The organism is Pannonibacter sp., assembly GCF_051860505.1.
Lineage (GTDB): Bacteria > Pseudomonadota > Alphaproteobacteria > Rhizobiales > Stappiaceae > Pannonibacter.
In genome coordinates this window covers 1-172,394 of the sequence record NZ_JBHYDX010000007.1, presented here as the reverse complement: position 1 = coordinate 172,394, position 172,394 = coordinate 1, and the positions used below count along the sequence as shown (strand labels likewise).

164 protein-coding genes, 1 tRNA gene and 1 pseudogene are annotated in these 172,394 nt (G+C 64.0%); 64 read left to right on the top strand and 102 right to left on the bottom strand.

What is annotated here, in order from left to right; translation table 11 throughout:
- Positions 1–213: 213 nt before the first annotated feature.
- The 3 genes from ACTIFE_RS07245 to ACTIFE_RS07235 are packed head-to-tail and all read right to left on the bottom strand — an operon-like array spanning position 214 to position 2,542.
- The gene (locus tag ACTIFE_RS07245) at positions 214–1,518 is read right to left on the bottom strand and encodes a DNA polymerase IV (RefSeq protein WP_439528487.1); all 1,305 of its coding nucleotides are present in this window, start codon (positions 1,516–1,518) and stop codon (positions 214–216) included.
- 57 nt (positions 1,519–1,575) lie between these two features.
- Entirely contained in the window at positions 1,576–2,250 is a 675-nt protein-coding gene (locus ACTIFE_RS07240) for a hypothetical protein (protein ID WP_439528486.1), read from the bottom strand.
- Positions 2,243–2,542: a DUF3572 domain-containing protein gene (locus tag ACTIFE_RS07235; protein WP_439528485.1), complete on the bottom strand. Its 300-nt coding sequence runs from the start codon at positions 2,540–2,542 to the stop codon at positions 2,243–2,245. Before ACTIFE_RS07235 ends, ACTIFE_RS07240 begins: the two co-directional genes overlap by 8 nt.
- 139 nt (positions 2,543–2,681) lie before the next feature.
- On the opposite strand from ACTIFE_RS07235, the gene ACTIFE_RS07230 reads away from it, so the two are divergent.
- On the top strand, positions 2,682–3,053 hold the full coding sequence (locus ACTIFE_RS07230) for a response regulator (RefSeq protein WP_439528484.1): 372 nt from the start codon (positions 2,682–2,684) through the stop codon (positions 3,051–3,053).
- Between the two features lie 885 nt (positions 3,054–3,938).
- Here ACTIFE_RS07230 and rpmG read toward each other — a convergent pair.
- The 11 genes from rpmG to ruvX all read right to left on the bottom strand — a co-directional run bounded on the left by rpmG (position 3,939) and on the right by ruvX (position 16,393).
- Positions 3,939–4,106, bottom strand: a complete 168-nt coding sequence (rpmG, locus tag ACTIFE_RS07225; RefSeq protein WP_106755253.1) for a 50S ribosomal protein L33 — start codon at positions 4,104–4,106, stop codon at positions 3,939–3,941.
- A gap of 163 nt (positions 4,107–4,269) precedes the next feature.
- Positions 4,270–5,013, bottom strand: a complete 744-nt coding sequence (locus ACTIFE_RS07220; protein ID WP_439528483.1) for an NUDIX hydrolase — start codon at positions 5,011–5,013, stop codon at positions 4,270–4,272.
- Positions 5,010–5,474, bottom strand: coding sequence for a DUF983 domain-containing protein (locus ACTIFE_RS07215; RefSeq protein WP_439528482.1), 465 nt, complete (start codon positions 5,472–5,474; stop codon positions 5,010–5,012). Before ACTIFE_RS07215 ends, ACTIFE_RS07220 begins: the two co-directional genes overlap by 4 nt.
- A 2-nt stretch (positions 5,475–5,476) precedes the next feature.
- Positions 5,477–7,783, bottom strand: coding sequence for a ribonuclease R (gene rnr / locus ACTIFE_RS07210; protein WP_439528481.1), 2,307 nt, complete (start codon positions 7,781–7,783; stop codon positions 5,477–5,479).
- Entirely contained in the window at positions 7,780–10,542 is a 2,763-nt protein-coding gene (topA, locus tag ACTIFE_RS07205) for a type I DNA topoisomerase (protein WP_439528480.1), read from the bottom strand. The genes rnr and topA overlap by 4 nt, the downstream gene beginning before the upstream one ends.
- Positions 10,543–10,775: 233 nt before the next feature.
- Positions 10,776–11,912 (bottom strand): DNA-processing protein DprA, encoded by a 1,137-nt coding sequence (dprA, locus tag ACTIFE_RS07200; RefSeq protein WP_439528479.1) that lies wholly within the window; start codon positions 11,910–11,912, stop codon positions 10,776–10,778.
- Positions 11,909–12,559: a glycerol-3-phosphate 1-O-acyltransferase PlsY gene (gene plsY / locus ACTIFE_RS07195; protein WP_439528478.1), complete on the bottom strand. Its 651-nt coding sequence runs from the start codon at positions 12,557–12,559 to the stop codon at positions 11,909–11,911. The genes dprA and plsY overlap by 4 nt, the downstream gene beginning before the upstream one ends.
- A 23-nt stretch (positions 12,560–12,582) precedes the next feature.
- Complete coding sequence (locus ACTIFE_RS07190) at positions 12,583–13,884, bottom strand: dihydroorotase (RefSeq protein ID WP_439528477.1); 1,302 nt, start codon at positions 13,882–13,884, stop codon at positions 12,583–12,585.
- 11 nt (positions 13,885–13,895) lie between these two features.
- Positions 13,896–14,852, bottom strand: a complete 957-nt coding sequence (locus ACTIFE_RS07185) for an aspartate carbamoyltransferase catalytic subunit (protein ID WP_439528476.1) — start codon at positions 14,850–14,852, stop codon at positions 13,896–13,898.
- A 71-nt stretch (positions 14,853–14,923) separates the two neighbouring features.
- Complete coding sequence (locus ACTIFE_RS07180) at positions 14,924–15,862, bottom strand: AEC family transporter (protein ID WP_439528475.1); 939 nt, start codon at positions 15,860–15,862, stop codon at positions 14,924–14,926.
- On the bottom strand, positions 15,863–16,393 hold the full coding sequence (gene ruvX, locus ACTIFE_RS07175) for a Holliday junction resolvase RuvX (protein WP_439528474.1): 531 nt from the start codon (positions 16,391–16,393) through the stop codon (positions 15,863–15,865).
- 132 nt (positions 16,394–16,525) lie between these two features.
- On the opposite strand from ruvX, the gene ACTIFE_RS07170 reads away from it, so the two are divergent.
- Positions 16,526–17,233: a metal-dependent hydrolase gene (locus ACTIFE_RS07170; protein WP_439528473.1), complete on the top strand. Its 708-nt coding sequence runs from the start codon at positions 16,526–16,528 to the stop codon at positions 17,231–17,233.
- 591 nt (positions 17,234–17,824) lie between these two features.
- Here ACTIFE_RS07170 and ACTIFE_RS07165 read toward each other — a convergent pair.
- Positions 17,825–18,724, bottom strand: a complete 900-nt coding sequence (locus tag ACTIFE_RS07165; RefSeq protein WP_439528495.1) for an ROK family protein — start codon at positions 18,722–18,724, stop codon at positions 17,825–17,827.
- 524 nt (positions 18,725–19,248) lie between these two features.
- Here ACTIFE_RS07165 and ACTIFE_RS07160 point away from each other — a divergent pair.
- The 4 genes from ACTIFE_RS07160 (at position 19,249) to ACTIFE_RS07145 (ending at position 23,720) form a co-directional block, all read left to right on the top strand.
- Positions 19,249–20,343 (top strand): ABC transporter ATP-binding protein, encoded by a 1,095-nt coding sequence (locus tag ACTIFE_RS07160; protein ID WP_439528472.1) that lies wholly within the window; start codon positions 19,249–19,251, stop codon positions 20,341–20,343.
- Positions 20,344–20,425: 82 nt separating this feature from the next.
- A complete protein-coding gene (locus ACTIFE_RS07155; RefSeq protein WP_439528471.1) occupies positions 20,426–21,526 on the top strand; it encodes an extracellular solute-binding protein in 1,101 nt (366 codons plus the stop codon).
- A gap of 60 nt (positions 21,527–21,586) precedes the next feature.
- A complete protein-coding gene (locus ACTIFE_RS07150; protein ID WP_439528470.1) occupies positions 21,587–22,855 on the top strand; it encodes an ABC transporter permease in 1,269 nt (422 codons plus the stop codon).
- A 10-nt stretch (positions 22,856–22,865) separates the two neighbouring features.
- Positions 22,866–23,720, top strand: coding sequence for an ABC transporter permease (locus tag ACTIFE_RS07145; protein WP_439528469.1), 855 nt, complete (start codon positions 22,866–22,868; stop codon positions 23,718–23,720).
- A 168-nt stretch (positions 23,721–23,888) separates the two neighbouring features.
- Here ACTIFE_RS07145 and ACTIFE_RS07140 read toward each other — a convergent pair whose 3' ends face one another.
- The gene (locus ACTIFE_RS07140; protein ID WP_439528468.1) at positions 23,889–24,380 is read right to left on the bottom strand and encodes a MarR family winged helix-turn-helix transcriptional regulator; all 492 of its coding nucleotides are present in this window, start codon (positions 24,378–24,380) and stop codon (positions 23,889–23,891) included.
- An 82-nt stretch (positions 24,381–24,462) separates the two neighbouring features.
- Here ACTIFE_RS07140 and ACTIFE_RS07135 point away from each other — a divergent pair, with 82 nt between their 5' ends.
- The 6 genes from ACTIFE_RS07135 (at position 24,463) to ACTIFE_RS07110 (ending at position 31,785) form a co-directional block, all read left to right on the top strand.
- Complete coding sequence (locus ACTIFE_RS07135) at positions 24,463–26,238, top strand: N-acetylglutaminylglutamine amidotransferase (RefSeq protein ID WP_439528467.1); 1,776 nt, start codon at positions 24,463–24,465, stop codon at positions 26,236–26,238.
- A gap of 2 nt (positions 26,239–26,240) precedes the next feature.
- On the top strand, positions 26,241–28,022 hold the full coding sequence (gene ngg, locus ACTIFE_RS07130) for an N-acetylglutaminylglutamine synthetase (protein ID WP_439528466.1): 1,782 nt from the start codon (positions 26,241–26,243) through the stop codon (positions 28,020–28,022).
- On the top strand, positions 28,019–29,179 hold the full coding sequence (locus ACTIFE_RS07125; RefSeq protein ID WP_439528465.1) for an osmoprotectant NAGGN system M42 family peptidase: 1,161 nt from the start codon (positions 28,019–28,021) through the stop codon (positions 29,177–29,179). Before ngg ends, ACTIFE_RS07125 begins: the two co-directional genes overlap by 4 nt.
- Before the next feature lie 406 nt (positions 29,180–29,585).
- Positions 29,586–30,917 (top strand): NAD(P)/FAD-dependent oxidoreductase, encoded by a 1,332-nt coding sequence (locus ACTIFE_RS07120; RefSeq protein ID WP_439528464.1) that lies wholly within the window; start codon positions 29,586–29,588, stop codon positions 30,915–30,917.
- Positions 30,918–30,929: 12 nt separating this feature from the next.
- Complete coding sequence (locus ACTIFE_RS07115; protein WP_439528463.1) at positions 30,930–31,289, top strand: DUF5368 domain-containing protein; 360 nt, start codon at positions 30,930–30,932, stop codon at positions 31,287–31,289.
- 97 nt (positions 31,290–31,386) lie between these two features.
- Positions 31,387–31,785: a c-type cytochrome gene (locus ACTIFE_RS07110; protein ID WP_439528462.1), complete on the top strand. Its 399-nt coding sequence runs from the start codon at positions 31,387–31,389 to the stop codon at positions 31,783–31,785.
- Between the two features lie 88 nt (positions 31,786–31,873).
- Here ACTIFE_RS07110 and ACTIFE_RS07105 read toward each other — a convergent pair whose 3' ends face one another.
- The 4 genes from ACTIFE_RS07105 to ACTIFE_RS07090 form a co-directional block, all read right to left on the bottom strand.
- Entirely contained in the window at positions 31,874–33,364 is a 1,491-nt protein-coding gene (locus ACTIFE_RS07105; protein ID WP_439528461.1) for a hypothetical protein, read from the bottom strand.
- Between the two features lie 91 nt (positions 33,365–33,455).
- Positions 33,456–33,782 carry a helix-turn-helix domain-containing protein gene (locus ACTIFE_RS07100; RefSeq protein ID WP_268136148.1) on the bottom strand — a complete coding sequence of 109 codons (327 nt, stop codon included), beginning with the start codon at positions 33,780–33,782 and terminating at the stop codon, positions 33,456–33,458.
- Positions 33,783–34,053: 271 nt separating this feature from the next.
- Positions 34,054–34,935 (bottom strand): FkbM family methyltransferase, encoded by an 882-nt coding sequence (locus ACTIFE_RS07095; RefSeq protein ID WP_439528460.1) that lies wholly within the window; start codon positions 34,933–34,935, stop codon positions 34,054–34,056.
- Positions 34,936–35,062: 127 nt separating this feature from the next.
- Positions 35,063–35,707, bottom strand: a complete 645-nt coding sequence (locus ACTIFE_RS07090; protein ID WP_439528459.1) for a TetR/AcrR family transcriptional regulator — start codon at positions 35,705–35,707, stop codon at positions 35,063–35,065.
- Between the two features lie 147 nt (positions 35,708–35,854).
- Between ACTIFE_RS07090 and gatC the strand changes: the two genes are divergently transcribed.
- The 6 genes from gatC (at position 35,855) to mdoH (ending at position 42,788) form a co-directional block, all read left to right on the top strand.
- On the top strand, positions 35,855–36,142 hold the full coding sequence (gene gatC, locus ACTIFE_RS07085) for an Asp-tRNA(Asn)/Glu-tRNA(Gln) amidotransferase subunit GatC (protein WP_439528458.1): 288 nt from the start codon (positions 35,855–35,857) through the stop codon (positions 36,140–36,142).
- 18 nt (positions 36,143–36,160) lie between these two features.
- Entirely contained in the window at positions 36,161–37,633 is a 1,473-nt protein-coding gene (gatA, locus tag ACTIFE_RS07080; RefSeq protein WP_439528457.1) for an Asp-tRNA(Asn)/Glu-tRNA(Gln) amidotransferase subunit GatA, read from the top strand.
- Positions 37,634–37,663: 30 nt separating this feature from the next.
- Complete coding sequence (locus tag ACTIFE_RS07075; protein WP_439528456.1) at positions 37,664–38,761, top strand: NAD(P)/FAD-dependent oxidoreductase; 1,098 nt, start codon at positions 37,664–37,666, stop codon at positions 38,759–38,761.
- 265 nt (positions 38,762–39,026) lie between these two features.
- The gene (locus ACTIFE_RS07070) at positions 39,027–40,631 is read left to right on the top strand and encodes a glucan biosynthesis protein (protein WP_439528455.1); all 1,605 of its coding nucleotides are present in this window, start codon (positions 39,027–39,029) and stop codon (positions 40,629–40,631) included.
- A gap of 32 nt (positions 40,632–40,663) precedes the next feature.
- Complete coding sequence (locus tag ACTIFE_RS07065; RefSeq protein ID WP_439528454.1) at positions 40,664–41,008, top strand: hypothetical protein; 345 nt, start codon at positions 40,664–40,666, stop codon at positions 41,006–41,008.
- A gap of 1 nt (position 41,009) precedes the next feature.
- Positions 41,010–42,788: a glucans biosynthesis glucosyltransferase MdoH gene (mdoH, locus tag ACTIFE_RS07060; protein ID WP_439528453.1), complete on the top strand. Its 1,779-nt coding sequence runs from the start codon at positions 41,010–41,012 to the stop codon at positions 42,786–42,788.
- Between the two features lie 182 nt (positions 42,789–42,970).
- Here mdoH and ACTIFE_RS07055 read toward each other — a convergent pair whose 3' ends face one another.
- Positions 42,971–43,228, bottom strand: a complete 258-nt coding sequence (locus tag ACTIFE_RS07055) for a YjhX family toxin (RefSeq protein WP_439528452.1) — start codon at positions 43,226–43,228, stop codon at positions 42,971–42,973.
- Between the two features lie 193 nt (positions 43,229–43,421).
- Positions 43,422–43,649, bottom strand: a complete 228-nt coding sequence (locus ACTIFE_RS07050) for a hypothetical protein (RefSeq protein ID WP_439528451.1) — start codon at positions 43,647–43,649, stop codon at positions 43,422–43,424.
- A 429-nt stretch (positions 43,650–44,078) separates the two neighbouring features.
- Here ACTIFE_RS07050 and ACTIFE_RS07045 point away from each other — a divergent pair, with 429 nt between their 5' ends.
- Complete coding sequence (locus tag ACTIFE_RS07045; RefSeq protein WP_106755279.1) at positions 44,079–44,381, top strand: phosphatidylglycerophosphatase; 303 nt, start codon at positions 44,079–44,081, stop codon at positions 44,379–44,381.
- A gap of 17 nt (positions 44,382–44,398) precedes the next feature.
- Here the strand turns inward: ACTIFE_RS07045 and ACTIFE_RS07040 are convergent, their stop codons facing one another.
- The gene (locus tag ACTIFE_RS07040; protein WP_439528450.1) at positions 44,399–44,650 is read right to left on the bottom strand and encodes a DUF6455 family protein; all 252 of its coding nucleotides are present in this window, start codon (positions 44,648–44,650) and stop codon (positions 44,399–44,401) included.
- A 154-nt stretch (positions 44,651–44,804) separates the two neighbouring features.
- Between ACTIFE_RS07040 and ACTIFE_RS07035 the strand changes: the two genes are divergently transcribed.
- The 3 genes from ACTIFE_RS07035 to gatB all read left to right on the top strand — a co-directional run bounded on the left by ACTIFE_RS07035 (position 44,805) and on the right by gatB (position 49,356).
- The gene (locus ACTIFE_RS07035) at positions 44,805–47,381 is read left to right on the top strand and encodes a flagellar hook-length control protein FliK (RefSeq protein WP_439528449.1); all 2,577 of its coding nucleotides are present in this window, start codon (positions 44,805–44,807) and stop codon (positions 47,379–47,381) included.
- Positions 47,378–47,680, top strand: coding sequence for an EscU/YscU/HrcU family type III secretion system export apparatus switch protein (locus tag ACTIFE_RS07030; RefSeq protein WP_439528448.1), 303 nt, complete (start codon positions 47,378–47,380; stop codon positions 47,678–47,680). Before ACTIFE_RS07035 ends, ACTIFE_RS07030 begins: the two co-directional genes overlap by 4 nt.
- Before the next feature lie 194 nt (positions 47,681–47,874).
- On the top strand, positions 47,875–49,356 hold the full coding sequence (gene gatB, locus ACTIFE_RS07025) for an Asp-tRNA(Asn)/Glu-tRNA(Gln) amidotransferase subunit GatB (protein WP_439528447.1): 1,482 nt from the start codon (positions 47,875–47,877) through the stop codon (positions 49,354–49,356).
- Between the two features lie 83 nt (positions 49,357–49,439).
- On the opposite strand, the gene map is transcribed toward gatB, so the two are convergent.
- Both map and ACTIFE_RS07015 read right to left on the bottom strand, forming a co-directional pair.
- The gene (gene map / locus ACTIFE_RS07020) at positions 49,440–50,207 is read right to left on the bottom strand and encodes a type I methionyl aminopeptidase (RefSeq protein WP_439528446.1); all 768 of its coding nucleotides are present in this window, start codon (positions 50,205–50,207) and stop codon (positions 49,440–49,442) included.
- 1 nt (position 50,208) lies between these two features.
- Entirely contained in the window at positions 50,209–50,415 is a 207-nt protein-coding gene (locus ACTIFE_RS07015; protein ID WP_439528445.1) for a ParD-like family protein, read from the bottom strand.
- 211 nt (positions 50,416–50,626) lie between these two features.
- Here ACTIFE_RS07015 and ACTIFE_RS07010 point away from each other — a divergent pair, with 211 nt between their 5' ends.
- On the top strand, positions 50,627–51,094 hold the full coding sequence (locus tag ACTIFE_RS07010; RefSeq protein WP_439528444.1) for a GNAT family N-acetyltransferase: 468 nt from the start codon (positions 50,627–50,629) through the stop codon (positions 51,092–51,094).
- A 117-nt stretch (positions 51,095–51,211) separates the two neighbouring features.
- Positions 51,212–51,925, top strand: coding sequence for a glutathione binding-like protein (locus tag ACTIFE_RS07005; protein WP_439528443.1), 714 nt, complete (start codon positions 51,212–51,214; stop codon positions 51,923–51,925).
- Between the two features lie 617 nt (positions 51,926–52,542).
- On the opposite strand, the gene ACTIFE_RS07000 is transcribed toward ACTIFE_RS07005, so the two are convergent.
- From ACTIFE_RS07000 to ACTIFE_RS06980, 5 genes are all read right to left on the bottom strand, one after another.
- A complete protein-coding gene (locus ACTIFE_RS07000) occupies positions 52,543–52,923 on the bottom strand; it encodes a DUF6481 family protein (protein WP_439528442.1) in 381 nt (126 codons plus the stop codon).
- 141 nt (positions 52,924–53,064) lie between these two features.
- On the bottom strand, positions 53,065–53,289 hold the full coding sequence (locus tag ACTIFE_RS06995; protein WP_439528494.1) for a hypothetical protein: 225 nt from the start codon (positions 53,287–53,289) through the stop codon (positions 53,065–53,067).
- A gap of 131 nt (positions 53,290–53,420) precedes the next feature.
- A complete protein-coding gene (locus ACTIFE_RS06990; RefSeq protein WP_439528441.1) occupies positions 53,421–53,630 on the bottom strand; it encodes a cold-shock protein in 210 nt (69 codons plus the stop codon).
- Between the two features lie 331 nt (positions 53,631–53,961).
- Positions 53,962–54,408 (bottom strand): DUF2147 domain-containing protein, encoded by a 447-nt coding sequence (locus ACTIFE_RS06985; protein ID WP_439528440.1) that lies wholly within the window; start codon positions 54,406–54,408, stop codon positions 53,962–53,964.
- Between the two features lie 181 nt (positions 54,409–54,589).
- Positions 54,590–55,378 carry a siderophore-interacting protein gene (locus tag ACTIFE_RS06980; protein WP_439528439.1) on the bottom strand — a complete coding sequence of 263 codons (789 nt, stop codon included), beginning with the start codon at positions 55,376–55,378 and terminating at the stop codon, positions 54,590–54,592.
- 222 nt (positions 55,379–55,600) lie between these two features.
- Here ACTIFE_RS06980 and ACTIFE_RS06975 point away from each other — a divergent pair, with 222 nt between their 5' ends.
- Entirely contained in the window at positions 55,601–56,020 is a 420-nt protein-coding gene (locus ACTIFE_RS06975; protein WP_439528438.1) for a GNAT family N-acetyltransferase, read from the top strand.
- A 248-nt stretch (positions 56,021–56,268) separates the two neighbouring features.
- Here ACTIFE_RS06975 and ACTIFE_RS06970 read toward each other — a convergent pair whose 3' ends face one another.
- From ACTIFE_RS06970 to ACTIFE_RS06935, 8 genes are all read right to left on the bottom strand, one after another.
- Positions 56,269–57,408, bottom strand: coding sequence for an anhydro-N-acetylmuramic acid kinase (locus ACTIFE_RS06970; RefSeq protein WP_439528437.1), 1,140 nt, complete (start codon positions 57,406–57,408; stop codon positions 56,269–56,271).
- A complete protein-coding gene (locus ACTIFE_RS06965; RefSeq protein ID WP_439528436.1) occupies positions 57,408–58,433 on the bottom strand; it encodes a serine hydrolase domain-containing protein in 1,026 nt (341 codons plus the stop codon). Before ACTIFE_RS06965 ends, ACTIFE_RS06970 begins: the two co-directional genes overlap by 1 nt.
- A 21-nt stretch (positions 58,434–58,454) precedes the next feature.
- A complete protein-coding gene (locus ACTIFE_RS06960) occupies positions 58,455–60,197 on the bottom strand; it encodes an ABC transporter ATP-binding protein (RefSeq protein ID WP_439528435.1) in 1,743 nt (580 codons plus the stop codon).
- Complete coding sequence (locus ACTIFE_RS06955; protein ID WP_439528434.1) at positions 60,194–61,033, bottom strand: ABC transporter permease; 840 nt, start codon at positions 61,031–61,033, stop codon at positions 60,194–60,196. The genes ACTIFE_RS06960 and ACTIFE_RS06955 overlap by 4 nt, the downstream gene beginning before the upstream one ends.
- Positions 61,033–61,992, bottom strand: a complete 960-nt coding sequence (locus tag ACTIFE_RS06950; RefSeq protein ID WP_439528433.1) for an ABC transporter permease — start codon at positions 61,990–61,992, stop codon at positions 61,033–61,035. The genes ACTIFE_RS06955 and ACTIFE_RS06950 overlap by 1 nt, the downstream gene beginning before the upstream one ends.
- A 34-nt stretch (positions 61,993–62,026) precedes the next feature.
- Complete coding sequence (locus ACTIFE_RS06945; RefSeq protein WP_439528493.1) at positions 62,027–63,499, bottom strand: ABC transporter substrate-binding protein; 1,473 nt, start codon at positions 63,497–63,499, stop codon at positions 62,027–62,029.
- A gap of 103 nt (positions 63,500–63,602) precedes the next feature.
- Positions 63,603–64,535, bottom strand: coding sequence for an N-acetylmuramic acid 6-phosphate etherase (gene murQ, locus ACTIFE_RS06940; RefSeq protein ID WP_439528432.1), 933 nt, complete (start codon positions 64,533–64,535; stop codon positions 63,603–63,605).
- A gap of 126 nt (positions 64,536–64,661) precedes the next feature.
- Positions 64,662–65,534 carry a BadF/BadG/BcrA/BcrD ATPase family protein gene (locus ACTIFE_RS06935; protein WP_439528431.1) on the bottom strand — a complete coding sequence of 291 codons (873 nt, stop codon included), beginning with the start codon at positions 65,532–65,534 and terminating at the stop codon, positions 64,662–64,664.
- A 196-nt stretch (positions 65,535–65,730) separates the two neighbouring features.
- Between ACTIFE_RS06935 and ACTIFE_RS06930 the strand changes: the two genes are divergently transcribed.
- Entirely contained in the window at positions 65,731–66,579 is an 849-nt protein-coding gene (locus tag ACTIFE_RS06930) for a MurR/RpiR family transcriptional regulator (RefSeq protein ID WP_439528430.1), read from the top strand.
- A 211-nt stretch (positions 66,580–66,790) separates the two neighbouring features.
- On the opposite strand, the gene ACTIFE_RS06925 is transcribed toward ACTIFE_RS06930, so the two are convergent.
- The 10 genes from ACTIFE_RS06925 to ACTIFE_RS06880 all read right to left on the bottom strand — a co-directional run bounded on the left by ACTIFE_RS06925 (position 66,791) and on the right by ACTIFE_RS06880 (position 77,102).
- Entirely contained in the window at positions 66,791–67,654 is an 864-nt protein-coding gene (locus ACTIFE_RS06925) for a carbohydrate ABC transporter permease (protein ID WP_439528429.1), read from the bottom strand.
- On the bottom strand, positions 67,651–68,571 hold the full coding sequence (locus tag ACTIFE_RS06920) for a carbohydrate ABC transporter permease (RefSeq protein WP_106753593.1): 921 nt from the start codon (positions 68,569–68,571) through the stop codon (positions 67,651–67,653). The genes ACTIFE_RS06925 and ACTIFE_RS06920 overlap by 4 nt, the downstream gene beginning before the upstream one ends.
- Before the next feature lie 71 nt (positions 68,572–68,642).
- Positions 68,643–69,881, bottom strand: a complete 1,239-nt coding sequence (locus ACTIFE_RS06915; protein ID WP_439528428.1) for an extracellular solute-binding protein — start codon at positions 69,879–69,881, stop codon at positions 68,643–68,645.
- A gap of 77 nt (positions 69,882–69,958) precedes the next feature.
- Positions 69,959–71,029 (bottom strand): ABC transporter ATP-binding protein, encoded by a 1,071-nt coding sequence (locus tag ACTIFE_RS06910; protein ID WP_439528427.1) that lies wholly within the window; start codon positions 71,027–71,029, stop codon positions 69,959–69,961.
- 42 nt (positions 71,030–71,071) lie between these two features.
- Positions 71,072–71,728, bottom strand: coding sequence for an HAD-IA family hydrolase (locus ACTIFE_RS06905; RefSeq protein WP_439528426.1), 657 nt, complete (start codon positions 71,726–71,728; stop codon positions 71,072–71,074).
- Between the two features lie 262 nt (positions 71,729–71,990).
- Entirely contained in the window at positions 71,991–72,950 is a 960-nt protein-coding gene (locus ACTIFE_RS06900; protein ID WP_439528425.1) for a glucokinase, read from the bottom strand.
- Positions 72,947–74,062, bottom strand: a complete 1,116-nt coding sequence (locus tag ACTIFE_RS06895) for an ABC transporter ATP-binding protein (protein WP_439528424.1) — start codon at positions 74,060–74,062, stop codon at positions 72,947–72,949. Before ACTIFE_RS06895 ends, ACTIFE_RS06900 begins: the two co-directional genes overlap by 4 nt.
- Before the next feature lie 39 nt (positions 74,063–74,101).
- Complete coding sequence (locus ACTIFE_RS06890; protein ID WP_439528423.1) at positions 74,102–74,941, bottom strand: carbohydrate ABC transporter permease; 840 nt, start codon at positions 74,939–74,941, stop codon at positions 74,102–74,104.
- Complete coding sequence (locus tag ACTIFE_RS06885) at positions 74,938–75,831, bottom strand: carbohydrate ABC transporter permease (RefSeq protein WP_439528422.1); 894 nt, start codon at positions 75,829–75,831, stop codon at positions 74,938–74,940. Before ACTIFE_RS06885 ends, ACTIFE_RS06890 begins: the two co-directional genes overlap by 4 nt.
- A 32-nt stretch (positions 75,832–75,863) precedes the next feature.
- Positions 75,864–77,102 carry an extracellular solute-binding protein gene (locus ACTIFE_RS06880; RefSeq protein WP_439528421.1) on the bottom strand — a complete coding sequence of 413 codons (1,239 nt, stop codon included), beginning with the start codon at positions 77,100–77,102 and terminating at the stop codon, positions 75,864–75,866.
- Between the two features lie 245 nt (positions 77,103–77,347).
- On the opposite strand from ACTIFE_RS06880, the gene ACTIFE_RS06875 reads away from it, so the two are divergent.
- Positions 77,348–78,568 (top strand): ROK family transcriptional regulator, encoded by a 1,221-nt coding sequence (locus tag ACTIFE_RS06875; protein WP_439528420.1) that lies wholly within the window; start codon positions 77,348–77,350, stop codon positions 78,566–78,568.
- Positions 78,569–78,587: 19 nt separating this feature from the next.
- On the opposite strand, the gene ACTIFE_RS06870 is transcribed toward ACTIFE_RS06875, so the two are convergent.
- From ACTIFE_RS06870 to ACTIFE_RS06860, 3 genes are all read right to left on the bottom strand, one after another.
- Positions 78,588–79,211 carry a LysE family translocator gene (locus tag ACTIFE_RS06870; protein WP_439528419.1) on the bottom strand — a complete coding sequence of 208 codons (624 nt, stop codon included), beginning with the start codon at positions 79,209–79,211 and terminating at the stop codon, positions 78,588–78,590.
- 115 nt (positions 79,212–79,326) lie between these two features.
- Complete coding sequence (locus ACTIFE_RS06865; RefSeq protein WP_439528418.1) at positions 79,327–80,109, bottom strand: SDR family oxidoreductase; 783 nt, start codon at positions 80,107–80,109, stop codon at positions 79,327–79,329.
- Positions 80,106–80,432: a nuclear transport factor 2 family protein gene (locus tag ACTIFE_RS06860; protein ID WP_439528417.1), complete on the bottom strand. Its 327-nt coding sequence runs from the start codon at positions 80,430–80,432 to the stop codon at positions 80,106–80,108. Before ACTIFE_RS06860 ends, ACTIFE_RS06865 begins: the two co-directional genes overlap by 4 nt.
- A 102-nt stretch (positions 80,433–80,534) precedes the next feature.
- Here ACTIFE_RS06860 and ACTIFE_RS06855 point away from each other — a divergent pair, with 102 nt between their 5' ends.
- Positions 80,535–80,885: a winged helix-turn-helix transcriptional regulator gene (locus ACTIFE_RS06855; protein WP_439528416.1), complete on the top strand. Its 351-nt coding sequence runs from the start codon at positions 80,535–80,537 to the stop codon at positions 80,883–80,885.
- Between the two features lie 331 nt (positions 80,886–81,216).
- On the opposite strand, the gene ACTIFE_RS06850 is transcribed toward ACTIFE_RS06855, so the two are convergent.
- The 7 genes from ACTIFE_RS06850 to ACTIFE_RS06820 all read right to left on the bottom strand — a co-directional run bounded on the left by ACTIFE_RS06850 (position 81,217) and on the right by ACTIFE_RS06820 (position 85,653).
- Positions 81,217–82,452: an RNA polymerase sigma factor gene (locus ACTIFE_RS06850; protein ID WP_439528415.1), complete on the bottom strand. Its 1,236-nt coding sequence runs from the start codon at positions 82,450–82,452 to the stop codon at positions 81,217–81,219.
- The gene (locus ACTIFE_RS06845; protein ID WP_439528414.1) at positions 82,449–82,808 is read right to left on the bottom strand and encodes a YciI family protein; all 360 of its coding nucleotides are present in this window, start codon (positions 82,806–82,808) and stop codon (positions 82,449–82,451) included. Before ACTIFE_RS06845 ends, ACTIFE_RS06850 begins: the two co-directional genes overlap by 4 nt.
- Before the next feature lie 46 nt (positions 82,809–82,854).
- Positions 82,855–83,298 carry a hypothetical protein gene (locus tag ACTIFE_RS06840; RefSeq protein ID WP_439528413.1) on the bottom strand — a complete coding sequence of 148 codons (444 nt, stop codon included), beginning with the start codon at positions 83,296–83,298 and terminating at the stop codon, positions 82,855–82,857.
- A 134-nt stretch (positions 83,299–83,432) separates the two neighbouring features.
- Positions 83,433–83,523, bottom strand: a tRNA-Ser gene (locus tag ACTIFE_RS06835).
- A gap of 201 nt (positions 83,524–83,724) precedes the next feature.
- Complete coding sequence (locus ACTIFE_RS06830) at positions 83,725–83,964, bottom strand: hypothetical protein (RefSeq protein WP_439528492.1); 240 nt, start codon at positions 83,962–83,964, stop codon at positions 83,725–83,727.
- Positions 83,965–84,321: 357 nt separating this feature from the next.
- Positions 84,322–84,819, bottom strand: a complete 498-nt coding sequence (locus ACTIFE_RS06825) for an ureidoglycolate lyase (protein WP_439528412.1) — start codon at positions 84,817–84,819, stop codon at positions 84,322–84,324.
- Positions 84,820–84,822: 3 nt separating this feature from the next.
- The gene (locus ACTIFE_RS06820) at positions 84,823–85,653 is read right to left on the bottom strand and encodes a bifunctional allantoicase/(S)-ureidoglycine aminohydrolase (RefSeq protein ID WP_439528411.1); all 831 of its coding nucleotides are present in this window, start codon (positions 85,651–85,653) and stop codon (positions 84,823–84,825) included.
- Between the two features lie 317 nt (positions 85,654–85,970).
- Between ACTIFE_RS06820 and ACTIFE_RS06815 the strand changes: the two genes are divergently transcribed.
- Positions 85,971–87,119 carry an AI-2E family transporter gene (locus ACTIFE_RS06815; protein WP_439528410.1) on the top strand — a complete coding sequence of 383 codons (1,149 nt, stop codon included), beginning with the start codon at positions 85,971–85,973 and terminating at the stop codon, positions 87,117–87,119.
- A gap of 91 nt (positions 87,120–87,210) precedes the next feature.
- Here the strand turns inward: ACTIFE_RS06815 and ACTIFE_RS06810 are convergent, their stop codons facing one another.
- A complete protein-coding gene (locus tag ACTIFE_RS06810) occupies positions 87,211–88,950 on the bottom strand; it encodes a thiamine pyrophosphate-requiring protein (RefSeq protein ID WP_439528409.1) in 1,740 nt (579 codons plus the stop codon).
- A 109-nt stretch (positions 88,951–89,059) separates the two neighbouring features.
- Here ACTIFE_RS06810 and ACTIFE_RS06805 point away from each other — a divergent pair, with 109 nt between their 5' ends.
- Complete coding sequence (locus tag ACTIFE_RS06805) at positions 89,060–89,833, top strand: IclR family transcriptional regulator (protein WP_439528408.1); 774 nt, start codon at positions 89,060–89,062, stop codon at positions 89,831–89,833.
- A gap of 19 nt (positions 89,834–89,852) precedes the next feature.
- On the opposite strand, the gene ACTIFE_RS06800 is transcribed toward ACTIFE_RS06805, so the two are convergent.
- The gene (locus ACTIFE_RS06800; RefSeq protein WP_439528407.1) at positions 89,853–90,215 is read right to left on the bottom strand and encodes an antibiotic biosynthesis monooxygenase family protein; all 363 of its coding nucleotides are present in this window, start codon (positions 90,213–90,215) and stop codon (positions 89,853–89,855) included.
- The gene (locus tag ACTIFE_RS06795; protein ID WP_439528406.1) at positions 90,212–90,535 is read right to left on the bottom strand and encodes an NIPSNAP family protein; all 324 of its coding nucleotides are present in this window, start codon (positions 90,533–90,535) and stop codon (positions 90,212–90,214) included. Before ACTIFE_RS06795 ends, ACTIFE_RS06800 begins: the two co-directional genes overlap by 4 nt.
- 87 nt (positions 90,536–90,622) lie before the next feature.
- On the opposite strand from ACTIFE_RS06795, the gene ACTIFE_RS06790 reads away from it, so the two are divergent.
- The 3 genes from ACTIFE_RS06790 (at position 90,623) to ACTIFE_RS06780 (ending at position 92,129) form a co-directional block, all read left to right on the top strand.
- Positions 90,623–91,348, top strand: a complete 726-nt coding sequence (locus tag ACTIFE_RS06790) for an ArsR/SmtB family transcription factor (RefSeq protein ID WP_439528405.1) — start codon at positions 90,623–90,625, stop codon at positions 91,346–91,348.
- Between the two features lie 180 nt (positions 91,349–91,528).
- Positions 91,529–91,786 carry a type II toxin-antitoxin system ParD family antitoxin gene (locus ACTIFE_RS06785; protein WP_439528491.1) on the top strand — a complete coding sequence of 86 codons (258 nt, stop codon included), beginning with the start codon at positions 91,529–91,531 and terminating at the stop codon, positions 91,784–91,786.
- Between the two features lie 58 nt (positions 91,787–91,844).
- The gene (locus tag ACTIFE_RS06780) at positions 91,845–92,129 is read left to right on the top strand and encodes a type II toxin-antitoxin system RelE/ParE family toxin (protein WP_439528404.1); all 285 of its coding nucleotides are present in this window, start codon (positions 91,845–91,847) and stop codon (positions 92,127–92,129) included.
- A gap of 49 nt (positions 92,130–92,178) precedes the next feature.
- Here the strand turns inward: ACTIFE_RS06780 and ACTIFE_RS06775 are convergent, their stop codons facing one another.
- From ACTIFE_RS06775 to ACTIFE_RS06760, 4 genes are read right to left on the bottom strand one after another with little or no spacing between them, the layout of a single operon-like run.
- Positions 92,179–92,907, bottom strand: a complete 729-nt coding sequence (locus ACTIFE_RS06775) for an ABC transporter ATP-binding protein (protein ID WP_439528403.1) — start codon at positions 92,905–92,907, stop codon at positions 92,179–92,181.
- A complete protein-coding gene (locus ACTIFE_RS06770) occupies positions 92,904–93,740 on the bottom strand; it encodes an ABC transporter ATP-binding protein (RefSeq protein WP_439528402.1) in 837 nt (278 codons plus the stop codon). Before ACTIFE_RS06770 ends, ACTIFE_RS06775 begins: the two co-directional genes overlap by 4 nt.
- A 10-nt stretch (positions 93,741–93,750) precedes the next feature.
- Entirely contained in the window at positions 93,751–94,653 is a 903-nt protein-coding gene (locus tag ACTIFE_RS06765; protein WP_268136455.1) for an ABC transporter permease, read from the bottom strand.
- Positions 94,650–95,663, bottom strand: coding sequence for an ABC transporter permease (locus ACTIFE_RS06760; protein ID WP_439528490.1), 1,014 nt, complete (start codon positions 95,661–95,663; stop codon positions 94,650–94,652). The genes ACTIFE_RS06765 and ACTIFE_RS06760 overlap by 4 nt, the downstream gene beginning before the upstream one ends.
- 127 nt (positions 95,664–95,790) lie before the next feature.
- Here ACTIFE_RS06760 and ACTIFE_RS06755 point away from each other — a divergent pair, with 127 nt between their 5' ends.
- From ACTIFE_RS06755 to ACTIFE_RS06740, 4 genes are all read left to right on the top strand, one after another.
- Positions 95,791–96,411, top strand: a complete 621-nt coding sequence (locus tag ACTIFE_RS06755; protein ID WP_439528401.1) for a helix-turn-helix domain-containing protein — start codon at positions 95,791–95,793, stop codon at positions 96,409–96,411.
- A 48-nt stretch (positions 96,412–96,459) separates the two neighbouring features.
- A complete protein-coding gene (locus tag ACTIFE_RS06750) occupies positions 96,460–98,055 on the top strand; it encodes an ABC transporter substrate-binding protein (protein WP_439528400.1) in 1,596 nt (531 codons plus the stop codon).
- 84 nt (positions 98,056–98,139) lie between these two features.
- A complete protein-coding gene (locus tag ACTIFE_RS06745) occupies positions 98,140–98,598 on the top strand; it encodes a GAF domain-containing protein (protein ID WP_439528399.1) in 459 nt (152 codons plus the stop codon).
- A complete protein-coding gene (locus ACTIFE_RS06740) occupies positions 98,599–99,705 on the top strand; it encodes a M24 family metallopeptidase (protein WP_439528398.1) in 1,107 nt (368 codons plus the stop codon).
- A gap of 55 nt (positions 99,706–99,760) precedes the next feature.
- On the opposite strand, the gene ACTIFE_RS06735 is transcribed toward ACTIFE_RS06740, so the two are convergent.
- From ACTIFE_RS06735 to ACTIFE_RS06705, 7 genes are all read right to left on the bottom strand, one after another.
- Positions 99,761–100,849: a YeiH family protein gene (locus ACTIFE_RS06735; protein ID WP_439528397.1), complete on the bottom strand. Its 1,089-nt coding sequence runs from the start codon at positions 100,847–100,849 to the stop codon at positions 99,761–99,763.
- A gap of 81 nt (positions 100,850–100,930) precedes the next feature.
- The gene (locus ACTIFE_RS06730; protein ID WP_439528396.1) at positions 100,931–101,986 is read right to left on the bottom strand and encodes a TRAP transporter substrate-binding protein; all 1,056 of its coding nucleotides are present in this window, start codon (positions 101,984–101,986) and stop codon (positions 100,931–100,933) included.
- Positions 101,987–102,014: 28 nt separating this feature from the next.
- A complete protein-coding gene (locus ACTIFE_RS06725; RefSeq protein WP_439528395.1) occupies positions 102,015–103,304 on the bottom strand; it encodes a TRAP transporter large permease in 1,290 nt (429 codons plus the stop codon).
- Entirely contained in the window at positions 103,304–103,894 is a 591-nt protein-coding gene (locus tag ACTIFE_RS06720; protein ID WP_439528394.1) for a TRAP transporter small permease, read from the bottom strand. The genes ACTIFE_RS06725 and ACTIFE_RS06720 overlap by 1 nt, the downstream gene beginning before the upstream one ends.
- Positions 103,895–103,948: 54 nt before the next feature.
- Entirely contained in the window at positions 103,949–104,476 is a 528-nt protein-coding gene (locus ACTIFE_RS06715; RefSeq protein ID WP_439528489.1) for a flavin reductase family protein, read from the bottom strand.
- On the bottom strand, positions 104,476–105,369 hold the full coding sequence (locus tag ACTIFE_RS06710; RefSeq protein WP_439528393.1) for an aldo/keto reductase: 894 nt from the start codon (positions 105,367–105,369) through the stop codon (positions 104,476–104,478). The genes ACTIFE_RS06715 and ACTIFE_RS06710 overlap by 1 nt, the downstream gene beginning before the upstream one ends.
- On the bottom strand, positions 105,369–106,526 hold the full coding sequence (locus ACTIFE_RS06705) for an LLM class flavin-dependent oxidoreductase (protein WP_439528392.1): 1,158 nt from the start codon (positions 106,524–106,526) through the stop codon (positions 105,369–105,371). Before ACTIFE_RS06705 ends, ACTIFE_RS06710 begins: the two co-directional genes overlap by 1 nt.
- A 134-nt stretch (positions 106,527–106,660) precedes the next feature.
- Between ACTIFE_RS06705 and ACTIFE_RS06700 the strand changes: the two genes are divergently transcribed.
- The gene (locus tag ACTIFE_RS06700; protein ID WP_439528391.1) at positions 106,661–107,365 is read left to right on the top strand and encodes a GntR family transcriptional regulator; all 705 of its coding nucleotides are present in this window, start codon (positions 106,661–106,663) and stop codon (positions 107,363–107,365) included.
- Positions 107,366–107,378: 13 nt separating this feature from the next.
- Positions 107,379–108,497 carry a Gfo/Idh/MocA family protein gene (locus tag ACTIFE_RS06695; RefSeq protein WP_439528390.1) on the top strand — a complete coding sequence of 373 codons (1,119 nt, stop codon included), beginning with the start codon at positions 107,379–107,381 and terminating at the stop codon, positions 108,495–108,497.
- A 44-nt stretch (positions 108,498–108,541) separates the two neighbouring features.
- Here the strand turns inward: ACTIFE_RS06695 and ACTIFE_RS06690 are convergent, their stop codons facing one another.
- The 3 genes and pseudogenes from ACTIFE_RS06690 to ACTIFE_RS06680 all read right to left on the bottom strand — a co-directional run bounded on the left by ACTIFE_RS06690 (position 108,542) and on the right by ACTIFE_RS06680 (position 111,430).
- Positions 108,542–109,849 carry a TRAP transporter large permease gene (locus tag ACTIFE_RS06690; protein ID WP_439528389.1) on the bottom strand — a complete coding sequence of 436 codons (1,308 nt, stop codon included), beginning with the start codon at positions 109,847–109,849 and terminating at the stop codon, positions 108,542–108,544.
- Positions 109,850–109,991: 142 nt separating this feature from the next.
- Positions 109,992–110,303 (bottom strand): annotated as a pseudogene (locus ACTIFE_RS06685) (TRAP transporter small permease subunit); the annotation flags it as partial.
- 125 nt (positions 110,304–110,428) lie between these two features.
- Positions 110,429–111,430 carry a TRAP transporter substrate-binding protein gene (locus ACTIFE_RS06680; RefSeq protein ID WP_439528388.1) on the bottom strand — a complete coding sequence of 334 codons (1,002 nt, stop codon included), beginning with the start codon at positions 111,428–111,430 and terminating at the stop codon, positions 110,429–110,431.
- A 150-nt stretch (positions 111,431–111,580) separates the two neighbouring features.
- Here ACTIFE_RS06680 and ACTIFE_RS06675 point away from each other — a divergent pair, with 150 nt between their 5' ends.
- The 3 genes from ACTIFE_RS06675 to ACTIFE_RS06665 all read left to right on the top strand — a co-directional run bounded on the left by ACTIFE_RS06675 (position 111,581) and on the right by ACTIFE_RS06665 (position 115,839).
- Complete coding sequence (locus ACTIFE_RS06675; RefSeq protein WP_106753460.1) at positions 111,581–112,030, top strand: MarR family winged helix-turn-helix transcriptional regulator; 450 nt, start codon at positions 111,581–111,583, stop codon at positions 112,028–112,030.
- A 71-nt stretch (positions 112,031–112,101) separates the two neighbouring features.
- Positions 112,102–115,314 (top strand): 4Fe-4S dicluster domain-containing protein, encoded by a 3,213-nt coding sequence (locus tag ACTIFE_RS06670; protein ID WP_439528387.1) that lies wholly within the window; start codon positions 112,102–112,104, stop codon positions 115,312–115,314.
- 90 nt (positions 115,315–115,404) lie between these two features.
- On the top strand, positions 115,405–115,839 hold the full coding sequence (locus tag ACTIFE_RS06665; RefSeq protein WP_439528386.1) for an RbsD/FucU family protein: 435 nt from the start codon (positions 115,405–115,407) through the stop codon (positions 115,837–115,839).
- Between the two features lie 40 nt (positions 115,840–115,879).
- Here the strand turns inward: ACTIFE_RS06665 and ACTIFE_RS06660 are convergent, their stop codons facing one another.
- Positions 115,880–116,644 carry an IclR family transcriptional regulator gene (locus ACTIFE_RS06660; RefSeq protein ID WP_439528385.1) on the bottom strand — a complete coding sequence of 255 codons (765 nt, stop codon included), beginning with the start codon at positions 116,642–116,644 and terminating at the stop codon, positions 115,880–115,882.
- Between the two features lie 233 nt (positions 116,645–116,877).
- Here ACTIFE_RS06660 and ACTIFE_RS06655 point away from each other — a divergent pair, with 233 nt between their 5' ends.
- The 8 genes from ACTIFE_RS06655 to ACTIFE_RS06620 are packed head-to-tail and all read left to right on the top strand — an operon-like array spanning position 116,878 to position 125,056.
- Positions 116,878–117,630, top strand: coding sequence for an SDR family oxidoreductase (locus tag ACTIFE_RS06655; RefSeq protein WP_439528384.1), 753 nt, complete (start codon positions 116,878–116,880; stop codon positions 117,628–117,630).
- A gap of 60 nt (positions 117,631–117,690) precedes the next feature.
- Entirely contained in the window at positions 117,691–118,554 is an 864-nt protein-coding gene (locus ACTIFE_RS06650) for an amidohydrolase family protein (protein ID WP_439528383.1), read from the top strand.
- Positions 118,547–120,079, top strand: coding sequence for a sugar ABC transporter ATP-binding protein (locus ACTIFE_RS06645; RefSeq protein ID WP_439528382.1), 1,533 nt, complete (start codon positions 118,547–118,549; stop codon positions 120,077–120,079). Before ACTIFE_RS06650 ends, ACTIFE_RS06645 begins: the two co-directional genes overlap by 8 nt.
- The gene (locus tag ACTIFE_RS06640; RefSeq protein WP_439528381.1) at positions 120,076–121,086 is read left to right on the top strand and encodes an ABC transporter permease; all 1,011 of its coding nucleotides are present in this window, start codon (positions 120,076–120,078) and stop codon (positions 121,084–121,086) included. Before ACTIFE_RS06645 ends, ACTIFE_RS06640 begins: the two co-directional genes overlap by 4 nt.
- Positions 121,087–121,143: 57 nt before the next feature.
- Positions 121,144–122,088 (top strand): ABC transporter substrate-binding protein, encoded by a 945-nt coding sequence (locus ACTIFE_RS06635; RefSeq protein WP_439528380.1) that lies wholly within the window; start codon positions 121,144–121,146, stop codon positions 122,086–122,088.
- Between the two features lie 60 nt (positions 122,089–122,148).
- A complete protein-coding gene (locus tag ACTIFE_RS06630; RefSeq protein WP_439528379.1) occupies positions 122,149–123,003 on the top strand; it encodes a fumarylacetoacetate hydrolase family protein in 855 nt (284 codons plus the stop codon).
- Positions 123,000–124,277 carry an L-fuconate dehydratase gene (locus ACTIFE_RS06625; protein WP_439528378.1) on the top strand — a complete coding sequence of 426 codons (1,278 nt, stop codon included), beginning with the start codon at positions 123,000–123,002 and terminating at the stop codon, positions 124,275–124,277. The genes ACTIFE_RS06630 and ACTIFE_RS06625 overlap by 4 nt, the downstream gene beginning before the upstream one ends.
- The gene (locus ACTIFE_RS06620) at positions 124,277–125,056 is read left to right on the top strand and encodes an SDR family oxidoreductase (RefSeq protein WP_439528377.1); all 780 of its coding nucleotides are present in this window, start codon (positions 124,277–124,279) and stop codon (positions 125,054–125,056) included. Before ACTIFE_RS06625 ends, ACTIFE_RS06620 begins: the two co-directional genes overlap by 1 nt.
- 67 nt (positions 125,057–125,123) lie before the next feature.
- Here the strand turns inward: ACTIFE_RS06620 and ACTIFE_RS06615 are convergent, their stop codons facing one another.
- The 8 genes from ACTIFE_RS06615 to ACTIFE_RS06580 all read right to left on the bottom strand — a co-directional run bounded on the left by ACTIFE_RS06615 (position 125,124) and on the right by ACTIFE_RS06580 (position 134,222).
- The gene (locus ACTIFE_RS06615) at positions 125,124–126,320 is read right to left on the bottom strand and encodes a hypothetical protein (RefSeq protein WP_439528376.1); all 1,197 of its coding nucleotides are present in this window, start codon (positions 126,318–126,320) and stop codon (positions 125,124–125,126) included.
- A gap of 5 nt (positions 126,321–126,325) precedes the next feature.
- Entirely contained in the window at positions 126,326–128,215 is a 1,890-nt protein-coding gene (locus ACTIFE_RS06610; RefSeq protein WP_439528375.1) for a beta-N-acetylhexosaminidase, read from the bottom strand.
- A 107-nt stretch (positions 128,216–128,322) separates the two neighbouring features.
- A complete protein-coding gene (locus ACTIFE_RS06605; RefSeq protein ID WP_268136509.1) occupies positions 128,323–128,778 on the bottom strand; it encodes a GNAT family N-acetyltransferase in 456 nt (151 codons plus the stop codon).
- Between the two features lie 12 nt (positions 128,779–128,790).
- A complete protein-coding gene (locus ACTIFE_RS06600) occupies positions 128,791–129,702 on the bottom strand; it encodes an ABC transporter ATP-binding protein (protein ID WP_439528374.1) in 912 nt (303 codons plus the stop codon).
- Positions 129,695–130,507 carry an ABC transporter ATP-binding protein gene (locus ACTIFE_RS06595; RefSeq protein ID WP_439528373.1) on the bottom strand — a complete coding sequence of 271 codons (813 nt, stop codon included), beginning with the start codon at positions 130,505–130,507 and terminating at the stop codon, positions 129,695–129,697. Before ACTIFE_RS06595 ends, ACTIFE_RS06600 begins: the two co-directional genes overlap by 8 nt.
- Positions 130,504–131,412 (bottom strand): ABC transporter permease, encoded by a 909-nt coding sequence (locus tag ACTIFE_RS06590; protein WP_439528372.1) that lies wholly within the window; start codon positions 131,410–131,412, stop codon positions 130,504–130,506. Before ACTIFE_RS06590 ends, ACTIFE_RS06595 begins: the two co-directional genes overlap by 4 nt.
- Positions 131,412–132,389, bottom strand: coding sequence for an ABC transporter permease (locus tag ACTIFE_RS06585; protein ID WP_439528371.1), 978 nt, complete (start codon positions 132,387–132,389; stop codon positions 131,412–131,414). The genes ACTIFE_RS06590 and ACTIFE_RS06585 overlap by 1 nt, the downstream gene beginning before the upstream one ends.
- A 168-nt stretch (positions 132,390–132,557) precedes the next feature.
- On the bottom strand, positions 132,558–134,222 hold the full coding sequence (locus tag ACTIFE_RS06580) for an ABC transporter substrate-binding protein (RefSeq protein ID WP_439528370.1): 1,665 nt from the start codon (positions 134,220–134,222) through the stop codon (positions 132,558–132,560).
- A 394-nt stretch (positions 134,223–134,616) separates the two neighbouring features.
- On the opposite strand from ACTIFE_RS06580, the gene ACTIFE_RS06575 reads away from it, so the two are divergent.
- Positions 134,617–137,895: a response regulator gene (locus ACTIFE_RS06575; protein WP_439528369.1), complete on the top strand. Its 3,279-nt coding sequence runs from the start codon at positions 134,617–134,619 to the stop codon at positions 137,893–137,895.
- Between the two features lie 3 nt (positions 137,896–137,898).
- Here ACTIFE_RS06575 and ACTIFE_RS06570 read toward each other — a convergent pair whose 3' ends face one another.
- The 9 genes from ACTIFE_RS06570 to ACTIFE_RS06530 all read right to left on the bottom strand — a co-directional run bounded on the left by ACTIFE_RS06570 (position 137,899) and on the right by ACTIFE_RS06530 (position 148,201).
- Positions 137,899–139,818 carry a beta-galactosidase gene (locus ACTIFE_RS06570; protein WP_439528368.1) on the bottom strand — a complete coding sequence of 640 codons (1,920 nt, stop codon included), beginning with the start codon at positions 139,816–139,818 and terminating at the stop codon, positions 137,899–137,901.
- Entirely contained in the window at positions 139,815–140,672 is an 858-nt protein-coding gene (locus ACTIFE_RS06565) for an SMP-30/gluconolactonase/LRE family protein (protein ID WP_439528367.1), read from the bottom strand. Before ACTIFE_RS06565 ends, ACTIFE_RS06570 begins: the two co-directional genes overlap by 4 nt.
- Positions 140,669–141,283 carry a 2-dehydro-3-deoxy-6-phosphogalactonate aldolase gene (locus ACTIFE_RS06560; protein ID WP_439528366.1) on the bottom strand — a complete coding sequence of 205 codons (615 nt, stop codon included), beginning with the start codon at positions 141,281–141,283 and terminating at the stop codon, positions 140,669–140,671. The genes ACTIFE_RS06565 and ACTIFE_RS06560 overlap by 4 nt, the downstream gene beginning before the upstream one ends.
- On the bottom strand, positions 141,283–142,233 hold the full coding sequence (locus ACTIFE_RS06555; RefSeq protein WP_439528365.1) for a 2-dehydro-3-deoxygalactonokinase: 951 nt from the start codon (positions 142,231–142,233) through the stop codon (positions 141,283–141,285). Before ACTIFE_RS06555 ends, ACTIFE_RS06560 begins: the two co-directional genes overlap by 1 nt.
- Positions 142,230–143,000: an SDR family NAD(P)-dependent oxidoreductase gene (locus ACTIFE_RS06550; RefSeq protein WP_439528364.1), complete on the bottom strand. Its 771-nt coding sequence runs from the start codon at positions 142,998–143,000 to the stop codon at positions 142,230–142,232. The genes ACTIFE_RS06555 and ACTIFE_RS06550 overlap by 4 nt, the downstream gene beginning before the upstream one ends.
- A gap of 40 nt (positions 143,001–143,040) precedes the next feature.
- Positions 143,041–145,116, bottom strand: coding sequence for an alpha-galactosidase (locus ACTIFE_RS06545; protein WP_439528363.1), 2,076 nt, complete (start codon positions 145,114–145,116; stop codon positions 143,041–143,043).
- Positions 145,113–145,958 carry a carbohydrate ABC transporter permease gene (locus tag ACTIFE_RS06540; protein WP_439528362.1) on the bottom strand — a complete coding sequence of 282 codons (846 nt, stop codon included), beginning with the start codon at positions 145,956–145,958 and terminating at the stop codon, positions 145,113–145,115. Before ACTIFE_RS06540 ends, ACTIFE_RS06545 begins: the two co-directional genes overlap by 4 nt.
- 2 nt (positions 145,959–145,960) lie before the next feature.
- Positions 145,961–146,848 (bottom strand): carbohydrate ABC transporter permease, encoded by an 888-nt coding sequence (locus ACTIFE_RS06535; protein WP_439528361.1) that lies wholly within the window; start codon positions 146,846–146,848, stop codon positions 145,961–145,963.
- Positions 146,849–146,959: 111 nt separating this feature from the next.
- The gene (locus ACTIFE_RS06530; RefSeq protein ID WP_439528360.1) at positions 146,960–148,201 is read right to left on the bottom strand and encodes an ABC transporter substrate-binding protein; all 1,242 of its coding nucleotides are present in this window, start codon (positions 148,199–148,201) and stop codon (positions 146,960–146,962) included.
- 151 nt (positions 148,202–148,352) lie between these two features.
- On the opposite strand from ACTIFE_RS06530, the gene ACTIFE_RS06525 reads away from it, so the two are divergent.
- On the top strand, positions 148,353–149,132 hold the full coding sequence (locus ACTIFE_RS06525) for an IclR family transcriptional regulator (protein ID WP_439528359.1): 780 nt from the start codon (positions 148,353–148,355) through the stop codon (positions 149,130–149,132).
- A gap of 23 nt (positions 149,133–149,155) precedes the next feature.
- The gene (locus ACTIFE_RS06520; RefSeq protein WP_439528358.1) at positions 149,156–150,217 is read left to right on the top strand and encodes an ABC transporter ATP-binding protein; all 1,062 of its coding nucleotides are present in this window, start codon (positions 149,156–149,158) and stop codon (positions 150,215–150,217) included.
- 276 nt (positions 150,218–150,493) lie between these two features.
- Here the strand turns inward: ACTIFE_RS06520 and ACTIFE_RS06515 are convergent, their stop codons facing one another.
- The 6 genes from ACTIFE_RS06515 to ACTIFE_RS06490 all read right to left on the bottom strand — a co-directional run bounded on the left by ACTIFE_RS06515 (position 150,494) and on the right by ACTIFE_RS06490 (position 156,682).
- The gene (locus ACTIFE_RS06515) at positions 150,494–151,492 is read right to left on the bottom strand and encodes an ABC transporter ATP-binding protein (RefSeq protein ID WP_439528357.1); all 999 of its coding nucleotides are present in this window, start codon (positions 151,490–151,492) and stop codon (positions 150,494–150,496) included.
- A 12-nt stretch (positions 151,493–151,504) separates the two neighbouring features.
- Positions 151,505–152,530 carry a Gfo/Idh/MocA family protein gene (locus ACTIFE_RS06510; protein WP_439528356.1) on the bottom strand — a complete coding sequence of 342 codons (1,026 nt, stop codon included), beginning with the start codon at positions 152,528–152,530 and terminating at the stop codon, positions 151,505–151,507.
- Complete coding sequence (locus ACTIFE_RS06505) at positions 152,527–153,366, bottom strand: carbohydrate ABC transporter permease (protein ID WP_106753428.1); 840 nt, start codon at positions 153,364–153,366, stop codon at positions 152,527–152,529. Before ACTIFE_RS06505 ends, ACTIFE_RS06510 begins: the two co-directional genes overlap by 4 nt.
- An 11-nt stretch (positions 153,367–153,377) precedes the next feature.
- Positions 153,378–154,313 carry a carbohydrate ABC transporter permease gene (locus ACTIFE_RS06500; RefSeq protein WP_439528355.1) on the bottom strand — a complete coding sequence of 312 codons (936 nt, stop codon included), beginning with the start codon at positions 154,311–154,313 and terminating at the stop codon, positions 153,378–153,380.
- 170 nt (positions 154,314–154,483) lie between these two features.
- Positions 154,484–155,737, bottom strand: a complete 1,254-nt coding sequence (locus tag ACTIFE_RS06495; protein WP_439528354.1) for an ABC transporter substrate-binding protein — start codon at positions 155,735–155,737, stop codon at positions 154,484–154,486.
- 45 nt (positions 155,738–155,782) lie between these two features.
- A complete protein-coding gene (locus ACTIFE_RS06490) occupies positions 155,783–156,682 on the bottom strand; it encodes an N-acetylmuramic acid 6-phosphate etherase (RefSeq protein ID WP_439528353.1) in 900 nt (299 codons plus the stop codon).
- Between the two features lie 352 nt (positions 156,683–157,034).
- Between ACTIFE_RS06490 and ACTIFE_RS06485 the strand changes: the two genes are divergently transcribed.
- Genes ACTIFE_RS06485 through nagA form a run of 4 tightly spaced genes read left to right on the top strand, consistent with a single transcriptional unit; the run spans position 157,035 to position 160,867 of the window.
- Positions 157,035–157,916, top strand: coding sequence for a BadF/BadG/BcrA/BcrD ATPase family protein (locus ACTIFE_RS06485; RefSeq protein ID WP_439528352.1), 882 nt, complete (start codon positions 157,035–157,037; stop codon positions 157,914–157,916).
- Positions 157,909–158,682, top strand: coding sequence for a GntR family transcriptional regulator (locus ACTIFE_RS06480; protein WP_439528351.1), 774 nt, complete (start codon positions 157,909–157,911; stop codon positions 158,680–158,682). Before ACTIFE_RS06485 ends, ACTIFE_RS06480 begins: the two co-directional genes overlap by 8 nt.
- Positions 158,682–159,713: an SIS domain-containing protein gene (locus ACTIFE_RS06475; protein ID WP_439528488.1), complete on the top strand. Its 1,032-nt coding sequence runs from the start codon at positions 158,682–158,684 to the stop codon at positions 159,711–159,713. Before ACTIFE_RS06480 ends, ACTIFE_RS06475 begins: the two co-directional genes overlap by 1 nt.
- Positions 159,713–160,867 (top strand): N-acetylglucosamine-6-phosphate deacetylase, encoded by a 1,155-nt coding sequence (gene nagA, locus ACTIFE_RS06470; RefSeq protein ID WP_439528350.1) that lies wholly within the window; start codon positions 159,713–159,715, stop codon positions 160,865–160,867. Before ACTIFE_RS06475 ends, nagA begins: the two co-directional genes overlap by 1 nt.
- A gap of 175 nt (positions 160,868–161,042) precedes the next feature.
- Here the strand turns inward: nagA and ACTIFE_RS06465 are convergent, their stop codons facing one another.
- Positions 161,043–161,618 carry a hypothetical protein gene (locus tag ACTIFE_RS06465; RefSeq protein WP_439528349.1) on the bottom strand — a complete coding sequence of 192 codons (576 nt, stop codon included), beginning with the start codon at positions 161,616–161,618 and terminating at the stop codon, positions 161,043–161,045.
- A 64-nt stretch (positions 161,619–161,682) separates the two neighbouring features.
- Between ACTIFE_RS06465 and ACTIFE_RS06460 the strand changes: the two genes are divergently transcribed.
- Positions 161,683–162,249 (top strand): hypothetical protein, encoded by a 567-nt coding sequence (locus ACTIFE_RS06460; RefSeq protein ID WP_439528348.1) that lies wholly within the window; start codon positions 161,683–161,685, stop codon positions 162,247–162,249.
- Between the two features lie 15 nt (positions 162,250–162,264).
- Positions 162,265–162,783: a hypothetical protein gene (locus ACTIFE_RS06455; RefSeq protein ID WP_439528347.1), complete on the top strand. Its 519-nt coding sequence runs from the start codon at positions 162,265–162,267 to the stop codon at positions 162,781–162,783.
- An 8-nt stretch (positions 162,784–162,791) separates the two neighbouring features.
- Here ACTIFE_RS06455 and ACTIFE_RS06450 read toward each other — a convergent pair whose 3' ends face one another.
- Together ACTIFE_RS06450 and ACTIFE_RS06445 are read right to left on the bottom strand one after the other, a co-directional pair.
- On the bottom strand, positions 162,792–163,496 hold the full coding sequence (locus ACTIFE_RS06450; RefSeq protein ID WP_439528346.1) for a GntR family transcriptional regulator: 705 nt from the start codon (positions 163,494–163,496) through the stop codon (positions 162,792–162,794).
- 51 nt (positions 163,497–163,547) lie between these two features.
- Entirely contained in the window at positions 163,548–164,972 is a 1,425-nt protein-coding gene (locus ACTIFE_RS06445; RefSeq protein WP_439528345.1) for a formimidoylglutamate deiminase, read from the bottom strand.
- 74 nt (positions 164,973–165,046) lie between these two features.
- On the opposite strand from ACTIFE_RS06445, the gene hutI reads away from it, so the two are divergent.
- The 5 genes from hutI (at position 165,047) to ACTIFE_RS06420 (ending at position 172,123) form a co-directional block, all read left to right on the top strand.
- On the top strand, positions 165,047–166,258 hold the full coding sequence (gene hutI, locus ACTIFE_RS06440) for an imidazolonepropionase (RefSeq protein ID WP_439528344.1): 1,212 nt from the start codon (positions 165,047–165,049) through the stop codon (positions 166,256–166,258).
- Positions 166,255–167,781: a histidine ammonia-lyase gene (gene hutH / locus ACTIFE_RS06435; RefSeq protein ID WP_439528343.1), complete on the top strand. Its 1,527-nt coding sequence runs from the start codon at positions 166,255–166,257 to the stop codon at positions 167,779–167,781. Before hutI ends, hutH begins: the two co-directional genes overlap by 4 nt.
- A 641-nt stretch (positions 167,782–168,422) precedes the next feature.
- On the top strand, positions 168,423–169,229 hold the full coding sequence (hutG, locus tag ACTIFE_RS06430) for an N-formylglutamate deformylase (protein ID WP_439528342.1): 807 nt from the start codon (positions 168,423–168,425) through the stop codon (positions 169,227–169,229).
- 55 nt (positions 169,230–169,284) lie between these two features.
- Positions 169,285–170,970: a urocanate hydratase gene (gene hutU, locus ACTIFE_RS06425; RefSeq protein ID WP_439528341.1), complete on the top strand. Its 1,686-nt coding sequence runs from the start codon at positions 169,285–169,287 to the stop codon at positions 170,968–170,970.
- Positions 170,971–171,022: 52 nt separating this feature from the next.
- Entirely contained in the window at positions 171,023–172,123 is a 1,101-nt protein-coding gene (locus ACTIFE_RS06420; protein ID WP_439528340.1) for a TRAP transporter substrate-binding protein, read from the top strand.
- Positions 172,124–172,394 lie beyond the last annotated feature (271 nt).

The window sequence follows — 172,394 nt, the reverse complement described above, 5'->3', positions numbered from 1 at the left end:
GACCGCCGCTAAACGCCTGAACACAAGTAGAATCAATGTCATGCACCTTGTCCAGAAACTTAAACCGGACAGCAGTGCCTTGTGCGGGGATCCAGCCGGCCTTGACGGACCCGAAGTACCTCGTTTGCCGGGGTCGCCGGCTTGTGTGGATCCCCGCACGAGGCGGGGATGACCATGGCGGGAAAACGCAGGGCCACCGGATGTGTCGGCGCCTCAGGTCCGCCCTTTCGTCTTCGCCGCATGCACCAGCCCGGTCTCGACGGCGGCCTTGCCGAATTTTTCGCGCACCTTGTCCATCGCCTCTTCCGCCCTGGCGCGGCGGCTGGCCTCCTCGTCGACAAGGTCCGCTGGATCGGCGGTTGCCCCGGCGCTCAAGTCACTGACACCGATGCCGATGAGGCGGAACGCTTCGCCCCGCGCCACATCGGCCAGCAGTTCATCGCCGAGGCGAAAGATCCGGTCGGCCAGGCAGGTCGGGTCGGCCAACTGGCGCGAGCGGGTGATCAGGCGAAAGCGGGATGTCTTCAGTTTGAGCGTCACGCTGCGCCCGGCAAGGTCCGAAGCCTTCAGCCGGCGCGCCACTGTCTCGGCAAGGTCGCGCAGCACCGGACGCAGTTCGGCAAGGCCGGACAGGTCGGAGTTGAACGTCGTCTCCGCACTGACGCTCTTCGCCGGCCGGCTCGGCGTGACAGGGCGGTCGTCCTCGCCCCGGCAGAGTTTGGCCAGCCGGATGCCCATGGTGCCGTAGCGCCGGATCAGGTCGGAGGGATCCATCTGTTGCAAGTGCCCGATTGTCGTCAGGCCGTCTGCGGCAAGCCGCGCCTGGAACACCTTGCCGACGCCCCAGATGACGCTGACGGATCGCTCTGCCAGAAAGCTTGCGGCCTCCGCTTTGCCGATCACCGCGAAACCGCGTGGCTTGTCGAGTTCCGAAGCGATCTTGGCGAGGAACTTGTTCGGCGCCAGGCCTACCGACACGGTGATACCGATGTCCCGCTCGATCTCGCGGGCAAACCGGGCCATCACTTCACCCGGACTGGCCTGATGCAGGCGCTCGGTGCCGGTCAGGTCCAGGAACGCCTCGTCAATTGACAGCGGCTCGACCAGCGGTGTCAGCGCCAGCATGCGTTCGCGGATCTGGCGGCCAACAGCGGAATATTTTGCAAGGTCCGGCTTGATCACCACCGCCTGCGGGCAGGCCTCCAGCGCCTTGAACATCGGCATGGCGGAGCGCACCCCGTGGATGCGGGCAATGTAGCAGCAGGTGGATACAACCCCGCGCGTGCCGCCGCCGACAATCACCGGATGGTCGGCCAGCGCCGGGTTGTCCCGCTTTTCCACCGAGGCAAAGAACGCATCGCAATCGACATGGGCGATTGGCAGCTTGTCGAACTCGGCATGGCCAACAAGACGCGGGCTGCCACATTGCGGGCAGCGTGTGCGATTAGCGGCAAAGCGCGCACCGCAGTCCCGGCACAGGCTGCGGATCGCAGGCGCCCGGTCTGCGGTGTTGCTCATGGGATCCTCCAGACCTCAGGGCCTGTTCTCCGGCCGCCCTGACGGCAGGGCGCCAGCTCAGCTCCGGTCGAGGATAGTCAGGATATGCCGGGTTGTCTCCTGCCAGTCTCCTGTCAAAAGCCGGACGGAGGGAAGTGGATCGATGGCGGCGCGAAAGCGGTCATCAGCGACAAACTGGATCAGATGCGTCTCCGGCAGGCACAGGTTGACCGATTTCAGGTTCTGGGGGCTGTCGTCGATGAAGACTACGGGCCGGCCGCGCCCGGCGGAGAGGGCCGCTGCGGCACCGCCCTTGGGCCCTGAGTTGGTGACCACCGGATAGGGCATGCCATGGTGGGCGAGCAGACGTTCGCGCGCGGGCTTGTTGGCGCTGCCCGGCAGGTTGGTGAGGAAGATCACCTCGCAGTCCGCCGAGAGACGCTCAAGCGCAGCCGCTGCCCCCTCGACGAGGCTCTGTTTGTCGCTGGTTTCGGTGAAGAACTCGAGCAGCATGCGGCGCACCTCGTCCTGGCCGATCGGCGTATCGCTGTCCTTGCGGGCGATGTTGCCGGTCAGTTGATAGGCATGGCGCAGGAAGCCCATGTCGCGCGCGGCCAGAAAGGCCTCCAGATGCGCGATCATGTGGAAGACCACCTCGTCGACATCGCAGATGACCAGCGGTCGGCCGCTGGTCGCAGGCAGGGCGGCGATCTGGTCGAGGACTTCGCGGGCAGGGGCGTGCAGCTCAGACATCGAAATGATCTTCCCCAACCAGCGCAAACCGGGCAGCGGCAATCATCGTCGGGCGCAAGCCGGAGTTCTCGCAATAGGCCAGCAATAGCGGCTCATCCCCCATCATGAATTCCAGGACGCCGGCGAGAAACCCCGGCTCGGTCGCAGCGCTTCGAATCGATTCAGGGCCAATCCCCGAGACAGCAAGGAAGCGACCGACCAGTTCGGGCTCGCGAACCAGGTGCAGCAACACATCAGTTGCGATTTCCTCTGCCTTTTCAAAGGTCATCGTCTTGGTCGGACGACTTGTCATTGCATTTTTGCCTTTCTGAAACGATTCCGCGCTACCATCTTCCTAACTCAAGCGAGGGGCTTGTGCATGCCTGTCCTCAGGGCATGCCAGTCTGCGGCTCCTCCAGACATCCGGCCGGATCCGGCAAAAGGCAGCATTCATGGCAAAGACCGTGCTGATCGTGGAAGACAACGAGCTCAACATGAAGCTCTTTCATGACCTTCTGGAGGCGCACGGGTATAGCACCTTGCAGACCCGGACGGGCATCGAAGCCTTGAACCTCGCCCGGACCCACCGTCCGGACCTGATTCTGATGGACATCCAGTTGCCCGAGGTCTCGGGTCTGGAAGTGACCAAGTGGATCAAGGAAGACGACGAACTCAGCACCATTCCGGTGATTGCCGTTACGGCTTTCGCCATGAAGGGCGATGAGGAGCGCATCCGCCAGGGGGGGTGCGAGGCCTATATCTCCAAGCCGATCTCCGTCGCCAAGTTCCTGGAAACCGTCCGCTCCTATCTCGGCGACGCCTGAACGGTCAGGCACAGCCTGTCCTCTTGTTGCCCCCTTGGTGTGTTGCAAGGCTTTCCAAGGCCAGCCCTGTTAAGGTTACAGATTTACTAAGTCCCGCGACAGTTGTCGTCGGGTGAGGGTCTTGTGTTGATTTCGGACCCGGCTCAGATAACGTGCGGGCGACATCGGATGCACACGGTGTGCCGCCGGAAAGACGGATCGTTTTTTCGGCCGGGCCGTGCATCGATAACCCTACGGAGTGCCTGGGTCCGCCGCATCTCCTGGGTCCGTGGGGAAAAGGCCGGTGGGATGCTGCCCGATGAGTGGCCTCCTCGTGCAGTCAGCGTCCTGCCGGCCGCCTTCCTTGTTTGCCTCATGTGTCGCCTGAGTCCCCCAAACAAAACCCTCCCCCTTCGTCGCTCCTGCGCAGGTAGGAGCCCAGTAACCACATGACTGCGTTGGTTTCTGCAGTGCCGGACGTCAACCGCCCTGATTACTAGGCTCCTGCCTTCGCAGGAGCGACGAGAGGAAGCGTCATGCCGGCCGCCTTTTTTCGCACATTCCATCGCAGCAGCTAACCGCGAGCGAGCGCCTACATTCTGCGGTCATCCCTGCACAAAAATCCTCAATCTTCGTCGCTCCTGCGCAGGCAGGAGCCCAGTAACAACGAGATTGCCTTGGCTTGTGCAGTGCTGGACGTGAAACGCCCCGTTTACTGGGCTCCTGCCTTCGCAGGAGCGACGAAAAGAAGCGTCTTTCTAAGCAATGGTGGTTCTCTGGTGGCACAGTCCTCTAAGTCGCAGCGGCCGGAATGTATGAATGTGCCCGCAACGACTCAATGAAAATCAAAAAAACAAAAAAGGCGCCCAGTGGGCGCCTTCGATGTCTGAAACCAGAGATCAAGACTTACTTGATCTTGGCTTCCTTGAAGTCGACGTGCTTCTTCGCGATCGGGTCGTACTTACGCTGAGACATCTTCTCAGTCATGGTACGGGAGTTCTTCTTTGTGACATAGAAGAAACCGGTGTCAGCGGTGGAAAGCAGCTTGATCTTGATGGTGGTCGCCTTGGCCATGGCCTTGGATCCTGTTCTTGTTTGTCCGGCAAACGCTCGATGCTGCCAGAATCTGGCGCCCGTTGAGTTCGCTTAGAGAGTACGAAATCAGGGCGCAAACTACTCATAAGCCGGCCAAAGTCAAGCTCTGGCGGGCAGTGGCGGCAAAATTCCCCGTGAGAGGTTAAAGCAGGTCCCGCTGGAAGCCCTGGCCGCGCTGGAAATAGAATGGCACCGGCGTCGCCGGTGACAGGTCCGGGTCTTCGGCAAGACGGCTTGCCAGATCGCCGAGGATCGTCTGGGTGATCACCGGCAGTTCGAGATCACGTGTCTCGGCCAGGGTCAGCCAGGCCACATCCTCCAGTTCGCCCGAAGGACCTGCGGCATCCGGCAGGCGATCTGCAATCGAATCCGAGAAAACCGCCAGAAACCGTGTGTCGAAGCGGCGAGGCCGCCCCGGTGGCGTGACGGCCCGGGCGATCATGCGGAACGGGGACAGGTCCAGCTCGATACCACGTTCGGCAAAGGCCATGAGATCGCCGGGTGCGCGCCAGCTGCGGCCGGTGCGGCGTCCGACGAAGATGCCGGCTTCCTCGTAGGTTTCGCGGACAGCTGCGACCGTGAAGGCTTTCAGGCGGCTGAGAGATAGCTTGCCCTTGGGCCTTGCCGCCAGCCTTGCAGCAACATCGGGGTGATAGTCAGCGATCACAGGCACGCGGGAATCGGTCGGATCAACGCGTCCGCCGGGAAACACGAACATGCCCGGCATGAAGACATGGGCCACGTGACGCCGGCCCATCAGCACGCGCACGTCCGGTCCGCTGCGATCCAGGATCAAAAGCGTTGCGGCATCGCGCGGCCGGATGGTCGGATGATGCCGGTTGGCCTTTGCCTCTTTCAGAAGGTCGGATACGCCTGGTGCTGTCATCGCGGGCTCGCCACGGGCTCCGCGACCGGCATGTCATCTTCCGAGTCCGGGTCGAAGCCATGCATGTACAGCGCCCACTGCAGTCCGACGAGCGCGCCCTTGACCGGCCGCAGGAAGCCGAGCGACAGAATCACCGTCAGGGTCAGCCACAGGCTCATATGGACCCAGACCTCGGGGCGATACATCAGTTCTACTGCCAGCATGGCCGGGATGATGATGTGGCCGACGATGGTGATGGTGAAATAGGGCGGGGCGTCATCGGCGCGGTGATGATGCAACTCGGTGCCGCAGGCACTGCAGGTGGGGCTCACCGTCAGAAAGCCGTTGAACAGTTTGCCCTTGCCGCAGGCCGGGCAGCGGCAGACCATGCCGCGCAGCATGGCTTCGCCGACGTTGCGGCGGGGCTTGTCGCGCGGCGTGTCGATGCTGGCTCCGGCGGCTTCGATATAGGTGACGCTCATGGTCAGGGTGTCCTTTTGCGCAGCGGCCGGGCCGCCTGGGCGCTCTTGCGGTTGCGGCCGATGGCGGCGCGGGGCGAACGCCCCGGCTTCTTGCCGTCCTTGTGGCCTTCGCTCAGGAGAGCGAAGCGCAAGGCGCCGGCAAAGGGCGCTGCTTCAACCAGTTCAACCTCAACCCTATCACCAAGCTGGTGTCGTTCGCCTGTCCTGTCTCCGATCAGGGCATGCGACCCTTCGTCGTACCGGTAATAGTCCAGTCCGATGGTCGAGGCGGGGATGAAGCCATCGGCACCGGTGTCATCCAGACGGATGAACATTCCTGACTTCACAACGCCCGAAATGCGTCCCTTGAAACGGGTGCCGACGCGCTCGCTCATCCACAGGGCAATCAGACGGTCGATGGTTTCGCGTTCGGCCAGCATGGCGCGGCGTTCGGCAGCAGACACTTCGGCGCCGATGGCTTCCAGCCGACCTTCGATTTCCTCCGGCAGTCCGTCGCTGCCCAGTCCCAGCGCCCGGATCAGACCGCGATGCACGATCAGGTCGGCATAGCGGCGGATGGGAGAGGTGAAATGGGCGTAACGGCGCAGGTTGAGGCCGAAATGGCCGATGTTGATCGGCGAATATTCGGCCTGCGCCTGCGAGCGCAGGATAACCTCATTGACCAGATGCGCCTGCGGCGTGTCCTTCACCTTCGCCAGGATGCCGTTGAAGGTCGACGGTCTGAGACCACCCGCCGAGGGCAGCTTCATGTTGAGCGTCGACAGGAACTCCTTCAGCGAGCGCAGCTTCTCCGGGCTCGACGCATCATGGATGCGGTAGAGCAGGGGGATCTTCTTCTTCTCCAGCGTCTCGGCGGCGGCGACGTTGGCCTGGATCATGCACTCCTCGATGAGCTTGTGCGCATCGAGGCGGTCGGGGACGTAGACGTAGTCGACCGTGCCATCCGGCTTCAGCTTGATCTTACGTTCCGGCAGATCGAGATCCAGCGGCTCGCGCGCGTCCCGCCCGAGGCACAGGCAGGCATAGGCCGCCCACAAGGGTTTCAGGATGGGTTCGAGCAGCGGCCCGGTCTTGTCGTCCGGCTGGCCGTCGATGGCGGCCTGGGCCTGTTGGTAGGACAGCTTGGCGGCAGAGCGCATCAGCACCCGATGGAAGGAATGGGCGATCTTGCGGCCGGTCTTGTCGAACACCATGCGCAGGCCAAGCGCCGGACGGTCGACATTCTCCTTCAGCGAGCACAGCTCGTTGGAGATGCGTTCCGGCAGCATCGGGATCACCCGGTCCGGGAAATAGACCGAGTTGCCGCGCAGATGTGCCTCGCGGTCGAGCGCGGTGCCCGGCCGAACGTAATGGGCAACATCGGCAATGCCGACGAACACCACATGCCCGCCCTCGTTGGCCGGGTCCTGGTCCGGTTCGGCATAGACCGCGTCGTCGTGATCCTTGGCGTCGGCCGGATCGATGGTGATCAGGGGGATCTTGCGCCAGTCTTCGCGCTGACCAAGGGTGACTGGCTCGGCCCGTTCGGCCTCCACCTCGACCACCGCCGGGAAGACATGCGGGATGTTGTGGCTATGCAGGGCGATTTCCGAAACGGCCATTTCGGAGTTCATCGAGCCGAAGCGGCGCAGGATCCTGGCGCGCGGCGAGCCATAACGGCCGGTGCGGGTAATCTCGACGCTGACGAGATCGCCTTCGGTGGCGTCCTTCAGATCCGACGGATCGATGTCGAGTTCGCGCTGCTTGCGGTCGATGGGCTCCAGATACGGCGGTTGATGGGCTGCGCGCTGGCGCAGGATGCCGAGGATCGCGCCTTGCTGCTTCTCCAGCACCTTCAGCACCCGGGCGGCATAGCGCGCCTCCGGACCCGGATCGAGATCGGCGAGGCGCACCAGCGCCCGGTCGCCGATGCCCGGCTGAGTGCCGCGTGGCGCGTCCTTGCGCGTGACCACCAGCACCTGCGGCGGCGGACCAGCTTCCTCGTCCCAGTTGACCGGTTCGCCCAGCAGTTCGCCGTCGCGGTCGCGGGCGTTCAGATAGACGACCAGGATCGGCGGCAGGTCACCCGGGCGGATCAGCTTCTTCGCGCGCCGCTCGACCAGGCCTTCCTCGGCCAGGCCCTTGAGGAGGCGTTTCAGCTCGATGCGGCCGGCGCCGACAATGCCAAAGTGGCGGGCAACCTCGCGCTTGCCGGCCTTGCCGGGGTTCTCAGCGACAAAGGCGAGGATATCCTCGCGCGAGGGAAAGGCGCCGGGGGTCTTCTGCGTCTTGGCCGCGACCTTGCGCGGCTTGGGGCGTTTTGTGCTCAAGTGTCCTTCTTGGTGCCAGCGGCACCTGCTTTGGCTTTCGGCGTGGTCGCCGTCTTCTTTGCGGTCGTCGTCTTCTTGGCGGTCGCCTTTTTCGGCGCGGCATCCGCCGCTTCGCCGTCTGCGGCGTCGGCCTTCGCCTTCGTCGCCTTCTTGGTGGCTGCCGCCTTCGGAGCTGCGGCCTTCTTGGCTGCGGCCTTCTTTGCCGGCGCCTTCTTTGCAGTCGCGCCGCCCTTGGCCTTGATCAGCTCCAGCGCCTGTTCCACGGTCACGGCCATCGGGTCGCTGCCCTTCGGCAGGGTGGCATTCACCTTGCCCCAGTTGACATAGGCGCCGTAACGGCCGTCGCGGATGGTGATCGGCCCGCCATCGGGATGATCGCCCAGTTCCTTCAGTGCAGCCGGCGCAGAGCGCCCGCGCGCGCCCTTGGAGCGTTTTTCCGCCAAAAGATCGACCGCGCGGTTGATCCCGACCGAGAACACCTCATCAGCCGAGGCAAGGTTGGCATAGGTTCCTTCATGGACAATGAAGGGACCGAAGCGGCCAATGCCGGCCGAAATCATCTTGCCGTCTTCCGGATGCAGGCCGATCTCGCGCGGCAGCTTCAACAGCTGCAAGGCCTTGTCCAGCGTCAGGTCCGCGGCTGACCAGCCCTTGGGCAGGGAGGAGCGTTTTGGCTTGGCCTCGCCCTTCACTTCCTCGCCCAGCTGCACATAGGGGCCAAACCGGCCGGAGCGCAGGGAAACGTCCAGTCCGCTGTCCGGATCGGTGCCGAGCACCTTCGGGCCATCGGATGCCGCTTCCCCGTCTTCGCCGTCCTGACCCCGGGCAAGCTGGCGGGTGTAGCTGCATTCGGGATAGTTCGAGCAGCCGATGAAGGCACCGAAGCGGCTGACCTTCAGGGACAGCTGGCCGGTCGAGCAGGTCGGGCAGGCGCGGGGATCCTTGCCGTCCTCGCGCACCGGGAAAATATGCGCGGCCAGCAGCTCGTTCAGGGCGTCGATGACCTGCGACACGCGCAGATCCTTGGTCTCGCCGACGGCGGCAGAGAAATCACGCCAGAACGCGGCCAGCACATCGCGCCAGGACAGTTCACCGGCCGAGATGCGGTCAAGCTGCTCTTCAAGGCTCGCGGTGAAGTCGAACTCCACATAGCGCGAGAAGAAGCTCTCCAGGAACGCCGTGACGATGCGGCCCTTGTCCTGCGGCACCAGCTGCTTCTTGTCGAGTTCCACATACTCGCGGTCGCGCAGGGTCTGCAGCGTCGAGGCGTAGGTCGACGGGCGGCCGATGCCCAGCTCTTCCATCTTCTTGACGAGGCTGGCTTCGGTGTAGCGCGGCGGCGGCATGGTGAAATGCTGCTCCGCCTCGACCGGGCTCGGCTTGCCTTCAACGGCACCAAGGCTCAGCGGCGCGCCGTCGTCGACGGCGGGCAGGCGGTTTGCCGCCTCGTCGTCGTCGTCGTCGCGGCCTTCCTGATAGAGGGCGAGGAAGCCGTCGAACCGGACAACCGAGCCGGTGGCGCGCAGCGCGGCGGACTTGCCCGCACCGGACGCCGCGATGTCGATGGTCGTGCGCTCCAGCACGGCCGATTCCATCTGGCTCGCCATGGTGCGCTTCCAGATCAGCTCATAGAGCCGGGCCTGGTCGGGATCGAGGAAGCGGGCCACATCGCGCGGGCGGCGGAACAGGTCGGTCGGGCGCACGGCTTCGTGCGCTTCCTGGGCGTTCTTGGCCTTGGAGGAATAGAAGCGCGGCTTTTCGGGCACATAGTTGTCGCCGAAGTCGCTGGCGATCACCTTGCGGGCGGCGGAAATCGCCTCGCCGGCGATCTGCACGCCGTCGGTTCGCATATAGGTGATGAGACCGGTGGTCTCGCCGCCAAGGGTGATGCCTTCATAGAGCTTCTGCGCCACCTGCATGGTGCGGGCAGCGGCAAAGCCGAGCTTGCGCGAGGCTTCCTGCTGCAGCGTCGAGGTGGTGAAGGGCGGCTGCGGGTTGCGCTTGGCCGGCTTGGAGACGACGCTCTCCACCCGGTAGCTGGCGCTTTCCAGCATGCGCTTGATGGTCAGCGCCTGATCTTCGGTCTTGATGTCGAGGCGGGTCAGTTTCTTGCCGTCAAAGCCGACAACCGAGGCCTGCAGCGCTTCGCCCTTCGGGGTCTTCAGGTTGGCGAGGATCGACCAGTACTCTTCCTTGACGAAGGTCTCGATCTCCATCTCGCGGTCGCAGATGAGGCGCAGCGCCACGGACTGCACGCGGCCGGCCGAGCGGGCACCGGGCAGTTTGCGCCACAGCACCGGCGACAGGGTGAAGCCGACGAGATAGTCGAGCGCACGGCGGGCGAGATAGGCATCGACCAGCGGCGTGTCGATCGGACGCGGGTTCTTCATCGCCTCCAGGATCGCCTGCTTGGTGATCGCGTTGAACACCACGCGCTCGACCGGGACGTCCTTCAGCACGCGCTTCTTCTGCAGCACTTCCAGAACGTGCCAGGAAATCGCCTCGCCTTCGCGATCCGGGTCAGTTGCGAGAATCAGTCTGTCCGCACCTTTTGCGGCGGCGGCGATCTCGTTCAGGCGCTTCTGCGACTTGGCGTCGACCTCCCAGGTCATCGCAAAATCTTCGTCGGGCAGCACCGAGCCATCCTTGGCCGGCAGGTCGCGCACGTGGCCATAGGAGGCAAGGACCTGATAGTCCGAGCCCAGATATTTGTTGATCGTCTTGGCCTTGGCCGGCGATTCCACGATGACGAGTTTCATTGCGACCCAAACGTTCGAGCATGACCGCGCCACGGCTGCGGGCCTTCAGGCATGTCGCAGCGGCACGAACAAATTTTGCGGCGACGATCCGGGATCGCAGGCCGCGTGTCAAATGGACTGTTGCGCCCGGGCGGTCAAGTCGCATGACCTCACCCCCTTTTGCAATCCTTTCGGGAGATCGCTGCGGACGCAAGCCCCGGAGGATCGGCAGTTCCTGCGGATCGGGCGCTTGTTCACACCAGAAGTGACACACGTTGCCCGGGTGAGCGCTCCAGACGTCCGGCGAGTTCCAGTTCCAGCAGCAGCACCGTCACCACCCGCGCCGGCAATCCCGTATCGCGGATCAACTCGTCAATTGCCACCGGCGTTGGCCCCAGCGCTTCCAGCAGCCGGGCCCGGTCGGTCGGCCGCGCGCTCTCCGTGAAGGGTCCGTCCCCATGTCCCGGCTCGTCCAGATCGAGATCGGGAACAAAGTCCGGCGCAATACGTCCCGACAGGCTCTCCAGCACATCTGCGGTCGAGGTGATCAGCGTCGCGCCCTGGCGGATCAGATGATTGCAGCCCTCGCAGCGCGGATCGAGTGGCGATCCGGGCACGGCGAGGATGTCGCGGTTCTGCTCCAGCGCGAAACGGGCGGTGTGCAGCGAGCCCGAGCTCTTGGCTGCCTCCACCACGATCACGGCAATCGACAGGCCGGAAATGACCCGGTTGCGCCGGGGAAAGTCACGCCCGCGCGGGCTCCAGCCGAAGGGCATCTCGCTGATCGCCGCCCCGCCAGCGGCGAGCAGGCGCTGCAGCAGGTCAGCGTTCTCCGGCGGATAGAGCACATTCACCCCGCCGGCGAACACGGCCACCGTCCCGCCCTGCAGCGAGGCCTCATGGGCGGCGGCATCGATGCCCCGGGCAAGGCCGGAGACAATGACATAGCCTTCGTTCGAGAGTTCCCGGGCGAGCTGCGCAGCAAACTTGCGCCCCGCCAGCGAAGCATTGCGCGCCCCGACGATGGCCAGCGCCTTGGGCTGGGCGAGGGTGGCACCGGAGCCGCGCAGGGACAGGAGGGGAGGCGGGCCGTCGATATGGCGCAGATGCGGCGGATAGTCGGCCTCGCCAAGCGCCACCAGCCTTGCGCCGGCGCGGGCATGGGCCTCAAGTTCCGCCTCGGCCTCTTCGCGGCTGCAGATGCGGATCGCGGCCTTGCCGCCCCGGCGGGAGAGGTCCGGCAGTCCTTCAAGGGCTTTTTCGGCCGAACCGAAATGGTTGATCAGGCTGCGGAACGTGGCCGGGCCGACGTTTTCACTGCGGATGAGACGGAGCCAGGCGAGACGCTGAATATCACTGAGGTGACGGGCGCGGCCGGGCTCTGGCGTCATGACGCGGGATCAGCTCCCCTTGCGGCCGGCTTGCTCTTGGAGCCGATCTTCGATTCCTGACCCTTGAGAAGGCGGGTGATGTTCTCATGGTGCTTGGCCCACAGCATCAAGGTCAGCACGCCGAAGAGTTCGGCCAGTTGCCACTGGTCCAGAAGCACCAGCAGCACAGGGCTGGCAAGGCTTGCCGTCAGGGCGGAGAGCGAGGAATAGCGGCTGAGATAGGCGACCGCGATCCAGATCAGGGCGAAGGCGATGCCCACCGGCCAGGACAGGCCGAGCAGGATGCCGAGATAGGTGGCCACGCCCTTGCCGCCCTTGAACTTCAGCCAGACCGGGAACAGATGGCCGAGAAACGCGCCAAACCCGGCGACCATCGCCATTTCCTGCCCGTAGAAATGCGAGACAAGCAGCACCGCGACCGTGCCCTTCAGTGCATCGCCCAAAAGCGTTGCCGCCGCCAGCGACTTCTTGCCGGTGCGCAGCACATTCGTCGTGCCGATGTTGCCCGAGCCGATCTTGCGGATATCGCCAAGGCCCGCCATGCGCGTGATGATCAGGCCAAAGGGGATCGACCCCAGCAGGTAACCGAAGGCAAGCACAGCGGCGTAGTAGGGCCAGGCATAGGCCCAGCTGATCGGATCCGGCACGGGTGAGGCTCTCCGTTAGGGGCTCAAGCGTAGTCGTAGACCTTGCGGCCTGCAACGATTGTGGTGAGGACGCGGCCGGAGAAACGGGCGTCCTCGAAGGGCGAGTTCTTCGAACGCGAGCGGATCGCCTTCTTTTCCAGCACCCACGGACGGTCGACGTCGAACACGATCACATCCGCCGGGGCTCCGGCCGTCAGCCGTCCGGCCTCAAGCCCGAGCCGGTTGGCCGGATTCAGCGTCATGGCCCGCAGCAGCGGCAGCAGCTCGATGTCGCCGGCATGATACAGGCGCAAGGCTGCGGCCAGCAGCGTTTCGAGGCCGATGGCCCCGTCCTCGGCGTCCGCCCAGGGGTGGCGCTTCGTCTCCACGTCCTGCGGATCGTGGTTGGAGCAGATGACGTCGATGGTGCCATCGGCGACGGCGGCGACCATTGCCATGCGGTCCTCTTCGCTGCGCAGTGGCGGCGACATCTTGAAGAAGGTGCGGTAGGGCCCGATGTCGTTCTCGTTCTGCGTCAGATGGTTGATCGACACACCGGCGGTGACGTCCAGCCCCCGGTCCTTGCCGATGCGCACGACGCCGGCCCCGTCCGATGTGGAGACGAGATTGGCGTGGTAGCGGCCCTTCGACATGGCGACAAGGCGCAGGTCGCGCTCCAGCATGATGATCTCGGCCTCGCGCGGCACACCCGACAGCCCCTTCCACGAGGCGTTGAGCCCGGCGTTCATGGTGCCGCCGGCCAGATCCGGGTCTTCCGTGTGATGCACGACGAGGGCCCCGAAATCCTTCGCATAGGTCAGGATGCGGCGCATGATCTGGGCATTGCGCACCGACTTGTGGCCATTGGTGAAGGCCACCGCGCCGGCTTCCTTGAGCAGGCCGATCTCGGTCATGTCCTGCCCGGCGAGCCCCTTGGTCAGGGCGGCCATCGGTTGGACATTGACGATGGCCGTGTCGCGGGCGCGGCGCAGGATGAAGTCCACCAGCGCCGGATCGTCGATCACCGGATCGGTCTCGGGCAGGGTGACGATGGTGGTGACGCCGCCGGCCGCCGCCGCCTGGCTGGCGCTGGCAAAGGTCTCGCGGTGTTCATGGCCGGGTTCGCCGACGGACACGCACATGTCGATAAGGCCGGGCGCCACGACCGCGCCGTCGCAGTCGCGCACCTCGGCGCCATAGGGCGTGCCCTGGTTCAGCGCTTCGGGACCGGCAGCGAGGATGGTGCCATCGGCGATGATGACCGCGCCCGGCGCATCGATGCCACGGGCCGGGTCGATCACCCGTGCGTTGGTCAGGACCAGGGGTTTCGGCGTGTCAGCGGCCACGGCTCTTCATCCTAATGGTTCGGCAGATGCGCGGCGAGGGCCTCGAGCACGGCCATGCGCACGGCCACGCCCATTTCCACCTGCTCGCGGATCAGGCTCTGCGGACCGTCGGCCACCGCCGGATCGATCTCGACGCCCCGGTTCATGGGACCTGGATGCATCACCAGCGCGTCGTCCTTGGCATAGGCCAGCTTCTCGGCATCAAGGCCATAGAAGCGGTAATATTCGCGCACAGACGGAATGAAGGCGCCGTTCATGCGCTCGCGCTGCAGCCGCAGCATCATCACGATGTCCGCGCCCTTGAGGCCTTCCTTCATGTCGCGGAACACTTCCACGCCCATCCGGTCGATGCCGCTCGGCAGCAGGGTGGAGGGGGCGACCACGCGCACCCTTGCCCCCAGCGCGTTGAGCAGGATGATGTTCGAGCGTGCCACGCGGGAATGCAGGATGTCGCCGCAGATGGCGATGGTGAGCCTTGCGATCTTGCCCTTGTGGCGGCGGATCGTCAGGGCATCGAGCAGGGCCTGTGTCGGGTGCTCGTGCTGGCCGTCGCCCGCATTGATCACCGAACAGTCGACCTTGCGGGCGAGCAGATGCACCGCGCCGGCCGCATGGTGACGCACGACGAGGATGTCGGGATGCATGGCATTCAGCGTCGCCGCCGTGTCGATCAGGGTCTCGCCCTTCTTCACGGAGGAGGCGGCGACCTGCATGTTCATCACGTCAGCGCCAAGACGCTTGCCTGCGATCTCGAAGGACGACTGGGTCCTTGTCGAGGCCTCGAAGAACAGGTTGATCTGTGTTCTGCCCCGCAGCACGGGACGGATCTTCTCGACCTGGCGGGAGACCTCGACGGCCTGGTCCGCACGGTCCAGGAGCCCCAGGATTTCGTGGGGTTGAAGGCCTTCGATGCCCAACAGATGTCGATGGGGAAAGAGGCCGGCTCGATGGGGATCATTTGCGCTCATCGAGGCAATGGCTATAGGCGGAGTCGAGGACTGCCGCAAGCTTGCAGGACCGCTTTTCTGGGGGCGATCCGTCAGACAAGAACAGCGAGGCAGAGGGGGATCGTCAGGATCGCCACGACGGTCTGCACCGTCAGGATTTCCGCCATCAACCGGTGGTCACCGCCCATTTGAGCTGCCAGCAGATAGGACGCGCTGGCCGAGGGCACAGCCGTCGCGATGACCCCGGCGAGCAGGGCATCGCCGGTCACTCCAATCAGATGGCACAGCCCGGCCACCAGCGCCGGCATGACGAGAAGCCGGGCAAAGGTGCCGATCAGCAGCGCGGCACCCGGCCGGCGCAGGGCCGACAGGTCGAGGCTGGCACCGACGCAGAGGATGCCGATGGGCAGCGAGGCGAGGCCGATCTGGTGCACGCTGTCCATCACCGGCGCGGGCAGGGGATTGCCCAGGAGATTGAGCGCAAGTCCGAGAAGCGTCGAGACAATGAACGGATTGCGCACAAGATCGAGCCCGATCCGCTTCAGCGTCGGGGCAGAGCCTCCGGCGTAGCGCGACAGGATCAGCACCGACAGAACGTTGAGCATCGGGATCATGGCGATCATCGCCACCGCCAGCAGCGCCAGTCCGGTCGCGCCGATCATCTCGCCGATCAGCGCCAGCGCGATGAAGGAATTCCAGCGCGCGACGCCCTGGTAGATCGAAGTGAAGGCCGGGCCCGACACCTTGAACCGCGCTGCCAGCAGCGGCTGCACGGCGAGGAGCGCCACTGTAACGATCAGGATCGCGCCGATCAGCGCGGCACCCAGCCCCAGCGCCGGGATCTCGCTGAAATCAGCCCGGGCCACGGTTTCCACGATGATCGCCGGGAACAGGATGAAATAGGCCAGCCGCTCGATCCCGCGCCATTGCTCGCCGGTGACGAGGTTTATGCGGGCAAGGCCCAGCCCCAGCGCCGTGATCAGGATCACCGGCAGGAGCGCGTCGAGGATCATCTGCATGGTGGTCTGCACTCAGTCCTCTGTGCCGTCATCATAGGTGGGAAAGCGGCGGGCGGGGCCGGCCCCCAGCTGCAGATAGCCGAGCCGGTCAAGAAACCCTTGCAGGATATAGGCTGCGGCCATCTTGTCGACGAGTTCGGCCCGCCGTGCCCGGCTGCGGTCAGCCTCGATCAGCGTCCGGGTCACCGCCGCCGTCGACAGGCGCTCGTCCCACAGGGTCATCGGCAGGTCGGTCTTCTCGGCCAGGTTCCGGGTGAAGGACCGTGTCGACTGTACGCGCGGGCCCTCGGTGCCATCCATGTTCAGCGGCAGGCCGATGACCATGCCGCCGATCTTGTGGGTCCGGCAGATATCCAGGAGCTTTGCCGCGTCGAGGGTGAACTTCTCCCGCCGGATCGTCTCCAGCGGCGTTGCAATGCCCCGGCCAAGGTCGGACAGCGCCAGGCCGATGGTCTTGGTGCCGAGGTCGAGCCCGATGAGCCGGCTGCCAGGGGCGACAGCGGCGACAAAGTCCTCAAGCGATAGGGTTGGATCAGATGCCATGACCCCCGTGTATCAGGGGCATGTGAGCTGCGCCAGACAGCTTGTTGCCAGATATCTTGTTGCCTGCGTCCGGCCTTCTATACTCCCCCCGGAAAACCGGGCCGGCCGGCCCGCGACAGGGAGCTTGATGCGATGAAACTGACCTGGTTTGGCCATTCCGCCTTCCGTATCGACCTGAAGGACGCCGTCGTCCTGATCGATCCGTTCTTCACCGGCAACCCCGGCTTCCCGGCGGACTCGAGCCTCGAGGCGGCAAGCGAAGGCGTCACGCATATTCTCCTGACCCACGGCCATGACGATCACATCGGTGACACCCTCGCGATCGCCACCGCGAGCGGGGCGCAGGTGACGGCAAACTATGAAATCTGCATGTGGCTGCAGGGCAGGGGCGTTGCCAACATCAACCCGATGAACGCGGGCGGCATGGTCGACACCGGTCCCTTCAAGGTGGCCCTGACCCCGGCGGTGCATTCCTCCGCCACCAGCCAGGCCGGGGAGGGGCTCACCTACATGGGCAATCCGCATGGCATCGTCCTGGCAGCTCCCGGGGAAAAGGTGCTGCTGCACATGGGCGACACCGACATCTTCGGCGACATGGCCCTGATCAACGAACTCTACCTGCCGAAGATCGGCCTCGTTCCCATCGGGGATCGCTTCACGATGGGGGCCCGCGCCGCAGCGCTCGCCTGCACCCGCTTCTTCGACTTCGACACCATCATTCCCTGCCACTATGGCTCGTTCCCGATCATCGACGCCACCGCCGATGCGTTCGTCTCGGCCATGGGCGCAAAGGCCGGAACGGTCCAGGTGCCGGTGGCGGGGACGGCTGTGGTGGTGTGACGGGGGACGGAAGCACTCTGTAGAACTGAAGCAAACCCTCCCGCGGAGGTCACCCCGGACGAGCAACGCGAGAGCCGGGGCCAACTCGCTTCCGGAGCCGTTCGTCTGGCAGTCGGGCGAGCAGCTGCGCCTAGATGCTCTGCGTCAATACTCCATCACCGCTCGGCGGATGAGTGGGCCCCGGGTCTGCGCTTCGCTGCGCCCGGGGTGACGCCGGTGAATTGCTTGCATGCCCAATGCCTAGGCCCCCTCGCAAGAAAATCCCCCCGCCGTCCCGGCCTTGTGCCGGGACCTGTCAGGGACGCGAAGCGGACGTTGAAAAGCTGTTCCATTCAAACAGGTCCCGGCACAAGGCCGGGACAGCGCGGAGGGCAGGTCAGGTTGAGGACCGGTTCTCCCGTCGGCGCTTTACATTTTGCCGCCGCCCCTTGCTCCAGGTCACCCGGGGTGAGCAACGCGATGCTCCGCGAGAACTCAGCATACAAACTTCAATGAAACAGTTGCCGGGTCTGCGCTTCGCTGCGCCCGGGGTGACCTCCGTGGGGAGGCATGCCACCTCTGCATCCCGCCCCTCTATCGCCTTGTTCTCCCTCACGCCCCGTTCCACAGCCACGCCGCCCCGCGCACGCCGGACGAATCGCCGTGCGCGGCTTTGGCGATCGGCACCGAATAGGTGTCGGAGAAGATGAAGGGCCGCATGGCGTCCGGCAGATCGCGGTAGAGCTCGTCCACATTGGACATGCCGCCGCCCAGCACGAACACGTCCGGGTCAAGAATGTTGGCAACCATCGCCATTGCCCGGGCAAGGCGGGCGACATAGCGCCGGTAGGCCGCCTCGGCCTCGCTGTCACCTGCCCGCATGGCGGCGATGATGCCGCGTCCTTCCAGGTCACGGCCACTGGCGCGGGCAAAGTCCCATTCCAGCCCCTTGCCGGAAATCCAGCGGTCGAGCGTGCCGCGGTGGCCGGTCCAGCAGTCGGGGCCGGGGAACTCTTCCGCGCTCATCCATGGCACCGGGATGTTGCCCCATTCGCCGCCGATGCCATTGGCGCCGCGATGCGCCTTGCCGTCGATGGCAATGCCCGAGCCGCTTCCCGTGCCGATGATGACCGCATGGACCACATGCGCACCGGCGCCGGCGCCATCGGTTGCCTCCGACACGGCCAGGCAATTGGCATCGTTCTCCACCCGCACCGGGCGGGCGAGGCGGGCCTCCAGATCCTTGTCGAGCGGCTTGCCGTTCAGCCAGGTGGAATTGGCGTTCTTGACGAGGCCGGTCCCCGGCGAGATCGAGCCGGGAATGCCGAAGCCGACCGTTCCCGTCTGTCCCGTTGCCGCCTCCGCCCGCGCAATCAGTCCGGCCACGGCTTCGATGCAGCCGTGATAGTCGCCGCGCGGTGTCGCCACCCGCTCGCGGTAAAGCTCGCGGCCGGCCTCGTCCAGCGCGATGATCTCCAGCTTGGTTCCGCCCCAGTCGACGCCCAGGCGCATGGCCATCTTCTTCTGTCCTCCACCTGCGCCCCGGCTTGGATCGGCGCCACACCGTATGTGCAGCAGGACCGGTCCGGCTCGCAAGACCGGAGTTGTATGTCGCTTTTCCGGTTGTCGGATGTCGTGCGGGGCCGACCGGGGCCGGCCGGGAAATGCCACACTTTCCGGCACAAGTGGGTGGCGAATTGTGCCGGTCTGATCCGTCGACGTCCTGTCTCGGTGGGTGCCGGTGCCGCGCCCCGTCATGCGAGTGTGCCGATGGCCTGACGAGGTGCCGTCGCGGAGGGCTTTGGAAATAATTTCCCAGTTCTCCCGTATCGCGCAAAAAAATTATGCGGCAGAGACTAAAAAACATCCAGACCATTCGCATTTTCTGCTTTTTCATTTCCGAAAATTTTGCTTTCCTTAGCGGGAGGATTTGATCCGCTGGCGAAAGTCGGGAGCGGGCAATCAGATTTGTGCGATCCGGTTACAGGCCCTTGAGGTCAAAACAACAGCCGGAAAAGCAGTATGACGGGGAACAGATGGCAAATAACCGGGGCGCGTCGGTCCGCTATGAGAATGTCCAGAAAAGCTATGATGGAGAAACGCTGGTCGTAAAGAAGCTCAATCTCGACATTCCCCCCGGTGAGTTCCTCACCATGCTGGGGCCGTCGGGGTCGGGCAAGACCACCTGTCTGATGATGCTGGCCGGATTTGAGCCGGCCACTCACGGCGAGATCTTCCTCAACAACCGGCCGATCAACAAGGTGCCGCCGCATAAGCGCGGCATCGGCATGGTGTTTCAGAACTACGCGCTGTTTCCGCATATGACGGTCGCCGAAAACCTCGCCTTTCCGCTGCAGGTGCGCGGCATGAGCAAGGCCGACCAGGCGGTGAAGGTGAAGCGGGCGCTGGAAATGGTCGAGCTGGGCAAGCTCGGCAATCGCCGCCCGGCGCAGTTGTCCGGCGGCCAGCAGCAGCGCGTGGCCGTTGCCCGTGCCCTGGTGTTCGATCCGGAACTGGTGCTGATGGACGAGCCGCTCGGCGCGCTCGACAAGCAGCTGCGCGAGCAGATGCAATATGAGATCAAGCACATCCACCAGAACCTTGGCGTCACCGTCGTCTATGTCACCCACGACCAGACCGAGGCCCTGACCATGTCGGACCGGGTCGCCGTGTTCAATGACGGCGTGATCCAGCAGCTGTCGACACCGGATCTCCTCTACGAGGAGCCACAGAACTCCTTTGTTGCCCAGTTCATCGGTGAGAACAACAAGCTGAATGGCAAGGTGGTCTCGGTCGACAATGACGCCTGCGAGGTGGTCGTGGCGGGGGGCGTCCGGCTGAAGGCGGACAAGGTCAATGTCTCGGGCGCTGGTGACGCAACCACGCTGTCGCTGCGCCCGGAACGCGTTGAACTCGCGCCGGAACGGCAGATGGACAACATGCTGGAGGGGCGGATCGAGGAACTGATCTATCTCGGCGACCACATCCGTGTGCGCATGACCGTTTGCGGCAACAGCGAGTTCATCGTCAAGGTGCGCAACCGCTCGGATCGCCGCCGTCTGGACGCCGGCGAGATTGTTCCCATCGGATGGGAAATGAAGGATTGCAAGGCACTGGATGCCGTTGCGTAATGGAATGCGTGACCGGGGGCGGCAAGATCCCCGGCGCGACGACATGACCGGTCCCGGTCTAACGCTCGAAAGGGGAGCAGATATGAAACTGGCAACCACACTCCTGGCCACGGCAGCGCTGTCGCTGACGTCGATCTCGGTGCAGGCCGCAGATCTTACCATCGTGTCTTGGGGCGGGGCTTACTCGGCCTCGCAGAACAACGCCTATCACAAGCCCTTCATGGCGATGAAGTCAGGCGTCAACATCATCAATGACGAGTCTTCCAACGAAGCCGTGGCCAAGCTGCGCGCCATGAACGAGGCCGGCAACGTCACCTGGGACATCGTCGACGTCGAAGGCCCGGACAGCCAGCGTCTGTGCGATGAAGGCCTGGCGATGGAAATCGACCCGGCCGAGTGGCTGGCCAAGGCACCCGATGGCACGGAAGCCTATGTCGACTTCGGCCCGTCGATGATCAACAAGTGCTTCATTCCGCAGATCGTCTTCTCCACCACCTTCGGCTATCGCACCGACGTCAAGGAGTGGAACGGCGCGGTCCCGACCAGCCTCTGCGACATCTTTGATACGGCCAAGTTCCCGGGCAAGCGCAGCCTGGAAAAGCGCCCGAAGAAGAACATCGAATGGGCGCTCCTGTGCGACGGTGTTGCCAAGGATGACCTTTACACAGTGATGTCCAAGCCGGAAGGCATCCAGCAGGCGCTCGCCAAGCTCGATACCATCAAGAAGGACGTGATCTGGTGGTCGGCCGGCGCTGAAACGCCGCAGCGTCTTGCCGACGGTGAAGCGGTTATCGGCTCGACCTATAACGGCCGCCTGTTCTCCGTCATCGAGGAGCAGAAGCAGCCGGTCGCCATGCTCTGGGACTGGCAGGTGTTCGACTTCGACGGCTGGATCATTCCGGCTGGCGTCAAGGAAGACAAGCTGCCTTTGATCAGGGAATACATCCAGTTCGCCACCGACACGCAGCGACTTGCTGACCAGGCCAAGTATATCTCCTATGGCCCGGCCCGCGCCTCGTCGCAGCCGCTCGTCGGCAAGCATGCCGAACTCGGCATCGAGATGGCACCGCACATGCCGACCAACCCGGCCAACCAGAAGAACTATCTGGTGAACAACATCGAGTGGTGGGCGGACAACCAGGACGAGGTCGAAGCGGCCTTCCAGGTCTGGCTCGCCAAGTAAGCCAGAATATGGGCCGGGCGGATCCCGCCCGGCCCCCGTTTCCTCGATGCCGGACAGTTCATGACCCAGCTAGATATGCCTGCGCAGGCCCCTGTGCTGACACAGGATGGCCGGCCGCTCAAGGCGAGCCTTTCCCGTGCGCTGAGGCGCGAGAAACTGCGCGCCTTCGTCCTGATCCTGCCGTTGCTGGCCTTCGTGCTGCTGACCTTCGCGGCACCGATCGTCGACATGCTGTTGCGCTCGGTCGACAACACCATCGTGCCCGAGACCCTGCCGCGCACAGTGGTTGCGCTCGAACTGTGGGACCCGGAGACCGACGAACTTCCGGGCGAGGCGGCCTATGCGGCGATTGTCGAGGATCTGCGCGAGGCGGTGGCTCAGAAGATGCACACCCGGCTCGGGTCGCGCCTCAACTACGAACAGTCCGGCTTCTCCAGCCTGATGCGCAAGTCCGGGCGCGTGGTCGAGAAGATCGAGGGCGATGACATCAAGGGCCAGCTCATTGCTGCGGACAGTGCCTGGGGCGACCCGCAGATCTGGCGCACCTTGAAGCTCTATTCCGGTACCACCACCAAGGGCTATTTCCTCTCCGCCCTTGATGCCCGCCAGACCATGGACGGCGTGGAGATGCTCCCCGAGGGCGAGCGCATCTATCTGATGCTGTTTGGCCGCACGCTGATGATGAGCCTCACGATCACGCTGCTCTGCGCGCTGATCGGCTATCCGGTGGCCTTCCTCCTGGCGCAGCTGCCGATGCGCACGTCCAACATGCTGATGATCCTGGTGCTGCTGCCGTTCTGGACCAGCCTTCTGGTGCGCACCTCCGCCTGGAAGGTGCTGTTGCAGCAGCAGGGCGTCATCAATGACATGCTGGTCTGGATCGGCCTGATCGGTGACGGCAACCGTCTCGTGATGATGAACAATGCCACCGGCACCATCATCGCCATGACGCATATCCTGCTGCCTTTCATGATCCTGCCGCTCTATTCCGTGATGAAGACCATCTCGCCGTCCTACATGCGCGCGGCGCGCTCACTCGGCGCCAATGACTGGACGGCCTTCTGGCGGATCTACTTCCCCCAGTCGGTGCCCGGCATCGGGGCAGGGGCCGTGCTCGTGTTCATCCTGGCCATCGGCTACTACATCACGCCGGAACTGGTTGGCGGCACGTCCGGCATCTTCATCTCCAACCGCATTGCCTATCACATCTCCAGTTCGCTCAACTGGGGTCTGGCGGCGGCGCTGGGCGCGCTGCTGCTGGTGGCGGTGCTCGTCCTCTTCTATGTCTACGACAAGGTCGTCGGCATCGATAACGTCAAGCTTGGATAGGAGTGCGCCGATGTCTTCCTTGCCCTCCTATGCCTCGCCGCTGCAACGCACCTGGCACTACACGTTCCGGCTCCTCTGCGGGCTCATCTTCTTCTTCCTGGTGTTCCCGATCCTGGTGATCATCCCGTTGTCCTTCAATGCGCAGGACTTCTTCACCTTCACGCCGGAAATGCTGGCGCTGGATCCGGCCGGCTATTCGACCAAGCATTACGGCGACTTCTTCACCAATCCGGACTGGCAGAAGGCGCTGCAGAACTCCTTCATGATCGCGCCGACGGCAACCCTGCTGGCCACGGTTCTCGGCACGCTTGCCGCCATCGGCCTGTCGCAGCCGCATGTGCCGTTCCGCTCGGTGATCATGGCCATCCTGATCTCGCCGATGATCGTGCCGCTGATCATCGCGGCGGCGGGCATGTATTTCTTCTATTCCCGCATCGGCTTGCAGGGCACCTATTGGGGTGTCGTCATGGCCCATGCAGTGCTTGGCACGCCTTTCGTCATCATCACTGTGACGGCAACGCTGGTCGGCTTTGACAACAGCCTGGTGCGGGCGGCGGCCAGCATGGGCGCCGGGCCGATCACCACCTTCTTCAAGGTGCAGATGCCGCTGATCCTGCCGGGCGTCGTCTCCGGCGCGCTGTTTGCCTTCATCACCTCCTTCGATGAGGTGGTTGTGGTCCTGTTCCTGGGCTCTGCCAGCCAGAAGACGCTGCCGTGGCAGATGTTCATTGGCCTGCGCGAGCAGATTTCGCCAACGATCCTGGCGGTTGCCTCGATCATGGTGGTGCTCTCGGTCGTGTTGCTGACCGTGCTGGAACTGCTGCGCCGGCGCTCGGAACGCCTGCGCGGCGTCACACCGGCCTGAGAGAGACCAGATACGGGCGAGACCTGTTGCCATTGCCGAAACTCGATTTGACCAGCCGGTTTCCAGAAATGGAAACCGGCTGATCCGTTTCCGCTCCGCGGCGCGAGGGCCGCAGCCCTGCAGTTGTGCCTGGGAGCCGGGTAGAGGCCTTTTTCCCTCAAATGCACTCTATGACTGCGGGGGATCCACCATGTTCCCCGTGGTCAGGATCGGCGCGGCGTCGATGCGGCTGGCGTTCATCAGGGCGGCGATTTCCTCTGCGGCTTCCGCCAGCCGGCGCTGGTCGGCGGGGTCCGCTCTGGCGAAGGCGGCTTCGAATTCCTCCGTCAACAGCGGCGGCGCCCGCTCAAGCAATGCTGCTCCCCCCTCTGAAAGCCGGGCGTGAACAATCCGTCTGTCGCTGTCGGAGCGGTATCTGACCACGAGCTGGCGTTCTTCCAGCCGGTCGAGAATCGTCACGACCGTCGCCGGGCTGAGGTCCGCCCGCTCGGACAACGCCTTTGTGGTGACTTCACCGAGATCGCGGATCGCCTGCAGCACGACCGTTTGCGGAATTGTCAGGCCCGATGTGCGCGAAACCTCGCGCGAGCGCAGATCGATTGCGCGAACGATCCGGCGTAAAGCCTTGAAAATACGTGTTGCTTCCGAGTTGGAGGACATTTCGAACCTTATAGTTTGAACTCTAATCATTAGAGCACTATGTTTCCTCTGTCGACAATGGCAAGAAGGAGATCGGCAGCGGATGTGTGGCCTTTGCGGAGAAGTGGTGTTTGGCGGCGATGCGGCCGACGTGACGCGGGTAGATCGCATGGCGAGAGCGATGGCGGCCCGGGGTCCAGACGGCATGGGTGTCACTGCCTACGGACGGATCGCGCTCGGCCACCGGCGGCTGAAGATCATCGACCTCAGTGAACGCGGCGCACAGCCGATGCAGGATACGGAACTTGGCCTGTCGCTGGTGTTCAACGGCTGCATCTACAATCACGCGGAACTCCGCCGCGACCTCATCGGACTTGGCCAGCGCTTTGCCTCCACCAGCGACACCGAGGTGATCCTGAAGGCCTGGGCGCAGTGGGGCCCGGAAGCCGTGCCGCGCTTCCACGGCATGTTCGCCTTTGCCGTCTATGAGCGCGACAGCGGCCGGTTGCATCTGGTGCGGGACCGCTTCGGCATCAAGCCGCTGTATCTTGCCCGGTCGGCGGACAAGCTCGCCTTTGCCTCGACCTTGCCGGCACTGCTGGCCGGCGGCGGCATCGACACGTCGATCGATCCGGTTGCCTTTCACCACTACATGACCTGGCACGCCGTGGTGCCGGCGCCGCGCACGATCCTCACCGGTGTCCGAAAGTTGCCCGCCGCCACGATCCGGACCTATGAGCGCGACGGCAGCCATGCCGATGTCACCTACTGGAGCCCGAGTTTCGAGCGGTCCGAGGCCGACCTTGGCTGTTCGGCTGCGGACTGGCGCGACCAGGTCCTTGAACAGCTTCGACTGGCGGTGCGGCGGCGCATGGTCGCTGACGTGCCGGTCGGCGTGCTTCTGTCTGGCGGTGTTGATTCCAGCGTCATCGTCGGTCTCTTGGCAGAGGAGGGACAGCAGAACCTGGCCACCTTCTCCATCGGCTTCGAGGCGGCAAACGGCGAGAAGGGCGATGAGTTCGTCTATTCCGACCTGATTGCCAGGCACTACGGCACTGATCATCATCGCATCTTCGTGCCTTCGACGGACATGCTGGCGGAGTTGCCGAACGCCATCCGGGCGATGTCCGAGCCCATGGTGTCCTATGACAATATCGGCTTTTACCTGCTGTCGCGCGAGGTTTCTCGCCATATCAGCGTGGTCCAGTCCGGGCAGGGCGCGGACGAGGTTTTCGGCGGCTATCACTGGTACCCGCCGCTGGCCGGCTCCAATGATCCGGCGTCCGATTATGCTGCTGCCTTCTTTGACCGCAGTGACAGCGAATTGCGGCAGCAGGTCAACCCGGACTATCTCCCGCAGGAGGACGAGAGCCTGGCGCTCGTCCGCAGCCATTTTGCGGCTGCCGGGGCATCTGATCCGGTCGACAAGGCGTTGCGGCTCGATACGAATGTGATGCTAGTCGATGACCCGGTGAAGCGGGTCGACAATCACACCATGGCCTTCGGGCTCGAGGCCCGCGTGCCCTTCCTCGACCACGAGCTGGTGGAACTGGCCGGCCGCATTCCGCCCGAACACAAGCTTGCCCATGGGGGCAAGGGCGTCTTGAAGGAAGCGGCCCGCAAGGTGATCCCGTCGGAGGTCATCGACCGGCCGAAGGGCTATTTTCCGGTGCCTGCGCTGAAATATCTCGAAGGCGACACGCTGGCGATGGTGCGGGACGCGTTGACCGGGCCGGCCGCCCGCGAGCGGTCCTTGTTTCGCCCCGCCTATCTCGAAACCCTCTTTGCCGATCCGAAGGCCCACCTGACCAAGCTGCGCGGCTCGTCCCTGTGGCAGGTGGCGCTTCTTGAACTCTGGCTGCAGGAGCAAGGGATCTGACCATGGCCGATCTCGATGTGCCGCGCCGCCGCCGCGCGTTTGACCACCGCCTGCGCCGCCTGCGCGGGGAAACGCTCAAGCCGGAAATCCGCATGGACAACGCTCCGGGCGATAGCAACGTCGCCATCGATTGCGGCTGGGGCCGTCTGCATCTGGGCTCGACCTATGACGACCCTCAGGCGCTGGTGAGTGCCCTCCTGGAGGAGGGTCCGGGCAAGCGCGATATCGCCGTCTATGTCCGTGATCCGCATGTCCTCCTCGCCGCCGCGCCCCAGGACCTGTTCCTGGATCCGTCCCACATGTTCCGGGTGGACCTCGCCACCTACCGGGCGGCGAAGGACCGGCGCGCGGGCTTTCATGTGCGGCGGATCTGCTCGCGCACGGACGCGGAAGCGATCAACCAGCTTTATGCCAAGCGCGGCATGGTTCCGGTGCCGCCGGAGTTCTTCTGGACCGGCCTTGATCCCCGGGCCATCTCGGTGCTTGTCGCCGAGGAGGACGAAACCGGCGAGATCGTCGGGACAGCGATGGGGGTTGATCACGACCGTATTTCGGGCGGGGCCGATCCGGGAGCGTCGCTGTGGTGCCTTGCCGTCTCGCCGCAGGCCCGGTTTCCCGGCGTCGGCGAGGCCCTTGTGCGCCGTCTTGCGGAACTCTTCATGGGGCGGGGCAGGGCGCATCTCGATCTGTCGGTGCTGCATGACAATGAGCTTGCCATCGGGCTCTACGAGAAGCTCGGCTTCGTCCGTGTTCCCTTCTTCACCGTCAAGAAGAAAAACACCATCAACGAGGCGCTCTATGCCGGCCCGGCCACCACCGAAGCCCTCAACCCTTACGCCGGGATCATCGTCAACGAAGCCCGGCGGCGCGGAATCCGGGCCGAAGTGATGGATGCTGAGGCCGGCTTCTTCCGCCTGTCCTACGGCGGGCGCTCGGTGAAATGCCGGGAATCCCTGTCCGAATTCACCAGCGGCGTCGCCCTGTCGATCTGCGACGACAAGTCAGTCACCCGGCGCGTGGTCGAGGCCGCAGGTGTCAGCGTCCCGGCGCAGTTGGTTGCAGGCAGCGACAAGGAGCTAGCGCGCTTTCTGGCCTTGCACAAGCAGGTGGTGGTCAAGCCGGCACGCGGGGAACAGGGGCGGGGGATCGCCATCGGCCTCACCGCGCTCGACGAGACCCGTGCCGCAATCGACATCGCCCGCAAGACCTGCAGCGAAGTGCTGGTCGAGGAATATGTCGAGGGCATGGACCTGCGGCTGGTGGTGATCGACTACAAGGTGGTGGCCGTTGCCGTGCGCCGCCCGCCGGAGGTTACTGGCGACGGGCGGACACCGGTTGCCGAGCTGATTGCAGCCCAGTCGCGGCGCAGGTCTGCGGCGACGGGGGGCGAGTCCACCATTCCCGTCGATGCGGAAACGGAGCGGTGTCTGGCCCTGGAGGGCGTCTGTCTCGACGATGTGCTGCCAGCCGGCCGGACCTTGCAGGTGCGCAAGACCGCCAATCTCCACACGGGCGGGACCATTCACGACGTTACCGGTGAGACCCATGGAGCCTTGATCGAGGCGGCTGTCCGCGCGGCCAAGGCGATCGAGATCCCGGTCACCGGCATCGACTTCATGGTGAAGTCCCCGCGCGATCCCTTCTATCGCTTCATCGAGGCGAATGAGCGCCCCGGCCTTGCCAATCATGAGCCGCAACCGACTGCCGAACGGTTCATCGACTTCCTGTTCCCGCTGTCGATGCCCCAGCCCGTGCGCGAAGTCTGGCGCGGGAGGGAGGCGTGAGCGTTGCTGTGATCGATGCGGTCTATCTGCGCGAGACCCTTTCCGAGCTGCTGGCGATCCCGAGCCCGACCGGCTTCACGGACGAAATTGCCCGCCGGCTCTGCCAGTTTCTGGATGATCTCGGTGTGCCTTATGAGATGACACGGCGCGGCGCCATTCGCGCCCGCCTGGCCGGTGCGGCGCCGCGGCCCGCCCGGGCAATCGTCGCCCATCTCGATACACTCGGGGCCCAGGTGAAGCGGCTGAAGGAAAACGGCAGGCTGGAGCTGGTACCCATCGGCCATTGGTCCGCCCGTTTCGCCGAAGGTGCAAGGGGGACCGTATTCGGGTCCTCCGGAGCTTTTCGCGCCAGCATCCTGCCGCTCAAGGCATCGGGGCACACGTTCAATGACGAGGTCGATACCGCACCGGTTGGCTGGCAGCACGTCGAGGCGCGGATCGATGCCCACGCCCGCACCCAGGCTGACCTCGATCGGCTCGGCATCGAAGTTGGCGATATCATTGCCATCGACCCACAGCCGGAATTCTTGCCCAATGGCTATATCGTCTCCCGGCATCTGGACGACAAGGCCGGTGTGGCCGTCATGCTCGCCGCGCTCAAGGCTCTGAGAGTCTCGTCGCAAGTGCCGGCCGTGGACCTGTATTTCCTCTTCACCATCGCAGAGGAGACCGGACACGGCGCCGGGTCGATCCTGACGCCGGACATTGCCGCGCTGGTGGCCATCGACAATGGCACTTCGGCACCGGGGCAGAATTCATCGGAGTTCGGCGTCACGCTCTGCATGGCGGATCAGACCGGGCCCTTTGACTATCATCTGACGCGCAAGCTCGCCCAGTTGTGCAAGTCCAACGGCATCCAGATGCAGAAGGACGTCTTTCGCTACTATCGCTCGGATGCTGCAGCGGCGGTCGAAGCGGGGGCGGATGTGCGCACGGCGCTGGCCACCTTCGGCGTTGATGCCAGCCATGGCTATGAACGGATCCACAGCGATGCCCTGCGTTCGCTTGCAGAACTGATCGTCTCCTATGGCTTCAGCCCGGTGGAGATCGCCCGGGATGCAGAACCCTTTGCCGATGTCGGTGGCTTCACCCATCAGCCTGTGGAAGCGGCCCCCGAGGCCCGGCAATCCGATCTGCATCCCGTGCCGATGCTCTGAGCAAAGGTATGTCGCCAGGGAACTCTGCACGCCGAGTGCCGCAGGTCTGGCAGATATTGAGGGATGAAATCCCGCCATCAGTCGAACCTGGGAAATTGCCACTAGGATTTCCCCGGACTGGTGATCCATGCCGATGGGCGTAGATTTGGAATAGTGTATGCGAATGCAGAAGCCGACCATTTGCGCGCCTGACCGGCAGATCTGCGGCCTTTTAGTTCTTTATTTTCGAATTAAATGAACTATAAGATCCGCAGGAAACAGGGACGTGGTCTTGCAGTCGGTTTGTGAGGCCTGGTTGCGGGAGAGAGCGCAGCCCCTGGATCAGATTGAGGAGGATCGACATGCAGGACTTCATGCGCCATCGGGGCTTGCCCGGTATCAGCCTTGGCAAATGGAGGGCGCACGCATGACCCGCCAGCCAGACGATATCGCCCTGGATCGTCGCAATTTCCTGAAAGTCTTCATGGCCGCCGGTGGAGCCGGTGCGCTGGGGGCCCTGGCAACCCAGGCCCGCGCGTCTGCCGTTCAGACCAAGGCCCGCATCGTTATTCTCGGGGCAGGGGCTGCCGGAACAGCGCTGGCCAACCGTCTCGTCGACCGGCTGAGCGGTGCCAGCATCACCATCGTCGATGGTCGCAAGCAGCATCTCTACCAGCCGGGCTTCACGCTCATTGCCGCCGGCCTGAAGCCGGCGTCCTATTCCGTCACCTCGACGACCGACTGGCTGCCCTCCGGCGTCACGCTGGTCGAGGAGGCGGCTGCCAACATCGATCCGGTCGCCCGCAAGGTGACCACGGCTTCCGGCAAGGATCTCGAGTATGATTTCCTCATCCTCGCCACGGGCCTGACACTCGACTATGGCCAGATCGAAGGCATGTCGATGGATCTCATCGGCAAGAACGGCATCGGCTCGGTCTATGCCGGACCCGACTATGCCGCCTTGACCTATGCCGAGATGAGCCGCTTTACCGAAAAGGGCGGCGTCGGCCTGTTCTCGCGTCCGGCCACGGAAATGAAATGCGCCGGCGCGCCGCTCAAATACGCGTTCCTGACCGACGACATTGCCCGCCGCAAGGGCACCCGGGGCAAGCTCGAGATGGTCTATGCGGCGCACAACAAGGCGCTGTTCTCCGTCCCCATCGTCAACGAGAAACTGCGCATGCTGTTCGAGGACCGGGGTATCGAGGTGCGCCGCGATCATGTCATGAGTGCCATCGATCCGGGCAAGAAGATCGCGACCTTCCAGACGCCGGACGGGCCGAAGGACATCGGCTACGACTTCACCAACATCATCCCGCCGATGCGGGCGCCCGATGTGGTGCTGAACAGCCCGCTGCCCTGGCAGGACGGGCCCTGGGTGAAGCAGGGCTGGGCGGAAGTCGACAAGCACACGCTTCGGCACGTCCGGTTCCCCGAAGTCTTTGCCGTCGGTGACATTGCCGGCGTGCCGAAGGGCAAGACGGCGGCCAGCGTCAAGTGGCAAGTGCCGGTGGTCGAGGATCATCTCGTTGCCGCGCTTTCCGGCAAGGAGGGGACCGCCAGCTTCGATGGCTACACCTCCTGCCCGATGATCACCCGGATCGGCCGGGCGATGCTGATCGAGTTCGACTACAAGGACAATCTCGTGCCGTCCTTCCCCGGTGTGATCGCGCCGCTGGAAGAACTCTGGGTGTCCTGGCTGATGAAGGAAGTGGCGTTGAAGGCCACCTATAACGCCATGCTGCGCGGCCGCGCCTGAGGGGGAGACACCATGAAAGAACTGACGCCCGGCATGATGATTGCCGTCTTCGAAGAAATGTTCGGCATGAGCCTGTTCTGGGCTCTGGTGGCAGGCGCTGTCCTGGTCACGCTGGCGTTCCTGTTTGTCGTCCTCAGGGACCGCAAGCTGGTTGCCTCGCGCCTTGTGCGGGCCGAACTCCTGGCCCCCATCGGCGCCATTGCCGCGATCCTGTTCGTGCAGTTCGTCACCAGTTCGGGCTTCTCCGACATCGGTGGACCTATTGATGTGATCGCGCTGATCCTGATCGGCGTGGCCGGGGCCGGCGGCTTGACTGTCCTTGCCTATGTGTTGCAAGGCCTTCTCGGCAATCGCGCCGGCAAGGCGTCCTGACGCCTGCGAAGCCTCACGCGATAGTCAGCTCGCCTTGACCCCGGTCAAAGCGAGCTGCGCTGTTTACGCTAGCTTGTGTTCCTGTGCGCGATTGTGAATGCAGCACAAGGAGATGCGGGTGATTTCGGAGATCTGGCTCAAGCTGCGGATAGCAGCCGTTCTCGCCAACCGGACGGGTCTTGCCCTGGCCACGGGGCTTTTTGTCTGGTCCGGCGTCCTGCCGGCGCTTGCCGATGAGGCCGCTGCCCGGCGCGGCGAAGCCGTGATCGAAACCTGGTGCCGCGACTGCCATCCGCGATCCGGCCAGGACGCCTCCGCCTTCGATGGGCCACCCTATGAAGCGATCGTCCAGTTGCCTGACCATGACGAGGCCTATTTCCGGCGCTTCCTCAACGAGGACCACTTTCCGATGCCGACCTTCCGCCTGTTCGACGAGGAAAAGGCCGATGTCGTTGCCTATCTGATGTTCCTGCAAGCCGGTCAGCCGCGCCCCTGACCCAAACAAAAAAGGCACCCGCGCGTGGCGGATGCCTTTCCTCGTCAGGCGCCGTTCGGCTGCCTTGTGTCATCGTTGGCTTTCCGCCTCAGGCGATGAAAACGCCTGCCGCATCGAAAGCCGCACGGGTTCCGATGAAGGAAATCGTGATGTCGTCACCGAACTGGGTGTTGACGAAGGCGATCTGGTCACCTTCATGCACAACCACATCCGTATCGACCACGAACAGGAAGTTCGGTCCGTAGCTGTAGACATTCACCTGTTCGAAGGCAGTCACGATACTGCGGACCAGCGAGCTAACATCGGCGCCGGGGAGGGAGTTCAGCAACTGGCTGCTGTTGTCCTTCAGGGCCAGGGCGGCCGAAGGTGCGGCACTGTCGAAGCTCGTCACCGCATTGGCGGTGTCGGAGGTTGCGACGATCGGCAGGACTTCAGTTGCGTCTGCGCCAATGGTTACGGCAACCATGGCCTTGCTGTCGAACGACAGTCCGGTCGGCACTGAGCTTTCGAACGCCTGAGCTGCGGCGACAAGGACGATAGCCGATGAGCCAACGCTGTCGCCTGTGTCCTTGTCTGCAGAAGAACTGCTGGTCGAACCGCTCGACTTGGCGATCTGGTCGGCTGTGGATGCCGGGCGTCCGGTCGCGCTGCCGCCTGACGTTGCTGCCGCATTGCTTGCGGCATTCTCTTCATGCGTGCCCTGAGTGGCGGCTACCGTCTGGCCGGTTGATGCATCCTGGATCTTGGCGGCCTGGATGTTTGTCTCATGCCGGGCGACCTGCAGGTCTGCCAGATGCCTCGGCGCGTCATCGCTGGAAACGTTTGCTTGCTGAGGCTCTTCACCCGCAACGATCCGGCTGTCGACGTCACGGATGATCTGTTCCGATGCATCGGCCAGGGTAACCTTGTCGGAGACAGGGTTGTGATCGAGCGCAAGCGCATCGCTATGCGCGTCGTCCGCCGAGATATCCTTGTTCAGGTCATCGCGGACGAGCCCAGCCGTGACGACGATCGCGCCGACCATGGCCGCCATCATCACCGGATTGTCGACGCTTTCCTGCAGACGGGCGAGAACGGCGCGGATCTTGGCAAGCTGGCTGTGGCTGATCTCGTCGAAGCCATTGCTGTCTTCGTCGATCTCATGCGCCTGCGCAGCCTTGCTCTTGACGACTAGGAATACGGCAACAAGCGAGAACAGCAACTGCGCGGCCGGATGGCTGACCACATTGCCCGGACGCTCGCGATTCTGCTGCAGCTTGCCGCTGATCGCCGCCTCGAACTGGTCCACCGCCTGACGGAAGTTCCGCGCCTTCACCTTCACGTTCAGCGGCTCGCTGACCATGATGTATTCGCCGGAGAGCCGGGCAAGGTGCAGGAACACGTCGTCGCCCGTCGGGTCGAAGAACACCGCCCAGGGCTCGTCACGATCCGTCACGCCCCGATCCAGATCCACGCCAAGCCCGTTCTGCTGCAAAAGGTGCAGCACCCGGTAGATTTCGGCGAGTTCCTGCTGGCGCCAGTCACCCGTGTTGGACGGGGCAGGCTGCGCGGAGCGGGGAGAGAAGAACAGAAGCGACATGCGTCGGCGATCCGTGAGCAAGTGCGGTCAAGCCAGACTATGGCTGATCCGGAAAGGAATGCGAAGCGCGGAGTGCAGTTACCCGGAATAATCAGGCGGACTGTTGCTCGATGTCTTCAAACAGCAGTTCGAACACAACCGGCTCATAGTAGCGCAGGATATGGTAAACGAATTCCTTGCGCTTCATGCCGAGGGCATCGGCCCACTTGGCAAAACGGCCAGCCGGGATGCGGCCACGGCCGTTCTCGATCTGCGATACGAAGGAATAGTAGTCCACGCCAACCAGTTCGGCGAGTTCGGTCTGCGACAGGCCACGCGCTTCCCGCATGGACTTCAGCCATTCGCCAGCCGCCTTGCGCAGCTGCACGGCATTATGCTCCTGGTCGACAAGCGCCTGGGAACCAACGGTCTTGACCATACTCTGGATCCGTTCCTGTTTGCTCCGGTCCCCGCCGTTCGCCTCCTGATGCCCTGGAGGAGAGCGATCATGGGGAACAGGCACGGTCCGAAACGGGTTACAAAGCGAGGGAAACACTCCCTCGCAGCTAAATAGTAATTACTCAACATACGGGCGAATCATCCCAAGCGCAATGGCAAGGGCTGCCGTTGTCGTCAAATTGCCGCAATCAGGGACATGCGGACCCGATCACCTTGCCGTGAGGTGAGGGCAGGGCGCTCGCCGGGTTTCGTCAGCCGGCCAGCCGGGTGTTGACGGCAAAGATCTCGCCATCGGCCACCGTCATGCCCTCGATGGTCGGGATCGACCGGTTGAACACGAATTGGCACGGGTTGGCGAAGCGGATGTCCCAGCCCCACTTGTGCAGCAGCTCCAGCAGCTGGCCGTCGATCAGGCGCGAATGGGTGCCGATGAACAGGTATTTCACCTTCTCGTTCATCAGGTCGCTCGCGCGGGACAGGATCTCGTATTCAGCGCCCTGCACGTCCACATGCATGTAGTCGATGGCGCGCTCGCCCTTCAGCAGGCTTTCCAGCGCATAGGCGCGGATTTCCGTCGTCTCATAGGCCATGCCGCGATAGTCGGTGCTGTGGCTCGTCTCGCTGACCCGGCCACCGAAATCGACGGCAACGATGTTCTTGGGGAAATTCAGCGTCGTGTCGCTGTGCCAGACCGCGCCCTCATAGGTCGCGAGGCTCACCCCGTCCTGACCGGCGAGGCCGTTGTGGGCCAGATGCGCCTGCATCAGCTTGTATTTCTCGCTGTCCGCCTCGACGGCGATCAGGCGGATGTCCTTGATGCCGAGACGCTTGCCGACGACACCGGCAGCGGACACCCAGGGGCCCCAGCCCGCGCCGAACTCGGCGACCGTCAGGCTCGGCTGCGCCTTGCAGGCATCGATGGCGGTCAGCAGCGCCTGGTATTCGGCAGCGCCAGCAAACACGCTGTCGCCCTGGAGCGGGATGTCGTCATAGACCTTGCCGGACAGGGCCGGGCCCTGCGGCAGGATGCTGGCGGCGGTCGACACACCGAGGAAGTTGACGAACCGGCCGTCTTCGGCGCGCAGCGCCTCTGCGGGAGCGCGATAGGTGCGGAAAAGCTGTTCAAGCGACATGCGGTGCGTCCGATCCGTCGTGGGGTAAGATCGTCCCTGCGGGACAGCGGCAACCTCTTAGACCGGAACGCCGGACGGTTCAACTCGCCGCCACGACTGCCTGCATGCCGCCGGCGCGTGGCACAGGCTAGAGCCCCGGCATTCCATCTTCCTCATCGCCAGCCGTGTCCGGGGTGACCGGTGCACGCGGCGCGATCAGGCCGAGGATCAGTTCGGCAACGCGGCGCAGTTGCTCCCTGTCCGGCGCCGGCTCCGGCGTCGCGACGGCAAGTCGCAGGAAGCCAAGCCCCAGCGCAATGCGGGCGTCCATTTCGGCCTCAAAGGGCGTGGCGATCAGGATTTGGCGCAGGGTCAGCCGCAGCCGTGCCTCGTGCTCAAGGGCAACAGTCCGCAAGGCTGCGTGATCGCCGCTGGCGGTCAGGGCGATGCTGTAGGCTTGTCCCAGCGATGTGCCGGCCAGCGGGGCAAGGCTGGTGCCAAGGCACCGGGTCAGGTCCTCGGCCGTGGCGCCATGGCCGCTGCCGCGCAGGATCTGCGGGCCGGGGAGGGCGCCAAGCGCCATCTCCAGCGCACCGGCCAGTACCTCGGACTTTGCGCCCCAGCGCCGGGCGAGGGCCTGCTGGCTGGTGCCGGCGGTCCGGGCAATCCGCGCCAGCGACGCCCGGTCCGGGCCATGGCTCGCCAGTTCCTCGATCGCGGCGGCGACGATGCGGGCGGTCAGGGCGCCTTGGCGGGGCCGTCCCCGGGCGGGCTTTCTTGTCAATACGGTCATGCCCGATACCGTAAATATAGCTCCGCCGCCATGCAACCCTGTCCTGCGGCTTGTGTTTTTCCGAGAAGGCCGCCAAGAACAGCATCAAGGCATTGTCGCGATGCCATGGATCCCGGCTGGAAACGGCGCAAATTTCAGGAACTTGTCATGTCCGTAGACATTCAGACAGTGAAGCGGGTGGCGCGTCTGGCGCGCATCAAGGTCGACGAGGCGAGTGCCGCCCGCATGACCGGCGAACTCAACGCCATCCTCGGCTTCGTCGAGCAGCTGGACGAGGTCAACATCGACGGCGTCGAGCCGCTGACCTCTGTCGTCGCCCAGACCATGAAGAAGCGCGCGGATGGCGTCACCGATGGCGGCTATCCGGAAAAGGTCGTCGCCAACGCGCCGGTCACCGAGGACAACTTCTTCGTTGTCCCGAAAGTTGTCGAATAAGCGGGCGAGGACCGAACCATGACCGATCTGACCAACCTGACCCTCGCCGAGGCCCGCGACGGACTCAAGGCCAAGTCCTTTTCCTCGGCCGAGCTGACCGAGGCTTTCCTCGGCGCCATCGAGGCCGCCAATCCGAAGATCAACGCCTATGTGGCGGTGACCGGCGAGCAGGCCCGCGACATGGCCAAGGCCTCCGACGCGCGCCTTGCCAAGGGCGAGGGCGGCGCACTTGAAGGTCTGCCGCTGGGCATCAAGGACCTGTTCGCGACCAAGGGCGTGCACACCCAGGCCTGCAGCCACATCCTCGACGGCTTCAAGCCCGAGTACGAATCGACCGTTACGTCCAACCTGTGGGCCGATGGCGCGGTCATGCTCGGCAAGCTGAACATGGACGAGTTCGCCATGGGCTCGTCGAACGAGACCTCCTACTATGGCAACGTGGTCAATCCCTGGCGCAAGACCGGGTCTGACCAGGCGCTGGTTCCCGGCGGTTCCTCTGGCGGCTCGGCTGCCGCTGTTGCCGCCAGCCTCTGCCTCGGCGCCACCGCCACTGACACCGGCGGCTCGATCCGCCAGCCGGCCGCACTCACCGGCACTGTCGGCATCAAGCCGACCTACGGCCGCTGCTCGCGCTGGGGCGTTGTCGCCTTCGCCTCGTCGCTCGACCAGGCCGGCCCCATCGCCAAGACCGTGCGTGACTGCGCCATCCTTCTGAAGTCCATGGCCTCCGTCGATCCGAAGGACACGACCTCGGTTGACCTGCCGGTTCCGGACTACGAAGCCGCGCTCGGCAAGTCCGTAAAGGGCCTGCGCATCGGCATTCCGGCCGAATACCGCGTCGACGGCATGCCGGCCGAGATCGAGGCGCTGTGGCAGCAGGGCATCGCCTGGCTGAAGGACGCCGGCGCCGAGATCGTCAACATCTCGCTGCCGCACACCAGATACGCGCTGCCGGCCTATTACATCGTTGCCCCGGCCGAGGCGTCCTCGAACCTTGCCCGCTATGACGGCGTCCGCTACGGCCTGCGCGTGCCGGGCAATGACATCGTCGACATGTATGAGAACACCCGCGCCGCCGGCTTCGGCTCGGAAGTCCAGCGCCGCATTCTCATCGGCACCTACGTGCTGTCGGCAGGATATTACGACGCCTATTACCTGAAGGCCCAGAAGGTCCGTACCCTGATCAAGCGCGACTTTGACCTTGCCTTCGAGGCAGGCGTCGATGCGATCCTGACGCCGGCAACCCCGGATGCGGCCTTTGCGCCGGGCGAGATCACCGATCCGGTCGCCATGTATCTCAACGACATCTTCACGGTGACGGTGAACATGGCCGGCCTGCCGGGCCTGTCGGTTCCCGCTGGCCTGTCGGCCTCCGGTCTTCCGCTTGGCCTGCAGCTGATCGGCCGTCCCTTTGACGAGGAGACGCTGTTCCAGGTCGCCGAGGTGATCGAGAAGGCGGCTGGCCGCTTCACCGCCAGCCGCTGGTGGTAACAGGACGGCTGGAAGGCGGGACCCCGGTCCATGATCGATATTGAGACTGTCGTCATCGGCGCCGGGGTGGTCGGGCTTGCGGTTGCCCGGGCGCTGGCGCTTGCCGGAGATGAGGTGATGGTGCTGGAGCGCCACGGCCTCATCGGCTCGGAGACAAGCGCCCGCAATTCCGAGGTCATCCACGCCGGGATCTATTACCCGAAGGACAGCCTGAAGGCGCGGCTCTGCGTTGCAGGCCGCGACCTGCTCTATGCCTATGCCGCCGAGCGCGGTGTTGGGCACCGCCGTATCGGCAAGCTGATCGTGGCGGCGGATGCTGCCCAGGCGGAGCGTCTGGAGGCGATTGCCATGGCTGCTGCGGCCAATGGCGTCACCGATCTGGAACGGCTTGATCGCAAGGCTGCGCTGGCGCTTGAACCGGCGCTCGACTGCGTCGCAGCGCTGCATTCCCCCTCGACCGGCATCATTGACAGTCATGGCCTGATGCTGGCGCTGCAGGGGGATTTGGAGGCGGCTGGCGGCCAGGTCGTGCTCAACACGGCTGTGGTCCGTGTCGAGCCGCTGAATGGGTCCTATGCGCTTGAGATCGGCGGGGAGGGCGGCTATCGGCTGATTTGTCGCCGTCTTGTGCTTGCGAGCGGACTTGGAACTGCGGCGCTTGTCTCTGGCCTGCCGGGATATCCTCTGCCCCGTTTCGGCCTTGCGAAAGGCAGCTACTTCCGCCTGTCCGGTCGGGCACCATTTTCCCATCTGATTTATCCGGTTCCCGAACCCGGCGGCCTCGGCATCCATCTGACGCTGGATCTGGGCGGACAGGCAAGGTTCGGCCCGGATGTGGAGTGGATCGAGACGGAGGACTATCGGGTTGACCCGGAGCGGAGTGCCCGCTTTGCCGCCTCGATCCGGCGCTACTGGCCGGCCCTGCCCGATGATGCGCTGATGCCCGATTACGCCGGAATCCGTCCCAAACTTGGGGGGCCACAAGATCCGCCAGCTGATTTCCGCATCGATGGTCCGACGCAGCATGGCCATGCCGGGCTGGCGGTGCTGATGGGCATTGAGTCGCCCGGATTGACATCGGCATTGGCGCTGGCAAATGAAGTTGTTGCCCGGATTAACGAAGTTTAACCAAAGCGCATCTTTTGCCCCGAATTCCTGCCTTAATTGCCACCTAAATAAACAGAAGCAGGTTGCGATGAGGCGGCTTGTTAACGGGTTGATGGTTTAAAAGTCATCATGCGACAAAAATAATGAGGCTCGACGTGCCGCGTTGCAGCATTTCGATGGACGAGAGGCCTAAGTCCCTCATATTATTGCCGCATAGCCGTGCAGTCGAAAGAACGCGCAAGGCCTCCCTACATCGCTGGTGTACCACCTCCTTCGGGCAGACAACGTGATCGACCGACGCAAGTTTCTTGTGACCAGTTCCCTGTGTCTGGGTGCCCTGTCAGGTGCCCTGCCGCTTCTTGCCGGTTCGGCCAAGGCGCAACAGCAACCGGCCCCGCCGGCAGCGCCTCCTGCAGCCCCTCCTGCAGCCCCGGCCTTTTCCTTCGACGACATGGTCGAGCGGATGCGCCAATCCGCGCAGCAGGGGTATCAGGAGACCGTTATCGGCCTTCCCGACAAGTTCGCCCAACTCGATTATGACCAGCATCGCGCGATCCGCTTCCGCTCGGACCGGGCGATCTGGCGCAACGACGATCTCGGCTACGAGGTGCAGGCCTTCCATCCCGGCGGGCTCTACACCAAGCCGGTGCAGATCTTCGAGATCGACGGCCCGGTGCTGCGGGAAATGCATTTCACGGGCGCGGACTTCGAGTATCGCGAACCGCTGGTCGCCGCCGATTACGAAGCCATCGACCTTCCGGGCGTTGCCGGGTTCCGGATGCACTATCCGCTGAACCGTCCCGACTACCGCGACGAACTGATCGCCTTTCTCGGCTCGAGCTATTTCCGGGCGCTCGGCAAGGGCTCAATCTATGGCCTGTCCGCCCGTGGTCTGGCCATCGATACCGCGGCCGGCCGGCCGGAAGAGTTCCCGCGTTTCACCCGCTTCTTTATCGAGCGGCCCCAGCCGGGCCAGAACATTATCCGCGTCTATGCCGAGATGGAGAGCGAGCGCGTCACTGGCGCCTATTCCTTCCGGATCACGCCGGGCATCAACACCGAGGTCGAGGTCGACGCACGGATTTTCCTGCGCGACAGCGTCGAGCGCCTTGGCATTGCACCGCTGACCTCGATGTATCTCTACGGCGAGAACGACAAGCTCGGCTTCGACGATTACCGCCCCGAGGTGCATGACAGCGACGGCCTTCTGATCCTGCAGCAGTCGGGCGAGCGCCAGTGGCGTCCCCTGGTCAACCCGCGCAACCTGGCCCTTTCGTTCTTCACGGCGGAAAACCCCAAGGGTTTCGGCATGTTGCAGCGGGACCGTGACTTCGCCAGCTACCAGGACATGGAGGCGCATTACGAGCGCCGTCCCTCGCTCTGGATCGAGCCGCTGGACGACTGGGGACGCGGCCACATCATGCTGGCGGAAATTCCCTCGCAAAAGGAAATCCACGACAACATCGTCGCCTTCTGGATCCCGGATACCCGCGCTGAGGCGGGCTCGGAATACCGGTTCCGCTATCGCATGTACTGGGGCCGCGAGCCTGAGCCGGGAACGGATCTGGCCCAGGTGCTGCATACGCGCGCCGGACACGGCGGCACAGCCGCCTCCGATTATGATGACGCCTTGCGCAAGTTCGTGGTCGAGTTCAAGGGCGGTCCGCTGACCGGTGTGGGCACGGATGCGGCGCTGGAGGCGCGCCTGTGGGTGCAGAACGCCAGCGTGCAGAACCCTGTTCTGCAACAAGTGGAAAGCGGGACCTGGCGGTATATCTTCGACCTGTTGCGCGAAGATGCCGGCCGCCCCTCCGAAATGACCTTGTCTCTGGCCCTCAACGGCAAGCCGGTGACCGAGACCTGGATGTATCAATGGAACCAAACGGTATGAGTGCAGTTGTTCTGAAAGACCAGGAGGCTCTGATGGACGATATGACCTGTGTGGCATCGCCTGCCGATCCGCTGACCCGGGGCATCGCGCTGGTGCGGGAGCGGTTCGGCCGGCCCGACCTCGATGATGCAACGCTTTTGGGCGCGCTGGCGGCGGCCATGGTTCACTTGGGCGTTGCCGGTTCGGTGGAGGAGTTGCTGGCCAGCGGCGAGCCGGATCTTGTCGCCGCCGTTGCGGCCTGTGCGCCGCTGCCGCAGCCGCGCGTCGGCCTTGCCATGCCCGAACACGACCTGCAGGGCCGGCTGGACCTGTCCGCGTCCGGCTTCCGCGCCTTCCTGCGCGGACTGGTCGGTCCGCGCTCGTCAGTCGGAGGTTGACATGATCGGCACGGGGGAGGGCCGCTTCGCAGTGGCCATCCGGCGGGTTGGAGCCATCGTGCTGGCGGCGACCATGACGGTTGCCGCCGCTTCCATGTTCGGCACCGTGGTCCAGTCCGATGGCTTTGACTGGGTCGACATCCTGCGCGTCGGCCTGATCGTGCTCACCGCCTTCTGGCTTGCCTGGGGCGCCTGTACCGCCATTCTCGGGGTGCTGTTCAACCCGCCCCCGGTTGCCACCCTCAATGGCCGCCCGACCCAGCGCACCGCCATCCTCGTTCCCGTTTACAACGAGGACACCGGCCCGGTCTTTGCCCGCATCGCGGCCATGTACCGCTCGATCGAACAGGCCGGCTACGGCGACCTCTTCGACTTCCACGTCCTGTCCGACAGCACCCGGTCAGCCAGTGTCGCGGCCGAGGAAGAAGCCTATCGCGCTGCCCTCATCCAGTTGAAGGCCGGTGGACGGCTCTACTACCGCAACCGCACCCAGAACATTGGCCGCAAGGCCGGCAATATCTCAGACTTTATCCGCACCTCCGGCGGGGCCTACGAGTTCATGCTGGTGCTCGACGCCGACAGCCTGATGCGCGGCGATACGATCATTGAAATGGTGCGCCGGATGGAGGCCGACCCGAAGCTCGGCCTGCTGCAGTCGCTGCCGCAGGTCATCGGGCTCAGCACCCTGTTCGGCCGTGTGCTGCAGTTCTCCGCCGCCTTTTATTCGCCCGTCTTTACGCGCGGTGTTGCCGCGCTGCAGGGCACGGAAGGCCCGTTCTGGGGCCACAACGCCCTCATCCGTGTGCGGGCCTTCGCCGAATCCTGCGGCATGGCGGCCCTGTCCGGCAAGCCGCCCTTTGGCGGACATATCCTCAGCCATGACACTGTGGAAGCTGCCTTGCTGGCGCGCGACGACTGGACCGTCCGGGTTGACCCTGACCTTGGCCATTCGTTCGAGGAAGCCCCGGCCAACGTGGTCGCCTATGCCAAGCGTGACCGGCGCTGGTGCCAGGGCAACCTGCAGCATGCCCGCCTGATTACCGCGCCGCGCTTCCGGATGTGGAGCCGCATTTCCATTGTCCAGGGCATCTTCGCCTATCTGTCTTCGCCGATCTGGCTGGCCTTCATTATTGCCTCGCTGGCCGCGCCGCATTTTGCACCGCCGCCGGTCTATTTTGATGCCCGCTCGCCGTTCCCGGTGTTCCCGCATCCGGAGACCACCACGGCATTGGCGCTGCTCTTCGGTGTGGTCGCGCTCCTGATCCTGCCCAAGGCGATCCTGCTGGTCCGCGCCCTGATCCGGGGCGAGGCGAAGTATTTCGGCGGACCGGTGATGGTGACGCTGAGCGCTGTCCTTGAACTGGTCATCACTTCGATGCTGGCGCCGATCCACATGATGTTCCAGAGCCGCTCGGTGATGCAGATCATGTTCGGCGGGGATTCCGGCTGGCCGGCAGCGGATCGGGCGGATGGGTCGCTGTCCTTCGGCTCCAGCTTCAAGGCAACCTGGTGGATGAGCGCGGGCGGCATGGCGGCCCTGGGCTTTGCCATCGAGTACACGCCGGACCTGCAATATTGGCTGATGCCGATTGCCGTGCCGCTGATCATCGCGCCGCTTTTGGTATTCTTCACCTCGTCCGTCGCCGTCGGCCGCGCCTTCCGCGCCATGGGTCTGTTCCTGACCCCTTACGAGATCCAGCCCGACGAGGTCATCCTCGACATGCGCCGCCAGCTCGGCGAGGTCGAGCGCGAACCTCAGGACGCGGTCAAGGCGGCCTGAGAACCGCTGCGGCCTTTTGGTTATCGGTCCGCCCGTAAGTCCGTCCCTCAGCGGTCATCCCCGCACAAGGCGGGGATGAAGGCCTGTGTATGCAGGGATCGGATCAGGGGCCAGATCGCCGTCAATGACGACAAGGCCAGTTCCCCCAAGGCCGGAGTGTCGCCCCGGCCTTGGTTGCTTGCCTAGCGGTTGTTCAGCTGGCTGCGGACCCGTGTCAGTCCGAGGCCGGTGATGCGGTAGGGGCCGCCGTTGCGCGAGGCGATCAGGCGGCGGCGTTTCAGTTTCTGGAACAGCGGCACCGGGCAGCCGTTCCAGCGCCATCCTTCGCGGGTGACGACATGGGAGGTGGAGACGCGCCCTGCCTCATCGCGGTCGATGAGGATATGGCCGCCCTGCGCCAGCAGGTGCAGCACCCGCTGTTCCGGTTTTGAAATGTCCATTGAATTTCGAGATCTCTATGCGTCGGTCAGTTGGACGCAAGGCGGCAATCGCAGACTTGCGTCGGCGTTGAAGGGGGCCCGATCCTGGAGACCGGGCCTCAACGGGCCTCGGACGTTCCGCGCATAAAAACTCCATATGCAAACGCCGTTTCTATGCCACAGGCCGTCCCGCCCTGCAACAGGGGGCGGGGGCTCAACTGCGCTCGGCCGGCCACTTGCCGCTCACCGGATCGCGCGTGACTTCCGTCAGCGAAATGTCCTCGCTGCCACAAGCGGCGCAGCGCAGGCCGGCGGAGAGCGCCGTCAGGGTCAGGGTTTCATCGAGCCTGGCCTCGCGCAGATAACGGAAGCGATGGCAGGCAGAACAGGTGACGCCAAGGCGGTGACCCGCATCCAGGAGATCGGCGAGGGTTCTGGTCACAGCCGGGTGTTACTCCACCCTGTTGCGTGATGCTGCCGGTCCGCTTTGCCCATTCGTCAATCTCCGCCAAGTTGCAACCGTCAGCAAGCGGCCAGGCGCTTGGCTGCCAAGACCTTGACACATCAAGGCCTTTGGCACAACCGACAGCCCTTGCGTAACCTTGGATCCCGCTCCCAGGATCACCATTCCACGCCTAGGGTCTGGGCGTTCGGGTGATATCCCCGGCAAGCCTGTGGAGGCGGTATCATGCCGCATTGAATGCTGGGGTGCAGCGCTTGCACGCGCGCAAACAGTCCGCCATGATTGTACGATATTCGTGCAACTGCATGCCAACCCTGTCCCCGCCTGCGGCTTTCGCCCGCGAACTCTTCCGGGCCTGCCAGATCCCGCAGCGTCCGGGCGGTGATGACTGATCGAACAAGGAACAAGATGTCCGGATCGCCTGACACCTGGGCAAGCCTCATCGGGCTGGCTGGCCTGCTCAACCCTGTCGCCTTGCTGATCGGCGGCGCACTCGGCTGGTATGCCGATGCCAGGGTCAAGATCGGCGTTGCGGCCTTTGGGGCTGCCTTTATCTCGCTGGTGTTTGACACTGCCCTGCGCCTGTCCGGCGCGCCGCAACTGGCCCCCGAGGTTGGTGCGCTGGCCGCGTTTCCGTTCCGCTTTATCGGGGCAGGGGTAGCCGCAGCCATCGTCTTCAGCCTGCGCCGGGCCATCAAGCCGCGCAGGTGAGGGCAGGGGCCGGGTTCTCAGCCGCGGGTCTTCCAGGTCCGGAACAGGTCCTGGTTCGGGCACAGGTCAGGTGCCGTGTCGGCCCCGTCCTGGTGCGCCTCAAGCCAGTGCCGGCAGTCCTGTGCCCGGTCACACCCGATGCACCGGGATGCTGCAAGGCGGATTTCTGAGGCACCCATGATGCCATGGGCGCCTTGGACTGCTCCGATTGTCCGCATCATGCGGCCCATCAGTTCAGCACGTTCATTCAGCCGGTCCATCCAGCTCATGCGCGCTTCTCCTTGAAAAGTGATGAGAGTGCGAAAGTACAAGATGGGTCACTCTGCCGGGTCTGCCGCATCGCTTCCTTGACGCTGATCAAGCGCAAGTGAACAATTGGCAAGCGTGGTCGTTTGACTGGATCACTTATGACAGGGGCGGAGCGTGGCAGCGGACGTGACATCGCCGGCATCTGGTACGACAGCCTCCCAGTCGGCGGCCTCAACCTCTATCGCCGCATCAGCGCTGGCGGCCCTGCCAAAGGGAAGCGTGGTCAGCGGACGTGTGCTGCAGGCCTTGCCGCCGGCTGGCCCGCAGGCCGGGTCTGGTGAAGCGCTGCGCCTGGCAATTCCAGGTGGCACGGTTGACGTTGCCAGTGACACGCGGCTTGCGCCGGGAACCCCTGTGCGGATCGAGATCGAAGAGGCCGCACCCGAGCTGAAGCTGAAGATCAGTGTTGATGCGTCGGCCCTTCCGCGCGGCACCCTCAATCCTGCCAATCCTGCCAATCCTGCCAATGCAGCCACTCTGGCCACCACAACAGGCCTTGCGAATGCCTCAGGTCTTGCTGCTGGCGGACAACCCTCCGGCCTGCCGGGCGATGCTCTGGCAGGCAGTGTCGCCGGACGTGCCGCCGGTTCGGGCCCGGCTGTGACGCCAGTGCAAGGGGCAGCTGTTCCACCTCAATCATCTGCCGTGCCGGCGGCGGTACCGCCGCAGGCCGCTGTGATTGCCCGTCAGAGCCTGTCGAGCGCCCTTGCCGCCCTGGCATCCGACACCGGACCTGGTGGTGCCGTGAAACCTGGGGCCGCCCCTCCTGCAACCGGGGCCGCATCTGCTGCCGCGCTTCCGCCATCGGCCCCAGCATCTGCTCCGCAAGTTCCGGTGCCCGGCTCGACGTCTCCGACAACCGCCCAGAGCCAATCGCCCGGCCAGATACCAGGTCAAGTGGCTGGCCCAGCGTCTGGCCTTGTGTCGGGCCTAGCTGCTGGCCAAGCCTCTGATCAACCCTCTGGCCTGCTCACGGCTCCTCCGACCAACCAGCCGACCAACCAGCCGGCCAACCCGCAGGCCGGCCCGGCCACGCCCTTGCCCGCGCCTGCCGCGCCCCTTGCGGCGCCTGGGACGGCGGCCATTCCAGGGGCCGCAACAGGTGGCGCGGTCACCGCCGCACCGCCTTCGTCCAGTCCCGCCGCCGCAGCATCCGCCGCCGTGACACCGGCCAATGGAAATCCCGCCGGGCAACTGCCGGGCAACACGGCAGTCCAGACAGGGGGGCCTTCCGCCGCTCAGGTCACGGCTCAGACCGCAGTTCCATCCCCTGCGACAGGGAGCGCTGCCCCCGCGTCCGGCGGTGCAGCGCTTGTTCCGCCGTCCCCCGTATCCGCCCAAGCATTGCCCCCGCAAGGCAACCCATCTGCCGCACCCCCGTCGGGCCTCGCCCCCAATGTGGCCCCCAATGTGGCCCACAGTGCGGCGCCCGTTGCTACATCCCTTGCAGCCTCCGGTGCTGCCTCCAGTGCCAACCCGGCGACGCCGACCGTTCCAGCGGGCGGGCTGACGTCTGTCACGCCCCCGGCATTGCCAGTTCCGGCAATCGGCGCAGGACCCGGAACTGGCGGCCAATCCGGTGGACAACCCGGCGGACAGCCCGTCGGATCGCCCCTGCAGCCATCATCCCCGACCGGTCCGGTGACAGCTAGGCCTGGCTCCGCCAACACCGCAGCGTTCGGTTTGCCCGGCACTCCGCCGGTCGCCGCGCGTCCGCCCACGGCTGCAACGCCCGGTGCGGGATCGGCACCGGGCGTCGCCCCCCTTGCGGCCATGCCGCCGCTTCCCGCCGGCGCGCGGCTGGAACAGGCCATGACGACGGTGCTTGGTCTGCTTGATGGACCGGATGCGCCCAGTCTTCCTGCGGAGGCCCGCCCACTCGCCGAGGCGCTCAGGTCCCTTCGCCTGCCGGTTGAGTTGGCGCGTGACCCGGCGGCCTTGCGGATTGCCGTCGAGGCTGTGGCCGGTTTTGTCGCCCCGCGCGGTGCCGCGCCGGCCAGCCTGCCCAGGGGCGGTGGGGATGGTCTGCGCAGTCTTTTCCTGTCGCTGGCCGGTCTTGCCGCCGATCTCCAGGAGGCGGTGACGTCTCCCGCAGGCCCGGGCTCCCGCCCGGCTGCCCGGACTGATCCGCAGCAGGCCGGCGCGCGTCTGACCCCCGGCGAGGCAACCCAGCTGGCGCGCAGCACCGGCGAACAGGCGCAAGCCCAGGGCACGCTGGCCCGGCTCGGCAAGGCGCTGGAGGATACGCTGCTGCAGGATCTCGTCCGCCAGCAGGGCAGTGGCCGGGCGAGCGGGGCAGGTGAAGCGTCAATCGCTGCCGGCGCTGGCGGCAAGAGCGCCGATCTCGCCCTGGATCTGCCGCTGCTCGTTGGCGGTGAAACCCGGTTGCTCAGCTTGCGCATTGGCCGGGAGGGCGGCGGCCAGGGCAGTGCCGGTTCGGGACCTGCCGAATGGCGCGTCCGTTTTGCCCTCGCTCTGCCGTCAACCGGTCCGGTCGAGGCTGCGGTCAGCCTGCGCGGGCGGTCCATCGCCGTCGTGCTGCGCGCCGAACAGGCCGAAACACTTGCGGCTTTCCAGTCGTTGCAGGACACGCTGGCCGCACTGTTTGCTGAACAGGGGCTGGAGCTTGCCGGATTGCAAATTCAGCGGACGGCGGCGCCCCGGGGTCAGCGCCGGGATACCCTGTCATGAGTGTGAAGTTGCCGCCTGCCACCGGAACCGTGCCGCCACCCCGTCTGGCCATCGCCCTGAAATATGACAAGCAGGGCGCCCCCACCGTCACGGCCAAGGGGCGCGGCGCCGTGGCCGAACGCATTGTTGCGGCAGCCCGGGAGGCCGGGGTGCCGATCGAGGCCGACAGCTATCTTGCCGAAGCCCTGTCCGGACTGGAACTGGACGAGGAAATCCCGGCCGAACTCTACCAGGCCGTGGCGGTCCTGATCGGTTTCATCCTGCGCAGTGGCCGCTCGCCCAACCCGCCGCCGGGCTGACATTCATCGGCCTGCTTGCGCTAATCCGTCGCCGCGCCGCTTCCCCCCTTGCGGGGGAGGCAATTCCCGTCTAGGCAAAACAGGATCGCGCCCGGCAGGCCTCCTCCCTGCCAGGCCTTCGCCGTGGCCCAAATCCGGCAGGCGAGGTCCGAGTGGCAAGTTCCGATTGGCATGTGAACAGGATTCGAGACGAGATGACGATTGTCGAGGCACGTACGCCCGATCCGAAAAAATTCATCAAGGGAGCGACCGGCGACTGGGAAGTCGTGATCGGCTTGGAAGTCCACGCCCAGGTCACCTCCGCCGCCAAGCTCTTCTCCGGTGCCTCGACCGAATTCGGCAATGACCCCAATTCGAACGTTAGTCTCGTGGATGCCGCCATGCCGGGCATGCTGCCGGTCATCAACGAGGAATGCGTCGCCCAGGCCATCCGCACCGGCCTCGGCCTGAAAGCCCAGATCAACCTCAAGTCCGTGTTCGACCGGAAGAACTATTTCTATCCGGACCTGCCGCAGGGCTACCAGATCTCCCAGTTCAAGCAGCCGATCGTCGGCGAGGGCAAGATCGTCCTCGACATGCCCGACGAGCAGGTGGAAGTCGGCGTCGAGCGTCTGCATCTGGAGCAGGATGCGGGCAAGTCGCTGCATGACCAGCATCCGACCATGTCCTTCGTCGACCTCAACCGCTCGGGCGTCGCGCTGATGGAGATCGTCTCCAAGCCGGACCTGCGCTCCTCGGACGAGGCCAAGGCTTACCTCACCAAGCTGCGCATCATCCTGCGCTATCTGGGCACCTGCGACGGCAACATGGACCAGGGCTCCATGCGTGCTGACGTCAACGTCTCCGTGCGCCGTCCGGGCGAAGGCTTCGGCACGCGCTGCGAGATCAAGAACGTCAACTCCATCCGCTTTGTCGGTCAGGCCATCGAGTATGAAGCCCGCCGCCAGATCGCGATCCTCGAGGATGGCGGGTCCATCGACCAGGAGACCCGTCTCTATGACGCGGTGAAGGGCGAGACCAGGTCCATGCGCTCAAAGGAAGAGGCGCATGATTACCGTTACTTCCCCGATCCGGACCTCTTGCCGCTCGAATTCACGCAAGATTACGTCGACGAACTGGCCGCGCATCTTCCCGAGTTGCCGGACGACAAGAAGGCCCGCTTCGTTGCCGACTACGGCCTGTCGCCCTATGACGCCGCCGTGCTGGTGGCCGAGAAGATCTCGGCCGATTTCTTCGAAAAGGTTGCCAGGGGGCGCGATGCCAAACTGGCGGCAAACTGGCTCATCAATGAACTGTTCGGCCGCCTGAATAAGGAAGGCCTGACGCTGGAGACCAGCCCGGTCTCCGCCGACCAACTCGGCGGCATCATCGACCTGATCAAGTCCGACACCATCTCCGGCAAGATCGCCAAGGATCTGTTCGAGATCGTCTGGACAGAAGGCGGCGATCCGGCGGCCCTCGTTGAAGCGCGCGGCATGAAGCAGGTCACCGACCTCGGCGCCATCGAAGCCGTCGTAGACGAGATCATCGCCGCCAACCCGGACAAGGTCGCCCAGGCAAAAGAGAAGCCGACACTGCTCGGCTGGTTCGTCGGCCAGGTGATGAAGGCGAGCCAGGGCAAGGCCAACCCCCAGGCGGTCAACGACCTGCTGAAAGCCAAGATCGGCATCGAGTGAGCCCAGAATTGCGGTGAACTGCAGAGTGAACGGGGGCCTGCGGCTCCCGTTTTCTTGTCTGGTGAGATCAGCTCCCTGGCAGCCTACCGAAGGTGGCTTTCATCCCGGCGCAGTGTCAGCACCTCTACGCCGTTTGCGGTGACCGCCACCGTGTGTTCGAACTGGGCCGAGAGCTTGCGGTCCCTGGTTACAACAGTCCAGCCGTCGTCTTCGGTTTCGACATTGCGCGTTCCCTGGTTGACCATCGGCTCGACCGTGAAGACCATGCCTTCCTGCAACAGGGGGCCTGTGCCGGGGCGTCCGAAGTTGAGCACCTGCGGCTCCTCATGCATCTCCCGGCCGATCCCGTGGCCACAATAGTCCCGCACGACCGAGCAGCCGTTGCTCTTGGCATGCTTTTCGATGGCATATCCGATGTCACCGACATGAGCACCGGGGCGGACCTGGCGAATGCCCCTCCACATCGTTTCCTGCGCAATGCGCACCAGTCGGCGCGCGGCGGGAGAGGCATTGCCGACAATGTAGGTCTTGCTCGAATCCGCGATGAAGCCGTTCGTTTCCAGCGTGATGTCGAAATTGATGATGTCGCCGTCGCCGATGATGACGTCGGGATCCGGAATGCCGTGGCAGACAACGTGGTTCAGCGAGCAGTTTAATGCATATTGAAAGCCATATTGCCCCTTGCTGGCAGGGCGCGCGCCAAGATCGACCGTGATGAAGGCGTCGACCAGATCATTGACGTCCAGGGTGGACATTCCTGCCAGTTGCCGGGTGTCAAGCATTTCGAACACGGATGCCAGCAGCCGGCCGGACACGCGCATGAGGGCAAGTTCCTCCGGTGTCTTCACCATGTCATGCGGCTTCTGTGTCAGCAGCACTCAGGTCGGCAGCGGCAAGTTGCATCTTGATTATCTCGTTGAACGACATCGCCGGGTTGGCCTCGGCAAGCATTCCGATCTTCATCCAGAATTCTGCCTGCGCGTTGATCGAGCGACACATCACGGCGCTGGTTCTGCGGATTTCCTCGTGCAGGTCCTCACCGATCTTGACGATTCCCATTGAATGCTCCTGAAGTGAATATACGAAGCATATATGATTCATATATTCATGGCAATGTGTGCTCAACGGAGGCAACCTGTTGCAGCCGGGGAGGGCAGTTGTGCCGCGCGTTTGCATCGGGTGACGACATTCACCGTCGCGCCACTGGAAAACCCGGCGGTGCTGTGCCAGAGAACTGCACAGCCTCTCATCCTGTTGGTCCGGTGCTGCCATGTTCAACGAAAGCTTCCCGATTGTTCCGGCCACGCATGATCACCTGCCGCAGATCCTGGCGCTGATGAATGCGGGGGCGGTCGGGGCCCGGGTCGGCGCGGAAAGCGACGATCCGGCCGACTATCGCACCGCCTTCGAGGCCATCCTCGCGGCACCCGAGACCGCGATCTACGTGGTGCTCGATGCGACCGACGGCAGCGTGGTCGCAACCTATCAACTGACTTTCAGCCTCGGTCTCGGGTTTCGCGGTCGTCCGCGTGCCGTGGTCGAGAGTGTCCACACCCGCGCCGACATGCGCAGCCAGGGCATTGGCGCGCGCATGATGCATCACGCCGAGGCGCTGGCCCGGGCGCATGGCTGCTGCATGGTCCAGCTCACGTCCAACCGATTGCGCAAGGACGCCCACCGGTTCTATGAAAGGCTGGGCTATGACCAGAGCCATCTCGGTTTCAAGAAGATGCTCTGATGCTGGCGGATCAGACGCTGCCCGCCTTGAAAGGCGATGTGGCGTGACCTAACTTATCGGTCTCTTACGATGAATGCGGGTGCCGTCTCGGGCCTGCCAACGGAAGGAAGCCTTTGCATGACCGTCACCCAGACCCAGCCGATCGAACTGCACTACTGGCCGACGCCGAACGGCTGGAAGATTTCCATCCTGCTGGAAGAGCTTGGCGTGCCCTATGACCTCAAGCTCGTCAACATCGGCAAGGGTGACCAGTTCAAGCCGGACTTCCTCGCCATTGCCCCGAACAACCGTATGCCGGCCATCGTCGATCCGGAGGGCCCGGACGGCGCGCCGATCTCGGTGTTCGAATCCGGGGCGATCCTGCAATATCTCGGCCGCAAGTTCGGCCAGTTCTATCCCGCAGACGAGCGTGGCCGGGTCGAGGTCGAGGAATGGCTGATGTGGCAGATGGGCGGCTTCGGCCCGATGCTCGGGCAGAACCATCATTTCCGGATCTATGCGCCGGAAAAGATCGAATATGCCATGACGCGCTACCTCAACGAGACGCATCGTCTTTATGGCGTCCTCAACAAGCGCCTGGAAGGCCGCGACTATGTCGCCGCCGGTCAGTACACCATTGCCGACATGGCCATCATCGGCTGGGCCCAGGGCTGGCAGAACCAGGGCATGGATCTTGAGGAATTCCCGAATGTGAAGGCGTGGAAGGCGCGTCTCGAGGCCCGCCCGGCCGTCCAGCGCGGTCTGGCCGCTGGCCGTGAGGAACGCGAGAAGCTGCAATTGGCTGACAATAAGGACGCACAGGGCGTCCTGTTCAACCAGCGGGCCCGCTGAGGTATCTGTCCGGGTGGTCAGGTCGGCCCGGTGCTTGAGCCGGGAGGTGATGGCAAATGCGGTCAGACAATTTGCACAGCGGCTCAGCCCCCCTCCCCTCGTGGGGAGGGGTGAGGGGTGGGGGGCAAGGCAGCCGTTTGATCGTAAAGCGTCTGAACGAAAGCGGGTCAGGAATGTAAGTAACCTGGATTTTGGTCCGCTCCCCCCACCCCCAACCCCTCCCCACGAGGGGGAGGGGAGCGGAGAGGCTCCGACACGGTTGAGCTGTATTGGCTCAGTCCTTTACATCGAACATGTGCCAGACTTCATATGCGAAGGCCCTCCCTGCGAAGGGGAGGGGAGCTTCGAGGCGTCGCCATGGATGCCCTGATAGGCACCGAGCCCCAGTTTACCCCGTGTCTGACTTCATCTGCGCCAGCTCGCTCAAAGAGGCGAGGGAGCGTTCAACTCGTCATGTAGATGAACGCGTCACAGGTGCGCAATCGGCACGCTGCAATACGCATTCACAACGTCAACGCTCTTGAGAGGGTTCAGCCGCTTTTCTGACCGTTCAGGGCACGAAGCTCGGCCGGTTCCAGCCAGAAAAGTTCCCGGATGAAGGGGACGCGCCAGGACTTTTACCGCTGGCGTGCCTTGCGGTTGGCGTAGCGGCGGTCGCGCTCGGCCTTGCGGGCGGCTTCATCTTCGACTACACGCGTGGCCCGGTCCATGTTGGCCTTCTCGCGCGCTTCACTCTCTTCCCTTGCAGCAGCATCGGCGGCAGCCTGCACAGCGGCAGCTTCTGCACGGACACGCTCCAGTTCGTCGGATTTCGCCTGTTCACGTTCTGCGCGGCGCTGGTCGCGGGCGGTGGCGATGGCCAGGCGCTCGGCCTGCTTGGCAAGGCGTGTCGGTTCGGCAGCTTCCCTGGCGGCGCGATGGGCCTCGACAAGCTTCAGTCTTGCGTCGGCGGCCGCGCTGCTGCGGTCAGAAAAGTCGCTGCTTTTGGTTTTCTTCAAAGGAACAATCCGGATCAAGTGGTTCACCCCGGAGCTTGACGCGCCTGACGCATCTGGCCCGGGTTCTGCGCCATGGGCGCCTGGGCGATATCAAGGCGGGATGCAGAAGGCATCCGGCCGCCGTGATCTAAGGTCGAAGGGTCAGGACTTCAGGGATTTCTTCGGCGCGGGTGCGAGAGCAGCCATCGCGCGGTCTTCCGTTTCCTTGGCCATGCGGGCCTTCTTGAGCTCCATCGTCTTCTCATTGCGAGCCTGGACGATAAGGTCGATTTCTTCGACGGCACGGCTTTTGGCGCGCGCGCCGGTCTGGGCTTTGGCGAAGGCGATCTCGGCCTGCTGGCGAAGCTTGCTTTGCTTTTCGGTCATGATGATCCCTTTCAAACGGCATGGTGCGGCGAAGGACAATAAAAAAGGCCAGGCGAATGGCCTGACCTTTAATGGTGTCATGCTTTCAACAGTGCCAGTACATCCGTGGTCAAAGGAAAGCAGATCCCTGATTAGGCAGCCTGGATATTGCAGGCCGACATCTTGCCCGACTTGTTGTCGCGCTCCATGTCGTAGCTAACCTTCTGGCCTTCGATGATTTCGCGCATTCCGGCGCGTTCGACAGCCGAGATATGCACGAATGCATCCGGACCGCCATCGTCAGGCTGAATGAAGCCGAAGCCTTTGGTGGAGTTGAACCATTTTACGGTGCCAGTGGTCATGATAAACCCTTTCATAGCAGTGTGGAGGCCATACCGCAGATGCGATACGGAGTGAGGTAGCGATTTTGAAAGGGAGGTACGTTTGGAACGCGGTGCCAATCGCGTAGAAACTAAAGCCCGGCAAACAAATATCGATGACGCAAAGATAGAGACAGATATCTCTTTTGTCAACCTGCCGTTTTCACTATCGCCATACTTTCTATGATTTCAAGAATAAATGGAGCAATATTTACGGTTAGAGCCAAATTTTTTCGAGATATTTTGCCGCTCGCATGCTTTCGTCGGTCAGGTCGGCACCCAGGTGCCGGCCTGACCTTTTGGTTGCCGGGTTTTATTTCACCCGGGTCCAGGTCTCGCCCTTGCAGAGCAGCCCGCCCATGACGCAGCCTTCAAGCTTCATCTTGTCGTTGCCGTCCATCTGGATGAAGCCCGTGTAGGTTTCGCCATCCTCGGCGTTGTAGACCTTGCCCTTCCACTGGCCGGCCTTGCCTGTCGGCTTCATGCCGAGCACCGTCTGGCTGCCCAGCAGGGGGCGTGCGCGCTTGGAGGCGTCCGGGTTCTTGTCGTCGTTGCGCGGGTCCTTCAGCCAGACCAGCGTGCCGCAGATGGCATCGCCGCAAGGCGCCATCTTGATGCGCGATGTTCCGCTCGGCCGCGCCCATTCCCCTTTGGCATCTGCCGCCATCACTGGCGAGGCCGGAAGGCTCACTGCAAGGCCGGCTGCAAACAGAAAGGCAAGGCCAAGGCTGCGCCTGGCCGCCTGATTGGATCGTGTCATGTCGTCTCCTCCCGAAAGGGTTCTTTCCCTTAACGCAAACGGAAGGCTACGCCGTTTGATTTCGGCTGAAAAGTCGTGACGCTAGGGAAGGTCGACAGTTTGCGCTTTCGGGCCTGACGTTGGAGATGCCACCCGTTGGCGCAGGCGGGGGCCAGACCCGTTGTGTCCCGTCCACCTCTCCTTACAAGTCCTTCGCCTGTCCGTCCGCTTCGCCGGCGGCCCAGTAGCCGGCGGCGCGGAGCCAGGCGGTGGGATGGGCGCGGCTGATCAGGAAATGGTCGCGCACCGCCCGGGCGACGCCGGCCTCGGCGGCAATCCAGACGAAGGTCGCCTCCGGCAGGTGCATCGCTTTCAGCCGCTCCAGGAACGGGGCCGGGTCGGTCGGATCGCCGCGGTGGATCCACAGGGCGGTGTGGTCTGCGGCCGTCTCCAGCGGCTGTTCGTCGGCAGCCGAGGGCACGGCGACGAGGCTGGTTACCTTGGTGCCGGCGGCCATTTCCTCGATGCGGCGGCCGATCGAGGGCAGGGCGGTCTCATCGCCGATCAGCAGCCAGTGGCGGATCGGCCCGGAAATGACCAGCGAGCCGCGCGGCCCGCCGATCCTTGCCTCATCGCCCACCTTCACCGACAGCGCCCATACGGTTGCCGGGCCTGCCTCATGCAGGGCGAAGTCCAGCACCAGCTCCTGCCGGGCCGTGTCGTAGCGGCGCGGGGTGTAGTCGCGCATGGCCTCGCCGCCGGTGCCGTCCGGCACGAAGATCTTGACGTGGTCGCCCGGCGACAGGGAGACGAAGTCCGCCATGTCCGGACCGGTCAGGGTCAGGCGCAGCATGTTCGGTGTCAGCCGCTCGACGGCCGAGACGGTCAGGACACGGCGGCGCAGCTCGTGGCGGTGGCGTTCGAGGACCGGCTCTCCGGATGGTGTAGGGGCCGGAGTTGTGACCGGAGTTGCAGTGGGCGTGTCGAGCATCGGGAGGGAGGTCCTTTGACGGGGCATGGGTCGGAAAATATTATGAGTTTTCTACTCAAGAAATTGTCTGCCGACAAGCCCGGCGACCGTCGCAACCTGTATCAAATCGAGTGTCACCCTTTGTCGGAAAAGGGCGACAGAATCGCCGCGTTTTGGCATGGTTTTGGCGCAAGTTGGCGCGTGCCGTTCCGGTGGCGCCTGACCCTCCCGGACTGCCCTGAAATGACCCTTTCCCTGACCGTCACCGACAGCGCCGATCCGGCGGATGTCGAGGCCATCGGCCGTGAACTCACCGCCTTCAACGACGCCGATGTCGGCCCGTCCGGCCGCCGTCCGGTCGTGGTGCTGGTGCGGGATGAGGCGGGAGCCCTGAAGGCCGGGGTGTCCGGTTACACCGCCTGGGGCTGGCTGTACGTGCAGTGGCTGTTCGTCGCGCCAGACCTGCGCGGCCAGCAGATGGCGGCGAAAATGCTCACCGCCGCCGAGGACGAGGCCCGCCGGCGCGGCTGCCATGGTGCCTTCATCGATACCTTCAACCCGGCCGCCGAGACAGCATACCGGCGGCAAGGCTATGAGATCTTTGGCGAATTGCCCGACTTCCCGCCCGGTCGCCGCCGTCTCTTCCTGCAGAAGACCCTGTGATCGGTGGCGGGAAACGGCACGACCTGTGTGGCAACAGTGCGTGGATTTGGCACGGCCTCTCAGCGCCCCTCCCCCTCGTGGGGAGGGGAGAGGGGTGGGGGGCTCCCAGCCCATATCGATGATCGTCAGGGTACCATCCGCAACCAGATGCAGCAGGAATTTTCTTTGTTTTCAGGTGGATACCCCCACCCCTGACCCCTCCCCACAAGTGGGAGGGGGACAACAACGCTTCAGGTCTTGACCAACCTTCACGCCGCCAGAGGCTTCGGCTCCGCGATGCGGCCGCCGGGCATGGGGGCGGGGACGCCGGTGGTGGTGGGGAAGCTGATCGGCAGGCCGCGCAGGGTGCGCAGGGCAAGGAAGGCGAAGCATTCCGCCTCGATGGCGTCGCCGCGCCAGCCGACGGTTTCGGCCGGGACTGCCGTGACGCCGGCGCGCTCGGCCAGGCGTTCCATGATCACCGGATTGCGCCGGCCGCCACCGCAGACGATGAGTTTTTCCGGGCGCACCGGCAGGAGATCCAGCGCCTTGCCGACCGCTGCCGCCGTGAAGGCGGCAAGCGTCGCCGCCCCATTCTCGATCGTCAGCCCGTCGGCCATCGCAGCGGTAAAGTCGAAGCGATCCAAGGACTTCGGGTAGGGCGCGGTCATGTAGGGATGGGTCAGGAGCTTTGCCAGCCGCGCCTCGTCGACCTTGCCTGAGCGGGCGATCAGCCCGTCCCGGTCCATCTCGCCCAGGCCATGCTGGCGGATGAAATCATTGAGCGGCGCATTGGCCGGACCGGTGTCGAAGGCCACCACCTGGCCCTTGCCGTCGCTCCAGGTGACATTGGCAACGCCGCCCAGATTGAGCACCGCCGTCGTCCCGTCCGACCCCAGATCCTTGAGCAACGCGGCATGGTAGCCGGCCGACAGCGGCGCGCCCTGGCCACCGGCAGCGACATCGGCGCTGCGGAAGTCATAGACCACCCGCGTGCCCAGGAGATCGGCCATCAGGTGACCGTCGCCAAGCTGGCGCGTCGCGCCGATCCGTCCGGCCTGCGGCGCGCGGTGCAGCACGGTCTGGCCGTGGAAGCCGACAGCAGAAATGTCCTGCATGCTCAAGCCGTTGGCTTCGACTAGCGCGCGTACGGCCGCCGACTGGGCCCGGGTCAGGACCTCCTCCGCCTCGCGGAAGATGGCCGGTTCCGGCCCCTCGAAATTCCACGCCCGCGCCTCGTCCAGCGTCCGTTCAAGCAGCCGGCGGGTGCTGTCCGGGTAAGGGCTCAGCGTGTAGGCGCCGAAGGCTTCGATGGTCTCGCCATTGGTCTTCAACAGTGCCACGTCAATGTTGCCATCCAGCACGGTGCCGGTCATCAGGCCCACGGCCCATTGCGGTTGGTCGAGCATCAGGACTGCTCCTCGTTGCAAAAGAAACGATCACCGACAGCGCGGCGCAAGGCCATGATTCCGCTGTCGAAATGACGTGAGGGGTGAACCCGGTTGGTGAGCAGGGTGACGGCCCGGCCGGTGAGAAAATCGATCCAAAGCCCGGTGCCGGTGAAGCCGGTGTGGCCGATGACGCTGGCGTTGGCCCTGTCGCCGCCGGACCAGCCCGGATAGGGCCGCTCCCAGCCGTGGGTGCGGGTGGGCGACAGGGGCTGACGCATCAGTCGGGTGACCGGATCGCCGGTCTTGTCGCCGGCAAGCCGGTCGTGGGCGAAGCCGAGCACCGCATCGACCGTGCCGAAAAGCCCTGCGTGGCCAGCCCCTTGCAGGGCGGAGCAGTTCTCGTCATGCACCTCGCCGACGAGGAAACGCTCACGCCAGTGGCAGTATTCGGTTGCCGCAGAGGCGGCCTCCGGCGCGGACCAGGCAAAGCCCGGACCGGGGTCGAGTTCGCGGATGCGCGCGCCCGCCAGCCGTTCCAGCACGATGCCGAGCAGGATGAAGTTGATGTCCGAATAGACCGGCGGTCCGGCGCGCCAGTCCCGCTGCAGCACGTAGGCGCGCAGGCGTGCCGGATCGGAGCCGTAGGTGTAGACCGGTTCGACGGCCGGAAACGGTGTCTGATGTCCAAGGCATTGGCGGAACGTCACTTTCCGCTGCCAAGCGGTCATGTCGTACTGACACAGGTCCGGCAGCAGCGTGGTCAGCGGCGCGTCCAGATCGATCTCGCCGGCCTCCGCCAGTTCCAGGATCCGCCGCGTCGTGAAGATCACCTTGGTCAGCGAGGCGAGATCAAACCAGGTCTCGGTGGTCATCGGCCGGGCTGACGGGATCACCTGCGCCTTGCCGATGGCGCGGGTCAGCCGGGTGCCATCCGCATCCACGACGCCCAGCACCGCGCCCGGAATGCGGCCACTCCGGACGGCCTCTTCAACGGGCTGGACGGCGCTTTCAAACAGGTCCGGGAGGTTGACCGTCTTAGTCATGGTGCAAGGACCTCCAGTGGCTCAGGCTTCGGTTCTGGACAGATGATCCGGGCCATGGCTGACCCAGGCGGCGGGCGACGGCTCGAAGCCGCGTGGCCGGACCAGCGAGGGCACCTGCCGCGTGTCGAGCGCATAGTCCAGCCGGCGCCGGTCGATGTACGGCACCGCGTCGATCAGGCGGCGGGTGTAGGAGTGGCGGGGTGTGCCCAGCACGTCCGCCGCCCGGCCGATTTCCACCACCTGTCCCGCATAGAGCACGGCCACCCGGTGCGCAATGCGTTCGACCACGGCCATGTCATGGGAAACGAAGAGATAGGAGAGGCCGAACTCGCGCTGCAGATCAACAAGCAATTCCAGAACCTTGGCCTGAACGGACACGTCCAGCGCCGAGACGGCTTCGTCAAGGACGACGACGGACGGGTTCAGCATCAGGGCTCGGGCAATGCACAGGCGCTGGCGTTGGCCGCCGGAGAATTCATGCGGATAGCGCTTGAGACTGTCCTGCGGCAGGCCGACCCGGTCGAGCAGCATGGCCATGCGCTGGCGCACGGCCGCATCGACCCGGTGACCGGCTGCGGTGACGGGTTCGGCCAGAATGCTCTCGATGCTGAGACGCGGATTGAGCGAAGCATAGGGGTTCTGGAACACCATCTGCACCACATGGCCAGCGGTGCCGTCCTTGCCGTGGACCGCCAGGGCGCCCCGGGTCGGCTGCACCAGACCGAGGATCGCGCGGGCGGTCGTGGACTTGCCGCAACCGCTTTCGCCGACCACCGCCAGTGTCTCGCCGGGCATCAGGTCGAAATCGACGCCGTCGACGGCATGGACCGCGCCGGGCGAGGGCTTCAGGAAGCCGCCGCGCATCGGGAAGCGCACCACGAGATCCTGCACATTCAGCGCGGGAACCGGTTTGGCCACCGTGGCGCTGCGCTCATGATCCGTGCGGACCGACCTGCCGGAGGTGAAATGCGGCACGGCGCTAAGCAGATGGCGGGTGTAGGGATGCTGCGGGTTGTCGAGAACCGCGTCGAGCGGCCCCTGTTCGACCGCCGTGCCGCCCTGCATGACGAGCACCTGATCGGCAATTCCGGCAACAAGACCAAGGTCATGGGTGATGAAGATCATGCCCATGCCGGTCTCGCGTTTCAGCTCTGCCAAGAGCGCCATGATCTGGGCCTGGACCGTGACATCCAGCGCCGTAGTCGGCTCGTCGGCGATGAGCAGGCGCGGATTGCAGGCGAGCGCCATCGCGATCATCACCCGCTGCAGCATGCCGCCGGAGAACTGGTGCGGGCAGTAGGAAAGCCGCCGCTCGGCATCTGAAATCCGCACCCGGTCAAGCGCGTCCTTCGCCGCCTTTCGAGCCTGCGCACCCGTGAGGCCCCGGTGCAGGCGGAAGGCCTCTTCCACCTGCGTGCCGATGGTCAGGACCGGGTTGAGCGAGGTCATCGGTTCCTGGAAGATCATGCTGATCTCGGCGCCGCGGATCCTCTCCAGTGTGGTCTCCGGAGCCGTCACCAGATCAAGCACTGACCCGTCCGCACGGGTGTAGAGGATCTCGCCGGAGGTGATGCGGCCGCCGCCGTAGTCGACGAGCCGGTTGACGGAGAGTGCAGTCACGGACTTGCCTGAGCCGCTTTCACCGACGATGGCCAGGGTCTGGCCGGCCGGGATGTCGAAGCTGACCCCGTGGACGATTTCCTTCTGGACCGGCGGCTTGCCAAAGGCGACGCGCAGGTTCGAGACGCGGAGCAGCGAGGTCATGCCATGGCCCTCCGGGTCTTGGGATCGAGAATGTCGCGCAGGGCGTCGCCGGTGAGATTGAAGCCGAGAATGCCGATCATGATGGTGAGGCCCGGGAAGATGAGTAGCCAGGGCGCCATTTCCATGAGGTTGCGGGCATCGGCCAGCATCAGCCCGAGCGAAGCGGCTGGCGGCTGGGTGCCAAGGCCGAGGAAGCTGAGGCCCGCCTCGGTCAGAAGCGACCAGGCCAGCGCCAACGTGACCTGCACGGTCAGGGGAGCGACCAGGTTCAGCATCAGGTGGCGGGTCAGGATGTAGCGGCGGCTGGAGCCGAAGGTGCGGGCGGCGTCGACGAACTCGCGCGTCTTGATGGACAGCGCCGGACCGCGCACCACGCGGGTGAAGATCGGCGTGTAGACGATGGCGATGGCGGTGACGCTGGTCCAGGTGCCGGGGCCGGCGACGGCGATGATGAGAAGCGCGAGCAGGATCGCCGGGAATGCGAGGAGCACATCCATCGAGCGCATCACCACCCCATCCCACAGGCGGCCAAACCAGGCGGCGGTGAGGCCGAGCACGGTGCCCAGCGTCGCGGCGATACCGACCGCGAGGAAGCCGACGATGAAGGACTGGCCGATGGCGAGCATCAGCCGGCTGGCGACATCGCGGCCGAACAGGTCCGTGCCCATGACATAGGTGAGGCTCGGCGGCTTGAGACGGTCGAGTCGCATCTGCTTCAGCGGATCATGCGGCGTCAGACCGAGTTGTCCCAGAATGGCGGCGACCAGAAACACAAGGATAATGCAGCCGCCGATGCGGCCACTGGGGTGGCGCAGCAGCGCCTTGACGAGTGACATCAATTGCCCCCGAGGCGGATGCGCGGGTCGAGCGCCACATAGGCGAGATCGACGAGCAGATTGACGATAAGGAAGTTGACCGCAATGAAGAGGATCGAACCTTGAACCAGCGCATAGTCGCGCTGCAGGATCGCCTCGAGCACCAGGCGGCCAAGGCCGGGCAGGGCGAAGATCTGTTCCACAAGCACCGCGCCGCCGAGCAGATAGCCGAACTCGACACCGCTCAGGGTTACGACCGGGATCAGGGCATTGGGCAGGGCATGGCGCCATATAACACGGCGCGCCGGGGCGCCCTTGGCCCTTGCAGTGCGAACATAATCATCCGACAGGACGTCCAGCATGGCCGAGCGCGAGATCCGGGTGACCGAGGCGGTAAAGGCAAAGCCCAAGGTGATGGCTGGCAGGATCATCTGGCCCATATTGGCGAGCGGATCCTGCCACAGCGGCACGAACTGGCCCATGGCCGGCAGAATGCCGAAGCCGACCGACAGGATGTAGATCAGAAGCAGACCGACGACGAAGCTGGGGGTCGACTGGCCGACCATGGCCAGCACGCGCACGCCGAGATCTGCTGCCTTGCCGTTGCGGGTGGCGGCAAAGACGCCAAGCGGCAGGCCCGTCGACAGGGCGATTGCCATCGCCATCAGGGCAAGCTGAAGGGTCAGTGGGAACCGGTCGAGAATGACCTGAAGCACCGGTTTGCCGTAGGTGGTGGAAATGCCCAGATCACCGGTCAGGGCGCCAGTGATCCACCGGCCATATTGGAACCACCAGCTCTGGTCGAGGCCAAAGTAACTGGCAAGCGCTGCCCGTTGTTCGGGCGTGAGCAGGCCGGCTTCCGTGCCGAGCATGGCCGTAATGGCATCGCCCGGCACGAGACGGATCGCGACGAAGACGAGGACGGAGACCCCGAACATCACCAGGGGGAAGGTCAGGAGCCTTCGGGTCAGGTAGTTCATGGACTGTCCGTCCTCGTCTTGATCGTCGTGCGGCTTACGGCTTCAGGGTGACCGTGGTCAAGCCGAAGAGCGAACCGGTGGGCGAGGACACGAAGCCGTCCACGGTCTTCTGTTGACCGGTGTAGGTGTAGCCGGTGTAGAGCCAGATCCAGGGCGCCATTTCGGTCAGGTGCTTCTCGAACTCGGCAAAGATCACCTTGCGCTTGGCAAGATCGGTCTCGACGCGGCCCTGCTGCATCAGGCTGTCGAGCGTGTCGTCGATGTAGTTGGCGACCTTCTGCAGGTTTCCGGCCTTGGTCCAGTAGCGGTTGTACATGGTGTAGGGGTCGGAACGGCCACCATTGAGGGCGACGGCCATGTCGAAATCACCCTTCAACCAGGTGTCGACATAGACATTCAGCTCCATCATCTTGATGTCGAGATTGATGCCGATCTCCTTGAGCTGCGCCTGCAGCACCTGCGCCTCGGAGGCGGCGGTGGGCGGCTCGCCGGTGGCAACGATCACGGTTGCCGAGAAGCCATCCGCCTTGCCGGCTTCCGCCATCAGGGCCTTGGCCTTGGCGAGGTCCTGGCTGTAGCAGAACAACGTCGCCGGATCGGACTGGTAGGCCGGCATGGTCAGGGGGCCGGTGATGCGGCCTTCGCCGAGCAGGGCCGTGTCAAGAATATCCTGGCGGTTGACGGCACAGGAGATCGCCTGGCGCACCTTCAGTTCATTCATCGGCGCGCGCGACGGGTTGAGCTGCAGCACGTGATAGGCAAGCACCGGCGTGCGGTTCAGCGTGAGGCTCGGCTCGTTTGGCACCAGCGTGGCGACGAGCGGGTCGTTGATCAGGGCAAAGTCGATCTGCTTGGCGCGCAGCGAGGCGAGGATGGCGGTCTCGTCCGGCAGCACCGAAATGTCGATGCCGTCATAGGCGACCGTGCCGCCGGCCCAGTCCTTGTTGGTGGTGAGGATTTCCTTGGCGTTGGGTTCCCACTTGTCGAGTTTGAACGGGCCCGAGCCAATGGCAGTGGTGCCGATGGAGCCGGCTGCGATTTCGCTCGCCGGAACGACGGCGGCGTTGATGCCGGCCATCGCGGCCAGCAGCGGAACGTCCGGCTGCGACAGGTTGAAGACGACGGTCGTGTCGTCCGGCGTGTCGATGCTGGCGATCGACAGGAAGTTGGCGCGGGCCGCAGCACCGGTTGCCTCGTCCAGCAGGCGCTCGAACGACGCCTTCACGTCGGCCGGGGTGACCTTGGCGCCGTTGTGGAACTTGGCATTAGCGTTCAGCTTGAAGGTCAGCTTGGTGCCGTTGTCAGCAAAGGCCCAGCTGTCGGCCAGCGCCGGCACGATTTCCAGCTTGTCGTCGAGACGAACCAGCGGCTCATAGATGAGCTCGAGCAGGCGGATCGAGGAAAAGGCCGTCTGCTTGTGCGGGTCAAGGCCCGTGGCATCCTGCGACCAGGCCATGCGCAAGGTGGCGGCACTGGCGGCGGTGGCAAAGGTTGTGGTGCCCAGCATCGCGGCCAGCGCGATGGTGGAAATGATCTTCCCTGCGGTCTTCAGCTTCACGATGGACCTCCCTGGTCTCGCGGTCGGTTGACTTCCATGCCGTTCGGTCGGCTTACCCCTCCGGGTTGACCCCGGTTTCGTTGATGGCGCGTCTGAGAAACCCGCCGGCGCGCGCCAGGGCCGCCCGGGCATCGTCGAGGCTCAATCCCGTCAGTGCAATCAGGATGGCCAGTTTCACGTCGTTTTCCGTTGCATCGAGATAGGCACGGGCCTCCTCGAGCGTGCAGCCGGTTGCCTCCATGACGATGCGCGAGGCGCGGGCATGGAGTTTCTGGTTGCTGACATTCAGATCCACCATCAGGTTCTGATAGCTCTTGCCGATGCGGATCATGCTGGCGGTGGTCAGCATGTTGAGCACCAGCTTCTGCGCGGTGCCGGACTTCATGCGGGTCGAACCGGTCAGGATTTCCGGGCCGACGACGGGCGAAATCGCGATGTCGGCCATGCCGGCGATGGTGGAATTGGGATTGCATGTGAGGGACACTGTGGTCGCGCCAAGCTCTCTGGCGTGGTCCAGCGCACCGATCACGAACGGGGTACGGCCGCTGACCGCGATGCCGACGATCACGTCCCTTGCCGAGGCTCCAACCGATTGCAGCATGGCGCGGCCGGCTGCCGGATCATCTTCAGCGCCCTCGACAGGATGCCTGAGGGCATGGTCGCCGCCGGCGATCAGGCCGACGACCATGCCTTCGGGCACCGAAAAGGTGGGCGGGCATTCCGAGGCATCAAGAACGCCAAGCCGGCCGCTGGTCCCGGCGCCGATGTAGATCAGGCGCCCGCCCGCCTGGAACGCCTCCACGATCCGGTCGACGGCGCGGGTGATGGCGGGCAGCTCGCGGGCAACAGCCTCCGGTACGACCCGGTCCTCGGCATTGATGGCCGCCAGAAGCTCGGCTGTGGGGAGCAGGTCGATCTGCATCGTGCGCGGATTGCGCGATTCCGACACCAGCTTCTCCAGTTCGGAAATGAGCACCTGTTCCATCCACGCCTCTCAGATCTTAAGGGGTGTTAAGAGCTTAGAATTAAATATTCCTGATGTCAAACTGGATTGGAATTTACTATTCCATTACAGGCGCAGTCCAGGGTGCTGTACGGGTCCTGCGGGGCCTCAAACCGAGGATCGAGCGAGGAAAATAGCGCCGGACATGGCATCGCCATCGGCTGGCTTCAGGCGGCGGCGGACATCCGGTGCGATCCAGGGATCCAGAGGGCCGGCCAGCCCGCCAAGCAGGGTCAACCGATCCGCACCCCGGGCGAAGAGGGTGCGGGCGAGACCGTCGATCGCGTCTGCTGCCTTACGAATGATGGCCCGCGCGGCCGCATCGCCCTGGCCGGCATGAGCCAGAACCTCGGGAGCGAGCGTGGCGTAGTCGGTGGCGGTTGCCTTGTCCATCCAGCCGATGATGTCCATCGGATCGCGGTTGAAGCGCTCAAGCAGCGCCGCGAGCAGCGGCGTTTCCTCGATGCGTCCGTCATGGGCGCGCAGCGCCTGCTGCAATGCCTTCAGGCCGATGTCCGCGCCGCTGCCCTCATCGGACACCGGAAAGCCGTAGCCGCCGACCCGCACATGAATGCCTGCGAGAAATCCGACGCCGATAGATCCGGTGCCGACGATGACGATGGCACCGTCCTGGCCGGAATGGGCACCAAGACAAGCAGCGGCGGCATCGCTGATGAAGCGCCGGCTGCGGAACGGGTTGGGCAGGGCATTGAGGGCCTCCAGGGCCCCACGCCGGCTGAGACCGGCGAGACCAATGCCAGCCTGGGTCCGTGCAAGGTCATCCGGGCCAAGGCCCGCCCCGGTGGCGGCGGTCGATGCGGCCTGACGGATCGAGTCCCAGGCCTCGGCAATGCCTATTCGGGTGGTGGCTGGTCCCGCTTTGCCTTCTCCCAGGATCCTGCCTGCGGCGTCAACAATGCGGGCGCGGCAACCGGTGCCGCCGCCATCCACGCCCAGGAAATATCGTGCCTCAGTGTTCATTGTGTCGCTCGTGTCAGGAAAACGCGGAATCTCGCATCGGGAAGCCGGACCATCATTCCATTTCTGTAAAAAATTTGGAATAATAAATTCCGATCTGGTATGCGGTTGGCGTTACGGCAGATGCAGCCGGGCCGGAGGGCCGTCTCCTCAAGTTGAATGTCTGCACCGTCGTCTTCCGCGGCAGAAAGGTTCACGTATGTCCGTCCTCAAGATCATCACCGCCAAGCTCGGGTCCATGACCTCCGCCGACCGGCAGATTGGTGAGTTCATTGTCGAGCGACCGGATGACATGCTGGTCATGTCTTCGGCTGCTCTGGCCGAGGCAACCGGGCGCAGCCAGTCAAGCGTGGTGAAGTTCAGCCAGAAGCTTGGCTATGCCGGCTATCAGGAACTGAAACTGGCGGTGAGCAAGGCCAAGGCGCAGGAATGGCAGGTGCCTCCCGGCATGATCCATTCAACCATCGAGGTCGGCGACGGCTATCTCACGATCCTGCAGAAGCTGATTGCCAGCAAGGTGATGTCGATGCAGCAGACCGTCGCCGTCAATGACGAGCTGACCATCGGCCGGGCGCTGGAAGCCCTTGACGGCGCACGCCGGATTTTCATGGCCGGTGTGGGCGCCTCGTCACTCGTCGCCCGGGATTTCTCCTACAAGCTGCTGAAGATCGGCCGCGTAGTGATCCACGACAGCGACAGCCATGTCCAGATCGCCAATGTGTCGACGCTGGATGCGCGCGACATTCTCTTCGCTGTGTCCTACTCCGGCACCAGCCATGAAACGCTGAAGATTGCCCGGCTCGGGCGCCAACGCAGCGCGACCGTGATCACGCTGACGGGGCTGACGCCCAATCCCCTGTCTGAACTGGCGGACATTCGCCTTCATACAGTGGCCGATGAGGAGCGGGTGCGCTCATCCGCGATCACCTCGCGCGACGCACAGCTGACCATGACGGATCTCCTGTTCATCCTCCTCGTCCAGCGGCAGCCCTCTGCGCAGGAGTTCATCCACGCCAGCGAGGATGCCGTGTCAGTGCTGAAGCTTTAGGGCAGGGCGAGCCGTTTCCGCCGCGCCCCCTTGATCCGCAGGGCCATCGCCTAAGAAGTCTTGTACAGGTTCGATGTGACGGACTGTGCCGAAACAGCTCAACTCTGTCGGAGCCTCTCCGCTCCCCTCCCTCTCGTAGGGAGGGGGGCTGAGAGGCCTCGAAAGCCGTCTGGCTGCATATGCGATAGCCTTGCCCTTGATAGGGTGTCTGTCACTTCACTGCGCCGGCTGTCATGCCGTTGATGAACTGGCGTGACAGGATGATGTAGATCAGGATGATCGGGGCAGCCGACAGGGTCAGGCCGGCAAAGAGCACGCCCCAGTCGGTGGTGTATTCGCCCATGAAGGTGGTCAGCCCCTGCGGCAGGGTCTTCAGGTGATCCGACTGGATGAAAATCAGCGGGAAGAAGAAGTCGTTCCAGATCGGAACCACGTTCTGGATCCCGGCGATGACCATCGCGGGCCGGACCAGGGGCAGCATGATCGACCACATGATGCGGGCTTCGCTCGCCCCGTCCATGCGGGCGGCATCTTCCAGCTCGTTCGGCAGGGTGCGGATGAAGCCGGTCATGATGAAGACCGTCGTCGGCAGGCCCATGGCGACATAGATGATGACAAGCGCGGCCTGCGTGTTGAGCACGCCGAGATCCCGCATCAGGACGAAGAGCGGAATGATCGCGAGCTTCAGCGGCAGTGTCAGCCCGGCGATGAAGAACATCAGCACGAAACCGGAGCCTGTGAACTGGTACCGGGCGATGGCATAGGCCGCCATCGTGCCGAGCGTCAGGATGAGCAGCAGGGATGTACCCGTGACAATCGCCGAATTGACCAGGTAGCGGAAGAAATTCGTCTCCGTCCAGATCTTCCCGATATTCGCCACATGGGTGAAGTCGGGCAGCGCGAAGGGCGTCTGGAAGATCTCTGTGTTGGTCTTGAAGGCGGAAAAGATCATCAGGACGATCGGCGCCAGCATGATGAAGGTGTTGGCAATCAGGATGATCTGGATCAGCCCGTCCCGTCCCAGGCGTCCGATCAGGCCCGAGCGATCACTGTAGCCCATGGCGGCTGTGCTCATAGCTGGATCTCCCGCTTGCGCAGATACATGGTGAGGAAACCGGCGACGACGGCGATGAAGAGGAAGATGAGCACGGCAAGCGCACTGCCGGTGCCGAAATCCTGCGCGCCGCCGGACTGGTTGCCGAAGGCGGTGCGGTAGAAATAGAGGCCGAGCACATCCGTTGCCCCATGCGGCGAGCCATCAAGCCCGGCCATCACATAGGGCAGCTCGAACCAGTTGAAGGCGCCGACGAAGAGAAGCGTGAACACCACCGTGGCGCTGGGCGCCACCAGCGGCCAGACGATCTTCGACACCTTCACCCATTCGCTCTGGGTCTCCATGCGCACGGCATCGAGGATCTCGCCGGGAATGCGCTGCATGCCGGCCAGGAACACAAGGGTGGGAAAGCCGACCATGTGCCAGGCATTGGCAATGATCAGCGCCATCAATGCGGTGGAATCATCGCCGAGCCAGGGCATGGCGAGGCCGCCAAGGCCGACGGCGCGCAGCGAGATGTTCACGACGCCGAAGATCGGATGCAGGAACAGCTTGAACAGGAAGCCGACGATGATCGTCGACAGCACCACCGGCAGGAACACGGCGATGCGGTGAAACCGGGCACCGGGCAGTTCGCGCCACAGGCAATAGGCCAGCACGAAGCCGATGCCGTTCTGCAGCACCATCAGCGCGAAGAACACGAAGACATTGTGCAGGAAGGCGTTGATGGTCCAGGTGGCATAGGGCTCCTGGAACAGCACCTTGTGAAAGTTGGCGAACCAGACGAACTCGCCCCGTGCCAGGCCCTTCCACTCAAAGAAGGCGTAGGCGAAGGCCGACAGGATCGGATAGACGACAAACAGGGCAACGAAGGCCAGAGGCGGCACGATCAGGGCGGCGATCCAGAGCCTGCGGCCGGTGAGCGGCGATCCGAACATCTTGAGGGTCTCGTGGGGAAGGGGTGCCGGAAGGCGGCCCCGGGCGACATGCCGCCCGGGGCCATGATGGATTACTTCTTGAACGGGGCGTACCAGTTGGCCAGACCCGTGGTCAGCGCGGTGCCAACCTCTGCCGGGGTGGCCTTGTCGGCCATCAGCTTCTGGACTTCACCCTGCAGCAGCACCGAGCCCGACGGCTCGCCGAAGCGGAAATGCACCAGCATGATGTAGGGAATGGCGTTCTTGTTCAGCTCTGCGACCTCGGCCAGCAGCGGATCCTCGAAGGTGACGCCCGGTACGGTCGAGATGTTGCGCAGGCCGTTGGCAAAGGCCTGGCCGAAGTCCTTCGAGGCGACATAGTTGAGGAACTTCAATGCCGCTTCCGGATGCTTGGTCTTGGCATTGGCCGCATAGCCGCCATCGATGAAGAGGCCGACGAGGGCTTCATCTTCCTCCGACTTGCCTGGCGCTGCAAAGACGCCGAGCTTCAGGTCCGGGTTCTGCTTGGCGAAGTTGGCAAGCTCAAAGGAGCCGCCGGCAAACATGCCCGCCATGCCGGAAGTGAACAGTTGCTGCGACGAGGCATAGTCGAGGCCGATGAAGCCGTCCGGGAAATAGGCTGAGATTTCCTTCAGCTTGGTCAGCGCCTCGACATAGCGCGGATCGGTGAAGTCTGCCTTGCCGGCCATCAGGTCTTCATAGAAGCTCTTGCCCATGAACGAGGACCCGAGCGCGGAGACGATCGTCTCGTTCTGCCAGGCGGTGGCAGTGCCATTGGCAAAAGGCATCAGGCCGGCGGCCTTCAGCTTTTCGGCGGCGGCCTTCAGCTCGTCGAAGGTCTTGGGCTCGGCAATGCCGTTCTTGTCGAACAGGTCCTTGTTGTAGATCACCAGCATGGTCTGGCTGGCAAAAGGCACGCCATAGAGCGTCTTGTCCGAGCGCATCGTCTGGGCGTTGAGGGCCGCCGGGGTGAAATCGGCAAGCGCCGGGATTTTGGTGCTGTCCAGCGGCATCAGGTGGCCGGCGCTGGCAACCGTTTCCAGCCCGCCATAGGCGCGGGACATGAACAGGTCCGGTCCGGTGCCGCCAGCCAGCGCCGTCGACAGGATGGTGTTGTAGTTCGCGGCCTCGAAGGCCTCGAACTTCACCGTGATGCCCGGGTTCTGCGCCTCGAAAGCGTCGATGAACTTCTCGTACTGGGCCCTGTCTTCCTGGCGCCAGCTCCAGAACGTCAGCTCCTGGGCCATGACGGGCAGGGCCATCAGCAGGGCGCCGAGCGCGGCTGTGGTGCGAATGAAGGTCTTTCTCATCTGTTCCTCTCTCTTCGGTCTGCGTGCAGCGTGTTGGTGGGGCTTGCCGGCGACAGGTCTGCCACCGGGGCCGGCAGTCAGGCGGGCAGGCGCTCGCCTGAGGTTCGGTGAAAGACATGCGCCTTGCCCGGCAGGAGATCGACGCGGACCTCGCAGTCCGGCTCCGGCCGGGTGTCGGGACTGCAGCGGATGCTGACGAGGGTGCCCTCGTTGAGGCGGGCGTAAACAAAGGCGTTGTCGCCGAGATACTCGGTATAGACGACCTTGGCGGCCAGGCCGGTTGCAGCGTCCGCAGGCCGCAGGACCAGTCCGTCCGGCCGCACGCCGAGGGTCAACTCGCGGGCGTCCCCGGTGCGGATGTCGCCGGCCTCGACGGATCCGGAGCCTTCAAGGCCGAGACGGGTCCCGTCGCGGGTGACGGGCAGCAGCGCCATGCGCGGAGAACCGATGAAGGTGGCAACGAAGGTGTTGGCTGGCGTTTCATAAAGCTCGCGCGGCGTGCCGAACTGCTCGATCCGCCCCTGGTTCATGACGACGATGCGGTCGGCCAGCGTCATCGCCTCGACCTGGTCGTGGGTGACGTAGATGGTGGTGCCGCCGATGTCGCGGTGCAGCTTGGCGATTTCCAGCCGCACGTCGGAGCGCAGTGCCGCATCGAGGTTGGACAGGGGCTCGTCCAGCAGCAGCAACTCGGGCTTGCGCACCAGGGCGCGGCCAATGGCGACGCGCTGGCGCTGGCCGCCGGAGAGTTCGCGCGGCTTGCGCTGCATCAAGGGTTCCAGCCGCAGCATGCGGGCCGCATCAGCAATGCGCGATTCGACCTCGGTCTTTGTCAGGCCCATCAGGCGCGCGCCGAAGGCCATGTTCTCGTAGACATCCATATGCGGATAGAGCGCATAGGACTGGAACACCATGGCGATGCCGCGCCGTGACGGGGCGACCTCGTTCATGCGCCGGCCGTTGAGGAAGAAATCGCCGTCGCTGATCGGATCAAGGCCTGCAATGAGACGCAGCAGGGTCGACTTGCCGCAGCCCGAAGGGCCGACGAAGACGATCAGCTCGCCGTGACTGATCTCAAGGTCGATGCCATGCAGAACCTCCAGTGCCTTGAACCGCTTCCTGATGCCCCTGAGGGAGAGTTGCGCCATCTCGTCTTGCTCCGGCCAAGCGGCCCTTCATGTGTCGTTTGATCAGTGACGGGTACCGGTTGCCGGCTCATCTTCCGGGGCCGTTTCGTCCGGGAGCCCCAGCAGGTCGGCGACGGCGGCAATCGTGTCACCGGGCGAGACATGCAGCAGCGTATCGGTCCAGCCCAGGTCCCGTGCCGCGTCAATGTTCTCGCCGGTGTCGTCGATGAAGATGATCCGGCGATCTTGCGCTGCTTCCGCTGCGACAAGGGTCCGGTAGATCGCCGGATCCGGCTTTTCCTGATGCAGCACGTGCGACAGGTAGTCGGCATGGAACAGGTCCGGTCCGAGCAGCGATTGAGACACCCGGCGCCAGTGGATCGCCTGCGTGTTCGACAGACAGACCACGCGGTAGCGCTGCTTGAGAATCCGGACAAAGCCGACCATGTCAGCGTTGATGCCGGCGATATAGGCGTCTTCGGCTGCCAGGATCGTATCGGTGGAAACGTCAAAATGAGCCGACAAAGCAGCCAGATAGGCCGGCTCGTCGACGAGGCCCAGCCTGAAATCGCGCATCAGGCCACGGGGCAGGGCGGTGAAATCGGGGTGTCCCGCATCGGCCTTGCGGCCGGCGACAAGCGCGGCATCGCGCGCAGCTGGATCGAGCTCGATCAGCACGCCGCCGACATCGAACACGAACAGGACGTCAGCCTGGTTCATCTCCCGCTTCCCCTCGCCCGGCTGAGCCAGGCATACGCCGTTCCGGTCGTTGCGTTCGGGCTGGTCTGATGGAGCGAGGTGCTGATCGCCGGCCCGGATTGGAATATTAAATTCCAACCTTTGGGCAATGTAAAGAATTATTAATTAATTTTGTGCGGTTTGCCTCGTGTTCGGAACCGATGTCATTCTTGGCGAGGTGGACATGACAACGCCCGCGTGCCGGGCATCGCGGGCGTCGTCCGTGCAGGGTATGTTTGGCCTTTCACATCCGCGCCGCACAGCCGGCGAGGGCGGCGAAGTCGTCGTCGAGCAGACAGACCGGGATGGCGGACACCAATCCGGTCTGCCGGCCCTTGGCGCGGAAGGCGGCGAGGAATTCCGGCTCCGACAGGAACGGCTGCAGGCTGCGGGCAACGCCGCCGGTGAGATAGACGCCGCCCAGGGCCATGAACACAAGGGCGATGTCGCCGGCGACCCGGCCGAGGATGTCCATCCAGGCCCTCGCGGTGGCAACTGAGATCGGATCGGTTCCGGCCCGCGCGGCCGCAGCGATCTCGGCCGGCGACAGCGGACCCGGCGACTGTCCCGCCTCAATGCAATGCCATTCATAGACTTCGCGCAGACCCGAGCCGGACAGCGCACGCTCCACCGATGCCCGGCCACGGCCACGGGCAAGGTAGTCGCGCAAGGACAGGTGCCGGGCCGTTTCGACCGGCAGGGTCATGTGTCCGCATTCCCCCGTTCCAACCGTGCCCCGGCCGCCATCACGGGGCGGATAGAGGGCAGCTGCATTGAAGCCCGTGCCTGCGCCGACAACCACGCGGGTGCCATTGGCCGGGGGGCTCTCGGCCGGGATCTGCACCGGCACGAGCCGGTCCTCGTTGAGGTTTTCCAGTGAATGGGCCAGCGCCTCGAAATCATTGAGGAATTCGACGCGGGCATCACCGAGGAGGCGCGACAGCGAGGACGCTTCAAAGACCCAGCTGTGATTGGTCATCTCGATGCGCGTGCCGGAAATCGGCGCGGCGATGGCAAGCACGGCCGCGCCGCAGCGGGGCGTTCCGGCCTCCGACAGATAGGCTCCGATCGCCGCTTCCGGCGTCTCATAATCGGCGTTGCTGTAGCGCACGATCGTGTCCTCGCGCACACGGCCATTTTCGACCAGCGCGAGACGGGTGTTGGTGCCGCCGATGTCGGCGGCCAGTCCGAGGGCGAGGCTCATAGGCGTTGTCCAGAGTGCGGGTCAAAGTAGGAGATCTTCGAGAGATTGAAGGAAAGGGGCACGATCTCGCCGGCGGTGACCGTGGCATCGCCCGACAGGCGCGCGATCGCTTCCGTTCCGCCCAGGGTAATCACGGCATAGGTATCGGCGCCGGCGGGCTCGACCACATCCAGAAGACAGTCGGCGCGCTGGATAAGGCGGCCGTCGACCTGTTCGGCATCGGTCATCGCCTCCGGTCGCAGGCCGACGATCAGGTCGGCAGGGCTTTCGGGCAAAAGCGCCGGTGCATTGCCGTAGTCGGTGAGCACCAGCGGCTGACCGCCGGACGTAGCAATCTCGATGCGGGTTGCGCCGTCCTGTCGGCTGACCCTGGCCGGCATCAAGTTCATGGCCGGTGCGCCCATGAAATCAGCGACAAAGGTGTTGACCGGCGTGTCGTAAATCTCCTTGGGCGTGCCGATCTGCTGAACCACGCCGTCCTTCATGACGACGATGCGGGTGGCGAGCGTCATCGCCTCGATCTGGTCATGGGTGACATAGATGATCGAGGCGCCGGTTGTCTGATGCATGCGCTTGATCTCGGTGCGCATGGTGACCCGCAGCTTGGCATCGAGATTGGACAGCGGCTCGTCGAACAGGAACAGCTTCGGCTCGCGCACAAGGGCGCGGCCCATGGCAACGCGCTGGCGCTGGCCGCCGGAGAGTTCGGCCGGCTTGCGTTCGAGGAGATGGCTGATCTTCAGAAGCTCGGCAACCTCGCGCACTTTGGCCTCGCGCGCTGCTTGCGGAAGTTTGCGCACTTCAAGGCCGAAGCCGATGTTGCGGCCGACCGTCATGTTCGGGAACAGGGCGTAGGACTGGAACACCATGGCGATGTCGCGGCTGGCCGGTTCCGCGTGGGTGCGGTCCTCGCCGGCGATGCGGATGGTCCCGGAGGTGACGTCCGACAGGCCGGCGATGCAGCCGAGCAGGGTGGACTTGCCGCAGCCCGACGGGCCGACGAGAACGAGGAAGTCGCCCGGCTGCATGGCGACATTGATGTCCTTGAGGACATGCACGTCGCCGTAGCGCTTCTCGAGCCGTTCGACGGACAGGATGGGATGTGACGTCATGGCCATGCGTGACCTTTCGATCTCTTTCTTCCGGTGCGCTCAGCCCTTGACGGAGCCGGCAACAAGTCCCGAGACGATGAATTTCTGGAAGCAGATGGCCAGAAGGGCGGGGGGCAGGGTGGCCATCACGCCCACGGACGCGATGACGCCATAATCGGTGACGCGGCCGGCCGCGAAATCGGCAATGGCCACCGGCAGGGTCTTGGCCGTCAGGTCGTTGGTGAAGATGAGGGCATAGAAGAACTCATCCCAGGCGACCAGGAACGACAGCATGGCTGTCGCCGCGATGGCGGGCAGGGCGAGAGGCAGTACGACCGTTCGAAGTGTGAACCCCGTCGATGCCCCCTCCATGAAGGCCGCTTGTTCCACTTCCACCGGCAGCATGTCGATGTTGGTCTTCATCAGCCAGATCGCGAAGGGCAGCAGCATGGCCGTGTAGACGATCACCAGCGTCACCTTGCTGTTCAGGAGCCCCAGTCCGGAGAAAGCGCTGTAAAGCGGCAGCACATAGGTGATCGGCGGCATCATGATCGTTGCCAGGAACGCAAAGAGCAGCACCATCGGCGCACGGCGGCGCGAGAAGGAATAGGCCGCCGGCACGGCGACCAAGAGGGCCAGGGCGGTGGCAGCCCCTGCCACCAGCAGTGAATTGCGCAGGGCACTTAGAAAGCGTTCGCCGGCGCCATTCTCAAGGTCGAACAGGGCCTGATACCGGCTGAAGTCGAATTCCGACGGGATCCAGCGCAGGGGCACTTCGGTCAGGTCGGCGGGGGCACTGACGCTCATCAAGGCGAGCCAGATCAGCGGGGCCGTGGTGAACAGGGCAACGAGAACAGCTGCTCCGTAGACCAGAACTGACTGAAAAGGGGTGCGTCTCATGTCCGGCTCCCTTGGTCCTGCCGGCGCGCGGCGGCGTAATAGGCGAGGATGAGCACCGCGCTGATGCCGGCAACCAGGACGGCATAGGACGCGCCGCTGCCGCTGCGCAGGTAGTTGAAATATTCCTGGTAGACGTAGAAGCTCGCCGTCTTGGTGCTGTCGGCCGGGCCGCCGCCGGTCATGACATAGACAATGTCGAAGACGCGGAAGGCCTCGATGGTGCGCAGGACGATGACCACGAGCAGCGGTCCGGCGATCCAGGGCAGGGTGATCGCGCGAAACCGCTTCCACGGTCCGGCCCCCTCGATGGCCGCAGCCTTCAGGAGATCGCCGGGCACGGTCTGCAGTGCGGCAAGCGCCACATAGACCACCAGCGGGAAGTTCTTCCAGACGTCGGCGAGGATCACCATGTTGAGCGCCAACTGGGTGCTGCCGATCCAGCTCTGGTAGCTCGAGATGACGCCGAGCTGGAACAGCAGCGAGTTCAGCGCGCCATAGTCCGGGTGATAGATCAGTCGCCAGGCAACCGCATTGACGATTGTCGGGACAGCCCAGGGCAGGATGATCAGGGCCCGCAGCAGCGTGCGGCCGCGGAATTCCTGGTTGAGGAGCAGCGCGATGCTGATCCCCAGAGCAACTTCCAGTCCGACCGAGACAACGGTGAAGTAGAGGGTGCGCCACAGCGCCTCCTGGAAGTCCGGGTCGGTCAGAGCATAGACGTAGTTTTCCAGTCCGATCAGCTTCACCGGCGTGACGATCGCCGTGATCTTTGCATCGGTGAAACTGAGCCAGAGCGTGTTGACCAGGGGTACAAGGGTAATCACCCCGAGCACCGCCATGGCCGGCACCAGCAACATCCATTTTTCGCGTATCTGGCGCCGGCCAAGCATGGGTCCTGCTTCCTTTTCGTCTGCTTGTGCGATCAGCGGATGCGCTTGACGCGGTCGGCAGCGGCGGTGAGGGCTTCGTCGACGCTGGCCTCACCCAGAAGCGCCTTGTGCAGGTTCTTCTGCAGGATGTCGGAGACTTCCGTGTAGGACGGCACCAGCGGGCGCGGATACATGACCGCGATCGACTGCTTGGCAGCGGTGATCAGGTCCTCCTGGCCCTCGGCGACCTTCGGATTGTCATAGGACGCCTTCCAGATCGGCAGGCTGAGCTTGGAATAGGTCTCCTGCACCGACTGGTCCGTCAGGTGAGCGATGTATTTCCAGGCTTCGTCCGCATGCGGGCTGTTGGAAGGAATGCCAAGGCCCATGGAGCCGTTGACGCCTGAGGCGACCGACTTGCCGTTGACACCCGGTGCCGACGTGACCTTGACCTTGCCGGCGACCTTGCTCTCGGCCGGATCATTGGCCATCGCGTTCATATAGGTCCAGTTCAGGGCAAAGGCCGCCTCGCCATTGGAGAACACGCGGCGGACGTCTTCTTCCAGATACTCGCGCGAGGCCGGGTTGGTGAGGCCATCGTCCAGTGTCTGCTTCATGTAGGCGAGGGCATCACGGGCACCGCCCGAAGCAAAGACTGGCTGACCTTCCTCGAAGAAGGCCCCGCCATTGGCGGCCGTCAGGGTGGTGAAGTCGCAGATCATGGCTTCGGCCTGCGACCAGCTCCAGACCAGCGGATACTGGACCAGCCCCTTGTCCTTGATTGTCTTGGCCTGGGTGGCAAGTTCGGCCCAGGTCTTCGGCGGATTGGCGATGCCGGCCTGCTTCAGCATGTCCTCGTTGTAGAAGAGATACTTGGTATCGAGGATCCAGGGCATGCCATAGCGCTTGCCGTCATATTCCACCGTGGTCCAGGCGCCGTCGAAGATCTTATCGGTGGCGTCGGCCGGGATCCGGTCGCTGACATCTGCCAGGAAGCCACGTGTGGCGAATTCGGCCGGCCAGATCACGTCGAACAGCACGACGTCATAGCCATCGGCACCCGCGCCGGACGCGGCCACGATCTTGTCATGCAGCGCCTCGTAAGGGACGAACTCGAGCGCGACCTTGACGCCCGGGTTGGCTTTCTCGAAATCCGCCGTCATCGCTTTGATGTCGGCTTCGCTGTAGGCGGCCTGGCTCATGAACAGCGCATTGAGCGTCGTTTCGGCAAAGGCCGCGGAATTCATCAAGAGCGCCGCCGCTGCGGTGCCAAGGATAAGCAGTCGTCTCATTCTGGTTTGCCCTCCGGTTATTTGCAAATGAGCAGCGGCATCCTAGCCGGCGTATTTTATTTGTCAATTTGCTGGAAAAAATAATTGGGATGTTTGGGCCGCGTGCAGCGCAACACCCGAAACAGTGGTTCGAGCCGCCCTGACGGGGACTTTCATGCAACCTGCATGCAATCCGGGCTGGCGCAGGCCTCATGTGGCGTCTAAACAAATGGCAGGAACACAGGACGAGGGCGGTGGATCCGGGCATGGCAACATCCTTTCGCACACGCGGAACCAATCTGACCCGTGCCAAGACGCACAATCATCGTGTCGTGCTCGAAATCATCCGGACGCGCGGCCCGATCGGACGGTCGGAGATCGCGGATATCACCTCGCTGTCACGCCAGACGGTGCAGAACATCGTCGCGGAACTTGAAGCCGAGGGCATCGTCGAACTGCACGCGGGCAAGGCATCAGGCCGGGGGCATCCGGGCATGAATGTGCAGATCCGGGCCGGCCATTCCTACAGTCTCGGCTTTCACGTCGACCGGCTCGCCGTCACCGCCATCGCCTGCGATCTCCTTGGAACTATTGTCTGGACAGGAACCGGGCACCTGGCGGCACCGTCAACGGCGTCAGCCAATGCACTGGTGCTGGACCTGGTGCAGGAGTTTCGGTCAACCCATCCAAGCGAAGCGGCGCGCGTGTTCGGCGTCGGCCTTGCAGCACCGGGCCCCTTTGCGGCGGACGCGGAAGAACTGCAGCATCTGTCGTCATCGTCCGATGCCACAACCTTCACAGAATTTGGCTTGCCGGAGAACCTGAAGTTCCTGTCTGACGCCCTGAAACTGCCGGTCGTGCTGCAAAATGACGCCTCGGCCGCTGCTTTGGGCGAGCATGTTTACGGGCTTGGCCGGGACTATGGCAATTTCGCCTTCATCCAGTTCGGGGTGGGGCTTGGCGCCGGCTTTGTCCTCAACGGGGCGATCTATCCGGGGCCGAGCAAGAAAGCAGGCGAAATCGGCCATATCCAGGTGCAGCCCGGGGGCCTTGCCTGTTCCTGCGGCAGTTCCGGTTGCCTGGAGCGCTATCTGTCGCTCAACGCCCTTTGTGAGCGGCTCGGGCTCGACCCGGCGCTCGGCCAGTCGCTGGTGCGGATCGAGCAGCTGTTTGCGGCAGGCGATCCGGCAGTTTTGGCTTGGATGGACGAGGTCGCGCCCTATCTGCGCCAGGCGATCAACATTGTCGAGATGATGCTGGACCCGGAAGCAATCATCCTTGGCGGCATCATCGCGCCGGAGTTTCTTGCGGCGTTGCTGCAGCGGGCCTTGCCGCTGCTGCCGCGCCTTGCCCCCAGCACCCCGGGGGCACGGCGGATCCATGTCGGCACGTCCGGCACCCGGGCGGTGGCGCTGGGCGCGTCGGCGGCCGCTGTCGAGGCGCTGTTCGCCCCCTCGGTTTCGCAACTGGTGCTGCAGGCCGAGTGAGCGTCCGCAGGTGCTGGTGTCAAACGGTCGTGCCGGCGAGTTTCACGCCGAGGCCGACAAAGGCTGCCGCAAAGCCGCGCCGCAGCCAGACGACAATGCGCGGCTGGCGGACAAGCCGGTCGCGCAGTGTCGCAGCAAAGATGCCATAGAGCGCGAAGACGGCGAAGGTCAGGGCCATGAAAATCCCGGACAGCACCAGCAACTGGCCGACGGCGTCCGGGCCTTCAGGATCCATGAACTGCGGCAGGAAGGCGACAAAGAACAGTGGCAACTTCGGATTGAGCAGGTTCAGGGCCACCGCATTGACGATGACACGCAAGGTCCCGGACGTCTTCTCCTGCGCCGGGTCACCCGCCTCGATCTTCAGCGGTCCGTCGTCCTTGAGGCTTGTCCAGGCCATCCACAGGAGATAGGCGATCCCGCCGATCTTCAGGATATCGAAGGCCAGGGGACTGGTGCTCAGAAGCGTCGCCAGCCCGGTGATTGCGGCCAGCATGTGCGGAATGATGCCCAGCGTGCAGCCAAAGGCTGCCGCTACCGCCCGGCGCCAGCCGCCGGACAATCCGGCGGCCAGGGTTACGACGACCCCGGTACCCGGGGAGGCGACGACGAGGAGCGTGGTCAGGAGAAATTCCGGGCTCATGGCAGCTGGCTTCCGAGTAGGACACTGGTTGTTCCTACAGTGTCCTACTCCTGCGAAGCCGTCACGCGGGAAATTGCGGGCCTTCGGCAGTGCATTCGGTTACCCGCGCGACATCCTAGCTCGTCGGGATTGTCCCTCCATCAATGACGAACTCAGTGCCGGTCACGGCCCCCGCGCGGGGGGAGACGACGAAGGCGACCAGATCAGCGACTTCTGTTGGCATCGCCGGGCGGCCGAGCGGGATGCCGCCCAATGCATTCATGATGATCGTCTTGCCGCCCGCATGGTCGCTGCCGGCCTGCTCGGCGACGCGCTCGATCAGGGCAGTTGCGGCCTCGGTCTCGACCCAGCCCGGCGAAACCCGCACCACGCGGATGCCCTTGGGGGCGACTTCTTTCGACAAGCTCTTGCTGTAGGTCGACAGGGCGGCCTTGGCGGCGGCGTAGGCCGTCGTGGATTCCGGCAGTGGCAAGCGGTTCTGGATCGAGGTGATATGCACGATCACACCAGAACCTTGATCGATCATTTGCGGCAGAAGCGCCCGGTCGAGGCGCACGGCCGACATCAGGTTCCAGTTCAGTTCCTTGAACCATTCCGCGTCGTCCAGCGCCGCAAAGCCGCCGCCGGGTGCGGTGGAGCCACCGACCACATGGACGATGATGTCTACCCCGCCCAGATGTTCAAGCACCGCTTCGGCAGCCGCCGTGCACCCTTCCGGATGCAGGAGATCGGCGGCGATGAAGTGCACGCCCTCCGGTGAATGCTCGGGCAAGGTGCGGGCGGTGGTCACCACGCGGGCGCCCGCTCCATGCAGCGCATCGACGATGGCCGCGCCAATCCCCTTTGTTCCGCCAGTGACGAACGCGCGTTTGCCTGCAAGGTTGAGATCGAAACTCATGCTGTGATCTCCAGTCTGGCGATCCGGCCCTCGTCCAGAACGAAGGCGTATTGCAGGTTGACCGGGCTTCCGGGAAAGTTGCCTTCGACACGTGCGAGGATGATCGTCTGGCCATCTTTCTCGCTGATCGCGAACGGTTCGGTCGTGTAGCTGAACTTTGCAGATGCCGCCGTTTTCCACCGGCCGATGGCGTCGTGCCCGGAGTGGGTCTGGCGTTCGTCCACAACAGTCGCTGTCTCGGTGAAACATTGGGCGACGGCGCTGCCGTCTTTCTGATCGGCGGCAAAATAGGCCGCAATGGGGGCCGGAAGGAGGATCGGCATGGGGTGTCTCCGATTTGATTTGTCCTCCGGCAAAGATCATCTTAACTTGCCGATATGACAAGAACGCACGAAAAAGTAAGGCACACACCAAAAGGTAAGCCCATGACGCACACCCGAGAAACAGCGGCTGAAGGTGTTGAAAATATTCTGAAACTTCTCGAAGGCCGGTGGAAACTGATCATCCTGTTTCACCTTTTCGGCGGCAACACCTTGCGCTTCTCCGACCTTGAGCGGGCGATCCCGAGCGTTTCGCAGAAGATGCTGATCCAGCAGCTTCGTCAGTTGGAGCGCGATGGCATTGTTCGCCGGATTGTGCACCACCAGGTGCCGCCGAAGGTCGAATACTGCCTGACAGACTGGGGGCAGGCGTTGTGCCCGGCGCTGGATGCGCTGCTCTCCTGGGCGGCTCTGCGCGAGGAAATGGCCACCTCGACGATCCCGCCGGAACCGTGATGCGGGCCTGAACAAGCAGAAGCAACGGGGCTTGGCGGTCAGGGTGTCAGCACCAGGTTTGCTGGGATCATATTCGCCGGCAATGAAGCAGGTGAATTTGCCACTATGATCTGTGTGCTGGTGCGTGGGGGGCACTTCAAACGTGCCCACAAACGGCTGGTCTGGTGCCAAAAAGATGCCAGCTATGACGTCAGCGGCCTGAAATGAAGCCAGCTGGACCCGACGAATGGCGGGAAAGACGCCATTTTTCAGACGCTTGCGGCATTACTCTAAGGTAGCGTCGAAGGGGGATGGAGGAGCGCGCGGGCCTGCGGTCGAACCTTCTCCTGCGTCAGTTCAAGGCAAGGTATTGATCTTCAAGGAAATCACGCATCGCCGTGTCCTCCGTAACGTCGATAGCGTGGCGCAGACACTCCCTTTGCAGCGCCGGGTTTCCGGCCAGTGCCGCAACACGGGCGCGGGCGACCCACCAGGGCTGGTGCCGGGCCACGCGGTCGGCCGGCAGTGCGTCCAGCACGGCCGCAGCCGCAGCAGGGTCGCCTCTTTCGGCCAGCACGACGGCGCGGCCAATCTGCGCGCCCAGACTACCTGTCTGTTCCACGAGCAAATCGTAGAGCGTCTGCAGCGCGGACATGTTTAACTGACCCGTGATCGGTCTCTGGACATGCACGGACTGGATCGCGGCTTCGCACTGGAAACGGCCGAATCGGCCGATGCGAGCGGCCTCCGTCAGCAGCGTTTCGGCCTCGATCACCATCGTGCGGTCCCAAAGTCGGGCATCTTGCCGGTCCAACGGCACGAAGCGACCCTGCGCATCACGCCTTGCGCCGCGCCGGGCCGCGCAATAGAGCATCAGCGCCAGCAAGCCCTTTGGCTCGGGTTCCTGTGGCAACAGCGCAACCAAGAGTCGGGCGAGCCAGATCACCTCGCCGGTGAGCGCTTCGGGGTCGTCAAGGGTATCAAGCCCGTCCCAGCCAGCGCCGAAGGCGGCATAGATCGCATCGAGCACGGCCTCCAGTCGGGGGGCGAGGTCCTCAGCCTCGGGCAGGGAGAAGGATAGGCCAGCATCGCGGATACGCGCCTTGGCCCGGACCAACCGCTGCGACAGCGTCGCCGGCGAGACCAAAAAGGCGCGCGCGATCCGTGCCGCCTCGATCCCCAGCACGGTCTGCAGGATCAGGGGCGTGCGGGCCACCGGGTCGATGGCGGGGTGGGCGCAGACGAACATCAGGCGTAGCCGCGCGTCCGAAAGCGGCGATGGCATGGGCTGGTCCTGCGCTTCGTCGAGGCGTCGCAGGATTTCAGGTTCGGCCCGTGCCCGGACGGCGGCGCCACGGGCGACGTTCCTTCGCAGATTGCGCGCCGCAGTCACTAGCCACCCTTCCGGGTTCGCAGGCACGCCCTGAACCGACCACGTCCGCAGTGCCGCAGCCAGCGCATCGGCCAGCGCATCCTCGGCGGCAGCGATGTCGCGATCCTGCGCGGCTAGGATTGCGACCAGCTTGCCATAGCTTTCGCGGGCGATCCATTCGGCCGCCCGCAAGGCCTCTTCACTTCGGGTCGTCACGCGGTCGGCATGGGCAGGATCGGGCGCACCTCGACCGACGCCGTCCGGGCCGAGGGGGCCCGCGCCGCCCAGTCGAGCGCCGCGTCAAGGTCGGGCACCTCGATCACAAAATAGCCGCCCAGTTGCTCTTTGGTGTCGGCAAAGGGGCCGTCCTCGACCACGCGCTTGCCGTCACGCAGACGCAAGGTGGTGGCGGCGTGGGGGCCCATGAGGCCGTCCCCCTTCACGATCACCCCGGCCTGCGCCATGGCGCCGATGAAGGCGTTCCAACCGCCCCAATAGGTCTGCGCCTGGTCAGGATGATTGCGTTGCGCAAAGTCCTCGGAGGTTTCATTCAGAATCAGCATGAATTGCATGTCGAAGTCTCCTCGCGGCTTGTTAGCATGGATTTCAGGTGAACGATCAGGCCTTTGCGGCCGGGTGACGGCTCAGCACCAGAAGCCCCGCCGCGATGGCCACGACCAGTGTCAGGATGACGACCTGCGGCGCGCCCATCGCAGCGAAGACGCCATGCACCGCATCGCCGATCCAGAGAGCGACATAGGCCAGCAGCGACACCAGAAGCACCTGTGCGGCCGCGGACCTGCGCAATAGTAGAAGGATGCTGCCCGCAAGCCCACCGAAAACTCCGACAGCGAAGGCTGCGGTCATCCAGGCCGGGTAGCCGGTCATCACAGCGGCTTGATCAGCCGTCAGTCCCGAGGCGATCAGGCTGGCCTCGGTCGCGTTGACAGAGCCAGCGAACTGAATGGCGCCGAAAATATTCCATGCGATGCCGCCCAAGGCAGCAACTGTGAACCGATACGGCGCGCGGGGGGGAGTCGATGTTGAAGAAAGAGCGGACATGTGTGCCTCCTGTGCTCATGAAGCGTCCGGGTTGGAGGCTTCTGAAGGGATGACACGCGAGGACCGTCGATTTCGACAAGCCGACAAGAAAACTTGCTAGCAACCCATGAAGTTGAATTTCAGGGGCGATTCTATGGAGGAGAGGATGGGATTCGAACCCACGAGACGCTTTTGACGTCTACTCCCTTAGCAGGGGAGCGCCTTCGACCACTCGGCCACCTCTCCAGTCGCGCCCCTGATACTTGAACTGACGCCGATTGCAAGCGCTTTGCGGGTCTTGCCTGTGGATCAGTGGTGTTTTGTGACGCGCTGACGAAAGAAAGTCGGGTGCTGGCTGCCGGCGGACGGGTGTGGAGCGTCAGCGCCGGCAGCAATTGAATGGAGTTGCGTGGATACCTGCGCCCCGGGCGCGGCTCTCCGGCGCAATCAATGCAGCTGCAGCCATTCGCGGGCGGTGCGCTGGGCTTCGGCGATGTCGGCGGCGGACATTTCGACCGAGATTTCCTTGCGGTAGCGGGCAGCTTCCTGGTTGCCCTTCATGGCAGCGAGGTTGAACCACTTGTGCGCGGCGACGAGATCGGCGCGGCCAGAGCGTCCGCAGGCGCTGTCCAGGCCCATCTGGAACAGGATATCGGCAGTGGCGGGGGCTTCCCCCATGATGGCCATGTCGGCCGAGTGCATTTCAAAACGAGCCATGTCAGCTCTCCCCGTTTGACTTGCAGGTCCCTACAACCTGCTTTCCCGAAACGCTTTTGCTTAAGTTGTGCCGCGCTTCTTGAGGAAATACTCGCCTCACGGGTTGAAAAGCTCGTTAAAAGTCTAACTTAATGTAATTCAAACAAGAGTTTAATGGTCAATGAAATTGACGGATCAGTAAGCAAGACAGCGCTGAAAACTCTGTCCGGTCAATGTGCCTTGGCTCGAATGCATTTGATTTCGGTCACCCTTTCCTAACCACGATCCGATGTCTCGCCAAATCGCATAGACCAGGGCTGGCGCTGTGCGGCGGCCCGGAGGGCATTTTCACGCTGGTTCCGGCCTCAGGACGACATAAGGCGTCTCGAACCAGTGTTCCTGCAGGTTCGGGCTTGAGCCGATCCGGTCGACCACCGCATAGAGGCCGGGAGCGTCAAGAGGCGTGAGGACGCCATGCCAGGTGCCGCGGTGCAGGTTGATCGCCTGGCCGGGCCTTGTGAGGAAGGCGAGCGGCGTGTTCGGTTCACCGTTGTTGTCGGGTGCGACAATCACAAGAAAGGACGTCAGGCTCATCGGGATGAAGGCCTGGCTGCCGTCCGGATGGCGTTCGACCATGTCGAGCTGGTAGGGCAGGGCCCGCGGCTCAGCCTTGAACAGGGAGATCCCGGCGCGGCCGTCCGCGCCGAAATCGAGCTGGGCGCGGTCGTGGTAGCGCCCGCACAGGCCCTGGTTGATAAGCCGGTCCGGATCGCCTGTCGTGTCCAGGACATCGCCATAAGGAGAGAACGCTTCAGCCGTGAGGGGCTGGGCCGTAACCTGCCGCATCAGTCAGCGTCCGAACACGCCGCCGAGGCGGGCATGGCGGTTGACGTCCTTGTAGAGCAAGTAGCGGAACCGTCCTGGTCCTCCGGCGTAACAGGCCTGCGGACAGAAGGCGCGCAGCCACATGAAGTCACCGGCCTCCACCTCCACCCAGTCCCGGTTCAGCCGATACACCGCCTTGCCTTCCAGCACATAGAGCCCGTGTTCCATGATGTGGGTTTCCTCGAAGGGAATAAGCCCGCCCGGCTGGAAGGTGACGATGTTGACATGCATGTCGTGCCGCAGGTCCGCCGGATCGACAAAGCGGGTTGTTGCCCAGGCGCCATTCGTGCCGGGCATCGGTGTGGGGGCGATATCCATTTCATTGGTGATGAAGGCGGTCGGGCGATCGATGCCGGCAGCCTCCTCATAGCGCTTGCGCACCCAGTGAAAGCGGGCCGGTTCCGTCCCCTCGTTGTAGAGTTTCCAGCCGCTGTCCGGGGGAAGATAGGCGTAACCGCCGGGCGCCAGTTCGTGCCGGGCCCCTTCGAGCACCAGTGTCAGGCTGCCATGGGTCAGAAAAATCACGCCTTCGGCCTTGGAGTCCGGCTCGGGCGCCTCGGCGCCGCCGCCGGGCTGCAGTTCCATGACATACTGGCTGAAGGTCTCGGAAAAGCCGGTCATGGGACGGGCAATGATCCAGCAGCGCAGACCGGCCCAGCCGGGCAAGTAGGAGGTGACGATGTCGGAGAACACCCCGCGCGGGATCACCGCATAGCTTTCGGTGAAGACGGCACGGCCGGTGTGCAGGGCGGTCTGGGGCGGCAGGCCGCCGGTAGGGGCGAAGTATTCGGTCATGGCGATCAGAAGGATTTCCGGATGAGGGGCCGACGCAGGGCCGGGCAGTCTGCGTGTCAGATTACCTGTTTTTGGGCCGCTGTCCGCATGGAAAGCAACCAGTCCACATGGCCGTATCTGCTGATCTCCGGAGCGGTCCTGCATAACTTCAGCCACATCTCGGTGGAAGGTCACAGATCATTCAGTTCCTTGGCATTTTTCTCGCTATTGCGTCATGATTCCGACACCACCGGGGGGCAATTTGCGCCGCAGTCTGCTAGGAAGAGCGCGGGACCGGCGAGGCGCTGGTTCCAAGAGGCCAGTATCAGGGTTCATCTATGGAACAGAAGGTCACGGAAAACGCCGCTGAAACCGAGGTGGCGGTGGTTCGACCGCGCCGTCCGCTGATTACGGACCATGCCGCTGCTCGCTGGCTGCTGCTGATCATCCTGGCCGCTTCCGCCTGGTTCTTCCATGGCTTCATCGTGCCCGTTCTGGCGGCGACGATCATCGCCTTTGCCAGTTGGCCGCTTCTGACGCGCATTGAGCGCATGCTGCCGGTTGGCCGCATCGGTGTTGCCTCGCTGATGGTCCTGCTGATCATCGGCTTCATCGTGCTGCCGATCATGTACGCGATGCTCTATGCCTTTGCCGAGCTGCAGATCTGGATCGACTGGGCCTTTGCCACCAATCAGAACGGGGCGCCCGTTCCAGCCTGGATTGCCGCGCTGCCGCGCGTCGGTGACTGGCTGACGGTGCAGTGGGACAAGCATATCGGCCATCCCGGTGCCATCAGCGAGCTGGTGCAGATCATTTCCGGCGCAAATTTCGGCTCCATCTATCGCGGCATCCTGACCGCCGGCACGCTGGTGTTCCATCTGGCGCTGACGCTGATCTTCATGCTGATCGCGCTTTTCATCTTCTACCGGGACGGCGAGAAGATCGCGGCCCAGATCGACCGCGTCGGCCAGCGCATCCTGCCGGAGCGCTGGGACCGACTGTCGCGCGTGGTGCCGACCACCATCAGTTCCACCGTCACCGGCATGACGCTGATTGCCATCGGTGAAGGCATTATCCTCGGGGTTGCCTATGCCATTGCGGGCGTGCCGTCGCCGGTGACGCTCGGGGTCATCACCGGGTTCATGGCGCTCATTCCGGGCGGTGCGCCGCTCTGCTTCACCCTGGTGTCGATCTATCTGGTCGCCAGCGGTTCGGCCTTTGCCGGGATTGCCCTGTTCCTGTGGGGCACGATCGAACTTTTCATTGTCGACAAGACGGTTCGTCCCGTGCTTGTCGGCGGCCCGGTCAAACTGCCGTTCCTGCCGACCTTTTTCGGCCTCATCGGCGGGGTCAAGACCATGGGCATCGTCGGTCTGTTCATCGGCCCCGTGCTGATGGCGCTGGTCGTCGCCATGTGGCGGGAATGGCAGCGCGAGATTGAAGCTGCCAAGATCCGTTCCCAGATCGAAACAAACCGAATTCCTTGAGGCTTGCGCCTTTTCTTTCAAGTCTTCTGTGAAGGGCGGCCCGGGAAAGCGCCGCGCCCTCGATCCCCGACATTGCCGGTCCTTGACCGCCTTACGGCCGGACGCGGACATCCAGCAAGGCCATCGTCCCGGTCGTCTCCATATGATGCAGCGCAGCGCGGATCGCCGGCTCCAGATCGGCGGCATGTTCGACCTTGCGGGCGAAAGCCCGGCTCGCTTCGGCGACCTTGACGAAATCCGGCACGGGTGACAGCTGCGTCAGCGGCATCCGGTTGGACCGCGCCGCATGACCGCCGGGATAAAGCCCCAGCACCGACTGGCGCACCGCGCCCCATTCCGCATTGTTGACGATCAGCACCAGCACTGGCAGTTCCAGCGCTTCGGCAATCTGATGACAGGCGACCGGGTTGGAGAACATGTAGGAGCCGTCGCCCATGGTGGCGACGACGGTCCTCTCGCGGTTGCCGAGTTTCATGCCGAGCGCTGCCGGAAAACTCCAGCCAAGCCCGCCGGAATGCGGCTCCTGGTACCACGCCTTGGGATGGTCCAGCGACATGGGCGCGAGCGGACAGCCCAGTTCCGACAGGACCGCAGCGTCTCGCCCAGCCAGCGCCCGTGACAGGGTCAGGCTGACAAACTCCTTGGTCATCGGGTCCTGCCCACCGGCCTCGGCACGGGCGATGACGGCGCGGCGCTGCTCGCCATTGCGGCGGCTCCACCTGTCGAACCGGGCCTCAGCCTCGGGCTTGTGGCCCTCAAGCCGGTCTGCCAGCCTGGCTTCCAGCGCCAGAAGACCCGGCTCCACATCACAGGCCAGCGCCAGATCGCAAGGGAAGTTGCGCACCGGGAAGCGGCTGTAGAGCGGATCCTGACCGAGCTGGATCACTTTGGCGCCCGGCTTCAGCTTGTGAATGTCCGGCGACCAGGGCGCCAGGCTGTCGAGGACAAGGATCACATCCGCCTCGGCCAGCAGCGGGGCAGGATCGGCACCGGCGGCCATCGGATGGTCCAGCGACAGGGCGAGGCGCACGGCCCAGTATTGGCAGACCGGAATGCCCCAGTCTGTCGCAAGCCGCGCAAGCGCCTGATAGCCCGCAACCCCACCGGTGCCGCGCTGTGCAAAGATCACCGGGTTCTTGGCATTGGCAATCAGCCCGGCGGCCGTGTCAAAGGCGTCGGCGTCGATGCCTTGCGCCGGCGCGCGCATCAGGGCCGGGGCTTCCAGGCCGGCACGGTCGCAGGGCTCGCACAGGATCTCGCGTGGCAGGCTGATGTAGACCGGGCCGCGCGGCGCCGTCTCGGCAATCGCCTTGGCCCGGTCGACGATCTCGCTCACCTGTTCGGGGAAACGCAGTTCGTAGTCCCATTTGCAGGCCTCGCGCACCAGGGCGGTCTGGTCGTGCATTTCCTGGCCCCAGCCAATCGGCACGGTACGGGCGCCGAAACGGCCCTTTTCGGTGGTCGGCGTGCGGCCGGAAAACAGCAGCACGGGAATGTGCTCGGCGGCGGCATTGATGGCGCCGATGGCGCAGTTGGCAAGGCCCACATTTGTGTGCGCCATCACCGCCTGGGTGCGGCCGGTCGCCAGATAATAGCCATGTGCCATGGCCATCGCCGCGGCCTCATGCGGGATCACGAGGCCCTGCGGCAGGTCGATTTCCTTGGCCTCGGCTTCCGCCAGGCCCTCGATAATCGGCGGAAAATCTGTGCCCGAATTGGCGAAGATATAGTCGACCCCCAGTGCCTTCAGCCGCACCAGCAAGGCCCCGCCCGCCGTCAGGCTTTCGCCGCTGTCCTCGGTCCTGTTCTGCGCGCTCTTGCTCGTCAGCATCTTGCCATCTCGTATTTATTGCTATAATTGAAATTTAGATATCTATTATTGAATGTTAAACCTATGCAGGTCAATCGGCTCGCGAATTTTGCAGGATTGGACAGCGGTCATGGCACCTCAGATCAACGGTTCGGTCGTGAAGGCCTTCGAGATCCTGCATCTGTTTTCGCCGGAGCGCCCGGTGATCACGGCGGCGGATCTGGCGCGGGATCTGGATCTGAACGGCGTCACCGCGCATAGGTTCCTGCGCACGCTGGAACAGGTCGGCGCGCTCGTTGCCGAAAGCCGGGGGCATTACCGATTGAGTTTCCTGTTTGCCGATCTGGGCGACCGGGTCCGCGACGCGCAGATGCTGGCGCGTCTGGCCCAGCCCCTGCTGAACGGTCTCACCGACCGCCTGGGGGAGGGCTCCATGGCAACCAGTTTCAACGGGGCGAAAGTCACCTGCATCGCCAAGGCGCAGCCGCGCCGGGCGCTGGCGGTCGATGTCCGGGTCGGGGTGGAGCTGGAGGCCTGGTGCACCGCCCATGGCAAGCTCTGGCTGGCCCATCTTGGCGAGACGGAGCTTGACCGCTATTTCGCCGGCCATGCCCGTCAGCGCTTTACCGCAGCGACGGTCACCGATGAACAGCGCCTGCGGCAGGATATCGCTGTCATCCGCAAGCAGGGTTTTGCGCTCAATCGCGGCGAGCGGGAGGAGGGGCTGTTTGCCCTCGCGGTCCCCGTCCGCAGCCGAACGGGGCGCATGGTCACGGGCCTGTCCATCTTTGGCCCCTCAGGGCGCCTCGGCGGCGCACAGGCCGAAATCCTTGCCGCGCTCCGGCAGGCCGCAGCAGAGCTTGAGGCCGCGCTCTACGGGCCGCCTGCGCCAATACAGGCGTAGCATTGGCGCAGGCGCTGCGTTAGCAGGACTTCGTCATCTCCTCATGCGCCTCTCGGCTGTCGGAAGGAGCCTGGTCACGGTCGAACATGCCATAGTCGCGCACCACCGTCGCAATCCGCAGGCGATAGTCGCGGAAGACGCCGGCCCGCCCTTTCGTCTGTGCACCCCGGTGGGCGGAGAGGCCCCGCCAGCGGGATACAGCCTCCTCGTCTGCAAAGAAGGACAGGGATAGGATCTTGTCCGGATTGGTCAGGCTCTGGAAGCGCTCGACGGACAGGAAACCCTCGACTTCTTCCACCATCGGGCGCATCCGGGCGGCAACATCCAGATAGTCCTGTAGTCGTCCCTCTGCCGGCTCGACCTCGAAGATCACAGCGATCATTCCTTGGCACCGTGCGGTGCGGATGCCAGCTTCAGCCAGGTCCGGTCTTCGCGCAGCAGGAACTTCTCGCGCATGGCAAATTCATAGTTCTCGCGCCCCAAGGGATCATTCGCTAGTCGCGCGCGATAGGCCTCATAGGCGGCCATGCTTTCGATATTGTAGATGCCATAGGCGAGCGTCGATGAGCCTTCGTGCGGCGCGTAGTAGCCAATCAGGTCCGCACCGCAGCGCGGGATCGCCTGGCCCCAGTTGCGGGCGTAGTCCTGGAACTGGGCCTTTTTTGTGGGGTCTATGTGATAGCGGATGATGCAGGTCAGCATGGCAAACTCCAGTTTTGATGGCCTTGTGGTAGCCTATTGCGTGCCTGCAATGCTTCGTTCAAGATCGAAGTGTGAAAGGAGGGCATCATGAAGGAAGGTCCCGACATTGCCAGGGTCGCCGCGCTGATCGGCGATCCGGCGAGAGCCAACATTCTGACGGCCCTGATGACCGGCAAGGCGTTGACGGCCTCGGAACTGGCCGAGGAAGCTGGCGTCACTCCGCAAACTGCCAGTGCGCATCTTGCAAAACTGCAAGACAGTGGCCTGCTTACGCAGCGCAGGCAGGGGAGACACCGGTACTTTGCGTTGGCAAGCGGCGACGTCGCCCAAGTGCTTGAAGGACTGATGGCCCTGGCCACTGTGTCGGGGCATTTGCGCAGCCGCCCCGGCCCGCGCGATCCTGCCCTGCGCCGGGCAAGGGTTTGCTACAACCATCTGGCCGGTGAAGCCGGAACACAGCTTTACGACGCCCTGATTGGCGCAGGTCATATTACTGTGGCCGGCGATGATCTGACGCTGACCGAACATGGCGCTGCGCGGATCCGTGGTTTCGGCATAGATATGGACGGCCTGACGCGTGCCCGCGCCCCGGTTTGCCGCGCGTGTCTGGACTGGAGCGAACGCCGCACGCACCTTGCCGGCAGCCTTGGGCGGGCGTTGCTTGCCCGGATCGAGGAACTCGGTTGGGCTCGCCGCGCGGAGGCCACCCGTGTGCTGGCGTTTTCCGCTGCCGGTGACCGCGCCTTTGCGGCATTTCTGACCGACATAGGCCGCCCGGAAAATTCCGCCGTGAGCAAGGCATCAGCCCCCTGAGCGACGGCATCAATTCGGATGTCCGTCCCGCACTGGTCCTCCCAGACCGCATATTTTGCACTCTGTGCAACTTACCGACTTTGCCAATGCAGACGTAGCATTGGCGGGACGCCACTTTGCGGCTCAATCGACAGGAGAAGGCCATTGGCATATATTGCCAATGATCCCAGAGAGGTGCTCATGGTGACGCGAAACCTCGTTCTCACAGATGGTCCATCCGAACTCGTCGACCGCCTGGTCGCGTCGGGTTGCTACCAGAACGCGTCTGAGGCGCTTAGGGCTGGGCTGCGGTTGCTGGAACGAGAAGAGGCTGAGCTTGGCGATTTGCGCCGCCGCCTGACGACAAGCCTTGAGCAGGCCCGGCGCGGTGATCTGGCCGAGGGCTCTGGCGAGGACGCAATCCGCCGCGCCTTTGCGGCCGCGCACGACGCAGCCTGATGCCTAGGTCATGGCGACTGACGCGTGCGGCCGAAGTGTCCCTGACGGACATCGCAAGATGGACAGTCGAGACTTTTGGACCACGGCAAGCCGCAGCCATGAGGAAGACCTGATCGCGGTGTGTCGCGAGATCGCTGCCGGGACTGCCGTCTCTCACGACTGTCGCCGGCTCATCGCCCCGGACTTGCCTGAGGCCCTTCGCTTTGCACGCGCAGGCCAGCATTTTGTTGTCTTCGTCGAGGACGCCGAGCAGGTGACCATCATCGATTTCCTGCACGGTCGCTCTGACCTGCCGCGACGCCTGGCCAACATTCGGTCGCTAAAGAACGACAAGGACTTTTGAAACTGCAGGATGGCTCCGGTGATGGCCGGGACGCCACCCTTGGCAGGACTTAGAAAACCTGACTGCGCTCCACCAGCTCGCGGCCGTAGTCACTCGTCAGCGCGCCGGCCTTCAACGCCGAGACGGGGGCGACTTCTTCCAGCTTGCCATGCCGCAGCACGCCCAGCCGGTCGCAGAGGAACGAGACCACCGGCAGATCATGGGTGACGAGCAGATAGGTGAGGCCGCGCTCCTCGCGGAGCGACTTCAGCAGGTTCAGGATCTCTGCTTGCACCGACACGTCGAGTGCCGAGGTCGGCTCGTCGAGCAGCAGCAGTTCCGGCTCCAGCATCAGCGCGCGGGCGATGGCGACGCGCTGGCGCTGGCCGCCGGAGAGCTGGTGCGGCAGGCGGAAGCGGAACTTGCGCGCCAGTCCCACCGCATCGAGCATCGACAGGACGCGTTCGTCCTTTGCGCCGATCCCATGGATGGCAAGCGGCTCGGTCAGGGCGTCATCGACGGTCTTGCGCGGATGCAGCGACCCATAGGGATCCTGGAACACCATCTGCACGTGGCGCATCATCGCCTTGGTGCGCTTGTGGCCGAGCGGCATGTTGCCAAGCGCGAGGGTGCCGGACCAGCTGTCCACCTGTCCGGCCAGAGCCTTCAGGATCGTGGATTTGCCCGAACCGGATTCGCCGACGAGCGCGAAGCTCTCACCCGTGGCCACGGAGAAGCTCACGTCCTTGACGACGGTGGTCGAGCCATAAAAGACACTCAGGCTGTCGACGTCGATCATGCCAGTTTCTCCAGCGCGGCGCGGTCAAGCACCGGCAGGCGCTCGCGGGTCTCGTTGAGGCGGGGCAGGGAGGCGACCAGCCCTTGCGTGTAGGGGTGCTTGGCCTCGTTCAACTTGCCGGCGGCGCATTCCTCGACGATCTCGCCGTTGAACATGACGAGGATCCGGTCGCACCAGTGCGAGACCATGTTGAGGTCGTGGCTGATCAGCATCAGCCCCATGCCACGGCGGCGGACGAGATCATCCATGATTTCCAGCACCTGGGCCCGGACGGAGACATCCAGCGCCGAGGTTGGCTCGTCGGCGATCATCAGGTCCGGCTCGAGAATCACCATCATGGCAATCATCACGCGCTGGCCCATGCCGCCCGACACTTCATGCGGATAGAGGTTGTAGACGCGCTCCGGATCATTGATGCGCACGGCTTCCAGCGCTTCAAGCACCTTGGCCTTGCGGGCCTTGGCGCTGATGCGGGTGTGGAAGGACAGTGCCTCGCCGATCTGCTCGCCGATGCGCATCACCGGGTTCAGCGAGAATTTCGGATCCTGCATCACCATCGACATGCGCGCACCGCGCAGGCGCCGGTACCCGGCCTCGTCGGTTCTGGTGAGGTCAAGGCCGTCGAACATCATCCGGTCGGCGGTGACCCGGCCGGGCTTGCCGATCAGGCCCATGAGGGCGCGGCCGGTCATGGACTTGCCGGAACCGGATTCGCCCACGATGCCGAGACGTTCGCGGCCGAGCGAGAAGCTGATGCCCTTGACCACCTCGACCTCACCCCGTTCGGTCGGGAAGCGGACCTTGAGGTTCTGCACCTCGAGAAGCGTGCTCATGACTGGTCCCTCACTTCGACCGCTGACGCGGATCAAGCACGTCGCGCAGGCCATCGCCGAAGAGGCAGAAGCCGAGGCTGACGATGACGATGGCAAAGCCCGGCATGGTGGCGACCCACCACTGGTCCAGGATGAAGGCGCGGCCGCGCGAGATCATTGCGCCCCATTCGGGCAGTGGCGGCTGGGCGCCGAGACCCAGGAAGCCGAGGCCGGCAGCCGTCAGGATGATGCCGGCCATGTCCAGCGTAACCCGGACGATGGTGGAGGACATGCACAGCGGCAGGATGTGGCGCAGGATGATGCGGCCGTGGCTGGCCCCTTGCATCCGCACGGCGGCGATGAACTCGGCCTTGCGCACGGTCAGTGTCTCGGCGCGGGCAAGGCGCGCATAGACCGGCCAGGCGGTGATGGCGATGGCGATGACGGCGTTTTCGATGCCGGGTCCGAGCGCAGCGACAAAGGCGAGCGCCAGGATCAGGCGGGGCATCGACAGGAAGATGTCGGTGATGCCCATCATGATCCGGTCGACCGCGCCACCGAAATAGCCAGAGATCGCGCCGATGACCAGCCCGAGCGGGGCGGAGATGACGGCCACCAGCAACACGATGAACAGCGTGATGCGTGCGCCATAGATGACGCGGCTAAAGATGTCGCGGCCAAGTTCGTCGGTGCCCATCCAGTGCTCGGCCGACGGCGGCAGCAGGCGCGCGGTCAACTGGCCCTCGATCGGATTGTAGGGCGCGATCCACGGGGCAAAGGCGGCCGTCAGCAGCAGGGCGATGATGATCACCAGCCCGACGACGGTGAGCGGATTGCGCAGCAGGGCGCGCAGGGTGCGGTAGCCCTGGCCCAGCTGGGCCTGCAGGCGGGTGGCTGGCGTTTCGTCCAGCAGCCAGTCGCGGGTCGAGCTCATGCGCGGGCCCTCGGATCCAGGAGAAGATACAGCGCATCAGACAGCTTGTTGATGCAGATGAAGACGGCGCCGATCACCAGCGTCGCGCCCAGCACCGCATTCATGTCTGCGTTGAGGAGCGCGTTGGTGAGGTAGTTGCCAATACCGGGCCAGGAGAACACGGTCTCGATCATCACCGAGCCTTCGAGAAGGCCGGCATAGGACAGGCCGATCACGGTGATGAGCTGCACCCGGATCGGCCGGAAGGCATGGCGCCAGATGACGACCCATTCCGGCGCGCCCTTGACCCGGGCGGTGGTGATGAACTCCTGCCCCAGCTGCTCCAGCATGAACGAGCGGGTCATGCGGGCGATATAGGCCAGCGCGAAGAAGCCGAGGATCGTCGACGGCAGGATGATGTGGGAGAAGGCACTCCTGAAGCTGTCCATGTCGCCGTCGATCAGGCTGTCGACCAGCAGCAGGCCTGTGTGCGGCGTCACCATCCCGTCAAGGAAGATGTCGATGCGGCCGGGGCCGCCGACCCATTTGAGCTGGGCGTAGAACAGCACCAGTCCGACAAGGCCGAGCCAGAACGCAGGGATCGCATAGCCGGCCAGACCAATGACGCGGATGATCTGGTCGATGATGCTGCCCTGGCGGGCGGCGGCCCATACCCCAAGCGGCACGCCGACGGCAACGCCGATGATGATGCCAAGCGTTGCCATTTCAAGGGTTGCCGGGAAGACGCGGGCCAGATCCTCAACCACCGGATTGGAGGTCATCACCGCCTTGCCGAGGTTGCCTTGAACCACATCGCCGACATAGTGGGCGAACTGGACGATCAGCGGATCATCGAGCCCCATCTGAAGCCGGGCGGCGTCATAGACTTCCTTCGGCGCACGGTCGCCGACCACGGCCAGGACCGGATCGATCGGCACCACGCGGCCGATGACGAAGGTGATCGCAAGGAGGCCCAGGAACGTGAGGGCAATCGTCACGAAGAACCACAGGATGGGCGTCAGGCGGGCCAGAAGGGCGGCCGCTGCGCCCCGGCTGCCGATCAGGGTGGCGTTGCTCACGTAGTTTTCCTTGCCAGTTAAACTTCTTTTGACTTACCAAAATTTTTTTACTAGCGTCAAAGAAATTTTGGAGGCGCCCATGACCAATGCCCTGAAGGATGCCGAGGACATCCAGACCGCACCGACGGTCGGAACCCCGACGCATTTTGGTGGTCGCATCCGGGATCTGCGCCGGAAGGGCGACCTGACCTTGCAGCATCTCGCGGATCAGGCGGGCATCTCGGTTGGTTTCCTCAGTCAGGTTGAACGCGGCAAGGCAACCCCCTCCCTTGGGACGCTGGCGGCCATCGCCGATGCGCTTGGCGTTGAGATCGACTGGTTCGTCGCCACGCCCAAGCCAGCTGATAGTGTCACAAGGGCAGGCGAAAGGGAGTTTTTCTCTCTCGTTGACGGCTCTTTGTCCTACGAAAGACTGAATACGGTGCTGCCGGGCGGCATGTTGTCCTCCGTCATCGTGCATATCCCCGTCGGCTATGCATCGGAACTGACGGCACACACCGGCGAAGAGCTGATCTTCGTTCTAGAAGGGACGCTGCGCCAGACCCTCGGCGAAGCCATGTTCACCCTCAACGCCGGTGACAGTTTTCACTTCATGGGCGACACGCCCCATTCCTTCGCCAACGTCGGTGACCGGCCGGTCCGTCTGTTATGGACGGGTAATGCGCCGCGCCTCATTGGCCGAACCCCCGACCAGCCGTAGCGGGGAAAACCTGCGGCCAAGAAACCTGCCTTCTATCAGGAGTGGACCATGAAATTGTTCAGAACCGCACTTGCTGCCGGTCTGTTGTCCCTGACGGCGCTCACAGCGCTTCCCGTGCAGGCTGCGACCCCGGCGACAGCGCTCGTCATCGCCCAGAACATCGATGACATCGTCACGATCGATCCGGCGACCGCTTACGAGTTCTCCTCGGGTGAATATGTCGTCAATGTCTACAACCAGCTCGTCCATTATGATGCAACGGACACGACCCAGCTGATGCCGGGTCTGGCCAGCGACTGGATGATCGACGCCGACAACAAGACCATCACCTTCACCCTGCGTGACGGTGTCAAGTTCCACTCCGGCAATCCGCTGCGCGGTGCCGACGTGGTCGGGTCCTGGAAGCGTGTTCTGGTGCTCAACAAGGCCCCGGCCTTCATCCTGGCCAATCTCGGCTGGACCCCGGACAACATCGAACAGATGGTGACCGTGGACGGCAACAAGATCACGGTGCGCTACGCCGGTGATTTCTCGCCGCTGTTCGTCCTCAACGTGCTTGCTGCCCGCGTCGCATCCATCGTCGACATGGAGACGGTGATGGCAAACGAGGAAAACGGGGACCTCGGCAACGCCTGGCTGAACAAGAACTCGGCCGGCACTGGCCCGTTCAAGCTGCGCGGCTACAAGCCGTCGGAACTTCTGTCTCTCGAAGCCAACCCGGACTACTGGGACGGCGCGCCGGCCATGAAGCAGGTCGTCATCCGCCATGTTGCCGAAGCTGCAACCCAGCGTCTTCTACTGGAATCGGGTGACGTCGATATGGCCAAGAACCTGACCCCGGACCAGGTCTCGGGCCTCGTCGAGAAGCAGGGCATCAAGGTCGAGACCTATCCGCAGGCTGCCGTGCACTGGTTCTCCTTCAACCAGAAGACCGAAGCCCTGACCAACAAGGCGCTTTGGGAAGCTGCCCGCTATCTCGTCGACTATGACGGAATGGCCAACACCTTCCTGAAGGGCCAGATGAAGGTGCATCAGGCGTTCTGGCCGGAAGGCTTCCCGGGCGCGCTGACAGAGAAGCCCTTCACCTATGATCTGGAAAAGGCAAAGAAGATCCTCGCCGATGGTGGTGTCACCCTGCCGCTGACGATCCAGCTCGACGTGATCAACTCCAGCCCGTTTACGGATATTGCCCAGGCCCTGCAGCAGTCCTTTGCTCCGGCCGGTATCAACTTCGAGATCATTCCGGGCACCGGTGCCCAGGTGATCACCAAGTACCGTGCCCGCACCCATCAGGGCATGTTGCTCTACTGGGGCCCGGACTTCATGGACCCGCATTCCAACGCCAAGGCCTTCGCCTTCAACGCTGACAACTCGGACGACAAGTATGCTTCCACGACCACGTGGCGCAACGCTTACATGCCGCCGAAGGAAATCAACGAGAAGACCATGGCCGCGCTGACCGAGAAGTCGCCGGAACAGCGTCTGCTCATGTATGTCGAACTGCAGCAGGCCATGCAGGCCGAAGCCCCGTTCGTCATCATGTTCCAGGCGGTCAAGCAGGTCGCCATGAACGAAAAGGTTGCCGGATATGTGAACGGCGCCACGTCTGACTTCGTCTACTACCGTCTCGTCACCAAAAACTAAGCACAGCCCCATGACGAGACCACCCGGAGGGTGGCCCTGCTGCCCTCCGGTCCCAATCTTCCCCATCCCGCCCGGATCAATCAGATGACCTCGTCCCCCGATACCGCTTTTGCGGCCTTGCATGAGGCTGCCCGCACCGCCGTGGGCGCTCGCCTGTTCACCGTCACCGTTCTGGACCGCAAGGCAGGCCTCAGCCGCCGGGCCTATACATCCCATCCGGTCGATTATCCGACCTCCGGCACGAAGCCGATGCGCTCGGATGGCTGGACAGAAGTCGTCATCGACGGAGCAAAGAGCTTCGTCGCCAATACGACGCCGGAATTCGCGATCTATTTCTTCGATCACGCCCTCATCAATCAGCTCGGCTGCCACTCGGCCATGAACATTCCCGTCTCCGACGGCGAGAAGGTCGTGGGCACCGTCAATATCCTGGACGTTGAGGGACATTTCACCCCCGAGCGGGTGGCCAAGCTGGAGGCCCTTGTCGCGGACCATCGCGCGACGCTCCTGGAGGCCATGGCCCGCGTGCCAATGGAGGCCTGAATGGCTGACGATGCCGCAAAGCCCTACGTAGCAGAGCGCCTGGCGCGCCTGCGCCAGAAGATGGAAGCCACCGGCACCGATCTGGTGGCCCTTGCCCCGGGCGCGCACCTGCGCTGGCTGCTGGGCTTTGCCCCGGCGGCCGACGAGCGGCCTTCGCTCTGCCTGATTGGCCCTGAAAACGCCTGCTTCCTGATGCCGGCGCTCAATGCCGACGACAGCCGCCAGCACACGGACCTGAAATTCTTCGAATGGAAGGATGATGTCGGTCCCGCCAAGGCTCTGGCGGAAGCGCTCGGCTATGCCGCTCCCAGGGCGCGCCGTTTCGGTCTCGATGAAACCATGCGCGCCGACCACGCGCTCATGCTGACCGACGCGCTGGCCGGGTGTGGCCGCAGCTTTGCCTCCGAAACGGTCGGCGGGCTGCGCATGATCAAGACGGCTGATGAAATCGCGTTGCTCAAGGACAATGCCCGGATCGCCGATATCGCGCAGGTCGCGGTGCGCGATGCCTTGGCCGAGGGTATCAGCGAGAGCGAACTTGCAGCCGTGGTGCAGGAGACTTTTGCCGCGCACGGGGCCCGGCCGACCTTCGCCATTCTGGCCATCGGCCCGAACAGTGCGTATCCGCACCATCACACGGGCTCTGCCACATTGAAGCGGGGTGATATCGTCCTGGTCGATATCGGTGGCATGAAGAATGGCTACAATTCGGACATCACCCGGATGGTCAGCTTCGGCGAGCCGCCGGCCGGCTATCGTGATGTACATCAGGTCGTGGACGCTGCCGTCCGCGCCGCCATGGCAGCGGCCCGGCCAGGAGTTTCGGCCCGCAGCGTCGACCTGGCCGCACGTCAGGTCATTACCGATGCCGGCTATGGCGACTTCTTTACTCACCGGACCGGCCACGGTTTGGGCACGGAAGTGCACGAGCAGCCCTATATCACCAGCGCCAACGAACTGGTGCTGGAAGAAGGCATGGTCTTCACCATTGAGCCCGGCATCTATCTGCCCGGCCGCTTCGGCATCCGCCTTGAGGAAGTCGCCGTGGTGACCGCGAACGGCTGCGAGATCCTGTCGGGTCTCAGCCGCGATCTCGCCGTGGTGTAAAGGCCGACAGCCTTGCTCGACAACAAAGCGGCCCGGTGCGAACCGGGCCGCGGTTTTACTGATCCAGCCGTGCCAATGGCAGCACTTCGACAGCGATCACTATCAGGACCGCGAGAAAGACTGTTTCAGCGATGAGCAGCGCGATGGCCTTGCGACCAACCTTCAGCACATTCGGCAGGGATGTCTTGACGCCCACGGCAGCAATGGCCGCCAGCAGGGCCCAGCGGGATGTCGCGTTGGCGGCCTCCGTCACAACGGGCGGGATGGTCACGGCTGAATTTATGGCCACCAGTGCGAGAAAGATGATGACGAAGCCCGGCAGCAACGGCGGGCGAACCGATCCCTCGATGGTGCCGCCGCGCCGATAGGCGAGGGCGATGACCAGGACCACGGGTGCCAGCAGGGTGACCCGGATCAGCTTGACCAGCACCGCCATGTCGCCGGTCTCCTGCGATACCGAGAAACCGGCACCGACCACCTGGGCGACGTCATGGATTGTCGCGCCGAGGAAGACGCCAGTGATCACCGGTCCCAGATCCAACGCCGAGGCGAGGATCGGATAGCCGATCATCGCAAGGGTCGACAGCATCGTCACGCCGAAGACGGCAAAGACCATGTCGCGCTCCGCGTCCTGCGGGTTGCGCCTTGGCAGCACGGCGGCGATGGCCATGGCCGCCGAGGCGCCGCAGATCGCCACAGCTCCGCCGGTGAGGGTGCCGAAGGACGCGGAATGGCCAGTCAGCCGCGCGGCAAGGATGCCGAAGCCGATGGTCAGGACCACGGCGGCGATCAGAACGCCGAGCATCGGCAGTCCGAGGTCGGCGAACATGGTGAGGCTGATCCGCAGGCCAAGCAGAGCAATACCGGCGCGCAGCAGCGCCTTTGCAGCGAACTCAAGGCCGGGACCCATGCGCGGATCTTCGGCGAGGAAATGCAGGGCGAGGCCGATCAGGATCGCCAGCAGCATCGCTGGGGCGCCGTAGTGCTCCGACAGGAAGGCGGAAGCGAGCGCGATCAGGATGGAGATCGACAGACCCGGAAAACGGATACGCCAGAAGGCAGCTGACGTGATTGGATCGTTCGGGGCAGAGGAGGCGGCAGGCGAGGTCGGTGCCGGGCCATTGGCCGGATCGGGCGCGGTCATCGCGGACTTTCGGGCAAGGACGCGCTTTTCGCGCAGAGAGAAGGAAGGGAGGTGGCGCAGGGCGCCACCTCCCGGGGCATTTTAGTTCAGATCGGCGGCGCGTTCAGCTGCAACCTTCGCTTCAGCTTCGGCGACGGCGGCCTGGAACATGTCAAAGACTTCGCCGCCATCCTTCACATTGGCCTTGAACCAATCGAAGACCGGAGCAACTGCGCCCTTGAAGGCGGCCTTTTCCTCGGTCGTCGGGACATAGACTTCACCGCCGGACTTGATGAAGTCCTGGTAGGCGGCGATTTCCTTGCGCTTCGGCGAGGCGAAAGTTGCCTGCTGCAGGGCAGCAAAGCCGTCGACAACAATCTGCTTCTGGGCCGGGGTGAGGCTCTGGAAGCGGTCGTTGGACATCCACCAGAAGGCGCCCATGTAGCTGTGCCCGTCGAGGGTCAGGTACTTGAGGCCAGCGTCCGGGAACTTCATCGACATGATGTCGGTGATGCCGTTGGCGGTGCCTTCAACCACGCCGGTCTGCAGAGAGGTGAAGAGTTCCGGCCACGGAATCGGCGTCGGAGCCGCGCCAACGGAGGTTGCCACCTGCTGCGGCAGGGCCGCCGGAACGGTGCGCATCTTCAGGCCCTTGAGGTCGTCCGGCGTCTTCACCGTCTTCTGGGTGTTGGCGTAGTTGCGCCAGCCGCCGGTGTTGCCGATGGTCATCAGGCGGATCTTGTTGTCGCTGTCGGCAAGGGCCTTGGCGCGCAACTCGCGGGTAAAGTTGCCGGACAGGACCTCTTCGGCGACCCGGTCGTCACTCATCAGATACGGCAGGTCCAGCACCTGAATGTAGGGGAACAGGCCGGCTGCACCGCCCGACGTCGAAATGTAGACGTCGATCGAGCCATCGGCCACACCCTGCAGACACTCCTCCCCAGTTGCGCAAAGCTGTGTACCGATGAACAGTTCCACCGCGATGGCCCCGTTCGAGGCATTCTCGATGTAGTTCTTGAACACGATGAGGCCGTCATAGTCTTCATCGTTCTCGTTCGAGTTGGCCGTGGCGCGCAGTGTGATGTCTGCGGCATGGGCCAGCCCGGCGACGCACAGCGTGCTGGCCAGAAGCACGGTCTTCAGCATGGTCTTCAACATTCCTTCAGTCCTCCCTTTACGTCTGAAGTCAGTCCACAAATCCGGCAAGGCGCGGGATCGTGAGGGTGAGGGCCGGGAAATAGGTGATCAGGAAGATCACGGCGATTTCCGCGGCCAAGAACGGCAATGTGGCGCGGGCAATGGTCTCGACGCGCAGCCCGGAGACGGACGAGGTGACGAACAACACCAGCCCCATGGGCGGAGTGAGCAGGCCTACGGTGAGGTTCACCGCCATGACGATGGCGAAATGCACCGGGTCAACGCCAAGTTCGAGGAAGATCGGGCCGAGGATCGGTCCGAGGATGATGATGGCCGGTCCTGCATCCAGGAACATGCCGACGATGAACAGCAGCACGTTGATCAGGAACAGAAGCACCAGCGGGTTGTCGCTGAGCCCGAGGATGATGTCGGCCAGCAGTTCCGGTGTGTGCGACAGGCTTGCCACGGTCTTGAAGGCCATTGCGGCGCCGACCAGCAGCAACACCACGGCAGATGTCATGCCGGCGCGGGTCAGCACGTCCGGGATCTCGTTCAGCTTCAGCGTGCGCAGCACGAACAGCCCGATGAAGAAGGCATAGCCGACGGCAATGGCGGAGGCTTCCGTTGGCGTGAAAATGCCGCCGAGGATGCCGCCCATGATGATGACGGGGGTGAGAAGCGGCCAGAAGGCCTTCAGGCTTGCGTGTCCGCGCTCGCCCCAGCTGGCGCGGCGCGTAGCCAGCGGCAGGTTTTCCTTGTCGGCGAGCAGCCAGACGATGCCCATCAGCGACAGGCCAATGAGGATGCCCGGGACAATGCCGGCCAGGAACAGGGCCGCGACGCTTTCGCCCATCACATAGGCATAGATGATCATGATGCCGGAGGGCGGGATGATCGGGCCGATGATGGCGGAGGCGGCCGTGACAGCGGCGGCAAAGCGGCGGGTGTAGCCCTGCTTCTCCATCGCCGGGATCATCATGGACCCAAGGGCCGAAACGTCAGCGACAGCCGATCCGGACAGGCCGGCAAACAGCATTGAGGACAGGATGTTGACATGGGCAAGACCGCCGCGCAGGTGGCCGATCAGGGCCTGGGCAAACTCGACCAGCCGAAGCGTGATGCCGGCCCGGTTCATCAGCTCGCCGGCGAGCATGAAGAAGGGGATCGCCATCAGCGGGAAGCTGTCCATGCCGTTGTAGACGTTACGGTACAGGAGAACAATGTCGCGCTCCTGGCCGTTGAGCCACAGCAGGATGCCCGGGGCCGCAATGAGGCCGAAGACGATCGGCAGGCCAAGCATCAAAAAGACGAGAAACAGGGGCAGGAACAGGGTCAGCATCATTCGGCTCCCAACGTGCTGGCCATGGCGACGGGCGCCAGGTCACGGCCGCGGCCGAAGAGCGACAGGATCGCACGTAGGACCAGTTCGATATTGACGATGAACATGGCGGTGACGCCGACGGCGAGGGACGCCATCATCCAGCCGCGCGGGATGCTCATCCATGTCGAGAGGTCCAGTGAGGTCGGCACGGAGACGGAGGGCAAGGCAAAGCGCCCGCCAAGCCCCATGACCTCGGCCCAGCCGATCCGCATGCCGACCCACAGCAGCACGCCGGAGAGGAACAGCAGCAGCAGGGACAGCAAGGCCGCCGCCATTCGGGGCAGAAGCAGCAGCACCATGTCGATGCCGACAAACCCGCCGCGCCGGTAGGCGGTGGGCGCCATCAGGCCGGTCATCCAGAGCATGAGGAAACGCGAGGCCTCCTCCGTCCAGGGCAGGGCGTTCTGCAGGCCATAGCGATAGACGACCTGCACGAGAATGATCACGACCATGGCCCCGACGCAAAGCGCGCCGAGCCAACGCCCGAAAGCGAGTGCGGCGGCGTTGGCCTGGCCAAGAAGCCTTGTGGCAGCCAGCAACAGTTCCATGTCTTCCTCCCCTCGCGGACCGGTCTCCCCCCGGGTCCGCGCCGTGCAGTCCTGTCAGGCCTTGCGCGCGAAATGCCCGTACATGCCGCGCGAGAAACAGAGCGGATCACCGTCGCGGTGGGCGACGCGCAGCACGCGGCCGATGATCAGCGAATGGTCGCCCGCGTCATGCAGGGCGAAGCGGCGGCATTCGAACCGGGCCAAAGTGCCCGGAATGACCGGAATGCCGTCCGGGTTCAGTTGCCAGTCCAGCCCGTCAAAGGCCGTGCCCCCGCGGGTGAAGCAGGCGCTGAGGCCGTCCTGTTCCGCGCTCAGGACATGAATGGCGTAGTGGTCGATGGCAGCGAAGGCATCGTGCTTCGAGGAGCTTTTGGCCGGAGACCACAGCACCAGCGGTGGATCGAGGGACACGGAGGTGAAGCTGTTCACCGTCATGCCCATCGGACCGTCCGCGCCCATGGCGGTGACCACGGTCACGCCGGTCGTGAAGCTCCCCAGCGCCATGCGGAAGGCGCGGGAATTGCCGGCATCCGGGCTGAAAACGGTCTCGCCATGGGCGTGTCTGTCATTTGCAGCCATCATCACGGCACCTCTTTCCTGATCGCCAAGGTGTAAAGTTCAAACCATGTCTGCCGGTCCATCACGACCTTCATCGCTTCATGGAAGCGGGCAATCCGGTCGAGGCGGTTGGTGCCCATGACCGGGATGATCCTGGCCGGATGCCGCAGCAGCCAGGTGACTGCGACGGCGGTCACGTCGACCTCATAGTCAGCTGCGATGCGCTTCAGTGCGGCCAGCAGCGGTGCATTGGCACCGGAGAACAGACTGCCGCCGCCCAGCGGCGACCAGGCCATCACCGGCAGCTTACGCTCCTGCAGATAGGCAAGATCACCATTGGTGAAGGGGGCGGGCTCCGTCAGGCTGATCTCGATCTGGTTGGTGACGAGACGCGTGTGCATGGCCGACTGCAGCAGCGAAAAATCCCAGGGCCGGAAGTTCGACACGCCGACACTGCGCACCTTGCCAGAGGCGACAAGCGCGTCGAGGGCCTTGCCCGTCTCTTCTGCGTCCATCAATGGATCCGGGCGATGGATCAGCAGCAGGTCAATCCGGTCTGTCGCCATTTCGCGCAGGGACGTTTCGACGGACGCCGTGATATGCGCGGCGCTTGTATCGTAGTGTTTGACGCGCGCGGCGGAATAGCGGCCGACCGGCGCGACGATGTCGCATTTGGTGACAAGCTCAATCCGGTCCCGCAAGGCCGGGGCGGCCTTCAGGGCCGCGCCCAGAATGCCCTCTGCGGTGTAGCCGCCATAGATGTCGGCCTGGTCCATGGTGGTGATGCCCTGGGCGAGGCAGGCCTCGATCTTGGCCTGAACATGGGCCGGGGAGGTGTCGGCGTCATCGCCGATCCGCCACATGCCATACACAATGCGGCTGAAGCTGAGATCGGGGCTAAGCGAAATGCGGTCCATCAACGGCGGTCTCCAGCGCCCAGCGGTGTCGCCGGGGTCTCGCTCGGCACGCGGCCATAGGCATGCGGCAGCGAGCAGGTTTTCAGGTGGGGCAGGACCTTGGTCCCGAAGTGGTCGGCTTCGTCGAGATGCGGGTAGCCGGAGAAGATGAAGGCACGGATGCCCATCTTCCGGTACTCCTCGATCTGGCTCAGGATCTGGTCGGTTGACCCGACGAGGGCCGCACCGCAACCGGATCGGGCCCGGCCGATGCCGGTCCACAGGTTTGGTTCGATGTAGCCGAACTGATCGGCCAGTTCGCGGGCGCGGGCCTGATGGGCGACGCCGAGCGAGATGGAATCGTGGGCGCGGTCGCGGATCAGCTTGCCGTATTCATCGTCCAGCCTTGAGACGAGATGCTCGGCATACTCGCGGGCTTCGGCTTCCGTATCGCGGACGATCATGTGCACGCGCAGACCGTAATCGAGCGTCCGGCCATGGGCGGCGGCGCGCTCGTGCACGGCCTTCATGCGGGCGGCGAGCTGGTCCCTGGTCTCCGGCCACATCAGATAGACGTCGCACTGGGATCCGCACAGCTCCAGAGCATCGGGGGAATAGCCGCCGAAGTAGAGCAAAGGGCCGCCGTTCTGCTGATAGGGGCGGGCGGGCTCCGTTGTTACGCCCTTGAACTGGTAGACCTCGCCGTCGTGGTCGATGGTGTCGCGCGTCCAGGCCTGCCGCAGGATTTCCACCACCTCGTGGCTGCGTTTGTAACGATAGGCGCTGTCAGCCACTTCCCCGGGGAAGTCGGAACTGATGACGTTGAGCGTCAGGCGCCCTTTCAGCATGTGGTCGAGGGTTGCCACTGTCCGGGCGAGCATGATCGGCTGCATCTCGCCGCATCGGATCGCCGCCAGGAAGTTGATGCGGTCGGTGATCGGGGCGCAGCCGGCGACGAAGCTCAGCGTGTCCTGGCCGACCTGGTAGGACGACGGGCAGAGAATGTTGCGGAAGCCATGTCCTTCTGCCTTCCGGACGATAGACGAGCAGTGCTCGAAGCTGGACCGCAGGCGGCCATCGGGAACCCCGAGATATTCATAGTCGTCGGAGCACAGCGCAGCGAACCAGGACACTTCACAGGCATCCAGATCGGCGGATGTGACAGGCACCACGGTCATCGAATTTCCCCCAGCGGCATCGAACTTTCTTCTTGCGTATCACCCGCCTTGATGTAAATCAATAGTGTATCAATTTTTTGCGGTCTGCGCGCTCCTGCCGCAGGCCAACCTAAAAGCGGCATAAATTCAAAGCGATGACCCAGCCCAAAGGCAGTCTGCCGATCTATCTCCAGATCACCGAGCTTTTGGTTCGCGACATTGCGGCGGGGCGCCTTATCGATGGCGAGCGGTTGCCGCCAGAGCGTGAAATGGCGCAGGAACTCGGCATAGCGGTCGGCACGCTGCGCAAGGCACTGTCTGAACTGCAGGCGAGGGGGTTGCTGGAGCGGATCCAGGGCTCGGGCAACTACATCCATGCCGTGAGCGATCCAAAGAGCCTCTATGCCATGTTCCGGCTGGAACTGCTTGGCGGCGGCGGTTTGCCGACGGCAGACGTTCTTTCGGTCACCCGGATGGCGAAGCCCGACGATCTTCCTGCTTTCGGGTCGTCCGCTGAGGGGCACCGCATCCGCCGCCTGCGGCGATTGTCGGGGAAGGTTGCGGCCGTCGAGGAGATCTGGCTCGACGGCTCTTATGTTGAGCGCATTGAGCCCGAGGACCTCTCGGAATCGCTCTACCTTTATTATCGCACCCGGCTTGGCCTGTGGATCACCCGGGCCGAGGATCAGGTGGGTCTCGACCATGTGCCGGATTTTGCGCCTGCGCTCTTTGGTCAGCCCATCGGGGCTCCGGTGCCGCACATTCTTCGTATCAGCCAGGCGCAGGACGGAACGCGGGCGGAAGTCTCCCGTACCTGGTTCGACCATACCGTGGCCCGTTACGTGGCCCGTCTCAAATAGGGGAACTCTTCAGGTGAAGCTGAATTACGGAATCATCGGCTGCGGCATGATGGGGCAGGAACACCTGCGCAACATCGCTCTCCTGCCGGACACCGGCGTTGCGGCCATCTATGAACCCGATGCCGGGATGCGCGCGCAGGCGGCCGAAGCGGTGCCTGGTGCGAAGATGGTCGATTCGATTGCGGATCTCCTCGATGTGGCCGAGGTGAACTGCCTGCTGATTGCCAGCCCCAACTACCTGCATCTGGCGCAGCTTGAAGCAATTGCCTCGATGCGGCCGCTACCGGTCCTGGTCGAGAAGCCGTTGTTTACGGCGCCGGAAGATGCTCCGCGCCTTGCCGCCCTGCGCGCGGCCTATCCCGCGCCGATCTGGGTTGCGATGGAGTACCGCTACATGCCGCCCGTGGCGCGCATGATCGAGGAAGCCGAGGCCGCGACCGGTGGCATCAAGATGCTGTCGATTCGTGAGCACCGCTTTCCCTTCCTTGAAAAGGTCGGCGACTGGAACCGTCTCAACCGCAACACCGGCGGCACGCTGGTGGAGAAGTGCTGCCACTTCTTCGACCTGATGCGGCACATCCTGAAGTCGGACCCGGTGCGGGTGATGGCTTCCGGCGGGCAGGCTGTGAACCATCTGGATGAGGTGTATGCCGGCGAACGCTCGGACATCTGGGACAACGCCTATGTGATCGTCGATTTTGCCTCCGGTGCCCGCGCGATGCTCGAACTCTGCATGTTTGCTGAAGGGGCGCGCTACCAGGAAGAGATCTCGGCCGTTGGTCCCATGGGCAAGATCGAGTGTCTGGTGCCCGGTCCCGGCCGGTTCTGGCCCGAACATCTTGGCGCGCCTCCAATTGCCCAGGTGATCGTGTCGCCGCGCAATCCAAAGGGTCCGCGCATGGTGGAGATCCCGGTGGATCCCGCGCTGCTGGAGGCCGGCGATCACAACGGGTCGACATTCTATCAGCACCAGCGGTTCCAGCGGGCTGTTCTGGAGGCGGGTCATGTGGAAGTCGCGCTCGCCGACGGCTGGTGGGCCGTGACTATCGGGCTGGCGGCGCAGGAGTCGGCGCGCACTGGGCAGGCCGTTGATATCGCTACTCTGGCCTATGCTCCGAAAGCTGTTCACTGAGACCACTGGCCCCGGGGCGTTTGATCCGTCCCGGGGCCTTGCCGCTATTTCGCATACATCGCATTGGGCAACATGAGGGCAATGTCCGGCCAGATCACCAGGATCACCATGGCCAGGATCATCGCCAGCCAGAACGGCAGGATGCCGGCAAAGACAGTTTCCAACTTTATATCCCGCGCAATCGTGGCGACGACAAAGCAATTGACCCCGACCGGCGGGCTGATCAGGCCCATTTCCAGCACAATCACCATGATGACGCCGAACCAGATCGGATCGAAGCCAAGCGCAGATATCAGCGGGAACACGATGGGCAGCGTGATCACCATCAAGGACAGCCCCTCGATGAACATGCCGAGGATGGCATAGGCGACCAGAATTATCGCCAGGGTGCCGATGGGACCCAGGCCGGCACCGGCAAAGGCGTCGGCGACCATGGCGGGAAGACCGGACAGCGCCACAAAGGGGGCAAATACGCTGGCCCCGATCAGGATCAGGAAGCTCATGCCGGTCGTCTGCAGGGTGTCCAGGAACACCGAGCGCAAGGTCTTGAGGCCGAACTTGCGGCGGATCGCCAGCATCAGGAGTGCGAAGGCGGCCCCCACACCCGAGGCTTCCACCGGGGTGAAAAGGCCGGAATAGATCCCGCCGATAGTCAAGCCGATGATGGTGAAAATCCCGGTTGCCCTGAGGGTGGCCTGTCCTTTCTCTACCAATGAAAAGGAAGGGCCGCGTGGGCCTTCGTCAGGTTTCAGCCGCACGACGATGGCCACCGCCACGAGGAACAGGCCCGTCAGCAGCAGGCCGGGCAGAACACCGGCCATGAACAGGCGTCCAATCGACTGCTCGGTAAGAATGGCATAGAGCACGAAGCCGGTGGACGGTGGGATCAGGATGCCGAGCGTGCCGCCTGCCGCAACCGTGCCTGCGGCCAGGCGCCCGCCATAGCCATACCGCCGCATATTGGGATAGGCGACCCGGCCCATGGTGACAGCCGAGGCGATCGAGGATCCGGACAGGGCGGCAAAGCCGGCACATCCAAGCACGGTGGCGCCGGCGAGACCTCCGCGCACATGTCCGATCCAGCGATAGGCAGCATCATAGAGATCGCGGCTGAGGCCGGAGGCCGAGGCGAGGTTTCCCATCAGCACGAACAGCGGCAGCACCGACAGGTCATAGTGGGAAGCGGTGGCAAAGGCCTGCCCGGACAAAGTGTAGGCCGCCGAGGTCCAGCCGGTGATGGCGATGGTTCCGACCAGTCCTGTCAGAAGCATGGCGAGGCCAACAGGAATGCCGAGCCCCATGAGGACGAAGAGACCGGCGAAGCCGGCAAGACCGATGACGGCCGCGCTCATGCCGTTTCCTTTCTGCGCAGGGCTTCTGCGGCAAACAGCAGCGCGCAGAAGAAGAAGGAGATGGCAAGGGCGAGGTAGAACGGGCCGTAGCCGATGCGCAGCAGCATCGTGCTCTCTCCGAATTGCGCGCCTCGCCGGCATTGACGTAGCAGCGCCAGGCCGCCAGCAGCAGGAGCCCGGCCGAGGTGGCGGCCATCAGGCGCGCAAGTGGCTTGCGCAGCCGGGCGGGAAGACGTTCGACGAGCATGTCGATGGCAATGGCGCGTCCGGCGGCAACGCATAAGGGTAGTGAGGCCGCGACAACGAGGCAGAGCAGGACCTGGATCAGGTCGCTGGCCCCAAATACGGGCCGGTTGGCAAGAGACCGCAAGAACGCATCGCTGACGGTCAGGGTCAGGAGTGCTGCGAGGCACAGGCTGCCGACAATTTCCAGGACCAGCAGGGGCAGGGCCATTGCCACGGGGGGCCGGGTCGTCGTGTGACCGGGTTCAGGCGCGGAAGGGGCGTCCGGCGGACCATTGGTTCCGCCGGTGCCCTCTTCCTGAGGAAGACGGGACATGGTTGATCGCCCTTTTCCGCTCAGTTTGCGGGTTTGAACCCGGCCACGAAGACAAGGGCATCAAACCCGCCCGCTGTGCCTTCGGCCTCCAGGAACCCCTCGACCGGAGCCTGCATGGCCGACTGGAAGGCAGTGACGGTTGCCGGATCCAGTTCGATCAATTCGACCTTGGCGTCCTTCAGCATCGCCACGCCCTTGTCTCCCGCCATGCGAAACGCTTCGGCGGCCTTCAGCGACAGTGGCAGACCGGTCTCGACTTCGATGATGCCCGTCTGCGCAGCGTCGAGACCGTCATAGGCGGCCTGGTTCATGATCAGGGTGAAGGTGGAGAGCGCGCCGGGGATGTTCATGGTCGCGTATTTCGTCACTTCCTGCAGATTGTAGGACGAGACGGCGGACGCATCGATCATCACGGCGTCGACCACGCCAGTGCTCATGGCATTGTAGGCTTCGGTTGCAGGCAGCGAGACCGGTATGCCGCCCCAGGCCTCGACGATCTTAGCCGAAACCGGATCCGGGACACGGACCTTGAGACCTTGCATGTCGGCGAGAGAGCGGACCGGCTTGCTGCGCGTAAACAGCAGGGATGGGTTATTGGTCCAGTAGGCCAGCAGCTTCACTTCCGTAAAGTCGGGCGCCAGGGCTGCCATATTGTCCCAGATCGTGCGGGTCGCCTGCTCGGGCGAGGTGAAGAGGCCGGGCACGTGCAGCAGCGCCGACCGTTTGAATTGGGTCGGGGTGTACTGCGGCAGGTTGAAGGCAATATCTGCGATACCAGTGACGGTTCGCCGGTATTGCTGGTTCGGCCCCGCCCCCAGTTCCCCGGCTGGATAGACCTTGATCGTCAGGGCCCCGCCGCTGGCAGCGCCGACCGTTTCGGCCAGCGGTGTCATCACGTGACGGTCCATCGGGTGTTGCGGCGACATGAAATGCGCCAGCTTGAGCTCCTTGGCCTCTACGGCGGGAGCGGCGGAAACGAGTGCAAGCCCTACGGCAAGCGTTGCGAGAATCGTCTTGACCATGCGTTCCTCTCCGGATCCGGATGCACCGCAATGGGGCCTCCGGCGCTGACGGCTGGCCTTGGTTGGCAAGCTCGTTAGTTATCACTGACAATTAGATGATTGACACTGATAACCAGTTAGTCAAGTCTGTTCGCACGAACGGGGTCCGGAATGAGCCAGTACAAACTGCATCAGCGCCTTGGATACCGGGTGTCGCGCCTGTCGCGGATCCTGCAGGGGCGGCTTGAGGAGATTCTCGCCGAGCATGGTCTGACGCGCCTGATGTGGTGCGTGATGATCGGTGTGGGGGAAGAGGATGTTCGCACGCCTTCGGATCTTGCCGACTATGTCGGCGTGACGCGGCCGACGATGTCGCGCCTGCTGCGGGTGCTGGAAAAGAAGGGGTACTTGCAACGCCAGCCCGGAAGCGGACCGGATGGGCGTGCCGTGGAGATCGAACTGACCGGGGAGGGGATGCGGATCGTCCGCACCACCCGTGGCCCGGTCAACGCCATGAACGAACATTTTACCGGCAAGCTGGCCCCTGAACAGTTTTCCGTGCTGATGGAGGCACTGGATCTGCTGGCGGCCGGTGAACGGGAAGACCTGTCAGACTTCTGACCGGACATGTGCCGGTCGTTGAACAGGCCGAAGCGGAGGCAACATCCGCCCGGCGGGAGAGGACGCGGTACATGCGACTGTTTTCAACCAAGGACCGGCCGGTCCACCTTGGACCATTTCCGCTTGAGCGACTGGGTCGCAGTGACAAGCGCCCGCCGCTGGATCTGCTGCCGGCGATGCGCCCGTTGTCGTTCGACAATGACGACCCGGTGAACCTTGCCCGCGCCATGGGGCGGTTCATGGGCATGTTCGACACGGTGCGGGATGGACCTATCACCTATGCTCCGGCTGAGGTCCCTGAAGACCCTGAGGAACGCAGCCGGCATCTCAAGGCAGCCGGGTACTTTTTTGATGCCGCAATGATGGGCATTGCCCGGCTTGAACTTGCGCACTTTCTGGATGCTCCGCTCAGAAATCCGATGATCGACCTGCTGCGCGCCGAACTGGAGGCCGGGCAGCCGACCAGCCACGCGGCGGGCATTGATGCGATCTATGCGGATGTGCTCGATTCCGCCCGCACGCCTCATGGACCGGTCACGCATCACACCCATGCCCTCGTCATTCTGGTGGACCATGCGAGGGAGCCCGGGGCAGATGAGCCGGGGTGTGACTGGTTGCAAGGGGTTCAGTCGCAGCGCGCCGCGGTTCTGGCGGCCAACACCGCCGTTGTCCTTGCCAGCTATCTGCGTTTGCTCGGGGCAGAAGCGCGTGCGCACTCGGCCACGACCTCTGAGGTCGATCTGGCCCGGGTTGCCGTTAGCGCAGGTCTTGCGAGGATAAGTGCGGGGGCAGACGGCCACCCTGTTGCAGAAGCACCCTTTGTCGGGATGGGCTATTCCCTGGCGGTTGTCACGACGACGTTGCCGCTCGAGGTTGACCGGATGCTTGGAGCGACGGCCGGCCCCAGCGGCTGGGCTTTACGGGGCAAGGGTCGGCCCGTGTCCCGACCGGTTGACGCGTTTCGCCGCCGGGAATATCGCCAGGGCGCGTTTCCGTTCGAGACGATCCGCCGGCGTGAGACGCCAACCACGTTCATTGATGAGCCGAGAGTGCCCCGGTTTCCCAAGCGGGCGGATTTCTTCGCCCGCGCCCTGTTCGGCGATATGGGCAAGAAGGTCCAGGAAGCGGCGAAGGGCGGGCATTACGTCGTCAAGAGCCCGATCGGAGCCTGTGCCCGCCGTGCGCTGGGCGCGCTGTTGCTGCTGCAGTTCGGTGACGCCAAGGCGCCGGTTCATCCCTCAACCCTCGACCCGGTGCGCAATGCCGACAATCTGAAAGCGGCAGGATATTTCCTTTCTTCTGATGCGGTGGGTCTGTGCCGGGTGCCGGACTGGGCCTGGTACTCGCACAATGCCGGTGGCCAGCCCATCACGCCCTACCATGGTCACGCGATCAACCTGCTCATCGACCAGGGTTTCGAGACCATGGAGGGGGCGAGCGGTGACGACTGGATTTCCGTTGCCCAGTCGATGCGCGCCTATCTGCGGTTCTCTTTGCTTGGCGGCGTGATCGCCGAGCATCTGCGCGGGCTTGGCTACAGCGCCCGCGTTCATTCAGTGATCGATGGCGAGGTGTTGCAGCCGCCGCTGTTGCTGCTGTCGGGTCTCGGCGAAGTCAGCCGCATCGGGGAAGTGATCCTCAATCCCTATCTCGGACCACGGCTGAAATCCGGCACCGTGACCACGTCCATGCCGATGGATCATGACAAGCCGATCGACTTCGGGCTGCAGCGGTTTTGCGAGGCCTGCAACAAATGCGCGCGCGAATGCCCGTCCGGGGCGATTACGGCCGGTCCGAAGCGCATGTATAACGGCTATGAGATCTGGAAATCGGACGCAGAGAAATGCACGCGCTATCGCCTGACCAATTCGGCGGGCGGCATGTGCGGACGCTGCATGAAAACCTGCCCGTGGAACCTCGAGGGCCTGTTTGCCGAAGCGGTCGTGCGCAAGATTGCCATTGCTGCGCCGGGAGCCGCGCGGATCCTCGCAAGCCTTGATGACAAGCTTGGGCGAGGCATGATCAATCCGGTCAAAACCTGGTGGTGGGATATCGAACTTGACCCGTCCGGTCAGCGCTATGTTGCCGCAGTTGCTACCAACCGGCGCGGGCTGAACACCGACATCGATCTGAAGCCCGAAGACCAGACCCTTGCGGTCTACCCGGCGGACATGATGCCGAAGCCTTATCCCGTCACCCAGCCGCTGGACCGCGAAGAGGGTATCCGCCGCTACCGTGCCTTGCTGTCTCCGGAGGTTTATCGCGACAGGCTTGAGCGCGGCGAGACAGAGGGACTTGCGCCGGGGCCGCAACCGCTGGACGGGCCTGCGCCTGTGATCCCGGTGATCATTTCCCGGCGCGATGATCTGGCGGAGGATGTGGTTCGCTTCGAACTGGTCGATCCGCAGGGCAAGCCGTTGCCGCCGTTCACGGCAGGGGCGCATGTCGATGTGGTGATTGCGCCCGAGTACCAGCGGCAATACTCCCTCGCCGGAGATCCCGCCGATACCAGCCGCTACGTTCTTGGCATCCAGCGCGAGGCCAAGGGGCGCGGCGGCTCGCTGCTCATGCATAGGGTGTTCCGCGAAGGGCGCCGGATTCTGATTTCGCCGCCGCGCAATCATTTCCCGCTCGACGAGACCGCCTCATTCTCCATGCTGATGGCAGGCGGGATCGGGATCACGCCGATGCTGACCATGGCGCATCGGCTGCATGCGCTCGGCCGCAGGTTCGAACTGCACTACAACGCTGCCTCCCGGCAGAGCTGCGGCTTTGCAGCAGAGATCGAGGCAACGCATTGGGCGGGGCAGGCACGGTTTCATTTCGCGCGCGAGGGGGGGCGGGCCGATCTTCGGCGTCTCATCCCCGTCTGGCAGCCAGGGTTCAGGCTCTACACCTGTGGCGGGGAGCGTTACATGGAGGCCGTGTTCGAGGCTGCAAGGGCGCAAGGCTGGCCGGATGAAGCCCTGTCACGGGAGTTCTTCAAGGTGCCGGAACCGCCGGCCTGGGAGAACCATCCCTTCGTTCTGGACCTTCTGAAGTCGGGGCGCAGCATTGACGTCAGCCCGGATCAGAGTGCAACCGAGGTTCTGGAAGCCGCCGGGATTCTGGTCAGTACCAAATGCTCGGACGGGATCTGCGGCGTGTGTGCTGTCGGGCACGACGGCGTCGGGCAGATCGAACACCGCGACTATGTCCTGTCTGAAGGCGAGCGCCAATCGAAGGTGATCCTGTGCTGCTCGCGCGCCGCGGCACCAGGAGGGAGAATGCGGGTCGATCTGTGATCGCCAGGTCCGGGTTTACTTCCCTGGCGCAACCGGTACTCTCGCCGGCACTGCGGAACAGCCCGAAAGGGCCGGGGAGGAGCTTTTTTGATGCTGAAGGGAATTGATCCGCTGATCGGCGCGGACCTCTTGAAGGTTCTGGCCGCGATGGGCCACGGCGACGAGATCGTGGTCGTCGATGCGAATTTCCCCGCCGATTCGGTGGCACGGCACAGCGTTTATGGCCGGCCGTTGCGGATGGACTGCTCGGCGGTGCGCGCTGTCGAGGCCATCCTGACCCTGCTGCCGGTCGATACCTTCGGTGTCGAGCCTGTGCTGACAATGCAGGTGGTTGATAATCCAGGTGCCGTGCCGCCTGTCGTGGCTGAGGCGCAGCCGCTGTTTGCAGCGGAGAAGGCCGACATGGGCACGCTGGAGCGCTACGCCTTTTATGAGCGGGCGAAAAAGGCCTATGCCATCGTCCTGACCAGCGAACTGCGGCCCTACGGCAATTTCGTCATCCGCAAGGGCGTCATATTCGGCTGATCGAGGTGGATGTTGGGCGACAGGCGGCGGTCACCGCCTGTCAGCTCAAAGACAACTCATGGGCAACGCCCTGCAACCTGGCCAGCGCGTCCTCGATGCTGTCGCAGGCCTCGCCGGCGGGCCGGCCGAGATAGGGGCAGGTGATCACGGCAATCGCATCCCCGTTGGGATCGAGCACCGGCACGGAAATATCCCGCACGCCCAGCAACTGGCCACTGTCACCGATGCGATATCCGAGGGCGCGCACCTCGTCCAGTTCGGCGGACATGCGGTCGAGCCTGGCAAGATCTGCCGCACTGCTCAGGGCGCCGAGCGTTTCGGCCCGTCGTTCCGGGCTCTGGAAGGCGAGCAAGGCATGGCCGGAGCCGGTCTCCAGAAGATCCAGCCTTGCGCCCACCCGCACCCGGAATTCCCAGCTGTCCATCGGGCTCGCCTGTGCCACGACCACGGCTGCGGCGCGCTCCGGCACCGCCATATGACAGGACTGCCGGCTGTCGCGGGCGAAAATGTCGAGCTTGGGCGTGGCCTGCGCCACCAGCCGGCGCAGGGGCGGATGCCGGTTGGCCAGCACGAACAGCTTCATCGACAGGAAGTAGCGATCACCGCCGGATGACCGCACGACATAATCCCGGGCGACCAGGCGTTCCAGCATGCGGTAGATTTCCGAGGGACTGCGCCCCATCGCCTTGACGATTTCGGCCCGTGTCAGGCCGCTGGGTTGTTCCGACAGCAGTTCCAGAATGTCGAGGCCCTTGTCGAGAGCCGGCGCGCGGTATCGGTCGCCAGTCACATCCACATCGCTCATCAACTCTCTCCCAAGGCACTTGCCCCCGAACACCGGCGATTTGCCTGAAATCTCAATGCCCTTTGCGCGAGACGGTCAAGCTTGTCAAATTCCGGCAACACAGACTTGCATATCAGTTCATTCGTGAATAGAGTGTTTGTATATAAACAAGACATCGGATGCAAACCGGCGTCGCGGGATGGAGACAGGCGGGGCCTCCGATCAGGAGCAGCGCCGGGACAGGGAGGTTCGAGATGCAGCAAAATGGCCAGCGTCTTTCCGGCAAGACGGTACTGATCACCGCCGCAGGGCAGGGTATGGGCCGCGCTGCGGCACTGGTTCTGGCTGCCGAAGGCGCCCGCGTCATTGCCACAGACCGGGATGCAAGTCTGCTGACCGGACTTGTTGGCATCGAGAGCCGGGCGCTGGACGTGACTGATCTGGCGGCTATCACGGCGCTCGCGGGGGAACTCGGACCAATCGACGGTCTCTTCAATTGTGCCGGTATGGTTCACCACGGCACCATCCTCGACCTGACCGAGGAGCAGTGGCAACAGGCGCTCGATGTCAATGTCACCTCGATGGTGCGCATGACCCGTGCGTTCCTGCCCGGCATGTTGAAGCGGGCCGAGATCACCGGCACCGCGTCGATCCTCAACATGTCGTCGATGGCCTCATCCATCAAAGGCTTTGTCAACCGCACGGCCTATGGTGCGACCAAGGCGGCCGTCATCGGTCTAACCAAGGCGGTGGCAGCGGATTTCGTGAAGCAGGGCATTCGCTGCAACGCGCTGTGCCCGGGCACTGTCGATACGCCGTCGCTGCGTGGGCGTATCGCCTCGGCCGCCGATCCGGTCCAGGCGGAGAAGGACTTCATCGCCCGCCAGCCCATGGGGCGCCTCGCCACAGTCGACGATATCACGCCGCTGATTGTCTATCTTCTCAGCGACGAAAGCCGGTTTGTCACTGGTCAGGCGGTTTCCGTCGATGGCGGCGTGACGATCTGAGGCATAGCGGCCGGACCGGCCAGTTGCACCAGATCCCACGACGCGGACGGGAGGCCGCTGATGGACAGACTAGATGCACATTGCCACTTCTGGCAGCCGGCGCGGGGCGATTACGGCTGGCTCGATACGGGCGGGCCGGAACTGGATCCGCTTCGGCGCGAGTTCCTGCCGAGCGAACTGGCCAGCTTGAATGGCGGGCGCCGGGTCATTGCAGTCCAGGCCGCGCCGAGCGAGGCTGAAACCCACTTCCTGCTTGGGCTGGCCCAGACCGTGCGGCAGATCGCCGGCGTTGTCGGCTGGGTTGACCTGACCCAGGCAGAAGCCGGTGAGAGGCTCGCCGCCCTGGCGCGAAATCCGCGCTTCAAGGGCGTGCGGCCGATGCTGCAGGATATCGCCGATGCTGACTGGATCGAAACGGCGCCGGCGCCGGAGGCCGTGGCTGCTCTGGTGCGCCATGGCCTGCGGTTTGATGCGCTGGTCAAGACGCAGCATCTTCCCGCCCTTCAGCGCTTTTGCGCCCGCTATCCGGAGCTTGCCGTCGTCATCGACCATGCGGCAAAGCCCGATCTCCTGACCGGCATTGCAGAGACCTGGCACCGGGACATGGCGCTGCTTGCTGCTGATGGGAATGTGCATTGCAAGCTGTCCGGCCTTGTCACCGAGATGTGTCCGAGCCGCCTTCTGAGCGTTGGCCTCGCCGTCGAAACCCTGAAGCCTGTGCTGGGCCGCCTGCTTGAGTGGTTCGGACCGCAGCGGCTGATGTGGGGGTCCGATTGGCCGGTGGTCACCCTGGCTGTCAGCCACCGGTTCTGGGAGGAGGTCACGGAGCGGCTCCTCGCCGATCTCTCCGCAGACGACAGGGCCGCGATTCTTGGCGGCACGGCTGCCCGCTTCTATGGATTGGGGGACGTGGCGCATGCGTGACCTGGTGCGTATGGAGCGGATCGAAAAGCGCTTTCCCGGCGTTCATGCGCTGAAGGGCGTCGGCTTCGATCTGCGGGCGGGCGAAGTGCATGCGCTCATGGGTGAGAATGGAGCGGGCAAGTCGACGCTGATGAAGATCCTGTCCGGGGTGTATCAGCCGGACAGTGGCCGCATCCTGGTCGAGGGACGCGAGGTTGTCTTGCCATCGCCCAAAGCGGCGCAGGACTTCGGCATCGGTATCATTCATCAGGAACTGGCCCTGATGAAGGACCTGACGGTGGCGCAGAACATCTTCATCGGCCGGGAACCGCGCCTGTCCTTCGGCCGGATCGACGAGGCACGGCAGAACCGCGAAGCAGCAGCGCTGTTTGCCGCGCTCAACATCGATATCGACCCGCGACGACCTGTCGACGGATTGTCGATCGCGCGGCAGCAGATGGTCGAGATTGCCAAGGCATTATCGGCCCGCTCGAAAGTGCTGATCATGGACGAACCGACGGCGGCACTGACAGACAGCGAGATTGCCGACCTGTTCGCCATGATCGGCAAACTGAAGTCCGAAGGCGTCGGCATCGTCTACATCAGCCACAAGATGGATGAGATCCGCCGCATCTCCGATCGTGTGACTGTGATGCGCGACGGGGAATATGTCGGAACCGTCGAGGCGGCAGAGACCCCCATCACCCGTATCATCGAGATGATGGTCGGGCGAAAGCTGGGCGACGGCGCCGTGGTCGTGCCAGATCTGCGCGATGCCGAAACGGCGCTTGAAGTGGTGGGGCTCACCCGGGGCCGGGAGATCCGCAATGTCAGCTTTTCGCTCAGGAAGGGCGAGGTTCTGGGCTTTGCCGGGTTGATGGGGGCAGGGCGCACGGAAGTTGCCCGGGCCATCTTTGGCGCCGATCCGCGCGCGGGCGGGGAGATTTGGGTCCATGGCCGAAAGGTGGACATCCGCTCGCCGGCCGATGCTGTCAAGGCAGGCATCGGCTACCTCTCGGAGGACCGCAAGCATTTCGGGCTCGCCCTCGGCATGGATGTCTCCGATAACATCGCGCTGGCCAGCCTATCCAGCTATTCCAATCGGATCGGCCAGCTTGACGAGGGCGCAATGCGGCGGACGGCCCGCGACTTCATCGCCCGCCTTGGTATCCGCACGCCGTCGGACCGGCAGGAGGTCAGGCTTCTGTCCGGTGGCAATCAGCAGAAGGTGGTCATCGCCAAGTGGCTGCTGCGAAACTGCGATGTTCTGATTTTCGACGAGCCGACACGCGGCATCGACATCGGCGCCAAGTCGGAGATCTACCGCCTGCTTGCCGAGCTTGCCGCCGAGGGCAAGGCGATCATCGTCATTTCGTCGGAACTGCCGGAGATCCTCAAGGTCTCACACCGGATTGCCGTCATGTGCGAGGGCCGGCTGACCGGCGTTCTGCCCGGCGGGGCCGGCACCACCCAGGAACAGATCATGCAACTTGCCACCGACCGCAGCGGTCTGGGGCAGGGCACGCGTCAGGAGGAAACCGCGTGAACACTTCGCCCCAGAACAGCAAGGCTTCGGCCGCCCCAGCTCCGGCCCGTCTCGCGGGCGGTGCGCAGCAGAAACTGCTCGCTTTCGCCAGCCTGATCGTGCTGCTTGTCGGCTTCTCGCTCGCCTCGCCGAACTTTTTCCAGGTCTCCAACATCATGGCGATCCTGCAGGCGACATCGGTCAACGGGGTGCTTGCGGTGGCTGCGACTGCGGTTATCCTGACCGGCGGCATCGACCTGTCCATCGGCACCTTGATGACATTCTGCGCTGTCATTGCCGGTGTGGCGCTGACCTGGGCCGGATTGCCGCTGCCGCTCGGCGTGCTTGCGGCCATCGGTGCGGGCGCTCTCGCTGGTCTGGCCTCTGGCACCTTCGTCGCCAGGATGAAGATCCCGCCGTTTATCGCCACGCTCGGCATGATGCTGGTGCTGAAAGGTCTTTCACTCATCATCACCGGTGCCCGGCCGATCTATTTCAACGACACGCCGGGCTACACGGACATATCGCAAGGCTCGCTCATCGGCATGGTTCTTCCCGGCCTGCCGGTGCCCAACGGCGTGCTGGTGCTGTTTCTCGTGGCTGGCGGCATGGCCTTCGTGCTCTCGCGCACGGTCCTTGGCCGCTACACCTATGCGTTGGGGTCGAACGAGGAGGCCGTGCGCCTGTCCGGTGTCAACACCAATGCCTGGAAGATGGCAGTCTATGCCCTGGCCGGGGCGATCTGCGGCATTGCCGGCATCCTGATCTCCTCGCGGCTCAATTCCGCCCAGCCGGCGCTCGGCCTTGGCTATGAACTTGATGCCATTGCTGCCGTGGTCATCGGCGGCACCTCGCTCTCCGGCGGGCGCGGCACCGTGCTCGGGACGCTCATCGGGGCGCTGATCATGTCGGTTCTGACCAATGGCCTGCGCATCCTGTCGGTTGCCCCCGAATGGCAGACGGTCGTGACCGGCGCGATCATCATCCTTGCCGTCTATGCCGACCAGCTTCGCCGCCAACGCGGCTGAGACCCAGAAAAGAAGGCCAAAGGCCCGGACCACCCATCATCTAAAGTGGAGGAAAGCATGATTACCCGTCGCATGATCCTCGGCACCTTGAGTGCCGCCGCGCTCCTGGCCAGCACCGGCTTTTCGCTGGCCCAGGACAAGATGTATATCCCGCTGATTTCCAAGGGCTTCCAACACCAGTTCTGGCAGGCTGTGAAGGCCGGGGCCGACAAGGCCGCCGCCGAGTTCGGCGTCGAGGTGACCTTCGAAGGCCCGGACAACGAGACCATGGTCGACCGCCAGATCGACATGCTGTCCGCCGCGCTCGCCAAGAAGCCGGCCGCCATCGGCTTTGCCGCCCTCGACAGCCAAGCCGCGACGCCGCTCCTGAAGCAGGCGGAAGCGGCCAAGATCCCGGTGATTGCTTTCGATTCTGGCGTCGACAGCGACATCCCGGCCGCGACCGCCGCGACTGACAACAAGGCTGCAGCAGCGCTTGCAGCAGAAAAGATGGCGGCGCTGATCAGCGATGAAGGCGAGGTCGCGCTTGTCGTCCATGACCAGACCAGCCGCACCGGCGTTGACCGCCGCGACGGCTTTGTCGAGTGGATCGCCGCCAACAAGCCGAAGATCCAGATCGTGGCCATCGAATACGGCGGCGGCGACCATCTGAAGTCGACCGAGATCACCAAGACCCTACTGCAGGCCCATCCGAACCTGAAGGGCATTTTTGGGTCGAACGAAGGCTCGGCCATAGGTGTTGCCAACGGCGCACGCGAGACTGGCAAGAAGGTCGTCATCATCGGCTATGACTCGGGCGCTGCCCAGAAACAGGCGATCCGCGACGGGTTGATGGCCGGTGCGATCACGCAGAACCCGGTCGGCATCGGCTATGAGACCGTCAAGGCCGCCGTCATGGCCGCCAAGGGCGAGCCGATCATTCCGACCATTGATACCGGCTTCTACTTCTACGACAAATCCAACATCGACAGCCCCGAGATCGCGGCTGTCCTCTACGACTGATCCCAAGTCCGGAGCCGGGCCTTGCGCCCGGCTCCGGTCCCTATCCCACGGAGACTTCCCATGAAATTGCTGCGTTTTGGCCCGGCGGGCCAGGAGCGTCCGGGCCTGCTTGATGCCGAAGGCCGTGTGCGTGACCTCTCAGCCCATGTCGATGACATCGCCGGCGCCGTGCTGCTGCCGGACGGGTTGGCAAAGCTTGCCGCGCTCGACCCGAACACCTTGCCGCTCGTGGCCGGAACGCCCCAGGTGGATCTGCGCCTTGGTGCTTGCGTCGGGCAGATCGGCAAGTTCATCTGCATCGGCCTCAACTACGCCGACCATGCCGCAGAAACTGGCGCGGCCATTCCCGCCGAGCCCATCGTCTTCAACAAGTGGACCTCGGCGGTCGTCGGCCCGGATGACGCTATCGAGATCCCGCGCGGATCGCAGAAGACGGACTGGGAGGTCGAGCTTGGCGTCGTCATCGGCAAGGGCGGCAAATATATCGAGGAGAAGGACGCCCTCGATCATGTCGCCGGCTATTGCGTCGTCAACGACGTGTCCGAACGTGAATACCAGATGGAGCGCGGTGGCACCTGGGACAAAGGCAAGGGCTGCGACACGTTTGGTCCGACCGGTCCCTGGCTTGTGACCCCGGATGAGATCGCTGATGTCGGCACCCTCGCCATGTGGCTGGAGGTCGATGGCAAGCGCTATCAGGACGGCTCGACTGCGACCATGATCTTCGGCGTCGCCCATATCGTCTCTTATCTCAGCCGCTTCATGTCGCTGCAGCCGGGCGATGTCATTTCTACCGGCACGCCTCCGGGTGTTGGACTTGGTCAGAAGCCTCCCGTTTATCTGAAGGGCGGCGAGACGGTCCGCCTGGGGATCGCAGGTCTTGGCACCCAAACCCAGAAGGTGGTCCGAGCATGACCAAGATCACCGGTCTGAGGACGGAAGACCTCCGTTTCCCGACCAGCCAGCATCTGGACGGGTCCGATGCCATGAACCCGGATCCGGACTATTCCGCCGCCTATGTGGTGCTGGAAACGGACGGCCCGCATGAAGGTCATGGCCTGACCTTCACCATCGGACGGGGCAACGAGATCTGTGTCGCTGCCATCGAGGCCCTGCGGCCGCTGGTCGTCGGTCTTGATATGGACTGGGTCGCGGCTGACATGGGCCGCTTCTGGCGGCACGTTACCTCCGACAGCCAGTTGCGCTGGATCGGTCCAGACAAGGGCGCCATTCACCTCGCCACCGGTGCTGTCGTCAACGCGGTCTGGGATCTTTATGCCAAGATCGAAGGCAAGCCGGTGTGGGCGCTCATCGCCGACATGAGCCCTGACGAACTGGTGCGCTGCATCGACTTCCGCTATCTGACCGACTGCATCACGCCCGACTGGGCGCTGGAGTTCCTGACCCGGCAGGCGGAAGGCAAGGCCGAGCGGCGGGCGATCCTGGAGCGTGAAGGCTATCCTTGCTACACGACCTCCGCCGGCTGGCTCGGCTACGATGACGAGAAGCTTGCCCGGCTCTGCCGCGAGGCCGTCGATGCCGGCTTCCGCTACATCAAGATGAAAGTCGGACGTGATCTTCAGGACGACATCCGCCGGCTGACCATTGCGCGTGAAACGGTCGGCCCGGACATCAACCTGATGATTGACGCCAACCAGGTTTGGGAAGTGAATCAGGCCATCGACTGGGTCGGTAAGCTCGCCTTTGCCAAGCCCTGGTTCATCGAGGAGCCGACCAGCCCGGACGACATCGAAGGCCATCGCAAGATCCGCGAAGGCGTTGCGCCCATTCAGGTTGCCACCGGCGAGATGTGCCAGAACCGCATCATCTTCAAGCAGCTGATCATGCGCGGGGCTATCGACGTGGTGCAGATCGACAGCTGCCGTCTCGGCGGCGTCAACGAGATCCTTGCCGTGATGCTGATGGCGGCCAAGCACGGGCTGAAGGTCTGTCCGCATGCCGGCGGCGTCGGCCTTTGCGAATATGTCCAGCACCTGTCGATGATCGACTATCTCTGCATTGCCGGCACCCGCGAGGGCCGTGTGATCGAGTATGTCGACCACCTGCATGAGCATTTCATCGATCCCTGCGTCATCCGCGATGCGGCCTACATGCCGCCGCAGCTGCCTGGCTTTTCAATTGAAATGAAACAATCCTCGATCGAGGCCTATCGCTTCGGAGGCAACTGATGGACCTTGGACTGACCGGCAAGATCGTGATCGTCACAGGCGGAGCGTCAGGCATTGGCGCAGCCGTCAGCGAGGTGCTGGCCGAGGAGGGCGCCGTTCCGGTCATCCTCGCCCGCAGGGATCCGGATCCGGCCTTTCTGGAAAAGCTGCAGGCGCTCGCGCCTGGTGCTTGTTTCATCAAGGCGGAACTGTCGTCGGACGGCGCCTGCCGTCAGGCGGTCGATGCGGTGCGCAGGCGGTATGGCCGGATCGATGGTCTCGTCAACAATGCTGGGGCCAATGACAGCGTCGGGCTGGATGCCGGTCCCGAGGCCTTCCGCGCCTCGCTCGACCGCAACCTGGTGCATTACTACACCCTGATGCATCTGGCGGTCGCGGACCTCAAGGCAACGCGAGGGGCGGTGGTGAATGTGTCCTCGAAGACGGCGGTGACGGGGCAAGGCAACACATCGGCCTATGTCGCGGCCAAGGCCGCGCAGTTGGGTCTGACGCGGGAATGGGCTGCGGCGCTTGCCGGCGACGGCGTGCGCGTCAACGCGGTGCTTCCAGCTGAAGTGATGACACCGCTCTACGCCAAATGGCTGCAGACCTTCGAAGATCCAGCCGCCGAGGAGGCGCGGATTGCCGCGCGCATCCCGCTGGGACACCGCATGACCACCGCGCGGGAAATCGCCGATACGGTTGTCTTTCTGTTGTCTGAGAGGGCCAGCCACATCACGGGCCAATGGCTCTATCCAGATGGCGGCTATACCCACCTGGACCGGGCGCTGGATCGCTGATCCCGGCCTTGTTCTGAAAAGGGCAGAACGGGCCAGCCCGGGCATTCGGGCTGGCCTCGCTGCCGCATCAGCTCATCCGGGCGGCCCGGAAGGCTGCGGTGGCCTCGCCCATCCAGCCAAGACGCGGACGGGTGACGAGGCCATAGTTGTAGAAGTTGAGCCCGTCGGCGCCGGCCGTCGCACCGGCGATGGCGGCATGGCACAGGGCTTCCGCTGTCGGCACCGCCGACTGGAACGCGGACAGGCCAAGGATCAGTTTGGTGTCCGCGCCAAGACGGTTGCGCATGGCGCTGACAGTTGCGCCGGTCTCCTGCGGCGTCTGGCCATAAAGGCACAGGATCATGCCATCGCAGGCCGAGGCAAGGCGGTCGAAATCGACGCCACCGCGCCAAGCCGCCGGACCGTCGACAAGAAGCACCTGGCTGTCCGGATGCGCAAGCTGCCGCATTTCGGTGATGAGGCTCATCACCGGATCCTGCCGCCAGACCAGATAGTCATGCAGCGCGGGAACGGAGGCGAAGGCATCTATGCCCTTGTCCGGGAACTCGGGAAAACGGCTGACCGGCGTATCCCGGTCGCAGGCCGCACAGATGATGTCGACAACGGCCTTGCGGGCCGCCTCGCCATCGACACCGGCTGCATGGGCCCGGCCAAGGCAGTAGCGGCAGAAGCAGACCGAGAGCAGGTAGGCTTCGTCCGCTGTCAGGCTGACACCGTCCTTCTCATGGTGGAAGCCATGCTCCACTTCGAGGAAGCCGGGCGTTTCCAACTCGATCCGTGCCGGGCGGAACCGGTGGGTGATCTCATGCACCATTGTGCGGGCATAGAACCGCGCCGCCGGGCTCGACGGACACAGTCCGAAAGCCAGCCGGTCACCGAAGGCCGTGGTAAGGGCGTGGCCGGGGTATTGGCTGGCAAGCCGTGTATTGTGCAGGCACACCGTCCAGGCTGACAGGCCGAGGCCGGCTGCATCCTGTGCAGCCGACAGGCGCGCGACGAGGTCGGTGTCACGGGTGATGGCTGCCTGCCGGGGAGCGATCTCCGCGTCATTCCAGAGCGCGGCATCGGGTGCGTAATAGACCGTGCCGTCCTCGGGGAAGAAGATCTTGCGCCGGTTTGACCGCGGCTGGATGAAGCGTCCGGCGTGATAGGAGGTGGCAAGGCTGACATGGTTGGCGCCGGCAAGCGACGCCAGTTCGTTCGTGACATGCTCGACCCCGAGGTCGAGCATGTCCCAGGCATAGGTCCAGACGGAAACGTCCATGCGTGTCAGTCCTTCGGCATCAGGGGTACGATGGCGCTGAACCGGGCGAAATCCTTCACCTTTTCCGGGCTCCATGCCGCTTCCGCGATGGCCGGAAGACGTGGGAAGACCTGATGGTTGAAGCGCTCGCGCGAGGTGATGTGCTCACTCCAGATGCAGGCCTGAATGCCCTTGAGCTTCACAGCCAGATGCGGGTCATCGCCCTGCGCTTCGTAGCCGTAGGAGGTTTCGACCGGCGTGATCCCGGCCCAGCTTGCTCCCGGCTCGTTCCAGTCACCCGACTGGACCATGTCGAGATAATAGGTCTGGCCAGGGGAGGACACGACGTCATAGCCGAGGGCTGCAAGTTCCGCGGTCTTCTCGCGCAGGGTCCATGCGAACAGAAGGCTGCGATCCGGAGAGACGCCGCCGCCATGGGCAACCTCTTCCCAGCCGCCGGTGATGCGGCCATGGGCGGAGAGGAAGGCATGCACGCGCTTCAGGTAGTGTGCCTGCAGGCCATCGGTGCCGTTGATGCGCTCGCGCACCATCAGCTCCTGTGCCTTCGGCGACTGCAGCCAGGCTTCCGGAGCCACTTCGTCGCCGCCCACGTGGATGACTTCGAACGGGAACACGGCCAGCAGTTCTTCCAGAACCGTCTGGGTGAAGGTCCAGGTGGCGTCGAGGGCGGGGTTGAGCGCGTTGTTGCCGTAACCCTGGATCGACCAGTAGCTTTCCGGCTCATCAGGATCGACCAGATCCGGCAGTGAGGCGATCGCGGCGGCGCAATGGCCCGGCAGATCAACTTCCGGCATCACTTCCACGCCGACCGAGCAGCCATGGGCGACCACGGCGCGGGCCTGATCCTGGGTGTAGAACGTGCCATGCTCGAAGGGACCATGGCCGAGCTGCGGCAGGACCGGACGGTTCAGGCCCGTGTGCGCGCCGATTTCGGTCAGCTGCGGCAGGCGCTTGATTTCCAGGCGCCAGCCCTCATCGTCGGTCAGGTGCCAGTGCAGGCGGTTGAGCTTGTGCCAGGCCAGGATGTCGACGAAGCGCAGGATGTCCGCGAGCGGATAGACCTGCCGCGACACGTCGAGATGCGACCCGCGCCAGCCGTGACGCGGCGCATCCTCGATCCGGCCGGTATGCGGGAAGGCAAAGCGGTCTGCGTCCTCACGCGCGGCCATCATGCCCTGTGCCAGTGTCACGAGACCGTGGCGCAGGCCAAGATCGGTGCCATAGGTCAGGATAATGTCCGAACCGTTGAAGTCGATCTGATAGGCTTCCTCGGCAAGCGCGGCGTTTGCGGCCAGGCGCAGCACGGCCGCACCTACAGGTGCCACGAACACGAAGGGATTGGCGCGCAGGGTGAAGAGACGGCGGGCGAGGGCGTTGACGCCGCCGACCACGCGCTTCTCTGTGACCGAACCGCCGTCAAGCTTCAGGTGAACCGGTGCCTTTGCCATCCAGGACGCAACGGCGACGCTGGCCGGCTGCGGCAGGACGCCAAGCGTGAAGTTGGAGCGTTCGGCGCGTGCTGCTTCAAAGCCGGCGATCTGCATGTCGCCGACCGAGACCTCCTCAGCGGTGCCGTCGCCGAAGATGACAAACGCGCTCTTCGGGCCGTCGTTGGAATGCAGCGCCTTGCGGCTGAGCGAGGTCTCGACGAAGCGCCAGCTTTCGCCGGGGGCCAGCGTCAGACCGGCGGGCGGGGCGTATTCATGGTAGTTGGCCTGGCGCCGGGTCATGGTGCCGTTCTGGCAGACCGACGGGCGAATGGTGCGGGTGATCGAGGTGTAGCCAACCGAGAAATCCGACAGGGGGCTGTCGGAGAGGTTGGTCAGGGTCACGGCCAGATCCCGGCCGTCGTTGGCGGTATCGGTCCAGATCACATCAAGATGGTACTTGGTCATGGCTGTCCTGCAAGGCTGCGCGTACGGGCTGGCCGTGCCATCCCACTGTCCGCGTTGGAAAAATGATCAGGGGCGTCATCGGTCCGGGGGCGGACCTCAGGGGTGCATCAGCGCAGCAGGCCGCGATAGATGCCGGGCGTGGAATTGGGGATCTCGATGGCGCCGCAGGTCTTGACGTAAAAGTCGACCGGCCCGGCTGCACCGATGATGGCATAGGCAAAGCCGTCCGACTTCAACGCATCAAGGGCGCGCAGCAGCAGGTGCCGGCCGATGCCGCGTCCCTGTTTTGCAGGATCGACCCCGGTGGGACCGAAAAAGCCGCGCGCGGTGACATCGTGGCAGGCAAAGCCGGCCAGTTCGCCATTTTCGATGGCTATGAGGATGCGCGCGGGCCTTGCGGCCAGGGCAACGGTGCATTCGCTGACCCAGCCGGGGCTGAAGTGCTTGCCGACAAAGGCCGTTACCACGTGGTGTTCCGGCGGCAGGGCGGGGCGCACGACCAGGCCCTCCGGCAAGGCCGGAGGCGTGGGCAGGGCGTAGAGTGGGACCAGCAGGTCGGACATCGCGCTCGGCTCTCAGTGCAGGGCAAAAAAGTGACCGGTGCCGGCGCTGGCCATCTCGACCACATCGCGGGCAGCGTCGGTCCGCACGATGGCCGAACGTTCCGCAAAGCCTGAGTTGTCGGCCCCCAGCCGCACGGCTGGATCGGGGACGGCGGCGCGCAGCAGCTGGGTATAGGCATGGCGCGGTGCACCGACCACCTCGGCGGTCGGGCCCTGCTCGACGATCTGGCCGCGGAACATCACGGCCGTTTCCTCCGCCAGATACTGTGCGGTCGCAATGTCATGAGTGATGTAGAGGAGAGCCAGACCGCGCTCGTCCTTCAGCCGCCGCATCAGGCCGAGCACTGACTTGCGGATCGAGACGTCGAGCATTGACGTCGGCTCGTCGGCAACGATCAGGCGGGCATTCACCGCAAGCGCCCGGGCGAAGTTGACGCGCTGACGCTGTCCGCCCGAGAGTTCGTGCGGGTACTTGTCCGGTGTCGACTTCGGGTCGAGTTCGACGTCACCAAGCAGGTCCAGCATCGCCTGCTCCGGATCGCGATCCGGCTGGTGCAGCCGCAGCGGACGGATCAGGTGGTGGCGGATGGTGTGGGCCGGATTGAGCGCGGAGAACGGGTCCTGGAACACCATCTGCACCGAGCGCTGATAGGCCTTCTCCAGTGCCCGGCTGTGGTTCTGCTCGATGTCCTGTCCCTCGAACAGGATGCGGCCATCGGTCGGGGCATAGTGGCGCACGATCAGGCGGCCAACCGTGCTCTTGCCAGAGCCGCTCTCGCCGACAAGTGCCAACGCCTTGCCGGGCTGGATGGTGAGGGACACGCGGCGCAAGGCATCGACCCGGCGGGCCGGGCCAAACACAGGCTTGGTGATGAAGGTCTTGGAGACCTTCTCCAGCGACAGGATGGGGGAGGTGTCAGCCATGGGCCAGCCCCTTCTCGGGTTGGGCGCTCAGGATCGGCATGGCCTCCCAAAGGGCGCGCGTGTAGTCGTGGCGCGGGTCATTGACCATCTGCGCCGTTTCACCGATCTCGACGATCTCGCCGCGCAGCATGACCGCGATCCGGTCGGCGATCTGTGCCATCATTGCCAGATCATGGGTGATGAACAGGACGGAGAAGCCCAGCTTTTCCTTCAGGGCCACCAGTTGCTGCAGGATTTCCCGCTGCACGATCACATCAAGCGCTGTGGTCGGCTCGTCCATGATGACGAGGCGCGGACGCAAGGTCAGGGCGAGTGCCAAGACAACACGCTGGCGCATGCCGCCTGACAGCTGGTGCGGGTAGCTGTCGAGCCGGTCAGCGGCGATGCCAACCATCGCCAGCATCTCCTCGGCGCGGGCACGGATGACGGCCTTGTCGGTGATGCCGTGGGCCTTCAGCATGTCGTTGAACTGCTGGAACACGGTCAGCACCGGGTTGAGCGAGTTCATCGCGCTCTGGAACACCATGGCGGCCTTCGACCAGCGGAAGGCGCGCAGACCCGCGTCGCTCAGGGCCAACACGTCCTCACCCTCGAAGCGGATGGTGCCTTCGGAGATGAAGGCCGGTGGCTTGTGCAGGCGCATCAGGGCAAAGGCGATTGTGCTCTTGCCGCAGCCGCTTTCACCGGCGAGCCCGAGGATTTCCCCCGGAGCGATCTGGAACGACACGCCCTTCACGGCGGTGAAGGCTCCGGTCTGGGTCAGGTAATCGACCTTGAGGTTCCGGACGTCGATCAGCGCGGTCATTGGACGGCCTCCTTCAGGCGGGCACGGTCCAACTCGCGCTGCAGTTTCAGCGCCTTGCCGATGGTGCCGAGCGTCCGCAGGCGCGGGTTGGAGATCTCGTCGACGCCGAAGTTCATCAACGACAGGCCGACACCGATGAAGACGATAGCAAGGCAGGGCGCTGCAACCTCCCACCAGGCACCGACCGTGATCGCCGACGAGGTCTGGGCGTTGTAGAGCATCGTGCCCCAGGACAGGTTCAGAGGGCTGCCAAGGCCAAGGAATTCAAGTGTCGCCTGGGTGATAATCGTAAAGATGATCGAGCCGATGAAGTTGAAGCAGATGATCGACAGGAGGTTCGGCAGCATCTCGACCAGGATCATGCGCCAGGCCGGCTCTCCCAGCATCCGTGAGGCTTCGATATAGTCCCGCGTCTTCAATGTCAGGCCCTGGGCCCGGGTCACGCGTGCGCCCCAGGCCCAAGAGGTGAGGCCGATGATCAGGGCGATCGACCACGGGCTGACCTGGCCGAGGAAGGCGGCCAGAACGAGCAGCAGTGGCAGCTGCGGCAGGACCAGCACCACATTGGTCATGAAGTTGAGGATCTCGTCGACGACCCCGCCGAAATAGGCGGCGGTGATGCCGATGATGGTCCCGTTGATCGTCACGATCAGGCCGGCGACAAGTCCGACCATCAAGGATGTGCGGGTGCCCCAGACAAGCTGAGCGAAGACATCGCGGCCCATGCGGGTGGTGCCGAGCCAGTGATCCCAGGAAGGCGGCTGATGCGGACGGGCGACACGGGCGAGTGGTTCATAGCCCGCGATCACCGGCGCCAGAAGGGCGATCATCACATAGAGCAGCACGATGGCGAGGCCGAAAGCCGCCTTGCGATTGCGCAGGAAGGAAGTGAGGAAACCGGTCATCAGGCTTTCCTTAGGCGCGGGTCAAGGAAGATGTAGGCGATGTCGACCGTGAAATTCGCGGTCAGCATGGCCAGCGTCATGATCAGGAGCTGGCCCTGGATCAGCGGGAAGTCGCGCGCCAGGATGCCCAGATAAAGCAGGTTGCCAACGCCGGGGTAATTGAACACCACCTCTGTCACCAGGGACCCGCCGAAGAGGGCACCGAAGGAGAGGGCGAGCGCAGTCACTGAGGGCAACAGCGCATTGCGGGCGGCATAGGCATAGCGGACCCTGGCATCCGACAGGCCTTTGGCCTCGGCCATGTGCACATGGTCTTCGCCGAGCTGGCCGATCATGTTGTTGCGCATGGTGACCAGATAACCGCCGGTGAAAACGAGGCTCAAGGTCAGGACCGGCAGGATGGCGTGGGTCGCGACAGAGGCGATGAAGTTGACCGTGAAACCGCGATCCAGCGAGGGATCATAGGCGTAGCCGGTCGGCAGGATCTGGTTGCCGATGGCAAAGACATAAAGAGTTGTCAGGGCAACCACCATCGCCGGGATCGACTGCATGGCAAGGGCAAGCGGCGACAGCACCATGTCGACGCCCTGGCCGCGGCGCCAGGCGGCAAGGATCCCCAGCAATGTCCCGATCGAGAACGAGATCGCCAGCGCTGAGCCGGTCAGCAGCAAGGTCCAGGGCAGGGCCATCAGCAGCACATCGGTCACCGGGAGCGGGTAGAACTTGATCGAGGTGCCGAAGTCCCAGGTGAAAATGCTGGCAAGATAATTGCCATACTGGATGTGCAGCGGCTCGTCGATGAAGCCGAATGTCGCCTTCAGCGCTTCACGGGCTTCGGGCGGGATCGTGCCATCGGCATGGGACAGCATGATGTCTGTCGGGTCACCCGGCATCATGCGCGGGATCATAAAGTTGAAGGTCGCGGCCACCACGAAGGCGACAAGATAGAACGCGAGCCGTTTCAGCAGAAAATTCATGTAGCTGGTCCAATACACCGTCGCGCCCCGGCGCCGGCCTGGGGCGAGGGAAGCCGGCCAGGGGTTTCCTGTGGGGAGTGCCGGTTGCCTGCCGTGCGATCAGGCAGTTGCCGTCGGTCACACGGAAAAAGGGGGCGGCCGAACAGGCCGCCCCGCAGTTGCATCAGGTCAGTTCACCGGACGCAGGGAGAGCAGGTGCAGCAGGCGCTCCGGCTGGTTGTCATGGACAACCGGGTTGGCAACCGGGTTTTCTGCGCTGAAGAAGCCGGTGAAGCGCTTGGTGTTGTACTGATACCAACGCGGGTTGTTGAACACCGGGATCACAGGCAGGTTTTCGCCGGCGATCATCTGGACCGTGTTGATCAGTTCCTTCTGCTTGGCCTGATCCGTGGTCTGGGTGAAGCCATCAAGGGCTGCCGACAGTTCGGAGTTCTTGAAACGGCCGGCGCCAAAGCGGGTGACGCCCTGGTTCCGCTCGTGCAGGATCGTGTCAAAATGCGTGTAGGGCGTCGGGCCGACGAAGGCCGAATTCAGGGCCATGTCGTAGGTGCCCTTGATCAGGGCCTCGTTCCAGACGGCCTGTTCCGGCGTGCCGACCGAAGCCTTGATGCCGACAGCATTGAGGCCTTCGACAGCGATCTGTGCTGCATTGACCCAGTCAGTCCAGCCGTTCGGAACGATGATGTCGAAGCTGATCGGCTTGCCGTTCGGAGCCTCGACGAAACCGTCACCATTGGTGTCCTTGTAGCCATGCTCGGCCAGCAGGGACTTGGCAGCTTCCGGGTCGTTCTGCATGTACTTGCCGAACTTCTCGTCTACGGCCGGGTTGTTCCAGGCGTGATAGGCGCGGCCAAGGCCGGACGGGTACTGGTTGATGGTCGGATAGCCATAACCGGCAATCTCGACCATGGCTTCGCGGTCCAGCGCCATCGAAAGGGCGCGGCGGAAATTCACGTCGGAGAAGGCGGCGCGATTGCCTTCATTCGGCGATTCCGGGTTCACGTTGAACATCACGAAGGAGCCGGCCGGCAGCCAGTACTTGTGGTTGGCCGGGTCCTTGGAAACGTAGGTGTTCTCGATGTCCGGCAGGAACGAACCCATCCAGTCGAGATCACCACGGGCAGCAGCGGCCAGCGCCTGGTCGTTGTTGGCGATCTGCGGGAAACGCATGCAGTCGACCTTCAGCGTCGCGGCATCCCAGTAGTTCGGGTTGCGGCACTGCAGGTATTCCTGCTCGGTGAAGCGGCGGAAATCGGTCAGCGGGCCGGTGCCGACCGGCTTCGGGTTGGTAAAGGACACCGGATCGGCGACCTTGGACCAGATGTGTTCGGCCACCACCGGAACGCGGACGATATCGTCCGCAGCGAGGCTGTTCACCTTCTTCAGGTTGAACTTGACGGTGAGCGGATCGATGACCTCGATGTTCTCGATGAGCTTGGCCATGGAGCGGGTGTCAAGGGCCGGGGTCTTCAGCACCATGTTGAAGGTGAAGGCGACATCGTCCGCATTGAAGGGCTCGCCATCCGACCAGGTCACGCCGTCGCGCAGCTTGAAGGTCACCGACTTCAGGTCGCTGCCATACTCGTAGCTGGTCGCCAGACGGAAGTTCGGCTCGCCGCTCTTCAGCGAGTTGAAGATCACCAGGGGCTCGTAGACGAAGTCCTGGATCGACGGCAGGCGAGTCGATTCGTTGAACGGGTTGTAGTTTTCCACCCAGGCGGTGCGCTGGACCGGAAGCGCGGTCAGCACGGCATCGGCAGCCAGGGCGGCGCCGGACGCGGAACCCAGAAGCGTGGCCGACATGAAGACGCCAGCCAGACGTGACTTGATCATTTGTATCCTCCCGAAGCAGGCGACTTCTCCGCGCCTGCAGTCTTGTGATGCCGCCTCGGATCGGAAGCAGGTGGCAGGACGAGTGTCCTTCACTTCCCCGACACCGCTCCTCGCTAGCGATGCAGCACCGGCATCTTGCGCTCCGCAACAGGGGCAAAAGCCACCCGAAAATTCGTAAAGTTCGTCAAAATCGGAGCGCCGGAAGAATGCTCCGGTCTGCGAAGTGGCAGTTATATTTATATTTATCAGATAGTTATGTGCCGCTTTGTGGCTTGATCGGGGGGCTTGTCGCGGTCTTGCCAGGATGAGGGACTGTTGCGGCGGCTGCACTGTCACACCAGCGATGATATAGGCTCTGATAGTGATCGATTGCCACGCGTGACCCGGACCTGACATGACCTTTCTGCCGCAGGGCTTCCAGACCCGTGTCATGATCACGCTGATCCTTGCGTCTGTCCTGCCGCTGGCGCTCGGGGGCTGGGTCTTCTTCAATCTCGTCAACCGCAACATCACCGAGGAAACCTATCGCCAGGTCGCCTTCGCGCGGGATGCAAAGGGCAGCGAGGTGCTGCAGTACCTCGCCTTCGCCCGGCGTGAGGCCGAAAGCATCGGCCAGTCAGCCAATGTTCGCTATGCGGTCGGCGACTTTTACGGCTTCTCCTTTGCCTTCGGCCAGATGGCAGCAACTGAGGCCCAGTCCGGCGCCAGGTTGCGCTTGCTGTTCGGCGTCGAACCGGGCGGGTCAACCATCATTCCGCCGCCTGCACCGGTGGGTGAAGACATCCTGCTGCGCGAAGCACTCGAATACGCCAATGCACACCGGCGGTTTCATCCGTCCTTCGCCGAATTCATCGGAGGGTCCGAGTATGACAATCTCTACCTTGTCAACACGCGCGGCAGGGTTGTCTATTCGGTCTCGAAGGACAGTTATCTCGGGCATGATCTCAATGGGTTGAGCGGGCCGCTCGCTGATCTCTATCGCCGCCTCAGGGTCAATCCGCAGTCTGAAGCGCTGCTGTTTTCCGACTTTGTCCGGGATCCGCTCACCGGGCAGTTCGTTGCCTATCTCGGCATGAATGTCAGGCTCTATGCCTCGTCGAATGCGACCGTGTTCTTCCGCCTTCCGGCCGACGGGCTTGGCCGCCTGATGCAGGCGAGCAATGTCATGACGCTGATTTCCTCAACGGGTGAGGTGATCGCCGCGACCCGGGGAACCGGCATCAGCACGGCAAGTGCTGTCGTGGTCCCGGCTCAGATGCGCGCGCCACAGGGGATCGAGACGCTGGAGAAGGGCCTGATCGGCGTCCCGACCCTGTCGGCCTGGAAGCGGCTGATGGATCCGGCCCCCGGTTGGCTGGTCGTGGCCGAATCTGAACAGGCGCGCGCCTTTGCCACCTCGCGGCGGTTGCGCGATGCACTGCTGATCATCGGCATTGCGGCCATCGCGGCGCTGGTTCCGGCCGCGCTCGCCCTGTCGCGCTCGATGACCAGCCCGATCCGCCGTCTGGCCCGTTCGGCAACGGCCGTGGCAAACGGCGCGCTTGAGGAACCTTTGCCCGAGTATGCGCGGCCGCTGGAATATGCCGACCTGTCCCGGGCGGTCAGCCAGATGCGCCGCTCCTTGCGCGATCAGCTCGAACTGATCAGCCAGAAGAACGCGGAGCTTGAGGAAGCGGACCGGATGAAGGATCGCTTCCTGGCCGCGACCTCGCATGAGTTGCGCACCCCGCTCAATGGTATCATCGGCATTTCCGAGACGCTCGGGGCCGGGGCCATGGGCGAATTCGCGCCAGCTCAAAAGAGCCAGTTGCACTTGATCGCGCTGAGTGCCCGCCGTCTGTCCCGGCTGGTCGACGACCTTCTCGATATCTACCGCATCCGGGAAGGGCGGATGCGACTTGACCTGCAACCGCTCGACGTGGCGCAAAGCTTACGCAACGTGCTGCAACTGGCCCGGCCAATGCTGGCCGGCGAACCGGTCACCTTGCGGGTCGATGTCGACGCGGATGTCCCGGCGGTCCATGCCGATCCGGTGCGGTTTGAGCAGATCCTGTTCAACCTCATCACCAATGCCGTGAAGTATGGCGGCGAAGGCCGGATCGAGATCACGGCACGGATGCGGGACGTGGGGACTGTGTCGCGGGTCGACATTGCCATCCGCGATTTTGGACCGGGTATTTCCCCTGACAGTCTTGAGCGCATTTTCCATCCGCTGGAGCAGATTACCGGGTCCGGTTCGCGCGCGGCCTTGCAGGAAGGCATGGGGCTGGGACTGACAATCGCCCGCAACCTCGCCGTCCTGATGGAGGGCACCATCGAGGTGACCAGCACGCTGGGACAGGGCTCGACTTTCACCGTCAGCCTTCCGGCTTCCGATCGTCCGGCCCTGTCGACTGTGCGGTCCGAACTGCATGAGGTGATGGCGAGTGCAGATGGGCTGCTGATCGGGGCGCAAGCCCTGGAAGACAGCAGCGCACCGTCGATCCTGCTCGTCGACGATGAGCCGATCAACCTGCAGGTCCTGCGCAATGTGCTGCTGCCGCGTGGCTACCGGGTGATTGACTGTGACAACGGGCCAGACGCGCTGCGGCTGGTCGAAGAGCATCAGCCGGACCTTGTTGTTCTGGACGTCATGATGGCCGGCATGAGCGGTCTGGACGTGGCCCGTCACCTGCGGCGTCGGCATTCGCTGCTGGATTTGCCGATCATTCTCCTGACAGCCCGCGGCCGCACCCGCGACATGATTGCCGGTTTCGAGGTCGGGGCGAACGACTATGTGGTGAAGCCCTTCGTCAAGGACGAACTGGTCAGCCGCATCGCCACCCTTTTGGAGGCCTCGCGCGCCAAGCGCCGCGCTGAGGAGAACAGCGAATTGAAGCAGGAGATTGAGCGGCGTATCCAGGTGGAGGACGCTCTGCGTCTGTCGCAGCGCCGGATGGGGCAACTGCTCGAGGCGCTGGAGGATGGGCTCATCTGCGCCAACCCGAAGGGCATCGTCACCTTTGCAAATCCGGCCGCCGAATTCTGGCTTGGCGAGAGCGCGATCAGCGGGCAGACCGCGCTCGGTGACCTGCTGCCGGGCAACGCCTTGTCTGAATTGTCCGGTCTGACCGGTGACGATGACACGCGGCGGATCGAGACCGAGATCAACGGGCGACGGGTGGTGCTGAATGCCTTTGCGCTGCTGCCGGATGCCGGTGGCGGCATTGCCCTCTTGGTCAGCGAATCCGGCCGCGAAGCCCCCGGTCTTGTCACATCGGTGCGCGATGCTGTCGACAGTTCGCTGCCAGCGCTGGCCAGTCCGGTCGCCGACGACATCGACATCGTCAATCCGGATCCCTACCGGGCCCAGATTGTAACCGTAATGGGCGAGGTTCTTGGCCTGTGGAAGCAACTGACCGGAAAGGGTAAGGTTGACTTTGCCGAGGTCAGCGGCATCTGGCGCGTCAGCCTCGACAAGTCGTCCCTGCAGACGCGCACGCTCGACAAGTATCTCATGCTCGAGACATTGCCGGTCAATCCGCGCTGGCGCGATGTGCTGCGCTCGGCTGATTTCCTGCTGGAACAGGCAGGACGAGAGGGCGCGCTGGACACGCCCGCGATCCGCGAGGCGCGGGAGCGTCTCGCCCGCGATCTCGCCGTGTTGCGCAGAATGGTGCCTGCAGGATCCTGAATTTCAGTCCGGCAGCGCCTGCCAGGCGACACCGCCCGCCAGCAGTTCCATGCCATTGAAAACAACAGGATCCGGATTGTAGTTGAAGTAGAACCTGTGCGTCTGCGTGTCGCGCTGGCGCAGACCCTCCGGCATCGTCGTCGTTATGATCCCGGCCCGTGCGGTTGTCTCGGTAAGGACCCGGTTTAGGGCCGCTTCATCCGGCCAGCCGGCGAGATAGGTGAAGTTGCCCGCCCGGACCACGGCTGGTTCGCCGTCGCTCGCCCGTATGACGACCTCCGCGTTGCCCTCCAGTTTCTCGCGCCAGCCAAGGAACGAACCGCCACCCTCAAGCGGCACTGGGGCAAAGGGCGGCAGGCTTTCGACCCGCGAGATCCGGCAATCGAGCCCGGGCAGGGCCGGAGGCAGCGGCACGGGGATCGCGAAGTCCGCCGTCTTGGAATTCGTCCTCGGTCCGGCCACCACCTCAGCGCCGCTGGCTAAAAGTGCGTCGGCGAGTTTCTCAGGCAGGGTGAAGAGACCGGGCACCAGGACAAGCCGGTATCCGGCAAAATCCACCGTGCTGGCCGGAACGATGTCGACCGACAACCCGAGTTGACGCAGACCGCGATACATCGCGAAAGCCAGCCGGAAATAGTCAAAGTCCTTGCCTTGCGGCTGGATCTGCCAGGCCCAGGCGCTCGGGTAATCGAACACCAGTGCCACGGGTGCCTTTTTGATGTCGGTCGTCGGCATGGCCTTCAGCTCCGCAGCCACCTCTTCGGCGGCATGGAACGCCGGGGCAGGGGCGCTGTCGGGGCGCAGCATCCCGGCATGCATCTGTTCCTGCGCAAACGGGGCCTGCCGCCAGCGGAAATAGCACACGGCCTCCGCACCATGGGCAAAGGCCTCCCAGGCCCAGAGCCGGGCCATGCCGGGCAGGGGATCGGGATTGTAAGGCGCCCAGTTCACAGGGCCCGGCTGCTGTTCCATCACCCACCAGCGGCCATGCCCGACGCTGCGGTAAAGATCGTGCTGGAACGCCTGAAAATCGGGATGCCCCTGGCGCAGGAAGCGCCGCTTGAACGTGTCGTCGACCTCCATCCGGTCGGACAGGAAGCCCAGCGGATAGCTGTCCCAGCTGGAGATATCGAGGTCGGCCCCGACGTCGAAATGATCGAAGTCGACGATCCGGCCCATGTAGTTATGGGCAATCGGTGCATCGGTGTGACGGCGCAGGATGTCGACCTGCAGCCGGTTGAACAGCACCACCTGATCGGACGAGAATCGGCGGAAGTCCATCACATGCGCCGGGTTCGGCTCAGTGACGGTCAGGTTCGGCAGGCCAACGTCCTCGAAACTGGCATAGTCCATCGACCAGAACACATTGCCCCAGGCCCGGTTCAGCGCCTGCGGCGACTGGTACTTGCGCGCCAGCCAGTTGCGGAATGCGGTGAGGGCTACCGCCGAATAAGAAACCGTCGTGTCATGGCAGCCATATTCATTGTCCGTCTGCCAGGCCGCGACATGGGCGTTGTTGCCATAGCGTTCGGCCAACAGGGTGACGATACGCGCGCATTCCGCCTTGTAGCCTTCATGCGAGAAGCAGTAATGCCGGCGCGATCCGAAGCCGCGTGGACGGCCCTCAGCATCGACGGCCAGCATGTCGGGATGCTTTGTGACCATCCAGCGCGGCGGCGTTGCGGTCGGCGTGCCGAGCACGACTTTCAGACCGGCCTGACCCAGGACGGCGATAGAGCGGTCGAGCCAGTCCCAGTCCAGCTGTCCGGGCTCCGGTTCGATCCGGCTCCAGGCGAACTCGCCGATGCGCACATAGGTGAGGCCAACGGCGGCCATGCGGGCTGCATCTTCGGTCCACTGGGTTTCGGGCCAGTGCTCGGGATAATAGCAAACGCCAAGGCGGCGCAGAAGGTTGTCGGTCACAGGATCACCTGATGCTCTTGCTGGCCGCGCGCGACATTGGCGGCGGTGAAGGTCATGCCGGAAAGCGGAGCCGCAACGCGGCCCGATGCTGTCAGGCCCTGCCGGGCCGACGTGCAGAACAGGGTTGTCAGGTCCGGTCCGCCAAAGGCCGGGCAGGTGGTGTGCGGCGCATCAACCGGAACGGTCCGCACCAGCGCTCCGTCGGGCGCATAGGCGGCAACCCGTGACGAGCCCCATTCGGCCAGCCACATGAGGCCATCGCGGTCGATCACTGCTCCGTCCGGCTCCCGCCCGGCGGGGGCCAGATCGAGAAACACAGTCGGTTCCGTATTGGGCCAGCCATCCGCGTCAAGGGTCACGCGCATGACCTTGGCGACGGCGGAATCGGTGAAGAAGGCGGTGTGGCCGTCCGGGGCAAAGCTGATCGCGTTGGAAATCGTGATCGGCGCAAACAGTTGCCGTAACTCGCCGCGATACCAGCGATAGATTGCGCCGGCATCCTGTTCGGCATTGCAGCCCATGGTGCCAATCCAGAAACCGCCCTGGGGGTCCGCACGGCCATCATTCGAGCGGGTCACCGGATTGTCGGCCTCCAGCGGGCAGACATGGGTGTTGGTACCGGAATTGGGGTCATGGATGAACAGCTCGCGCGCGCTGGCGATCATCAGCCGGTTTGCGTCGATCCATCCGGCCGCCGACACGAAAGTGTCGAAGCGCACGGCCTTTGTCTCGTCGTCCGCCTGTGTGTAGAGCGTGCGGCCGGTGATATCGAACCAGTAGAGCTGCTGGCGCAGCGGATGCCACAGCGGACCTTCTCCCAGTTCACAGACGGTTGCATCGAAAACGGATGTCATGCGGGCTCCTGGGTCTTCGCGGCATCGAAGGCGATCACCATGTCTCTGGCACGCTGTTCGATCTCGGCAATGGCGAGACCTGGAACATACAGCGATGTCCCGATCCCGAAACCGGTGATGCCGACTTTCATCCACTTGGCGAAATTGTCCGGACCAGCGCCGCCAACCGCATAGAGCTGCGTCTCCTTCGGCAGGACGGCCCGGATCGCCTTGACGCCTTCGGGGCCAAGCAGCCCGGCGGGGAAGAGTTTCAGCCCGTCCGCTCCGGCTTTCAGCGCGGCAAAGCATTCGCTCGGTGTCATCACGCCGGGAAACGAGAGCAGCCTTGCGGCCTTGGTGGCGCGGATCACGTCCGGATCGCAGTTGGGCGACACGACAAGCCGCCCGCCGACATCGGCAAGCCGCTGCACATCCTCCGCCTCCAGCACCGTGCCGGCCCCGATCAGGGCGCTGTCGCCGAAATGCTTGACCATGGCGGCGATGCTGTCGAAGGGCTGCGGCGAGTTCAGCGGCACTTCGATGCGGGTGAAGCCGGCGGCGATCAGCCGCTCGCACACAGGCAGGCTTTCTGCCGGCGTCAGGCCGCGCAGGATGGCAATCAGCGGACGCATCACTTAGGTCTCCGGATGTCTTCGAGAATCGACCGCCGGGCCAGCGACAGTCCGGCAAGTGTCAGGTTGGCTCCGTCGACGATGCGCGGTTCGTAGCCCGCAATGACCAGCGCCGCCGCATAAAGCGCGCTGAGGCCGGGGGCGCCCACGAGGGTGACCGGACCATCGAGCATGGAGCGGAGTGCTGCTAGTTCATTGCCAATGAGCAGACCCGACAGGCGTGCCCGCGCCGCCTCGGCGGGCATTGCGTGTAGCAGCCCTTCCGCCCGCAGGCGGAACAGCCCGGCGGCAAGGCCAGCCGGTGCCTGCAACGCTTCCTGGACTGCCGCTTCAAAACTCGGCTGGTGCCAGTCGGATGTCGCGCCAAGACCATGGCGGAGCACCGAGTGGCCGCTGATCAAGGCGTAGAGCTCGCCGGTCATGAAGGTCGAGAACGCCAGTACCTTGCCGGCGCGGACACTGGCCCATTTCGTATGGGTCCCCGGCAGGCAGACGAGGCCTGAAAGGTCAGGGTCGGCAACCAGAAGGCCGGCAATCTGCGTCTCCTCGCCGCGCATCACGTCCGCCGGCGCATCCTGGCGCAGGCCCGGAACCACCCAGACTGCGATCCTCGGATCATGGCTTTCGCCCCGTACCACATGGGCGGCACTCAGCGGCGTGCAGGGAACCGCTACATAGGGCGCCTCGATCCACCCTTGCCGGCTGCCGACCATGCCGCAGGCGATGACCGGCGTGACCTTGTCGGAGGAAAGCCAGCCGCCGACCAGCTTCAGCAGCGCCGGTTCGAACCCGTCACGGCTCAGGCTCGCCATGCCATCGTCCGATGCGGCTTCACTCAGGACCTGATCGCCATGCATTGACCAGGCACGCAGATGGGTTGTGCCCCAGTCGACGGCGATCCACTCCACATTGGCGCTTCCGGTTGGGGCCGGATCCTCTCGCTCTGTCATCCGGTCACCACCACACCGCCGTCGATGACCAGCGCCTGGCCGGTCATCATCTTCGATGCCTTCGATGCAAGGAACAGGCAGCCACCGGCGATGTCTTCCGGGTCAATGGTGTCCTTCAGACACTGGCGCTCGAGATGCGCGGCAAGACCTTCCGGCGTCACCCACATGTCCTTCTGCTTCTGGGTCAGCACCCAGCCGGGCGCGAGGGCGTTGACACGGATGCGGTCGGGGCCGAACTCGCGCGCCAGGCTGCGCGTCATGCCGTTGATGCCGGAGTTGGCCGTGGTGTAGATCGGGTAGCCGGCGTTGCCCATCATGTAGCTGATCGACGAGAAGTTGATGATCGATCCGCCGCCGGCTGCCTTCATGCCCGGAACCACGGCCTGAATGGCGAAGAAATAGGCCTTCAGGTTGATCGCCATCGACCAGTTCCAGTAGTTCTCGGTCACCTCCAGCGTGGCGTGACGCTGGTCATTGGCGGCGTTGTTGACGAGGATGGTCACCGGCCCATGCGCCTCGGAGGCCTTCGCGATCGCGCCCTGAAGCGCTGCGATATCGGTGATGTCGCAAGGCAGAAACAGCGGACGGTTTGATGTGTTCTGCTCCATCTCGTCACAGAATGCCGATGCATCAGACCGCTGCACGAAGGCAACCTTCGCGCCCTGGTTCAAAAATGCCTCGGTCAGCGACGCGCCAATTCCTGACCCGCCGCCGGTGATGAAGACCGAGGCACCAGACAGATCGGGGAAAACAGGAAGGGTCTGCATCAAATCTACTCCAGTTATCAATCTTGCCGGATAGCACGCGTTACAGGCGCTCGCCTTCCAGCATGTAGAGAGTTCCGGGCCAGGCAACCGGCAGGGTCACGCCCTGCTGCATCAAGGCCGCGCCGGACAACACCAGCGGCATCTCTTTGAGCGCGTTCGGCCCCCGCGATTGCGGCGGGATATCCTCCGGGTTGAGGAGGCTGATCCGGTAGCGGGCGGCGGGATCGAGCCCGGTCAGGGGCAGCGGGCGCGGCAGGGCCTGTCGAGACGTCCCGGTCTGTCCAGCGAACACCACGAAGCGGCTGCCATCCCGGGCCAGTTGCTGTTCCACTGTTACTGCCGGATCCGCGCTGTCGAGCCGCTGGATATCGGCGAAGGTCAGCCAGTCGCGGTTGGCCTTCCACCACGCGGTCACCGATCGCAGGCATTCGTCCTCGTCCTCGGTGAGTTCGGTGAGATCCATTTCGAACCCCATGTGCCGCTGCGCAGCCGTTCTGGCCCTGAGGCTCATGCTCAGCATGCGGCCAGACGTATGACATTGACGCGGGCCGACATGGCTGCCGGTCACGGCGAGCGGCAGGAACAGGGCCGCGTCATGCTGGATCCGGATCCGCTCCAGCGCGTCATTGCTGTCCGACAGCCAGACGCGCTGGGTCTGGGCAAGAATGCCGGCATCGATCCGGCCACCGCCCGAGGCACAGCTCTCGATTTCCACGCCCGGATGGGCGGCGCTAAGGCGCGCCAGCAGATCATAGATGCCCCGCGTCTGGGCCGCGTCGACCACCGGCAGCAGGCGGTTGTGGTCCCATTTCAGGTAGTCGATCCGGTGCTCGCTCAGAAGCGCGGACAGGCGCGCAAACAGGTGATCGCGCACGTCCGCCTGCGCCATGTCGAGGACAAGCTGGTTGCGCCCGCGCGTCTGATCGGCCGGGCCAAGGATCCAGTGCGGATGAGCGCGGTAGAGATCGCTGTCCTCGCTGATCATTTCCGGTTCGACCCAGAGGCCAAACCGCATGCCCTGTGCTTCGACAGCGCTGATCAGAGGTGCCAGTCCGTCCGGCCACTTGCGCCTGTCAACCAGCCAGTCGCCGAGGCTTGTGGTGTCGTCGTCGCGGCGTCCGAACCAGCCGTCATCAAGGACGAAGCGTTCTGCACCGAGCCTAGCGGCGCGTGCTGCCATGCCGGTGAGGGTTTCGAGCTTGTGATCGAAATAGACGGCTTCCCAGCAATTGTAGTGCACGGGACGTGGGCGGCTCGCCAGCGGAGTGGGCCAGCGGACAACCCGGTCGCGGACATCCCGCTGCATGGTCACGGCAATGCCGTTCAGACCGCAGGTCGAGACACTGACAATCAGCTCGGCGCTTTCAAAGCGCGTACCGGCCACGAGTTCCGATCCGCTGGCATGACCGAACTGGATCTGACGCCGGCCATCCTGCAGTTCCTCAATGATCTGGCGATGTCCGCCCGACCAGGCAAAGCTGAAGGCCCTCGCTTCGCCGGACGTGTTGCGGCAGCCCGTTTCGGCCACCAGGGCAAACGGGGGATGCTCCTGGCCGGAGCGTCCCGTCCGGCTTTCGCGCATCCGGATGCCTGGCCGGATCGCCATGCGCTGCGGCTGCATCTCGCCGATCCAGCGGCCGGAGAAATCGATGCTGTCCTGTGCGCCTGAAGGAAGCGGCAGCACTGGCGCCGCAAGCCAGGTCACGCGGACCGGCCGCTCCGAGGCCAGCGTGCTCTTCAGCACCAGGACACCTGTCGTCTCGCTTCTCACGTCAAGCGTCAGTATGAGGTCGTCATCGCGGCTGATGAGCTTTAAGCCATTGGGTGATGGCTCGGCATGGTCAAACCGAAAGCGTGGCGCGCGTGGGGTACCGTCGGCATCCGACACCACCAGTCCCGGTTGCCCTTGCCAGTCATCGGCGGGCATCGGGCACAGGGTCAGATCCGGCAGGCGGTCGAGCATGCCGCCGGTCAGATCCGGGCGGGCCGCCAGCGCGAACTGATCGAGATCCTCGTCTGCCGGCAGCGGCGGTCCCCAATAGAGCGCTGAAGGAATCCCGCCCGCGCTCGACAGGACAAGGGTCTGCTGTGGCGTGTCGATGCGCCAGTGGGTCATTTCACAGCCCCAAGTGTCAGCCCGGCAATGAAATGCTTCTGCATCAGGAAGAACATCAGCACGGGGGGCATGGCGGCAATGATCGAGCCGGCCGACACCAGATGCCAGGCCGCGACCCACTGGCCGTTGAGCGAGTAGAGGCCTGCCGTCACCGGCTGGGTTGCCGCACCGGTGGTCAGCACCGTTGCCCAGAAATAGTCGTTCCAGATGAAGGTGAAGATCAGGACCGACAAGGCGGCAATGGCCGGGCGCATCAGGGGGACGACCACGTACCAGAAGATCCGGATCTCGCTGACGCCTTCCACCCGGGCCGCCTCGATCAGCTCAAAGGGCAGGGCGCGGATGAAGTTGCGCATGAACAGGGTGCAGAACCCGGTCTGGAAGGCGATGTGGAACAGGGCAAGGCCCAGTGTGGTGTCATAGAGACCCATCTGCAGCGTAAGGTCTCGCACCGGGACCATCAGGATCTGGAACGGCACGAAGTTGCCGGCAACGAACAGGAAGAAGATCAGCACGTTGCCGCGGAACTTGTACACGGCCAGGGCAAAGCCCGTCATCAGCGACAGGGCAACCGCGCCAATGACGGTCGGGATCGTCACCTTGAAGCTGTTCAGGATGTAGCTGGCGATCGGCGAATTGCGGAACACGGCCGCATAATTGTCGAAGGCGATGGCAGAGGGCAGGCCGAAATAATTGCCTGCGGCCAGATCAGACGAGGGACGCAGCGAGGTCACGGCAACGCCGAGCAGGGGCAGCAGCCAGACGACCAGCGCGATCGGCAGGGCGACCTGGTAGAGGATCCGCGCCTGGCGGCTGGATTGCTGGATGGGACGGGGAAACATGGTCAGTGATCCTTCTCGTCACGCCACATCTTCCAGATGAAGCCGGTGATGAAGACCATCATGATGGCGAAGAGCACGACGGCGATGGCCGCGCCATAGCCCATGCGGAAGCCGTATTCGGACAGGGCCTGCTCATACATGTAGAAGGACAGGACGCGCGAGGAGCCATAGGGGCCGCCGTCGGTCATGATCGAGACGAGGTCGAACGACCGCAGCGCGCCGATGACGGTGACGACGACGGCGATAAAGGTCGCCGGGCGCAATTGCGGCAGGATGACATACCACAGCATCTTCCAGCCCCTGGCGCCGTCAAGCCGCGCCGCCTCGATCTGGTCGGGCGCGACATTGTTGAGGCCGGTCAGATACAGGATCATCACATAGGCAATCTGCGGCCACAGGCCGGCGGCGATGATGCCATAGGTGACATAGTCCTCATCGGCGAGAATGGCGACGCCCTGACCGGTGACGGCTTCGATGAGTGTGTAGAGCAGGCCGAAATTCGGCGCGTAGAACCACGAGAACATCAGGCCGACGACGACCTGGCTGATGACAAAGGGAAAGAAGAACAGCGATTTGTAGGCCCTGATGCCCCAGACAGTCTGGTTCAGGAAGATCGCGATCGCGAGGCCAAAGGGGATCGCCAGCATGTAGAGCACAAGCCAGAGCAGGTTGTTCTTCAACGAGATGTAGAACGCTTCGTCGTCCACCAGCTCGATATAGTTGCCAATCCCGACCCATGTCGCCTCGCCAAGGCCATCCCAGTCGTAGAAGGACAGGGCCATCGATTCAAAGATCGGGGCGATGACATAGAACAGAAAGAAGGCGGCTCCCGGGGCCAGGAACAGCCAGGGCGCCAGACGTCGCTGGTGGGTCTTGAAGAAGGCCTGCATGGGGTCCTCAGCCGGTCGCTGCGGCAGACCGTTTCCGATCTCGGACAACGGGCGCGCTGAACGGGACAGGTGACCCGGACGAAGCGGTGGGGCTTCGTCCGGGTCGGCCGGTTACTTGTAGATGCGCTGGCGCATCTTCTCGAGACGGTCCAGGATCGCATCGCGCCGGTCCGGCTTGATGGTGAACTCCTGGAAGCCTTCCATTCCGGCCTTGGCCATTTCAGCCGGAGCATCGCGGTCGAAGAACTGGGCAAGGCCAGCCGCGCTCGAAACCGTCTCGAAGCCAGCGGTCAGGAACGGATCATCGGCGTTGACAGCAGAGCCCTTGTTGACCGGAAGCTGGCCGAGGGTCTTGTTGAGCGCGGTCTGCACGTCGGCGCGGGCCACAAATGCCAGGAACTTCTTGGCATCAGTGACATTCTTGGCGCCGGCTGGAATGTGGATCGTGTCGGTCGGGGCTTCTTCGGCGCGCGGGACGCCGGCGGAGATCTCCGGGAAGACCATGAAGCCGAGGCTGTCATTGGTCATGCCGCCGTCTTTGAACACGGCAACGGCGAAGTTGCCCATGACATAGTTGGCGGCCTTGCCCTGGACCAGCAGCGCGGCTGCATCCTGCCAGTCAATCGCAGCATGGTTGGCGGTCATGTAGCCCGGGCCTACGAGCTTCTCCCATTCGGCGAACGTGGCCTTGACCCTGTCATCCGTCCACGGAACTTCACCGGCGGTGAGCTGCATGTGAAACTCATAGCCGTTGGTGCGCAGGTTCAGGTAGTCGAAGATCCCGGCGATCGGCCAAAGCGCCTTGGAGCCGGTGGTCACGCAGTCGATCCCGGCTGCCTTGAACTTGGCGCAATTGGCGATGAACTCGTCCCAGGTCTTGGGAACATCGACGCCAGCCTGCTTGTAGGCGTCCTTGTTGTAGTAAATGCCCCACTGGTAATACGTGTAGGGCACGCCCCACTGCTTGCCGTCGATGGTCATTGAGGCGAGTGACGAGGACAGCTTGTCGGCCAGGCCATTTTCCGCCCAGACATCGCTGACGTCGGTGAATTGTCCCGCCTTGACGAAGGGGGCCATGCGGTTGCCGGCGTACCAGTTGGCCAGATCCGGGGCATCGGCGGTCAGGAAGTTGCGGATCGCGGTCTTGTAGCCTTCATGGTCAAACATGTTGACCACGACGTCAATGTCCGGGTTCTCGGCCTCGAACAGGGTGATCAGCTCTTCCATGGCGGCCTTCGGCGCCGGGTCCGACGTGTCTGTGTTGAACACCAGTGTCCGCTTCTCGGCCATGGCCGATCCGGACATGAGGACGGCAACCGCCAGCGCGGCTCCGCCAAGCAACTTATGAACCATGTTCTCCTCCCAAGGATGTCGCGATATTCGCCGCAGCTTCTGCGCGGATCGGACTTGCAAGTTTGTTCCAATTAATGGAACTTAGTCTTGCATATTGAAAACTATGCTGCGAAGCTTTAGGACTGTCAAGGCGCGGGTGCGGAGAAACGGAATGAGCGAGGAAAAAGGCGACGGAACTGTCGGCAAGGCCCTGGATGTGCTGGACATGGTTGCCCGGCACGGCCGGCCTGTGCGGTTTACCGAGCTGCTCGGGCAGGGGGGCTATCCGAAGGCGACGCTTTATCGCTTTCTGCAGACCCTGACCAACCAGGGCATGCTGGCCTATGATCCGGAAGCACAGGTCTATTCGCTGGGCGTCCGGCTGGTGCGGCTGGCGCATGCGGCGTGGACGCAGAGTTCGCTCGCCCCCATCGCCCGGCCCTGGCTCGACCGCTTGTCGGCGGAATTGGGCGAGACGCTGCATTTGGCCCAGCTTGACCAGGGGCAGGTGCTCTATGTCGACAAGCGCAATGCGGCACGGCCGGTCGACATGTTCAGCCAGGCCGGCAAGGTTGGCCCGGCCTATTGCACCGGGGTCGGCAAGGCAATGCTGGCATTCCTGCCCGAAGACCGGCTGGAACAGGCCCTTGCGCGCCAGTCCTTCCACGCCTTCACGCCGGCGACCCTGGCCTCACGCGCAGCGCTGGTCAGTGAACTCAAGATGATCCGCAAGCGCGGCTATGCCTTCGATCTCGAAGAGCATGAGCCAGGGATCATTTGCGTTGCCGCACCGATCCTGTCTGCGTCCGGCCGGGCCATCGGGGCGATGTCCATCACATCAACAACACAGCGCAACTCATTGGAAGATCTGGAAGCCGTTGCCCCGCGATTGTGCGAGGTGGCCGCAGCCATCGCCGCCGACGCGCAAGCCTGGCGGTTTCCGGAGCAATAAGATCGAGAGACGGGAGGAACTCAATGTCTGGCGTGGTGCTTAGCAAGGTCGTCAAACGCTTCGGCGAAGTCGAGGTAATCCGTGGCGTCGATCTCACCGTTGAGGATGGTGAGTTCTGTGTCTTCGTCGGGCCGTCCGGCTGTGGCAAGTCCACGCTCCTGCGCATGGTGGCCGGCCTTGAGGCGACCACGTCCGGGTCCGTCCGGATCGGCAGCCGCGATGTCACCAATGCCGATCCGTCCGAACGCGGCGTTGCCATGGTGTTCCAGACCTATGCGCTCTATCCGCATATGACGGTGGCCGAAAACATGGGCTTCGGCCTGAAGATGACCGGTCATCCGAATAGCGAGATCGACACGAAGGTCGCCGAGGCGGCGCGGATCCTCAAGCTCGATCCGCTGCTCGCCCGCAAGCCGAAGGCGCTCTCCGGCGGCCAGCGCCAGCGCGTGGCCATCGGCCGGGCCATCGTGCGCGGGCCGGAGGTGTTCCTGTTTGACGAGCCGCTGTCGAACCTCGATGCGGAACTGCGCGTCGAGATGCGGGTCGAGATCGCCCGGCTGCACCGCGAGATCGGCGCCACCATGATCTATGTGACGCATGACCAGGTCGAGGCGATGACCCTGGCCGACAAGATCGTTGTGCTGAGGTCCGGACGGGTCGAGCAGGTCGGCCGGCCGCTCGATCTCTATCACAATCCGGACAACCGCTTTGTCGCCGGCTTTATCGGGTCGCCGGCGATGAACTTTGTCGCAGCACGGATGAACGCGGATGGAACGCTGTCGGCTCCGGGCATGTCCGAAACACCGGTGCAGGGGCCGAACGTGTCGGCGCATGCCGGAAACGTCATCCTTGGCGTTCGTCCGCAGCACCTGTTGCTGCAGGACGGAGCAAGCCACCGCGTCGACATGATCGAGGCGCTTGGCGGGGTGTCCTACATTCACCTCGTGGCTTCGACGGGCGAGAAGATCGTCGTCGAACAGCGTGACGATGCCATCGCCCGTATCGGTGACAACGTTGGCCTGCGCTTTGAGGACGACAAGGCGTTTCTCTTTGCCGCTGATGACACCGGTCTGCGCCTGCGCTAGGCCGCGTCAGACCCGGACAGCAGAACGGCGGGCAAGGCCCGCCGTTTGAACTTGATGACAAACCTTGACCTCACCGAAGTCATCCCGGCCAAGCGTAGCGCCGAGCCGGGACCGGAGAGTCGAGGCCTCGATATTTCAATGAATTAGCCCCGGAGACACCTTGGCTCTCCGGTCCCGGATCTCCGCTTCGCTGCGTCCGGGATGACGATAGAGGGTTTGTCAGCAGTCTGACGGCGGGCAAGGCCCGCCGTTATTCGCTCCGTGCCTGGTTCCAGCTCAGCGGATCCGCTTGCCGTCCTTGTCGAAGTGGTAGCAGCGGGCCGCCTCGGGGGTGACGAAGACATCCTCATCGACCGTGAACTTGTGCTCGCCGAAAAGGCGCACCGTGACGAGGCCGTGTTCGGCGCTGCGGACATAGACCAGTGTCTCGCCGCCCAGATGCTCGACATGGCTGATCGTGCCTGCGATCTTGCCTTCGCTGCGGCTGATCGCCAGGTGTTCCGGCCGGATGCCCAGCGTTTCGCCGCGGCCGTCGAGCAAGTTGCCCTTCAGGAAATTCATCTGCGGCGAGCCGATGAAGCCGGCGACAAAGACATTGTCCGGATCGTTGTAGAGTTCCATCGGCGCGCCGACCTGCTCGATGCGGCCCGCATTCAATACGACAATGCGGTCGGCGAGGGTCATGGCCTCGACCTGATCATGCGTCACGTAGATCATGGTCGCCTTGAGGTCGCGGTGCAGACGGGCGATCTCGATGCGGGTGTTGACGCGGAGCGCTGCGTCGAGGTTCGACAGCGGTTCGTCGAACAGGAACAGCTTCGGCGTACGCACTACGGCGCGGCCAATGGCGACGCGCTGGCGCTGGCCACCGGAGAGTTCGGCCGGGCGGCGCTCCAGCAGCGCCTCCAGCGACAGCATGTTCGAGGCACGCTGGACCGCAGCGTCGATCTCCGCCTTCGAGGCTCCGGCCTGCTTCAGCGCCAGCGCCATGTTGCCCTTCACCGTCAGGTGCGGGTAGAGCGCGTAGCTCTGGAACACCATGGCGATCTCGCGCTTTGACGGCGGCGCATTGGTGATGTCGGTGCCATCGATCGACAGCTGGCCGCTGGTCGCATCCTCCAGGCCGGCGATGATGCGAAGGAGGGTGGACTTGCCGCAGCCCGACGGGCCGACGAAGACGCAGAACTCACCATCGTGGACGGTCAGGTCGACGCCCTTGATGACGTCCACTTTGCCGAAGGACTTGGTGATCTTGGTAAGGGACAGCGCGCCCATGATGTCTCCTGCTTACAGTTTGACCGGCTGGCCGGAACGCACGCTCTCATCCGCCGCCAGACAGACGGCGAGGGAGCGAACGGCATCGGACATGTGCCGGGTGAGGTCGAGATTTTCTGTGATGGCGCGGGCCACATAGGCCTGCTCGCGGGCGCACAAGCCGTTGTGATCCGGCTCGTCCGTCATGTCGAGATCCTGGTGGCCGAGGCCGGCCTTGTGCAGGCGCAGTTTCGACGTCTGCGTATGGGTGTCGATGTCGTCCGAGCGCGCCGTATCCGGCATCCGGATCGATACGGCGCCATTCGGGCTGACCACATCCTTCACGAAGAAGGCCGTGTCCGACATCATCGGACCCCAGCCAGCCTCGTACCAGCCAAGGCTGCCATCGGCGAAAAGCACCTGGAAGTGGCCATAATTATACATGTCATCGGCGATTTCGTTGCTGAGCCTCAGGCCCATGCCGCGAACTTCCACCGGTGCGGCATCGGTGATCTGGCACATGACATCGACATAATGCACGCCGCAGTCGACGATCGGCGGCGTCGTCTGCATCAAGGTCTTGTGCACGTCCCAGGTCGGGCCCGAGGATTGCTGGTTGAGGTTGAGCCGGAAGACATAAGGTCCACCGAGGGCGCGCGCTTCGGCAATCAGCCGTTGCCAGCTCGGGTGATGGCGCAGGATATAGCCGACCACCAGCTTGCGCCCGGTTTCCACCGCCTTGGCGACGACCCGCTCGGCATCCTTCACATTGGTCGCAAGCGGCTTCTCGACGAAGACATGCGCGCCGGCATCCATCGCCGCACAGGCATAGTCGGCATGGGTGTCGGAATAGGTCGCGATGCAGACGAGATCCGGTTTCAGCTCGTTCAACGCGGCCATGTAGTCGGTGCGATGCGGATAGCTGGCAAGCGCCTCAGGCAGGTTGGACGGCCATGACCGGCTGACCAGACCAACGATTTCGAAGGCAGGATCGGCGTGATAGGCGAGCGCGTGGCTCAGCCCCATGTTGCCAAGTCCGACGACCAGGGTGCGGATCATTTCACGGCTCCTGCGGTGATGCCACGGATGAGCTGGCGCGAGAAGATCAGGTACAGCACCAGCACCGGCAGGATCGCCAGTGACAGGGCGGCAAGTACGGCGTTCCAGTTGGTGACGAACTGGCCGATGAACACCTGGCTGCCGAGCGTCACGGTCTTGGTGGCCTCCGAGGGCGCAAGGATCAGCGGGAACCAGAGGTCATTCCAGATCGGGATCATGGAAAACACGGCCACTGTCGCCATGGCGGGGCGCACCAGCGGCAGCACCAGCGTCAAGAAGATCTTGTACTCGCTGAGCCCGTCGATGCGGCCTGCGTTCTTGAGGTCATCGGAAATGCCGCGCATGAATTCCGACAGGATGAAGATGGCCAGGGGCAGGCCTTGCGCTGTGTAGACCAGGATCAGTGCCGTCAGCGTGTTGACCAGCCCGGAGGCGACCATCAGCTGCAGGATCGCAACGGTCCCAAGACGGATCGGGATCATGATGCCGATGGCAAGATAAAGGCCCATCAACGTGTTGCCGCGGAAGCGATACTCGGACAGGGCAAAGGCCGCCATGGCGCCAAACAGCAGCACGAAGAACAGCGAGGCGACCGTGACGACGAGGCTGTTCTGGAAGTAAAGGAAGAAATCCCCTTGTGCCAGAACGGTGGTGTAGCCGACCGGATCGAAGGTCGATGGCGTTGGTATTGCCAGCGGATCGCCGAAGATCGCCTTGCGGGATTTGAAGGAGTTGATGACGACGACGAACACCGGGAACAGGGCAATCAGGGTGTAGAGCCCCAGCACCGAATGGGCGGCAACCGTGCGTCCGAGCGAAGAACGAGCCTTAGACATGAAGGTCTCCCTCAGAACTGGTAGCGGCGCAGCCGCGTCTGGATGGTGAAGAGGTAGAAGCAGACGCCGACGAGAATGATGCCGAACATGGCCGCTGCGATGGTTGCACCCATGTGCGGATCACCCAGCTGGAGCTGGAAGCCGAAGAAGGTGCGATAGAGGAAGGTGCCGAGGATATCGGTTGCAAAATTCGGTCCGGCCAGCGCGCCCTGGGCGACGTAGATCAGGTCGAAGGCGTTGAAATTGCCCACAAAGGTCAGGATCGAGATGATGCCGATCGAGGGCAGGATCAAAGGCAGCTTGATCTTCCAGAATTGCCTGGCGCCGGTGACACCGTCCATTTCGGCAGCTTCCAGGATCTCGTCCGGGATTGTCAGCAGGGCGGCATAGATCAGCATCATCGGGATGCCGACGAATTGCCAGACAGACACCAGCGCCAGTGTCGTCAGGGCATAGGCTTCCTGACCCAGCCAGGGCGCATAAAGGGCCTTCAGGCCGACGGCATCCAGAAGGCCGGGGGCGATACCCCAGATCGGCGACAGGATCAGCTTCCAGACAAAGCCGACGATCACGAAGGACAGGATGGTCGGGATGAAGATCGCCGTGCGGTAGAAGGCTGCAAACCGTAACTTGGGCGAGGACAGCAGGGCCGCGAGCAACACGCCAATCGGGTTCTGCACCACCATGTGGATGAGGAAGAACCAGGCGTTGTTGCCGAGGGCGTTCCAGAACGCATCCGACCAGCGCGGGTCGCCGAACAAGGTCTGGAAATTGGCAAGACCTACAAACTGGCTGACGCCATCTGCGCTGATGTTGAACAGGGCCATGTTCAGCGTGGCGAACAGCGGCAGGATCATGATCGCGGTGTAGATGATCACGGCCGGGGCGAGGAACACGCCGATGTGCCAGCGGAACGGCCTTTTGCCAGCGATAGGGATGTCGGTCATTGGAAAAGCCTCTGCGCTTGGAGGAGGCCCGGATCTGGGCCTCCTCCATTGGTGCGATGGGGACTGTGCGAAGACTTTACGTGCTATTACACTGTAAAACTATGTGTCTATGCACATGGGATCATGGCCGCCGTGGCTTGCCATGATCCGTTGCTAAGCTGGTCGACCGATTATTTCTGCGGTTCGTACCAGCTGGCAAGGCCCTTCTGCAGGCGCTCTGCGGCTGCTTCCGGGGTCTCTGCGCCGCGAATGACATTCGCGGAGGCATTCCAGGTTTCGTTTTCGAGGTTCGGCGTGCCGCGCGACAGGATCTGGTAGGTCGAGCGGATCGTCGGCTTGCAGGTCTCGCGCCAGCTGACGAATTCCTGGGCGAGCGGCTCGCTCAGTTCGATCTTGGCGTTGGACAGGGAGAAGAAGCCGGGCAGGGCGTTGGAGTAGAGTTCAGCGAACTCCGCCGAGCCAACCCAGTCGAGGAACTTCTTGGTTTCTTCCGGATGCTTCGTCGCCGCGTTCATGCCGAGTGCGATGTCGGTGTGATCGGAGATGTAGCACTGGTCGCCTGCTGCCGGCACCGGCGGATAGAAGGCGCCGAGTTCAAAGCCGGCCTGCTGCTTGAAGCCGGCGATTTCCCAGGAACCGGCCGGATAAATGGCGGCGCGGCCGAGGGTGAACAGGTTCTGGCTGTCCGGATAGGACTGGGCTTCGTAGCCGTCACCCAGATACTGGCCCCACTTGGCAATGGAGCGGAACGGGGCGACCCACGGCTCGTCGGTCAGCTTGGCAGCGCCGGCGATCAGTTCAGCGCGGCCGTCCTCGCCCTTCCAGTAGTTCGGGCCAATGTTCTGGTAGGCCATGGTTGCGGCTTCCCACTGGTCAGCGGTGCCCATGGACATCGGGATGTACTTGCCGTCGGCCTTGATCTTGTCGAGGGCGGCGAAGAACTCGTCTTCAGTGGTCGGAACTTCGATCCCGACTTCCTTGAAGGCGTCCTTGTTGTAGATGAAGCCATGGATGACCGAAGCCATCGGAATGCAGAAGGTCTTGGCACCATCATCGGTCGACCAGCCGGACTTGGCGACGGCCGAGAAGTTCTTCATGGCTTCCATGTCGGTCAGGTCGGCCAGCTTGCCCTTCTCAAACAGGGTCAGCGAGGCGTCGAAGGGGCGGCAGGTGATCAGGTCACCGGCGCTGCCTGCGTCGAGCTTGGAGTTCAGGATGGCGTTGTATTCAGCCGGCGCGGTCGGCGCGAACACCACCTTGATGCCCGGGTTCTTGGCTTCGAACGCCGGGATCAGGGTCTGCTGCCAGACGGTCAGATCGTCGTTGCGCCAGCTTTCAATCGTCAGTGTGACATCGGCGGCATGAGCTGCGCCGGCAAGCAGGGTGCCGGCGAGTAACGCGCCCTGAAATTTCACAAGATTCATCGAACTGCTCCCGTTTATGGGCCTTTTTGACCCTCTGGTTGATGCTTATGCGCCTTGTCGCAGGGCACTGAGGGCCGGTCCCACATGGCCCCCGGATTCCGCGAGAAGCGTGTTGGCCTGCGCCGCTGTGGCGCCACAGGCAATCAGGATGGCAGGCTTCACCGCACCGCCCGTTTGGCCGAGCGCGGCGCGCGCTGCGTCAATGTCGATGCCACTGAAGTCTGCCACCATGCCGGCGGCGCGGTCCAGAAGCTTGGCATTGTCCGCCAGGACATTGACCATTCGCCCCTCGTGCACATGCCCGAGACGGACACCGGCGAGGGTTGAAATCATGTTCAGGGCCGCCTTCTGCGCCGTCGCAGCACCAAGCCGCGTCGAGCCCGCCAGAATTTCCGCCCCGGTATCCAGAAACACCGGATAGTCGGCGATCTGCAGCAAGGGCGTCGCTTCGGCATTGGCAAGGCCGGCGATGCTTGCGCCGTGCGCCTTGGCCGCCTTGGCGACCGTCAGGGTATAGGGCGTCGAGCCGGAGGCCGAGACCGCGATCACAAGGTCGCCTGGCCCAGGGGCGATCCGGGCGACATCGGCTGCGGCCAGGTCCGAGTCGTCCTCGACAGCGCCGGGCATCTCGAGCAGGGCGGCCGCGCCGCCGGCAAACAGCATCGCGATCTGATGGCGCGGAACGCCGAAGGTTCCGGGAATTTCGAGACAGTCGGCCAGGGCCATCAGACCCGAGCTGCCGGCACCGACATAGATGACCTTGTGACCGGACGCGATTGCCGCAGCCATGGCAAGACCGGCAGCGGCGATCACATCCCGCGCTGTGGAAGTCGCGTCAAGTGCAGCGATCTGACCCGTAAGGATCGCTGCAACGGCTTCCGCTGCGTCGTGCGAATGCAATCTGTCTGCTTCGAGGTGCCGTGCCTCTGTCCGTCGTGTTGTCATCTTGCCCTCCCCAACGTGATAATGCCAAAAGAATACCAATTGTAAAGTGGCAAATTCGCTGGCTGGAATTTTATGAATGGTTCATTGGATTTTTCAAGTCAGGATCTCAAGGCTTTGTACCAAGCCAGTGGCTTGCCGGAGTTGGGGATAATCTTATTAAATAATTGATTTAATGAACTTTATTGTTTCTGCCACGAAGATCCGGGCTGGGTTTTTCCCGGTCGCCTGAGTATGTCTCGGCGGTTGCTCGGTCTGCTAGGTGCCCTGAATCCTCTCTGAAATAACGCTTGTTTTCAAAACAGGGCTTTTCATTTGGTATGGCTTTGGTATCTTCCTTTCAAAGGGAGGAACAATGACGCGCTTTCTCGGGATTGATGGCGGCGGCACAGGGTGCCGGGCTCAGGTTGCGGACATCAGTGGCCGGATCTGCGGAACTGCGTCCGCCGGACCGTCCAACATCGTTTCCGATCCGGATGGTGCGCTCCACAGTATTCTCCAGGCGGCGCGAGAAGCTGCAGGCGGGGAGGCTGCTCTCGGCGGTCTTCATGCTGTGCTTGGGCTGGCTGGTGGCAATGTCCGCGAGGCCGTTGACCGTCTCGTGGCGCGCCTGCCTTTTGCCTCCGTGCATGTGGTCAATGACGGCGTCACGGCCGTGAAAGGTGCGCTCGGGGATGAGGACGGCGTCATGGCAGCCATCGGCACCGGTTCCATTTTTGCGGTTCAGCGCAAGGACGAGATCCGGGAGGTCGGCGGCTGGGGCTTTGTGCTTGGCGATGAGGCATCCGGTGCCTGGATGGGGCGTCGCTTGCTTGCCATGGCCCTGCGCGCCGTTGATGGCTTCTTGCCAATGACCCCGTTCCTGTCTGAAGTGCTTGCCGAGTTCGGCGGCCCGACCCAGCTTGTCGGCGTGGCGCCGACGATGCGTCCGGCAGAGTTCGCCCGCCTTGCCCCACGGATTGTCGCGGCTGGAGATGCAGGTGATGCGGCGGCTGTTGCCGTCATCCGCGACAGTGTTGCAGAGGTGTCGTCAACCATCGCCTTGCTTCAGGCCGGAGAACATCTGCCTGTGGTGTTCCTCGGCGGTCTCGGGCCGTTGCATGCCAGCCATCTGGCGGGCCACTGGCCGCAGCGCACGGCGCTTGGCGGATCGGTGGAGGGAGCGGTTTTCATGGCTCGCCGCCGGTTTGAGGACGGTCTTTCAGGGGTCGTTCCGGGAGGACTGCGGCATGGATGAGCTGTTTTCGCCCGATGGATTTGACGACGCCGGTCCTTTGTATCTGGCGCTGCACCGGCGCATTGCCGATGCGATCTCCTCCGGTCAGCTGAAGCCTGGGGACAGCCTGCCGCCGGAGCGCGATATGGCCAGCAAGACCGGACTGAGCCGCGTGACCGTGCGCAAGGCCGTCCAGGCGCTGGTGACACAGGGGCAATTGGTGCAAAAGCGTGGGTCTGGTACCTTTGTTGCCCCGCGAGTGGAGCGGCTCGAACAGGCCCTGTCCCTGCTGACATCTTTCTCGGAAGACATGGCCCGGCGGGGCAAGGCGGTGGATTCGGTCTACCTGTCGCGCGGCATTCACGCGCCGACGCCGGAGGAAGTGATGGCCCTCGGGCTCAGTGCCCAGGAGCGGGTCTCCCGGCTTGAGCGCGTGCGCCAGGCCGATGACATCCCGCTGGCCATCGAACGGGCGGCGCTGTCGACCTCCATCCTGCCGGATCCGTTCCGCGTCGACAAATCGCTTTATGCGGTTCTTGCCGAACTCGGGCGTCGGCCCGTGCGCGCGGTCCAACGCCTGTCGGCGACCAATCTGTCGCCTGCAGATGCGGATCTCCTTCATTTGCCGGCCGGTGCGGCCGGACTGCGGATCGAGCGCATTTCCTACCTGCCATCCGGGCGGGTGGTGGAATTCACCCGCTCGCTTTATCGCGGCGATGCCTATGACTTTGCCGTTGAACTCCAGATCGCCCCGGATCCGTCCCGGGCACCGACCGATAAGGACTGATCATGACCACCAAGACGCATATGGCCACCGAAGTTGCCGAGATTCCGGAGGCGGCTGCGCGGTTCCTTGCGGATGCACGTGCTCCTCTGGCTGCTGCGGCGAGCGCGATGCGCGGCCTTGATCCGCATGTCATTGTCAGTGTGGCACGTGGCTCGTCCGACCATGCCTCGACCTATTTCAAATATGCAGTCGAACTGGCTGCTGGTGTTCCGGTCGCCTCTGTCGGTCCCTCGATCGCCTCGATCTATGGCCGAACTCTGAAGCTGACCGGTGCGGCCTGCGTCGGCGTGTCCCAGTCCGGCAAGAGCCCGGACATCGTCGAGATGATGCGGCTGGCCGGCGAAGGCGGCGCGCTGACCATTGCACTGACCAACAACTCCGCCTCGCCGATGGCGGGCGTCAGCGCCCATACGCTGCCGCTCAGCGCCGGACCCGAGCAGAGCGTTGCCGCCACCAAGACTTTCGTCAATTCGGTGGTCGCCGGTCTTGCCCTTCTCGCCGAATGGCTTGAGGACGAAGCTCTGCGGGCTGCCGTTGCCGGGCTTCCGGACGCATTTGCCAAGGCGCTGGAACAGGACTGGACCGCTTTGTCGGATCGGCTCGTCCGGGCCCAGTCGCTTTATGTTCTGGGGCGTGGCCCGGGCTTTGCCATGTCCAATGAAATGGCCTTGAAGTTCAAGGAAACCAGTGGTTTGCACGCAGAATCTTACAGTGCGGCCGAAGTCTTGCATGGCCCTGCCGCCATCGTCGGCGGCCGCTTCCCGGTGCTGGCGCTTGGGGTTGACGATGCCGCATTGCCGCATGTCAGGGCGACGGCCGAGCGGTTGGTCGGGCAGGGGGCGGATGTCTTCGTCACGGGGCTTGAGGTTGCCGGCGCAACGACGCTGCCGACCGTATCCGGCCTGCATCCGATCGTCGCGCCGCTGGTGCTGGGGGTCAGCTTCTACAAGTTCATCGAAGAACTGTCGCGCCGCCGCGGATTCAACCCCGATGTGCCGCCGCACCTGAAGAAGGTCACGGAGACGGTCTGATGCGTCAGGTCTTTACCGGTGCCCGGCTGTTTGACGGCCGGCGCCTGCAGGATGGCAAGGCCCTGCTCGTCGAGGATGGGGTGGTGCATGCCATCACCGATCTTGGCTCTGCCGAGGCCGGCGCCTTCGGCGGCGAGAAGACTGCGTTGTCCGGGGGAATTCTGTCCCCGGGCTTTCTCGATCTTCAGGTCAATGGCGGCGATGGCATCATGCTGGATGGCACGGCGGATGTCGAAAAGATCCGCCGCATCTGCGCAGCCCATGCCCGCCTTGGCGCGACTGGAATCCTGCCGACTTTGATCACCGATACGCCGCAAGCCACCGAAGCCGTCATTGCAGCTGGCGTGGCGGCGGCGCGGGACAAGGTGCCGGGCTTTCTCGGACTGCATCTGGAGGGACCGCATCTCGATCCCCGCCGAAAAGGCGCGCATGATCCGGCGCTGATCCGGCCGATGGAAGAGGCTGATCTTAACCGGCTGTGCCGGGCTGCGGCTGACTTGCCAGTGCTGCTCGTAACGTTGGCGCCGCAGGCTGTGACGCTTGAGCAGATCAGCGGTCTGGTGCGGGCCGGGGTGATCGTCAGCCTTGGCCACACCGACAGCACGGCTGCCGAGGCCCAGGCGGCCTTTGCTGCCGGGGCCCGCTGTGTTACGCACCTGTTCAACGCGATGAGCCAGCTCGGCAACCGCGAGCCGGGGATGGTCGGTGCTGCGCTCGACAACGACAGTCATGCCGGGCTGATTGCCGATGGTGTGCATGTTGCTCCCGAAGGGATACGGATTGCGCTGGCGGCCAAGAAGGGCGAGGGGCTGTATCTTGTCTCCGATGCGATGGCGGCCGCTGGAACCGATGTGACCGAGTTCATGCTGGGAGACCGGCGGATCCTGCGGCGCGATGGCCGGTTGACGCTCGAGGATGGCACGCTGGCCGGCGCCGACATCTGCCTGCCTCGGTCGATCCGCTATCTTGTCGAGACCGTGGGCGCGCCGCTTGAACTGGCCCTTGCCATGGCAACCAGCCGACCGGCTGCCTGCATTTCCGCCTCCGGACGGTTCGGGACATTGGCCGGTGGCGCCCGCGCGGATCTCGTCCATCTGGGTGATCGTCTCGATCTGACCGCTGTCTGGGTTGCTGGTCAGCGACTGGCGATCTGACAGCCTCGCCCAGCCGGCCGCGATCGGAGGGCCGCCTCACCCGGGCCAGGCCGAGGTGAGGCGTGTCACAGGATAAACCGGATGAGACCTGCTTCGGGGCTGCGTAGCGGCCTGAATTGCCTGGCTTTCGCCGGTCGACCTTGAACTGCGCCCGCTGAGGAGGACCCCTTGCCCGCTAGCAGGCAGGGAAGTCTTGCTTGACCTTGCGCACCTGGTCTGCGGTCAGCATGTCGAGAATATTTTCGATCCTGGTCAGCTGGACAAACTTGCCGGCCTGCTCGCTGCGAATGAAGGTTCGAAGCGGGACTTTCTCAGGCAATGGCTTGGTCAGGCAACCGCTGGAGACACCGACCGACAGGTCGCCGCTTCCCGATTTTGACTGCTTGAATGCCTTGATCCTGGCTTGCGCATCGCGCGCCCGGGACAGATCCGTTTCGGCAATCCGGGCGATAAAGATTGCCTCACCCCGGTCTGCCTGCAAGCCTTCGCTGCCGTTCGCTGCAGTGATCTCCAGCTTGAATTCCTCCGAAACGACCGGCACTTCCGCACCGTCCACCCGATAGCTGATCGTCAGCTTTGCGTCGCCTGTCCGCAGGCGAAACGCATCATCGACCCCGATGGCTGCCTGCAGCTGTGCGGGGTCGGTCTCGACCGGGTCGAGACTTGCGACCGCGCGCAGCCCGGCGGTTGTCAGGGACGAACAGGCAACGACGCCGGCGGCCAGAATGGCGCTTGCAAAGGCCTTGCGCATTTAATTTTCCTCGGTTAGATCTTCGAATAAATTATTGTCTAACATTAAAAACAGAAAGCTAAAAATGAAAAAATTAGCACGGAGGCGTTCGGCTCTCGCCCTTGACCGCGCGCTGGTTGGTCTCACGGCGGCAACCGGCTTTCTTGTTGGTCTGACTTTCTCGCTTCTGCTGTGGTCCGTCGCAGCGCCGGCATCTCTCGCCACCGTTATCGCCGCGCAGGTTCCCTATCCGGCATATGATCTGGATGACTGGCAGGTGCAGGCGATCGCGGGCATCGTCCTGGGGCTGTTCGGCCTGTGGCTTCAAGGGCTTGCCGCTCTTCGCGAGCTGGTCTCGATGAAGCGCGATCGCCCGCAGCCGCCGCTTGCCATGGTCCGGGCGGCTCGCCGCCGCGCGATCGGTTTTGCGCTTGCCGCACTGGTCTGGTCCCTGGCTGGCCAGATCCCTGTCTCCGCGATTGCAACCAGTACGGACCCATTGGGCCGGAGCGTGCTCTTCCTGCAGGTCGGCACGCCGACGTTGCTCTCACTTGCCCTGTTCGGACTTTGCTTTTTTGCCTTTCGCGGCATGAACCGGGAAGGCGTGCCGGGCGCAAGCCGGATTGGACCCCGGCTTTACCGCCAGGACTGATGAAGGAAATACGCAATGATTTTCTTGAAATTCAGCGTTTCGGCTGGCGTTTTCCGCGCTGCGGTGTGTCTGGCGGCTGCCGCTTTGGTGCCGGCCTGCGCCCCGACCGTCCGGCAAGCGCCGGCGCCGATCCTTGCGGCGAATGGCCTGTCGCAGGGGACGCTGCACCTGACCCTGCAACAGGGCAATGACATTTTTGATGACGTCAACCAGATCAGCGCGACCGCTGTGACCAGTGACGGCGAGATGTTCACCGGCCGGGTCGTCCAGAACATCGAGCGGACGAATTCCAGCAGCTCCGATACGATCTGGGACAGCTCGAAGAAGACCAAGCATGGCTGGTCGACCCAGTTTCGTGACGGGTCCGATACCTCGATCAGCTACCGCTCCGATGCCCAGGCGGTGCTGACCGGCAATCGGGGCCGGGCGATGACCTGTGATTTCCGCCTCGCCAATCCGGAAGCAGGCATCGACGGCGGCGGCGTTGGCCAGTGCCGTATTTCAGACGGCCGGCAGGTGCCGGTGCAGTTCTGATTCGGACCTCAGATCGCTGTCGTCAGGCGATGGCCGGGTGCATAGGTCAAGCGGACGGCGGTGATCGCGAGGGGCCCAGCCCAGGTTGTGCGATCCATGACGAAGAGGGCCGCGCCTTGCGGGCAGTCGAAGAGATCAGACATGCCTCCATCGGCTTCGGTTGCGAAAAATTCGATGCCACCGCCCGAGAACGATGCGTTCTGGACCAGCCATTCGTTGGGGCTCATCTTTGAAAAGTCAGCGTTTTCCAGTCCGGGAACCGCTAGGTTGATCCAGCGGTCCTCGTGGCAGAATGGGGCGCCATCGGCCTGATGAAGCGCAGTAACGTGCAGCAGCTCGCGTTCCGGGGGCAGGTCAAGCAGCGCCTGGACGGGCTGGGAGATCGGTTCGACCGCCTGGCTGAGGCGCTGGTAGCTGTAGGATAGTCCCCGGCCTTCGATGTCCTGGCGGATGATCGGGATCTGGAAAGTCGCCCGACGCACGGGATTGAGCGGCACGCGGGTGCCGGCCTTGCGCCGACGCTCCAGAAGGCCGAGTTCCGCCAGTTCCCGGAGCGCCCGGTTCACTGTTGCCCGGGCACAGCCGAACTCGGCGGCAAGCTGGGCTTCGTGCGGGATCTGTGCGCCGGGCTTCCATTCGCGGTCGCGGATGCGGCGCAGGGCTTCGGCCTGGATGGTCTGCCAGGTCACCGGACCGGAGAGGGGCTTTGCCATGCGCGCGTCTCTTTTTTCTTTTATTTCAGTATTTTGGCTGATCTTCTGGCATCAGGCGTCCCGCAACCGTGACACAGTCCGGATGTAGTTTTCCGTGATCGCGTCATGGGCGATATGCCGTCCCTCGCGTACGACATGGCGGCCCGCAGACCAGACATCCCGCACAAGCCGGTCATCGCCTGCAAATGCCCAAGCGTCAAGTGCCGTGTCGCCGGACCGACCGGCGAGATGCACGGAATTGCCGTCAAGTGCAATGAAATCAGCAAGTTGGCCGGTGGCAATCACGCCGGACGGGCGGCCGGCAGCCTGGGCACCGCCCTGGACGACAGCCTCGAACAGCACCCGCCCGGTGGATTTGTCGGCGGTCGCCAGGACCGCGCGGGAGCGGTCGCGCAGGCGTTGGGAATACTCAAGGGTGCGCAGTTCCTCCGAGAGCGAGATGCGGATGTTGCTGTCCGAGCCGATCCCGATGATGCCGCCGGCGCCGAGATAGCGGACGCCGTCGAAAATGCCGTCACCGAGACTGGATTCGGTGATCGGGCACAGGCCCGCGACCGCACCGGTGGCGGCGAGGGAAAGCGTTTCGTTTTCAAGCATTTGCGTGCAGTGGATCAGGCACCAGCGGCGGTCGACTTCGGCGTTGCCGAGAAGCCAGTCGACGGGCCGGGCGCCGCGATGGGCGAGCACTTCCTCCACTTCCGCCACCTGCTCGGCGAGATGCATGTGCAGGGGGGCGTCCGGGCGAAGGCTTGCGGCGCGGGCGAGATCTTCTGCGGCAACGGCGCGCAGGCTGTGCGGGGCAACGCCGATCCGGGCGTCATCCGGAAGGTAGGCGAGCGAGCGTTCTGCGGCGTCGACGAGATCGGCGAAGCGGCTGATATCATTGCCGAAACGAACTTGACCAGCCCCAAGGGCCCGCTTGTCGCAGCCGCCATACTGGTAGAACACCGGCAGCAACGTCAGGCCGATGCCGGTCGTAGCTGCGGCGGCGGCAATGCGTTCCGACATTTCGCCGAGGTTTGCATAGGGCGCGCCGCCCGGCTGGTGGTGCAGGTAGTGGAACTCGACGTTGGTGGCGTAGCCGGCTTCCAGCATTTCCATCTGTACGAAGGCAGCAATGGCCTCGACATCATCGGGGGTCAGCTGGTCGAGGAAGCGGAACATCAGCTGCCGCCAGGTCCAGAAGCTGTCGCGTGGATCCGGGCCGCGTCGCTCGCTGAGACCGGCCATTGCCCGCTGGAAGGCGTGGGAGTGGAGATTGGCCGGGGAGGGCAGCAGAAGGGCAACCTGAAGGGCGCCAACAGGCGCGGAAGTTTCTGATTTCACACCAGAAACAACGCCGTCGTAGCCGAAGTTGACGGTTACGCCGGTTGCCCAGCCGCTGGGCAGGAGTGCCTGTTTTGCCCACAGGACGGTTGCAACCGCCGCCGGAGTTGCGGGAGATTTCGCCAGATCGCCTGAAATTGCGCTGCTCATTCTTTCGCCGCCTTCCTCGATTGACACGATTAATATGTGCATACAAAATAGCGCCATCTCGGGAGGAAACCAAGATGGAACTTGATCAGCCGATCATCCTGACCAACGCGACGCTGGCCACCCTGGCGGGGCCGACGGGCTATGGCCTGATCCAGAATGGCGCTGTGGTCGTGACCGGACAAACCATCGCCTTCGTCGGACAAAGCGACGCCATTCCCGGAGAATTTGCGACCCTGCCGCGCCTTGATCTGGAAGGCCGCCTGGTGACCCCCGGTCTCATCGATTGCCACACCCATATCGTTCATGGCGGACACCGGGCGCGCGAGTTCGAGATGCGTCTTGACGGCGCGACCTACGAAGAAGTGGCAAGGGCAGGGGGCGGCATCGTCTCCTCGGTCCGCTCGACCCGCGAGGCCAGCGAGTCCGACCTCGTCGCCTCCGCGCTGCCGCGTCTTGATGCGCTGATCAGCGAGGGGATGACCGCAATCGAGATCAAGTCCGGCTACGGACTGGAGATCGAGACCGAGCTGAAGATGCTGCGGGCCGCCCGGCGGCTGGGCCATGAGCGCAAGGTGCGTGTCCGGACCACTTACCTTGGCGCCCATGCGGTGCCGACCGAGTACAAGGGCCGGACGGAGGCCTATCTGACCGAGGTCTGCCTGCCGGGGCTGGAAGCTGCGGCGGCCGAGGGCCTCGTCGATGCGGTCGACGGGTTCTGCGAGGGCATTGCCTTTTCGGTCGAGGACATGACGCGGGTGTTTGACGCAGCGAAGCGTCTTGGTTTGCCGGTGAAGCTTCATGCCGAACAGCTGTCGCGCATCGGTGGAACCCAGCTGGCCGCCCGCTACGGTGCGCTGTCGGCCGACCATGTGGAATATGCAACCGACGAGGACGCGGCCGCGCTGGCGGCCTCCGGCACCGTGGCGGTGCTGCTGCCCGGCGCCTTCTATGCCATCCGCGAGACCCAGCTTCCTCCCGTTGCCGCCTTCCGGGCGCATGGGGTGCCGATGGCGCTGGCGACCGACTGCAATCCTGGCACTTCGCCGCTGACCTCGCTGCTCCTGACCATGAACATGGGCTGCACCTTTTTCCGGCTGACCGTCGAGGAAGCGCTGCGCGGCGTCACCGTCAATGCTGCCCGTGCCCTCGGCCTTGCTGACTGCGGCCGGATTGCCGTCGGCCTGCGTGCTGATCTTGCCATCTGGAATGCAACGACGCCGGCGGAGCTTGTCTACCGCTTCGGCTTCAATCCCCTTCACGCCCGCGTTTTCGGAGGTTCGCAATGACCGTTGTTCTCCAGCCCGGCCGCGCCACGCTGGCCGACCTTGAACAGATCTGGCGCAACAGCAGCGCGGTCCGGCTTGACCCCTCGGCGCGTCCGGCGGTCGATCTGGCGGCGGCCCATGTGGCGGCGGCGGCGAATGGCGAAGCCGGCGTCTATGGCGTCAACACCGGCTTCGGCAAGCTGGCCTCGGTGAAAATCGCGCCAAAGGATACGGCGACCCTGCAGCGGAACCTGATCCTGTCGCATTGCTGCGGCGTCGGCGAGGCGCTCGACCGGGCCGCAACCCGTCTGATGATGGTGCTGAAGCTCCTGAGTCTTGGACGCGGCGCGTCGGGCGTGCGCTGGGAGGTGATCGCCCTCATCGAGGCGATGCTTGAAAAGGGCGTGACGCCGGTTGTTCCCTCGCAAGGGTCGGTGGGTGCCTCCGGCGATCTGGCCCCGCTTGCGCACATGACGGCGGTGATGATCGGTGCCGGCGAGGCGATCTATGGCGTCGAGCGGCTTTCCGGCGGCGATGCGCTGAAGATGGCGGGCCTGACCCCGGTCGTCCTTGGCCCCAAGGAAGGGCTGGCGCTCATCAATGGCACGCAGTTTTCCACCGCGCTGGCGCTGATCGGCCTGTTCGAGGCCTGGACCAACGCTGCCGCCTCGCTGGTGATCTCGACGCTGTCGACCGATGCCATCATGGGATCGACCGCACCGCTGCAGCCGGAAATCCATACCCTGCGCGGCCATCGCGGCCAAATCGAAGTGGCGGACCTGATGCGCGCCATCATGGAGGGCTCGGAAATCCGCGAGAGCCACCGCGAGGGCGACACGCGCGTGCAGGATCCCTATTGCATCCGTTGCCAGCCGCAGGTGCTGGGGGCGGCTGTCGACCTGTTGCGCTTTGCCGGCTCGACGCTGGAAATCGAGGCCAATGCGGTCACCGACAACCCGCTGGTGCTGGGCGAGGGCCGGATCGTTTCGGGTGGCAACTTCCATGCCGAGCCGGTGGCCTTTGCCGCCGACCAGATCGCGCTGGCGGTGGCTGAAATCGGTGCGATCGCGCAGCGGCGCGTGGCGCTTATGGTCGATCCGACGCTGAGCCACGACCTGCCGCCGTTCCTCACCCCCGATCCGGGCCTCAACTCCGGCTACATGATCGCGGAAGTCACGACGGCCGCCTTGATGAGCGAAAACAAGCACCTGGCAACGCCGTGCTCGACGGATTCGACGCCGACCTCGGCCAACCAGGAAGATCATGTGTCGATGGCCGCCCATGGCGCGCGCCGCCTCCTGCGGATGAACGCAAACCTCTCGGTGATCCTCGGTGTCGAGGCGCTGTGTGCGGCGCAGGGCATCGAGTTCCGCGCGCCGCTGAAGACCTCGGCGCGGCTTCAGGCGGTGATCGGACGCCTGCGCGGCGTGGCGGCGGCGCTGAAGGAAGACCGGTATCTGGCCCCCGACATCGAGGCGGCATCTGCGCTGGTGCGCTCCGGGGCGTTTGCGGCGGCGGCTGAGATCGGGGCGTTCAAGGTCTGAGGTCGAGGCGGTGCCATGATGCCCAAACTGTCATCCCGGTTTGCCGCGCAGCGGCAAGACCGGGATCCAGTAACCTTGGTGGTGATGATGGCGAAGACCGGGGTTACTGGATCCCCGCCTTCGCGGGTATGACGGGAGAGGTTGGTTCGGAGGCGCTGCGGCGAGGGTTGAAGCTGGATGTGTCGGGGCCTCACCGCGCCCCTCCCCCTCGTGGGGGCCGAAGGCGGGTCGAGACCGTTGGCTCGACCCAGGCAGGGGTAGGGGTGGGAGGCTCAGAGGTTGAGTTTGGGCTGGGCTTCTCTCTTTGATGGTTCGCCAAGAGGCTGGCGGGTTTGAAAGTTGAGGCGCTTTCGCCGGGATGAGAGGCCGCCCCCCCACCCCCAACCCCTCCCCACGAGGGGGAGGGGAGCGGAGAGGCGGTGCAATGATGCCCAGATTGTCATCCCGGTTTGCCGCGCAGCGGCAAGACCGGGATCCAGTAGCCCCGGCGGGGATGATGGCGAAGGCCGGGGGTACTGGATCCCCGCCTTCGCGGGGATGACGGGAGAGGGCGGGGATGACGACAGAGTTTTTGGTATCGGCCTGGAAAGGGCGAACGACGTGCGTTGAGGCCGGAAAAGGAAGTCGGGTGGATGGTTGAGATGACGCGTGACGATCAGATTGGGCCGGTGACGGTGACGCGGGGCGAGAGCCCCGTGGTGCTGGGGTTGCCGCATTCGGGCACGCATGTTCCGGCCGAGATCCGGGCGAAGCTGAATGCGCGCGGGCTGGTGCTCAGCGACACCGACTGGCATGTGGACCGGCTCTATGACGGTCTGCTGCCGGGGGCGACGACCGTGGCCGCGACCTTCCACCGCTATGTCATCGACGCCAACCGGCCGCCGGACGGGGCAAGCCTTTATCCGGGGCAGAACACCACGGGGCTGGTACCGCTGACCGATTTCGATGGCGAAAACATCTGGCTGGAGGCCCCGGACGCGGCCGAGATCGAGCGGCGGCGGCTGGCCTTCCATGCGCCCTATCATGCGGCGCTCGAAGCCGAACTGCAGCGGGTGCATGCGATCCACGGGTTTGCTGTGCTCTACGATTGCCACTCGATCCGTTCCAACATCCCGTTCCTGTTTGACGGCACGCTGCCGGACTTCAACATCGGCACGGTGGAGGGCACGTCCTGTGCGCACGGTCTGGGCGAGGCGGTGGCCGGCATCTGCCGGGCGGCGGCGGGCTACAGCACGGTGGTCGATGGCCGCTTCAAGGGCGGCTGGACCACCCGGCACTATGGCCGGCCGGCGGAAGGCTATCACGCCATCCAGATGGAGCTGGCGCAGGCGACGCATCTGGAGACCGAACTGCCGCCCTATGCCTACAGCCTGACCAAGGCCGCGCGGCTGCGGCCGGTCCTCACATCCATTCTCGAGACCGTGGCGTCCGGAGCCTGGCGCGGATAAGCGCGGGACCGGATGTCACTTCACTGCATATGAAATGTTGCTTCGGAGAGGAAACATGACCAATCCCCGCCATAACCAGCGAGACATCTTCCCGCCCACCGGCACGACGCTGAACGCCAAGAGCTGGCTGACGGAAGCCCCGCTGCGCATGCTGATGAACAACCTGCACCCGGATGTGGCCGAGAACCCGCATGCGCTGGTGGTCTATGGCGGCATCGGCCGCGCCGCGCGCACCTGGGACGACTTTGACCGCATCGTTGCGGCGCTGAAGTCGCTGGAAGACAACGAGACGCTGCTGGTCCAGTCGGGCAAGCCGGTCGGCGTGTTCCGCACCCATGCCGATGCCCCGCGCGTGCTGATCGCCAACTCGAACCTGGTGCCGCACTGGGCGACCTGGGACCATTTCAACGAACTCGACAAGAAGGGCCTGGCCATGTACGGCCAGATGACCGCCGGGTCGTGGATCTACATCGGCACGCAAGGCATTGTGCAGGGCACCTACGAGACCTTTGCCGAGGCCGGCCGCCAGCATTATGGCGGTGATCTCAAAGGCAAGTGGATCCTGACCGGCGGCCTTGGCGGGATGGGCGGCGCACAGCCGCTGGCCGCCGTGATGGCGGGCGCCTGCTGCCTTGCGGTCGAATGCGACGAGACCCGCGCCGACTTCCGCATCCGCACGCGCTATGTCGATGAAAAGGCACATACGCTGGACGAGGCGCTGGCGCTGATCGACCGCTGGACCAAGGCGGGCGAGGCGAAGTCCGTGGCGCTGATCGGCAATGCGGCCGACGTGTTCCCGGAACTGGTTCGGCGCATGAAGGCCGGTGGTCCGCGCCCGGACATCGTCACCGACCAGACCTCGGCCCATGACCCGATCCACGGCTATCTGCCGTCCGGCTGGACCGTCGGCGAATGGCGCGCCAAGCAGGAGAGCGATCCGAAGGCTGTCGAGAAGGCGGCGCGTGCCTCGATGCGCGTGCATGTTCAGGCGATGGTCGACTTCTGGAACGCGGGCGTGCCGACGCTCGACTATGGCAACAACATCCGCCAGGTGGCCAAGGACGAGGGCCTGGAAAACGCCTTTGCCTTCCCGGGCTTCGTGCCGGCCTATATCCGGCCGCTGTTCTGCCGTGGCATCGGGCCGTTCCGCTGGTGCGCGCTGTCGGGTGACCCGGAAGACATCTACCGCACCGACCAGAAGGTGAAGGAACTGATCCCGGACGACGCGCATCTGCACAACTGGCTGGACATGGCGCGCGAGCGCATTGCCTTCCAGGGCCTGCCAGCACGCATCTGCTGGGTGGGCCTCGGCCTGCGCCACAAGCTGGGTCTGGCGTTCAATGAAATGGTGCGGACCGGTGAGTTGAAGGCGCCGATCGTCATCGGCCGCGATCATCTCGATTCTGGCTCTGTCGCTTCGCCGAACCGCGAGACGGAAGCGATGAAGGACGGCTCGGACGCCGTGTCCGACTGGCCGCTGCTCAACGCGCTGCTCAACACCGCCAGCGGCGCCACCTGGGTGTCGCTGCACCACGGCGGCGGCGTGGGCATGGGCTTCTCCCAGCATTCAGGCATGGTGATCTGCTGCGACGGCACGGAAGCGGCCGACCGACGCATCGCCAATGTCCTGTGGAATGATCCGGCAACGGGGGTGATGCGTCACGCCGATGCCGGCTACGAAATCGCGCTCGATTGCGCGCGCGAACATGGCTTGAACCTGCCGGCAATCCTGAAAGACTGAACAAGAGGGGACAGGGCAAGCAATGACAACCAACCAGAATGGAGGTCTGACCATGAAGAGACGTGATTTCCTCAAGACCGCAGGCATCGGTGCGGCGGCAGCAGCGGGCACGGCGGCGCTTGCCGCTCCGGCCATCGCGCAGGACGTAATCAAGTGGCGCATGGTCAGCGCCTGGCCGAAGAACCTGCCGGGGCCGGGTGTCGCCGCCCAGGCGCTTGCCGATCGCATCACCGCCCTGTCGGGTGGCCGGCTGCAGGTGGAATTGTTCGCCGCCGGTGAAATCGTCCCTGGACCGGGCGTGTTTGATGCTGTCGCCGAAGGCACGGCCGAGATCTATCACGCGGTGCCGGCCTACTGGGGCTCCAAGTCCAAGGGCATCCTGCTGTTCGGTTCGCAGCCGCTGGGGCTGACCGCCATCGAGCAGATCGGCTGGATGCAGCAGGGCGGCGGTCAGGCGCTCTATGACGAGATGTACGGCCGTTTCGGCCTGAAGCCGTTCCTGTGCGGCAACTCGGGTCCGCAGTGGTTCGGCTGGTTCCGCAACGAGATCAAGACGGTCGACGACCTGAAGGGCCTCAAGTACCGCACCACCGGCCTCAACTCGGAAGTCTGCGCCAAGCTGGGCATGGCCGTGGAAGCCATGTCCGGTCCGGCGATGTTCCAGGCGCTGCAGTCGGGTGCGCTGGATGCGGGCGAGTTCATTGGTCCGTGGTCGGACAGTGCGCTGGGGCTGCAGCAGGTCGCCAAGAACTACTATGCGCCGGGTGTTGGCGAGCCGTCCTCGGCCGAGGAATGCGCCATCAACATCAAGGCCTGGGAAGCGCTGCCGGATGACCTCAAGCAGGTGGTGACCTTCGCCTCGCAGAGCCTCTACAACCCGGTGCTGACCGAGTACAACACCAAGCACGCCCTGGCCCTGCGCGAGTTGAAGGACAAGCATGGCGTGACCGTGCACACCCTGCCGGACGAGATCGTCGTCGCCATGGGCAATGCCATGGGCGAGGTGGTCAGTGAGCTGCGCGACAACAGCGACGAGCTGGTCAAGCGCATCACCGAGAGCTTCCTTGCCTACCGGTCGCTGATGACCGAGTACATGCCCTATGCGGACGCCGGCCAGATGAACGCCCGCAGCCTGACGTATAACTACGGTTGAGATTGAACGGCCCCGGCGCGGGGTAAAAGTCGCGCCGGGGTTTGCCTTTGCTGTCATCCCGGTTTGCCGCAAGGCGGCAAGACCGGGATCCAGTCGTTCTTCTCCCCTCAAGGGCAGGGCTATCGCATATGAAGTCAGACGGTCTTCGAGGCCTCTCAGCCCCCTTCGTGGGGAGGGGTGAGGGGTGGGGGGCACGGGAGGCCGTCAGATCACAAAGTGTCTGAAGTACGCCTAGTCAGGAACGTGAAACCTGGATTTTAGTCCGCTCCCC

Bases quoted from the DNA above. Each gene is read 5' to 3' on its own strand.
- ACTIFE_RS06485 (WP_439528352.1), top strand. From the start codon at position 157,035: ATGACGCGCTTTCTCGGGATTGATGGCGGCGGCACAGGGTGCCGGGCT.
- ACTIFE_RS06915 (WP_439528428.1), bottom strand. From the start codon at position 69,881: ATGAGAAAGACCTTCATTCGCACCACAGCCGCGCTCGGCGCCCTGCTG.
- ACTIFE_RS07160 (WP_439528472.1), top strand. From the start codon at position 19,249: ATGGCAAATAACCGGGGCGCGTCGGTCCGCTATGAGAATGTCCAGAAA.
- ACTIFE_RS06620 (WP_439528377.1), top strand. From the start codon at position 124,277: ATGGACCTTGGACTGACCGGCAAGATCGTGATCGTCACAGGCGGAGCG.
- ACTIFE_RS06765 (WP_268136455.1), bottom strand. From the start codon at position 94,653: ATGAGCTCGACCCGCGACTGGCTGCTGGACGAAACGCCAGCCACCCGC.
- ACTIFE_RS06720 (WP_439528394.1), bottom strand. From the start codon at position 103,894: ATGGAACTGTTGCTGGCTGCCACAAGGCTTCTTGGCCAGGCCAACGCC.
- ACTIFE_RS07005 (WP_439528443.1), top strand. From the start codon at position 51,212: ATGACCGTCACCCAGACCCAGCCGATCGAACTGCACTACTGGCCGACG.
- ACTIFE_RS07045 (WP_106755279.1), top strand. From the start codon at position 44,079: ATGTCCGGATCGCCTGACACCTGGGCAAGCCTCATCGGGCTGGCTGGC.
- ACTIFE_RS06930 (WP_439528430.1), top strand. From the start codon at position 65,731: ATGTCCGTCCTCAAGATCATCACCGCCAAGCTCGGGTCCATGACCTCC.
- ACTIFE_RS06785 (WP_439528491.1), top strand. From the start codon at position 91,529: ATGGTGACGCGAAACCTCGTTCTCACAGATGGTCCATCCGAACTCGTC.
- ACTIFE_RS07170 (WP_439528473.1), top strand. From the start codon at position 16,526: ATGAAACTGACCTGGTTTGGCCATTCCGCCTTCCGTATCGACCTGAAG.
- ACTIFE_RS06910 (WP_439528427.1), bottom strand. From the start codon at position 71,029: ATGGCGCAACTCTCCCTCAGGGGCATCAGGAAGCGGTTCAAGGCACTG.
- ACTIFE_RS06810 (WP_439528409.1), bottom strand. From the start codon at position 88,950: ATGCTGACGAGCAAGAGCGCGCAGAACAGGACCGAGGACAGCGGCGAA.
- hutG (WP_439528342.1), top strand. From the start codon at position 168,423: ATGACGCGTGACGATCAGATTGGGCCGGTGACGGTGACGCGGGGCGAG.
- ACTIFE_RS06510 (WP_439528356.1), bottom strand. From the start codon at position 152,530: ATGATCCGCACCCTGGTCGTCGGACTTGGCAACATGGGGCTGAGCCAC.
- ACTIFE_RS06480 (WP_439528351.1), top strand. From the start codon at position 157,909: ATGGATGAGCTGTTTTCGCCCGATGGATTTGACGACGCCGGTCCTTTG.
- ACTIFE_RS06875 (WP_439528420.1), top strand. From the start codon at position 77,348: ATGGCAACATCCTTTCGCACACGCGGAACCAATCTGACCCGTGCCAAG.
- ACTIFE_RS06775 (WP_439528403.1), bottom strand. From the start codon at position 92,907: ATGATCGACGTCGACAGCCTGAGTGTCTTTTATGGCTCGACCACCGTC.
- ACTIFE_RS07040 (WP_439528450.1), bottom strand. From the start codon at position 44,650: ATGAGCTGGATGGACCGGCTGAATGAACGTGCTGAACTGATGGGCCGC.
- ACTIFE_RS06960 (WP_439528435.1), bottom strand. From the start codon at position 60,197: ATGACCTCGCTGCTCCGCGTCTCGAACCTGCGCGTCGCCTTTGGCAAG.
- ACTIFE_RS06420 (WP_439528340.1), top strand. From the start codon at position 171,023: ATGAAGAGACGTGATTTCCTCAAGACCGCAGGCATCGGTGCGGCGGCA.
- ACTIFE_RS06770 (WP_439528402.1), bottom strand. From the start codon at position 93,740: ATGAGCACGCTTCTCGAGGTGCAGAACCTCAAGGTCCGCTTCCCGACC.
- ACTIFE_RS06445 (WP_439528345.1), bottom strand. From the start codon at position 164,972: ATGAGCAGCGCAATTTCAGGCGATCTGGCGAAATCTCCCGCAACTCCG.
- ACTIFE_RS06995 (WP_439528494.1), bottom strand. From the start codon at position 53,289: ATGACCGAAAAGCAAAGCAAGCTTCGCCAGCAGGCCGAGATCGCCTTC.
- gatB (WP_439528447.1), top strand. From the start codon at position 47,875: ATGACGATTGTCGAGGCACGTACGCCCGATCCGAAAAAATTCATCAAG.
- ACTIFE_RS07015 (WP_439528445.1), bottom strand. From the start codon at position 50,415: ATGGGAATCGTCAAGATCGGTGAGGACCTGCACGAGGAAATCCGCAGA.
- ACTIFE_RS06845 (WP_439528414.1), bottom strand. From the start codon at position 82,808: ATGCAATTCATGCTGATTCTGAATGAAACCTCCGAGGACTTTGCGCAA.
- ACTIFE_RS06880 (WP_439528421.1), bottom strand. From the start codon at position 77,102: ATGAGACGACTGCTTATCCTTGGCACCGCAGCGGCGGCGCTCTTGATG.
- ACTIFE_RS06680 (WP_439528388.1), bottom strand. From the start codon at position 111,430: ATGGTCAAGACGATTCTCGCAACGCTTGCCGTAGGGCTTGCACTCGTT.
- ACTIFE_RS06600 (WP_439528374.1), bottom strand. From the start codon at position 129,702: ATGGCTGACACCTCCCCCATCCTGTCGCTGGAGAAGGTCTCCAAGACC.
- ACTIFE_RS06825 (WP_439528412.1), bottom strand. From the start codon at position 84,819: ATGCGGCAGGTTACGGCCCAGCCCCTCACGGCTGAAGCGTTCTCTCCT.
- ACTIFE_RS06550 (WP_439528364.1), bottom strand. From the start codon at position 143,000: ATGCAGACCCTTCCTGTTTTCCCCGATCTGTCTGGTGCCTCGGTCTTC.
- ACTIFE_RS06780 (WP_439528404.1), top strand. From the start codon at position 91,845: ATGGACAGTCGAGACTTTTGGACCACGGCAAGCCGCAGCCATGAGGAA.
- ACTIFE_RS06630 (WP_439528379.1), top strand. From the start codon at position 122,149: ATGAAATTGCTGCGTTTTGGCCCGGCGGGCCAGGAGCGTCCGGGCCTG.
- ACTIFE_RS06655 (WP_439528384.1), top strand. From the start codon at position 116,878: ATGCAGCAAAATGGCCAGCGTCTTTCCGGCAAGACGGTACTGATCACC.
- hutU (WP_439528341.1), top strand. From the start codon at position 169,285: ATGACCAATCCCCGCCATAACCAGCGAGACATCTTCCCGCCCACCGGC.
- ACTIFE_RS06935 (WP_439528431.1), bottom strand. From the start codon at position 65,534: ATGAACACTGAGGCACGATATTTCCTGGGCGTGGATGGCGGCGGCACC.
- ACTIFE_RS06895 (WP_439528424.1), bottom strand. From the start codon at position 74,062: ATGACGTCACATCCCATCCTGTCCGTCGAACGGCTCGAGAAGCGCTAC.
- ACTIFE_RS07055 (WP_439528452.1), bottom strand. From the start codon at position 43,228: ATGGACATTTCAAAACCGGAACAGCGGGTGCTGCACCTGCTGGCGCAG.
- ngg (WP_439528466.1), top strand. From the start codon at position 26,241: ATGGCCGATCTCGATGTGCCGCGCCGCCGCCGCGCGTTTGACCACCGC.
- ACTIFE_RS06860 (WP_439528417.1), bottom strand. From the start codon at position 80,432: ATGCCGATCCTCCTTCCGGCCCCCATTGCGGCCTATTTTGCCGCCGAT.
- gatC (WP_439528458.1), top strand. From the start codon at position 35,855: ATGTCCGTAGACATTCAGACAGTGAAGCGGGTGGCGCGTCTGGCGCGC.
- ACTIFE_RS07245 (WP_439528487.1), bottom strand. From the start codon at position 1,518: ATGAGCAACACCGCAGACCGGGCGCCTGCGATCCGCAGCCTGTGCCGG.
- ACTIFE_RS06500 (WP_439528355.1), bottom strand. From the start codon at position 154,313: ATGACCGACATCCCTATCGCTGGCAAAAGGCCGTTCCGCTGGCACATC.
- ACTIFE_RS07155 (WP_439528471.1), top strand. From the start codon at position 20,426: ATGAAACTGGCAACCACACTCCTGGCCACGGCAGCGCTGTCGCTGACG.
- ACTIFE_RS06870 (WP_439528419.1), bottom strand. From the start codon at position 79,211: ATGAGCCCGGAATTTCTCCTGACCACGCTCCTCGTCGTCGCCTCCCCG.
- mdoH (WP_439528453.1), top strand. From the start codon at position 41,010: ATGATCGGCACGGGGGAGGGCCGCTTCGCAGTGGCCATCCGGCGGGTT.
- ACTIFE_RS06705 (WP_439528392.1), bottom strand. From the start codon at position 106,526: ATGACCGTGGTGCCTGTCACATCCGCCGATCTGGATGCCTGTGAAGTG.
- ACTIFE_RS06645 (WP_439528382.1), top strand. From the start codon at position 118,547: ATGCGTGACCTGGTGCGTATGGAGCGGATCGAAAAGCGCTTTCCCGGC.
- ACTIFE_RS07145 (WP_439528469.1), top strand. From the start codon at position 22,866: ATGTCTTCCTTGCCCTCCTATGCCTCGCCGCTGCAACGCACCTGGCAC.
- ACTIFE_RS06820 (WP_439528411.1), bottom strand. From the start codon at position 85,653: ATGACCGAATACTTCGCCCCTACCGGCGGCCTGCCGCCCCAGACCGCC.
- map (WP_439528446.1), bottom strand. From the start codon at position 50,207: ATGGTGAAGACACCGGAGGAACTTGCCCTCATGCGCGTGTCCGGCCGG.
- ACTIFE_RS07235 (WP_439528485.1), bottom strand. From the start codon at position 2,542: ATGACAAGTCGTCCGACCAAGACGATGACCTTTGAAAAGGCAGAGGAA.
- ACTIFE_RS06710 (WP_439528393.1), bottom strand. From the start codon at position 105,369: ATGGACCGCATTTCGCTTAGCCCCGATCTCAGCTTCAGCCGCATTGTG.
- ACTIFE_RS07010 (WP_439528444.1), top strand. From the start codon at position 50,627: ATGTTCAACGAAAGCTTCCCGATTGTTCCGGCCACGCATGATCACCTG.
- ACTIFE_RS06675 (WP_106753460.1), top strand. From the start codon at position 111,581: ATGAGCCAGTACAAACTGCATCAGCGCCTTGGATACCGGGTGTCGCGC.
- ACTIFE_RS06525 (WP_439528359.1), top strand. From the start codon at position 148,353: ATGAGCGAGGAAAAAGGCGACGGAACTGTCGGCAAGGCCCTGGATGTG.
- ACTIFE_RS06740 (WP_439528398.1), top strand. From the start codon at position 98,599: ATGGCTGACGATGCCGCAAAGCCCTACGTAGCAGAGCGCCTGGCGCGC.
- hutI (WP_439528344.1), top strand. From the start codon at position 165,047: ATGGAACTTGATCAGCCGATCATCCTGACCAACGCGACGCTGGCCACC.
- ACTIFE_RS07105 (WP_439528461.1), bottom strand. From the start codon at position 33,364: ATGTCGCTTCTGTTCTTCTCTCCCCGCTCCGCGCAGCCTGCCCCGTCC.
- ACTIFE_RS06495 (WP_439528354.1), bottom strand. From the start codon at position 155,737: ATGAATCTTGTGAAATTTCAGGGCGCGTTACTCGCCGGCACCCTGCTT.
- ACTIFE_RS06955 (WP_439528434.1), bottom strand. From the start codon at position 61,033: ATGTCACTCGTCAAGGCGCTGCTGCGCCACCCCAGTGGCCGCATCGGC.
- nagA (WP_439528350.1), top strand. From the start codon at position 159,713: ATGCGTCAGGTCTTTACCGGTGCCCGGCTGTTTGACGGCCGGCGCCTG.
- ACTIFE_RS07090 (WP_439528459.1), bottom strand. From the start codon at position 35,707: ATGACCGTATTGACAAGAAAGCCCGCCCGGGGACGGCCCCGCCAAGGC.
- rpmG (WP_106755253.1), bottom strand. From the start codon at position 4,106: ATGGCCAAGGCGACCACCATCAAGATCAAGCTGCTTTCCACCGCTGAC.
- ACTIFE_RS06975 (WP_439528438.1), top strand. From the start codon at position 55,601: ATGACCCTTTCCCTGACCGTCACCGACAGCGCCGATCCGGCGGATGTC.
- ACTIFE_RS06970 (WP_439528437.1), bottom strand. From the start codon at position 57,408: ATGCTCGACCAACCGCAATGGGCCGTGGGCCTGATGACCGGCACCGTG.
- ACTIFE_RS06450 (WP_439528346.1), bottom strand. From the start codon at position 163,496: ATGGCAAAGCCCCTCTCCGGTCCGGTGACCTGGCAGACCATCCAGGCC.
- ACTIFE_RS06925 (WP_439528429.1), bottom strand. From the start codon at position 67,654: ATGAGCACAGCCGCCATGGGCTACAGTGATCGCTCGGGCCTGATCGGA.
- ACTIFE_RS06460 (WP_439528348.1), top strand. From the start codon at position 161,683: ATGAAAAAATTAGCACGGAGGCGTTCGGCTCTCGCCCTTGACCGCGCG.
- ACTIFE_RS06520 (WP_439528358.1), top strand. From the start codon at position 149,156: ATGTCTGGCGTGGTGCTTAGCAAGGTCGTCAAACGCTTCGGCGAAGTC.
- ACTIFE_RS06885 (WP_439528422.1), bottom strand. From the start codon at position 75,831: ATGCTTGGCCGGCGCCAGATACGCGAAAAATGGATGTTGCTGGTGCCG.
- ACTIFE_RS07150 (WP_439528470.1), top strand. From the start codon at position 21,587: ATGACCCAGCTAGATATGCCTGCGCAGGCCCCTGTGCTGACACAGGAT.
- ACTIFE_RS06900 (WP_439528425.1), bottom strand. From the start codon at position 72,950: ATGAGCCTCGCCCTCGGACTGGCCGCCGACATCGGCGGCACCAACACC.
- ACTIFE_RS06690 (WP_439528389.1), bottom strand. From the start codon at position 109,849: ATGAGCGCGGCCGTCATCGGTCTTGCCGGCTTCGCCGGTCTCTTCGTC.
- ACTIFE_RS06815 (WP_439528410.1), top strand. From the start codon at position 85,971: ATGGAACAGAAGGTCACGGAAAACGCCGCTGAAACCGAGGTGGCGGTG.
- ACTIFE_RS06985 (WP_439528440.1), bottom strand. From the start codon at position 54,408: ATGACACGATCCAATCAGGCGGCCAGGCGCAGCCTTGGCCTTGCCTTT.
- ACTIFE_RS06580 (WP_439528370.1), bottom strand. From the start codon at position 134,222: ATGATCAAGTCACGTCTGGCTGGCGTCTTCATGTCGGCCACGCTTCTG.
- ACTIFE_RS06800 (WP_439528407.1), bottom strand. From the start codon at position 90,215: ATGATCGCTGTGATCTTCGAGGTCGAGCCGGCAGAGGGACGACTACAG.
- murQ (WP_439528432.1), bottom strand. From the start codon at position 64,535: ATGGAACAGGTGCTCATTTCCGAACTGGAGAAGCTGGTGTCGGAATCG.
- ACTIFE_RS06610 (WP_439528375.1), bottom strand. From the start codon at position 128,215: ATGACCAAGTACCATCTTGATGTGATCTGGACCGATACCGCCAACGAC.
- ACTIFE_RS07185 (WP_439528476.1), bottom strand. From the start codon at position 14,852: ATGAGCGCAAATGATCCCCATCGAGCCGGCCTCTTTCCCCATCGACAT.
- ACTIFE_RS06585 (WP_439528371.1), bottom strand. From the start codon at position 132,389: ATGAATTTTCTGCTGAAACGGCTCGCGTTCTATCTTGTCGCCTTCGTG.
- ACTIFE_RS06755 (WP_439528401.1), top strand. From the start codon at position 95,791: ATGACCAATGCCCTGAAGGATGCCGAGGACATCCAGACCGCACCGACG.
- ACTIFE_RS07110 (WP_439528462.1), top strand. From the start codon at position 31,387: ATGCAGCACAAGGAGATGCGGGTGATTTCGGAGATCTGGCTCAAGCTG.
- ACTIFE_RS06505 (WP_106753428.1), bottom strand. From the start codon at position 153,366: ATGTCTAAGGCTCGTTCTTCGCTCGGACGCACGGTTGCCGCCCATTCG.
- ACTIFE_RS07165 (WP_439528495.1), bottom strand. From the start codon at position 18,724: ATGCGCCTGGGCGTCGACTGGGGCGGAACCAAGCTGGAGATCATCGCG.
- ACTIFE_RS06830 (WP_439528492.1), bottom strand. From the start codon at position 83,964: ATGGCCATCATGGGGGAAGCCCCCGCCACTGCCGATATCCTGTTCCAG.
- ACTIFE_RS06670 (WP_439528387.1), top strand. From the start codon at position 112,102: ATGCGACTGTTTTCAACCAAGGACCGGCCGGTCCACCTTGGACCATTT.
- ACTIFE_RS06795 (WP_439528406.1), bottom strand. From the start codon at position 90,535: ATGCTGACCTGCATCATCCGCTATCACATAGACCCCACAAAAAAGGCC.
- ACTIFE_RS06965 (WP_439528436.1), bottom strand. From the start codon at position 58,433: ATGACTAAGACGGTCAACCTCCCGGACCTGTTTGAAAGCGCCGTCCAG.
- ACTIFE_RS06535 (WP_439528361.1), bottom strand. From the start codon at position 146,848: ATGCAGGCCTTCTTCAAGACCCACCAGCGACGTCTGGCGCCCTGGCTG.
- ACTIFE_RS06575 (WP_439528369.1), top strand. From the start codon at position 134,617: ATGACCTTTCTGCCGCAGGGCTTCCAGACCCGTGTCATGATCACGCTG.
- hutH (WP_439528343.1), top strand. From the start codon at position 166,255: ATGACCGTTGTTCTCCAGCCCGGCCGCGCCACGCTGGCCGACCTTGAA.
- ACTIFE_RS06665 (WP_439528386.1), top strand. From the start codon at position 115,405: ATGCTGAAGGGAATTGATCCGCTGATCGGCGCGGACCTCTTGAAGGTT.
- ACTIFE_RS07075 (WP_439528456.1), top strand. From the start codon at position 37,664: ATGATCGATATTGAGACTGTCGTCATCGGCGCCGGGGTGGTCGGGCTT.
- ACTIFE_RS06715 (WP_439528489.1), bottom strand. From the start codon at position 104,476: ATGATGGCTGCAAATGACAGACACGCCCATGGCGAGACCGTTTTCAGC.
- ACTIFE_RS06865 (WP_439528418.1), bottom strand. From the start codon at position 80,109: ATGAGTTTCGATCTCAACCTTGCAGGCAAACGCGCGTTCGTCACTGGC.
- ACTIFE_RS06660 (WP_439528385.1), bottom strand. From the start codon at position 116,644: ATGAGCGATGTGGATGTGACTGGCGACCGATACCGCGCGCCGGCTCTC.
- ACTIFE_RS06545 (WP_439528363.1), bottom strand. From the start codon at position 145,116: ATGACCCACTGGCGCATCGACACGCCACAGCAGACCCTTGTCCTGTCG.
- ACTIFE_RS06595 (WP_439528373.1), bottom strand. From the start codon at position 130,507: ATGACCGCGCTGATCGACGTCCGGAACCTCAAGGTCGATTACCTGACC.
- ACTIFE_RS06805 (WP_439528408.1), top strand. From the start codon at position 89,060: ATGGCACCTCAGATCAACGGTTCGGTCGTGAAGGCCTTCGAGATCCTG.
- ACTIFE_RS06605 (WP_268136509.1), bottom strand. From the start codon at position 128,778: ATGTCCGACCTGCTGGTCCCACTCTACGCCCTGCCCACGCCTCCGGCC.
- ACTIFE_RS06725 (WP_439528395.1), bottom strand. From the start codon at position 103,304: ATGCTGACCCTGTTCCTGCCCCTGTTTCTCGTCTTTTTGATGCTTGGC.
- ACTIFE_RS06920 (WP_106753593.1), bottom strand. From the start codon at position 68,571: ATGTTCGGATCGCCGCTCACCGGCCGCAGGCTCTGGATCGCCGCCCTG.
- ACTIFE_RS06635 (WP_439528380.1), top strand. From the start codon at position 121,144: ATGATTACCCGTCGCATGATCCTCGGCACCTTGAGTGCCGCCGCGCTC.
- topA (WP_439528480.1), bottom strand. From the start codon at position 10,542: ATGAAACTCGTCATCGTGGAATCGCCGGCCAAGGCCAAGACGATCAAC.
- ACTIFE_RS06750 (WP_439528400.1), top strand. From the start codon at position 96,460: ATGAAATTGTTCAGAACCGCACTTGCTGCCGGTCTGTTGTCCCTGACG.
- ACTIFE_RS06980 (WP_439528439.1), bottom strand. From the start codon at position 55,378: ATGCTCGACACGCCCACTGCAACTCCGGTCACAACTCCGGCCCCTACA.
- ruvX (WP_439528474.1), bottom strand. From the start codon at position 16,393: ATGGCATCTGATCCAACCCTATCGCTTGAGGACTTTGTCGCCGCTGTC.
- ACTIFE_RS06945 (WP_439528493.1), bottom strand. From the start codon at position 63,499: ATGCTGGGCACCACAACCTTTGCCACCGCCGCCAGTGCCGCCACCTTG.
- ACTIFE_RS06590 (WP_439528372.1), bottom strand. From the start codon at position 131,412: ATGACCGGTTTCCTCACTTCCTTCCTGCGCAATCGCAAGGCGGCTTTC.
- ACTIFE_RS07095 (WP_439528460.1), bottom strand. From the start codon at position 34,935: ATGTCGCTTGAACAGCTTTTCCGCACCTATCGCGCTCCCGCAGAGGCG.
- ACTIFE_RS07115 (WP_439528463.1), top strand. From the start codon at position 30,930: ATGAAAGAACTGACGCCCGGCATGATGATTGCCGTCTTCGAAGAAATG.
- ACTIFE_RS06700 (WP_439528391.1), top strand. From the start codon at position 106,661: ATGACCCAGCCCAAAGGCAGTCTGCCGATCTATCTCCAGATCACCGAG.
- ACTIFE_RS06745 (WP_439528399.1), top strand. From the start codon at position 98,140: ATGACCTCGTCCCCCGATACCGCTTTTGCGGCCTTGCATGAGGCTGCC.
- ACTIFE_RS06650 (WP_439528383.1), top strand. From the start codon at position 117,691: ATGGACAGACTAGATGCACATTGCCACTTCTGGCAGCCGGCGCGGGGC.
- ACTIFE_RS06625 (WP_439528378.1), top strand. From the start codon at position 123,000: ATGACCAAGATCACCGGTCTGAGGACGGAAGACCTCCGTTTCCCGACC.
- ACTIFE_RS06530 (WP_439528360.1), bottom strand. From the start codon at position 148,201: ATGGTTCATAAGTTGCTTGGCGGAGCCGCGCTGGCGGTTGCCGTCCTC.
- ACTIFE_RS06905 (WP_439528426.1), bottom strand. From the start codon at position 71,728: ATGAACCAGGCTGACGTCCTGTTCGTGTTCGATGTCGGCGGCGTGCTG.
- ACTIFE_RS06840 (WP_439528413.1), bottom strand. From the start codon at position 83,298: ATGTCCGCTCTTTCTTCAACATCGACTCCCCCCCGCGCGCCGTATCGG.
- ACTIFE_RS06565 (WP_439528367.1), bottom strand. From the start codon at position 140,672: ATGACATCCGTTTTCGATGCAACCGTCTGTGAACTGGGAGAAGGTCCG.
- ACTIFE_RS07220 (WP_439528483.1), bottom strand. From the start codon at position 5,013: ATGACAGCACCAGGCGTATCCGACCTTCTGAAAGAGGCAAAGGCCAAC.
- dprA (WP_439528479.1), bottom strand. From the start codon at position 11,912: ATGACGCCAGAGCCCGGCCGCGCCCGTCACCTCAGTGATATTCAGCGT.
- ACTIFE_RS06540 (WP_439528362.1), bottom strand. From the start codon at position 145,958: ATGTTTCCCCGTCCCATCCAGCAATCCAGCCGCCAGGCGCGGATCCTC.
- ACTIFE_RS07135 (WP_439528467.1), top strand. From the start codon at position 24,463: ATGTGTGGCCTTTGCGGAGAAGTGGTGTTTGGCGGCGATGCGGCCGAC.
- ACTIFE_RS06735 (WP_439528397.1), bottom strand. From the start codon at position 100,849: ATGACCGCGCCCGATCCGGCCAATGGCCCGGCACCGACCTCGCCTGCC.
- ACTIFE_RS06455 (WP_439528347.1), top strand. From the start codon at position 162,265: ATGATTTTCTTGAAATTCAGCGTTTCGGCTGGCGTTTTCCGCGCTGCG.
- ACTIFE_RS06555 (WP_439528365.1), bottom strand. From the start codon at position 142,233: ATGACAGAGCGAGAGGATCCGGCCCCAACCGGAAGCGCCAATGTGGAG.
- ACTIFE_RS07030 (WP_439528448.1), top strand. From the start codon at position 47,378: ATGAGTGTGAAGTTGCCGCCTGCCACCGGAACCGTGCCGCCACCCCGT.
- ACTIFE_RS07240 (WP_439528486.1), bottom strand. From the start codon at position 2,250: ATGTCTGAGCTGCACGCCCCTGCCCGCGAAGTCCTCGACCAGATCGCC.
- ACTIFE_RS06790 (WP_439528405.1), top strand. From the start codon at position 90,623: ATGAAGGAAGGTCCCGACATTGCCAGGGTCGCCGCGCTGATCGGCGAT.
- ACTIFE_RS06855 (WP_439528416.1), top strand. From the start codon at position 80,535: ATGACGCACACCCGAGAAACAGCGGCTGAAGGTGTTGAAAATATTCTG.
- ACTIFE_RS06560 (WP_439528366.1), bottom strand. From the start codon at position 141,283: ATGCGTCCGCTGATTGCCATCCTGCGCGGCCTGACGCCGGCAGAAAGC.
- ACTIFE_RS06515 (WP_439528357.1), bottom strand. From the start codon at position 151,492: ATGGGCGCGCTGTCCCTTACCAAGATCACCAAGTCCTTCGGCAAAGTG.
- ACTIFE_RS06890 (WP_439528423.1), bottom strand. From the start codon at position 74,941: ATGAGACGCACCCCTTTTCAGTCAGTTCTGGTCTACGGAGCAGCTGTT.
- ACTIFE_RS06615 (WP_439528376.1), bottom strand. From the start codon at position 126,320: ATGGACGTTTCCGTCTGGACCTATGCCTGGGACATGCTCGACCTCGGG.
- ACTIFE_RS07140 (WP_439528468.1), bottom strand. From the start codon at position 24,380: ATGTCCTCCAACTCGGAAGCAACACGTATTTTCAAGGCTTTACGCCGG.
- ACTIFE_RS06730 (WP_439528396.1), bottom strand. From the start codon at position 101,986: ATGTTGAAGACCATGCTGAAGACCGTGCTTCTGGCCAGCACGCTGTGC.
- ACTIFE_RS07215 (WP_439528482.1), bottom strand. From the start codon at position 5,474: ATGAGCGTCACCTATATCGAAGCCGCCGGAGCCAGCATCGACACGCCG.
- ACTIFE_RS07120 (WP_439528464.1), top strand. From the start codon at position 29,586: ATGACCCGCCAGCCAGACGATATCGCCCTGGATCGTCGCAATTTCCTG.
- ACTIFE_RS07100 (WP_268136148.1), bottom strand. From the start codon at position 33,782: ATGGTCAAGACCGTTGGTTCCCAGGCGCTTGTCGACCAGGAGCATAAT.
- ACTIFE_RS06950 (WP_439528433.1), bottom strand. From the start codon at position 61,992: ATGAACTACCTGACCCGAAGGCTCCTGACCTTCCCCCTGGTGATGTTC.
- gatA (WP_439528457.1), top strand. From the start codon at position 36,161: ATGACCGATCTGACCAACCTGACCCTCGCCGAGGCCCGCGACGGACTC.
- ACTIFE_RS07065 (WP_439528454.1), top strand. From the start codon at position 40,664: ATGGACGATATGACCTGTGTGGCATCGCCTGCCGATCCGCTGACCCGG.
- ACTIFE_RS06465 (WP_439528349.1), bottom strand. From the start codon at position 161,618: ATGCGCAAGGCCTTTGCAAGCGCCATTCTGGCCGCCGGCGTCGTTGCC.
- ACTIFE_RS07230 (WP_439528484.1), top strand. From the start codon at position 2,682: ATGGCAAAGACCGTGCTGATCGTGGAAGACAACGAGCTCAACATGAAG.
- ACTIFE_RS06490 (WP_439528353.1), bottom strand. From the start codon at position 156,682: ATGACAACACGACGGACAGAGGCACGGCACCTCGAAGCAGACAGATTG.
- ACTIFE_RS06990 (WP_439528441.1), bottom strand. From the start codon at position 53,630: ATGACCACTGGCACCGTAAAATGGTTCAACTCCACCAAAGGCTTCGGC.